Here is a 194,525-nt window from a genome sequence, read left to right on the forward strand (position 1 = left end):
ACCACGTTGTCTACTCCACATTGCCTGCAACAAATAAATGCTTACAGATCAATGTGTTAAACACATGATATGGACATGGATGGCGCACCCGAGAGGATTCGAACCTCTGGCCTCTGCCTTCGGAGGGCAGCGCTCTATCCAGCTGAGCTACGGGTGCCTGAGCCCGCTTTTAGCGGCGCGGGCGCGGTTTCGCAATGATCAATCCATGCGAGCTTAGGCGAAAAGATCGTGGCACAGCTCCAAGGCTTCGACCAAGGCATCTACTTCGGCACGGGTGTTATACATTGCAAAGGACGCGCGGCAGGTGGCCGTCACCCCCATATGGTCCATCAAAGGCTGGGCACAATGATGGCCTGCGCGCACGGCCACACCTTTTTTATCAAGCACAGTGGAAATATCGTGGGCATGCGCAGCCCCATCTATGGTGAAGGAAAAGATCGCGCCTTTATGCGCAGAATTCCCCTGAACATTCAGCCAATTCAGCCCCGCAAGGCGGGCGCGCGCATATTGGGTCAGATCGGCCTCATGGGCGGCAATCGCCTCCATACCCACGGCGCTCATGTAATCAAGGGCAACGCCAAGACCGATTTGCTGCACGATGCCCGGTGTCCCCGCCTCGAATTTCATTGGGGGGTCATTCCATGTGATCTCATCACGATGCACTTCACGGATCATGTCCCCCCCGCCCAAGAAGGGCTGCATCTCAGCCATGCGCGCCGATTTGATATAGATCGCACCTGATCCTGACGGGCCATAGAGTTTGTGCCCTGTGATTGCATAAAAATCCGCGCCAAGCGCATCAAGGTTCAGTGGCATATGCACAGCCGCCTGCGACCCATCCACCAACACGGGGATATCGCGGGCATGGGCGGCATCAATCACAGTTTTGACGTCAAATACTGTGCCAAGCACATTTGACATATGCGACATCGCAATCAGCCGCGTGCGCGGGGTGATCGCATCAATCATCGCTTGCGGATCCAAATCCCCGCTCACATCTGTCTCGACCCAGACCAATTTCACGCCAAGACGTTCCCGCAGAAAATGCCAAGGCACGATATTGGCGTGATGTTCGGCAATGGTCAGGATGATCTCATCCCTCGCTTGCAGGCGCGGCGCGGCCCAACCATAGGAAACAAGATTGATCCCTTCGGTGGCCCCTGAGGTAAAGACAATCTCGCGCTCGTCCGCCACGCCTAGGAAGCGCGCAATCTTGCCGCGCACCCCCTCATAGGCCTCGGTCGCGACCATAGAGAGATGATGCAGCCCACGATGCACATTGGCATATTCCGCCTCATAGGCATGGGTCATCGCATCAATCACCGCGCGCGGCTTTTGCGCACTCGCCCCATTGTCGAGATAGACCAATGGCTTTCCGTTCACCTCACGGGATAGAATCGGGAAATCAGCGCGGATTTTATCAACATCAAACATGGAAACCCTTTACGGCATCATTGGGACAAAGCCAAAACTTGTCACGACTAGCGAAAGAAGAAAGGCAAAGGCGATGAGAAACATGATAATCGCCCAAAAGGTTTTCCAAACGGACGAAAACCCATGCAAAACAGTGACAAACTGCGCCATTAGCCAAAAGAATAGTGGGATAGAGGCAAGACTGACAATATCGGCAAGAACCGACAAACCGATGGCAATGGCCGCGATTTGAAAGGCCTGCACGACCAGAAACACGGCCTGCAACCAGACCATCAATGCAAGCGTGCCGTCAAAATCGCCCTTGCCCCCAAAGCGCGCGCCAATCACCGCAATGCCAAGGGACACCAAAACAAGGAAAACCGCCTGAACAATGCCCATCACGACAGGCATCGGCACGCCTGCGCCCGCCTCTGGCATCGGTACCATCAACAACACCGCACTTGCCAACAGGGTTGATAGGGTAATGACCAAGGCCAAGCCCAACCACAAAACATTGCGCGGCAGATTAAGGGCCAGAACCGCCTGCGCCGCCTCTTGCGGGGCACGGATCGTGTCGCGCGTGTGACGCCACAGACCCGATAGGGTGAGAATCTCTGACAGGTTCACGCGCCTAAACCCCTTCTGTTACGGCCTCTGGTGCGCGTTCTGCCTCAATTAGGCACGCCAGCCAAATCACCAAAAAGCCAAGCAATGTCACCAAACCCGTGGTATCGGATGCAGGCCCCTGTCCAATGAACCCTGCCACAAGCCCGTTCAACAAAAATAGCGGCGCCGTCACCAAAAGCGACCAAAACAGCGCCAGCCGCGCAGAATAAAACGTGCCGCGCCCGCGAAACAATTTCGCCACCAGATGCGAAATCCCTGCAAAGACATAGAGCATCAAAGGCATCACCATCATCATTGCGAAAAATGTAATGGCAAGGCGCGCCTGCAGTGGCACCGATGGATCCAAAAACGCCTCACGGCTGAGTTTGGGCCATTGCCCCACAAACATCAGGAAACACGCGATCATGACAAAGGCAATCGCCCGATCCTCGCGGCGGCCATGGTTCAGCATAGACCGCAGCACCTGTCGCGGGCGACGCCAAGAGGCGACAATATCGCGGCTGACTGACATTGCAGACCCTACCCTTTAGCCGCGCCGCCGTGCCAACCACAGCTCCAGTTGGGCCAGTATATCTGCGCGCAGCGTCTCATCTTCGATCTCATCAATCGCCTCGGCCAAAAAGGCCAGAACCAAAAGATCGGTGGCTGTTGAGTGATCCACCCCGCGAGAGCGCAGATAGAACAACGCCTCTTCATCAATCGCGCCAGTGGTCGAGCCGTGGCTGCATTTCACATCATCGGCGTAAATCTCAAGCTCGGGCTTGGCCAAGAACGTGCTGTCATCATCCAAAAGCAGGGCTTGGCTGATTTGATAGCCATCGGTCTTTTGCGCACCGGGCGTTACAAGGATTTTCCCCTGAAACACGCCAGAGGCCCCGTTGCGCAACACCTTTTTGAACACCTGACGGCTTTCGCAATCCTCACCCCGATGGGTCACAAAGACCGTGTCGTCATGATGGAACTCGGCCCTCTTGCCATCGCCAAGTGCCGCACCCGCCACATGGGCAACTGCATTATCCCCAACGATATCAATCACATGCTCGTTGCGGGTGAGAACGCCGTTGCAGGTGAGGGTAAAGCTTTTGTAATGCGCCGCCTCGGCCACGCGCACAAAGCTATGGGTCACGGCGCGGCGGGCGTGATCGCGCCCCTGTGCGCGGATGTGATGAAAGCGTGCGGTCGGGGCCAGATCAACCTCAGTACATTTATTGAACCGCGCCGCCGCAGGGCCCTGTTCAAGCAAGGTCATCTCTGCGCCTTCCTCAACGCGGATCACATGGTGCAGCACGGCATCGGAAGTTTCAGACTGATGCAGATAGATGAGGCTGACGGGCTTGGACACCCGCCCCGTGGCACGGATCACAATGCCATCCGTGGCAAAGGCCGTGTTCAGTGCGGCCAAGGGGCGTGCAACGGGGTCTTGGCCATGGGTTTCGAGATGACCATAAAGCTCCATCGCCCAGTGGATGTCGGTTTTCAAAACATCCGTCAGGCGCAAGATTTCCAGCCCCTCTAGGCTGAGATCATCTGATTGAGCCGCATCAAAAACACCATCCACAAAGACAATCTTGAGGCGGTCAATGTCTTCAAAGACGCGGCGATCTTGGCCCGGATCAAACAGCGCCGCTGCCGGCGCATCGGCCACGGTCAACTCGGCGGGGTTTGTGTATTTCCAATATTCATCCCGCGCGGTCGGCAAACCCATGGCGCGCAGCCGTGTGAGGGCTGTGTGGCGCGCCTCATTGGCCCAATTGGCCCCGTGCGGCAACTCAAGCGCCACAATCCGCGCCTCGGTCAAGTCAATGCGTGCCTGCGCCAAAGCCATCACGCAACCTCCGCCAACAGATCCGCGTAGCCGTTTTTCTCAACTTCCAAGGCCAATTCTGGCCCGCCCGTTTTGATGATACGGCCATCCGACATGATATGCACAACGTCAGGTTTGATATGGTCAAGCAGGCGCTGATAATGGGTGATCACAAGGAATCCACGCCCCGCATCCCGCAACGCGTTTACACCATCGGAGACCAGTTTCATTGCATCCACATCAAGGCCACTATCGGTTTCGTCCAAGATGCACATCTTCGGCTCTAGCATCGCCATTTGCAGGATTTCATTGCGCTTCTTCTCACCGCCCGAGAAGCCCACATTGACGGGACGCTTGAGCATTTCTGCGTCAATCTTGAGGGTCTTGGCCTTTTCGCGCACCAGTTTCAGAAACTCTGCCGCGCTCACCTCATCCTCGCCGCGCAGTTTACGCTGCGCATTCAGTGCTGTGCGCAGGAAGGTCATATTGCCAACACCGGGGATCTCAACGGGATATTGGAATGCCAAGAACAGGCCTGCGGCGGCGCGCTCTTCGGGTTCCATCTCAAGGATGTCTTCGCCCAGCAAAGTGGCAGAACCATCCGTGACGCTATACCCATCGCGCCCCGACAGCACATAGGACAAGGTCGATTTGCCCGAGCCATTTGGCCCCATGATCGCATGAACCTTGCCCGCCTCTACGGTCAGATCGACACCTTTGAGGATTTGCTTTCCTTCTTCCTCAAGTTCGACATGTAAGTTCTTGATCTCAAGCATTATCTTCTCCTTCAAGGGCGCAGGCCCTTTCCCTTATTCCACCGTGACAGCCGTGCCTGAGGCACTGACCATCAGCATATTGTTGATAACTTCGTAATCCAGATCGACACCGACCACCGCATTTGCGCCCTGCTCGCGCGCGCGATCTTGCATTTCGGCCAGCGCGGTTTCGCGCGCACGGGCCAATTCGCCCTCATAGGCCCCTGAGCGCCCGCCGATAATATCGGTGATGCTTGCGAAAATATCGCGAAACACATTTGCGCCCAAAATCGCCTCACCCACCACGATACTGCGATAGTCCGTGATTTTTCGACCTTCGATAGATTGTGTTGTTGTAACGATCATCCGACTCACCCCATAACGCCGCGCAGCACGGCCATTGCAACCCAAGCCGCCATGCCCACCAGAACCGAGGTCAAAAAGACTGATCCGCGCACCAATCCACCGCGCTTGCCTTGGCGCGCCCGCACGGGCAGGCCGATCAGCGCCCCAAGAAAGGTGCCAACACCGATCCCCGCGGTTTGATGCAACAGCTCTGGCAACATGGGCTTATTTCCGCATGATCATTTTTGCCGACACATGGCTGATAATGGTGGCCGCCACGGCGGCGAAGGCCGCCAGACCTGGCCCACCTGGATGCCAGATGGAATAGGTCAAGGCCATCATCACAACCACACCAATGGCAACCAACAGCGCATAACGCGGGCGTGGTTCCCCTGCTGAGAGCCAGTATTTCCAGTTCATCAGCCGACACTCCCCTCAAGACTGATTGCAACCAATTGCTGCGCTTCCATGGCAAATTCCATCGGCAGCGCCTGTAACACCTCGCGGCAGAAGCCGTTGACCACCAAGGCCACCGCTTCTTCCTCATCCATCCCGCGGGAGCGGCAATAGAACAGCTGATCATCATCCACTTTCGAAGTGGTGGCCTCATGCTCAACCCGCGAGGAGTTATTCTTGACCTCAATATAAGGCACAGTATGCGCACCGCATTTATCGCCAATCAGCAAACTGTCGCATTGGGTGTAATTGCGGCTGTTTTTCGCCTTTGGATGCATCGAGACCTGACCGCGATAGGTATTTTGCGCGCGCCCTGCGCTGATGCCTTTGGAGACAATCCGCGATTTGGTGTTCTTGCCCAAATGGATCATCTTGGTGCCTGTATCGGCCTGCTGCGCATTATTGGCGATGGCGATGGAGTAGAATTCCCCCTGACTGTCATCACCGCGCAGGATGCAGGACGGGTATTTCCATGTAATGGCCGACCCAGTTTCCACTTGGGTCCACATCACCTTAGAGCGATCCCCACGACAATCGGCGCGTTTGGTCACGAAATTGTAGATCCCACCCTTGCCGTTTTCATCGCCCGGATACCAGTTTTGCACTGTGGAATATTTGATCTCAGCATCATCATGGGCGACCAATTCCACAACTGCGGCGTGCAATTGGTGGGTGTCGCGCATTGGCGCGGTGCAGCCCTCAAGGTAGGACACATAGGCGTCTTTATCCGCAATGATCAACGTGCGCTCAAATTGGCCCGTATTTTCCGCATTAATGCGGAAATAGGTGGACAATTCCATAGGGCAGCGCACGCCTGGCGGCACATAAACGAAGGAGCCATCCGAAAACACAGCAGAGTTCAAAGTGGCAAAGAAATTATCCGAAATAGGCACGACCGAGCCGAGATATTTCTTCACCAGATCTGGGTGCTTTTGAATCGCCTCGGAGATGGAGCAGAAGATGACCCCTGCCTTTTCCAATTCATCCTTGAATGTCGTACCGACCGAGACACTGTCAAACACCGCATCAACCGCCACTTTGCGCGGTGCGGCCTCGGCATCTGCGCCCTCAACCCCTGCGAGCAACATCTGCTCCTTCAGGGGGATACCCAGTTTCTCATAAGTCGCCAAAAGCTTTGGGTCGACCTCGTCCAAACTTTTGGGCTTTTCGGTCATGCTTTTGGGTTTGGCGTAGTAATATTGGTCTTGGTAATCAATCGCCGTGTAATTCAGCATCGCCCAATCAGGTTCAGCCATCTGCTTCCAGCGCTTGAACGCCTGCAGACGCCAATCAAGCATCCATTTGGGCTCGTTATTTTTCTCCGAGATGAGGCGCACAATGTCCTCGTTCAGGCCCTTTGGGGCGAACTCCATCTCAATATCGGTTTCCCAACCGTATTTATACGCGCCACCCATTGCCTTGACGGTTTCAACGGTTTCGCGATCGACACCTTCGCGGATATCGCTGTCGAGTGCGGTCATGGGATCAACTCCTGTTTCTTCCTGATGGGTGCGTATAGACCACCCACCCCCTCGTGCATCTATTCGATCGCAAGGGGTGCGGCGCGGTGGCCCTGCCGCATCTTATAATGATGCGGCCCCCTAGCGGTTTAACCCTGCCCGCGCCTTGCGCCTGTCATAGGCATCGGCCCAAGCCTCCGCGAAGGCCATTACATCGGCCTTCTGCGTTTGTGGCCCAAGAGAGACACGGATCGCGCATCCTGCCATCTCTGGCGTCAGCCCCATCGCCTGCAAAACGGCGCTGGATTTGACCTTGCCACTGGAACACGCAGAGCCTGCGGAAATCGCGAATCCTGCCAGATCCATTGCCATCACTTGGCTTTCCCCTTTCCAACCCTCCGTGACCATCAGGCTGGTATTGGGAAGCCGCGCGACATCTTTCCCGACAAAAATAGTATCTTTGGCGCGATGTTCCAGTGTCTTTTCTAGAATATTTCTAAGTTTTTCCAGCTTTTTCGACAGGCCATTTTCAATATCTTGTATGGCGGCCTGCGCAGCACCACCAAATCCTGCAATGCCAATTAAATTCTCGGTTCCAGATCGGCGCCCCATTTCTTGACCTCCGCCACGAATTTGCGCCGCCACATCAAGGCCACGCCGCAAGATCAGCGCGCCGATTCCCTTTGGCCCACCAATTTTATGCGCTGAGATAAACGCCATATCGACCCCCGACCAATCAAAGGCAAGCGGCAGCTTGCCAAAGCCTTGCGTCCAATCAGATACGGCCAAACCTTCGGGCAGGGATTGGATGATCCCCGTTTCGGAATTCGCAAGTTGCAGGGTCGCGTCTGCGGGATCTGTTACATGTACCTGACCTTGCGCATCGACCTCTAACTCCTCACGGATCCACGCGCGCACAGCGTCATGTTCAATCGCGGCTCCTTTAAGATTGCGCCCAGATAGGGCCAATGAGGCGCCCTCGGTCGCGCCAGACACGAACACGATATCGGCGGCCTCTGCGCCGATGGCACTGGCAATTTGACTGCGCGCACGTTCCATCACAGCCTTGGCCGCACGCCCCTCTTGATGAACGGAGGACGGGTTACCTACCACATCCATTGCAGCGATCATCGCCGCGCGCGCCTCGGGCCGAAGCGGCATTGTGGCGTTGTGATCCAGATAGACGCGCGCCATCAGGCCCCATCCACCACTGTAAAGAGGGTCGGAACCGCAGGGCATGGCGTCAGATCATTGCGGATCACATCCGAAAGCCGTGTTTGATGCAGATAGACATAGACATGGGCGCTGAGGCTTTCCCACAGACGATTGGTCATGCTTTGCGCGCGACTGCCCGACATGCCGCCAGAGGCGCCCGCCCCTTTATGCAGCGCTGACACCGTTTCCTCGACCGCCGAGAAAATATCGACCACGCGAATTTCTGCGGGCGCTTTGGCCAGTTTATACCCCCCGCCGGGCCCGCGCACAGACACCACCAAACCCTCGCGGCGCAATTTTACAAACAGCTGCTCAAGATAGGGCAAAGAAATATCCTGCCGCTTGGCAATATCCGCAAGAGAGGTCAACGCGCCCTCCTCTTGCAAGGCAAGATCGGCCATAGCCACCATCGCGTATCGGCCTTTTGTACTGAGCTTCATCTTGCCCCCCGAATTGTGCCATTTTGGCGGCCCTGTTTCACAGAAACTTTGCCGCGCGCCCTTATTCAGACCAAGCCCGTGATTGACCTTTTGATCCGTCACGCTTAACTGCAATACGTGGTGCAAACCGCAGGCACACACGCGCGCCCCGCGTTTAGGGGCAAAACCGCAGCATCGCGGTGATACAGGTTCTAGGTAGGGCGATTGCGTAGGTCAAGCACGACGCGCATGCGCCAGAAAGCGACAAGGGGAACGACATGCCCGAGGTGATATTCCAAGGCCCAGAAGGGCGGCTTGAAGGCCGTTATCATCCACAAAAGGCAAAGGATGCCCCGATTGCCATCGTCCTGCATCCGCATCCGCAATTTGGCGGCACGATGAACAACCGTGTGGTCTATAATCTGCATTACGCCTTCTACAACATGGGCTTCACCGTTCTGCGCTTTAACTTCCGCGGTGTCGGGCGCAGTCAGGGCGAATATGACCAAGGTCAGGGCGAATTGTCTGATGCGGCATCGGCCTTGGACTATCTGCAAACGATGAACCCCAACTCGAAACATTGTTGGGTTGCGGGGTTTTCTTTTGGTGCATGGATCGGGATGCAACTTCTGATGCGGCGCCCTGAGATCACGGGCTTTATCTCGGTCGCACCGCCCGCGAATATGTATGATTTCAGCTTCCTTGCGCCCTGCCCCGCGTCAGGTTTGATCGTGAACGGCACCGCCGACCGCGTGGCCAAACCCCAAGACACCCGTATTTTGGTCGATAAGCTGCACGAGCAAAAAGGCATCACCATCACCCATGAGGAGATGGAGGGGGCGGGTCACTTCTTTGAAGATGAAGAGGCACAGATGAACCCCATGATCGACATGGTTAAGGCCTATGTGAAGCGGCGCCTGACGGAAAACACGCGGTAATCCACGATGAGCACCCGTCTTGCCGAAGAAATCGCAGATGCCTTGGCCCAAGACGCCCTGCGTGTCGCTCAGCGATAAGGTCACAGGCGCTGATTACAGCTGTAATTGCATCTTGAACTATCTTTACGGCGAGATGGAGGGCAAATCAGTGTCAGGGTTCACAGGCCCAATGACCTTTGGGTAAATCGCCTATATGCTGCTGAACCAAACCCTTGTTCGGCTTGAACTGCAAAAGGCCGCGTAACGGCCATTTTCAAGACGGGCGGTTGTTACAGCAGCCCGTCTTCCATCACCCCATCGCGGCACATCTGCGCATAGAGCAAGCCCTCGCGCAGACCACGATCTGCCACAGATAACCGATCCGTTGGCCATGCGCGCAACAACGCCTGCAAAATCGCAGAGCCCGACATAATCAGACTGTGCCGATCCCGCCCGATCCGCGGGTCATTGCGCCGCCCCTCTGGCCCCAAGACAAGATAGGTTTGGATCACAATGTCAATCTGATCCGATGTCATCCGCAGACCATCGACCTTGTTGCGGTCATAGCGCTTGAGGCCCAAATGACTGGCCGCAACGGTTGTGACAGTGCCAGAAGTGCCGATGATCTGGAACCCTTCGCGCGCTTGATCTGCCGCATCGACATAGGGTGAGAATTTGGCAAGCTGTTCTTCGAAATACCATGACATCAGCGCGAACCGCGCCCCGTCATCTTCGACATCGTGATAAAGGTCTTTCAGCGTTGCCACGCCCAAAGGCACAGAAATCCAATCCACGACTTTCGCGCGGGGAAAAATGGTTTCCTGATGCCCAAACCCTTGATGCAGGCGCATGATCGCGCGGGCGCGTTCCGAGGGCGCAACCCGAGACAGGTCGATCCAAACCAATTCGGTTGATCCCCCCCCGATATCGACCACCAAAAGCTGTTCGGTTTTCGCTGACACCAATGGCGCGCAGGAGATCACCGCCAGTTGCGCCTCTTCTTCGGGCGTGATGATTTCCATCTGCAAGCCCGTTTCGCGCTTCACAAGGTTGCGGAACTCGCCCCCGTTGGTGGCACGGCGGCAGGCCTCGGTGGCTACGATACGCATATGGCGCACTTGGTGTTGGGCCAGTTTGCGCTGACAGATTTTCAACGCCCCAACCGCCCGCGCCATCGAGGCGCGCGACAAGCGCCCCGAGGCCTCTAGCCCCTGCCCCAGTTGCACCGATTTCGAGAAACTATCAACGATATGCAGATGCGTGCCTTTCGGCTGTGCAATCAACATTCGGCAGGAATTCGTGCCCAAATCAAGGGCGGCGTAAAGATCGGCCGGGTCTGCTTTTTCGATCTGTGCGGGGGCGGCAGGTTTGGGTTTGCTATAGAATCTGCGATGCCCCTGCCCCATATTCGGATCAAGGCCGCTTGGATCAGAAATGTGCGCCACAGGCGCAGGGTTCACCCCGCCCTCTTTTGCGTCTTTCGGTCGGTTTGGGTTGCGCCGTTTGCGGGCCATTTCTGCCCCTCCTTCGTGAGCATGGTAGCGCCCCCATGAAAAAGCGACAACTGCTTTCGCGTGGCATTCGGGGGCAGTTGGGCGCTTTGGCACATGATCATCATGAAAATTTTGGGATGTTCGGCCACTCGCAATGTGCGTATGCGCGGGCTATGTGCCTCATACAAAGTCGGTTGCGCCGATTTTAGTGTCGAAATTAGTCCCATTGCGCGGGGGTTGCGCCCATATGGTGCGCCTTACGAGAAAGGAATCGCATCCAATGCCATCTGTGACCATCGTTTACTGGCGCGACATCCCTGCCCAAGTGATTGTGGGCAAAGGCCGCGCTGCAGCCAAATTGCCCCTGCCCGAACGGTTCGAGCAGGCAATCGACCGCTGCGCGATGAAGGTTGGGGCAAAAGATGACGAAGCCTATCTCGCCGAGTGGCGCCGCGTGGTAGAGGCCGAGGTCGAAGGTGACCCATCCGACATCGCGCGCGTCTATGCAGATCGTTTGGATGCCGACTATGACACCGACCGCCTCAAGCGTTTGATCGCGGGCGATGGGGTTGAGGCAGCCTGATGAGCCTTGAGCGCGTGAGGGATCAGATTATGGCCTTGTTAAACTTTAAAAAACCAAGCGCGCCAGTCGCGCCCCATTCCCCTCAGGTTGAGGCCTTTCTTCAAGGCTATTCGATAGAGGTGATGCCGCGCACCGCCGAAAAGGTGGAAGATTTCCGCGCCCTTTTGCCCGAGGGCACCCGCGTCTATATCGCCCATATTGACGGCACCGAGATTGATGACATGGTCGCGACCGCAGCGCGCCTTGCCCGTGACGGGTTCGAGGTGATGCCGCATTTCCCCGCCCGCTCGATCAAAGACAAGGCCACGCTTGGCGATTGGATCGCGCGCTATCAGGGCGAGGCGGGTGTCACCTCTGGCCTCATCTTGGCGGGCGGCATCCCACAGGCCCATGGTGAATTTAAAAGCTCGATGCAGCTGTTGGAAACAGGACTGTTTGATCAGGCAGGGTTCAAACGCTTGCATGTGGCAGGCCACCCCGAAGGCAACCGCGACATCGACCCAGATGGCAGCGATGCCAATGTGATGGAGGCTTTGCGTTGGAAACAGGCCTTTAGCGCGCGCACAGATGCAAAAATGGCCCTTGCCACGCAGTTCTGCTTTGAAGCCAAGCCCGTGATTGCATGGGTGAACGCCTTGCAGGCCGCGGGGATTGATCTGCCCGTCCATATCGGTATCGCAGGCCCCGCCAAGCTGCAAACCTTGATCAAATTCGCCATTGCCTGCGGCGTTGGCCCATCTCTGTCGGTTTTGCAAAAACGCGCCAAGGATGTCTCGAAACTTCTTTTGCCTTTTGAGCCTGACGAGATCATTGCAGAACTCGCCGCGCATAAGGCCGCAAATCCTGATTTCGGAATTGAATCCGTCCATTTCTTCCCGCTTGGCGGGATCAAAACAAATGCCCAATGGGCCATCGACCATGGCGGCGCATCCACGCGTCCGGCCGTTGAAGGAGTATAAGCTAGCATGACCCGCACCATCATTGAATCCCAAACCAAAACCACCGTGATCGGTTTTGACGAACCGTTTTGCGTGATTGGCGAACGGATCAACCCCACGGGGCGCAAAATCTTGAACGAGGAGCTAGAACGCGGTGACTTCTCACGCGTGCAAGCGGATGCCATTGCACAGGTGGCGGCGGGTGCGACCGTGTTGGACATCAACTCTGGCGCGGTGTTCTCGAACAAAATGGCCGAAGACCCCCGCTATGCCGACAATAACTTTGTTGAGCCTGCCTTGATGAAGGCCTTGGTCGAATGCGTGCAGGAAGTGACCGATTGCCCCTTGTGCATCGACAGCTCAGTTCCGGGTGCGTTGGAAAATGGTCTGGCTGCTGCCAAGGGTCGTCCGCTTTTGAACTCTGTCACAGGCGAAGAAGAACGCCTTGAGATGGTTTTGCCCTTGGTCAAGAAATACAATGTGCCCGTTGTTGCGATTTCTAACGATGACACAGGCATTTCCGAAGACCCCGAAGTGCGCTTTGCCGTTGCCAAGAAGATTGTAGAACGCGCGGCTGATTATGGCATTCCCGCCCATGATATCGTGGTTGACCCATTGGTCATGCCCATTGGCGCAATGGCCACAGCGGGCCATCAGGTCTTTACCCTTGTGCGCCGCTTGCGCGAGGAATTGGGCGTGAACACCACCTGCGGCGCATCCAATATCAGCTTTGGCTTGCCCAACCGCCACGGCGTGAATAACGCGTTTTTGCCCATGGCCTATGCAGCGGGCATGACCAGTGCGATCATGAACCCAGTCGCCCTGCCCGTTGGCCCCAAGGCGATTGCCGAAAAGAAAGCCGCGATTGAAGCCGCAGGAATTATCCTGCCCGCAGATCTGGACGATGAAACCTTCGTCAAATTGTTCGGCATGGGCTCGACCAAGCCGCGCGCGGGCAAGGAGATGGAGGCGATCCGCGCCGCCAACCTGCTGCTTAACCAAGATGACGGCGGGGCTGCTTGGATCAATTTCAACAAAGATCCAGATGCCGCCGTGCAAGGGGGCCGCGCCAACCGCCGCGCAGGGGGTCGCCGCCGCGGCTAAGGCACCATTTTTTGAAAATCGCGGGCCAGAGCATATTTAACCTTATGCTCTGGCTTTTACGCCAATAAAAGCAACGAAAGACCAAAACAGGATCCTTCCCGATGGGCAGCGCAAGCACAGATGACAAAGACCCTTTGGTGATTTTTACCCCTTCTGGCAAACGCGGTCGCTTTGCCAAAGGCACGCCCGTGCTGCAGGCGGCGCGCGCGCTTGGGGTGGATTTGGATAGTGTCTGTGGCGGGCGCGGCATTTGTTCAAAATGCCAGATCAACCCCAGTTTTGGTGAATTTGCCAAACATGGCGTCACAGTGCGCGAAGATGCCCTTTCCGAATGGAACGAGGTTGAAGCCCGCTATGACCGCGTGAAAGGTCTGATTTCAGGCCGCCGTTTGGGCTGTCAGGCCAAGGTAATGGGCGATGTCGTGATTGATGTGCCTGAAACCAGTCAGGTGCATCGTCAGGTCGTGCGAAAAGAGGCCTCAACCAAGCCTATTACCATGGACCCTGCCACGCGGATTGTCATGGTCGAGGTGGCCGAGCCTGATATGCATGAACCCTCGGGCGATTTTGAACGCTTGAAAGATGCCCTCGCACAACAATGGGATGTGCATCAGGTCAGCGCCGCCCTGCCCGTTTTGGCCAAGTTGCAAACCGTTTTGCGCAAGGGCAAATGGCAAATTTCAGTTGCCCTCTTTCAACCCGATGAGGGCGGCGTGGTGCAAATTCTTGAGATTTGGCCAAATCTTCATGAGGGCGGAATTTACGGCCTTGCGGTTGATCTTGGCTCGACCACAATCGCGGCGCATCTGTGCGATTTGACCACGGGTGCGGTGATGGGCTCTGCGGGGATCATGAACCCACAAATCCGTTTTGGTGAGGATCTGATGAGCCGCGTCTCCTATGCCATGATGCAAGAAGGCGGTGCCACTGAGATGACCCGCGCGGTGCGCGAGGCCATTAACACATTAGGGGGGCAAATTGCCGAGGATGCGGGCATTGACCCCAAGCTGATCTTGGAAACCGTATTCGTCTGCAACCCTGTGATGCACCATTTGCTCTTGGGGATTGATCCTGTGGAATTGGGCCAAGCGCCCTTTGCGCTGGCAACCTCGGATGCCTTGCGTCTCAGTGCGCCTGACTTGGGGCTGTCTACATTGAACCCACAAGCGCAGATTTACCTGCTGCCCTGTATCGCGGGCCATGTAGGGGCCGATGCTGCCGCCGTGGCCCTATCTGAGGCACCAGAACAATCTGAGGATTTGGTGCTGATCGTGGATGTCGGAACCAATGCTGAAATCCTGCTTGGGAATAAGACCAAGGTTCTCGCCTGCTCCTCGCCCACGGGGCCTGCCTTTGAGGGAGCGCAAATCTCGTCAGGGCAACGGGCCGCGCCTGGTGCGATTGAGCATATCGAAATCGACCCCGCCACCAAAGAACCGCGGTTTCGCGTCATTGGCTGCGATCTGTGGTCTGACGAGGCAGGGTTTGCCGAGGCCACCGCGCAGACAGGCATCACGGGCATTTGCGGCTCTGGCATCATCGAGGCTGTGGCGGAAATGCGCGCCGCGGGCCTATTGGACGGGTCAGGTCTGATTGGCAGTGCCGAGCAGACAGGAACCCCGCGATCTATCCCCACAGGGCGCACCCATGAATATCTGATCTTTGACGGCACCGCCACGGGCGGGCCGCGCATCACGGTCACGCAAGGCGATATTCGCGCCATTCAATTGGCGAAATCCGCGCTTTATGCAGGCGCGCGTTTGTTGATGGATCAGATGGATGTAGACGCGGTCGACCGCGTGGTTTTGGCGGGGGCCTTCGGCGCACATATCAGCCCAAAACACGCTATGATTTTGGGAATGATCCCCGATGCCCCGCTTGAGAAAGTCACAAGCGCAGGCAATGCCGCAGGCCATGGCGCGCGCATTGCGCTGTGCAACCGTGCAGCGCGCAAGCGCATTGAGGGGGGCGTGCGCGCCATCCAAAAGGTTGAAACCGCGATTGAGCCAAGGTTTCAGGAACATTTCGTGGCCGCAAACGCGATCCCGCATAAAACCGCCTCCATGCCCAATCTGGCCACTGTGGTCAGCCTGCCCGATGTGAATTTCGGCGCCTCGGGCGGTGGGGGCAATGATGACGGGCGGCGGCGCAGACGGCGGGGCTGACGGAGCGAAAGGCAGAGGTTGACGAAACCCCTGCCTTATCGTATCGACTGGCGCATCAAGGCCATGCGCGGGTATGGTGAAATGGTATCACACGAGCTTCCCAAGCTCTTGGCGCGGGTTCGATTCCCGCTACCCGCTCCAGCCTTATGTCTTTCCCTAAAACACGACCTCTGCCCCAAGACCCTGCGCGCGGGCACGGCTGAGGGCGGTTTGGGCTACGGCCAAATCCTGAAGCCCGACACCCGTGCCATCGAAAATTGTGATCTGATCGGGCGAGACACGGCCCTTGGCCGCCCCTGTGACCACCGCCCCCAAGGGGGTGATATCCTCGCGCCCAATCAAGCCTTGCGCCACGGCGTGTTGCGCCTCGCCGATGGTGACAGATTGTGCCACCTCATCGGTAAAGACCGCAGCGCGCGCAAAGAGTGCAGGATCAATCTCCTGCTTGCCGATTGTATCGGTTCCCATCGCAGAGATATGGCAGCCCGCACTAACATGATCCGCAAGCAGGCTTGCGGCATTGGATGAGGTGATGGTGATGATCACATCGGCCTCCTGCATCGCGGCCAGATCAACGGGGGTGAACTCAACCCCCGCTTCGGCACAGACCTCCGCCAAGCGGGACAGGCGGTCAGGATTGCGGTTCCATCCCAAAACGCGGGTGAATTTGCGCACCCGCAAGGCCGCGCGCAATTGAAACGCCGACTGATGCCCCGCGCCCACCATGCCCAAGACTTGGGCATCGGGACGCGCCAACTGATCAATCGACAGGGCCGATGCGGCGGCGGTGCGCAGGGCCGTCAACAGGTTCCCCCCCACCATCGCGGTGGGGCGGCCTGTTTCAGGATCAAATAGTAGCACACAGGATTGATGATTGATCAAACCGCGCGCGGCATTTCCGGGGAAATACCCGCCCGATTTCACCCCCATCACGGCGCCTGCGCGATCAAAGCCCGACTTGAACCCGTATTGACGCCCCTCGCCCAAGGCCTCGCGGATCACGGGGAAATTATAGGCATCCCCATCGGCCATCGCGGCGAAACACCCGCGCATCGCATCAAACGCATCTTCGGCACTGACAAGATCGGCAATCAAACGTTCTGGAATGATATACATCGTCCCGCCGCCTCAATAGGCCTTGCCACGGGCGGAGATGGGCCAAACCACCTCAACCTTGCCGCCCCGCACGCCGACATACCAATCATGGACATTGCAGGTCGGGTCACAGTGACCTGGCACAAGGCGCAGCTTTTCATTGATGGCCAAAACACTTTTAGGGTCGGCCACCACGCCATGCTCATCGCTGCATTTGACATATTCGACATCATCGCGCCCATAAATCACGGGCAGGCCACTATCGACTGATTGCGCCTTGAGCCCCGCATCGACAATCGCCTTATCGGCCTTGGCATGGCTCATCACCGAGGTCAGGATGAACAGGGCATTTTCCCATTCGCCGCGGTCAATGCGGTTGCCGCTTTCATCCAGAATGCGGCCATAATCCGCATCCATAAAGGCGTAAGAGCCACATTGAAGCTCGTTATAAACGCCTGACGTGCTTTCGAAATAATAGCTGCCTGTGCCGCCACCGCCCACGATATCGCAGGTGATCCCTTCTGCGGCCAATGTATCGACCGCGTCCTTGACCATGGCCACGGCAACCGCAATTTTCGCTTTACGGTCTTCATAGTGATCAAGATGCTGCATTGCGCCCTGATAGGCCTGAATGCCCGCAAATTTCAGCCCCTCGGCCGCATCAATGGCGCGGGCTAAGGCCACAACCTCGGGGGTGGTGGTGACACCACAGCGCCCTGCCCCGCAGTCAATCTCAACCAGACATTCGATGACCGTGCCATGACGGGTGGCAGCCGCAGAAAGATCGGCGATGTTGCTCAGATCATCGACACAGCAAATCGCGCGCGCGCCCAAAAGCGGGATACGGGCCAAGCGATCAATTTTCTGCGGGTCGCGCACCTGATTGCTGACCAAGACATCCCGAATACCGCCGCGGGCAAAGACCTCGGCCTCGCTCACCTTTTGGCAACAGACACCACAGGCCCCGCCCAGGCTTTCTTGCAATTTGGCCACATCGACCGATTTATGCATCTTGCCATGCACACGGTGGCGCATCCCATGGGCGGCGGCATAATCGCCCATTTTCTTGATGTTGCGCTCAAGCGCATCGAGATCAAGGATCAAGCACGGGGTCTGGATATCCGCCTCCGCCATGCCAGGCAGCGCGGGAATGTCATAGCCAACTTCCAGATTTTCAAAACTTGTATGGGTGTTCATGCTCTTAGCCTTTCATCCATGGCAAACGGTCTAAATCGACATTGCCGCCTGTAATAATCACCCCAGTGCGCTTGCCCGCAAAAAGATGTTTGTGCTTCAAAATCACCGCCAAGGGCACTGCACAGCTTGGCTCGATCACAATTTTCATGCGCGCCCAAGTCAGTTTCATCGCATCCACGATTTCATCTTCGCTTGCGGTCAGAATATCGGTGACATGGGATTTCACAAAATGCCAAGTCAGGTCTTTCAGCGGCACTTTCAATCCATCCGCGATGGTCTGGGGCGCGTCATCCGCGATGATATGGCCTGCCCGAAAACTGCGCGCGGCATCATCCGCTTGGTCTGGTTCGGCGGCATATATTTTGATTTCAGGGGCGATATTTGACAGCGTCAAACAGGTGCCAGAGATCATACCACCCCCGCCAATTGGGGCCACCACAGCGTCAAGATTGGGCACATCTTCGATCAATTCGCGCGAACAGGTGGCTTGGCCTGCAATCACGCGCGGATCATTATAGGGATGCACAAAATTGCCGCCTGTTTTGGCCTGCACCTCGGCAAAGACCGCCTCGCGCGAGGTTGTCGAAGGTTCGCATTCCGTGATGATCCCACCATAGCCCCGCACTGCATCTTTTTTGGCCTGCGGCGCGCTATGCGGCATCACCACATGGCACGGGATGCCCCGCCGCCCTGCAGCGTAGGACAAAGACAAGGCGTGATTGCCGCTCGAATGGGTGCAAACGCCGCGCGCGGCCTCTGCATCGGACAGGCCAAACACCGCATTACACGCACCGCGCACCTTGAAAGCGCCTGCCTTCTGAAAGTTCTCACATTTAAAGAACATCTCACCCCCGACCAACTCGTTCAAGAAGCGCGAGGTCAGAATGGGCGTGCGGTGGATATAGGGCGTGATCCGTGCGTAGGCATCAAGGCTGTCTTGATAACTTGGCACGGAAATTGGGCTAAGGTCGTTCATATTTTTACCCTTTCATTCAGCGGCTTGGCGAAGGGCGGTCTGATCCGCGCGGAAATAATCCTGCGCAGCGGCAACCCCCGACCCAAGCGGAATGTCCCATCCCAGATCGGCCATGCACATTTCGGCAGTGGCCAGACCAGAAAGAACCATAACATCGGTCAGCATCCCCAAATGGCCGATGCGAAACACCTTGCCTGCGACCTCGCCCAGACCCACACCAAAGGCCACGCCGTATTTGGTGGCGGCAAGCTGCGCGAGTTCGGTGCCGCATTTCCCCGCAGGCACCATCACCGCCGTCACTGTGTCAGAGGCCGAGGCAGGATCGGTTGCACAAATCTGCAACCCCCATGCCGCAACAGCGCGGCGCACCCCTTCGGCCAGTCGATGATGGCGCGCAAAAACAGCCTCTAACCCCTCGCCCTCAAGAAGTGCGATAGAGTGAGACAGGCCCGCGATCAGACCAACAGAAGGGGTATAGGGGTATCCCCCCGCCGCGTAGGATTTCAGCATATCGCGGAAATCAAAGAAGCAACGCGGCAAGGTGGCACTGTCCATTGCAGCTAAGGCCTTGGGGCTGACGCCCAAAATCGCAAGACCTGCAGGCAGCATGAAGCCTTTCTGGCTACCTGCCACCGCTATATCGACCCCCCATGCGTCAAACTCAAACGGCATAGACGCAATGGACGACACGCCATCGACAAACAGCATCGCATCATGACCTGCGGCATCAAGGGCCGCGCGTATCCCCGCAATATCGGAGCGCACCCCTGTCGCGGTTTCGTTATGGGTGGCAAGAACGACTTTGATCTTACCCTGAACATCCGCACGCAATGCCGCCTCAATCTGCGCAATCGGGGCCGCCTGCCCCCACGGCACATCAATGATCTGGACGTTCAAACCGTGGCGTTGGCACATATCAATCCAGCGGTGGCTGAACATGCCAAACCGCGCCGCAAGGACAGTGTCACCCGCACTCAATGTATTGGTGATGGCCGCCTCCCACCCGCCTGTGCCTGTCGAGGGCAGCAAGATCACTTCGCCCTCGGTCATCTTCAACACGCGGCGCACCCCCGCCACGGCAGGCTTGAACATCGCGCCAAAGGCGGGACTACGGTGGTCAAGCGTGGGCATATCACAGGCTTTGCGAACGCTCTCTGGGATATTGGTTGGCCCAGGAATGAAAACTGGATTTTGAAACGACATTTAGTGCGGCCCTCCCTTCAAAGGTTGAATGCAGATTAGCAGGGGGGCTTTACAGCTCGCAATTTTTTCGAAATAATTTTTTAATAGGTGAAAAAATACTTTTTCATCATAAAATTCAGAGTGTTGCAGTTTTTCAATTCTCTCTTTGCAGATGAAAGGGCCGCAAATATGACACCAACCACGCGTCAAAGGGGCCGTCCGAAGGCCTTTCATGATAAGACCGAACAAAACACGGTGCAGGCCCTAGATCGCGCGCTGGCGGTGATGGAGGTGGTGGCACAAAAACCTGGTTTGCGGCTTTCTGAACTGGCCGAGGAAACAGGTCAGGCCACCGCAACGCTCTATCGTGCGCTGACCACATTGCAGACGCGCGGGATGGTCGAATGCGATGAGATGCAGCAGGTCTGGCATATCGGCGCAGGCGCCTTTCAAATCGGGTCTGCCTTTTTGCGCCGCACCAATGTTGTGGAACGATCCCGCGCAGGCATGACGCGGCTGATGCGCGAAACGGGCGAAACTGCAAATTTGGGTGTCGAAATGCAGGATGAGGTTTTATTCCTGACCCAAGTCGAAACCCACGAGGCGATCCGCGCCTTTTTTCCACCTGGAACCCGCGCGCCGATGCATGTCTCTGGAATTGGCAAGGCGCTATTGGCATGGCTTCCGCCCGCCCATGTGCAGTCAATCATCCTCAAACGGGGCTTGTCGGCCTTTACCCCGCATAGCCTAACAGATGAGGCAGCCTTGCGTGCCGATCTTGATCAGGCCCGCGCGCGCGGATTTGCCATTGATGACCAAGAGCGCGCCGAGGGAATGCGCTGCATTGCAGCCCCGATCTTCAATGTGCATGGCGAACCTGTGGCGGGCATCTCAATCTCTGGCCCCGCATTTCGACTGTCCCTGACCCGTTCAATGGATTTTGGCAGCATGGTGCGCGAAGCCGCCGATCAGGTCACCGTCGCCATTGGGGGGCGCTGCCCCTAAAGCGCCCTAGCGCGCGGCTTGCACCCATGCCACGATGGCGCGGCGCGCCTCCTCATCCATGGCAAAGGCATTTGGGGGCGGCATCGCATGGGAAACGCCCGCCTGTGTATAAATCTGGCTGGCATGACGGGCCACATCCGCCTCGGTTTCGAGATAGACATTTTTTGGTGCCCAACGGATACCATCCCATGCGGGTTGGCGGGCATGGCACATCGAGCAATTGCCGATCACGGCATAATAGGCCTCTTCAAACCCGTCTGCCGCAACCATCTCGGCCTCATAGGGCGTTAAGGCGCGGCTTGCGGCGGCCTCGTAGGTTTCCGCCATGCGCGGGATTGATAGCCAAGCTATGATAATCATCAGCAAGACCGTAACCGCCCATGTCCAATGCGGCCCCTTGCCCGTGGCGTGCATCGTGTTGAAATAATGGCGAATGGTCACACCCGTCAGGAAGATCAAGCTTGCAATGATCCACGAATATTCGATCGCAAAGGCGAGCGGATAATGATTGGACAGCATCAGAAAAATAACGGGCAGCGTGAGGTAATTGTTATGGGTCGAGCGCAGCTTGGCGATCTTGCCATATTTCGCATCAGGCGTGCGCCCCGCCTTGAGATCTGCCACCACAATGCGTTGGTTTGGCATGATCTGGAAAAACACGTTCCCCGTCATAATGGTCGCGGTAAAGGCCCCCAAATGCAGCAGCGCCGCCCGCCCCGTAAAGACCTGATGATACCCCCAAGACATCACCACAAGTATTACAAACAGGATCAACATCAAGGTCGTGGGGTTCTCACCCAAAGGCGATTTGCACAATTGGTCATATAGAACCCACCCCAAGGCCAGCGAGCCGCCCGAGATCAAAATCCCCTGCCACAGCGCCAGATTGGCCTTTGTCGGGTCAAGCAAGAACAACTCGCCCCCGACCCAATAGACAATCATCAACAAAGCTGCACCTGAGACCCAAGTCATATAGCTTTGCCATTTGTGCCAGATCAGATGCTCGGGCATGTTTTCAGGGGCGACCAGATATTTCTGAATATGGTAAAAGCCGCCGCCATGCACCTGCCATTCTTCGCCATAGGCCCCTTTGGGCATATTCGGCACAGGCCGCAGCCCCAAATCCAAGGCAATGAAAAACAAGGATGCGCCAATCCACGCCATTGCCGTGATGACATGCAGCCACCTGACGGAAAACGCGATCCAATCCCAAATGATGGCCAGATCATACATACCGGCATCTCCCTGTTGTTACTTGTATTTCCTGCATACTAGGCGGCTGAGGTTTATTCTGCTATTACGAGCAAACGCCAAGCAGTATCAAAAAAAGCAAAACAATGTCCTATATTGATAATATCCGAACCTTTGTCCGTGTCTACGAGCTTGGGTCGATGTCGGCGGCAGGGCGCGATTTGCGCATCTCACCTGCCGTGACATCTTCGCGGATTTCACAACTTGAGGAACATTTGGGCGTGCGTCTGTTTCAGCGCACAACCCGCAACCTCACCCCCACCGAGCAGGGCCAAGCCTTTTATCGCGGGGCAACGCGGATTTTGGAGTCGGTCGAGGACGCCGAAGCGCAGATCGTCAACATCACAGAGAACCTCAAAGGCAGTCTCTATGTGGCCGCACCTTTGGGGGTGGGTCGGCGTTTGATCGCGCCCCATGTGCCAGATTTCATTGCGCAATACCCTGAAATTCACGTGCGTCTGCGCCTGTCAGATCGCAAGATTGATCTGACCACCGAAGGGCTTGATCTGGCGTTTTTCCTTGGCGAACCTGAGGATAGCAATCTGCGCATCCGCAAGATTGCGGATGTCGCGCGGGTGCTGTGTGCAGCGCCTGCCTATATCGCCGCGCGGGGCATGCCCAAATCAGGGGCTGATCTCGTGACCGAGCGGCATGAATGCCTCAACCTGCGCTTTCCAGGGGCCAAGGAATTTCAATGGCGGTTGCAAACCAAAGCAGGGTTTGAGCGGTTCCGCGTGGCAGGGCGTTACGAATCCGATGATGGCGATGTCTTGACAGACTGGGCTTTGGCGGGGCATGGGGTTGTGATGAAACCCATCTTTGAGGTGGCCGAGCATCTCAGCTCAGGCGCGCTTGTGCCTGTGGCCAGCGAAACCCCGCCCGCCCCTATTCAAATGGCCTGTCTGTTCACCCATCGGCGCAGACAAGACCCCAAAACGCGGCTTTTCATGGAATTCATGATTGACCGCGTGGGGGATGTGATCCGCAGCAGCGCGCGCGATCAACTGCCGCGATAGGTGGAATAGCCAAAAGGCGACAGCAAAAGCGGCACGTGGTAATGGGTGTCTTCTGACATGCCAAAGCGGATCGGGATCATATCCAAGAAACGGGGGCTTTCTTTTGGCACGCCTTGCGCGTCAAGATAGGCGCCTGCGTGAAACCAGAGCTCATAAACCCCGCGCGCAAATTCCGCGCTTGGCAAAATCTGCGCATCGGTGCGCCCGTCTGCGTTGGTTTCAACAGTTTTGATCAACTCCGCCCCTGCATTGCTGATGCGATAAAGATCAATTGTCATGCCTGCCGCAGGGCGGCCTGTTGCCGTATCCAAAACATGGGTGGTCAAATATCCCGCCATAGCGCGCGTCCTTTTGCCTGTAAATGAACCCTAGAAAATCTCAAAACTTGCGCCCATGATAGGCGAGATTATGCGCCTGATACAGTGCAGAGCGATCAAAAGAGTGCTTATAGATTTTTTTTAAAATCATCTGTGATTATCTGCATTATGCCATAGAAAAACAAACGAGGCTGATATGACACGCTACCCCCGAGATTTACGCGGCCACGGGCCATACGCGCCCCATGCCGCTTGGCCAAATGGCGCGAAAATCGCTGTGCAGATTGTGCTGAATTACGAGGAAGGTGGCGAGAACAATATCCTGCACGGCGATGCCGCATCCGAGGCCTTTTTATCCGAGATCACAGGCGCGCAACCATGGGTTGGGATGCGTCATTGGAATATGGAGTCGATCTACGAATATGGCGCGCGTGCAGGGTTTTGGCGGCTTTATTCCATGATGTCCGACCTGCCCGTGACAGTTTATGGTGTGGCCACAGCCCTTGCCCGCAGCCCCGAACAGGTGGCGGCAATGAAACAGGCGGGTTGGGAAATTGCCAGCCATGGCCTGAAATGGGTGGAACACAAAGATATGCCCCCCGAAGAGGAGCGCGCGCAAATCCGCGAGGCCATCCGCCTGCATACCGAGGTGACCGGAACCCCGCCACGCGGGTGGTATACGGGGCGCTGTTCCATGAACACTGTGGATCTTGCCGCGCAAGAGGGGGATCTGGCCTATATCGCAGACAGCTATGCCGATGACCTGCCCTATTGGGTCAAGGCGGGCGGCAAGGATCAGTTGATCGTGCCCTATACGATGGATTGCAACGATATGCGCTTTGCAATCCAAGCAGGTTTCACCGAAGGCGCGCAATTCGAGCGCAGCTTGATCGACACCTTTGATCAGCTTTACGCCGAAGGGGCGGCAGGCGCGCCCAAGATGATGTCGATCGGTCTGCATTGCCGCCTTGCAGGGCGCCCTGCCCGTGCGCTGGCGCTGAAACGCGCGCTTGCGCATTTCCAAGCACATGAGGGCGTTTGGTTCGCCACCCGAGCGGAGATTGCCGATCATTGGGCCGCGACCCACCCCGTGACCGCGCGCATGACCCCCTCGCAAATGACACGAGAGGAATTTGTCGCCGAATTTGGCGGGATGTTTGAGCATAGCCCGTGGATTGCTGAACGTGCCTTTGAGATGGAACTTGGTGCCGCACATGATTGCGCGGCGGGGGTTCATTCGGTTCTCGCCCGCGCCTTTCGCAGCGCCAGCGCGGCGGAACGGCTTGGGGTATTGCAAGCCCACCCTGATCTGGCAGGGAAACTGGCCGCGGCAAAGCGTCTGACGGCAGACTCCACCGCCGAGCAAGCCTCAGTCGGGCTTGATAGCCTGACAGATGCAGAACGCGCGGAGTTCACCGCCTTGAATGACCGCTATACCGAAGCCTTCGGATTTCCCTTTATTATCGCCGTGCGCGACAACACCAAGGCCAGTATCTTGGAGGCCTTCAAGCGCCGTGTGACGCAATCGCGCGATGTGGAATTCACCGAAGCCTGCCGTCAGGTCGAGCGTATCGCAGAATTGCGTCTGATAGATCGGTTCGCACAATGAAAATCATCATCGAACCCATGACCGCCGATGCCTTCGCCCCATTTGGCGATCTGCTTGAGGCGAAGGGCACGCCAGATAAGATCATAAATCAAGGCCTATGTGGCCGTTTCCACGACCGCGCGCGGATGGATTTTTCGGATGGGCGTGCAGGGATCAGTATCTTTCACGCAGAAAAGCGCGATTTGCCCTTAAAGCTTGATCTGGTCGAGCGGCACCCTGACGGATCTCAGGCCTTTGTTCCGATGAGCCACCAGCCGTTTTTGGTGGTCGTGGCAGAAGATCAAAACGGCACACCGCAGAACATCCGCGCCTTCCTGACCGAGGCAGGGCAAGCGATCAATATTCATCGCGGCGTCTGGCACGGGGTGCTGACGCCGCTTCATGACCCGGGTCTTTTCGCGGTCATCGACCGCATCGGCGAAGGCCCCAATTTAGAAGAATATTGGCTGCCTGATGAAGTGATTATCGCCCCTTCATAGGGGCATATGGCGGTTCACATCTTTGTAAAGCAGATAGCGGAACTTGCCCGGCCCCCCTGCATAGCAGGCTTGCGGGCAAAAAGCGCGCAGCCACATATAATCTCCCGCCTCAACCTCGACCCAATCCGTGTTGAGGCGATAGACGGCCTTGCCCTCTAGCACATAAAGACCATGCTCCATCACATGGGTTTCCAGAAACGGGATCACCGCGCCCGGTTCAAATGTCACGATGGTCACATGCATATCATGGCGCAGGTCAGCAGGGTCAACAAAGCGCGTGGTGGCCCATTTCCCTTCTGTGCCCGCCATTGGCGTGGGCGCGATATCGCGCTCGTTCAAGATTAGAACATCAGGGTGATCAAGACCTTCAACCTCTTGATAGGCCTTTCTGATCCAATGAAACCGCAAAGGCGACTGCCCAGGGTTATATAATTCCCATGCATGGGCAGGCGGCAGATAGGCGTAACCGCCCTCCTCCAACAGATGGGTTTGACCATCCACTGTCAGGCTTGCTTGGCCCTCCACCACAAAAAGAACCGCCTCGGCCTCCTCATCGGTTTCAGGGCGCGCGCTGCCACCTTCGGGCGCGACTTCCATGATGTAATGCGAAAAGGTTTCAGCAAAGCCCGACAGGGGCCGCGCAATCACCCAAAGGCGGGTTTTCTCCCAAAAGGGCAGGAAACTGGTGGTAATATCGCGCATCGTGCCGCGTGGGATCACGGCATAGGCCTCGGTAAAGACCGCGCGATCTGTCAAAAGCTGTTCCTGCGGGGGATGGCCGCCGGTGGGGGCGAAATATTTGGGGCTCATAAAGGGCAACTCACATTGAAAACTGAGGCTATGATAGGCGCTTGTTGCGCCGCTGTCGCACCCAAAAAGCACGAAGGCAGTTTTCGGGTTTCTTTGATAATCACAGCACTCTATTAGGCAATTTTTGCAGACTGCACCTTAGGCAAGCCGCCCATCTCAAGGATCAGATCAACGATCTTCTCCACGCCCTGCTCATTGCGCAATTGCGCCATCACGAAAGGCCGCCCTGCGCGTGCGCGGCTGGCATCAGCCTCCATCACCTCAAGCCGCGCCCCGACATAAGGCGCGAGATCAGTTTTGTTGATCACCAAGATATCCGAGCGTGTCAGTGCAGGCCCGCCTTTGCGCGGAATATCCTCGCCTGATGCCGTATCAATCACATAAATCGTCAAATCCGCCAATTCAGGGCTGAAGGTCGCCGATAGGTTATCGCCGCCGCTTTCGATCAACACGATCTCAAGGTCAGGGTGGCGCGCCTGCATTTGCGCAATTGCGGCCAAATTGATGCTGGCATCCTCGCGGATGGCCGTATGGGGGCACCCCCCCGTCTCAACCCCAATGATCCGATCAAGGGGCAGGATCTGCATCCGCATCAGCGCCTCTGCATCTTCTTGGGTGTAAATGTCATTGGTGATGACACCGATGGAAAACTGGGTTTTCAGACGCGCTGCGAGCCTTGCGGTCAGCGTGGTTTTACCCGCGCCAACAGGGCCACCGATCCCAATTCGAAGCGGGCCATTTGGGGAAAGATTAGTCATGATTGAAACATCCTCGCAGGGGCCAACCCGTGGTGTGCGGCGGCAATGTCAGAAAGAAAGGCGGTGCTGTGCAAATCATCCAAACTTGCGGTTTCAGCAATCGGGGCAAGGGCGGCAATCTGGGGCGAAAGTCGCGCCAATATCCCTTGTGCCTCCACCTGCCCCAAGGGCATCAAGCGTTGCGCCGCAGCGACAAGATTTGCGAAGAACCCCTGAAGATAGAGGGCCGCCGCATCGGCGGGCGCAATCCCGCGCTGTGCGGCCACAAAGCCTAGCGCGATTGGCACAAACAGATCAGGCAGGCCCTCCTGCCCCCAAACATCGCGCATCAAGGCGCTGAAACTGGCCCCCATATTTTGCGCCTCGCGCAGACGGGGGGCCGCGAACTGCCATGCGCGGGCCTCATCTTGGAGTGCGATCAAGGTGTCATGCCCCTCGGCCTTAGCGCCAAGCCCGATCCAAATCGTATCATTGCGCCCCGTTCCATGATGCAGCAGGTCACATAACCAATCCTCAAGATCAGCGGCAGATGTGATCAGCCCGTCTTGAATGGCGGCCTCAATCCCATGACTAAAGGCAAAGCCCCCCACAGGGAACGCAGGCGAAACCCACTGCGCCAGTGTGATATAATCGGCATCAATGCGCATGGGGCATATGCGCGCTTGCGCCATGTTCATGGGCATGGGTGCGCCCATGACCATAGGCCCCACCCTCGGGGGTGAAGGGGCGGGTTTCTTCCACCAAATCCGCCCCAAGTTGCCCCAACATGTGTGCGATCACGGGGTCGCGGCGGATGATCAGACAGCCCTGCCCAATCTCGCAAGGGGTGTGGCGATTGCCAATGTGCCACGCGAGCCGCGCTAAGTTTTCACCACGGATGACCAACACCGCCTCAGGGGCGGCGCGCACCGCAATGCGGCGGCCATCGGTCAGCACCAAAACATCCCCCGCGTCCAGCGATGTGGTCTGCGCCAAATCCAATAAAAACGCCCGTCCACCATCGCTGATGAGGCGCTTGCGGCGTAGAAACCGCGCCTCGTAGTCCAGCGTGATCGTGTCAAAGGAAAGGGCCACGCCCGTGACGGGCCCACGCATCACCTCATGGCACAAGGGTAGATCAGTCATCCTTCCCCCCCTTTTTTCAGAATAGGAAATAGCGCTGTGCCATTGGCAGCAACTCCGCAGGTTCGCAGATCAACAATTCGCCATCTGCGCGCACCTCATAGGTTTCAGGGTCCACCTCGACCTTTGGGGTGGCGGTGTTCAGCTTCATATCTGCCTTGCCGATGGCGCGGGTGTTGCGCACAGCAAGGGTCGCTTTGGCAAGACCAAGCGCGGATTTGATGTCGCGCGATTGCGCGGCCTCGGATACGAAACTGACCGACCCCCGTTCAACCGAACGCCCATAAGCCCCCCACATGGGCCGCGAATAGACGGGCTGCGGGGTCGGGATTGAGGCATTGGGATCGCCCATTTGCGCCATGGCAATCGTGCCGCCGATTAAGACCATCTCAGGCTTGACCCCAAAAAAGGCAGGTGACCACAGCACCAGATCGGCGCGCTTGTCGACTTCAATCGAGCCAATCTCATGCGAAATTCCATGCGCAATGGCGGGGTTGATCGTGTATTTCGCGACATAGCGGCGGACGCGGAAATTGTCATTTTCGCCCGTCTCCTCGGTCAGGCGGCCGCGTTGTTTGCGCATCTTATCGGCGGTCTGCCATGTGCGGATGATCACTTCGCCCACCCGCCCCATTGCCTGACTGTCAGACGCAATGATCGAAAACGCGCCCATATCGTGCAGGATGTCTTCGGCGGCGATGGTTTCGCGGCGGATGCGGCTTTCGGCGAAGGCGATATCTTCGGGGATGGATTTGTCCAGATGGTGGCAGACCATCAACATATCTAGATGTTCCTCGACCGTATTCACTGTGAAGGGCCGTGTGGGGTTGGTCGAGGACGGGATCACATGGGCCTCGCCGCAGATTTTGATGATGTCAGGCGCATGACCGCCCCCCGCCCCTTCGGTATGAAAGGCATGGATCGTGCGGCCCTTCAGCGCCTTGATCGTATGTTCGACAAAGCCCGACTCGTTGAGCGTGTCGGTATGGATCATCACCTGCACATCCATCGCATCGGCCACGCTGAGGCAGCAATCAATCGCCGCGGGCGTGGTGCCCCAATCTTCGTGCAGTTTCAGCGCGCAAGCCCCGCCCAAAATCTGTTCCTCAAGGGCGGCGGGCAGGCTGGCATTGCCCTTGCCCGCGAAAGCAAGGTTCATGGGAAAGGCATCCGCCGCCTGCAACATCCGCCCCAAATGCCAAGGCCCAGGCGTGCAGGTGGTGGCAAGCGTCCCATGCGCTGGCCCCGTGCCCCCGCCCAGCATCGTGGTCAGGCCCGAATGCAGCGCATCTTCGATTTGCTGCGGGCAGATGTAATGGATATGGCTGTCAAACCCGCCTGCGGTCAGGATGCGCCCCTCGCCCGCGATGATCTCGGTGCCTGCGCCGATGGGGATGGTGATATTGGGTTGCGTATCGGGATTGCCCGCCTTGCCGATGGCGGCGATGCGCCCGTCCTTCAGCCCAATATCCGCTTTATAAATCCCTGTGTAATCCACCACCAAGGCGTTGGTGATGACTGTGTCCATCACCCCTTCAGCGCGGGTCAGTTGCGATTGGCCCATGCCATCACGGATCACCTTACCGCCGCCGAATTTGACTTCCTCCCCATGGGGGCCTGTGAGATCACGCTCGACCTCGATGATCAAATCTGTATCGGCAAGGCGCAGTCGGTCGCCTGTGGTCGGCCCAAACATCCCTGCATGATCGCGGCGCGAAATTGAGGCAGGCATCACAAATCCCCCATGATTGCGGCGTTAAAGCCAAAGACCCTCCGCGCCCCAGAAATCGGGATCAGAGTGACCTCGCGGCGCTGACCGGGCTCGAACCGCACCGATGTGCCTGAGGCAATATCAAGGCGCATTCCGTGGGCGGCCACACGGTCAAACTCTAGCGCGGGGTTGGTTTCAGCGAAATGATAATGACTGCCCACTTGCACAGGCCTGTCGCCCGTATTGGCAACCATGACCGACACCGCCGCGGCACCCGCGTTCAGGGTCAAATCCCCTTCTGCAACAAACACCTCGCCCGGGATCATTTCCGCTGCTCCGCAATGATCAAAGCGGCCAATCCAATTGCGCCAAGCGCGCCAAGCGCCACCGCCCAAGGTTCGACCCCATGCGGGTGAAGATGCTGACCGTCATGCGCAATTGCGGGGCCAGCAAGCATGAGGGACAGGGCGGAAAGGATCATATTTTTCATAAATTTATTCCTTTATCTTCAACGAATAGGGTTATGGACAGTGACCAGCTTTGTGCCATCGGGAAATGTGGCCTCGACCTGCACCTCGTGGATCATCTCAGCCAAGCCTTCCATACATTGATCGCGCGTGATGACATGGCCGCCTGCCTGCATCAAATCCGCCACGCTGCGGCCATCACGGGCCCCTTCGACCACCGCATCGGTGATCAGCGCGATCGCCTCGGGATGGTTCAGCTTCACCCCCCGCGCAAGGCGGCGGCGGGCCACCTCAGCGGCCATCGAGATTAGCAGTTTATCTTTTTCACGGGGGGTGAGGTTCATCTCTTACAGGCTCCAAGAACGGGGAAGATCATGGGGGGACAAGGCGCGCAAAACGGGCACCAAGGCGCAGCGCAGACCAAACCCATCTTCGGCCAGAATGCGCACGAGCAATAAATCCGCTTGCGGGGCTGAGACGGCAGCGGTTTGGGGCAACAGGGTGCGGATCATCTCAAGCTTGGCGCAGGCGTCAGGCGCAGCACATATCACTGTGGAAAATCCCGCAGCCCCCTGCCCGATGGCCGCACGCGCAAGATGGGCGTGAAGATCACCCTCCATCCGCAGCGCATCGCGATAGAGGGGGCGCCCTGCGCGGGTGATGCTGATGTGATCCTGCAGATAGCCCTCTCGCACCACCTCGCCCATCGCGGCGCGACCAAGGATAACGCTTTCGGCGGCCAATAGATACGCGTCTTCGGCCATCTCTACGCAGAGGCGCCGCCGCAGCGCGCCGCCATCAAACAAGATCACCTCTTGCGGCAGCCATGACAGCGCAGCCCCCGCTGCAATGGTTAACTGCGTGCTGACCTGACCACGGTCCGTTGCAGCGCGATAGATGCGTTCGGCCGATTGCGTGGTCAGGGTCAGATGCCCGCCCGCCACATCGCCCATAATAGCGAAGCGATCTCCGCCTGTGATGCCGCCTGCGGTGTTGATCATCACCGCCTCAACGGTGCCTTCGCGGCGCGGAAACAGCGCGCGCAATGATCCTTCGGCCCGAAAATTCTGTAATCGCCCCGAGGGCCCCAAGGCCACATGCAAAGCCCCCTTTGCACGCGGGGGAGCGCATGGTGGCGATATGGGCAAAGTTTCAGTCACGCGGAGGCGGCCTTGATGGTGGATTGCACGTCACGCCCACGATTTCCCTCTGGGGCAGCAAGGAAAAGAGGCGCGCTTGGCCCCAACTGGCCCCTGCGGATGATTGATTAAATTTTAATCGAAATTTTTATCCGCGCTCAAAAATAGCGCGAAATGAAAACCCCCACGGCGCGTGTCTGCGGGGGCCAAATCCCTCGGATCAGTTTGGCGCGCGCTCTGCCCATCCTGCAAAGATACGCTCAAGCGCCACAACCACATAGAACAGCAAGATACCAAGGGCGGCCAACATGAACAGCACCGCAAACATCAATGGATAATCTGCGCTAATCCGCCCTGAATCGAACAATGCCCCAAGGCCGCGACCATGCGGGCTGACGATTTCCATCAAATTTGTGCCAATAAAGGCCAAGGTGACGGCAACCTTCAACGCCCCAAAAAATTCGGGCAGGGTTTTTGGCAATGCGATTTTCCAGAAAATCGTGAATTTCGAGGCACCAAGCGCGCGCAAAATATCGCGATATTCAGGTTCTAGTGTGGACAATCCGATTGAGACAGAGACCGCAATCGGGAAAAACGAGATCATAAAGGCAATGAGCACGGTGTTGAAATCATGCTGACCCACGAAGATCAGCGCCACAATCGGCACCACTGTCGCCTTGGGGATTGCGTTGAAGCCAACCAAGAGCGGGTATAACCCCTCGCGCGCGATGCGCGAAAAGCCCATGATCATCCCCAACCCTGTGCCAAACACCACAGCCAAGGCCAAACCCACCACTGTGCGCCAAAGCGTTTCCCACGAGGCCACAACGAATAACTCGCGGAATTGCCAAAATTTTGGGATCAAATCCGAAGGTGAAGCCATGCGATAATTGGGCAGTTGATAGAACCAGACCAACCATTCCCAGATGGCAATCACAGCCGCAATGAACAGGATCGGCACGCCGATTTTAAGAAACTTATCATTCATGCTGCGCCCTCCTGAGGAACGCGACCTTGCGCTAGTTGAATTTGGTGGCGCAGCACGGCCAGCATATCGACCGCTTTTTTGCTGTAGAGGTCTTCGAGACTGCGCTTGCCCTGCAAATCAACCTGCAAAATGTGCTGGGCATGGGCGGGACGACCCGAGAGAACCACCACTTGATCTGCCAAAAACACGCTTTCGCGCAGATCATGGGTGATCAACAGGCAGGTAAAGGGCTCTTCCGCGCGCAGATCATGCATGGTGCACCACAGGTCTTCGCGAGTGAAGGCATCAAGCGCACCAAAGGGTTCATCCAAGATCAGCACATCGGGCTTATGGATGATAGAGCGACACAAGGAGGCCCGTTGGCGCATTCCCCCTGAAAGCTCGGAGGGTTTCTTGCCCTCAAACCCTTTGAGCCCCACCAATTCCAACAAATGGCGCGCGCGGGCCTCGCCCTCGGCACGGCTCATTGGGGTTTTGACAATCTCCAAGGGCAGAAGCACGTTTTCCAAAATCGTGCGCCATTCCAACAGAACGGGGTTTTGAAACGCCATCCCCACTGTGGGGCGTGGCCCTGTTACCTTTTGACCTGACAACCAGACCTCGCCTTGGTCAGGGCGCATCAGCCCCGACACCAATCGCGTCAGCGTGGATTTCCCACAGCCCGAAGGCCCAACCACCGCGCAAAATGAATGTACTTCGATCTGCAAGGACAGATCATCAAGAACAGGCAAAGGCCCCGATGCCGTGCGATAGGCATGGGTGACCCCTTTTAATTCTATTTGAAACGCCATCTGTGCCTCTATCCTCGAAAAATTGGGCCAGCGAGATCAGGTCGCGCTGGCCCTTATTGTCTTATCGTTTGGCTTTATTGGGCCAAGCTGCGCTCCTCAGCGGGGGGCAAATAGGCATCGGTGAAATAAAGCGATGCGTCAGGCGCGTTTTGGAAATCGTAAACGATGGTCATCTGCTCAAGCGCCTCAGCCATGCGGGCAGGGTCAATATCGCCCATGCCGTTTTCAAGCGCATAAGCGGTTGCGATATTTGCATCGAGTGCCATTTGCAGACGCCGCGTTTCCAAATCAACATCGCCTGCGGGGTTGCGCGCAATTACGGCAGCCGCCCCTGCGTCAGGGTCAGCCAGAGCATCGCGCACACCATCAACAACCGCACCCAAGAACGCGGTCACAACCTCGGGGTTCGCGGCAGCGTAATCCGTGTTCACGATGATTGCGTTGCCATAAAGCTTTACGTCGTGATCCGCAAAAAGGATCGTGGTCAGATCATCCTCAGGCACGCCCAAACGTGCGGCGCTGAGATAGGAGCTAAAGTTGAAGCCCGTCACACTGTCCACTGTGCCTTCGGCCAAAGACGGCTCGCGCGTGGGGAAGCCAACAGGCTCGACCGTAATTGTGCTGACATCGATACCATTTACGGCTGCCAAAATCGGGAATTGCGCCCATGCCCCGTCAGGGGGCGGTGCACCAAGGGTAGAGCCTTCGAGATCTTCAATCCCGTTAATCCCAAGGCTTTTACGACCCACAATCGAGAAAGGTGGGCTGTCATAGATCATCATAACGGCAGTCACAGGGGCGCCAGGGTTTTGATCTAGGAAGCGGATCAATGAGTTGATATCAGCAAACCCAATGGGAAATGCACCCGTGGCAACCTTAGGGATCGCATCGAGCGACCCTTCACCTGCAGAAATCTCAACATCAAGGCCTGCATCTGCGAAATGGCCATTATCAATCGCCAAGAAGTAAGGTGCAGATGGCCCCTCAAACCGCCAATCGAGCGTAAAGGGGATGTCGGTTTGGGCGAAGGCAGGGGTGGTTGCAATCATCCCTGCGGCGATCAGTGGTAGTGTTTTATGAAGCACGGCTTATTCTCCAATCCAATGCGGCACTGTGAGGCCACCTCATGATCCTACCCGCCTGCGGTCAATCCGCGGCATGGGCAAGAAGGCGCGCCATGACGAAGGCCTGTTAAAGATTAGGCAGATCCAGAAATTTTGCCTAGAAAAAAAGCAAACCGCGAAGCTGATAGATGAAGAATTTGTAAAATCTCCTTAAATTTTTCTCCAATTGCCAAGCGAACCCCAAGCCCCTAGCGTGGCAGTCGCGTGAGAGCCGAAAAAGAAAACAACCCAAATGAACCAAGATAATTTTGTGATCTCTGCCCCCCCGCACCCCATGATTCCCGTGGAGGGAGGGGGCGTATTTCCAGTCCGCCGTGTGTATTGCATCGGGCGCAATTATGCCGCCCATGCGATTGAAATGGGTCATGATCCCGACCGCGAGCCGCCGTTCTTCTTTCAGAAAAATCCAGATAGCTTGGATGCGTCCGGCGAGATGCCCTACCCTGTTGGCACATCTGACTTGCATCATGAGATCGAAATGATGGTGGCGCTGAAATCAGGCGGGCGCGATATCGCACTTGAAGATGCGCTGTCCCATGTATGGGGCTATGGCGTGGCGCTTGATATGACACGGCGCGATTTGCAGGGCGATGCCAAGAAATTAGGCCGCCCTTGGGAGATCGGTAAATCCTTTGAGCACTCCGCCCCCATAAGCCCACTTTTGCCCGTATCCCAAGTGGGCCATCCCAGCACAGGAGAGATCACGCTGCATGTGAATGGGGCGCTGCGCCAAGAGGGGGATTTGGCGCAAATGATTTGGAAAACGCCTGAAATCATCCGCTATCTGTCGCAATATTTTGAATTGGCGGCAGGGGATGTGATCCTGACGGGCACGCCCGCGGGGGTTGGCCCCGTGGCGCGCGGCGATGTGATGGAAGGAAAGGTTGCAGGTCTGGGCACATTGAGCGTCCGCGTGACCTGAACCTGCAAGCAGGGGAGAAGATAAAATGAGCGTCATCACACTGGGACTCATCATGGGCATCTGTGGCACTGTTGCGATGGATATCTGGGCGGTGATCCTGACACGGATTGCGGGCATCCCTACGCCCAATTGGGGCAATGTGGGCCGTTGGGTTGCCCATTTGGGGCGCGGGACAGTGTTTCACGCTGATATCAATACCAGCGCCCCTGTGGCCCGCGAACGAATTATTGGTTGGGTTTTCCACTATGCGGTCGGTGCGGTCTATGGCGCTCTGTTTTTGGGGATCATGGGCCAAGCGTGGTTAAGCGCGCCCAATTTCCTGCCGCTTTGGATTTTCGCGATCCTGACCATCGGGGCGGGATGGTTTTTGTTGCATCCTGGCCTCGGGCTTGGATGGGCGCTTGCGAAAACCGCCGCCCCATGGAAGGGGCGGGTTTTGGGCCTTATGGCCCACACGGTCTTTGGCCTTGGAATGTGGGTGGGCGCGGTGGCGCTTGGTTAACGATGCGCGTGGATATAGCGCAACAGGCTTGCGGTAGAGGGGTCTAACCCCTCTGCCCCCGCCGCGCCCTCAACGGCAGGTTGCAGGGCCAAAGCCAGTTCTTTGCCCAATTCCACACCCCATTGGTCATAGGAATTGATCCCCAAGATCACCCCTTCCACAAAAACCCGATGCTCATAAAGGGCGATGATCTGCCCCAAGGTGAACGGGGTCAGGCGCGGATAGATCAGCGTGGTTGACGGACGATCGCCCGTGAAAACGCGATGCCGCGCTTGGCGTTCCAATTCCGCAACAGACAGGCCTTTTGCAGCCATCATGCCGCGCGCCACCTCAAGGCTACGGCCCTGCATCAAGGCCTGAGATTGCGCCAAGCAATTCGACAAGAGCAAGGTATGGTGATGCGCCAATTCAGGCTCATGCCCTGCGGCGGCCACCATAAATTCGCACGGAACAACACGCGTGCCCTGATGGATCAGCTGATAAAACGCGTGTTGCCCATTCGTGCCCGGCTCCCCCCAAACAATCGGGCCTGAATGATAGGGCAAATCCTGCCCATCCATAGACACGCCCTTGCCGTTCGATTCCATTTCCAATTGCTGCAAATAGGCGGGCAGACGCGACAGGCGTTGGTCATAGGGCAACACCGCGCGGGTCGCATGACCGCAAACCTGATTGTGCCACAGCCCGATCAAGGCCATTAACACCGGCATATTCTCGGGAAGATCAGCCTCGCGGAAATGGGCATCCATGGCCGCCGCACCCGCGAGGAATGCCTCAAACTGTTTTGGCCCAATGGCCAGCATCACCCCAAGGCCAATTGGCCCCCAGAGGGAATAGCGCCCGCCGACCCAATCCTCGAACCCAAACACGCGGGACGGATCAATACCATAGGCCGTTGTCTTATCCGTGGCAGAGGACAAGGCGACAAATTGCGCGGCAGGCTCGCTGACCGCCTGCGCCATCCAATCACGCGCCGTTTGCGCATTGGTCATGGTTTCAATCGTGGTAAAGGTTTTCGAGGCAACAATGACCAAAGTTGTTTTTGGATCAAGCCCTTGTAGCGTGTCGTTGATATGTGCCCCATCCACGTTTGACACATAATGCACCCGCGGCCCATCGTGATAAGGTGCCAGCGCAAGCGTGGCCATCGCAGGGCCCAGATCAGACCCGCCAATCCCGATATTGATCACATCCGTGATCTTGCCGCCCTGCCCCTGATAGCGGCCTGCGCGCAGATCATCGGCGAACAGTGCCATACGGGCGCGGGTTTCTTGAACGGCAGGCAGAACATCCACCCCATCCACCATGATCGGGCCAGAGGGCGCACGCAAGGCGGTATGCAGCACCGCGCGACCTTCGGTTTCATTGATCTTTTCGCCCGCGAACATCGCCGTGCGTTTTTCTTCGACATTCGCCTTGCGGGCCAATTCCACCAAGAGTGACAGCACCTCATCGGTGATATGTGTCTTAGAAAAATCGAACATCATATCGCCCGTCTTGGCCGAAAACCGCGTAGCGCGGGCAGGATCATTATCAAAAAGCTGCGACATAGGGGTGCTGCGCAGGTGATCCCACGCGGTGGAAAGCTCTGTCCAGATGGTCATGATTTACTCAGCCCAATGAATGGTGGCGGTCTTTAAAACAGTGGCAATTGGTGCTTGATCTTCAGGCAAGTCTGCGGCCCGCTCAAGTGCCGCGCGCTTTTCACGCCCTGTGATCAAGATATGGCAATGCAGCGCGGCTTTCAGCACAGGGGCGGTCAAGGTGATCCGCGGCTCGCCCGCGTTTGCGGCCCGCATCGCCATCAGGGGCGGCGCATCTGCGCTGAGGGCTGCGTTGAGATTATCCCCATCGGGAAAAAGGCTTGCGGTATGCATATCTGCGCCCATCCCCAACAGCAAAACCGTGATCGGCAAATGCGGCAACAGCCCGTCTGTCAGATCGGGGATACCCTCCTCTGGCGTGTTGGCGCCGTTAAATAGGGGTATTAACTTTGCCTCCGATGCTTTTGATTGTAAAAGTTTTTCTTTCAAAATCCTTGTGTTAGAGCGCGGGCTATCCTCGCCAAGCCAGCGTTCATCATTGAGAAAGACTGCAATATCACACCACGCCAAATCCACTTCGGCCAAGGTTTTGAACACAGGGCCCGGTGTCGTGCCGCCCGGAACGCAGAGCGAGGCGCGCCCCGCCACGCGCAAGGCCTGCCCTAATTCCGAGGCGGTACGATCCGCCAAGGACATCATCAATAAATCGCGGTCGGGATAGGTGATCAATTCCATGGGATCAGCCCACCTCACGCCAACGGCGCCCATCGCGATGCAACAACATCAGCGCATCTTCTGGCCCTGTGCTAAAGGCCTGATAGGGCACGGGGCGTTCATTGCGCGATTGCCACCCTTGGATGATTGGATCCGTCCAACGCCAAGCTGCCTCAACCTCATCGCCGCGCATGAACAGCGTTTGATTGCCACGGATCACATCCATGATCAGCCGCTCATAGGCATCGGGTGCATCGGCCGCATCCGCCCCAAGCGCCTCGGCAAAGGTCATATCAAGCGGCACATCGACCAAACGCATCCCCCCTGGGCCTGGCTCTTTGATCGTGACGCTGAGATCAATGCCCTCATCAGGTTGCAGGCGAATAGACAAAACATTGGGCTTCGTCCCTGCATCCTCATCAAAAATGGAATGGGGCGGCTCTTTGAAATGGATCACAATCTCGGACATCCGCGCGCGCATCCGTTTGCCTGTGCGCACATAGAATGGCGTGCCATTCCAACGCCAATTGGCGATATGCACCTTCATGGCCACAAAACTTTCTGTGCGGCTTTTGGGGTCTTCGACATCGTCCAAATAAGACGCGGTCTTATCGCCTGCTTTATACTGGCCGCGCACAATATCCTCGGGACGCACAGGATCAAGCGCGCGGATCACCTTAAGCTTTTCATCGCGCACCGCATCAGGATCAAAATGATTGGGCGGCTCCATCGCGGTCAAACACAGAAGCTGCATCAAATGGTTTTGCACCATATCGCGCATCGCGCCTGATTTATCGTAATAGGCCCCCCGCCCGCCAACACCGACCTCTTCGGCCACAGTGATTTGCACATGGTCGACATATTGGGCGTTCCATAGCGGTTCGAACAGGATATTCGCAAAGCGGATCGCCATCAGATTTTGCACCGTTTCTTTACCCAAATAATGGTCGATGCGGTAAATCTGGCTTTCGTCAAAATGCTCGGCCAGTGTTGCGTTCAAGGCTTTGGCGGTGGCCAGATCATGACCAAAGGGCTTTTCCACCACAATCCGCGCATCAGAGCGCGCAACTTTATGGGTGTGCAGACGTTCGGCCAGATCGCCAAACAAGGCGGGCGCGACCGAGAAATAAAAGGCCTGCACGACACCATTACGCATTGTGCCCGCGAGATCGGCCCATCCATCCGTGCCGCGCGCATCAATGGCAACATAGCTCAAACGCTGTAAAAACGCGGCAAGGCTGGTTTCATCGCGTCTAGCTTCGGGGGTAAATTCGGCAATAGCCGCGCGGACAAAATCACGAAAGGCAGCATCATCTTGGGATGTGCGCGCCGCGCCGATGATCCGCGCCTCAGGCGGCATTTGCCCGTCATGAAAGCGCCGATAAAGTCCAGGCAGGATTTTGCGCCGCGCCAGATCCCCTGTCGCCCCCAAAATTACTAGATCAAAATCTTCAACTGGAATGACGCGCGAAACCATTTTCTCTCCTTTGCCCTGCATCTGACCCAGATTCTTTGGGAAATTCACAGGTTATTGCCGCCTTTGGCCGCGATTTACGTTAGCGCTAACGAAAGCTGAGGCGGGCTTAGCCAATCTCGAACCCAAAGTCTAGCAGAGCCTGACGATTTGGCAAATCGGCGGGGCAGATTTTCGCGCGCTGTGGCGCGGCGTAAAATGAAAAAGGCTCAAGCGGCCTCCCCTCCGCTTGAGCCTCAACGCGACGTGAAACTCCCTTTCGGAGCTCGCGCGTATTCAATGTGCGTGCGACATTTTATCATTTGCAACGATCCGTCAAGAGTTTTGTCACAATCATGTCATCTGGCTTTGGCTTGACCTTTTCCGCCCTGTCGGGCATCGCCTCTGGCATTGGGGCGATATTAGGATAGTTGCGATGCTGCGCGGGCTCTATAATTGGACAATGGGTTTGGCGGGTCATCGCCACGCCCTCTGGGCCTTGGCGCTTGTGTCCTTTGCGGAAAGTTCAATCTTTCCCATTCCCCCTGATATTTTGATGATCCCAATGATCCTTGCGCGGCCCAATCGGGCTTTTTTAATTGCCTCTGTCTGCTTAATCGCCTCGGTTCTGGGCGGTATCGCAGGCTATGCGATTGGGGCGCTGTTCTATGACCAAATTGGCGCGCCGATTTTGGCAGCCCTTGGCAAGGCCGATGCAATGGCCGAGTTTAACACGCGCTTCAATGATCTTGGCTTTTGGCCAGTGTTGATCGCAGGGCTAACCCCCTTCCCCTATAAGGTCATCACCATCATGTCAGGGTGGACAGGCCTGCCATTGGGGACATTCATTGTCACCTCGATCATCGCGCGGGGGATTCGATTCTTTGTCATCGCGGCATTGCTGCGCCAATTCGGTGCCCCTTTACGCGACTTTATTGAGCGCCGCCTGGGGCTGATGTTTACAGTGTTCATCATCATCTTGCTTGGCGGGTTTTATGCTGTGAGGTTCATGGGATGATGCGGGATCTGAATTTGCCAAAATTATCGGCCCTAGCGGGTCTGGGGTCTGCCGCGACATTGGCGGGCGCTTTTGGGTTTCAGTATCTTGGCGGGCTTGCGCCCTGCGCCATGTGCCTGTGGCAACGCTGGCCCCATGCAGGCGCTGCACTGGTTGCGCTGTTCATCGTAATCATTGCCGCCATTGCCCCCAAATTGGCGCGCGGTTTGACCCTGATCGGGGCGGGCGCGATGCTGGTGAATGCAGGGATAGCGTTGTATCACACAGGGGTTGAGCGCGGGTGGTGGCAAGGCCCCACCTCCTGCACGGGGGGCGCAGAAGATATTCTGTCGCTTTCGGCGAATGAGCTGCTGTCAACAGACACCGCGCCTGCGATTGTTATGTGTGACGAGGTGGCATGGGCCTTTGCGGGCCTGTCGATGGCCTCATGGAATAGCCTGATTTGCTTGGCTCTATTCCTGATCTGGGCCAAGGCCGCAGCGGCCAAACTGTAGCCCCACGCCTGTCCCGTGGGCTAGTGATAGGAAATCTCCTCAACGACATTGCGCCATGACCCGTCAGAAATCAGCCGCCGATGTGCAAAACGCACAGAATGCAACGGCGCCTCAATCTCGCGCTTCCAGAAATCAATAAAGCCGAAAATGCGCGGATAATCTGGCGCGAGATCGTAATCCTGCCAGATGAACACGTTGATAACATTACGAAAATCAGGCATCCGATAGTAAAATTCCGCCGTGGTCAGCCCATACCCCTCAAGCATCAGCCCCGTTGCGGTTTCATCACTGTTGCGAGACCCCCAAGTCATCTGCACCTTCCCTTGCTTGGTTCATGGTGCCTGATGATTGCAAATTCAAATTAAAAGTCAACAAAAACAATGTATTAGAAGCATCTTCCTGCGGCTGATAACAGGCGGCAGGCGTTAAGCGCCCAATTCACCTGACAGGAGCATTGCGCCCTATATCGCGGGGGTCTATAGTGTTGAATAACAAAATATAGCTGTGCCAAGAGGTGCAGCATGTCATCGCAGAACAAGATCGAAAAGACAGCAGGCCCGCACAGTGACAGATACGCCCGAAACCCCCGAGAATGACCCCGCCACGCCCCCCGCGCGGCACCCGCATTCTGGCCCTTCGATTGATATCGCCGATGAGATGAAAACATCCTTCATCGATTATGCGATGTCGGTGATCATCAGCCGCGCGATCCCCGATTTGCGCGATGGCCTCAAACCCGTGCATCGCCGCATTTTGTTTGCGATGCATGAAACGGGCAATACGCATGAAAAGGCCTATCGGAAATCTGCGCGCCCCGTGGGCGATGTGATGGGCCAATATCACCCGCATGGCGACAGCGCGATCTATGACGCGCTTGTGCGGATGGCGCAGCCCTTTTCGATGTCGCTGCCCCTGCTCGATGGTCAGGGGAATTTCGGCTCTATGGATGGCGATAACCCCGCCGCCATGCGCTATACCGAAGTGCGCATGGACAAACCCGCCGCCTATCTTTTGGCCGATATCGACAAGGATACGGTCAATTTCCAAGACAATTATGATGGCAAGCAAAAAGAACCCACCGTTCTGCCTGCGCGCTTTCCCAATATGTTGGTCAATGGTGCGGGCGGCATTGCGGTTGGCATGGCCACCAACATACCACCCCATAATTTGGGCGAGGTGATTGATGCTTGTCAGGCCTTGATCCAAGATCCCGACCTCAGTTCGGAACAGTTAATCGAGTTTATCCCTGCCCCCGATTTCCCCACAGGCGGGATCATCTTGGGCCGCTCTGGCGCAAGGCGGGCCTATACCGAGGGGCGCGGCAGCGTGGTCATTCGCGCGCGCACCCATGTTGAGGAAATTCGCAAAGACCGCTTTGCCATCATTATTGATGAGATCCCCTATCAGGTGAACAAGGCCTCGATGATCGAACGCATTGCTGAATTGGTGCGCGAGAAAAAGGTCGAAGGCATCTCAGGCGTGGCAGATGAATCTGATCGCAACGGCGTGCGCGTTGTCATCGAGTTGAAACGCGATGCCACCCCTGATGTGGTGCTGAACCAATTGTTCCGCTTTAGCCAGATGCAGACCTCCTTTGGCTGCAATATGTTGGCGCTGAATGGCGGGAGGCCCGAGCAGTTGGATTTGCGGGGCTTTCTGACCGCCTTTATCGCCTTCCGTGAGGAGGTCGTGGCGCGCCGCACTGCGTTTGAGTTGAACAAAGCGCGCGAACGCAGTCACATTCTATGTGGTTTGGCGGTTGCCGTCTCCAATGTCGATGAGGTTGTGGCCACGATCCGCGCCTCCGCAGATGCGGCCGCGGCGCGCGAAGCCTTGATGACACGGCGCTGGCCTGCGGCGGATATTGCCGCCTATATCCGTCTGATTGACGACCCGACCCATACGATGAACGATGACGGCACCTATAACCTCTCCGAGGCGCAGGCGCGCGCGATTTTGGAACTGCGCCTGCAACGCCTGACCCAAATTGGCGTCAAGGAAGTGACGGATGAGTTGGAGGAACTCGCAGGTAAGATCAAAGAATATCTTGCCATCCTCGCCAGCCGTGATCGGATCATGGCGATCATCTCAGAAGAATTGGCCGAGGTGAAAACGGCCTTTGCCGTGCCGCGCCGCACCGAGATTGTCGATTGGTCTGGCGACATGGATGACGAAGACCTGATCGAACGCGAAGACATGGTCGTGACCGTCACCGCAGGTGGCTATATCAAACGCACGGCCTTGGCTGAATTCCGCGCACAAAAACGCGGCGGCAAAGGGCTGTCGGGCGGCAGCCTCAAGGAAGATGATGTTGTGACATCGCTTTTTGTGGCCAATACCCACACCCAGCTTTTGTTCTTCACCACCGATGGGATGGTCTACAAGCTGAAAACATGGCGCTTGCCGCTTGGCAGCCGCACATCAAAAGGCAAGGCCATTGTGAATATCCTGCCCATTCCTGTTGGGGTTACGATTGCCGCGATCATGCCCGTTGACCGCCCCGAGGAGGATTGGGGCGATCTGCAAATCATCTTTGCCACATCCGCAGGCGATGTGCGCCGCAACCAATTGTCGGATTTCACCAATGTGAAATCAAACGGCAAGATTGCCATGAAATTGCCCGAAGATGGGTCAGTCAGCCTTGTGAATGCGCGCATCTGCACTGAGGAAGACGATGTGATGTTGGTCACCGAAGGGGGGCGCGCGATCCGCTTCTCTTGCACCGATGTCCGCGTCTTTAAGGGCCGCGACAGCACAGGCGTGCGCGGTATCCGTTTGGGTGATGGGGAATCTGTGGTTTCCATGGCCGTGATCCGCCATTTCACCGCTGACCCTGCTGAGCGCGCCGCCTATCTCAAACAGCGCCGCGCCTTGGCGGGTGCGCCCGAGGATGAGGGCGAAACGGACGAGGATGAGGGCGTGGTGGCCGAAGGCACCCTTAGCCCTGAACGCTTTGCCGAAATGCGCGCCTCAGAGGATTTGATCCTGACCATCACAGAAAGCGGGTCCGGAAAATTATCTTCAAGCCATGATTACCCTGTAAGGGGCCGTGGCGGCATGGGGGTTATGGCCATCGACAAGGCCATGCGCGGCGGGCCATTGGTTGCGGCCTTCCCGGTTGAGATGACCGACCAGATCATGCTCGCCTCATCAACGGGCCAATCTATTCGCGTGCCTGTTGAGGGCATCTCATTCCGCTCACGCTCGGCAGGTGGGGTGAAGGTGTTTAACACCAAGGCAGGCGAAACCGTTGTGTCAGTCGCGCGCATCGTTGAAGGTGATGACGAGGACACCGCCACGGCGGATGCGGATGCGGCCGAGGCGAGCGCAGACACCTAAATCTCAGGCCCGCTCAAACCCAAGGGTTACGACCCATATCAAGGGCCGCACCGCCAAGGCGCGTGCGGCCCTTAAGATTTTAGATAAATTGCGGCCATTAACCATATGATATAATTAATATATATTTCTTCTTCACCATGCGCCATTTGCAAAAGAACTTTTGTTGAAAGCGCGTTCTGATGGCTGCACCAATCTCGCAATTTTGCCTTTGCCTCGGCCTGGCCTCTTTGGCTGCGGATATGGCGCACGCCGATAATTTGGGCCTGCGTGCCGCAACGCTTGGCCTTAACAGCACGGGTGCTGACCAAAATGGGGCGCATCTCAATCTTGATTACACGATTACCGCGCATCACGGGTTTGAGCTGAATTTTGATCTGGCCGATACCGAAATCGGCACCATTGGCGGCGTTCGGGCAGGCCTATACCTCATCCCTGCCGATGATCGGCGCTATGGTCTTTTTGCCTATTTGGCCGACCTCAACAATGAAAGCAGCCGCTGGGGTGGGCTTGGCATTCAAGGGCGCCGTCAAATTGCAGGGCTTGGATTGGGGGCTTATGGCGGGTTTGGCGTGCGCGACAGCGCCATGGCAACACGCCCCCTTGGGGATGCCGATGTGCTTTTTGCAGGTGGTGAGATCCGTCTTGATCTAGGCCCCTCATGGCAGGGCTTTGCGCAAATCGGATTTCCCGAATTTGACGAATTGCGCCTGTCCACAACGCAGATCACTGGCGAAATTGGTGTGCAATGGCTGGATCACAGCGGTGCAGTTGCGGTGACGGCAAGCTATGGTTTTGAAGACTTCTCCAACCCCGCCTTGCGCGACAGAGGCCAGTTCCGTCTTGGGGTCGAGATCGCCTTGGGAAAACGCCCTGTTTACACGCCCTGCCCTTTGCAGACCCATTCCTGCCTGTGGTGGCTCGTGGGCTATAACGCCCCCCCAAAAAACCCGTTTCACCCTGCCCCGCTTTTGATCTAAGAAGCGCTCATGTCAGATAACGCGCTTCATATCATTGGCGGCGGCATGGCGGGCTCTGAGGCCGCTTGGCAGGCCGCAGAGCTTGGTCAACAGGTCGTCATCCATGAGATGCGCCCAAAGATTGGCACATTTGCCCATCAAACTGGGCATTTGGCGGAAATGGTATGTTCCAATTCCTTCCGCTCGGATGATCACGAACAAAACGCGGTCGGCCTTTTGCATTGGGAAATGCGCGCGGCGGGTGGCCTCATTATGGAAATGGCCTATCACCACCGCCTCCCCGCAGGGGGCGCATTGGCGGTGGATCGCGATGCTTTCGCCGAGGCGGTCACAGCGCGTCTGCGCGCGCATCCCAATATTACGATTGAGGACGGGGAAATCAGCGCCCTGCCCGAAACAGGCCATTGGATCATCGCGACAGGCCCGTTGACATCAGGCGCGCTGGCACAGGCCATTGCACAAGAGGCAGGTCAACACAGCCTTGCCTTTTTCGATGCCATTGCCCCCATCGTTTATGCCGAAAGTATCGACATGTCGCGGGCGTGGATGCAGTCGCGCTACGACAAGGGCGAAACCGAAGAAGAGCAGCGCGCTTATCTCAACTGCCCCATGACGCGCGAGCAGTATGAGGCCTTTATCGATGCCCTGCTGGCTGCCGAAAAAACCGAATTTCACGAAGGCGAAACGGCGGGCTATTTCGATGGATGCCTGCCGATTGAGGTTATGGCAGAACGGGGCCGCGAAACCCTGCGCCACGGGCCGATGAAACCTGTGGGCTTAACCAATCCGCATCAGCCCGATGTGAAACCTTGGGCCGTAGTGCAGCTGCGCCGCGACAATAAACTGGGCACGCTTTACAATATCGTGGGCTTTCAAACCAAAACGAAATACGGCGCACAGACCGAAGTGTTGCGTATGATCCCCGGTTTGGAGGAGGCACGATTTGCACGTCTTGGCGGCATTCATCGCAACACCTTCATCAATTCCCCCACGCTTCTCGATGCGCAAATGCGGTTGAAATCTATGCCGCATATCCGCTTTGCGGGCCAAATCACGGGGGTTGAGGGCTATGTTGAATCGGCTGCAATGGGGCTGCTTGCGGGGCGCTACGCGGTGGCAGAATTGCGCGGCCTCACCCCGCCCGATTTGCCCAATACCACCGCGATGGGGGCCTTGATCCATCACATCACAGGCGGGGCGGAGGCGAAAACCTTTCAGCCGATGAACGTGAATTTCGGTCTTTTTCCCCCAGTCGAAGGCTTAAAATCGGGGCGGCGCGGACGCAAAGACCGCTATAAGGCCTATACGGATCGCGCCAAGACCGATTGGCGCGCATGGCTTGATGCCTTCCCTGCCTAAGGGCTGTGTCACCCGATTTGCCCCGTCCCCCACGGGGCCATTGCATTTGGGCCATGCCTATAGTGCATGTCTGGCCCATGACATGGCTCGAAAGGCGCAGGGGCAATTTCTGCTCAGGATTGAGGATATCGACCAATCCCGCGCCCGCCCGCAATGGGAGGCGCAAATTTATGATGATCTGACATGGTTGGGGCTGTCTTGGCCCCTGCCCGTGATGCGGCAATCCGAGCAGATGGCCCGATATCGCGCCGCTTTGGATCAATTGGCGCAACAGGGCCTGATTTATCGCTGCACCTGCCGCAGGCGGGATATAGAGGCGGCCAGTGCCGCCCCGCAGGAAGGGGCCCCCACATTCGGGCCAGATGGGCGCATCTATCCTGGCACCTGTCGCGGCCAGACTGTGACCAGTGCCGCCGAGGCCAAAGGGGCCGCCTTACGCCTTGATCTGGCGCGCGCGTTTGAGCGCCTTGCGCAAATGCGTTTCACAGAAACAGGGCCACGCCATCAGGGGCCTCATGAGATCACGCGCGATAGCGCGCTGGCCCATATTGGCGACCCTGTATTGGCGCGGCCAGACATGGGCAGCTCTTACCATCTCAGCGTGGTGGTTGATGACGCGGCACAAAGCGTAACCCATGTCATTCGCGGCGAAGATTTATTTGAGGCAACCGCAATCCATGTGATTTTGCAAAATCTGTTGGCCTACCCTGTGCCGCAATATCATCATCACGCTTTGATCCGTGATGAGCAGGGCAAACGTCTGGCCAAGCGCGATGATGCGCGCGCCATTGCCCTTTATCGGGATGCAGGAAAAACCCCTGCTGATATTCGTAGAATGGTCGGGCTTTAGCCCTCGGGTTGCATCAATTCGACCTCGCCCCCCTCGCGGATCGCGGTGTAAAAGCAGCTGCGGCGATTGGTGTGGCAGGCAGGCCCCGTTTGCCGAACCACGAGCAAAAGACAATCGCGGTCACAATCCACACGCAGATCAACCAAATCCTGCACATGGCCCGAGCTTTCACCCTTGACCCAAAAGGCCGCGCGCGAGCGGCTCCAATAGGTGACTTTGCCTGTTTCTAGGGTTTTTTCGAGGGAGGCGCGGTTCAGCCATGCCATCATCAGCACATCGCCCGTCTCGGCGCATTGCGCAATCGCAGGGATCAGACCCGCCTCATTATAGCGTAGGCTATCTGGGTCAAATTTCACAGCACCCGTCATTTCCACATCTCGCCCTTTCCAAATGGTCATATTCACACTAGCTCTTGGGGGGAGATCATGGAAGGGGCCGAAACGCGCATGGCTGAGATGAGCGTCACAAAATCCGATTTGGTGCAGCTATATTCGCAGCGAATTCTGGCATTGGCGGCGGATATTCCGCATCACGGGCGGCTTGAGGCGCCTCAGGCCAGTGTAAAGCGGCGCGCCCCGCTCTGCGGGTCAACCGTTACAGTGGATTTGGATGTCGCCGAGGGGCGGATCAGCCGCTTTGCCCAAGATGTAAAGGCCTGCGCGCTCGGTCAGGCCTCCGCGGCATTGATGGGTGCCCATATTCTGGGCCGCAGCCGTGCCGAAATTGCCGCCGCCCGAGACGCGCTTGCCGCCATGCTCAAAGGTGAGGGGAACGGGCCAGAGGCCCCATTTGAGGGTTATGAGGTGCTGACCCCCGCCCGCGATTATCGCAATCGTCACGCCTCTATCATGCTGTCACTCGAAGCGACCCTTGAGGCGATAGAGCGCGCCGAAGAGCCCTAAAAAAACCGCCCCTGCAGGGCAATGCAAAGGGGCGGTCATAGTGATGCGGTGTATCGTTTCAACCGTGCGATTGGGGGATCGCGCGGCCTATCGGCATTGGGGACAGATCCGAGGCAAGGATCATGATGCCAAGGGGGCGCATACCCCCGAAACCTGAACCGCAGGCAGAAAACTTAGAAAAATTGCGGCAGATGCAGCAGCCCCATCGCCAAAACAACAAGGGACAGCGCCCCGCACAGATCGGCCAAAAGCGTGGTGGATGAACGCATGATAATCGTTTTTACATCTGACAACATGGGTCATCTCCCGTTAATGTTGCCTGATTGTTCTCATACCCTGACGCGAGTCGTCAAGAACTTTTTAAGAACATTTGTGAACAAAGCGGGTCAGCCCGCCGAAATCAGGCGAATAGCCTTATCTTGCTCGAGCAACCATAAGAGGGTGCGTGCGGCCTGACCGCGCGGCCCCTCTAGCGATGGATCAAGCGCCAAAAGCGCGCGCGCATCGCTTTGCGCCATCGCCATCAAGCCGCCATGTTGTTCCAGATCGGCCACGCGAAACCGCGGCAGACCAGATTGCGCCGTGCCAATCACATCGCCTGCGCCGCGAATGGCCAAATCTTCTTCTGCGATGACAAAGCCATCATCCGTATCGCGCAGGACATGCAAACGGCGCTTGGCCGTTTCTGTCAGGCCATTGCGATAAAGCAGCACACAAGTCGATGCACGGCTGCCGCGCCCCACCCGCCCCCGCAATTGATGGAGCTGCGCCATGCCAAAAAGATCAGCCTGTTCAATCACCATAATGCTGGCATTTGGCACATCCACCCCCACCTCAACCACCGTGGTGGCCACCAGAACCTTGGTGCGGTTTTCATTGAATTCGGTCATGGTCGCATCTTTTTCAGGGCTGCTCATTTGCCCATGGACAAGGCCCACCACCCCCTCGCCCAGTCGTGCGCGCAAGGATTTAAAGCGTTCTTCAGCGGCGGTGGCCTCGTAAACTTCGGATTCCTCAACCAATGGGCAAATCCAATAGGCTTGCTGGCCCTCTGCCACCGCCTTTTGCAGATGTGCCACCACCTCATCCATCCGCGCCTCGGACACCAAGGCCGTGGTGATCTTTTGACGATTGGCGGGTTTTTCATCCAAGATCGACAGATCCATATCGCCATATTGCGCAAGGCTCAGCGTGCGGGGAATGGGCGTGGCCGTCATCACCAACATATCCGCCAAAGCGCCCTTTTCCCCCAATCGCAGGCGTTCGCGCACGCCAAAGCGGTGCTGCTCGTCCACAATCGCCAAACGCAGATCGGCAAATTCAACATCCTCTTGAAACACGGCATGAGTGCCGACCAAGATCGCGATATTGCCGCGCGCAAGGGCGGCCAGTTTTGCGGCCCGCTCGCGCCCCTTATCCGCTCCGGTGAGAACCTCAAGCACGACACCTGCCGCTTCGGCCAAGGGGCGCAGATTGGCGGCGTGCTGTTGCGCAAGGATCGAGGTGGGTGCCATCATCACCCCCTGCCCACCCGCCTCGACCGCAGCCAAAAGCGCCATCAAGGCAACAAGGGTTTTGCCCGCCCCAACATCGCCCTGCAACAGGCGGCTCATCCGTTCAGGCGCGGCCATATCGGCCACGATTTCCGCAATCGCGCGGGTCTGTGCGCCCGTGGGGCTGTAGGGCAAGCTTTGCAGAACCTTGGCCCGCAGCGCACCATCACCATGGCTGATCCGCCCTTTGCGCCGCTTGGCCCGCGCCCGCGCAAGGGCAAGGGTCAATTGATGAGCAAACAATTCGTCATAGGCCAGACGCAGCCGCGGCTTGGCATTGGGGGCGGCCTCACTGGGCGATTGCACATGGTGCTGTGCCCGCATCGCAGTGGCCCAATCGGGCCACCCCTCGCGCGCCTTGAGGGCGGGATCAATCCATTCGGGCAGGTCAGGCACGGCTTGCAAGGCATCGGCAATCGCGCGCGCCATGATCTTTTGCGTCAACCCTTGCCCAAGCGGATAAATCGCCTCGAATTTAGGGAGGGTTTCCGCCTCTTCAACAGGCAGGATGTGATCAGGATGCACGATTTGCGCAATCCCATCGAAAAGCTCTACCTTGCCCGAGATCAGACGCCGCGCGCCTATGGGCAAGAGCTTTTCCAGATAGGGCGCGCGCGCGTGAAAAAATACCAGATCAAAGGCGGTTTGACTGTCGGTGACCGTGACCCGATAGGGCCCACGCCCGCGGGACGGGGGCGGGCGGTGACGGATCACCTCAACCTCTAACGTGGCAATGCGCGGCGGGGTGATTTCGGCAAGGCGCGTTAAGGGGCGGCGATCCACCACCCCCACGGGCAAGGTATAAATCAGATCTTTCGGGGTTTCGATATGAAGATGCCCTAAGGCCTGCTCAGCTTTGGGGCCGATACCAGATAGGCCCTCAAGGCGCGAAAAGAGCCCGAACAAAACCTCTGGTCGGCCCTGCGCGGCCATGGGTTAAAGATCCCCAATGAGGGCCAACCACGCATCTTCGTCAATGGTTTCAATGCCCAATTCTGCGGCCTTTTTGGCCTTTGATCCTGCCCCAGGCCCTGCAACCAAAAGGTCGGTTTTGGCAGAAACCGAACCTGCGACCTTGGCCCCCAAACTTTCAGCACGCGATTTGGCCTCTGCGCGGGTCATCTTTTCGAGACTGCCCGTGAATACCACTGTCTTGCCCATCACGGGGCTGCCCGACACATCACGAATAGCGGGCGATTGGATCTCAAGATGGGCCACAAGCCGTTCGATTGACGCATATTCACGCGGCTGCGCCCATGCCTCGCAGAGCGCTGTGGCGACCGTATCCCCGATGCCATCAATCCCCGTGATTTCGGCCCATGCGGGACTGTTCTCAAGCAATTTTTTGCACGATTTGGCGTCAGGCGCCGTTGCGGCAGGCTCAAGGCGGGCGGCATGAATGGCCGCATCCAAGGCGGCCCAACTGCGGAAATGTTCGGCCAAATCCTTGGCCGCCACTTCGCCCACATGGCGGATGCCCAAGGCAAAGATCAGACGGCCAAGGGGGATTTGACGTTTCTCTGCAATCGCCGCGAAAAGATTTTGCGCAGATTTATCCCCCCACCCCTCGCGGTTTTTCAGCTGCTGGATACCGCTGCCATAGCGTGCCTCAAGCGTAAAAATATCGGCAGGCTCGGTGATCCATCCGTCTTTGTTGAATTGTTCGACTTGCTTTGCCCCTAAACCCTCGATGTCAAAGGCCGCGCGCGAGACGAAATGCTTGAGGCGCTCGACCGCTTGGGCAGGGCAGATCAGCCCGCCCGTGCAGCGGCGCACGGAATCGCCCTCCTCACGATGCGCCTCTGATCCGCATTCGGGGCATGTGGTGGGAAAGATATAGGGCTGCGCATCCGCGGGGCGTTGCGTGACATCCACATCTGCGATTTTGGGGATCACATCACCCGCGCGATAGACCTGAACCAAATCACCCACGCGAATATCGCGCCCAGCGCGGATCGCCTCGCCTGCGTTGTTGCGGCCTGCGATGTAGTCCTCATTATGCAGCGTTGCATTCGAGACAACCACACCGCCCACTGTCACGGGGGCAAGCCGCGCTACGGGCGACAACGCGCCTGTGCGCCCCACTTGGATGTCAATCGCCTCGATCCGCGTCCATGCCAGTTCAGCGGGGAATTTATGCGCAATGGCCCAACGCGGGGTGGTGGCACGCAACCCCAAGCGGCGTTGCAAGGCCAGATCATCGAGTTTGTAGACCACCCCATCAATATCATAGCCCATACCCGCGCGATCATGGGCAATTGCCTGATAATGGGCGATAATCGCCTCAAGGCTCTCGCAGCGAATGGTCAAGGGATTGGTCTGAAATCCAAAATCACGCAATTTCGCAATCAGTCCAGATTGCGTTTCTGCAAGCGTAGCGGAGACAACCCCAAGCGCATAGGCAAAAAACCGCAGCGGGCGGGCGCGGGTGATCTCAGCATCCAATTGGCGCAGCGATCCTGCGGCCGCATTGCGTGGATTGGCAAAGGTTTTGCCCCCTGCCTGCTCGGCGCGCGCGTTGAGCGCGGCGAAATCTGCGTGGCTCATGTAAACTTCACCGCGCACTTCGAGAATATCGGGACAATCGCGGTGGTGGATGGCCTGCGGAATATCGGCAATCGTGCGGGCGTTGGCGGTGACGTTTTCGCCCGTCTCCCCATCGCCGCGCGTGGCGGCATGCACCAAAACGCCGTTTTCATAGCGCAAAGACAGGGACAGCCCATCGATTTTTGGCTCGGCGGTAAAGACCAAGGGCGTGGTATCAGACAGGCCCAAATAGCGCTGAATGCCCGCGATAAATTCCGCGACATCGGTCTCGTCAAAGGCATTGGCCAAGGACATCATACGTTCGGCATGGGTGATTTTGCCAAAGCCCTCGGCAGGGCTGGCGCCGATTTGCGCGCTTGGACTATCGCCGCGGATCAGATCGGGAAACCGCGCCTCAAGATCCGCGTTTTCGCGTTTCAGGCGGTCATATTCCGCATCGCTGAGGGTGGGCGCGTCTTCTTGGAAATAATCCTTATTGGCGCGCGCCAAAATATCGGCCAATTCGGCCAAACGCTGTGCCGCCTGATCGCGCCCTAAGAGGGATACCCCTGCGCCCGTGTTTTGATCTTCTTCTGACATAGACCGCCTCGCCTGACTGCTGCCCTATAGATATGGGCAGCAGCGGCAGAGGTCTAGCGCAGATCAAGCCGTAGCAGCCAAAGCGGCCTTTGGATGCGGGTCACGCAGCACGTAACCACGCCCCCAAGCCTTAAGGCAAGGTAAGCGTCCAAGCCTTCAGCCCCTTGTGAATAGATAAGATTTTCCTATATTCCGCCCTATCATCTGGAGATCGATATGCCCCTTGACCGCCCCAATGCGCCGCTCAACTCGCTTGGCTTTGCCAAACCCCCGCAGGAGACGCGGGTTGTTGTGGCTATGTCTGGGGGGGTGGATAGCTCGGTTGTGGCGGCCCAATTAGCCGAAGAAGGCTATGATGTGGTGGGCGTCACCCTGCAACTTTATGATCACGGTGCGGCTTTGGCAAAAAAAGGGGCCTGCTGTGCAGGGCGCGATATTCACGATGCGCGCCGTGTGGCCGAAAATATGGGCTTTCCTCATTATGTCCTTGATTACGAGAATATCTTTAAGGATGCGGTGATTGACGAATTCGCCGATGCCTATCTCGCAGGGGCCACGCCTGTGCCCTGCATCCGCTGCAACGAGCGCGTGAAATTCAAAGATCTGCTTGCCACCGCCCAAGAACTCGAGGCCGATTGCATGGCCACGGGGCATTATATTCAGCGCAAAATGGGGGCTGAGAAAGCAGAGCTTCATTGCGCCGCGGATGCAACGCGCGATCAGTCCTATTTCTTGTTTTCGACCACGCAAGCGCAATTGGATTTCCTGCGCTTTCCGCTTGGTCATCTGTCGTCTAAGGAAGAAACCCGCAAACTGGCCCATAAATACGGGCTGCCCGTGGCTGATAAGCCAGACAGCCAAGATATCTGCTTTGTGCCAAATGGCGACTATGCCAGTGTGATTGAAAAATTGCGCCCCGGCGCAGCGGATCCAGGCGATATCGTGGATATGGAAGGCCGTGTTTTGGGCCAACATAATGGCGTGATCCATTACACAATCGGCCAACGCCGCGGCCTTGGTATTGGGGGGCTGGCTGACCCGTTATATGTGGTCAAACTTGATCCAGAGGCGCGTCATGTCGTGGTCGGCCCCAAGGAGGCCTTGGCGATCCGCCATATCCCCGTGCGCGAAATCAACTGGTTGGGTGATACGCCCTTTGACAGCGAAAAAACCCGCGAGGTTGCGGTCAAAATCCGCTCAACCCGCCCGCCACGCGCGGCCCTGATCCATCCGACATCCCCGACAACCGCGTTGGTGGAATTGCTGACCGCCGAGGAAGGTGTCAGCCCTGGTCAAGCCTGTGTCTTTTATGATGAGAACAGCAGCCGAATCTTTGGCGGTGGATGGATCCACAAAGGGTAAACAGCCCGCGCATTTTTCGTGGATCTGGGGAAGAAGTGGCGCGGTTGACGGGGCTCGAACCCGCGACCCCCGGCGTGACAGGCCGGTACTCTAACCAACTGAGCTACAACCGCGCAGACGAACAGGAGCTTTGGGGCGCGATGGTGGTGGCGCGGTTGACGGGGCTCGAACCCGCGACCCCCGGCGTGACAGGCCGGTACTCTAACCAACTGAGCTACAACCGCTCACCATCGGCCACAGGCAAGCCTGTAGCGTGCAGGGTGTCTATGCTGCGCGCCCTGCCCCGTCAAGGCCTCCTTTGGCGCGATTGACGCAAAAAATGCGCAAAAGCAAATTTGCGTTTGACCGCATATGCGCAGGGAAAGTTCAGACCTTACCTTGGCTCCGCTTTTGCCTCGCTCAATAACGCGTAGGCCAGCAGTAAAATCCAGCCCAATCCCGTCCATCCCACCACGATGTTCAGAATGAAGACACCAATGGTGCGCTTATGGCCACGGAGGATCGCAACGAGGGTTGGAAAGAAGAACGCTGCGATAATCACAATCGCATAGGTCGCCAGAAACCCGTCCAAACTTGGATCACCTGTCATTCATCTGCCTCTCGCTCATCCCAGATTATCCTGCACCCGTTCCACTGCAATGTCGATATTCACTTTATCCGCAAAACATTAGACAAATTGATATTTTGAGCTAGGTTAATTCCAAAAAATAAAAGAAATAAGGGACAAACAGATGCGAAAAATCTTGCTTTCAGCGGCGCTTGTCGCGGGGTCATTCTTCACTACATCAGCGGACGCGTGTCCAAATTGGAACTTTCAAGCAGCAGAGCAATATAGCGGCAGCGGAAGCTATTTTTACACGCCTCGCTATTATAATATTGTCGCTGGGGGTGATTATTCGCTCTCGAAATGCAGCCATATCCGACCGGCCACAGATGTCGGCCCGGGATTTTTTCCAGATCGACCAGATTTCCGGTTCAACGTCTCGGGCATGGCGGCTTACGAGTTGCATATTCGCGTGGTCAGCGAATGTGACGCGGCCCTTTTGATCAATACCGCATCGGCAACTTGGTATTATGATGATGACGATAACGGAAATCTTGACCCCCGTATCATCCTAACCAACCCGCAAGACGGGCCGATTGATCTTTGGGTTGGCACCTATGATGGGGCCTATTGCAACGCCCGTTTGGAAATCGAAACTTTCTAATTAAACTTGGCCGCACAGTGATGATTGTGCGGCCAATTCATATGACCGATGAATATGATGAGTGCCCAATGACCCGTAAATCAATTCTTGCCGCTCTTGCCCTATGCAGCCTTGCCACTATTGCCCGCGCCGATGAGGTGGCTTTTGCCGTGGATGAACGCAGCTTTAGCAGCAATTATGCCTGCGTCACCGCCTCTGAGCGCGCCGTGAACCAAGTCGCCTCTTGGGTCGATTTTTCGGGCGGCGATGGCGCGGAATATTTGTGGTATCAAATCAACGGCAATATTTTTGTGACCATGAAATGTTACAACAATCAGCTGTATTTCATCCATGTGCATCGGATTGGGGATACTGGTGACGCGGGCAATATCCGCGACCGCATTACGGCCCTGCTTTACACGGCGAAATGATCGCGCGCGCCCTTTGCATCAATCAGACTGATGATTGGGGAGGGAAGCGCGTGGTGGGTGATGAGAGACTCGAACTCCCGACATCTTCGGTGTAAACGAAGCGCTCTACCAACTGAGCTAATCACCCTCGCCAACGCGTGAAGGCGTATTAGCCGCATGATGCAGGGATATGCAAGCCCGATCTGCAAAGAATTTTGCCCCAAAGGCGCAAAGTTTTTTCAAAACCCAATCTTCACCTCACCCCCATTGGCGGTAATCACATAAACCCCGCCCTGCGCATGGCCCAAACGTGCCGTTTGGTCAGGGTCTAGCCCGCGCAAAAGGCCGCGCAAGGTTTGGATCACAACGCCGTGGCTAACCAATAGGCTCGGCCCCTTCAAATCAGCTACAAGATCCTGCAAACGCGCCTCGAGGGCCGCGCGCGTTTCGCCCCCTTGGGTCAAGAGAGAATGACGATAGACCTGCGCCTCGGTGTCAAAGCGCACAGACCAATTCGCCTGCACCTCGGCCCGCGTAAGTCCCTGCCATTGCCCCATATTCACCTCACGCAGACGCGTGTCTTGCACTAGGGTCGGCAAATCGGGATAGGCCCGCGCGATCAACCGCGCGCTGCGTGCCGCGCGCCCAAGCGGGCTGGTTCGGAAATCGGTCACCGCGTCATAGCCTTGGCGGGTGATCATTTCCTGCAACAAACGACCTTGCGCCTGCGCCTGCGCAACCCCATTGGGGGTAAGCGCGGAGTCGAGCCAACCTTGAAACCGATGCGCGTTGTTCCATTCGGTTTCCCCATGGCGCAGCAAATATATCGGAAAATTTCGCCGCATCACAAAGATCACCTCGCCCGTGGGTCACAGACCTGCCCCGCCTCAACAATAGGCCAGATGGTGGGTGATGAGGGATTTGAACCCCCGACATCTTCGATGTGAACGAAGCGCTCTACCACTGAGCTAATCACCCGTTCTGCGCGGGGTTCTTCTATTCAGCCGCGCCCCACTGCGCAAGGGTTTAGTCTTGGTCGGTTTCCTCGGCGCTTGCACCGCGTTTATCAGCCTCGATCAGCTTTATCCGCGCCACCATCGGGCGCCCATCCTGACCATCCTTATCTTTGCGCAACATGACCTTGCCAAATGGCGGCAGGATCAGGTCGCGCCCTTGATCTAGGGCTTCGGCCATCTCGACCAGAACCGCATCCATGACTTCGCGCGCATCTGTGCGTTTGACACCCACGCGCATCGCAACCGCCTCAAGCAGGGTGCGGCGCTTCAGCGCCTCAATCTTCGCCTTGGGTTTGCTCTCAAATTTGGGGGCGGTCACGGCCTTGAGCGCGGGCTTGTCAGACGGTTTTGCTGTTGCTTTTACGGCCGCCTTTGATTTGGGTGCGATCACCGCCGCGACCGAGGCCACCGCCGGTTTTGGTTTAGATGCCGCCTTATCCGTAGTGGATTTTGGTGATTTTGTTGCCACATGTGCCCCCATTTGGCCAATCCTATCAAAGCCACATGGCATCAGGACATATTATACATGAAAAATATATGTTTTTATTTTGCAGCACCCGAAAAAGAAAACCCCCGCCACGAATATGACGGGGGCGTTTCGCGGAATGTGCCACATTAATGGGTTGTGGCACTGCTGTCTTTTGCGGCCTCAAGCGCACGCTGTGCGGCGGCGGCCTCTGCCTCCTCATCCCAATCAATCGGTTCGGGCTGACGGGTCAAGGCCTTTGCGAGAACCTCGCTGACGTGGGATACGGGGATAATTTCCAATCCCTCTTTCACATTGTCAGGGATTTCGGGCAGGTCTTTTTCATTTTCCTGCGGGATCAGCACTGTTTTGATCCCACCCCGCAACGCGGCCAACAACTTCTCCTTAAGGCCACCGATGGCCAAGACATTGCCGCGCAGCGTCACCTCGCCCGTCATAGCAATATCACGGCGCACGGGCGTTTGGGTCAGAACCGAAACGATAGACGTCACCATCGCAATCCCTGCACTGGGGCCATCTTTCGGGGTCGCCCCTTCTGGAACGTGGACATGTATATCCCACCCGTCCAGTTTCGGGGGCTGCACGCCAATTTTGGGCGCGATAGAACGCACATAGGAACTGGCCGCATCGATGGATTCCTTCATCACATCGCCAAGCTTACCCGTGGTTTTCATGCGCCCCTTGCCCGGCAGGCGCAGCGCCTCAATCGACAGCAGATCACCGCCCACACTTGTCCAAGCCAGCCCTGTGACAACGCCAATTTGATCATCCGATTCCGCCAGACCAAAGCGGTAGCGGCGCACGCCAAGCATCTCTTCAAGGCGCTCACGGGTGACTGTGACAGATTTCTCGCCGCCCTTGAGGATTGCGGTCAGGACCTTGCGGGCCAGTTTCGCGACCTCGCGCTCTAGGTTCCGCACACCCGCCTCACGGGTGTAATAGCGGATCACATCGGTCAGCGCCTCGGGCTCGACCGCGAATTCCCGCGCCTTGAGATTGTGGTTTTTCACTTGCTTAGGAAGCAGATGCCGTGTCGCAATTTCTAACTTTTCATCTTCGGTGTAGCCCGAAAGCGAAATGATCTCCATGCGATCCAACAGCGGCGCAGGCATATTATAGCTGTTCGCCGTGGTCAGGAACATCACGTTCGAGAGATCATATTCAACTTCCAAATAGTGATCCACAAATGTGGCGTTCTGTTCGGGGTCGAGAACCTCCAACATCGCACTGGCAGGATCCCCACGGAAATCTTGACCCATCTTGTCGATCTCATCGAGCAAGATCAGCGGATTGGTGGTTTTCGCCTTTTTCATCGCCTGAATGATCTTGCCAGGCATCGACCCGATATAGGTGCGGCGATGGCCCCGAATTTCAGACTCGTCCCGCACACCGCCCAGACTGATGCGAATAAACTCGCGCCCCGTGGCCTTCGCCACCGATTTCCCAAGCGAGGTCTTCCCAACACCCGGAGGGCCCACAAGACAAAGGATAGGCCCCTTCACCTTGGCCGAACGCGCCTGCACCGCAAGATATTCGACAATGCGCTCTTTGACCTTTTCAAGCCCGTAATGATCCGCATCCAAAACCTCTTCGGCGCGGGTGAGGTTCTTTTTCACACGGCTTTTCACGCCCCAAGGCAGTGAGACGATCCAATCAAGATAATTGCGCACCACAGTCGCCTCGGCAGACATGGGCGACATATTTTTCAGCTTCTTCAGCTCTGCATCGGCCTTGTCGCGCGCCTCTTTTGACAGTTTGGTTGCGGCGATTTTTTCTTCTAGCTCGGCCACCTCATTGGCGCCGTCTTCGCCATCCCCCAACTCGCGCTGAATGGCCTTCATCTGTTCGTTCAGATAATATTCGCGCTGCGTGCGCTCCATCTGCGACTTCACGCGGGTTTTAATCTTTTTCTCAACCTGCAGCACGGACATTTCACCCTGCATCAGACCATAGACCTTTTCAAGGCGCTCAGAGACGTCAATCGTTTCAAGCAAATCTTGCTTTTGCGCGACATCAACGCCGAGATGCCCTGCGACCAGATCGGCCAATTTTTGCGGCGCTTGGGTTTCGGAAACCGAGGTCAGCGCATCTTCGGGGATGTTTTTCTTGATCTTCGCATAGCGCTCGAACTCGTCTGCGACCGACCGCAACAAGGCCGTTGTTGCCGCCTCATCGCCCAATTTTTCTTCAAGCGGCGCGGCCTCTGCCTCGAAAAACTCGTCCGTTTTGGTGAATTTCTTAATTTTGACGCGGGATTTTCCTTCGACCAATACTTTGACTGTGCCATCGGGCAATTTCAGCAATTGCAGAACCGAGGCCAAGACACCCACCGAATAAATTCCTTCTGGTTCAGGGTCATCAATGGCCGGATCAATTTGACTGGACAGCAGGATCTGGCGATCATCCTGCATCACCTCTTCCAGCGCGCGCACCGATTTTTCGCGCCCCACAAAGAGCGGCACAATCATATGGGGAAACACGACAATGTCGCGCAGCGGCAGAACTGGATAGGTTTCGTGAATTTCTGGCATTATGCCTTCCTTTTCTTCGTGGCAAGAGAGCGCGCGATCCCATCTTTGGCAATCATTTGGCTCTCTCCTCATGGAGCAGCTACATTTGGGCAGCCTTGAGACGCATTTCAAGCGGGGAAGTTAATCTATGGTTCACGCATCAGGGCCGCGCCTTCAATCTGCGTGCCATATTGCGCCCCTGCCAATCTTGACGCGTCTTGCGGCTGCATTTCATGCAATGCTGCACTAGGGCGCGGGCAGTGACAAGCCGAAAATCAGGGTTAGATCGGCTCGATATCGCCCTCAGCACGGGCGGCGTGGAAGCCCGCCTCAAACTGGGCGAATTGCCCCGCCTCGATGGCCCCGCGCATCCCTTCCATAAGTTCTTGGTAGTAATGCAAATTATGCCATGTCAGCAGCATCGAAGAAATAATCTCGCCCGCGCGGAACACATGATGCAGATAGCCGCGCGAATAATTGCGACAGGCGGGACAGGTGCAATTTTCATCCAAGGGGCGCGGATCATCTTGGTGGCGGGCATTTTTGATATTCACCTGCCCCCGCCGCGTCCATGCTTGCCCCGTGCGCCCCGAGCGCGAAGGCAGCACGCAATCCATCATATCAATCCCACGCGCCACAGCCCCTACAATATCATCGGGCTTGCCCACCCCCATCAGATAACGGGGACGATCTTGGGGCAAGAAATCAGGGGCGTAATCGAGGCAATCAAACATGGCCGCCTGCCCCTCGCCAACGGCGAGACCACCGACCGCATAACCGTCAAAGCCAATATCACGAAGCGCCTCAGCGCTTGCCTGTCGCAAATCGCGCTCTAGCCCGCCCTGCATGATCCCGAAAAGCGCATGGCCCGGCCTCTCGCCAAACGCCGCTTTCGAGCGCGCAGCCCATCGCATGGACAACTCCATCGAGGCTGCAATGCGATCTCGATCCGCAGGCAAAGCGGGGCATTCATCGAAACACATGACAATATCCGACCCCAGCAGCGCCTGAATTTCCATACTGCGCTCGGGCGTCAGCATATGTTTTGACCCATCCACATGCGAGCGGAACGCAACCCCTTCCTCCGTCAGCTTGCGCAGATCTGACAGGCTCATCACTTGAAACCCGCCGCTATCGGTCAGGATTGGCTTCTGCCAATTCATGAATTTGTGCAGACCCCCGAAACGCGCAACCCGTTCAGCGGTCGGGCGCAGCATAAGGTGATAGGTGTTGCCCAAAAGAATATCCGCACCTGTGGCCGCAACACTTTCGGGCATCATTGCCTTGACCGTTGCAGCCGTGCCTACAGGCATGAAGGCGGGCGTTCGAATTTGCCCCCGTGGGGTAGAAATCACGCCACGGCGCGCCTTGCCATCTTGGTGTAATAATTCAAATGCAAACTCTTTGGGCACAGGATAAAGCCTCGCTCAGATTGGGCCTCTGTTCATAGGCGATTCTGCGCCAATGCCAAGGCCCGAGAATGATTTCACCAGATGGGGTATCGCATGGATCAAGTCTTGAAACTTGGTTGGGAAGAATGGGTTGGCTTGCCGCAATTGGGGCTGCCTGCACTGAAGGCTAAGGTGGATACAGGCGCGCGCACCTCGGCGCTGCACGCCTTTGATATCGAACTCTTTGGCCCTGCCACTAAGCCGAAAGTGCGGTTTTTGATCAATCCAATTCCTGCCCGCCCCGATTTGGCGATTGCCTGTTCTGCAACCATCCATGACCGCCGCGAAGTGACCAGTTCCAATGGTGATACAGAGGCACGCTATGTGATCCTCAGCCCGCTCGAAATCGGCCCGTTGCGGCAAGAAATTGAAATCACGCTGACGGATCGCGCCAATATGAGCTATCGGATGCTTCTGGGGCGGCAGGCAATTGGGACAGATTGGATCATCACCCCCTCAGAAAGTTTCTGTCAACCGCATCGCAGTTACGAGGTTTATCACACCGCTGCGGTCAAAGAGACCGCGCCCAAACGCGCGCTGCGCATTGCCGTTCTGAGCCGCGAACAAAACTATACTACACAAAAATTGCAGGCCGAGGGCGAGGCGCGCGGCCATGTCGTTGAAGTGATCAACACAACCCGTTGTTACATGGCGCTCAATGCCATGACGCCTGCGGTTTATTGTGACGGGCAAGAATTGCCAAAATATGATGCCGTTATCCCCCGCATCGGCCCCTCAATTACAGCCTATGGTGCGGCGATTTTGCGGCAATTTGAAACGCTTGGCGTCTATTGCCTGAATGGCAGCGCCGCCATCACCGCAAGCCGCGACAAGCTGCACGCCGCGGTGATGAGCGTGACTTACCCTTGCCCTTGGCCCACCCTTTCCTTATATGTTTAGTCAGGAATTCGTCCCGCAAAGGATATGGCCCAAGATGACCAGCACTCCCGATCCGATGCCGCAAGAAACGCTTGAAGGGGCGCCTTTGATTGCGCCCTCTAGCACGGACCACCCGCTTTACGACACGGTGGTCGAAGCCTGCCGCACTGTTTATGACCCTGAAATTCCAGTGAATATTTATGATCTGGGCTTGGTTTACACGATCAATATCGATGCTGAGAATGCAGTCGAGGTGATCATGACCCTAACCGCACCGGGCTGTCCGGTTGCGGGCGAGATGCCTGGATGGGTGGCAGATGCAATCGAGCCGCTCGAAGGGATCAAGCAGGTCGATGTCAAGCTGACATGGGACCCCCCATGGGGCATGGATATGATGAGCGATGAAGCCCGTCTTGAGCTAGGGTTCATGTAAGATGTTCGGCATTCCAGGAAAAGCGGCCGTAACCCTTACCCCCGCTGCGATTGGGCAGATCAAGAAACTGATGACGCGTGACGGGCATCAGGGGCTGCGCATCGGGGTGAAAAAGGGCGGCTGCGCGGGCATGGAATATACGATGGATTACGCCGCGGAGATTGACCCCCATGACGAGGTAGTCGAGGTCGAAGGCGCGCGCGTGATGATTGCGCCCATGGCGCAAATGTTCCTCTTTGGCACAGAGATCGATTATCAAACCTCGCTTCTTGAGGCAGGGTTCAAATTCAACAACCCCAATGTGGCCGATGCCTGTGGTTGTGGTGAATCGATCAAGTTCAAGGATGTCTCAGAACTCAACGCAGAACGCGAGGGCTGACGCACCGCATCGCTTGCCAAGCGCAATTTCTGCCCCCTATAGTGAACCCGCTAAACTTGGGACGGGCACAAGGGGTTGATCCGTGCAATCAGAAGAATTTGAGGCGCTGTCGAAAAAATCGACGGCTTGATTTCGCTCAATGCGCAAATTGCGGCGCAGGGGCGCAAGGCGCTGTTGGATGCAGAGGGCATTTTCACATTCAACGCCTTTGGCGAGACGATCCGAATGTATTTGCCTGATGTGGCCCAAGATGTGATCCAAGGCCTGATCGCCACCACAGGCAGCTTTTTCGAAATGAACCATCTGACGGGTGTGTATCATGACAAACTGATCCCCGCGGGCGGCACGGTTCTGGATATTGGCTGCAATATCGGAAATCACAGCCTATTTTTTGCAAAAGTGATGAAGGCCACAAAGGTCATCGCCTTTAATCCTCAACCCCATTGCCAGCGTATTTTCGAACGCAATGTTCAAGAAAACAATCTCAGCGGTATGCGCTTTGAGTTAATGGGCCTTGGACGCGCGGCCGCGAAAATGCAAATCACGCGGTTTGATCCCAATAATTACGGTGCAACCCGATTTGAACTGTCTGACGGCGGAACATTTGAGGTGCAGTCACTGGATTTCTATTGCGCCAAAGCCAAACTCAAGACGATTGATTTCATCAAAATTGATGTCGAAGGCATGGCCCTTGAGGTGATTGCGGGGGCGCATAAAACCTTGGACAGGTTCAAACCTCCGATGTGGATCGAATTGATCCCCCGCTTTGGCGAAGTGGCCCCTGCGACCGAGGCTTTGAAGGAAATCGGATATGAACTGGCGTGTCGGTTTGGCCGCACTGATTATCTGTTTCACCACAAGGATAATAAAATCACAGCCGCGCCCGAATAATCCATGACGCGATAAAATGGGTCACTGAGAGATGAAAGGCCTCTGATGTCTGCTTCGCAAACGGTCGACAAACGGCTTGGGCAAATCTGGATTGGCCCGCTTGATCCACCGCTTCAGTGGATGAAAACTTGGCGCGATATGCACCCTGACTGGGACTATACCCTATATGACAATCAGTTTTTGACGGGACGCAAATTCAAATGCCATGCGCAGATCACTGAATATTTTCGGCAAGGAGAATATGCGGGCGTATCAGATTTGATGCGCTATGAAATTCTCTATGAATTTGGCGGGATCATTCCTGAAACGGATTCCATCCGCCTGCGCCCCGTCCATGACCTTCTTCACCATCAAGGCCCGTTCACCTTCCGTGAGGTGGAAAATGAAGTATGCGATACCCACGGAATGCCGCGCAAAAAGGGCCTGCTTTGCCCCATTCTGGGCAGCCCCAAGGGCCATCCAATTCTCGCCGCTTTGATCGAAGAACTGTCACAATCAGATCCAGCCACTTTGCCAAAGCCATGGAAAGGATCAGGAAATTTTAGGTTGCGGCAGTTTTTCAAGCGGCATCGGGATTTGGCGCGGGGCCTTTATGTGTATCCCGCCTATATGTTCGTGCCGGAACATTTCCGCGGATGGCGCTATGAGGGCCCCGAGCACCCGTTTTGCAGACAGTTATGGGGCACGACAACAAGCGGCTACTCAACCACCAAAACCCCGCAAGAGATTGAGGAAAGCCGCGCAGAAATCCTTGCCGCGCTGATGGCCGCTTAGGCGGTTTTCATATGCAGATAGGTTTCTGCGTAGCGGCGGCTGAGGTGATCGCCTGCACGGATCACCTGATCTGATCCTGCGGGTGCGACATTGGCATCATAATTAGGGTTGAAAAACAGCGGGATGGAAATGCGCTCCTCTGCACCGCCTGTGACGCGGTGCAATGTGGCCTTCACCCCGCCCTCGCTCCACATCTCGAGCATTTCGCCAAAATTGATGACAAAGACACCCGGCTCAACCGCGACAGGCAGCCATGAACCATCCAGCATCTCCACCTCAAGGCCCGCCTGCCCATCCGTGGCCAAAAGGGTGAGGCAGCCATAATCGGTATGGGCCGCGATGCCGAAATCCTTTTCACCCGCCCAATCTGGACGGGGTGGATAGAAATTTGCCCGCAACAGCGCCATGGGGCGGTCGAATTTATCGGCAAAATAATCCCCGTCCTTGCCAATTGCCCGTGCAATCGCCGCAAGCAGGGCCAAGGACACAGCACGCGCTTGCGCAAAATACTGCTCGACTGTTTCTTGAAAACCTTCAGGGGCTTCGGGCCAAAGATTTGGCGCATAAACAGGCAAATGCGCCATTGGATCGCCATCGGGCACCGGCAAGCCACAGTCGAACACTTGTTTGTAATCAGGGTTTGCCTTGGGATCGACCTGTTCGGATTTGGAGGCACCCCACCCGCGATTGGCCCCTGTGCGCGCCATATCCACGGCCGCTTTGGCCGCATCATCCATTTTGAAAAAACGGCGATAGAGCGCGATTAACTCTTGAACCGCCTCGCCCGAAATCGGCGTATTCTGAAGCGTCAAAAACCCAACGTCACGAGCGCCATAAGCGATAGTCTCGAGGGTCTCGGCATCACCTGCGATCATTTTCTGAAAATCAATTCGCGGTATCATCACGATTCTTACCCCATATTGGCTTGACCCTTGGCTGCATCCTTGCCACCCATAAAACCAAAGATAAAGAGGAGAGCGCGATGCGCAGAAAACTTGCCGCAGGAAATTGGAAGATGAACGGGCTTTTGGCGAATATGGCCGAAGTGCAAAGCCTGATTGCGGCATTCCCTGCACCGCAGCCAGTCGATATTTTGATCTGTCCGCCCGCGACCTTGCTGGGTGCCCTTGCCGCACAGTGCCGCGACAGCGCCATCGCGCTCGGGGGGCAATATTGCCATACCGCAACGGCAGGGGCGCATACGGGCGATATTTCCGCACCCATGCTGAAGGACGCAGGGGCGGATTATGTGATTGTGGGCCATTCCGAGCGGCGCGCTGATCACGGCGAAACCAACGCCCAAGTGCGCGCGCAGGCAGAAGCGGCATTGGCGGCGGGGCTGACCCCCATTATCTGCTTTGGTGAAAGCGAGGCAGAACGGCGCGCGGGCCATGCCCGCGCGGTTGTTGAAGCACAACTTGACGCCTCACTCCCCGATGGAGGCGCGTTTGTAATAGCCTATGAACCGATTTGGGCGATTGGCACAGGGCTTGTTCCTGAACTGGGTGATATTGCCGAAATCCATGATGCCATGCGCGCTAATCTGGCTGCCCGCTACGGCGCGGATGCCGCAAAAAGCGTGCCGCTGCTCTATGGCGGGTCAGTCAAGCCAACCAATGCCGCCGAGATTTTCGCATTGGAAAATGTCGATGGCGCTTTGGTGGGGGGGGCCTCTCTGAAGGCGCAGGATTTTGGCCCCATCATCACGGCCTTGGCCGCATCAGACGGGGCCTGAAGGCGTTTAATTGGCCGCCACAAAGCGCTGGATCACCAGACGCACCATGCCTGCGCTGTTATCATATTGCCGCAAGCCCACCAAATAGCTGCCCCCGCCAAGAGGCTGCGCGATTTGGCTGTCATATCCAGACCCGCTATCGTCATTATAAGCAAGCTCACGGCCCACTGGATCGTAAAGGGCCAGAATTGGGTCAGAATTGCCCATGCCAACCGCATCAATCAGCAAAAGCCCATCCTCTGGCATAGACACGAGGAACCATTGCGCCATGCCTGATACGCTGACATCGCGCACGAACTGCCCTGAAATTGCGCCCAAATCCGTGATAGGATAGCTGCCACCGATAGGGGGGCTGGCCTCTAGCGCCTCATACATCTGCTGCATGGCACGCATTGGGTCGTAATCGCGCAAGGTCACTGTCACTGGCGTGTTTTGATCTGACAAGGCGCGCATCGCGATACAATAGCTGCCTGCAGGCAGCGGGTCAGCCATGTCAATCTGGCTATCAAGACCCATATGGTCGTCATTTTCCGCCAAGAGCCGCCCATCTGGCCCATAGAGATAGATATAGGGATCAGCCGCACTGTTTTCGGCTTGAATGGTCACCGCCGTTGGGGCCGAAAGGCCAAAGCGATAATAGGGCGTGCTTGCCACGCTGCCTGTTTGGCTGATACCTGCGCTCAGCTCAGCTTGGCTCAAGGCCCCCGCCCCCAAAACCGTGGCGGGCGTATCCGCCGTGCAGGGCGTAACCCCTGCAAAGCTGCCTGTTCCTGCATCCAAACCCATCGTCAGCGCAAGATCGCGATCACTGAGGCCAATACGCAGGTCAACCGCGCCAGCGGTTCCACTAAAATCGCGCACCGCAACGCAATAGCGCCCCGTCGCCAAGTTGATCTCACCGCGCGCAGCAAGGTTTCCGCCGCTATCGTCATCATTCAAGATCAAACGGCCCGTTTCGTCATAGAGGTCTAAAACGGGATCAACCCCACCCTGCCCCACCGCCTCAACGCGCAGATTTGCAGATTGCGATAATGTGAACAGCCCGACCGCCTGATTGCCCGCAGACAGGCCAAGACCCGTCAGATCAAAGGCCGTGCTTGATTGGCTGAGGTCAGAGGCGGCCTCGGTGCCATTGGCCCAAAGACCCATGGCCCCCATTCCCCCACAAAAATCCTGCGCAAAGGCAGGGCTGCTTGCCGCAAACAGCCCCAGTGACAAGGCAAAGGACATACGTGCCAACATTGGTCAACCCCTATTTATGCTTCATCCGTCACGCCAAGCTTAGACGCAATCAGCGCCGAACGGGAAAAAATTTGCGTGAGGGGGCAAATCTATTGCGCAGCCGTAACGCGGGCCGCGGGCAGCATCGGGGCCAAATAACGTCCCGTATGCGATGCGGCAACGCCCGCGACATCCTCGGGCGTGCCTGTCGCCACGACCTGCCCCCCGCCATCACCGCCTTCGGGGCCAATGTCGATCAGCCAATCGGCTGTTTTGATCACATCAAGATTATGCTCAATCACTACAACTGAGTTGCCCTGATCAACCAATTCATGCAGCACTTCCAACAATTTGCGCACATCTTCGAAATGCAGGCCCGTGGTGGGTTCATCCAGAATATAGAGGGTTCGGCCCGTGGCGCGTTTGCTCAATTCCTTGGACAGTTTCACACGCTGCGCCTCGCCACCCGACAAGGTGGTCGCTTGCTGGCCCACCTTGATATAGCCGAGCCCCACGCGCATCAGCGCGTCCATCTTCTCGCGAATGGATGGCACCGCTTTGAAAAACTCCTGCGCGTCTTCGACAGTCATGTCCAATACATCGGCAATGCTTTTACCTTTGAACGTCACCTCAAGGGTTTCGCGGTTATAGCGCTTTCCTTTGCAGGTTTCACATTCCACATAAACATCGGGCAAGAAATGCATCTCGATCTTGATGACCCCATCGCCTTGGCAGGCCTCGCAGCGACCGCCTTTGACGTTAAAGCTGAACCTCCCAGGCTTGTAGCCGCGCGCCTTGGCCTCGGGCAGGCCTGCAAACCAATCACGGATTGGGGTAAAGGCGCCTGTATAGGTCGCAGGGTTCGAGCGGGGCGTGCGCCCAATTGGGCGTTGGTCAATATCGATCACCTTATCAAGATGCTCTAGCCCTTTGATCGTCTCGCAAGGCGCAGGTGTCTGGCGCGCCCCATTCAGCCGCGCTGAGGATGTTTTGAACAGGGTTTCAATCGTCAGGGTGGATTTGCCCCCCCCCGAAACACCCGTGACGCAGACAAATTTCCCGAGCGGGAAATCCACTGTCACCCCCTGCAGGTTGTTGCCTGTCGCATTGACCACGGTAACGGACTTGCCGCCCTTTTTGCCCTTGCGCCGCTCTTGGGGCACAGCAATCTCGCGGCTGCCCGACAGATATTGCCCCGTGATTGAGGCGGGGTTTTCCATAATCTCACGCGGCGTGCCAGAGGCCACAACTTGGCCGCCATGCACCCCTGCACCTGGGCCAATATCCAGAACGTAATCCGCCTCGCGAATGGCTTCCTCGTCATGCTCAACAACGATGACGGTATTGCCCTGATCGCGCAGGTTTTTTAGCGTATCCAGAAGGCGGGAATTGTCGCGCTGATGCAAACCAATTGAAGGTTCATCAAGAACATAAAGCACCCCCGTGAGGCCCGAGCCGATCTGGCTGGCCAAACGGATGCGTTGGCTTTCACCACCTGACAAGGTGCCTGCATTGCGTGACAGCGTCAGGTAATCCAACCCCACATTGTTCAAAAACCCGAGGCGTTCGCGGATCTCTTTCAGGATCGCGCGGGCGATTTCATTTTTTTGCGCACTCAAGGCCGCTGGCACAGTGTCGATCCAATCATAGGCCTGACGGATGGACATTTGCACCACCTCGCCCACATGAAGGCCGCCGATTTTCACCGCTAATGCCTCAGCCCGCAGGCGGTGCCCCCCACAAGCACCACAGGGGCGATTGTTCTGATAGCGTTCAAATTCTTCGCGGATCCACGCGCTATCGGTTTCGCGATAGCGGCGTTCCATATTGGGGATCACCCCCTCAAACACGCGGGAAACCTGATAAACCCGCCCGCCCTCGTCATACCTAAAGGCGATTTCTTCCTCGCCAGAGCCACGCAAGACCACATCTTGCACCGCCTGAGGCAGGTCTTTCCATTGCGCCTTAGGATCAAAGCCGTAGTGGCGGGCGATCGCTTCGATGGTTTGCAGGAAATAGGGTGATTTCCCCTTGCGCCATGGCGCAATGGCCCCATCGGCAAGGCTAAGCGTGACATCAGGCACCATCAGCCGTTCATCAAAAAACAGCTCATGCCCCAACCCATCACAAGACGGGCACGCCCCAAAGGGCGCGTTGAAAGAGAACAAGCGCGGCTCAATTTCGGGAATGGTAAAGCCCGAAACAGGACAGGCGAAATTCTCAGAAAACGTAATCCGCTCGGGATCGCCGTCCTGTGGTGCAGTCTCCAGAATGGCAATCCCATCGGCCAGATCAAGCGCCGTGCGCAAACTATCGGCCAGACGCGTTTCACTGCCCGCACGCACCACAATGCGATCCACCACAACGTCAATATCGTGGCGAAATTTCTTGTCCAAGCTTGGCGGGGTTTCTAATTCGTAAAACGCCCCATCTACCTTGACCCTTTGAAACCCCTGCTTGCGCAGCTCCAGCATTTCTTTGCGATATTCGCCTTTGCGGTCGCGCACAATCGGGGCCAAGAGATAGGCGCGGGTTCCCTCCTCCATGCCCATAATGCGGTCGACCATGTCCTGAACCTGCTGCGCCTCAATGGGCAGACCTGTTGCGGGGCTATAAGGCGTGCCCACGCGCGCAAACAACAAGCGCATATAATCGTAAATTTCGGTCACGGTTCCCACGGTCGAGCGCGGGTTTTTCGAAGTGGTTTTCTGCTCAATGGAAATCGCGGGCGACAGCCCCGAGATGTGATCCATGTCGGGCTTTTGCATCATGTCAAGGAATTGCCGCGCATAGGCGCTGAGGCTTTCGACATAGCGGCGCTGCCCTTCGGCATAGATCGTGTCAAAGGCCAGTGACGATTTTCCTGATCCCGATAGGCCCGTGATCACGGTCAGTTGGTCGCGGGGAATATCGACATCGATATTCTTCAAATTATGCTCGCGTGCGCCGCGCACTTCGATTTTCTTTAATTCCGCCATCTGACCGCCCGATCCTATATTGATGTGCCACAAGCTAGGGCGATCCTGTGCCTGCGCCAGTGCCACAAAGCAAGGGGCAGGATGGCGAGAACAAAACCGAAACGCGCAAACCTGTCAAGCATGGCGCTAGAACAGCAAAAGGGGCAAGGTTGCCCCTGCCCCAATAACCCAGACACCTGAGACGCCGGCCCTCTAGATATGGATCGCCCGCCCATAGGCATCAAGAACCGCCTCATGCATCATCTCTGACAAGGTTGGATGCGGAAAAACGGTCTCCATCAGGTCTTCTTCAGTGGTTTCCAGCTTGCGCCCCACCACATAGCCTTGGATCAGTTCGGTCACTTCCGCGCCCACCATATGCGCGCCCAAAAGCTCGCCCGTTTTGGCATCAAACACGGTTTTGATCAGCCCTTCAGGCTCGCCCAAGGCGATGGCCTTGCCATTGCCAATAAAGGGGAAGCGGCCCACTTTTACGGCATAGCCTGCGGCTTTTGCCTTTTCTTCGGTCAAACCGACCGAGGCGATTTGCGGGTGGCAATAGGTGCAGCCTGCAATGCTTTCAGGTATCACCGCGTGAACCTTGCGCCCTGCAATCATCTCGGCGACCATCACGCCTTCATGGCTAGCCTTATGCGCAAGCCACGGCGCGCCTGCAACATCGCCAATCGCGTAAAGCCCGTCCACGCCCGTGCGGCAATATTCATCCGTCACAACATGGGTGCGGTCTATTTTGACCCCAAGCCCCTCTAGGCCCAAGCCCTCAACATTGCCGACAATACCAACGGCAGAAATGACTGTGTCGAATTCTTGCGTCTCAACCTTGCCGCCCATTTCGATATGCGCTGTGACCTTATCAGCCGCGCGATCCAGTTTCTTGACCACGGCCTTTTGCAGAATTTTCATCCCCTGCTTTTCAAAGGCCTTTTTGGCAAAGGCGGAAATCTCGGCATCTTCCACGGGCAGGATGCGATCCATCACCTCAACAACTGTCGTCTCAGCGCCTAGCGTGTTGTAGAAACTTGCAAATTCAATCCCAATCGCGCCAGACCCAATGACAAGCAATTTCTTAGGCATATGCGGCGGGGTCAGTGCCGATTTATAGGCCCATACGCGCTTGCCATCCGCCTCTAGGCCCGGCAGTTCGCGGGCACGGGCGCCTGTGGCCAGAATGATATGTTTGGCGGTCAGGGTTTTCACGCCATCCTCCGCCTTCACCTCGACCTTGCCTTTCGCGGGAATTGTGGCCGCGCCCATCACGACTGTGACCTTGTTCTTCTTCATCAAATGGCCCACGCCCGAATTCAGCTGTTTGGCCACATTGCGCGAGCGTTTCACGACCGCATCCAAATCATAGGAAATCCCATCCGCAGACAGACCGAATTCCTTAGCGCGGTGCATCAAGTGGAAAACTTCGGACGAGCGCAGCATGGCCTTGGTTGGGATACAGCCCCAATTGAGACAAATCCCGCCCATATGTTCCCGCTCGACAATCGCAACTTTCAGCCCCAATTGGCTGGCGCGGATCGCGGCCACATAGCCCCCGGGGCCTGCACCGATGACGATTACATCGAAATCTTGGTTGGACATGGCAGTTCTCCTGCAATTCGGGCCACGCAGGGGCGGCGGGATTCGGAATTGTTCAACGTTAAACTATCTCTAAACCATCTCTGATCGCGCTGCAATCTATCTAAGATTCCTGCAGACTGCGCAGCACAGAACCATAACCGCCAGCGCCTAGAAACGCCTGTTCTTCTGCGGTCATATCCCGCCCCAAATCCGCGTTTCGATAGGGAAAACGGCCAAATCGGCGGATAATTTCAGCATGGGCGCGGGCATGGATCACATTGCCCTGCCCCGTCTGCGGCATCCGCGTTTCGATCAACTCAATCGCGCGGGTTTGATCTGCCAAATCCTCGGAATGCATGAAGGGCAGGTAGAAAAACTGACGTTCAGGCTCTGGGATGCTCAGATCATGGCCCATTTCTAGCGCGTCCTTGGCCAATCCCAAAACCTTTGCATCAGTGGCAAAAGCCCGCGGGTCGGCGCGAAACATATTGCGCGGGAATTGATCCAGCAGGATCATCAGCGCCAAGGCAGTCAGCGCGGCATTGATCCAATGATCCATCGCGCCTGCTGCCGCCCCCTGCCATGCCGTGCCAAAACGGGCGCGAATTTCAGAGTCAAAATCATCATCGCGGCGATACCACGCCTCGGGCCCTGCCCCGATCCAGAACTCTGTGATCTCTTGCGCCAGTGGTTCTGCCATCCGATCTTCCCCCTTTAGACCATTGTCAAAGAGAGACTGCCACGATCACGCAGCAGGAGGAAGCGTTCCTTGCGCGTCATCGCCATCATCGGAGACCGCATCTGCGAAAACCTCTTGCGCCAAGCCCACCACAACGGGCGAAGCTGAGGGCAAAACAGGCGCATAGCTGCCCGTATCTTCCACTGTGGGTGCAGGGCGCACCGTCATACGATAGGCCGCATAAAGCGCCAAAACCGTAACCAAGCCGCCGATGAAATAGAAATACCCCAAGGGGCCAATGGCCTGCATCATGCCGCCCACGACAATCGGGCCGAAAATCGCCCCGACCCCGTTCACAAACAACAGACGCCCCCCTGCTGCGGGCATTTGTTCAACCTCAAGAAAGTCGTTCACATAGGCAATCAACAACGCATAAAGCGGGTTGGCCATGCCGCCTATGAAGAAGGCCGAAATCACCAAGATCGAAAAGATGCCAGAACTGAGCGCACCCAACAGGCCCGCTGCGCCACAAATGGCCGCCAAGATCATGATCAACAGACGGCGATCCATCCGATCAGAAATCCATCCAATGGGGAATTGCAAAACCAAACCGCCCACATAAAAGGCCGATACAAAAATGGACAATTGCGCAATTGGCAGCCCTGCCTGCGTGGCGAAAACGGCCGCCATGCCGAACATGGCCGAATAGACACCGCCCATAAGGAATGTGCCAATCACACCCAGTGGCGAGATTTTCAAGACCTCCATCAGGCTCATCGGCTTGGCGGTTTCAAATGCCGGCGTTGGGGTGACCGACAGCAAAATCGGCGCGAAACTTAGCGAAACCAGAACCGACAGCACCACAAAGAGGAAATAGTCGGACGGATCCCCAAGGTTCAGCAGCATTTGCGCGGCAACAATGCCGACCATCTGCACCACCAAATAGACTGATAGCGTTTGACCACGGGTTTCATTGGTTGCGGCATTGTTCAACCAAGATTCCGCCGTGACATAGACGGCTGCAAAACAGGCCCCAATAATCAGGCGCAATACTGTCCATGCAATGGGATCCGTAAGCACAGGATAAAGGATCAGCACCGCCGATATGACCGAGCCCAGCGCAGCAAAGGTGCGGATATGGCCCACGCGGCGGATCATTTCTGACCCCATACGCGAACCGATCAGAAACCCCGCAAAATAGGCAGACATCACCACGGACATCTCAAAGGTTGAAAAACCCTCAATTTCGCCGCGCACACCCAAAAGCGTGCCCTGAAGGCCATTCCCGACCATCAGAAGCATGATACCCAAAAGCAAGGCCCATGAATTCCGCAACACCAATAACATGCGCGATCCTTACGCTGCACGGCACCAAAGTAATGCCGCGTTCACGCCTTATCCTGTCACGTCTGCGACCCGATTAATAGCGAAGCATCCCCATAGGAGAAAAAACGATAGTTCTGCGTGATTGCATGGTCATAGATCGTCCGAATTTGATCTGCCCCCATCAGGGCCGACACCAACATCATCAGGGTCGATTTGGGCAAGTGGAAATTGGTTATCAACCCATCGGTGATTTTAAAGCGATACCCGGGGTAGATGAAAATATCGGTATCCCCCTCAAAGGGGCGCATCTCGCCAGTTTCGCTTGCCGCAGTTTCAATCAAACGCAATGCTGTTGTGCCCACGGGGATAATCCGCCCGCCTGCGGCGCGGGTGGCGTTGATTTCATCCGCCGCGCTTTGCGAAACCTCGCCCCATTCGGCATGCATTTTATGGGTGGTGACATCTTCCACCGTCACGGGCAGAAACGTGCCTGCGCCAACGTGCAAGGTGACAAAGCTGAACCTCACCCCATGGGCGCGTAAATCTGCCATCAGCCCCTCGTCAAAATGCAGGCTTGCGGTTGGGGCGGCCACCGCCCCTTGGCGCTTGGCCCAAATGGTTTGGTAATCTTCCCGATCTTGGGCATCGGAGGGGCGCTTGGCTTCAATATAGGGCGGCAGGGGCATCGCGCCTGCGGCGTTCAACGCCGCATCAAAATCATCCCCCCCAAGGTTGAAGCGCAGACGCAGCCCCCCTTCAAGGCTTGCCACCTCGGCGTGAAAATCGGGGGTGAACTCCACCACCTCGCCCAAGGCCAGTTTCCGCATCGGCTTGGCAAGGGCCGACCATGTGCCATCGGCCTGTGGCTCGAGAAGGGTCACCTCAATCTTTGCGCTCACGCGGCCTTGCGCGCTGTCGCGCCACCTTTGGCCACGCAGACGGGCGGGAATGACGCGGGTGTCGTTCAGGATCAACCGATCCCCCTTGCGCAAGAATTGCGGCAGATCGCGCACAATCGCATCGGTGATCTGCCGGCCTTTCGCATGTAGCAGCCGCGCCGAAGAGCGCGGCTTTGCCGGACGGGTCGCAATAAGGGTTTCGGGAAGGTGAAAATCGAAATCATCAAGACGCATCGTAAACCTGACAGAAACGGGCCATCGCAAAGAAACGGGCGGATTATTGGGAATTTGTGTCAAGCTGCGGGCGCATCAAGTCGCGCAGAATGCCTGGCACAAGTATGGAGAGCGGATTGACCCGCACCTGCGGCGTATCGGGCGGGCCGTTCAGAGTAAAATTAAATCCAAACAATCCCTCATCACGCCTTGCAAACAGCCGCCCGACAACGCCGTTGAGCGCATAAATCGGCGTAAGCACACCGCGAAAGTCCAAATTCCGCGCAGATGTATTATAGACCCCATCCATGCTGATCCCCAAAGACGGGCCAATGGCGGTGCCTTGATGCACAGTGATCTTTGACGGATCGAGCGTGAAGCGCGCATTTACCTCGCCCATATTAATCCCGTCCCCCGACAGTTGTTCAATCAATCCAATCACGGAGACGGCGTTGAGCAATTCGGCCATAACGGGCGCATCGCGCAGTCTGGGGTTGGTGATTTGCAACTGGCCCTCATAGCTGCGCGCGCCAGTCGCGCCCTGCAATTGCAGAGCCAGCGTGCCACCATAGAGGTTGCGCATGATGCCCGCGCTGCGCATGGCGGCCCCGCCATCATCAGCCTGAAGGCGAATATCAATGCCCCCGCCCTCAAGCGGGGCAATCGCGCCCTCTAGCGGAACGGCGCCGTTAAGATTGCCGCGAAACGCCCCTGCCAACCCGCCACCGCCAGAACTGAGATCCGCGCGCAAATCGCTGAGGGCAATCGTGGCGCCAATGCGCAGCTCGTCCAAATTGACCGACAGGGGGGCGCGTGCCGTTTGCGCTTGTGCGCCGCCCTGCGGCAGGCCCCGCAAATCCAACCGCCCCGAAGCAATCCCAAGTTCAGGTGCCAGCCCCTCGCCACGCGGCGTCAGCGTGCCTGTCACATCTAGCCAGTCATCAATGGTAAACCCTTCTATGCGCAACAGCTCAAGACGGCCTTCGGGGCTGAGATCCCCCGAACCCTGTGCAGATAGGCCCGCCCCTGATAGGCGGAATGCGCGCAGGCTTGGGTCAGGCCCAAGGATCAGGGTGACGTCTAAATCCCCTGCTGCCTCTGCGGGTTTCGTCCACCCCAACGCTGTAAGGGACAGAGCAACGCCCTCAAGTGGTGATGTGAGACGCAACTCTGGGGCTGCACCGCGCCCTGCAAGATCAAGCCGCAAATCCAGTGCTGCATCGCCCTGCACCATGCCATCAGGCAAAATGACACCAAAGGTCGCAAAGGTTTCAGGGCTCAAACGCGCCTGCCCTTCGACATAAGATTGCGGGGCATCACGGTTAAGATCAGGCCGAACCCAACGGCCCGTGAGAGGCTGACCTGACATTGTGGCAGCGCCAGAAATCATCACACCTGCCTCGGAGGTAATCGCAAAATCAAGCGCCTCTGCACGCAGATCGCGATTGGGAACCAGTGTGTCTGAGCGCACATCTATCAGACGGCCCGTGATATCGAGGCTCATCTCACCAATGGGTTGGCGTTGCACCAAATTCAGACCGATCTGACCCGACAACTCTGCCTGACCTGTGGCCAATGTGGCAGGGTCAAGACTCCCGTCTTCGGGAAATAGGTTCAGGGGCGGCCCTGCGAATAGGGTCAAAAGATCAGGGATTTCTCCAGACACATCCAAATCAAGGGTGGCAGCAGGGCCGCGCATTGCCACATTGGGCACAGTGAACCTGCCTTGGCGCATCACGATATCTTGGCCCGTTGGCGCGCGCATCAGACCATCTTGCGCCACAATGGTCAGGCGCGCGCCCTCTAGACGCAGTTGGCCCTGCAGATCCCGCAAAGGTAGTATATCGCGAATGGGGCTAAGCGCGAGCGCGCTAAAATCAAACCCCAAGGCCGCCTGCGCACGGGCATCTTGCGGCGCCTTACGCAGGCTCAGAACGAGGTTTTGCGCCTGCCCTTCGTGCAGATTGCGATCAATCCAGTCACGCGTTTTAGAGACAAACTCATTTGGCCAATAAATCAGGGCATCGCGCAGCACCATTTGCGCAATACTCACATCAATCGCCAGTTCCGTGCCATCAGAGCGCGCCACCCCATAGCCTGAAAGGGTCAGCTCATACGCATCTGTGCGGATCAAAACACGATCAAGATCGAGGCGCGGCTCCTCCCCCAAACTGATCCGAAACTCAGACCGCCCCTGCGAGAACAGCAAGGGCGCCTCGAACATCGCATTGGGGTTCACCAATAGATCATTAAGATCAAGCGTGGCGTCAATTTGCGTGCCATCGGGCGAAATCAGCGCATCACCCGTTGCGGTAAAATCTAGGTCGCGCGCATCAACCAAAAGCTCATCCAGCGCCGCGCGCCCTGTGGCGGCCTCATACCAAAATCGCGCTGAGATCTCGCTAAAGCTTAGGGGGCGCTCTGCGCCCTCAAGGGCCAATTCCCCTGGCCCCAAATCAAGGCGGGCTTCAAGATCACCAAAGCCTTCGGCATCGCGCAATTTCGTGCTGAGACTGCCCGACAATGGCGCAGAGATCAGATCAAGCCACCGGAAGGCAGGCGATGCAACAGAAAGGTTATTTGCAGGTATCCCTTGAAATTGGATGCGTAATTCGGTCTCACGCGCGGCATCGGTGCGGGTCGCCACAAAGGAAAGACGCCCCGCCTGATCTGCCGCCCCCTCCGCGTGGGCCTCTAGACCTGCGGTAACCGCCAAAACCAAATCTTGGCCCTGACGGGCCAGACGCATTTGCCCGTTTTCAATAGATAAGGCCCGTCCTGTGCTGGCATCGCGCAGAGAAATCGTAATCTCGCGGCCAATGGCCTCTTGAAAATTGGCAAAACGCGGATCGGCAAACATTCTGTCAAAGGCGGCCATGGTTTGGGCCAAATCAACGCGTGCGGCGTCTTGATTGGTTGTGAAAGCCAAATCGATACCACCAGTTGCGTCCCGTTCAAGCAAGAGACTGGCACCGCGCATTTCGGCGCGGATGGGGGATATTTGCCCCATCAGCAAGGCGCCTGCATCGAAGGCAAAGCCAAGCTGCGGAAACGCCGCACGCAGGCCAGTTTCATCGCGCACCGTGACATCGGTGATGACCAAAAGGGCTTGGCGCCCCGTCTCATTAAGGGCAATGGACATATCTGCAATGCTTAACTCATCGCGCACCATACCCGCCTGCATTTGCGCAATAATACGCGCCTGCCATGCGGTAGGCAGCGAAACGGGCCCCTGAGACAGTCGCAGGTAAAACCCACCAAGCACCGCTGAAATGGTCACGAACAGGCCCAAAACCACAGCCAAGACCCACCGCCCTCTGCGCGATTTGGCAGGCTGTGGTTTAGGTTTGGACTCGGCGTTTTCTTTGGAGGTCACGGGAAGCGGTCAATCTATAATCTGTCTGGTCACGAGGTTGGTCACGGGGCTGTTTACGGGTCGGGCGCGGAACAAAGAGAGGGGCGATTTCGGATGCCGCTCTTTATCTTTGCTGTAAATCCCCTAGCTTGCAATCACACATAACAAAACCCTGCAACTGGCCCCGCGCAAATATTCGCCGCACTGGATCACGATGTGGCGAGTTTCCGCGCAAAAGAATGAATAAAGGATGAAGCCCATGCTTGAGATCGGCAGCCCCGCCCCAGATTTCACCCTTCCCCGCGATGGCGGTGGCGAAGTGACACTATCTGCTCAAAAGCCCAAGAAAGTGGTTCTCTATTTCTATCCCAAAGATGACACATCAGGCTGCACCAAAGAGGCGCAGGGCTTCACCGAAGCGGCAGACGCCTTTGCTGCGGCAGGCACCGTGGTGATTGGTGTCTCCAAAGATAGCGTGGCCAAACACGATAAATTCATCGCCAAATATGATCTTGGGGTGGTCCTTGCCTCGGATGAAACCAGCGATGTCTGCGAACGCTATGGCGCATGGGTGGAGAAATCCATGTATGGCAAGAAGTACATGGGCATCGAACGCTGCACCTATCTTATTGATGGCGATGGGAAAATTTCCCAGATTTGGCGCAAGGTAAAGGTGCCAGGCCATGTTGATGCGGTGCTGGACGCGGTGAAATCCTTGGGCTAATTCACCGCCCCATGAGTGATTTACAAATACCCGAGACATTGGCCGAAATGGCGGTGGCGGTTTTGACCACCGCCAATGCAAAGGAGAAATGCGCACTTTCGCGCGCTTGTGCCAAGAAATGGTTTGCGGCGCAGGCAGCAGGCACGCCCTTGCCCCTTGGCCGCGCCACACCGCCCGATCAACCCGCGCGCCCTGCACAACCCGCATTGCTTGATCCGCGCGAGGTTCCAAAGCGTAAACCTGGCACAGCCGAGGGTCGGATCGCTATTTTGCACGCGGTGGCGCATATCGAACTTAATGCGGTGGATTTACATTGGGACATTATCCCCCGCTTTGCCGAGACGCCCATGCCCATCGGGTTCTACGATGATTGGGTCAAATCGGCCGATGAAGAATCCAAGCATTTCAACCTATTGTCAGATTGCCTTGAACAAATGGGCAGTCATTATGGCGCGCTTGCCGCACATGCGGGGATGTGGCGCGCCGCCGAAGATACGGCCACTGATTTCATGGGCCGCTTGGCGGTGGTGCCGATGGTTCTCGAGGCACGCGGCCTTGATGTCACGCCCTCCATGATCGAGATTTTCAAACGCCCGCAAAATGACCCTGCGGCCAGTGCAGCGGTCGATGCGCTAAACGTGATCTATGCCGAAGAGGTGCATCACGTGGCCTATGGTAGCAAATGGTTTCATTTCCTCTGTGGCCGCGAAAACCTTGATCCAAAGGATGCGTTTCACGAACTGGTGCAACGCTATTTCCACGGCGCATTGAAGCCACCCTTTAACGAAGAAAAGCGCGCCGAAGCGGGCCTTCCACCCGATTTTTACTGGCCTCTCTCTGAACGCTAGGCCATCTATCGGCGAAATCTCGCCCAAATTGCGGGGATGACCTCAATTTCCCGTCTAAATGGCGCAAAAAATATTGAGCCGCCCCGCTCAATGTCCTATCCAATCCTCGCGCCCCCCAATTGGTCTGGAGACGCTGTGATGGGGTGGTGACGAGAGGCGCAGAGCAAAGCGCCCGAACGACAAAACAGGGGACTTGGCATTGAAAACGCGATTGATTGAGCGCGCAAACCACGCATTGGATCGACATTTGCCTGAAAAACGGCTGTTTCTGAAATCCGATACAAGCACGCGCTTTGTGCGCCTGAGGCCCCTGACGCAGGCCGCAATCATTGCCACGACAGGGCTTCTGGTCACATGGACGGCGATTGTTTCAGCGGTGTTTTTCATCGATGCCATCAATGCAGGCTCTAATCGCGATCAGGTCGCGCGCGCCTCGCAGGCCTATCAAGACCGCCTCAATGCAATGTCCAGCGAACGCGACAGCCGCGCCCTTGAGGCACAAGCCGCCCATGAAAGATTTGGCGTTGCGATGACCCAAGTCTCTGCCATGCAATCGCAGCTTCTGGCATCAGAAGAACGCCGCCGCGAATTGGAAACCGCGGTCAACGTGATCCAAAGCACCTTGCGCCGCACCATCAGTGAACGCGATGACGCGCTTGAAGAGGTGGCACAATTGACCGCCGAGATGACCGATGAGAATGGCAGCCTGCAATCCGCCGCAAGCCGTCAACGAGATCTAGAGCAGGTTTTGGCGCTATTGACCGAGGCGCTGCATGAAACAGCCGAAGGGCGCGATACAACCCATGATTTGATCGCCGAGGCGCGCGCGCAGATTCAAGACTTGGAATTCCAAGCTGCCCTTTCCGCCGAGCGCAATGAACGCATCTTTACTCAAATCGAAGACGCGGTCGCGATGTCGCTTGAGCCACTTGATGCGATGTTCCGTGCGGCAGGCCTGCCCACCGACAGCATTCTTGAGACGGTGCGCCGTGGCTATTCAGGACAAGGTGGGCCTTTGACGCCAATTACCTTTTCCACCTCCAACGGCCAACCCGACCCTGTTTCGCTGCGCGCCAATGAGGTGTTGGAAGATCTCGATGCGGTGAACCTCTATCGTATTGCCGCAGAGAGCCTGCCCTTCAGCTATCCTGTGCAGGGCGCTGCGCGGCGCACCTCGGGCTATGGCTATCGCAATGATCCGATCCAAGGGGGGCGGCGGATGCATGAGGGCCAAGATTTTGCGGGCCCCGTTGGAACCCCGATTGTTGCTGCCGCAGATGGCACTGTGGTTTTCGCGGGCCGCCGCGGCGCCTATGGCAATATGATAGAAATTCGCCACGCTATGGGATATACAACACGCTACGCACATTTATCGCGTATTCGCGTGACACGGGGCGAAAGAGTGTCGCGCGGCGACAGAATTGGTGATATGGGAAATACTGGACGCTCGACCGGGTCCCATTTGCATTACGAAGTGCGCCAGAATGGCAACCCAACCAACCCGATGACCTTTATCACGGCAGGACGAAATGTTTTCTAAATCAAAAATCAACGAACCTGGACCAAAAGAAACAACAACGCCAAGCGCGGCCCCTGCCGCGACAGCGCCAAGCGCGCCTTCGGCACCGGTGGCCCCCAGCACATCTGCTGCCCCCACCAAGCCAAAGCCGCCTGCGTCTTTGCTGAGCTCGGATTTGGTGATTACGGGCAATCTGAAAACCTCGGGTGACATTCAAATCGAAGGCACCGTCAAGGGTGACATCCGCGCACATTCAATGACTGTTGGTGAAAGCGCACGCATTGATGGCGAGGTTCTTGCCGATGATGTGGTCGTGAACGGCTATGTCAAAGGCCGCGTTCGTGGCTTGAAAGTGCGCCTCACCTCAAGCGCGCGAGTTGAGGGCGACATCATTCATAAGACCATCGCGATTGAATCAGGTGCGCATTTTGAAGGCACGGTTCAGCGTCAAGAAGACCCGCTGTCTAGCGGTGCGAAATCGGCCCCTGCCCCAGCCGCAAAACCTGTCGCAGCCGCCGCAGAGCCAGAAAAGAAATAAGCGCAGGCGCGATTTATTTACAATGCACCCCCGCCCGCATCCGCGCGCGGGGGTTTTTCTTTGTCATCATATCGCCTCATGCACAAAGGCGCGGCGATAAATATGCCATGAGGCATGAACCAAAACGGGCAAGACCAAAAACAACCCCAACAGTGCAGGCAGCATCGCCAAAAAGGTCAGGCTTGCGATCAGCGCTCCCCAGATCAGCATCACCTTCGGGTTGGCTTTGACCACCGCAATGCTTTTGAGCATGGCAGTGACAAAATCCACTTCCTTATCCAACAAAAGGGGCAGCGAAATCACCGTGAGGCAAAATAACACCAACGCAAAAACTGCACCAAAGCCTGAGCCCACCAACAGCATAATCAATCCTTCGGGCTGAAGCAGATAGGCATAGCTTGAGGTGACATTCATCAGCGCAGATGGCCCCATAAACAGGGCGAACAACATATGCGCAAAGAAAGACCAAAATAGAAAATAAACGATGATCACCCATGCCATAGACGGCAATTGGCACAATCTTTGCCGCCAGATCACGCTGAAGATATCATTGCGGCGAAAGTCCCGATCCCCCGCTTCAAGACGGCGGGAAACCTCATAAAGGCCAACCGCCAAGAAAGGCCCTATGAGGGGAAAGCCAACCGTAATCGGAATAGCCAACCACCCCATATCCAGGATCGAAAGGCTGCCATAGATCAACCAGCCCCCCACCACATAGATATGGGCAAAGAACAGGCCCATCATCGGCTTTTGGCAAAAATCTCGCCACCCTGCGCCCAATGCCGCCCAAATATCGCCCAATCCCATCTTGGCCAATGGCGGCAGGGGCGATGGCCCCTCGAGCTGCACGCGGTCGTTCATATTGCGCCCTCCCTTCTTCCGTCAGGAATAGGTTAAGCCCCCGATCCACGCGCCGCCAAGGGAAATTTGGCAGACCGCGCTATCCGTCTAGCGCATCAATCGCTGCAACATTGCTGACGCTGCGGCCATTGGGGTCAAAACTTTGCGCCAAATAGGCCTCGGCAATGGATTTCGCCAATTCTGCCCCAATCACCCGCGCGCCCATCGTGATGATCTGCGCATTATTCGACAGCGCGGCACGCTCGGCTGAATAGGTGTCATGGGTCTGTGCGGCGCGAATGCCGCGCACCTTGTTCGCGGACATCGCCACGCCAATCCCTGTGCCGCAGACTATTTTCAAGCGGTCATAAGAAAATTGCAATTTGCAGAATTCGTCTCACAAGGTTATCGAAGCGCCAAACAACCCATTCGTATCAGGCCTCGCCTGCCCCGCGCGAATAAGCATCAAGGAGAGCTATCTATGAAATTCTTTGTCGATACTGCCGTGGTCGATGAAATCCGTGAATTGCACGATTATGGTCTGTTGGACGGGGTCACCACGAACCCCTCGCTGATCGCAAAATCAGGCCGCGATTTCAAAGAGGTCATCGCTGAAATTTGCGCGTTGGTCGATGGGCCCGTATCCGCCGAAGTCGCCGCAACCGATTTTGCGGGCATGGTGGCCGAGGGCGAGCATTTGGCAAAAATCGCCGATAATGTCGTGATCAAGCTGCCCTTGACCTTGGATGGCCTAAAGGCCTGCCGCCATTTCACCAATAAAGGCATAAAGACCAATGTGACCTTGTGCTTCTCGGCCAATCAGGCGCTTTTGGCGGCCAAGGCGGGTGCAACCTATATCAGCCCCTTCATCGGGCGCTTGGATGACCTCAACCTCGATGGCATGGAATTGATCGCAGAAATCCGCGAGATTTACGACAATTATGGATTTGAGACTGAAATTCTGGCGGCGTCCATTCGGACGGCAAACCATGTGAAAGATGCCGCGATGGTTGGTGCAGATGTGGCGACCATTCCACCCGCAGTGATCAAGGGTCTTGCCAAGCACGTCTTGACGGATAAGGGCCTTGAGCAATTCACCAAAGATTGGGCCGCAACGGGCCAAACCATTCTTTAAGGCAAGTTCATACCGATTTTGAAAAGCGGCGGGACCATAGGCCCGCCGCTTTTTTCATACCCGCAGATCAGCTGCGCCTGTGTCGATATGGGGTGCCCAGAAAGCAACGCTATCGGCAATATCGGCGACCACGGCCCGATCATCTGGTTCACGCTCTATAAAGCTCAGCTCAAGGTATCAAAGAAATCTTAAGAACTTTGGCGGAAACCGAGGCCATTGTTGCAATTGCAACGGGTATATTGTGGCGTGGGTTATAACGCTTCGCGCAGAATTTCGGTCAAATCAGACGCGGTCAAATCGACTGGATTCGCCTTTATCGAAGACGCGCTTGCCGCCGCTTGTGCAATCTGGTCGATCTTGTCGGCAGGCAGACCCGCTTGCCCCAATCGCGGCAGGTTTTGCCCCTCGATAAATCGCGCCAAGGCCTCAAAGGCCATCTCGGCGCTGACGCCAAAGGCATCGCCCATCCAAGCGCGCAGATCAGAAAAGCGTCCACGCAATGCAGGGCTTTCGGCGCGGGCCTCATTGGCCAAAAGAACAGGCACCAATAAAAGGGCGCAAATCAGGCCATGTTGCGCCAGATAGCCGCCTGCAGGCCCCGCCAAGCCATGCACCGCCCCCAAACCCGCATTGGCCAAGGCAAGACCGCCAATCACCGATGCCAAGGCCATATCATCGCGCGCCATCGGATCATCGCCGCCCCGATCAAAGGCATCAGATAGGCGGCGCAGCCCTGACACGGCCCGCGGAATGGCATCCCTGCACAGCGCATCGGTGAACGGGTTGGCGCGGGTGCACAGATAAGGCTCGATCACTTGGGTCAGGGCATCAAGCCCGCTCATCATGGTTTGCGCGCGCCCCATCCCGTCACATAAACTTGGGTCAATAATGGCCAAATCTGGCAGCATCCGCGCATCACGCAAAGATACTTTGCGCTGGTGTTTGGGCACAGAAATCACCGCGTTTTTGGTGACCTCGGCCCCTGTGCCCGCTGTGGTGGGAATGGCCGCAAAAGGCAAAGGCGCGGCATCAAGCGCGCGCCCCTCACCGACAACCTCAAGATAACGAAGGGCGGGATGCGGTGCAGGGATCAAGGCGGCGATGGCCTTGCCTGCATCAATGACAGCCCCCCCGCCAATCGCCACAACGCAGGCAACCCCTGCCCCGCGCGCGCGCATCACCGCGCCCTCGATGGTTTTCAAATCGGGTTCAGCCGCAATCGCGATCTGCAGCACGGGCGCAAGAGCATCAACCAAAGCACGCGTTTCTGTGTGACGCAGACCAGAGCCGCCCGTGATCACCATCACGGGCACCCCCAAAGTCATAATCTGCGGCGCAAGCCCCGCCCCGACCTTTCCGCGACCAAATTGAATTTGACCTGCGGTGAGAAACTCAAAGCTCAGGGCCTGCGCCATCAGGATCAAACCTCGATACTTGCGACCATGCGCAAGGCTTGCGCTGCTTCTGCGCCTTTCTTGACGAAATGATCATGATAGAAATCGTGATGCACCGCATGCTCGTGGAAATGATGCGGGGTCAGCGATACGGAATAGGTGGGAATGCCTGTGTCCAACTGTGCTTGCATCAGACCATCAACCACAGCAGCAGCCACAAAATCATGGCGGTAAATGCCCCCATCCACCACCAATGCGGCGCAGACAATCGCATCAACCTTACCAGACGCGCCCAGTTTCTTTGCCAAGAGCGGCATTTCAAACGCGCCGGGCACATCATAGGTCATCAGGTTATACGCCTGACCTGATGCTTTCATATCCGCTTCAAAGCCAACCAAGGCTTGGTTGACAATGTCGCTGTGCCAATTTGCTTTGATAAAAGCGATATTCAGTGTTTTCGTCATTTGGGTCATCCTTTCTAAAGACCAAGGTGCCCAAGGCGATCGTGAACACGCGCCCGCGCCTGCCCAAGGGACACGCCCCCGCGCAACCGCGAAACACGGCTCATTCTCTTTCATCCGGACTATAACCGTCGGCTTTGGAATTTCACCAAATCTGCTGACCCTTGGTCGTGAAACCAAGGCGCTCGCGGGCTGTCACCGCCGGTGGGGAATTTCACCCCGCCCCGAGAATGTCAGTAGAAGTAATCAACCAAAGGCTGCAGTGCAAGACGCGAATGCGCCGCATCGCTGCGTGCTTGCGTCTCAGGTGTCAATCTTCGGCCTGTGCATCGGCACGGCTTTTGCCAGAGACATCCAGCGCCAAAACCGAGGCCATCAACCCATCAATTTCACCATCCAAAACACCTTGGGTGTCAGAGGTCTCAAACCCTGTGCGCAGGTCTTTAACCATTTGATAGGGCTGCAAAACATAAGAGCGAATTTGATTACCCCAACCCGCCTCACCTTTGGCCTCATGGGCTGCGTTGATCTCGGCATTGCGGCGGTCAAGCTCCATCTGATAGAGGCGCGATTTCAGCGCCTTCATCGCGATATCGCGGTTTTGGTGCTGCGATTTTTCCGAACTCGTGACCACGATCCCCGTGGGAATATGGGTGATACGCACGGCCGAGTCGGTGGTGTTGACGTGCTGCCCCCCCGCCCCTGACGAGCGATAGGTGTCGATGCGGATCTCATTTGGGGCCACTTCGATTTCGATATTGTCATCAACCACAGGATAGACCCAAACCGAAGAAAAGGACGTATGCCGCCGCGCGGAACTGTCATAAGGCGAGATGCGCACCAAACGATGCACGCCCGATTCCGATTTCAACCAGCCATAGGCATTATGGCCAGAGATTTTGTAAACGGCGGATTTGATCCCCGCTTCTTCCCCGTAAGAGACGGATTGAAGATCAACCTCATATCCCTGTTTTTCGGCCCAACGCACATACATGCGTGCCAACATGGAGGCCCAATCACAGCTTTCCGTGCCGCCTGCGCCCGCATTGATCTCAAGGAAGCTGTCATTGGCGTCCGCCTCGCCGTTCAATAGGGCTTCAAGCTCTTTTGCGGCGGCGGTCTCGACCAAGGCAGACAGGACGGCTTCCGCCTCTGTCACGATGGCGCTGTCACCTTCTTCCTCGCCCAATTCGATGAGGCCAATATTATCGTCCAGTCCCGATTTGATCGCATCATAGGTGCCGATTTTATCAAGCAACACCTGACGATCGCGCATCAGCTTTTGCGCTTTTTCGGGATCGTTCCACAGGTCTGGATCCTCGACACGGGCGTTGAACTCCTCCAAGCGGTGCTTGGCGGTGGTCAAATCCATTCTCTGCCCGAGCAAATCAAGCGAACGGCGAATTTTGTCGATATTGGATTGGGTTTCGGCCCGCATCGGATACCTGCTCCAATTGCATCAAGAAATCATCTGGTCGCGGTGATCTAGACCAGCGGCGGCGTGGCTGCAATCCCCGATGGGGTTTAATAGAGCCCGCCTGAGCTGATCGTGCCAAAGCCCGTATCGGTGGGAACCCGCACTGTTTCGCCAGACGAGGTGCGCACATCTGCGGCCTCTTCCTGCAATGCGCCATCAACCTCACCCGGCCCAAAGACGGGCAAATCCGAGGCCACAGCAAACCCACCATCCACAATGGCCGAACGCGCACCAACAGGGGGCACTTCTGCGGCGCGGAAATATTCATAAACCACGTTTTCGCCGCTTTCCCCATCGGCCAGACGTTCGCCAGAGAAGCGATCAATTAGCACGAACACACCGCCCTCGGGCACGCGGAACGGGCCGCCGCCATATTCGGCCACAGCCTCTTGCATAAATTCTTGGAACACGGGCGCACAAGTCCCACCGCCCGAGGCGCGGCCAAGCGACCGCGGTTGGTCATAGCCGATATAGCACCCCGCTACGATATTGGAGGTAAAGCCAACAAACCAAACATCGCGGGCGTCATTGGTTGTGCCCGTTTTCCCAGCAGCAGGCACGGGCAGGTTCACCGCACGCGCGGCTGTTCCGCGCTCGACAACCCCCTCAAGCATCGAGGTGAGTTGAAAGGCGGTAATTGGATCCATAACACGGGCGCGGTTGGATACGATCCGCGGCCCCAAGCCTGCGGGCAATGTGTCGCTCAAACAATCTTCGCAAATACGCTGATCATGGCGATACACAGTTTGTCCAAACCGATCTTGGACACGGTCAACAAGGGTAGGCTCCACCCGCTCACCGCCATTGGCAAACATCGCATAGGCCGCGACCATTTTGTAAAGCGTGCTTTCTTGCGCCCCCAAGGAATTGGCCAAAAATGGCTGCATCTCATCATAAACGCCAAAGCGTTCGGCATAGCGCGCAACGGTTTCCATCCCCACATCTTGGGCCAAGCGGATGGTCATCAAGTTGCGCGATTGTTCAATGCCTGTGCGAATGGGCGCAGGGCCATAAAACCGATCCGAAGCATTGGTTGGTCGCCAAAGACCCTCGGGCGTTTCCACCTGAATGGGCGCATCGATCACAATGGTGTTGGGGCTATAGCCGCTGTCCAACGCCGCCGCATACACAAATGGCTTAAAGCTTGAGCCAGGCTGCCGCGTGGCTTGGGTGGCGCGGTTAAACACCGAATATTGATAAGAAAAGCCGCCTTGCATCGCCAAAACGCGGCCCGTGTTCACATCCATCGCCATAAAGGCCCCTTGCACCTCGGGGATTTGGCGCAAGGAATAATGCCCTGCCCCTGTGTCATCCTCCAAAGGCAGAACATGGATCACATCCCCGCGCGCAAGCAGGTCATCGGCAGAATTGGCCGCGCTGCCTGTTGTGCCATCTTCGCGCAAAGGGCGCGCCCAAGTGACATCATCGGCAAAGATGCGACCCGTTTCGCCATCCTCAAAGGCAATCAGCGCATCACCGCCCTCGAACCCCGTCACAGCAGCCACACGCCACTGATCCACATCGCGCGGGATTTCCGCAACCGAAAGCGCCTCGGCCAAACTGGCCGCATCCTCAAGGGCCGCCACATCAAGTTGCGCCAAGGCCCCCCGCCAAACTCCGCGCCCGCGATCATAGGTTTCAAGCGCGCTGCGCAACGCGCGCTGTGCCACGATTTGAAGATTTTCATCCATCGTTGCGCGCACGGCATACCCGCCTGTGAAGAATTCTTCTTCACCGAACTGGGTCGACAATTGGCGGCGAATTTCATCCGTAAAATAGCCCCGTGGCGGCAGGTTAGAGCGGAAAGGCGCGATATCCCCACGCTGCACGGTCTCAAGTTCAGAGGCTTGGCTATCTTCCATCACCTCGCGGGTTATATAGCCATTCTCGAACATCTCGCGCAGCACATAATTGCGCCGCTCAACCGCATCATCGTAATCACGCACAGGATGCAGACGCGCAGGCCGTTGCGGAAGCGCAGCCAAATAGGAAGCTTGCGCAGGGGTCAAATCGGACAGCGCCGTGTTGAAATAGGTCTGCGCAGCGGCGGCAACACCATAGGAATTTTGACCAAGGAAAATCTCGTTCAGATACAGCTCAAGGATACGTTCCTTGCTCATGGATCGCTCAATGCGTGCGGCCAAAATGATTTCCTGCACCTTGCGCTCAATCGTGCGGCTGCCATCGAGAAGGAAATTCTTCATCACCTGCTGCGTAATGGTGGAGGCGCCACGCACATCCTGCCCGCGCGAACGCACCGCATCCACAAGGGCCGATGCAATCGCGCGCGGATCATAGCCCGCATGCTGATAGAAATTGCGATCTTCGGCGCTGATAAAGGCATGAGCCACCAGATCAGGGATTTCTTCGGCTGGCACGAAAACACGGCGCTCTTGCGCGAATTCGTCAATGATACGGCCTTCGCGCGAATAGATACGGCTGATTGTGGCAGGGGTATATTGCGACAGCGTTTCGTAATTGGGCAAATCGCGCGCAAAAACCCAAATCACGCCGCCAACAATAATGGCACCAAACACAACCGCCATGATCGCCGAGGCAAAGAGCCCGCCGAAAATACCCATCACAAAACGGATGATCTGGCCCATGCGTGTCACTTCCCCAAAAAGCCTTACCCCAAGCGCGTGTCCGCTTATAGGGCGCAGCCGCGCGCGCGTCAAAAGCTTAAACCTTCACTTCATGGTGAGATCACAAAAGATTATCGCCGCATCAGGCTGCGACGCAGATTGTCTTCGGCCAACCATGCCTCGATGGCCCGCGCAATCCCGCCTTGCGCCCGCGACCGCCAAACAGGGTCAAGGATATTTTCCAAATCTCCACCTTCGGACATAAAACCTATTTCCAAGAGGACAGAGGGGTAATCAGGCGCGCGCAGCACTGTAAAATTTGCCTCAAGACGCGGGCGTCTGTGCAATTCAACCCCTGCCCCCTCAAGGCCCGTCACCAAGGCATCGGCCAAGGCATCACTGCGCGGATCGGTTTCAAGGCGCGCCAAATCCATGAGCAAATCTGCGACAACATCATCGGATTGGCCCAAATCCACGCCCGCCAATAGATCGGCGCGGTCATGCTGCGCGGCAAGCGCCGCTGAGGCCGCATCAGAGCCTGTCTCGGACAAGGTATAAACAGTCGCCCCAGACGCCATGCCATCGCCTGCGGCCAAGGCATCGGCATGAATTGAAATGAAAAGATCAGCCCCCTCCATGCGCGCGCGCGACATCCGATAAGGCAGGGGGATAAATTCATCCCGCTCGCGCGTCATGAACACATCCACCAGTCCATCACGCAACAGCATCTCGCGCAACTCTAACGCGAAGAGCAAAACCAAATCCGCTTCGCTATAGCCATCGCGCTCTGCGCCCGGATCAATCCCGCCATGGCCCGGATCAAGGGCAATCAAGGCCCGTGTGCGCAGTGGCGGCGCAGGTTCAGCAATCACCGCTTCAGGTGGCTCATCTGCGCTTGCTGGGGTGAGATGGGTTGCAAATTCTTGCGCCGTTGCGGGGCGCAGCCGCAAGGTGAGACGCACCGCGTCAGGATGCCCTGTATCCATCACCGCGCGCTCAATCACCATGGGCGCGGTCAAATTCAGGCTCAACCGCCCCCAACCTGCACGCGGTGCGGGGCCAAGCGTGACCGCCTGTGCGCGATCCGCTCGATCAAACCCATTGGGCAGATTTTGCGCCTCTACCCCCGCCAAATCAACAATCAACCGCATCGGATTGTCGCGCACACGCAGCCCATAGGCGGTGGCACGATTAAGGCGAAGCTGCACCTCAATCCCTTGGCCTCGATCCGTGACATAGCTTTCGCCTAGATCAAGGCGCACAGATGTTTCGGCCCAAACCATGGGGCCAATCCACAAAAACAGCATCGCAAAAATACTGCGAAACACGACCTGCAGCATGGGGTTGTCTTTCTGCTCTTATCCGCGCCAGAAATATACAAAATTTAGATTTAGATTTACAATCTATTTTGCATGCGCAGCCATAAAGGCCGTGATACGTGCAACCCCTTCTTCGATATCGGCCGTGCTGCGGGCATAGGAGAACCGCAAGGCGCGCCTGCCTTCTTCGGGATCAAAATCAAGGCCTGGGGTGACAGCAACCCCTGCCTCCTCCAACATTGCGCGCGCCATATCTTGCGCGGGCCAATCAAAGGCGCTGATATCGGCATAGACATAGAACGCACCATCTGCGGGCGCGAGGTGCTCAAATCCCGCCGCGCGCAGCCCATGCAACAAGATCATGCGGTTTTTGGCATAGATCGCGCGGTTCTCATCCAGTTCCGCACGCCCTTCAGGCGACAAGGCCCCTAGGGCTGCGATTTGTGCCGCATGTGGCGCGCAAATAAACATATTTTGAGCCAAACGCTCGACCACGCGCAGGTGATCTTCGGGCACGACCATCCACCCCAATCGCCATCCTGTCATCGAGAAATATTTGGAAAAGGAGTTGATAATATAGGCCTGATCGGTCACCTCAAGCGCGCTGACGGCGCGCGCCTCGTAATGCAGCCCGTGATAGATTTCGTCACTGATCAATGCCACATCCCGCGCGGCGCAGGCAGCCGCCAGTTCCGCAAGTGCGGGCTTTTGGATCATCGTGCCTGTCGGGTTTGCAGGGCTTGCCAAGATCAGACCTGCAAGATCTTCGGTGATCTGGTCGGGGCGCGGCTGAAACCCACTGCTGGCATCGGTGCGCAATCCCGCAACGTCCAAACTCATTGCCTTAAGGATTTGCCGATAAGACGGGTAACAGGGAAGCCCCATACCAACCTTTTGGCCCGCATCAAAAAGCGCGGAAAATGTCAATAAAAACCCGCCCGATGCCCCCGCGGTGATCACCACGCGCGCAGGATCAAGGTCGATATCATACCACTCGCCATAAAGGGCTGCGATTCCCGCGCGCAGATCAGGACGCCCGAGCGCCACAGTATAGCCTAGCGTGTCTTCTTCCATTGCGCGCGCGAGCCTCTCGCGCGCGGCGCGTGGCGCGCCTGTTCCGGGTTGGCCGACCTCCATATGGATGATGTGGCGCCCCTCCTCCTCAAGACGGCGGGCGGCCTCCATGACGTCCATCACAATAAAGGGATCAACCTGACCACGGCTTGAATAACGCATTGCTTCCTCACTAGACTGGATGCATCGGTTTGAAACAGCCCTGCCCGAAAAGGTCAATCACAGATGCGATCCTTTCTTTTTGCCGTGATCTTGGGCCTGTGCCTTGGCCTTGCGCCCAAAGGGGCCTTGGCGCAATCCATGATCCGCGATGCCGAGATTGAGGCAGGTTTACGCAACTTGCTGATGCCCATTCTCGAGGCGGCAGGATTGGGGCAATCTATCCGCGTGATTTTGCTCAATGATCCGCAGATGAACGCCTTTGTTCGCGATGCACGCACGATTTTCATCACTTCGGGGCTGATGATGGCCTTTGACGAGCCTGCCGAATTGCAGGCCGTTTTGGCCCATGAGGCCGCGCATATTGCCAATGGGCATTTGGCCCGCCGCCCCGAGAATGCCGACACGATGAGCGGTGCATCGCGGCTGGGTTTGGTGGCAGGTCTGCTGGCCGCAGGCGTCACGGGGGATGCGGGTGCAGGCGCGGGCGTTGCGGCAGGTATGGCCTCAAGCGCGCAGCGCGTCTTTTTCTCACATACCCGCGCCGAAGAGGCGAGCGCGGATGCCGCCGCCCTTAGATATCTTGAGCGCGCAGGCGTTGACCCCACCGCAATGGCGCGCGTCCTAGATCGCTTTGCAGGGCAAGAGTTACTCTCAACTGACCGCCAAGACCCCTATGTGCGCACCCACCCGCTGACCCGTGATCGTCTGCGATTGGTCGCAAATTTTGACGGCGGCACGGCCCCACCCCCTGACAGCGAAGCGCAATATTGGTTTGATCGTAGCAAGGGGAAATTAGCAGCCTTTCTGAACCCACCCTCTTGGACATTTGCGCAGGTGGGAAATGACCCCTCAGAGATCGCAACAATGCGCCGCGCTGTGGCCTATCACCGCAATTCCGAAGGCGATGCCGCCTTGCGTGAGTTAGAGCGGTTGCTCCTAAACCACCCCGCAGACCCCTATTACCAAGAGCTATATGCACAGGTTCTATTTGAAAACCGCCGGTATGACGCGGCGATTGTGGCCTATGAACGGGCCATCCAGATGTCCCCTGATGCAGGTCTGATTTTAGCGGGATATGGTCGTGCCCTTCTTGCGCCCGACAGCCCCGCACGCAATGCCGAGGCCTTAGCGGTGCTAGAGGCCGCCTTTGCCCGCGAACGGCGCAACGCGCGGCTTATGCGAGATTTGGCTATGGCCTATGCGCGCGATGGCCAAGATGGTATGGCCGCATGGGCCACCGCAGAACGCGCGGCCTTGGAGGGAGACTTTGAAACCGCCGCCCTTCATGCCCGCCGTGCCACGGGTCTCTTGCCCCAAGGATCAAGCGGGTGGCTTCGGGCGCAAGATGTGTTACGTGTGGCTGAAACGAAAAAAAACGACTGACAGGATGCGCGATGACCCCTTCCCCGAAAAGCCTGATCTTGGCGCTTAGCCTAACACTTGTCGCCCTCAATCCCGCTGCAGCATTTGACATCGATGCCATGAGCGAGACAGAACGCGCAGCATTTCGCGCGGAAATCCGCGCCTATCTGCTGGATAATCCCGAAGTGCTGATGGAGGCCTTCGACATTCTAGACGAGCGTCAAGCGGCCGCAGAGGCACAGGCTGAATCCCAGATTATCGCGGCCAATTCTGACGCGATTTTCGCCTCACCCTATGATTATGTTGGCGGCAACCCCGAGGGTGATGTGACCCTAGTCGAGTTTCTTGATTATCGCTGCGGCTATTGTAAACGTGCCTTTCCCGATATCGAAGCCATGCTTGAGGCAGATGGGAACATCCGCTTTATCGTCAAAGAGTTTCCGATTTTGGGCGATGCCTCGCTCTTGGCCTCACGCTATGCGATTGCGGCCAAAATCGCATTGGGGGATGAAGCCTATCGCGCGCTTCATGATGCGATGATGGTGATGCGGGCTGAGGTCAGCGAAGGGTCATTGCAGGCCACCGCCGAAGGGCTGGGTCTTGATCACGCGGCCATCGTGGCCGAAATCAACAACCCGCAAATCGATGCAACAATCAGCCTCAATTACGAATTGGCCCGTGCGCTGAATATTTCAGGCACGCCAACCTTTGTGCTAGAAAAAGGGCTCTTGCGCGGGGCCTTGCCGCGCGACCAGATTGAGGCGGCTATTGCAACTGAGCGCAACGCAAACTGAACAAACGATTAGCATGAAAATGAAAAACGGGCAGGGTTTCCCCTGCCCGTTTTTTATCTTGATCGGGTCGTTTAGCCGCGTGACCACCACCCGCGCTTCTTTGGCCCCTCAGGCACAGCTTCTGCGGCCTGTGACGCAGACACCGCCTCGACATTCGCGTCTGGCGCAGATGGCTCCTCGGCCACAGGTTCGGCCTTTTTCGCAGGGGTTTTACGGCTGCGCGTGGCCCGCTTGGGCTTTGGCGCCTCTTCAGCAGGCTCTGGGGCCTGTTCGGCCTCAGCCACCGATTCCGTTACCGCAGCGGCCTCTTCAGCGGCTTTTTCGGCCTTGGTTTTGCGACCACGGCGCTTTGGTTTTGGGGCCTCTTCCACCGCTGCATCTGCCGCTGTCTCTGCAGGTGCTTCTGTGGCGGGATCAGATGGTTCTGGCGCGGTTACCGTCTCCGCCGATGCGTCAGATTTGGTCGACTTGCGACTGCGGCGGCGCTTTGGCTTTTCCTCAACCTCGGGGGTGGCGTCTGCCTCCGCTGCGGGCGAGGCATCAGCCTCAGACGCGCCTGCACTCTGTTCTGCAACCTCTGGGGCCTCAGGGCCCTCCTCGGTTGTGCGGGCCTCGTCCCCCTCGCCCCGATTGCGGCGGCGACCACGGCCACCACGGCGGCGGCGGCGGCGTTTCTTGCCCTCGCCCTCTTCGCCTTGTGCCTCGGGGCGGTCTGCCTCAGGTGCCTCGGTGACATCAATCTCATCCACAGCCTCAGCTTCGGCGGCTTCGATTTCCTCCATCAGCCCTGCATCCATCGAAACAACAGGGCTTGCAGGGGCGATGCGGCGGGTGGCTGTTTTGAATTTTTCAATCCGATAATCGGGCGTGATCATCGCAGGATCGGCCTCGACACGGATCGAAACCCCATAGCGCGCCTCAAGATCAGCGAGATATTCGCGCTTTTGGTTCATGATGAAATTCACAATGCCCACAGGCGCAGTCAACAACAACTCGCGCGAGCGGCGGCGGGTGCTTTCCTCTTCCAACTGGCGCAGGATCGATAGGCCCTGACTGTCATCAGAACGCACAAGTCCCGTGCCGTGGCATTGATGGCAGGGCTGTGTCGTGGCCTCCAACATCCCAGGGCGCAGACGTTGGCGCGACATTTCCAACAGGCCAAAGCCTGAGATACGCCCAACCTGAATGCGCGCGCGGTCGGTTTTGAGGCGATCTTTCAGCCGCTTTTCCACAGCCAGATTGTTGCGCCGATCTTCCATATCGATGAAGTCGATCACAATCAGACCCGCCAAATCGCGCAGGCGCACTTGGCGCGCCACCTCTTCGGCAGCCTCAAGATTGGTCTTAAGCGCGGTTTCCTCAATCGAGCCTTCCTTGGTCGCGCGCCCCGAGTTCACATCAACCGCAACCAAGGCCTCGGTGATGCCGATGACGATATAGCCGCCCGATTTGAGTTGCACGACAGGGTTGAACATATCGGCCAAGTAACCCTCGACCTGATAGCGCGCGAAAAGCGGCAGACTGTCCGCGTAATGTTTCACGTTTTTGGCATGGGACGGCATGATCATTTTCATGAAGTCCTTGGCTTGGCGATAGCCCGCCTCGCCTTCAACCAGCACCTCGTCAATATCGCGATTATAGAGATCGCGGATCGAGCGGTGGATCAGATTACCTTCCTCATAAATTGGCGCAGGCGCAATCGAGCGCAGGGTCAATTCGCGCACCTGTTCCCATTGGCGCTGCAAATATTCGTAATCGCGCTTGATCTCGGCCTTGGTGCGTTGGCTGCCCGCGGTGCGGATGATCAGGCCCGCGCCCTGCGGCACCTCAATCGATTGCGCGATTTCCTTTAGCTTTTTGCGATCCGAAATATTGGTAATCTTGCGGCTGATCCCGCCACCGCGCGCGGTATTGGGCATCAAAACACAATAGCGCCCTGCAAGGCTGAGATAGGTGGTCAGGGCAGCACCTTTATTGCCGCGTTCCTCTTTGACGACCTGCACCAGAATAATCTGGCGCACTTTGATCACTTCTTGGATTTTATATTTTCGCGCGCGCGGTTTGCGGGCAGGACGAATATCTTCGTGATCATCATCATCGGCGATGGTTTCGGCCTCGGCGGGGGCGGTGGCGTCCTCGTCAGATGCGCCATCTTCGATATCGGCCTCAACCTCAGGATCGGCATCGCTCTCAGGGGCGGCCGTGTCAGTCAGGGCCGCATCAAGCGCCTCATCTGCCTCCGCCTCAGATTCAGCCTCAGCGTCTAGATCAATCACATCCATGCCCGAGGGCGTGCTGACCTCGCCTGTGGCAATCGCATCACCTGCGGTGGCCTCTGCACGGGTGTCCGAGGATTTGCGGCGGCGCGAGCGGCGGCGTTTGGGGGCGGATTTCTCCTCCTCATCGGCTTCGGCCTCGGCGGCCAACTCCCGCTCCTCGGCCAAAAGCGCCTCACGATCCGCTTTGGGGATTTGGTAATAATCGGGATGAATTTCCGAGAAGGCCAAGAAACCATGACGATTGCCACCATAATCAACAAAGGCCGCCTGTAACGAGGGTTCGACCCGCGTTACCTTTGCCAAATAGATATTTCCTGCCAGTTGTCGCTTATTCAGCGACTCGAAATCGAATTCCTCGACCTTGTTTCCATCTGCCACAACAACGCGTGTTTCCTCCGCGTGGGTGGCATCGATAAGCATTTTCTTTGCCATGGGTTCCTTGCACATCCCCGCGCTGCGCGCACCCCAAAGGGTCGCGTGAGAGGGGGATATTGTCCTGAAAGGGCGATGACGCAGACAGCAGAATGGGCGGGCGCGGCATGGGCCGCCCCGTCACTCACTTGGCTGATCTGCACGCGTTTCATCGCGATTTATCTCCGAAGCTGCGCGTGCACTCGCCCGCGCCTCTCCCATTATGTCCCGCTTGCGCGGGGGTTAGATGGGCCTGAGGGCAGCACAAGGGCGGCGGTCAGGCTTTGGCATCCTGCCCTCTCTCCCGCGCGGGTTTTCGGACGCGCTTCAAGAAGGGGGCAGATAAACTTTGCAGATGTCCAGCTGGCTCAAACCTCCAGATCATCCCAATCACCATAGAGGCAGAGCGGGGAAGAGGGCAATGGGTTTTTTTTTGGGGGGGGGGGAGTGGTGGAAGGGCAAACCCCAATCGGTGTTTATTCATGGAGATGCAATCTTTTTACCCACGATCGAGAAATAGCCGCTGCTAGTGAGTGACTTCATATGCTGCAGTATGGCCCGTTAAAGCAGGTATCTGGATTCGGGTTGCCAGTGATTACGATTTCATGCTCAGATCCCCAATGCTGATAGTTTAGTAATTACACGATTAAGGCTCACACTATTCTCCGCTGCGTTACGGGGGCTCCGTCCATCGTTGTTTGTTTCAACTTTAGGACGCGCACCCGCAGCAAACGACCCAGTCCCGCACACGTGTCAACACACCCCCTCACAAATAATCCGACCTACTCAACCCATACTTCGCCATTTTCTCGTTCAAGGTGCGTCTTGGTAGGCTGAGTTCTTCCATCACGGCGGCGATGGAGCCGCGGTGGCGGCGCATGGTGTTGTCGATCAGCATCCGCTCAAACGCCTCGACATATTCTTTGAGGGGTTTGCCCTCGCCCATATCCTGCGGCACCACCTCGGTTGTGTCGTTCATCAACAGCGCCGTGATCGAGGCCGCGCCACGGCGGGCTTGCAGCGTGGAGCGTTCAGCCAAGTTCAGCAATTGACGCAGGTTTCCAGGCCATGGGGCCTGCAACATTTGCGCGGCCTCTTGGGCATTGGGGTGGATTGGCTCGGTGCCGTATTCTTCGGCGTAATTTTCAGCGAATTGTGCGAACAGTGTCAGCACATCCTCGCCCCGCTGCCGCAAGGGGGGCAGCGCGATGCGCATCGCGGCCAAGCGGAAAAACAGATCGGGCCTGAGCGCCGCCTCACACCCCGCGGCCCCTTCGGCCCCGTTACAAATGGCAATGATGCGCAGATCGCGGCCCGCGCTTTGCGCCTCGTCCAAAGCCGACAGCAGCCGCGCCTGCAGCGCATCGCTGAGGGTTTCGACATCCTCAAGCACCAATGTGCCGCCGCGTGCGGCCTCTAGGGCGGGGCGGGCCAGATCGTTTTCTTCTGCGCCAAAGATTAGGCTGCGCAACTGCGCCTCGTCCTGCGCGCCACAGGTGACGGTGACAAAGGGTTTGCCCGCACGGGGGCCGACCGCGTGCAGGGCATGGGCGACAAGGGTTTTGCCCGTGCCCGTCTCGCCCGTGATCAGGACATGACCATCGGCTTGGCCAAGGTCGAGAATATCCTCGCGCAGCCGTTCCATCGCGGGGCTTGTGCCCACCAAGCGGCGCATGATCCCTGTGCCATCGCTAAGTTCTCGCCTGAGCGAGCGATTATCAAGGGTCAAACGCCGCGCTTGGATCGCGCGTTTGGCAAGGCTGCTCATCTTTTCGGGATCGAAGGGTTTTTCGAGAAAATCAAAAGCGCCGATGCGCATCGCCTCGACCGCCATTGGCACATCGCCATGGCCCGTGATCATGATCACAGGCAGGCTGTTATCGATAGAATTCAGCCGTTTAAGAAACGCCATCCCATCCATGCCCGGCATACGAATGTCACTGATAACAATACCCGCAAAATCGGATGTGATCTCTTTGAGCGCCTCTTCCGCGCTGCCATAGGTTTCGGTTTCAAACCCAGAAAGGGCCAACCATTGGCTGATCGATTGGCGCATATCCTGCTCGTCATCGACAATCACAACTTTCATTCCAACCCGATCCTTTCACCGCCTATTCTGCGGCACCCTTTATCTGATGACGCGGCAGCCTGATTTCAAATACCGCGCCGCCTGTGTCGCTGTTGCGTGCGCGCAAGCGGCCCCCAAAATCAGTGACAATGCCCGAAGAAATCGCAAGGCCAAGCCCCACCCCTTCACCGGGCTTCTTGGTGGTGTAAAACGGCTCGAAGAGTTGATCTAAATCTTCGATCCCTGCCCCGTTGTCACGCACCGAGAGAACCGCCTCATCCCCTTCGGCCAAAAGGATTTCAATGCGCCGCGTCTCTTGGCCTTTCATCGCATCAAGGGCGTTGCGCAACAGATTGATGATCACCTGTTCCAGCCGCACGATATCGCCCAAGATCATCACAGGCTGGTTGGGGATGATTTGTGCAATTTCCACCTTCATCTGCCGCATTTGCGGCTCTATCATGGTCATCGCGCCTGTGATCGCATCGCGCAGATCAACGGGGGCAAAACTGTCGCCGCCTTTGCGGGCATAGGATTTGAGCTGCCGCGTGATCGCCCCCATACGTTCAATCAGATCGTCAATGCGCTGAAAGGAGGACATCGCCTCATCAGGGCGGCGGCGCTGCAACAGCAATTTCGCCCCTGCCAGATAGGTTTTCATGGCCGCAAGCGGTTGGTTCAACTCATGGCTGACTGCAGCGGACATTTCCCCCAAAGCGGCCAATTTCTGGCTCTGCGCTAGCGACAATTCGGCCTGCTCCAAATCGCGCTGCGCTTTTTCGCGCTCGGCAATCTCGCGGCTGAGGCGATCATTCAAGCGGCGCAATTCCGCACTTTCGCGCTGAAACACGGCCGTTTGCAACCGCGCGCGGCGCGACAACAGGTAAAACGCGCCCGCAAGCACAAGGGCAAAGCCCATTGTCAAAAGGGCCAATACCCCGTTCACCCGCTCACGCACCGAGGCATAGGCAGTGTAGGACACGATTTCCCACCCGCGAAAGGGCATATCTTGGGCAAGGCGCAGCGTGTCATCACCAAACACATAACCCTCCTCGCCAAAGGCCCAATCGCCCGCATTCTCAATGGCGCGGCGAATGGCCGATGGGGCATCTTGGCGGGCCAAGGCATCCGCCTCAATCAAGCCACGCCAACGGGGTTCGGTTGCCAAAATGATCTCGCCTGACCCTTGGGTGATGAACACAGCCTCGGATGCCCCGCGCCATTGTTCGACCACACGGGCCAAGTTCACCTCGACCATGATCACGCCTAAAAGCTTATTGTTATCAGTGATATGGCGCGAAAAGGTAAAGTCATACCGCCCAGTGGCAGGTTCGTTTGAGGTAAAGACCGTATCTGCGCTGCGCACCGCTTGCACAAAAAAGGGCTCGCTTGCGCGCAATTCCCCAAGCCGCGCGCGGTCGGTCGCAGCAACAACACGGCCCGAGCGGTTCAGCAGCACAAAAGAGGCCGCCCCGATTTCATCCAAATAAGAAATCAGGCGTTGTGAGGTGGCAGTAAATTCCCCCTCGCGCAACGCGGTGATGAGGACAGGGTCGCGCGATAACAACAGCGGCACGACAGAGCTGCGCTGTAACTCTGACATGATCGTGCCAGAATAGAGCGCCAATCGAATTTCTGCGCGGTTGCGGGTGCTTTCGGTCAGGCGCTCGGTCAAAAACAGGTTTGTCGCCCAGATCGTGACGATAAAGCCCACCAAGAACAGCGCCAAGAACAGGCGTAAAACCCAAACGCCACTCAGGCGTGGTAAGGCACGCAAGCGGCGGGGTTCGAGAGTGGGGCGTGTGTTTAGGCTCATGGCGCAAACCTACGCGCGCCCTGCAGGCCAGACAAGAAGATTAGATCACGCTTGCGCGATGTCTTGCCGATGGCAGAGCCGCGCTAGGCCGCAACCAAGGCCTGTGCCAAACCAGCAAAAACGCCCGCACCATCCGTGCCGCCATGCAATGGCTCGCAGGCGCGCTCGGGATGCGGCATCATCCCCAAAACGCGGCGGTTTTCTGATAGGATGCCGGCAATATCCTCGACCGCGCCATTGGGGTTTTCGACATAGCGAAATGCCACCCGCCCCTCGCCGTTCAAGCGCGCAAGCGTCTCTGAATCGGCTTGATAATTTCCCTCATGATGCGCGATTGGCACCTCGATCACAGCGCCCTGTTCATAGGCGGTGGTGAAGGCGCTTTGCGTGTTTTCCACGCGCAACCCAACCGTTTTGCAAATATAGCGGGTCGACATATTTTGCAGCAGCGCACCGGGCAGCAATTTGGTTTCCGTCAAAATTTGGAACCCGTTGCAAACCCCAAACACATACCCGCCCCGATCCGCATGGGATTTTAACGCGCCTGAAATGGGCGATTGCGCGGCAATCGCGCCGCAACGCAAATAATCGCCATAAGAAAACCCACCCGGAACACCGACCAAATCCACCCCTTCAGGCAGTTTGGTGTCCTTGTGCCAAACCATACCCACGGAAAAGCCCGCCTGTTCAAAGGCGCGCTTCAGATCGCGGTCACAATTCGATCCGGGAAACACAAGAACGGCGGCTTTCATCTTTGGGGGGTTCCTTTCGTCAGGACGTAAAATCAGTGATGACCGCCACACCGGGCGGTGTTGGGCCATTGAATGCGGCAAGCTCGGCCCCTGTTTGCAAAAGCGGGATTTCACGCGCAATCAGGGGGGACATATCCACCCGCCCCGCCTCGATCAGACCCAACAGGCTTGGATACCGCCAAGAGGGCATGCCGCGCGTTCCGTAAAGGGCCAGATTGCGCATATAGACCGTGTTCATATCAATCTGCATCTGGGCCGTATGCCCAACGGGCATGCCCACCTGCACATGACGCCCCAAGGGGCGCAAACATCCAATAGAGCCTGCAACCGTGGCCTCGATCCCGAGGGCCTCGATGCTGACATGCGCGCCGCCCTTGGTGATTTCGATGATCTTGGCTGCGACATCGCCATCACGGGCGTTCACCCCTGCATCAATGCCCAAAGACAGGGCATGGTCGATCTTTTCCTGCACGACATCTACGACAACCACAAAAGCCCCAAGCGCCTTGGCCAAAATCGCGGCGGAAAGGCCAATGCCGCCCGTACCATGCACCGCGACCCATTCCCCCGCCTGCACGGCCGCGCGCCCCGTTAGCGCGTGCCATGATGTGGTCACACGACACCCTAGCCCCGCCGCAACAGTCGGTGACAGAGTTTCGGGCAAGCGCGCAAGATTATGATCAAAGGGAACGGCGACATATTCGGCAAAGGCGCCCGGCTCAGTAAAGCCCGGCAAGCGTTGATTAGGGCAGGTATGACCCGCGCCAGATTGACAGGTCGGGCAAGAGCCGCAGGAGAGAATAAAGGGGGCAACCAAACGATCCCCCTTTTTATAGGTGGCGCGCGGTCCTGCTTCGATCACTTCGCCACAATATTCATGCCCGCCGATTTGACCGGGTTTGATGCGTGGGTGTTCCCCCACCCAACCATGCCAGTCAGAGCGACAAACGCCACAAGCCAGAACTTTGAGGATCACCCCGTCTTTGGGGCATTCAGGGTCTGACACAGTCTCAATCGACAGGTCTTTGTTATATTCACGCAGGATGGCAGCACGCATCGACAAACCCCTTTAGCTGATCGCGATTTGATAGCTTTCGATCACAGTATTGGCCAAAAGCTTTTCGCACATCTCGCGGATTTGGTCTTCGGTTGTGCCATCGGCCAGATCAAGTTCGATCACTTTACCCTGACGCACACCCGAAACACCCTCAAAGCCCAAAGCGCCCAGCGCATGGCGCACCGCCTCGCCTTGTGGATCAAGAACCCCCTGCTTCAACATCACGGTCACGGTTGCGCGCATTACTTTTGCCTTTCTGTCTACGTTCTATCTGCGAAGCGGGGCTTCGCTTAATTCACCAATGTCGGGCCTGACACCGTGCCCTGATCAGGCAAAACGCCAAGGCGCTTGGCCACCTCGGTATAGGCATCTGCCAAATCGCCCAAATCACGGCGGAAGACGTCTTTGTCCAACTTCTGACCCGTTTTCATATCCCACAGGCGGCAGCTATCGGGGCTGATTTCATCGGCCACGATCAGGCGCATATAATCGCCCTCCCAAATGCGGCCAATTTCGATTTTGAAATCCACCAATTTTATGCCGACACCCATCATCAGGCCAGACAGGAAATCATTCACCCTCAAGCCCAAGGCGACCATATCGTCCAAATCTTGCTGACTGGCCCAGCCAAAGGCAATGACATGTTCTTCAGCCACCAAAGGATCACCCAGCGCGTCATCCTTGTAGTAAAATTCAACAATCGGGCGCGGCAGGGCTGTGCCCTCCTCAATCCCCAATCGCTTGGAAATCGAACCCGCGGCGACATTGCGGATCACCACCTCAAGCGGGATGATCTCAACGCTGCGGATCAGCTGTTCGCGCATATTCAGGCGGCGAATGAAATGGGTTGGAACGCCAATTGCATTCAGACCCGACATGAAAAATTCGGACAGACGATTGTTCAACACGCCTTTGCCGTCAATCGTGGCGCGCTTTTCCGCATTAAAGGCGGTCGCGTCATCCTTGAAATATTGCACCAATGTGCCTGGCTCGGGGCCTTCATATAGGATTTTCGCCTTGCCTTCGTAGATTTTTTTGCGCCGTGCCATGATGTCTCCAATCCCTGATCTGCGGGAGGCAGGTGGTGGTCTGATATCGGGGGCGTGCTGCAACGCCGCATCTGGCCCAAACCAATTCTGCGCCCCGCTCTCTTTTGTCCGCGCAATAGACCAAAGCGCGCTGTGTCGCAAGTTGGATTGCCAATCACCGCTTGCGGCCAAAACCCTGCTAAGGCTATCACAGGGATAAACCGCAAGCTCACCGCCCAAGGAGACAGATTAATGAGCACATTCGACGACCGTGAACACGCGTTCGAAGCAAAATTCGCGCATGATGAAGAAATGAAGTTCAAGCTTGAAGCGCGCCGTAATAAACTGGTGGGCCTATGGGCCGCCGAAATCTTGGGCAAAACGGGCGATGAGGCCGAGGCCTATGCAAAAGAGGTGATCCGCGCTGATTTCGAAGAAGCAGGCCACGAGGATGTCATCGGCAAGCTGAAGGCGGATTTGGGCGATAAAGTTTCGGAAGATGAGCTGCGCGCAAAATTTGACGCGCTCTTGATCGAGGCCAAGAGCCAATTGGTAAACGAGAATTAATCACCACCCCTGCCCCAATTCTGCGCACCCCGTGCATCTGTTGCGCGGGGTGTTTCTTTTTTGACCTCGCAGATTTTTCATAAAGATCATGTGGATTTTCGGGCTTGCATCATTGCCCCAGAGGGGCCATGTCGCAGCTGATGTGACACAAGGAATTTTATTATGTCGAACCGTTTGCAGACCCTTTTGGAAACCCGCGATTGGCTGATGGCCGATGGCGCAACGGGCACGACCCTCTTTAACATGGGGCTGCAATCGGGCGATGCGCCAGAATTGTGGAACGAAGATCACCCTGACCGCATTGCCGAACTCTATCGCGGGGCCGTCAATGCGGGTTCCGATATCTTCTTGACCAATTCCTTTGGTGGCACGCGCGCACGGCTGAAATTGCATGATGCCCAAGATCGTGCCTTTGACCTAAATCGAATTGCCGCAGAGATTGGCCGCGAAGTCGCTGATGCCTCTGGCCGCGAGGTGGTCGTTGCAGGGTCCATGGGGCCAACGGGTGAGATCATGGTGCCAATGGGGCCTTTGACCCACGAGGCCGCCGTGGAGATGTTCCATGAACAGGCCGAAGGGCTTAAGGCAGGCGGTGCGGATGTATGTTGGGTTGAGACGATCTCAGCCCCCGAAGAATACGCCGCCGCAGCCGAAGCTTGCAAACTAGCAGGTATGCCATGGTGCGGCACCATGAGCTTTGACACGGCAGGGCGCACGATGATGGGTGTCACCTCCGCCGCGATGTCGGATTTGGTTGAGAAACTGGATCACAAACCTTTGGCCTATGGTGCAAATTGCGGTGTTGGGGCCTCGGATTTGATGCGCACGGTTCTGGGCTTTCGTGCCTCGGGCAACGAGCGCCCCGTGATTGCCAAGGGCAATGCAGGCATCCCCAAATACGTTGATGGCCATATCCGTTACGATGGCACCCCCGAGTTGATGGCCCGTTACGCGGTTCTGGCCCGCGATGCAGGGGCCAAGATCATCGGGGGCTGTTGCGGCACCCAAACTGTCCATCTTGCGGCAATGCGCAAGGCGCTGGAAGAGACCCCGCGCGGCGCGGTTCCAAGCCTTGAACAGATCGCCGAAGCATTGGGCGGCTTTTCCTCAGGATCGGATGGCACGGATGGCAATGGCCCGCAGCGCCGCGAGCGCACAGGCCGCCGCCGCAGCTAATTTGGTATGCAATCGCATGAGCAAAGGTCGCCTGCGGCGGTCGTGATGTCGTAAATTTGCGCGTCTGGTGGCGCGAAGAGCTTAGGTAATCGTTCGAACGCTATCGGCTGAGTGCCGCTTCAGGAGACGCTTGAGATGTCTGACGAAAATGATGAAATCATCCTTTCAGAACTGGACGATGACGAACTTGTCCAACAAATGTTCGATGACCTCTACGATGGTCTAAAAGAAGAAATCGAAGAGGCGGTTAACATTCTGCTTGAGCGCGGATGGGCTCCCTACGACATCCTGACCAAGGCCTTGGTGGGTGGTATGACCATTGTGGGTCACGATTTCCGTGACGGCATTTTGTTTGTGCCCGAGGTTCTGATGGCCGCAAACGCGATGAAAGGTGGCATGGCCATCCTTAAGCCGCTTTTGGCGGAAACAGGCGCCCCCCGTATCGGCAAAATGGTGATTGGCACGGTAAAGGGCGATATCCATGATATCGGCAAGAACCTCGTCACCATGATGATGGAAGGCGCAGGTTTTGAAGTGGTTGACCTTGGCATCAACAACGCGGTCGAAGCCTATCTTGAAGCCTTGGAAAAAGAGACCCCCGACATTCTGGGGATGTCCGCACTTTTGACAACGACCATGCCCTATATGAAGGTCGTGATCGACACGATGAAAGAGCAAGGCATCCGCGATGATTACATCGTGTTGGTCGGTGGCGCACCTTTGAACGAAGAATTTGGCCGCGCGATTGGCGCAGACGCTTATTGCCGTGACGCGGCCGTGGCCGTGGAAACCGCCAAGGAGTTCGTTCTGCGCAAACACAACCAAATGGCCGCGCATTAAGCGATTATGACAAAGCCCGCCCTGCATCTGCCAGATGACGACACGTTACGCGATAGCGGCGTTTCAGCATCTGGCAGGGGGCGGGTTTTGCTTTTGGCCTGCGGGGCTTTGGCGCATGAGGTTTTGGCGATCAAGGCGGCCAATGGGTTTGACCATCTCGACCTGCAATGCCTGCCCGCCATTCTGCACAATCGCCCCGAATTGATCCCTGACGCGGTTGAAGCTGCGGTCACGCGGGTGCGTGGGGATTACGACAGTATCTATGTGCTTTATGCCGATTGCGGCACAGGCGGGGCTTTGGCCGCGCGCTGCGCCGCGCTTGGCGTTGAAATGCTCGAAGGCCCACATTGCTACAGCTTTTTCGAGGGCAATGCCCGCTTTGAAGACTTGGGCGAGGTCACTGCCTTTTACCTGACGGATTTCCTTACCCGTCAGTTTGACGCTTTTGTCACCCGCCCCCTTGGCCTCGATAAACACCCCGAATTGCGGGATATCTATTTTGGCAATTACGAAAAGCTGGTTTATCAGGCGCAGACAGATGACGCCGCCCTAACCGAAAAAGCCAAGGCCTGTGCCGATTTTCTCGGCCTTGCTTTTGAACGCCGCTTTACGGGCTATGGTGATCTTGAAACGGCCCTGAAAAAATGGAGGGATTAACCCCGCGCTTCTGCCGCCAATAGGTGGATGCGTTCGACCATGGCCCGCAACCCGTTTGAGCGCTGCGCGGAGAGGTGGTCATTCAACCCTAACCGCGCCAATTCTGCCCGTGGATCAACCGCAAGAACCTCGGCAATGCTCAGGCCCGCATAAAGCGCATGCAAAACCGCAATCAAACCGCGCACAATCATCGCGTCACTTTCACCTTGAAAGTCGAACCGCGCCTCTGGCCCCTGCCCTTCGATCCGCGGCATGATCCAGACCTGCGAGGCGCAACCATCCACCTTTGTGGCGGGAACGCGCATCGCTTCGGGCAAGGGCTCCATCGCTTTGCCCAATTCGATCACATGGCGATAGCGGTCTTCCCAATCGTCCAAAAATTCGAATGTGTCTGCGATTTCCTCAAAGCGTTCGCTGGCCATTCTGCCCTCATCCTTTTGTCACATCCCCCTGACCTAAAGCGCAGCCCCCCATTCGTCCAGAGGCGCTTTTCAAAACCGCCCTGATAGGGTAGCACTCAAAGGGTGATGCTTTGCCAAGAGGGGCCAATATGCTGCGCACTGCCATTTTTGCTGCGATGATCTTGGGGCTTGCGGGCTGTTCCACGCGGCTGAACCCCTTCAACTGGTTCGGAAATGACCGCCAAGAGCAGCGGATCGAGGTTGTGCAGGTCGACGAATTTGTCGATCCACGCCCACTTGTCGCAGATGTCATCTCGCTTGAAGCGGATCAAGTTGACGGCGGCGCCATCATCCGCGCCGTAGGACGCGCAGAACGTCAAGGATATTGGGAGGCCGAACTGGTCGAGATTTCCAATGAGGACGGGCTCATGCTGTTCGAATTCCGCGTGGTTCCCCCGCGGGATGACACGGCAGAAGGTGCGCCGCGCACTCGCGAAATTCTGGTCGGCACGTTCCGCAGCGCGAATGAACTGCGCGGTGTCACACGGATCAGCGTGCAAGGGGCCAATAACCGCCGCACGGTATCGCGTTAAAGTTCGAACAAAACCACTTTACTGCCTTTGACCCCAAGGCCCACATCGCCTTGAACAAGGCGCAATGCATCCTCGCCAAAGACCTTACCGCGCCAACCTTTGCGCCACAGGCCATCCAAATGGCCAGAAGCGATATTGTCCAAATCCGCGCTGGACGCGATCAGCTTTTGTGCAACGCCCGCCTCATCGGCCTTGGCCTTGAGCAAGACACGCAGCAAATCCGCCAAGGCAGGGTTGAGGTCACTGCGATCTGGCCCATTTGGCAATTTGGGGAATTTTTCGGGCGGCGTCTCCATGCCGCGATTGACCGCCGCAATAATACCTTCCGCAATATCGCCCCGCCGCGCCTCGCGCAGCAATAGGCGCGATTTCGACAAATCCGCCAAAGAGCGCGGCTTGGTCGAGGCCAATTCCATCAAGGCATCATCCTTGAAGACGCGCGAGCGCGGGATGTTACGTTCCTGCGCATAGGCCTCGCGGAATGTGGCCAATTCGCGCACAACCGCCAAAAGCCTTCCCGAGCTTGAGCGCATTTTGATCCGCATCCACGCGTGATCTGGATTTACGATATAGCTGTCCGCATTGGTCAGCTGCGCCAATTCTTCCTCCATCCATGCACTGCGCCCAGATCGGGCCAGTTGCGCGGACAGATATTCATAAATCTGGCGCAGATGCGTGACATCGGCCAAGGCATAGGTTTTTTGCGCATCGGATAGAGGACGCCGCGACCAATCGGTAAAGCGTGAGGATTTATCAAGCGCGGCCTTGGCAATTTTGCGCACCAAAGTTTCATATCCCACTTGATCGCCAAATCCGCAGACCATTGCGGCCACTTGCGTATCAAAGAGTGGCGCAGGGACGAGCCCGCCCTCGACATGAAAGATCTCGAGATCCTGCCGCGCAGCATGGAACACCTTGACCACATCAGGATTGCGGAACAGCTCATAAAGCGGCTCAAGCGACATGCCTTCGGCCAGCGGGTCAACCAACACCGCGCCACTGTCATCCGTGCCCGGCATCGCCAATTGAACAAGACACAGCTGCGCGTAATAGGTGCGCTCGCGCAGGAATTCGGTGTCAACGGTCACATAAGGGTGCTGTGCGGCGGCCTCGCAAAATTCGGCCAATTCGGATGTGGTTGTCAGCGTCTTCGGCAAGGGCGTTACTTCTTCAATTTTCCGCGATACACGGGTTTACGAAAAGGCGCAGGAAAAGGAAAGCCCCCCTCTAGATCAGGGCTCAGCATCCTCAAAGATCAGCGGGCTGCGATCCCCCGCAGCAAAGCGGCGTAACACGGCAGGGTAAAGGCGATGCTCCTGCACCAAAACCCGCGCGGCCAAGGTTTCGGGCGTATCCCCTGCCACCACTGGGACGCGTGCCTGCCCCAAGATCGGGCCATCATCCAAATCCGCGGTCACCTCATGCACTGTGCAGCCCGCGATGTCATCCCCTGCCTCAATCGCGCGGGCATGGGTATGCAGGCCGCGATATTTGGGCAATAGCGAGGGATGAATATTCAGCATCCGCCCCTGATAGCGGGCCACAAATTCAGCGGTCAAAACCCGCATAAAACCCGCAAGCGCGATGATATCAGGCTGATATTGGCCAAGCGCCTTGGCCATTTCCGCCTCAAAGGCCGCGCGATCTGCGCCAAAGGGTTTGTGATCGACCACGGCCGTTGGCACGCCTGCGGCCTCTGCCTTAGCCAGACCGCCCGCATCAGGGATATTCGACAAAACCACACAGGCCCGCGCAGGGTGATCCCCCGTCATTGACTTGAGCAGTTCCAGCATATTGGAACCGCCCCCTGAAATCAGGATGGCGACCCGTTTCACGAAAGCGCGCCCTCATAGGTCACGCCCGCGCCTGCCTCAACCACGCCAAGCCGTGTCACGGTTTCACCCGCAGCCACCAAGAGCCGCGCAATCGTATCGGCCTCAGCCGCATCGACAACCACGCACATCCCAATCCCAGCGTTAAAGGTCTTGAGCATCTCACGCGTCTCAATCCCGCCTGTTTCGGCCAACCACTGGAACACGGGTGGCAGGCCCCAAGCGCCCAAATCAATCCGCGCGCCAAGCCCCTCTGGCAGGACACGAGGCAGGTTCTCGGTCAAACCACCGCCCGTGATATGGGCCAACCCACGCACCCCGCCTGCGCGGATCGCCTCAAGAATAGGTTTCACATAAAGCCGTGTTGGGGCCAAAAGCGCGGCGCCAAGGCTTGTCTCGGGGGCGAAGGGCGCGGGGTCTGACCATGCCAAACCCGACACATCAACAATGCGGCGCACCAAAGAATAGCCGTTTGAATGCACGCCATCGGAGGCCAAGCCAAGGATCATATCGCCCGCGGTGACATTGGCAGGCAGGCTTGCGCCACGCTCCATGGCGCCAACGGCAAAGCCCGCAAGGTCGAAATCGCCTGCGTCATACATACCAGGCATTTCGGCGGTTTCCCCCCCAACTAAAGCACAGCCCGATTGCGCACAGCCCTCGGCAATCCCTTCGATGATCCGCGCAGCCTGATCCACCGCCAATTTGCCCGTGGCAAAATAGTCAAGGAAGAACAAAGGCTCCGCCCCTTGGCAGACCAGATCATTCACGCACATCGCCACCAGATCAATGCCGATGGTGTCCACCGCGCCCGTATCAATCGCGATGCGCAGCTTGGTGCCAACCCCATCGGTGGCGGCGACCAAAATCGGGTCATGATATCCTGCTGCCTTGAGATCAAACAAAGCCCCAAAACCGCCCAGTCCCGACATCGTCCCCGCCCGCGCAGTTGCGGCAGCGGCAGGTTTGATCCGATCAACAAGCGCATTGCCCGCATCAATATCAACACCCGCTTGGGCATAGGTGAGACTGTTTTTGGGCGCTTGCGCATCTGCGGGCATCGGTCGGGCCTTTCATCAGGGGGCGTGAATTTCCGCCCTGATACCGATCTTCGCAGCCTTCGTCCATAAGCGAGTGATACAATACTTGACCCCCTCGCATTGGCGCAGTAACCCAAGCCCTACGGGGGCCTGTAGCTCAATTGGTTAGAGCAGAGCGCTCATAACGCTTTGGTTGCGGGTTCAAGTCCTGCCGGGCCTACCATTTCCCCCCAGCACGGCTATCGCGGCAGAATAATGTCTGCCTTTAATCCGCCCAGATCGGCGCTTTGCCCCAAAGTCAGCCGCCCGCCATGCCGCCGTGCGATATCTTGCGCAATTGCCAAACCCAATCCAACGCCCGAGCCGCGATTTTGGTTTCGCGCCACATCCAACCGCACGAAGGGGCGCATCGCCTCCTCGCGCTGATCTGCGGGGATGCCTGGCCCGTCATCTTCCACAGAAATGCGCCATTGACGCGGCGTAAGCGACAAGGTCACACGCGCCTCGCTGCCATATCGCTGCGCGTTTGAAATCAAATTGCCAAGCGCACGACGCAGCGCCGCAGGTCGGAATGTGGCCGTATAATCCTGAAGAATCCCACTGTTTGAAGAATGGGCAAAGCTGATCTGCGCCCCTAACCGCGTGGCATCCGAGACAATCTCGCGCAGGAATTTATCAATATCCAATTCCGCCAAATCATCCAATGCATCGCCCCGGGCGAAATCAAGAAACGCCTCGAGCAGGGCTTCCATCTCTTCGACATCACGGCGCAGGGCCGTCACATCTTCGCTTTCCTCCATGACACTGAGACCCAATTTCATCCGCGTCAGCGGGGTGCGCAAATCATGACTGACACCTGAGAGCATCATGGTGCGCTGCTCGATCTGGTTTTCAATACGATTGCGCATATCGAGGAAGGCGCGGCCCGCACTGCGCACCTCCAATGCCCCTGCGGGGCTGTAATCCACGATGCGGCCTTTGCCGAAATCCTCAGCCGCTCGCGCCAAGCGGCGAATGGGGCGCAGTTGGTTGCGCAGAAAGAGAAACGCCACAGTGGTCATCAAAATGCCCGTAAACACCATCAAGACCAACAATTGATGCGGGTTCGAGGCCGATACACGCCGCCGTGCAATCTCGGCATCCACGCGCGTGCCATCGGCAAGACGCAGCCCGATCATCACTTTGCTATCATCGGTGATCAAATCAATCCATGTCACCTCAGGCACCGCACGGCGCAAAACCTCAATCAAACTGCGCCCCGATAGGTCATAAAAGGCGCGCGCCTCCAGTCCGTCGCCCTCAAATGGCTTGTCCCCACCCTCAAAAAGGCTGATCTCAAGCGGGGCGGCCACACTGCGACCTGCCCAAATCCCACCGCGCTCAATCTCTTGGATGATAAAGCGCAGCTCAACCGCCAACCCCTCCATCATCTGACGCGTCACCCCGTCAAAATGGCGCTGCAAAAACGCCGCAGAAACCACAAGCTGGATCGTCAAAATCGGCACAAGCATGATCAGCGCAGCCCGCCCATAAAGGCCGCGTGGCAGCATTTTCTTGATCAATCGCGTAAACATAGGCCATCTATAGCCGCGGCCCGCGCAAAGCGCCAAAGGAAAAACACGCCCGATGATGACCGAGCATGGCTCACTTTTGCGCAGCATCTGCGCCCCAAACCCTTCGCCCATGACGGCAGAGGGCACATTGACCTATATGCTGGGGGCAACCTCTATCGCCGTGATTGACCCCGGGCCCGCATCAGATCAGCATCTGGCCGCGATCCTCGCAGCCGTGCCGCAGGGCGGGCGGATCACCCATATTTTTGTCACCCATGCGCATTTGGATCACAGCGCCCTCGCCCGCCCCTTGGCCGCGGCGACACAGGCGCCTATTCTGGCGGCAGGCCCATGGGATATGGGGCGCAGCACACTGCCTGATCTGGGCGGTGGCGAGGGGGTCGATCACGGCTTCATCCCCGACATTGCCCTGCCCGATGGGGCCGTGATCGAGACAGAAGACTGGCGCATCACTGCCCATCACAGCCCCGGCCATATGGGCAATCATATGAATGTCGCATGGCAAGATGTCGAATTTTGCGGCGATATCGTCATGGATTGGTCAAGCACCTTGATTTCCCCGCCTGATGGTCATTTGGGGGCCTATTTGACCTCGCTCGCCGCAATCGAGGCGCGCGGGCCAAAACGGCTTTTGCCCGCCCATGGGGCCGCGATTGCGACCCCCCGCGCGCGCTGTGCCGAGTTGCGCGCCCATCGCGCGATGCGACATGGCCAGATTCTTTCTGCCCTCACAGCAACCCCGCGCAGCCTCAGCAGCCTACGCACCGAAATCTACCCCGATCTTCAGCCCGTGCTGCACCCGATGGCTGAGCGCAATATTTTAGCGCATCTCATTGGATTGATTGAAGAAAACCAAGCAAAACCAGATAGCCCCCTCAGAGTCACAGCAGGTTTTTCGAGAATTTGATCCAAAGAACGATTTTTTCGCCCCAAAGCACTGGACGCGCAAAAATCGTCTTGCTATACGGCCCAACGTGTTCCGGCGTAGCTCAGCGGTAGAGCAGTTGACTGTTAATCAATTGGTCGTAGGTTCGATCCCTACCGCCGGAGCCAATTTTTCCTGAAATTCAAATTGGCCGACGCGTCGCAGGGCGTCGTTCTAAAGGCGTGGCCTAGGTTATGCGCGCATGACCAATTCTTTTTGATTGCGAATGTGGCGTTCGACCAAGCGGCGGCCGGCTGCGCCGCGCGGCACGAAACGAATAAGATAGACCACGCCACATGGCCGCCCCTGAGGATATTACAATGCCAAAACCCGATCCCGATGATCTGCAATCCTTGCGCAATATCGGCCCTGCCATGGCACAAAGCCTGCGCAAGGCTGGGATCAAAAGCGCCTCAGATTTGCGCGAACTGGGGGCAGATCAGGCCTATATCGCGCTGTTACGCTCAGGGGTATCGCCCCATTTCATCATGTATTACGTTCTGCATATGGCACTTCAAGGTCGCGCTTGGAACGATTGCAAAGGGGCTGAAAAAGTCAAACTGCGCGAAAGTTTTGATCAGATTTGCAATGACCACCACGATCCAGACCGCAGCGAATTTGAACGCCAAATGGATATTCTTGGCTTGCGCGCAAAATAAAAGCCGCACAGTTGATTAACTGTGCGGCCCTAATTCAAGGACTATGGTGATCGGCTTAGCCGACCAATTCTAGGCCTGCAAAGAAATAGGCGATCTCTTCCGCAGCGGTTTCAGGGGCGTCTGACCCGTGAACCGAGTTTTCACCTTTCGACAGCGCGAAATCTTTGCGGATTGTGCCCTCTGCCGCTTCGGCAGGATCGGTGGCGCCCATGACTTCGCGATATTTCGCAATCGCGTTTTCGCCTTCCAGAACCTGCACAACAACGGGCTCAGACGCCATGAATTCGCACAGCTCGCCGTAGAAAGGGCGCTCTTTATGCACGGCATAGAACACGCCTGCCTGCGCAGGGGTCAGGTGAATGCGCTTTTGCGCGATGATGCGCAGGCCCGCTGCTTCGATCTTTGCGTTGATTGCACCCGTCAAGTTACGCTTGGTTGCATCGGGTTTAATGATGGAAAATGTGCGTTGCACGGCCATTGGTCTCTCCATGGGAAGGTGAATTTGGCGCGGCCATAACATGAGGGATCAGAATAGGGAAGCCGCGATTGACAGCACGCGCCAAGCCGTGCATGAGCCGCGCATGTTGCGCATATCTGATCTCTCTTTTTCTATGGCGGGTCGTCCCCTGTTTGACGGGGCCAGCGCGACCATCCCCACGGGGCATAAGGTGGGCATTGTCGGGCGCAATGGCGCGGGCAAGACCACGCTGTTTCGCCTGATTAAGGGGGAATTATCGCTTGATGGTGGGGTGATTGAGATCCCCGCCCACGCGCGCATTGGGGGCGTCAGCCAAGAAGTGCCTGGCAGCGCGGTGTCGCTGCTCGACACTGTCTTGGCCGCCGATACAGAGCGCGCCGCGCTCATGGCTGAGGCGGAAACCGCTACGGGCGAACGCATGGCCGAGGTGCAAACAAGGCTTACCGATATTGATGCTTGGTCGGCCGAGGCGCGCGCCGCCACGATCCTGCGGGGTTTGGGCTTTACCGATGCGGAAACCGCCCGCCCCTGTTCCGATTTTTCGGGCGGATGGCGGATGCGCGTGGCCTTGGCAGCCGTTCTGTTCTCGCAACCTGATTTCCTACTCTTGGACGAACCCACCAACTATCTCGATCTTGAGGGGGCGCTCTGGCTTGAGGCCTATCTGGCCAAATATCCGCACACTGTCCTTGTCATCAGCCATGATCGCGGACTGCTCAATCGCGCGGTGGGGCATATCTTGCATTTAAGCGATCAAAAATTGACCCTTTATGCGGGCGGCTATGATGATTTCATCAAAACCCGCACGGCGCAGCGGGCGCTGCAATCTGCAGAAGCCAAAAAACAAGAGGCGCGGCGCGCGCATTTGCAAAGCTTCGTGGATCGCTTCCGCGCCAAAGCCTCGAAGGCAAAGCAAGCACAGGCGCGGCTTAAGATGCTCGAACGGATGGAACCCATCCGCGCGCCCGAAGACGCGGCCCGCACCGTCTTCACCTTCCCCGAACCTGAGACGCTCTCGCCGCCTATTTTACGACTGGACGGGGCAAGTGTTGGCTATGAGGGGCGCGCGGTGCTGTCAAAGCTGGATTTGCGCATTGACCAAGATGACCGCATCGCTCTGCTTGGCCGCAACGGCGAGGGCAAATCGACCCTGTCCAAATTGATTGCGGGCAAATTGGCGGCAATGGCAGGCAGTGTCACGGCCTCCTCCAAGTTACGGGTCGGGTATTTCGCGCAGCATCAGGTTGACGAATTGCATTTGGACGAAACCCCGCTTGATCACCTGCGCCGCGTGCGCCCCGAGGAGGCGCCGACACGCCACCGCGCACGACTTGCGGGGTTTGGTCTGGCGGCGGCGCAGGCCGAAACCAAAGTTGGCCAATTATCGGGCGGGCAAAAGGCGCGATTGTCCTTGTTGCTCGCGACTTTGGACGCGCCGCATATGCTGATCTTGGATGAGCCGACCAACCATCTGGATATCGAAAGCCGCGAGGCCTTGGTCGAGGCACTTTCGGCCTATTCGGGGGCGGTGATCTTGGTCAGCCATGATATGCACCTTTTGGGGCTAGTGGCCGATCGGTTGTGGCTGGTCGCAAATGGGCGGGTTGCCCCCTATGAGGGCGATTTGGACAGTTATCGCGCCACCCTCTTGGGCGCGCGGCCAGAAAAACCCAGCAAAGACAAGCCCGCCCCAACCGCGCCCCGCCCAAGCCATGACGAGATCAAAGAGATCCGCGCCGAATTGCGCCGTGCTGAAGCGCGGGTCGAAAAGATTATGGAGATGCATGAGAAACTCTCGGCCAAACTGGCCGACCCTGCGCTCTATGAGGCCGCCAAAGCATCTGAATTGGCGCAATGGCAGGCGAAGTTCACCGAAATCGAAGAGGGTTTGGCGCGCGCCGAGGCGCTTTGGGTCGCAGCACAGGCGCGGCTTGACGCAGCGTTGCAAGAATAGCCCCCTCCCCCCGATTTCATTTGACCTTTGCCCCCTCAAAGGTCAGGGATCACATGCCCCAGATTTCCTTCGGCCAGGGCGCCAACTGCGACCTCCATATGGTCAAAAAGGCGCTGCTGTTCGTCACGCCAGATGCCAATCGTCACCTCCACCACGCATTGCATATCAAAGGCAAAGGCGCGGCTGAGAACTGATAACATCGGCCCCAAGCGGTCATCCGCTTCACGCACCCCCCGAAACCGTTTTGGCGGCACTTGCGCCTTGCGCGTCAGCGCCTCAAGCAACGGTCCCGTTGCCTTGGAGTAGGCGGAAACATAGGCAAAAAGGGGCAGATCAATCTTGGCATGGATCGCCCCCACGCGCTGCACCGAGGCGAAATAATCCGCATCAAAACGCCCAGAAAACAGGTTGATCCAATGCGCCTTTTGCACCATGCGCGCATGATCAACCGAAGCCTCAGTTTTGAAATATGCGGCCAAATCAGCATCGTTCAGGGCATGGGCGTAAAATTCCGACAGAACGGCATCAATCTCGGGCACAATAAGTGTGCCCACATTGGCCAAAAGGTTTAGGTCGTCCCCGACCAAATTGAATTCGGACAGATGTTGATCAAATTCATAGGCAACCATAGGCCAGACCCTCTCCTCAACGACTGATGGGCGCACAATCATGGCCCAAGGTGACGAGGGTTCTAGAGGATGGAGTCCTAATAATTCGTCAAAGCAATTCGGTTTTTCATCAAAACATTAATCTTTTGTCGAAGGTTGTGGATGTTCGCGTTCCATTTTCCACGCACCTGAGGCCTGCGACCAATATTGAAGACGCAGGCCCGCCTCGGCAAAACTGCGCCAATGGTTGCGCGCATGGGTGAAGGCTGCCTCATCTTGGCCGTCAAAAACCAAAACAGCGCGGGTCAGGCCTGCGCAGTCCTCAGGTGTGATCGTGGCGCCGCCAATCGCCACCAGATAATCGGGGCGATTGGCGCGCAGATCGCCTGTGCCAATTAAAATGGGTTGAAGCTGGGCATCCGCCCCGCCCTCAACCCCGTGGGGCAGAAAGCGCTCGGGCGGATGCGCGGCCCATAAAAGGTCATCCATCCGCGCCACGCTTTGCGCATCGAGCGCGCGCAAGGCCACGCGCCACCCTTGCGCCAAAGCGCGCTCAATCAGCATGGGCAGAACCTGCTCAAGCCGCGAGCGGGTCAGATGGTAGAACCACAGTTCGGACATCAGCCTTCGTCAAACATATCTTGGATCAACCGATCCAGTGCCAAAACGCCCCAACCTGTTGCCCCCGCAGGGGCGTATTTGCTGTCTTTTGCAATCGAAGCAACGCCTGCAATATCAAGGTGAATCCAAGGCATGTCTTTCTTGACAAAACGCTGCAAGAATTTGGCCGCTGTGATCGAGCCCGCAGGCCGCCCGCCTGTGTTTTTAATATCGGCTATGCGGCTTTTGATCAGGTCATCATAGCTGTCATCCAATGGCATCGGCCATGCGCCTTCATCTTCGGCTTTCGCGGCCTTTAGGAAGGCTGCGCAAAGCGCATCATCATTTGCAAAAACGCCTGCATTGTCATGGCCCAGACCAATGATAATTGCGCCTGTCAGCGTGGCCAAATTTATCATCGCCCGAGGGGCAAAGCGTTCTTGGGCATACCACAGCACATCCGCAAGAACGAGGCGCCCTTCGGCATCGGTATTGATGACCTCGATTGTGTCCCCCTTCATTGAGACAACAACATCCCCAGGACGCTGCGCGCGACCATCGGGCATATTCTCAACCAAGCCGACCAGACCAACCACGTTGGCGCGCGCCTTGCGTAAGGCCAGACCTTTCATCACCCCCGCAACTACACCTGCGCCACCCATATCCATGGTCATATCTTCCATGCCTGCGGCGGGTTTTAGGCTGATGCCGCCTGTATCAAACACAACCCCCTTGCCCACGAGGGCAAAAGGCTGCGCATCACCTGCGCCCATCCATTCCATCACCACAACCTTGGACGGGCTTTCCGAGCCTTGCCCAACCCCCAAAAGGGCGCGCATTCCCAATTTTTCGAGCGCGGGTTCATCAAGAACCTCGACCTTAACGCCAAGCGCGGCCAAATCGCTGAGTTGTTCGGCAAAACTGGTGGTCGTCAGAACATTGGCAGGGGCGTTGACCAGATCACGGGTGAAAAACACCCCTTCCACCGCCGCCAAAAGCGGCGCGGCCTTTGTGGCAATCTCATCAGGTCTGCTGCAATAGAGCGTGACGCTGCCATAGCTTTCGGGGGTTTTGGATTTGTGATCGCCAAATTCATAGCCCCGCAAGACCACCCCAAGCGCCAAATCCGCGCTGCGTGCGAAATTGCCCGCACATACATGCAACTCTGATTTGCCGGCCGCGACCCGCAATTTAGCGCCCGCGCGGCGTGCCGCTTGCGCGGTGACGCGGCGCTCCGTTTTGAGGAGCAACACGGCCTCTGCCGACATGCCCGCAGGATAGGCCAAGACCATGACATCGCCCGGGCTTAATCCCTCCCATGCAGGGCTGCCAAGCGCCCGATCCACTGCGCCTTTGCTCAGGCGGTTCAAACGCCGCCCCGCTGCATCCAAACCACCCTCTGGCGTGGCCAAACAGGCAATCTTTCCCGAAAGCCCCTTAAGCGCATCAAGATCAATTTCGCAAAACTGTGTCGCGGATGGACGGGTCATGAAGATCCTCACATTGGTTGAAAGCGTCATTTAACGGCAACACTAGGGCGCAAACTGCGGCTTGACCAGATGGGCGATTGCATGAACCCGCGTCCTTCGCGCGCAAGCCTTGCATTAAGCCCCAAAAACCCCCAAAACCAAACGAACTTGTGGGCAATCAGGCCCGCTTGCGCCCCAAGGATATGGGCTCAATTTACAAAGGCTGCGAATTTGACACGATATGATCGTTATATCTTGCTCATGTGCCTCAGTTTCTTTGGCTTCTTCGCGCTTGTTTTGGTGTCCGTCTATTGGATCAACCAAGGGGTTGATTTGTTCGATCAATTGATCTCGGACGGCCAAACCATTTTGGCCTTCCTCGAACTGACCACATTGGCGCTGCCGCCGATTATCATGATGGTGCTGCCTGTGGCGGGGTTTGTGGCGACCCTTTATGTGTTCAACCGCCTGATCACCGATAGTGAATTGGTGATTTTGCAGACCGCCGGCATCTCGCCGCTGCGCCTGTTACGGCCCGTTTTCTATTTTGGGGCGATTATGGCGTTTTTGGTTGCGGGCCTCAGTAATGGTTTGGCCCCGCAGGCCGAAGCACAATTTCGCGAAAGATCAAACATTTTGGGCAATGATCTGGTCGCGCAGTTGCTGCGCGCGGGCGTGTTCCAATCCCCGATCTCGGGCATCACGATTTACATCAGCGATATTTCACCCGAAGGTGAGTTGCAGGGTCTGTTTATCCATGATCGGCGCAGCGAGACCCGCGAAGTGACCTATCGCGCGGATCGCGGGTATCTTTTGCGCGATGCGGAAAACGCGCGGATGATCTTGGTATCAGGGCGCAGTATCACCTTGGATCGGGTCACAAACCGCCTGAGCAATCTCAGCTTTGAGCGATTGAACTATGATATCACACAGACACTAAGCCCGACTGCATCAGGCAGTGACGAAGAGGGCGAAGTTCCGACCAAGAACGAGCGCGCGATGTCCACGCCTGCGCTGATTGCGGCGGATCAAGATCTTGCCAACCGCGCGGGCATTCCCCTTGATCGTATCAAATGGGAACTGCATTATCGTTTCGCGCAGGCGATGTTCGCGTTTTTTGTGCCTTTGATTGCGGCCAGTTGCCTGATGCTGCGCAATTTTTCGCGGCTTGGGTTATGGGCGCAGATCATGCTGGCCGTAGGGCTGGTGATCCCGTTGCAGATGAGCAAGAACCTTTTGAGCGCTCAGGTGATCAACGCGCCGCATTTGGCACCATTGGCCTATGTGCAGCCACTGCTCTGCGCCGTGGTGTTCGGGGCGGTGCTGTTGGCCGTATATAAAACCGCGCATTGGCGCCGGATGCGGCAGCCTGATCTGGTTGAGGGCGGCGCATGATCCTGCAACTTTACCTCTCGCAGCGTTATTTCAAAAACTTCCTCACCGTGTTGGCGATCTTTGCGGTGATCCACATGGTCGTGGATTTGACCGAACAGATGCGAAAAATCGCGCTCAACGGCGGGGATTTGGGCGATGCGCTCACGCTTGCGCTGCTCAATATGCCGTCAGCGCTTTATTCCCTCTTTCCGCTGGTTGTCATGCTGGCGACCTTGGTCTTTTTCCTGTCTCTGGCACGCAGTTCAGAATTGGTGGTGGTGCGGGCATCGGGGCGCTCGGCTTTGCGGGCCACGATGGCCCCAATTGGCGTGGCCGCCCTCATCGGGATCATAGGTCTTTTGGTGATCAACCCAATCGTGGCCGACACACAGATCGCGCATGAGCGTAAGTTGGCGCAGGTGCGTGGCGCACAGGAACGCACATTGGCCATCACGCAAGAAGGTCTTTGGCTACGCCAAGGCACGCGCGATCAGCAAACCGTCATCAACGCGCTGCGCGCCAATAGCGATGGCACGCAGTTATTTGACGTCACCTTTTATAATTTCGATACATTTGGCCGGATTGAACAGCGCATTGACGCCGATGAAGCGCGCCTTGGACTGCAATCATGGGATCTTACCCGCGCCAAGATCTGGGACTTAACCCAAACCAACCCCGAGGCCAGTGCAGAAAGTTTTGAAAGCTATGCCGTTCCTTCAACGCTGACGCGGGAACAAATTCTCGATTCCTTTGGGGATCCGAGCAATATCTCGATTTACGCCCTTCCCGATTTCATTACGCAGTTGCAGGAGGCGGGATTTGCGGGCCTGTCGCATCGGGTCTGGTTCCAGATGCAGTTGGCAAACCCCTTGATGCTGATGAGCATGGTCTTGATCGGTGCAAGCCTTACGATGCGTCACACCCGTTTTGGCCGCACGGGGCATTTGGTGCTCGCCGCGATTTTGTTGGGTTTTGGCCTCTATTTTCTGCGCAGCTTTGCCCAAGTTTTGGGTGAGAATGGTCAGCTTTCCGCCTTTATCGTTGCATGGACACCGCCCCTTGCGGGGTCGCTTTTGGCGCTTGGGGTGATTTTGCATATGGAAGATGGCTAAGACAGTAATGGATCGGCCCAATACATGCGGGGGGCATGAATTTCCCCTCGCTTCGCTTGCCCGCCTCTTGTAGGCTTGGCACAAATATAAAACGGGCGCTCTCACGCCGCCCCTCGCAAGAGTGACCGAAGAAGGACAAGATGAGTTCACATCACGTATCTTCCCCAATCTTGGGTAAATTCTTGGGCGCGCGCGCAGCGCGCAACCTGTGTTTTGGTGTGATCATGGGATGCGCCTGGGCGCTTGCCCCTGCACAAATGCGCGCGCAATCGCTCGATTTCACGCCCGTAATTGCGGTTAATGATAACGTGATCACCCAATATGAGGTGGATCAACGCGCCACATTTTTGGGCATCTTGAATGCACCAGGTGACCTACAGGCCCGCGCGCGCGATGTTTTGGTAGAGGAACGCCTGAAAATGGCCGCCGCCCAAGCAGCGGGGATCACAATCACCCAAGACCAGTTGATGATCGGAATTGACGAATTCGCCGCCCGCGCAAATTTGGACGGCCGAGGGTTGATTGATGCGCTTGAGAACGAGGGGGTCGCCTATGAGACCCTGCGCGATTTTATCAATGCAGGCCTTTTATGGCGCGAGATATTACGCAGTCGGTTTGGGGCACGCGCCCAAGTCTCTGAGGCCGAGATTGACCGCGCACTTGCGCTTGGCTCCAGCGGGGGCGGGGCGCAAATTCGTTTGGCGGAATTGATCCTGCCGATTGAAGGCAACGATATAGACACGCTGCGCGCTGAATTGCTGGCGATTGCCGAAGATGTGGACGGAAATCTGACGGCTTTTGCCGATGCCGCCCGCGCCCGTTCAGCCGCCCCTACCGCGGTGGATGGCGGTGCGTTGGATTGGCGTCCCCTGTCATCCCTGCCCCAAGGCCTGAGTGCCATGTTGATCACCTTGGATGTTGGTGACGTCACCGAACCCGTCCCTTTGGGGCCTGGGATTGGGATTTTTCAAATGCTGGGCTTTGAAGAGGCAGGATATCAATTCCCAACGCCGAGCAGTTATGATTACGCGACCATTCTGCTTTCAGGGCCAGATGCCGCCGCGCGCGCCGCTGAGATCGCCGCGCAAAATGACCGCTGCGATGATCTTTATGGCACCCTAGAAGGTCAGTTTGAACGGATCAGCGCCCCGCGCGCCGAAGTGCCCGCAGATATTGCGGCAGAGCTTGCTAAGCTTGACCCGAATGAAAGCTCGACCGCCCTGCGCCGCAACAATGGCGCCGACCTTCTGATGGTTTGGCTGTGCAATCGCACAGTCGAGCTTGAAGATGGCGCGCGCGAGGAAATTCGCCAAGCCTTGTTCTCGCAGCGCCTTGAGACTTATGCTTCTGGCTATCTTGAGGAATTGCGCGCGGACGCCATCATCCGTGATTTGGACTGATTCCATGGGTGCGGGCACGACCGGCCCCATTGCGCTCAGCTGTGGGGAGCCTGCGGGGATTGGCCCCGAGATTGCCTCAAAAGCGTGGCATGAATTGCGGGGGGAGGTTCCTTTTTTTGTCATTGGGGATGCGGATCATTTCAACGGGCATGGCGCACCTATTGTCAAAATATCTCAGGCAAGTGCCGCCTTTGCCGCCTTTGGCGATGGGTTGCCAGTTCTGCACCGCGACTTTGGCCCCGCCCGTGTGGCAGGCCACCCCCAAGCAGCCCATGCGCAAGCCGTCATTGACGCAATCGCGGAGGCTGTAGAGCTTGCCCAATCGGGTGCAGCGCGCGCAATTTGCACCCTGCCCATCCATAAACACGCCCTGCAACAAGGCGCGGGTTTCGCCTATCCAGGCCATACGGAATATCTCGCGGCCTTGGCGGGCGGGGTGAAGGTAGTGATGATGTTGGCCTGCGCAGAATTACGCGTTGTGCCTGCCACCATCCACATCCCCCTCAGCGCGGTTCCTGCGACTTTTACCGCCGATCTATTGCGCGATGTGATCCGCGTGACCTCGGACGCAATGCAGCGTGATTTCAATCTGCAGTCCCCACGTTTTGCCGTGGCGGGCCTCAACCCCCATGCGGGCGAAAATGGCGCCATGGGGCGCGAGGAAATCGCGTGGATGATCCCCTGTCTGGAGGGATTGCGCGGCGAAGGTTACCAGATCGCGGGGCCACTCTCCGCAGATACGATGTTCCACCCTGAGGCGCGCGCGCGGTATGATGTATCCATCTGCGCCTATCATGATCAGGCGCTGATCCCGATCAAGACGCTTGATTTCTCAGGGGGGGTGAATGTGACGCTTGGCCTTCCCTTTATCCGCACCTCGCCCGATCATGGCACGGCCTTTGATATCGCGGGCACGGGCCGCGCAGATGCCACAAGCTTGGTCGCCGCGTTGCGCATGGCGGATCAAATGGCACAGGCGCGCGCGGCATGATTGATACCCTCCCCCCCCTGCGCGAGGTGATCGCAACCCATGATCTGCGCGCCAAGAAATCCTTGGGGCAGAATTTCCTGCTTGATCTGAACCTGACCGCAAAAATCGCCCGCATCGCGGGGGATTTAAGCGAATGTGATGTTCTGGAAATCGGCCCTGGCCCTGGTGGTTTGACCCGTGGCCTTTTGGCCGAAGGGGCGCGGCGCGTTGTGGCGATTGAAAAAGACGCGCGTTGCCTTCCTGCGTTGGCAGAAATCGCCGCCGCCTATCCCGACCGTCTGAGCGTTCTCAATGACGATGCTTTGGCCGTGGATTGGGCGGCGCATCTGAAACCGCCGATCCGTATCATCGCCAATCTGCCCTATAATGTGGGCACCGAATTGCTCATCCGTTGGCTGATCCCGCCTGTCTGGCCACCACAATGGTCAAGCCTGACCTTGATGTTCCAACGCGAAGTGGCCGAACGTATTGTGGCGCGCGAGGGCAGCAAGGCCTATGGCCGCTTGGCCGTCTTGGCGCAATGGCGCTGTGAGGCGCGGATTGCGCTGAACCTGACACCCGAGGCCTTCACCCCACCCCCAAAGGTCAGCTCTGCGGTTGTGCATTTAACAGCACTTGAGGCACCGAAATTTCCCGCAGATCAAAAGGTGCTGGAGCGCGTGGTTGCCAAAGCCTTTAATCAACGCCGCAAGATGCTGCGCGCCGCGCTGAAGGGGCTTTGCCCAGATATTGAGGGTCGCATCTTGGCCGCAGGGCTGCGCCCGACTGACCGCGCAGAAACAGTCAGCCTTGAAGGGTTTTGCGCCCTCGCCCGCGCTGTCGCGGCCGATTAAGGCAAGAAAAACCCCCGCACCAAGGATGGCACGGGGGCAATGTCATGCAACAAGGTCACGCGCGATTATTCGCCTTGCGCCTCGCTTGGGGCTGCAACCATTGGGGCGGCATCGCTGCCTGCCTCGTCAGATTTGCGCGGGCGGCGGGGGCCACGCGGCGCGCGTTTCGCGCGAGGTTTGCTTTCGGGCGTGTCGACCAAGGTGCTGGCCTCTTCCCCATCACCATCGGCGGCAATCGCCAAACCATCCGTCTCACTGGGCATGAACTCTTGGCCTGCATCCTGCGAAGTCTCGGCCTCGTCCTCGTTCGAATACCCACGGCGATCATGGCCATTCTGGCCGCCATTATGGCTTTGCTGCTCTTCGCGGCGCGCGTCCATCTCGCGCTGCGCCTCGCTTAGGAGGCGGGAATAATGCTCGGAGTGCTGCAAGAAATTTTCAGCGGCCACACGGTCATTGCTCAACTGGGCATCACGGGCCAATTGCTGATATTTGTCGATGATCTGCTGCGGTGTGCCGCGCACCTTGCCCTCTGGGCCAGAGCTGTCAAACACCCGATTGATGATATTGCCAACAGAGCGGTTGCGATTGCCCTTTGACCGCGAGCGGTTCTTTGATGATCTCATTGTTCTTATATAGTCCAGTGTTGAATCCATCCACGGCAGGGTGTCAGGCGACCTAATGCCAAGTCCGTGCCAATATCCACGATCAGCCTGTGCAATCTGTGCCTTTGTCCAGAATATCGTGGCTGTTATTTCGGGGGAATGTCTTGCTAATTCCTCTCCCGCGTTCTCCGCTTGCCATGGCTGAGGGGCGCTTACAAGCGGAAAGTTGCAAAAACGGCGAAATTATCAGCTTTTTCGCCTAGGAAAGCATCGCTTGCGCCACCACAACACGCGGCTTGCCTGCCAAGTCATGGATGACGCGCACAGACCGAAACCCTGCTTGAGCAAAGATTTGCGGCACCGTTTCGCCTTGATCATAGCCGATTTCGACCATGACCCCCCCATCGCGCGCAAGATAGGCGCCTGCCTGCGCCGCGATCACGCGATATGCGCTCAGCCCATCATGACCATCGGTCAGCGCCGCAGCGCGCTCATGCAAGCGCAGCTCTTCGGGTAAACCTGCATAAGTTGCCTGATCAATATAGGGCGGATTGGATAGGATCAGATCAAACATCGCGGGCTCTGGCAGCGCCGCAAACCATGGGCCTGTGAAAAACTGCAACCGCCCCGCCACGCCATGGGTCTTTGCATTTTGTCGCGCGCGGGCCAAAGCCCCCTCGTCCAAATCGGTTGCAACCCCTTGCGCCTCTGGCCGCGCGGCAAGCAGGCTGATTGCAATCACCCCCGTGCCTGTGCCCAGATCAAGAAAGCGCGTAAAGCCATACGAGAGTGCGGCCTCTACCAAGGTTTCCGTATCAGGCCGCGGGGCCAAATCCCCCGCCCCAACCACGAAATCCAATCCCATGAATGCAGATTTCCCAATGATATGGGCCACAGATTGTCCAGCAAGGCGGGCCTCCACCACTGCCTCAAAATCAGTGATGTGATTTTGGGCGGCCAGATCGTTGAGACAGGCTGACAACCCCGCCCCTGACAGGCCTGCGGCATGCGCCAATAAAAGGCGTGCATCGCGCTCAGCCTCATCTTGGGGCAAGCGCTGAGACAAACGCGCGCGCGCGGCGGCGTAAAGATCCCGATAGCGCGCGCTCACCCGTCCATCTCAGCCAACAGGGCGGCTTGATCATGGGCGGTCAGCGCGTCAATGATCTCGTCCAAATCACCCGACAAGACCTGATCCAACTTATACAAGGTCAGATTGATCCGATGATCTGTCATGCGCCCTTGGGGGAAATTGTAGGTGCGGATACGCTCGGAACGATCGCCCGTTCCCACCTGACTTTTGCGCGAAGCGGCGCGGGCATCATCGGCCTTTTGCCGTTCCAGATCATAAAGCCGCGCGCGCAAGACCTGCATTGCGATCTCGCGGTTGCGGTGTTGTGACTTCTCCGACGAGGTGACGATGATCCCCGTGGGCAAATGGGTGATGCGCACGGCGCTGTCTGTGGTGTTCACATGCTGACCACCCGCGCCTGAGGCGCGCATTGTATCAATACGGATATCGGCGGCTGGGATATCGATATCAACATCTTCGGCTTCGGGCAGTACAGCCACAGTCGCGGCGGACGTATGGATACGCCCGCCTGATTCCGTTTCTGGCACCCGCTGCACGCGATGAACGCCAGACTCGTATTTCATTCGCGCAAAAACACCCTCGCCCACGATCCGTGCGGTCACTTCACGCACGCCGCCAAGCTCGGAGAGCTGCTGCTCGATCAATTCAAATTGCCAACCACGCGCCTCGGCGTAGCGTTGATACATCCGCAGCAAATCGCCCGCAAAAAGGGCCGCCTCATCGCCGCCCGTTCCAGGGCGAATTTCAAGAATGGCAGGGCGGGCATCGGCCGCATCTTTGGGCAAAAGCGCAATGCGCAATGAATATTCAACCTCAGGCAGCGCGATTTTCAGCCGTGCCAATTCGTCTTCAGCCAAGGCGCGCATCTCAGGATCGGCCAACATCGCCTCGGCCCCCTGAAGGTCAGATTTGATCTGCTGATATTCCTCAATCTGCGTGACCACAGGTTTCAGCTGCGCATATTCGCGACTGATTGCGGCAATCGCATCAGCGGCGGGGCCTGCGTTTAATTGCGCCTCGAGATACTCGAAGCGCTCGACAATTTGGCGAAGGGGTTCTGCTGGCAACATAGGCAGGGTTTGGCGAAGCGGCGCGGGCGCGTCAAGCCTGATTGATCAGCGCGCGTCCTGCAACGCAGCGAACCAATCGGCCACGCGTGCCGCATTCACCCCCAAATCGCTATAACCAAAGCGAGACCGCGAGAAGATCTGAACCCGCGTGCCCCCCTCATCGGTGGGATCAAGCGTTAGGCTGAGCGCGTCAGGAAAGCCCAACAAACGGCTGCGATAGACATAGGTGACAAAGCCCTGTGGTTGGCCTGCCAACAGAACGGCGCCATCGCTGGCGGCCTTCAGCGCGACATCTGCCGCCACATCCGCCAGATTGCGCGGCAACACCAAGGCCTCATCCCCCACCATTAGGGCGAAATTGGGGGTTGATGGCGGCACAGCCAAAGCGGGGCGAATATGATAGCGCGCGGCATCCATTGGCATCACGCGAAAGGCCACCGCCGCAAAAATTACGATGCCAAAAAGCGTTGCAACGGATATGAACAATTTGAACAGCATCTTTTACCCCCAACGATTTATCTTTACGCGAAGCCCATTTCATGCGACACGAGCGGCGCTAGTTATCTGATATCGCTCTTCTGTCCCTCTTTAAAGGCAACAGTGCAGCCTATCTCGCATGACGATTGCCAAGCTGCCACATGGTGTGGGCAGCATAATGACAGGAGACACGGAAATGGCCAATGGCACCGTGAAATGGTTCAATGCAACCAAAGGTTTCGGCTTCATCGCACCTGATGAAGGCGGCAAAGACGTATTCGTTCACATCTCTGGTGTTGAGCGTTCTGGCCTCAAAGGCCTCAACGACAACCAGAAAGTGACTTACGAGCTGGAAAAAGGCCGTGATGGCCGCGAAAGCGCCGTAAATATCACGCTGGTCTAAGGCATAAGCCTGATCCAGTTTGGATTGGAAAAGGTGGGCTTTGGCCCGCCTTTTTCTTTTTGGTTACGCGATTTTGGGCATAAGCCCGCCTGTCATGGCCTCGGACGCGCCCGTTTCTGCCGCCTCGCGCACCACATTGGCCAATTTGCGCAACTGATTGGAAAGCGGGCTTGTGCGCCGCCAAATAACCCCGATTTTGCGCGCAGGCGCAGGGGTGCGAAACCGCGCCAAGGCCACGCTCGCAGAGCGCGTCTCAACAGGCACAGCCATTTCAGGGATAAGCGTCACGCCAATCCCCGCCCCCACCATCTGCACAAGCGTTGACAGTGATGAGCCATCCATCACCTCGCGCGGGGTATTTGCGCCAAGCGTGCAAAAAGACAGGGCTTGGTCGCGGAAGCAATGCCCCTCCTCCAACAAAAGGAGTTTCATTTCGCGCAGGGAATTGGCATCGGGCACAGGCTTGCCCGCATCTTCGGGCGGGCGCACAAGAATGAAATCTTCTTGAAACACCTCCACCTCCTCAAAGCTGGGCTCAGATATGGGCAGGGCCACAATCGCCGCGTCCAACCGCCCTTCGGACAATTCCGAGATCAAGCGCGGGGTGATCGTTTCACGCAATGCCAAATTTGCCTGCGGGTAATACTGCCCCATCAAGCCCACCACACGGGGCAAAAGATATGGCGCAATGGTGGGGATCACACCAAGACGCAGGCGGCCCAAATCATCACCGCGCGCCGCACGCGCGCTATCGCCCAAATCGTCAACCTCGGCCAATATCCGCTGCGCGCGCGCCAAGAACCCAACCCCAAACGGGGTGGGTCGCACATGGCGGGCCGCGCGCTCGAACAGGGCCAGACCCAAACCATCCTCTAAGGCTTGAATTTGCATGGACAAAGCGGGCTGCGAGATCGCGGATGCGGCGGCCGCATTTCCAAAATGACCATGCTCGGCCACCGCGACCGCATATCGCAACTGTTTCAAGGTGATATTAGCCATAACAAAAACTGATTGCCTACATCAGAAAATCAAAATTAAACTAATCGCTCGATGATGCTAAAACAAGCCTAAGCGCCGTTTGCATGCGAATCCGTGCAACGGCCCTCTGATCACCGAGAACCGCACCCCGATGATGGGGCCTGCATGAGACAACCCAAAAGGAGACTGCCCTCATGGATGGAAATAACATTGGCAAATGCCCCGTGATGCATGGCGCGCAAACCGCGCTTGGCACAACTGTTACCGATTGGTGGCCAAATGCGTTGAACCTCGACATTTTGCACCAACATGATCGCAAGACCGATCCGATGGGCGAGGCTTTTGATTACCGCAAGCAATTGGAAAAGCTCGATATCGATGCGCTGAAGAAAGACATGCACGCGCTGATGACCGACAGCCAAGATTGGTGGCCTGCAGATTGGGGCCATTATGGTGGCTTGATGATCCGCATGGCCTGGCACGCGGCGGGCAGCTATCGCACCGCTGACGGTCGCGGCGGCGGCGGCACTGGCAACCAGCGTTTCGCGCCTTTGAACTCTTGGCCCGACAACACCAACCTGGACAAAGCCCGCCGCCTGCTGTGGCCAATCAAGAAAAAATACGGAAATTCAGTATCTTGGGCGGATTTATTTATCCTCGCAGGCAACATTGCTTATGAATCCATGGGCCTCAAAACCTTTGGCTATTCCTTTGGCCGCGCCGATATTTGGCATCCTGAAAAAGACATCTATTGGGGCGCAGAAAAAGATTGGCTGGGGTCTGAGCGTTATGCCGAAGATCGCGGGTCTGAGACATTGGAAAACCCGCTTGCGGCGGTTCAAATGGGCCTCATCTATGTGAACCCAGAAGGTGTGAATGGTCAGCCCGATCCGCTGCGCACCGCGCATGATGTGCGCGTGACCTTTGCCCGTATGGCGATGAATGACGAAGAAACCGTGGCCCTGACCGCAGGCGGTCACACAGTGGGCAAGGCGCATGGCAATGGTGATGCGGCCAATTTGGGTGCTGACCCTGAAGGTGCCGATGTGCATGAGCAGGGCCTCGGCTGGAACAACCACACCACCCGTGGCGTGGGCCGCGACACTGTCACCTCGGGCATCGAAGGTGCTTGGACAACTCACCCCACCAAATGGGATAACGGCTATTTCCATTTGCTGCTGAGCTATGACTGGGAATTAAAGAAATCCCCCGCAGGGGCATGGCAATGGGAACCTGTAAACATCAAGGAAGAAGACAAGCCCGTTGATGTCGAAGACCCATCTATCCGCTATAACCCGATCATGACGGATGCGGATATGGCAATGAAGATGGATCCCGAATATCGCAAGATTTCGGAAAAGTTCTATGCCGATCCTGAATATTTCTCGGAAACCTTCGCCCGCGCATGGTTCAAGCTGACCCACCGCGATATGGGGCCAAAGGCGCGTTATTTCGGGCCAGATGTGCCTTCCGAAGATCTGATCTGGCAAGACCCGATCCCTGCGGGCTCCACGACTTATGATGTGGATGCAGTCAAGGCGAAAATCGCGGCAACGGGCCTGTCCATCTCCGAGATGGTCGCGACCGCATGGGACAGCGCACGCACCTTCCGCGGGTCTGATATGCGCGGCGGCGCCAATGGCGCGCGCATTCGTCTGGCCCCACAAAAGGATTGGGAAGGCAACGAGCCGGCCCGCCTGCAAAAGGTGCTGGCCGCATTGGAACCCATCGCCGCGGAAATAGGCGCAAGCCTTGCGGATGTGATCGTTCTGGCGGGTAATGTCGGCGTCGAGCAGGCGGCCAAAGCCGCAGGTGTCGAGATCACCCTGCCCTTCACGCCAGGCCGTGGTGACGCCACCCAAGAGCAAACCGATATGGACAGCTTCGAAGTGCTAGAGCCCGTCCATGACGCGTTCCGCAACTGGTTGAAAGCGGATTACACCGTGCAACCAGAGGAGCTGATGTTGGATCGTGCGCAGCTTTTGGGCCTGACAGCGCCCCAAATGACCGCATTGATTGGCGGTATGCGTGTGCTTGGCACAAACCATGGCGGCAGCGCGCATGGGGTGTTTACGGATCGTGTTGGCACGCTGTCGACCGATTTCTTCGCGGCGCTGACCGACATGGCCTATAAGTGGGAACCTGCAGGGTCGAACCTCTACAACATAGTGTCTCGCAAAACAGGCGAAACAAAATGGACAGCCACCCGTGTGGATTTGGTTTTTGGCTCAAACTCAATCCTGCGCGCTTACGCCGAACTTTACGCACAAGACGATAATGCCGCGAAATTCGTGCATGATTTCGCCGCTGCGTGGACAAAGGTGATGAATGCAGACCGCTTTGACGCGGCCGCATAAAGCAGGCAGGTAAGAAAAGACAGGCGCGCGCCCCAAAAGGGCGCGCGTTTTTTATCTTTTACAGACCAGACCTGCCTGCTAGCCCTAGGCGCATGCAAACGGCACTTATATTGATCATTGCTTTGGCTGTTGCGGGTCTGTTGATCTGGCCACCCTTGGCAAAATCGACCCTCTGGCGCGCTATGGTTGGCGCTTGGCACAGATATGCTCGATGGGCAGGGTGTGATCCTATCCCCCGGGACAGAAACGGGCCCCGCAGCCCTGTTTTTGGTGTTTGGGCTGATTGTGACCGTGCAAGGTTTCGAAACGGTGCGGTATATGGGGGCAGAGTATGCCCCCGCGTTACGGATCCGCGCCATGCATATGGCGCTGCTTATCGCCACGCTGATCTATATGGCCTATCTTCTGCCCCTCAGCCTAATCTTTACGCCCGCCCCGCAAGCTGTCATTGAAACAGCCATTATCGACATGATGGGCCGTTTGGCCCCAATCCTTGCTCCGCTTTTGATGATTGCGGCGCTGAGTGCCCAGTTCAGCGCCGCCTTGGCCGATACGGGCGGATCAGGCGGGCTGCTGGCAGAATTGACCCGCGACCGCATCGGTGCGCGCCACGGCTATGTCATTTTGGGCGCAGTTGCGCTGATCCTTACATGGGTGGGCGATGTGTTTTCCATCATCGGCTATGCCTCCCGCGCCTTTGCCTTTTATTACGCGCTGCAAGCCGCGATTGCGGCGGCAGGCGCGGGCAATTGGCCAAAGCGCCTGTTCTTTTTTGCGATGGCCCTCCTGGGTGGGGCGATCACCCTATTCGGCACTTCGGGTGAATAGGGGCTCAGCCATTAAGCGCCCCACGCGCAAGGCGGGCCTAATCCCCGCCAATTGGCACATATGCCATGCCATCACTTGGTTGGACGACAGGGCAACGGCACCTGTCTCGGCCTCGATGGCATCAATGACATCTAAGGTGCGCAAATTCGTGCAGGATAAAAATACCGCTTCGGCCCCACCCCGTTGCAGCAGCGCCGTTGCCGCGCGGGTGACAGACGGGCCATCGATGAGCGCAACTGCATGTTCGCGCGCCTCGTTAAAGGTTCCGAACACGGGGCTTTTTACCCCTTGTGCCGCGACTACGGCGCGCAGGCGGCTTGAGACCTCGGGCACATAGGGCGACAAAAACGCCAAGCGCGTGATCCCCATATGACGGCAGGCCGCCACGAGCGCCGAAAGCGGGTCGGTCACATGGGTTGCGGGGCATCCTTTGCGCAGCAATTCAGCCACCCGCCCCGCCCCGATCACCGATGTCGCCGAGGTGCAACCATATCCCAATACATCAAAATCCAAAGCGGGCGGCATAAGGGCGGCGGCATCGCTTAGATGCCCCTCCATCGCAGCAAGACTGTCTGAACTGACGGTTTCAGCACTGGGGACACGGCTGATATACAGGGCCACTTCCTCTTGAGGCAAGATACGGCGCAGATCGTGTTCTAGCGTTTCATCGGATTGCAACACAACCATGCCCAACACGGCACGCCGCCCCAAAATAGGTGCAATAGTGTAGTCAAACACATCTTCCATGGCCAAGGGCCCCATGCGTGATCGCGATTACCATCTATGCTGCGGGGGTTTTGTGATAAATCATGCACGCCCTGCGACCTCTAATGGCCTATTTGCGCCGCTTTTGCCCCTTAGGCCAAGTCACCCATGCAATAAGAAAGACCAAGATAGAATTTTCTTATCAAGTGAAATCATCCATACGCAACTCTATGAATATGATAGCGTTTTCAACACTGCCAAGGGGCATGAGATCTGCAACCTATCTTATAGAAGCGTATTTATGCTGCATTGCTGCTACCCTTGGTGGTACCCGATTAGCCCGTTACAATCGCATAAACAAAGCGCAAACAGACCAACGCAAGGAAGAGGCCAAAGGCCAATTCCAAATGCCGCCGCGACAGGCTATGTGCCAATTTCACACCCAAATTAGCAGTCAGAAAGGTGGTTGGCACAAACAGGATCATCCCCAAGAAAGAGACATATCCGATGGCATCCATCGGTAAACCCTCTTGGCCGAGGCCCGCGATCATATAGCCAATCGCGCCGGGGACCGAGATCAAAACCCCAATCCCTGCCGATGTGGCCACCGCCTGATGAATGGGGCGGCCATGCAATGTCATGATCATATTCGAAATCTGACCCCCACCGATCCCCATCAGGGCCGACAAAAGGCCAATCAAACCACCATAGGAATAAAGCCCGGCCCCCGTGGGCAAATCAGCGCCCAAATCCCATTTCTTTGCACCAGAGATCATCTTGATCGCATTGGCCCCCGCCACCACGACAAAAACGATCTGAAAGATAAATGGCGGTGCAAAACGGGCCAAACCCGCGCCGATCAGCACACCTGCCAGAATGGGCAGCGCCCATGATTTCAACAGCGCCTCGTCTACCGCTCCGCGTGCCCGGTGGCCCATATAAGAGCGGATTGAGGTAGGAATGATAATGGCGAGTGAGGTGCCAACCGCCAACGGCATCCGTACCTCATCTGAGAGGCCCAAGAAGCCAAACACCTCATAAAGCACAGGCACAATCATCGCGCCCCCACCTACGCCGAATAGCCCCGCGAGCACGCCCGTCACTGCACCCGCTGCAAGCAGCATTACCGCCACGATGGCGAATTCCGCCGTCATGAAATCCATTTATTCACTCCAGAAAATGCGCAGCCCCCGTCACGGAATGTGCACGGCACGAGCGTCACTTTGGAGCCCATATACGAAAGCACCGTGGCGCTGCCAAGCGTAGAAAAGCATCTAAAGGGTGCCGTCAATCACGTAGGCCAGAATTTTCGCAACCTGTGCGGGCGTCTCAGTAACGGCAAAGGCCGCCGCATCAACCTCTTTTAGCGCGTGTTGATGATCTGCTCCATGCACCACAATCAGCGACTTGCCCAAGGCCGCAGCATATCCCGCGTCAAAGGCGGCGTTCCATTGTTTGTATTTCTCACCAAAGCGCACAACCACGATATCGGCATCTGCAATCGCCTTACGGGTGCGAATGGCGTTTATCTTTGCGCCTTTGTGATCGTGCCAGAATTTCTGATCCTCAGCTCCCAAAATGGCCACGCCGCAATCATCACTAGCGGCGTGATCGGTCACAGGCGCGGTAAAGCGAACAGACAGGCCCACTTCGGCACAGGCGGCGATGATCTCCTCGCGCCATGTCGTGTGAATCTCGCCCGAAAGGTAAACTGTTAAATCCATGGGTTCTCTTCCTGTCTCGTGGCGCGCCAGGCTGCCAATCCTGTGATCTTATCCCAAAGGGCCTGAGGCACATCCACCGATGTCTCCCGCACCCGCCCTTGGCCTGGAACACGCGCGCCCTCTTCTTCTGCCACAGCCTCCAACAGTCGCGTGATCCGCGCGCCAAACTGATCGCTAAATGTGCTCGCATCCATCGCAAAATAGAATTGCCCCAATCTATGCGGCGGCCCATCTGGCAATTTCAGCCCCCCGACATCCAACGAATTGACCGAGCCCGTCATCGCAGCGGCCAAGACCTCGGCCATAATGCCAAACCCCCACCCCTTATAGCCGCCCGCACTCAACAATGCGCCTTGCAAGGCCGCTTCGGGATCGGTTGTTGGGCGGCCTTCGGCATCTACGGCCCAACCCAATGGGATCTCCTCCCCTGCATATTTCGCCATGGTGATTTTCCCCAAAGCCACGGCCGAGGTTGAGAAATCAAAATGCACCGACAGCCCCCCTTGCCCATCAGGCACGGACATGGCGATGGGGTTGGTGCCGATGACGCGCCGCTTGCCATTTGGCGCCGCCACAACGGGCGAGGCGTTGGTAAAGCCGATGCACAGCTTGCCCGCTTGCGCGATTTGTTCGGTAAAATAACCAAGCGAGGTGCAGGTATGGCTTTGCGCCACGGCCAGCATGGCCACGCCTGTTTCATCCACCAGATCGCAGAATTGATCTTTGGCCGCGGCAAAGGCGGGTTGGGCAAAACCAAGCCGCGCATCCGACAAGATCGCAGCCGCCTTTGGACGGCTAACAACAGGCATGACCTGCCCATCAACACGCCCAGAGGACAATTGCACACAATAGCTTTCGACATATTGCAGGCCGCAAATCACATTGCCATGCGCCTCGGAATGGGCAGTAGCGCGGGCCACCTCCCCCGCCTGCCATGCGCCCGCCCCATGGGCCATGAGCGCGGCTTTGGTCACGGTTTCAATCTCGCTGATCGCCACTTGCGCCATGGCCGCCCTCCCTATGGTCGTTTTGTCAAAGGCTAAGGGCTTGGCGCAGGGGGTGCAAGCAAGTCCCAAAATGACTGCGCCACAGGGCTAAGATGGGCGGCGCAGTTCCTTATTTTACACAGCTCACGGCGGCTATGCGGATCATTAGGGGCAAAGAAGCGCAAGGCGGGGTCGGCTTCGGCCATCGCGGTTTGGGGCAAAATCGTGATCCCGATACCCGCCCGCACAAATGCCAAAAGTGCCGTGGTATTGCGCGCCTCAATGCGGCAATCTTGCAATCCTTCGGTCACGCTGGGGTGATCCACCAGATCGCAAAGCGGGTTGGCAATCAGCGGCTCGTGGATCAAATCTTGCCATTGCACGCCGCGCCCCTTGGTCTTCTGCGCAAATCGCCCGTCATGGCGCGCGACAATCCCCAAAGGGTCGCTCAAAAGGAGCTCCGCCTCAACGGATGGCGCGGCATTGGCACGCGGGGATTGCGAGATTATCCCAATATCCACCTCGCCCATTGCCACTTGTACAATCACACTGGCGGTGTCGCTGTCGCGAATATCAAGGCGCACATCAGGACGGGCCTGCGAAAAGGCCAAAACCGCGCGCGGCAAAAGCGTGATGGTCGCAGAAGGCACCGCCATGACCCGCACAGTTCCCGCCAAAGATCGCGCATGGCGCGCTATGGCATCGAGACTGCGGGTATAGGAATTGGCGGCGCGCCGCGCCTCCTCCAACACCAAACTTCCCAAAGGGGTGAGGCGATTTTTGCGATCCGTTTCAAAGAGGGGCGCGCCCACTTGGGCCTCAAGCTGTGACAGAGCCATCGACAGGGCCGATGGCGTGCGCCCCAATTTCTGGGCCGCAAGCGCCAAGGCCCCCTCTTCGGCCACGGCCAAAAACACGCGCAACATCTCTAACTTGATCATAGTTCAGAATTCTTGAAATTTATTTCAATAATTTGAGATTGCCTGAAGTATATCCCTCTGTCTAGGCTGAACGCGCGGTAACAAGGGACAGGTTTATGCAGGGTCAGAATTTCATCAATGGCATGTGGCGAGATGGCGTAGCGCAGATTGCGAATATCAACCCATCTGACACCAGCGATGTGATTGGCCATTTTGCCCAAGCCAGCCATGAAGATTTGACCGAAAGCTTGGCCGCGGCGCGGCGTGCACAGGCCGAATGGTGGGCCATGGGCATTGAGGCACGGCACAATGTGCTGATGGCCATTGGCACAGAGATGATGGCACGGGCCGATGAACTGGGCGAGATGATTTCCCGCGAGGAGGGAAAACCGCTCGCTGAAGGTCGCGGTGAGGCATATCGCGCGGGCCAATTCTTTACCTATTTCGCAGCAGAGGCGCTGCGCAATCAAGGCGACCATGCCGAAAGTGTGCGCGGCGGCATTGAGGTGGATGTGCGCCGCGAACCTGTAGGCGTTGTCGCGATCATCAGCCCCTGGAATTTTCCAATCGCAACGCCCGCGTGGAAAATCGCGCCTGCATTGGCCTTTGGCAATGCTGTGATCTGGAAGCCTGCCCACCTTACCCCTGCAAGCGCCGTTATGCTAACCGAGATTATCGCCCGCCAAAACATTCCCAACGGCCTGTTCAACTTGGTCATGGGCGCAGGGGGCACGATTGGGCAGGCTTTGGTGGAAAGTGCCGCGGTGGATGCCATCAGCTTTACAGGCTCGGTTCCCGTGGGCCGCGCCATTGCCGCATCAGCCATTCCCAATATGACCAAGCTGCAAATGGAAATGGGGTCAAAGAATCCAATACTCGTGATGGAGGATTGCGACCTTGATCTGGCTGTGGCCCATAGTGTGAATGCGGCTTTCGGGGGCACGGGTCAAAAATGCACCGCCGCCTCGCGTTTGATTGTGCATGAGAAAATCCATGATGCTTTTGTCGATAAATTAGTCGCGGCCACAAATAAGCTCGTGGTTGGCCCCGCCCTAGACAGCGCCACGCAAATCGGCCCTGTGGTGAGCGAAGCCCAGCTCAACAGCAATCTTGATTATATCGCCCTCGGTCAATCCGAAGGGGCCGAGCTTCTTTGTGGCGGAACCCGCGCTGAGGCGGAAACCACAGGCCATTTCATGCGCCCTGCGGTCTTTGCCAAGACCCGCAATGATATGCGGATCAACCGCGAAGAAATGTTTGCCCCCATCACATCGGCGATTAAGGTGGGCAGCTATGCCGAAGGGCTAGACGTTGCCAATGACAGCGAATTTGGTCTCACCGCAGGGATCATGACCAAAAGCCTTGCCCGCGCCGCCCATTTCCGCGCGCACATGCGGGCGGGCTGCGTGATGGTGAACCTTCCCACCGCAGGCACAGATTACCATGTGCCTTTCGGGGGACGGGGGGCATCCTCCTACGGGCCACGCGAACAAGGCCGCTATGCCGCAGAGTTTTACACGACAGTCAAAACCTCGTACCTTGGGGTCACGGGGGATTTGGAATGAGTGAAACAGGTGCGATGCATCCCGTGCAAAACCCGCTGATTGACGGGCTGCAATATGCCAATTGGTCGGAAAAAATCTTTCGCCAGATGCGCGAAGGCGGGGTGGATGCGGTGCATGTCACCATCACCTATCACGAGAATTTCCGTGAAACGGTTCTTAATATCGAAAAATGGAACCGCTGGTTCGAAACCTATCCAGACCTGATTTTTCAAGGCTTTGACGCAAGCGATATTGCCCGCGCGCGCGCCTCAGGGCGCACGGCAATTTTCTTTGGCTCGCAAAACCCCTCCTGCATCGAAGATGACATTGGGTTGGTCGAGGTTCTGCATCGCTTGGGTCTGCGGTTCATGCAATTGACCTATAATAACCAATCCCTGCTTGCCACGGGCTGCTATGAGGCCGAGGATACAGGCCTCACCCGCATGGGGCGCGAGGTGGTGGCCGAGATGAACCGCGTGGGTCTGGTCATCGACATGAGCCATTCGGGCGAACGCTCGACCTTCGAGGCGATGGAACACTCCACTCGCCCGATTGCAATCACCCATGCAAATCTGGCCAGTTGGCACCCTGCCTTGCGCAATAAATCCGATGATCTCTTACGCGCCCTTGGCCAATCGCGGGGGATGCTTGGCTTTTCGATCTATCCCCATCACCTGAAGGGCGGGTCTGCCTGCAGCTTGCAAAGTTTCTGCGACATGGTTGCGCGGGCCGCCGATTTGATGGGCGTCTCGCAGATCAGCATTGGAACGGATCTATGCCAAGATCAACCCGACAGCGTGGTCGAATGGATGCGGGTCGGGCGTTGGACGAAAAATATCGACTATGGCGAAGGCAGTGCCGCGCAGGCGGGGTTCCCGCCAATGCCTGATTTCTTTGCCGACAATCGCGATTTTGGCCGTTTGGCCGCAGGGCTGCGCGCAGCGGGGTTTGACGCGGGCAATGTCGCGGCAATCATGGGTGGAAATTGGCAGCGCTTTTTCAGCGAAAGTTTTGCCCCCGCTGTGCAGGCTGTCCCCAATACAAAGGCCGCGCAATGATGGATCGGGCGGCGCCCCATATCATGGGCCTTGCGCCGATTGCGCTGCGGGCGCCTGATACGGTCATGCGCCTCGCGCGGATGGGATCAGCCCACCCCACGCGGCTGTCATTTCTGCGCATCTTGCTGCGCCGCATTGAAACCGAAGGGTGGCGGTTTGAGCGGCGTATTTTTGATCTTGACGAAAATGGTGTTGGGTATGCCGTCTATTGCCTGCACGGGCCTAAGCGCAGTTATAGCCTTGTGGCCTTTGCCCATGATCTGCCTGCAGATCAACGTTCGGATCGGGTGATTGCGACTGCGTGGGATGCCACCTTTACCCTCTTTGATGGTATCCCCACCGCAGATGATATCACGCGGCTGAGCGCCAATGTGCCCCTGCAAGAGGCAGGGCGCATCAGCCCGCGGGAATTATCCCTCAGCCGCGCCAATCGGTCGGTCAGGTTGTTTGATCATGTTGTGGCCCGCTTGGCCACGGGCAAGCAGCCAGAACGCGATGCGCTTGATGAGGTGGGCTATTTAATGCGCACAACCGCCGTTTATGGCTCGTCCAAATTCGGGGCGGCGGAAAATGCCGATATTGCCACGCGGCCAGAATTATGCGCGCCGTTCCAAGCCGAGATGATGTCAGTTTGGCTGACCCGCAGCTTTACCATCGACCTTGTAAATCATCTGGCCCGCGCCAAAGGCGGGGCAGAGGCCACAACGCTTGCGCCCGCATTGGCCCGCAGTCTTGGGGTGGGAAATTCTACAGGTCTTGGCATGGCCCCGTTCTTGGTGCGTCACCCTGCCCTTTTGGACGCTTGGGTGCGGGTGCGCGAAAAGGCGCTTGCACGGGTGCGCGGCCAAAGACGGATGTCAGAGGCCGATTTGCGCGCGCTGATCGCGGGCTGCGAGGCCGCGCGCGACACGGGCGCGAAATGGCGCTCAAGTCACCCTGTGCAACTGGCCAAATTGGCAGATCTGCGAGGGGATTTAGAAAAGCTCCATCATCATCTCACCACAGGCCGCGAACATTGCGTGAAAGACCTGCCATGGAATGCGATATGGCATTGGGGGGAAGCGCATCTTAGCCTTGAGGGGCAAGAAATACTCTTGTCGATCCTGCTTGAACCCTGCGGCGCGCTGATTGACGATTTGGAAATGTCGCTGCGCGCAGACGAGCCACCCGCCCCCCCGATTGAGGGGCAAGCGCGGCTTGGCGATCTGCGCCGCGCGATTGAGGGCCGTTACGACTGGGCCTTGTCCTATGATTTCTCAACCCAAGAAGCACGAGCGCGGTTCTGGTATGTCTCGGAAGAAAAGCTTGAACCCCGCCTCGGTGCCCGCTTCGAGGAGGAGGGCGCAACCCGTGAAGCCCCCCTTGGCATCGCCTATTTGATCCGTCAGGCCTATGACGCGATGGCCGCCTACCCTGATGCCACGCCCGCCTATGCGTTTCTTTTGGCCCATCCCGAACACCGCCAAATTCTGCGCCGTCTACAATGGTTGGCGGGGCGCGATTATGGCGAGATTCGCGAAAACCTCATCGGCGCTGACATCCTGCCCATTGACATGATGCGCTATAAGCTGGCCTTTTTTGGGGCCAATCACTTTGATCCGCGCTCGGATAAGTGGCTGCGCATCAGCCTCTTTGCGGGGCAAGTTTTCCCTGAACATATCTGCGCACCCGCGCATGGGGGAGCAGATGCAGCTTAGCGCGGGGGAATGGGCCAGCTTGGGCATTAAGGCCGCGCGCGGCGCGGGCTATTCGTGGGGCTTGGCCGAGGAATTCGGCGCAAGTTTGGCGACTTTAGCGCAATGGGGCATCAACGGCGCAGGCCCTGCCCTTGCGTTATGTGCCGCGCAGGCGGTTTTGGGTCTGCCACAGATGACCGAGATTAACGGGGGCGTTTGGGGGCAAGCTGGCGCACCGATTTGCCCTGTCACAACGGGCGCGCTGATTTGTGATCTTGGGACGAGCCCGCAGGGTCTTTTTGGCTCAAGCCCCGTGACGCTTGCCGCTGTGGCCGAGCCGCTGATGCTGCTGCCGCTAGTGGATGGGCTGGCTGCGCGCGCGGGCCGCGCGGTGCAAATTACAACGCCCAAAGCCGCGCTTGTTTTTGGCGGGCTTGTCCCTTTGGCTGCGCGCGACATCACCGAATTTGTAGATAACGCGCGCGGTCACACCCTGACCCTCTGCGCCAAACCAAGCCCCTATGGCGCATCTGTGCTGCGCGCTCCCTATCCCCCGAAAATCACGCCACAGGCCTACGCAAGCCTTGATCGCTTTGCGCTTGCAACAACCGTGCCCGCCACGGCGCAATCGCGCGAGACGGGCGCAGGTGCGGGCTTGAGCGACAATGATTAATGAGAAGGATACCAAACAGCCCACCGCGGAGGTGGCAAAAAGACCAAGACGCTCTTGCTAAAAAATATTCAGTTTGCACGAAAATTTCAGCCTCACATGGTTGATCGTCGTGCCGAGACCGGCATGCTAACCCCATGCCAAAAATTGGGTTCGGCGCTGATCTTGCGCCGAGGTCGGACACTAAAACCGAGAATGTCGCAATTGCGTGCAAAATGTCGGTTGAAGAACCTGAAAACCTACAAGTTCGTTGTGAACTTGAAACACCATCTGGGAGGTAATTAAAGATGAAGAAGTTTGCTTATACATCCGTGGCGGCCCTCATGCTGTCCACAAGCGGCGCATTTGCCTGTGGTCAGGTCAGCGTTGGCGCAATGGGTTGGGCCTCGGGCGAGGCCTTGGCGGCGCTGACGGGCTTTGTCCTCGAGCAAGGCTATGGCTGCGAAGTAACCATCGTGCCAACAGACACCGTGCCTGCGGTGACATCTTTGGCCGAAAATGGTCAGCCGGACATTGTTCCCGAGGTTTGGGTAAACTCAGCCACTGTGTATGCTGGTCTTGAAGCTGAGGGTAAAGTCATCACAGCCTCGAACACATTCTCAAACGGTGGAGAAGAAGGTTGGTGGATTTCCACCGCTGCTGTCGAAGCTAATCCTGAACTTGCCACAATCGAAGGTGTCTTGGCCAATGCCGAATTGGTTGGTGGGCGCTTTAACAATTGCCCCGTTGGTTGGGGCTGCCGCATTGTAAACGATGCGTTAAAAGTTGTATTTGATCTTGAAGGAAACGGGATCGAAGTGTTTGATCACGGCTCTGGCGCAAACCTTGCTGCATCAATCGCAGCAGCAGACGAAGCCGGCGAACCGTGGTTCGGCTATTACTGGGGTCCAACTGCGATCTTGGGGAAATATGATCTGACCAAGGTTGACCTTGGCCCAATTGACGGCCCACAGCATGCGATTAATCAAAACGCAGATGCAGACCCTGCAACTTGGGGGCCGTCAGATTTCCCTGCGGCTACTGTTGTTAACGCTGTCACTGCAGATTTGGCCGAACGCGAGCCAGACGTTGCTGATTTTATGCGCAATATGGAAATGCCCAATAATATTGTTAGTTCGATGCTAGCATGGGCTGAAGAAAACGGCGCATCTGCTGATGAAGCTGCGGCCTGGGTTTTGACCAACCACAGCGACATGATCCTTGGCTGGATGTCAGAGGATGCAGCTACGCGCGTTTCAGCGCTTCTGCAATAATCCAAAACCAATGACAAAGGTCAGCGCCGCAGGGCGCTGACCTCTCTCATTTTTGCAAGGAGGGTAACTTATGGCGTATGATTGGATATTCAGCGCGCTTGGCATGACAGACGCCTGCAAAACCGATAGCGGGCCACTTTTGTCATTGTCATCTTTGCGCAACGAAGCGCCAAACCCATGGGATTTACCCTTTCCTTCGCTTGATACACTTAACGAGGCCTGTGCCGCCTTTCCAAAAACACGGGACTTCACCGCCGCATTAGAAGATGGTTTCCTCTACATACGCCCCGCCCTGCGCACTATTCTTGATCCGCTGACCCAGCCCCTGTCATGGGCGCTAGATGGCGCTTTAACGCTGTTTGTGGAAATGCCGTGGTGGATTTTGGTGCCGCTTTTAATCTTGGTGGCCAAGCTTTTGTCGAATTCCTACAAGGTCGCGGGCATCGTGGCGACGTCTTTCTTGTTTTTACTCTTCGTCGATTACTATGAATTCGCCATCCAAACCCTGTCGATCATATTTGTTTGTACGTTGTTGTGCGTGGCCTTCGGGGTGCCGCTTGGAATTGCCATGTCGCGCTCAGACAGGTTCCAAAACGCAATAATCCCGATTTTGGATATGCTGCAAACCTTGCCGACCTTTGTATATCTGATCCCCCTCATTTTCTTGTTCAATATCACCGAACCCAAGCTCTATGGTCTTGCGATTATCCTCTATGCGATTGTGCCTGTGGTTCGCCTAACCAATTTGGGCATTCGCCTTGTGGATCGCGATGTAATGGAGGCGGTCACAGCCTTTGGTTTAACGGATCGCCAGAAACTCTATCGCGTGCAAATCCCGCTTGCCCTGCCCAATATCATGGCGGGTGTGAACCAAACGATCATGATGAGCCTTGCGATGGTGGTGATTGCCTCGCTCGTGTCAGCCCCGGGTCTGGGAACATTGGTTCTCGATGGCATCAACAACCTACGCCTTGGTGTTGGATTTTTGGCGGGTTTTGGCATCGTGTTGATCGCGATTATGCTTGATCGCGTCTCCAAGGCCGCCTTGGCACGTATCGACAAGTCGAACAAATCATAAGCACCGCAGAAGGGACTAAGAAACCATGGCTTTGGGTGACGTGAAAATCTCGGTGCAAAACCTATTCAAAATCTACGGCCACAATCCGCGCGCCGTGCAGGACAAGGTGTATGATGGCATCGACAAATCCGCCTTCATGCAGGAAACGGGGCATGTTCTGGCGTTGAATAATATCAACGTGGACATGCGCGAGGGGAAAATTACCGTGGTGATGGGCCTGTCTGGCTCTGGCAAATCCACGCTGATCCGCCATCTCAACCGATTGATCGAACCGACCTCAGGGCAGATCTTTCTCGATGGCACAGATGTTTTGGCCATGGATGAGGAGGCGCTGCGCAATTTGCGGCGGCGGTCTATGTCGATGGTGTTCCAGAAATTCGCGCTTTTGCCCCACCGCACCGTATTGGCCAATACAATCCTTGCGCCCGAGGCGCGCGGCGAGAATATCAAACAAGCCGAGGATGAGGCGCGCAAATGGTTGGCCCGTGTGGGTCTTGAAGAGATGGAAGACAGCTATCCAAGCCAGCTTTCAGGCGGGATGCAGCAGCGCGTCGGTCTGGCCCGCGCTTTAACCTCAAACGCCGATGTGATGCTGATGGACGAGGCATTTTCCGCGCTTGACCCGCTGATCCGCACCTCGATGCAAGATTTGCTGTTGGAATTGCAACGTGACCTGCACAAGACCATCATCTTCATCACCCATGATTTGGACGAGGCGTTGAAACTGGCCGATCACTTGGTAGTTTTGAAAGACGGCTATATCGTACAGCAGGGCGACCCGCAGGAGATATTGCTGCGCCCCGCTGCACGCTACATTGAGGAATTCATCCAAGACATCAACCGCGCCCGCGTTTTGAAGGTGAAATCCATCATGAGCCCCGCCAAGACAAAGCGCGGCTGCGGTGATGTCGTGCAGGGTGATGATACGCTAGAGGCGGTCATCAACGCCCATAAGGGCCGCATTGATGGCACCTTTGCCGTCTCTGACCCAAACGATTCCACCAAGATCATCGGCAAGGTGAAGATGGAAGATATCTATCGGGCTTTGGTGCGCCCACAGATGCAACATGATTAAGTAAATTAATTCATAGCGGGGCAGTTTTGCCCTGCCTCGATGATCTATGTCAATCTATTGCGCGGCGCGCGCGGTTTGCGCTAATTTACACTCCGCCCAAAGATCAGACAGGGCCTTGACCAAATGATTCATCGCATCTGCGTCGTGAACAGGGCTTGGGGTGATGCGCAGGCGCTCTGTGCCTTTGGGGACTGTAGGATAGTTGATCGGCTGGATATAGATGCCATGCTCATCCAAGAGCCTGTCTGAGATATAGCGGCATTTCACAGGATCACCAACCATGACGGGAATGATATGACTGTCATTGGCAAGATGGGGAATGCCCGCTGCATCCAGGCGCACGCGCAAGTCTGATACCCGCTCCTGATGAGCCGCGCGTTCCGTCTGGCTTGTTTTAAGGTGGCGTACAGCGGCGCAGGCCCCAGCCGCAACCGCGGGCGGCAAAGCGGTGGTAAAGATAAAGCCACTGGCAAAACTGCGTATAAAATCGACTAGTGCGGCGCTGGCGGCAATATAGCCCCCCATCACGCCATAGGCCTTGCCAAGCGTGCCCTCAATCACGGTCAGACGATCCATCAACCCCAGCGCTTCAGCAATCCCGCCGCCTCTTGGCCCGTAAAGACCCACGGCATGCACCTCGTCGAGATAGGTCATCGCGCCATAGCGATCTGCCAAATCACAAATCGCGGCAATGGGGGCAACATCACCATCCATCGAATAAACTGATTCAAAGGCGATTAATTTGGGCTGCTCCAACGGCAGGGCCGCCAATTTCGCCTCAAGATCTGCCAAATCATTATGCGCCCATATGATCTTTTGCGCGCGCGAATGACGGATGCCTTCAATCATTGAGGCATGATTGCCTGCATCTGACAGAACAACACAATCAGGTATCTGCGCTGCCAATGTCCCAAGGGCCGCCCAATTTGACACATAGCCTGAGGTGAACAACAGCGCGGCCTGTTTGCCGTGCAGATCGGCTAATTCCGCCTCAAGCGCGACATGGGCGTGGGTTGTGCCCGAGATATTGCGCGTGCCGCCCGCACCCGCGCCCGTACGCTCAAGCGCGTCTTGCATCGCGGCAATCACATCGGGGTGTTGACCCATACCTAAGTAATCATTTGAACACCACACCGTGATGTCTCGCGTGCCGCCCTTGTGGTGGTTTTGGGCATGGGGAAAAGCGCCCCGCTTGCGTTCAATATCCGCGAAATAGCGGTAATTGCCTTCGCTGCGCAGCCTGTCGATTTTGGTCGCAAAAAATTTATCGTAATCATAGGCGCTCATTGGTCGCGCGCCTCTAGGATGATCGCGTCCAACAATGCCTCGACCTCTTGCATTGGCCCATCGGGATAGGTGCGGTGACCAATTTGCACGACACCATCCTTTGAAGTGACAAAGATATTATAGGGGCAATGCGCGATATTCGTGGGATCCGCCTCCATCACGCGGCGCGACACAGCGGCGGAGCAAAATAAGAAAATATCTGCCTGATCAAAAATCACCACATCGCTGCCGATATCAGCGGCGGTGCGGTTCAGCATATCGCCCGTATATGAGCGATAATCAATGACCAAGCCTCGCCCGATAATGGTGTTCTCCACCGCAAAGGTAGCATCTTCGAAACTGCCGTCATACTCGAAAAACACCGCTTCTTGCGCGCAGGCCTGTTGTGCAGCCAGAGCTGCGACAAGGCCAGTCATAAGACCAACAAAGAGACGGGGGGCGGTGCAGCACGACATAGGCCGTAGTCCTTTAACAAATTGCAGGCAGGGGCGCTCTACGCCCCTGCCCTTCTGGTGGTGTTATGTCAGGCAGTGCCAAACATATCTTCAGTAATCGCGTCATACCAACCAAGGCTTTCCCGATAGGTAGCCTCGCGGGTTGCAGCGTCCTCATCCACTTGGCTAACGAACCCGTCAATTTTTGCGATTTTTTCATCGGTCGCTTCGTAGGTTGCACCAACTTTGATACCATCATTTGTATCAATCAGAGACCAGCAGGTATTCGCAAAACGTGCGGGGAACGCTCGGCCGCCTGCAAGATCAGCGACAATAGAATTGGCACAAACTTTAGCCTGGCTGTTGGCAGAAAAACCTGACTTCGGCATATCACCCTGTGCAGCAGCATCTCCCAGAACATGAACATTTTCATCAATTCTAGATGCTAAATTATATGCTGAGACAGGCGCCCAGTTACCATCAGTAACACCCGCTATTTCCGCGATCCGGCCCGCACGCATCGCAGGTATCACGTTGCAAACGTCAACTTGTTGCACTTGGCCATCAATTGAAACAGTCATCGCGCTTGGATCGACGGCTACATTTGCCCCCCCAAAATCTGGGCCAATGCGTTCGATCATGCCATTGTAGTGGCGTTGCCAACCGTCTTCGAACAAACCCTGTTTTGAAAACGTTTCTTTTGGGTCGACGATCAAGATCTTAGCTGTTGGATTTGTTTCCTTGAGCATATGAGCGACCATTGAAACACGCTCGTATGGCCCTGGAGGGCAGCGGTATGGGTTGGGTGGCGCTACCATTGCAAATACGCCGCCTTCGCGCATGTTGGCCAGTTGAGCCTTCAATAGCTCGGTTTGGCTGCCCGCTTTGTAGGCATGAGGCATAGCGTTTTGAGACGCTAAGGACCAACCTGGGACACTGTCTTCAATGAAATCGATGCCAGGGCTCAATACCAAACGGTCGTAACTAAGCGATGCACCACCGGCAAGTGTTACCGTTTTCGCCTGTCGATCTACATCTACTGCCCAATCATGTACGACATTGATTCCATAATCGGCAGCCAAAGTGCCGTAACTGTGGCCTAGGCTATCAATTTCTCTGAACCCACCTAAGTACAAATTCGAGAAAAAGCAGGTGTAGTAACTGCGAGTTGGCTCAACCAATGTCACGTTAATAGCGCCCTGGCTGCCATTCGCAATGTAGCGAGCAGCTGTGGCACCACCTGCACCACCACCAATCACAACAACGTTGGGTGCAGCTTGCGCTCGAGCGAGCATCGGCGTAGCCAAAGTAGCAGAAACCGCAGCTGCGCTACCTAGAAACTGTCTTCTATCAAGTGGCATTCCAAATTCCTCCCTTTTGGTCACCGGTTTAGTTGAACATTACTATTCAATGGTCGTAAAGTATGCTGCCAGAGCAGCGATCTCTTCATCTCCCAACCTATTGGCAATCATGGCCATTACTTGATGCTCACGCTGACCAATTTTGTAGCTCATTAGCGAATGTACGAATGTTGAGGGCGCAAGGCCAACAATTGACGGAATATCGCCGCCCGATTGCGCCGCATGACAGGCGGTGCATTCTGATGACAGATACTCACCATAGGCATAATCGCCCTCAATCGCCAAAATCGCTGCGATTTCTGGGGGCACATCCTCTGTGCTTGTTGGAGTGGCCGTACTGTCATAATTACCCGCCTCCGCTACGATATAGGCTACCAAATCTGCACGGCTGTCGGGGTCGCTGATCCCGCGAAACACCATACGAGTGCCACGATAGTACCCTTGAGGATCTTCAAGAAAGCGGTTGAGGCGGTCTTCTGTCCAAAGCTCGCCCTCATTGCCCGCCTCGGTCAGCGTATCAGAATAGCGGTAATCCGAAAGCCCCCCAACGGGGCGACCCATCAAACCATCCAGATGCGGGCCCACGCGATTGATTGCACCATCCCCAATCATGTGACATGCGGCGCAGGGGCGAAACGCCGCCTGCCCCGCAGCCGGGTCACCCTCGGGCATTGCGGGGGAGGATTGCATTGCCCAAGACATCAAAGCAAAGGCAAAGAGCCCTTGTTTCCCCATCGCCTACTCCCCACCTTCGGTGCGCAGATAGGCGATAATGGCCTCGGCATCTGCCGCATCCCGCAATCCACGGAAGGCCATGCGGTTATTTGGAAGATATCCGCGCGGATCCATCAGATAGGCAGTCAGTGCCTCATCATCCCACACCAGACCATCGGCGCGGGCCTGTTCAAAGGCAGGGGAATAGCGGAACCCTTCGGCATGGGCCGCGGTCGCCATATAGATGCCGTTAAGCTGCGGCCCCGCACCATTGCGCGCGCCCTCGCCCACTTGGTGGCAAGAGCGACAGGCGCGGAAGGCTTCCTCACCTGCGGCAATCAATTCTGGGCTTGGGCCTGTATCTGCGGGCGCGGCCTCTTCGGCGGCGGCGGCAACCTCAACCACCTCAGCGGCGGCGGCATCGCCCTCGGTTTCTGGGGTTACATCCAAAACCGCCGCGCGTGCCGTGATCTCGACACTCTCTGCGCAGTTTTCCATACAGACCGCTTCGCTGAACATGGGCAATTCCACCTCGGCGCGGTCATCCATGAAGAAATTCTCTTCATTGGGCAAACGCACCTCGAGGAAATTGTCATTCGACAATTCGAAATCGTCATCCACGAGATCGTTGGAATACATGATATAGGCCACAATCGCGTAGACCTCATCATTGCTGAGGCTCTGAGCATTACCATAGGGCATCGCGCGGTGGACATAATCCCACACAGTCGACAGATAAGGCCAATATGACCCGACTGTCTTGTTGGGGTCTTCGCCTTGCAAAGTGCCAAAACCACCTGCAATCACGGGCCAACGGCCACGGGCCTCGCCAAAGTCACCATGGCAAGCCGAGCAATTATCAATCCATAATTCTTCGCCCGTGAACACATCACCCGACCCAACGGGCAGGCCCAGACCATCGGGGCGCACATCAATATCCCATGCCGCGATTTCTTCGGGCAAAGCGGTGCGACCCAAACCATAGCCGCCATCCCGAGAGGGGGCCGCATTCTCAGCAAGCGCAAAGGTTGCGCCCCCCATCAACAGGGCTGCGGAAAGACTGATTACCTTATTCATCTTATCCAACCTCCACATTTTCCGCATTGCCGTTTTCATCCACCGCCCAAGTCTGGATCCCGTTATTGTGGTAGATGGAGTTCTCGCCGCGCACATGGCGCAGCATTTCCTTGGTGGGCTGCACATAGCCCGTGCTGTCATGGGCCCGGCTTTGCAACAGCAAGGGCCGCCCATCCCAATCAAATTCGAAATAGAAGCGATGCATGGACTTGTCTAAGGATGGCCCTGACATGCGCGCTTGGTGCCAATTAATGCCACCATCCAGCGTCACATCAACACGCGGAATTGTGCCGCGACCCGACCAAGCTACCCCCGTCAAAACAGTTGGGCCAGTCCCATGGGTGATGGGGGCCTGGGGGCTTGGGTTGGTGATGACAGATTTTGCATCCATCTCCCATGTAAAGCGCCGCGCCTGACCATTTTCGAGAAGGTCAGTATATTTCGAGGTTTCCTCGCGGTGATGCCATGGTTGATCGCCCACTTCGATGCGGCGCAACCATTTCACCCACATATTCCCTTCCCAACCCGGCACGACAAGACGCAGCGGATAGCCCTGTTCAGGGCGCAGTGCCTCGCCGTTCATCTTGAAGGCGACAAGACAATCATCAAGCGCCTTTTCCATAGGGATGGAACGGGTCATGCCCGAGGCATCCGCCCCTTCTGGCAGGATCCATGTGCCATTTGTTTTCACCCCTGCCTCTTCAAGCAGCAGGCGCAAGGGCACGCCTGTATAGACCACGTTATGGATCATCCCATGGGTGAATTGGCACCCGTTCAACTGCGCGCCACGCCATTCCATCCCTGAATTGGCCGCGCATTCGAGGAAATAAACGCGGTTCTCACGCGGGAAGCGCATGATGTCCTGCATGGTAAAGACAAGCGGATTATCGACCAAACCGTTGATCATCAGGCGATGATCTTCGGGGGCGATTTCGGCCACCCCGCCGTGATGGCGCTCAAAGCACAGGCCATTGGGGGTGATGATCCCATCAAGCTCATGCAGCGGCGTGAAATTGACCGATGACACGCTATCGGCGGTCAGCCATGGCACATTGCGGCGCACCACATGGGCCTCATGCGGGGATGGCATACCATAGGGCGCGGCATCCACGCCGGGCCCGAGATACTGTGTCCAAGGCTGCATTTCCGTGATCAATGGATCGGGGGCCGCCTGCGCGTAAACCTTGCCTGCAGCAAGAGCGCCACCTGTAACTGCGGCCCCTTTCAGGAATTGCCGCCGCGAAGGGGTGAAACCATCGTCTTTAGCCATGTCAGCTCCTTCAATAATCAAAGCGGGCGAGGCTTAGCCCGCAACAACATCCACGCTGGTGTTGGGGTTAACTGTGACGGTGCCTTGCGCACGGATATGGTCTTCGACCACATCCCAAATCGCAGGCCCTTCGGTTCCTTCATTCACGCTGGCCCAACCCGCCACGACATAGGAGGCAGCAGGGTCGATGCGTTCGCCTGTTTCGAGCAGGGTCATCTCGGAAATACGGCTGCCCGCTGGCGCGTTGACATCAATCCGATATCCCATACCGCCCACGCGAACCATATCGCCGCCCTGTTGGTAATAGGGGTCTGGGTTAAAAATGTTATCGGCCACATCTTCCATCACAACTTTTAGGAATTCGCCGGTCATCTCAGTGCGATAGGCCTGCGGATAGCTCATGGCGGTCGCGTTATAGATATCTTCGCGCTTGATCTCTTGACCCGGCAGCACGCTTGGCCCCCAACGGAAACCGGGGGATAGGGCGATCTGTGCGTCCCGTTGACTGATCAGGGCGTTACAGATCACATCATCCCATGTGCCGTTAAAGTTACCGCGGCGATACAATAGCGACCCCGCGGTGCCGATCACCTCGCCCATCTCGGCCTCAAAGGGCGCGCGGGTCTGCGCAATCAAGGCCGCCATGTCAGGATCAGGCGCAATCACATCTGAGAAAATCGGGATCAACCGATGTGTCAGGCCTTGCAGCGCGCCATCGCGCACGTCCAAATCAACGCGGCTGACGAATTTGCCATGACTGCCCGAGGCGATGAGGAATGTATTGCCCACCTGAACGGCGTCAGGCAGCGCATCATGGGTGTGACCTGTCAGGATCACATCAATTCCAGGTATATCGCGGGCGAATTGGCGGTCTGTGTCAAAGCCATTGTGAGACAGTAGAACGACCACCTCAGCACCAAGGCCGCGCACCTCCTCGACCACTTCGGCGATGCGTTCACGGCGCAGCCCGAAACTATATTCAGGGAACATCCAACCTGGATTGGCGATTGGCATATAAGGGAAGGCTTGCCCAATCACCGCAACCATGGTGCCGCCGCGCTCGAACAATTTGTAATCGTCAAAAACGGGTTCATCCCATTCAGCGTCAAAAATATTCGCGCCCAAGAAGGCAGGTTGCAGCGAATTTTCGACAATCTCATGCACGCGGTCAGAGCCCAGCGTGAATTCCCAATGCGAGGTCATGGCATCCACGCCAAGCGCGTTGAAAAGATCCACCATATCTTGGCCATTGGTGCGCAAAGCGGGCAAAGACCCCTGCCATGTATCGCCCCCGTCCAAGACAATCGCATCAGGCCGTTCGGCGCGAATGGCGTTGACCACAGTCGCGATGCGGTCAAGCCCGCCCATGCGGCCATAACCTTGGGCAAGGGCCGCGAAGTCACTATAGGTCAGCGCATAATCCAGATGACTGCCCTGAGAGATGCCATAGGCCGCGCGAAAATCCGCGCCCGTCAAATGCGGAACCTGCCCCAAGGCAGAGCCTACGCCCAAGTTGAACTCGGGCTCGCGGAAATAAATCGGTTGGGTTTGCGCATGAATGTCAGTGATATGCACCAAGGTGACATTCCCTGCCCCGCCTGTGCCAATCAGATCTTCCTGTGTCAGAGCTTGTTGCGCGGCAAGTTTGGCCCAATTGCCAAAGCCCGATGCGCCATAAAGCGCAGTCGTGGCCAAAGCAGCTTGAAGGAAATGACGGCGTGCGATCATGTTCTGTCACTCACATTCTAAAAATTGCATATATTTAGATACAAAATGCCCGCCTCAGGATGCCTGAGGCGGGCAAACAGTAAATCAGTTTCGAACCGACGGCCCCTCGACTGTCAGACCATTGCCACGCGATGCAACGTAAAGTTCCAGCGCAACAAATTCATCACTGCCGATCGCATAGGTTTCTGCGCGTGTATCACGTACACACCCACGGAAACGGTTTTGGACACCATTAAGTCTCGCATTCTTCAAACGATACGTCGGAAAACCATTAATCTGGCCCTGACTTAGGTGATCGGCACGAATACGATTTCCATAATTTTCTTCATGGCAATTAGCACAACTTAATTCCAGCTGCCCAAACCGTGTATAGTATATTTCACGTCCTAACTCCCAAGTTTCATGGGCAGGGCCGTCGATTGCCACGTCGACTATTTGACCGCGTCCAACGGATGCAATGAACGCAGTGATATCAAGCATATCACCAGAATTAATACCCCAAGGCTCTTCCATACCCATTTGTTCAGTTTGGCATTCCCGGACTTGCATTTCCACTGTTTGGACTGCACCGTGCTCTGCATCCCATTTAGGATATGTGGCACGAACATTCGTCAAATCGGAAGATTGATGACATGAAGCGCAGCTCTGCCCATCAGCACCCATAGCCGTGTTGAAAAGCTGTTCGCCGTTTTCAACAAACAACATCCCAGGGTTGTCAAAATCATCCGCTTGCATAGCTTGGGTTTCATCAGCACGGAATACCCAGCCGGAGTAAATGGTGGAAACTGCTCCCTCCAAATGAGCAGGCGCTGCGGTTCGCACCACCATTTCGATTTCACCATTCACCACGAGATCTGCATCTTCGTCAGCATGCAAAATGCTCGATGATGCTGCCATCCCTAATGCAACGGCGATAGTCGCGATTTTGGACTTAGTGTTCATTCGTTGCTTCCTCCCTCGTGCTGACAATAATCAGCTTACTGAAATCTCAGAACTCTCTTCATAAACCGATCCATCGTCGTCATACCAAGTGAAGTTAAAGGTTCCAGACTCAGTAACCTTTGCTTCGAATTGGAGGTAAGGATTTGTAGATATCGATGGTTCCAAAGTAATATCGACAACCACTTCATTGTTTAGGGTGCATACAAATCGGTTGATAATTGAGCGTGGTATTACTTCACCATCTCCATTTCGACGCATACCGCTTTCCATCGGATGGCTAATAAGCGTGCGTACGGATACAACCTCGCCTACCGAGGCCTCACGAGGCGCACGAACACGTGCTGTTACATTCTCTGCCATTTTAATCTCCGTTTCTCAGCCGCCGCAGCCACCGATTGTAACCTTTACATTAGAAACAGCCTTCGCGAAGGTCCCATCAGACATCTTAGCGATGGCTATGACGTCTTGCTCACCCGCAAGACGAATACGGGTTGTGGCAGCTTGCGAGCCTGCGGCCGGGCCAAACTTAAAAGTCGCTACGTTCGGGTTTGGATTTCCATCGGCAAATATTACGATCTCCTCAGCGCCAGGTGCGCTCACTTCGATTTGAACCGTATTACCGTTCTCTGCGATCTCAGGCGCTATAAGCGTGAGGCCAGTATCTGATGTAGCTGCACCGCCAGTGTAAGCGGAAATAGCTTCACCAGCTCCTTCTGCTAATGACAAATTAGGCAACACTGTCAAAGCGGCAGCGGAGGTAACAGTTGTACCAACAAACTTTCTGCGCGTAAGTGACATGAATTTATCTCCCATAAACGCTCAATTTAGTATTCAGTGAGGGTCAAAAGATAGGCCACCACATCTTCGATATCTTGCGCTGCCAATAGAGGATCAAGAGCCCCTTCCGCAGCCTTTCCTGTGTAAGCATCTCCTGGCCGTATATAGCCATCAATTTTATAGAAGCTTGGCATCACTGACTCAGGAAACATTGCCTTGGCGTTGGCTACGATCCCTCGCAACCCGGCCTCATCCCAGCGTGCGCCAACACCATCCAGAGATGGGCCAACTTCACCGTGGAATGGATATTCTTGCAACGCAGTTACCTGATGGCATGCAATACAGTTCCCAAGCCCACGAGTGGTCATAACCTCTTGGCCGCGAGCAGGGTCCCCCGCAATTCCGGTCAATGACTGGGCAATTTCTCCGTATTCATTGGCCACAACGGCCGAGGGTGACACAACCTCAGCGTGTGTTGCACCTGCGGACACTCCTAAGAGAGCCGCCAAAATTATATGGCGTGTAAACATTTTTCCTCCCTAGGGCGATTCATGCGCCTCTGTATACAACGGTAACCAAGTGCACCCTTAGATTGCAACAACATATTTAGTTTTTTGAATTAGTTGCCAAGCAAGCCATTGAAATTGCTTGTACTTAATACTGTTGCGAAACCAAAGATTTCCTATTGCGGCAGCTGATCACGCAGCATGCGGGCATGATAAGCCTGAAAGCCCTCCTCGCTCTCATAGCCCTTTTCCAATACCCAATTGAGCATATTGAAAGTCGTCCACCGGCCAAAAGCGCCCGGGATCATCGCAACCGCGGCATCAGGCGCAGTGGCACCTTCTGGCACATCCTCGGGGAAAAACAAGATTGTGGGCGTAAACATCACCCGCCACCGCCGCACCATATCGCCCTCCCACAACGTGGTGCCGTCAAAATCAACCATCTCGGTGCTGCCATACATATTGACACGCACCACAAAGAAATCATCGGTGAGCATCTGTTCAATTTCGGGGATCACATAGACCTCTTCGTGCATCTGCGTGCAGTAGATGCAGCCGCGCTGTTCGATCATCACGACCAGACGCTTGCCCATCGCATTGGCCTCGTCCAAATCCTCGCGCAGATCACGGAACGTATCCATAATCCAATCGGCGCGGTGCAGCCCATCGCCATCCAATTCCACCGCCACAACCGACAGTGGTAGCAGCGCAAGACCTGCGGCAACGATCATGGTTCTTAGGTTCATATCGCATCCTCCCCTTTTGCCGCCTTAACCCAATTGGCGGAAAATCTCGAAATTCTCGATCAGCCATTGGCCAATGTAATTGAGGGCATTGGTCGCAATCAGCACACCAAAGATGATCAAAAGCGCGCCCATGATTTTTTCGACCAGCCCCAAATGACGGCGGAACCGCCCCATCATGCGCATAAATGGCCCCACAAATCCTGCCGCCAAAACAAAGGGCAAGGTCATGCCTAGACCATAGGCCAACAGCAATGTGGCCCCTTGACTGGCCGTGTCAGTGCCAGCAGCGGTGAACAAAATCGCAGCCAAAACAGGGCCCACACAAGGCGTCCACCCAAAGGCAAAGGCAAGACCGATCACATAAGCCCCGCCATATGACATATTGCTGACCGATCCCGCCTCTGCACGAAACTGGCGATACAAGATGCCAATTCGGATCACGCCGAGGAAATGTAGACCCATTGCAATAATCAGCGCGGCTGCAATCCAACGCAGAATATCAAACCAATCGCGCAGCAATTGTCCAAACACCGAGGCCGAAGCCCCCAGCCCAACAAAGACCGTCACGATGCCCGCGGCAAAGAACATCGCCGCAAGAACCGCACGCAGACGGATTTCACGCGTGATGCCACCGCCCTCGGCAACCTGATTTAGGCTTACACCAGCAAGGTAACTAAGGTAGAATGGCACCATCGGCAAAATGCATGGCGATAGAAACGACAACAGTCCCGCAACAAAGGCACCGCCCAGAGTTACATCGAACATGACGCCTCCTATCGTTTCATATTCAAATATTCATATTGCGTTTACAAATTTGGGCAAGTCAATCTTTGCACGTACAACAATGCTGTTTTTTGCGCTTGGGTTGTGCGCAACCACAGTGGCCTCGGCACAAAATTTGGAATTGCTGATGATTGAAGATGAGGGATGTGTGTATTGCGCGCTCTGGCATGCCGAGATCGGCCCGGAATTTCCGATTACCCCAGAGGGGCAAACAGCCCCTTTGCGTCAAGCGGATATTGATGATGCCCTGCCAGATAGCGTAACACTTGCGCAGCGAGCGGTTTACACACCCACGTTTGTTCTGCTCAAAGATGGTGCGGAAACAGGTCGCATAGAAGGCTATCCAGGCGAAGAATTCTTTTGGTTTTTGCTCGGCCAGTTGATTGATGCTGCAGGTTAAGCTAAACCCTGGCTCAAATTGAGATGCCCCACCCGATCTCGGCAGGATGGACCATGCTTAACGAAGACAGGCCAACAATATTGCCTGACATCACTGTCCCGATGGACAAAGTTCATTGGGAAAAACTGCGCTGCGAGGCACAGGCTGCAAGCGATTTCCTCAAGGCAATCAGTCATGAGGGCCGCTTGATGATCTTGTGCGCATTAACGCGCGGTGAAAAATCTGTGACCGAGATTGAAACGCTCTTATCGCAACGTCAGGCGGCTGTGTCTCAACAGCTTGCGCGCCTGCGTCTTGAGGGGTTGGTGACCGCACGGCGCGATGGAAAGCAAATATATTATCGTTTGACAGATGACCGCGCAGCGCGGATCATCGAACTGGTTTACGAGTTGTTCTGCGCCAAAGGGTAAGATCGGGCAAATCGGTCACCCCTGTTCCGGCGGAAGGGAGGGGACGTGCTCGAAGTATTGGGTGAGCCATTGGCCATTGTGCTGATCGGCCTTACAGGTGGTTTGATCTTGGGCCTTGCCGCGCGTTTGGCGGGATTTTGCACCTTAGGCATGATCGAAGATGTCCATTATGGTGAGAACACAGGCCGCGTTTACCTGTGGCTTGCGGCACTTGGCATCGCCATTTTCCTCAACCACGCGTTGCATCATTTGGGCTATCTTGATTTGGGCCGCGTGGTTTACCTGCAAAACAGCTATACAATAGCGGGCGCCATTATCGGCGGACTGATTTTTGGCTATGGCATGGCGCAGGCGGGCAATTGCGGCTTTACGGCCTTGGCCCGCTTTGGTGGTGGCGATTTGCGCGCGATGGTCATTGCTTTGGTCATGGGCGTTGCAGCCCTGATCGCCCTATCGGGCATTCTGGCCCCGCTGCGGATCTTGTTCTTTGACGCTACCCCTGCGCATGGCACCCCAACAAGCCTTGCCTTTCTTGCAGGCGATTTGGTGGCCCCTTCGGTTTTAGGAATGGCCTTTGGATTAACTGTGTTTTTAATCGCTATTGTCAAAACCCCAAAGGCGCGGCTCTTGCGCAACACATTCTGGGGCATGGCGGTTGGGGTCGCGGTGACATGGGGCTTTTTCGGCACCTATTGGGTGGGGCAAAACGGCTGGCAGGCTTGGCCTGTTGTCTCACAAACCTTCGCTGCATCTATCGGTGAGACCATCCATTACGCGATGTTCTCCTCAGGGATCGCCGCGAAATTTGGAATTGGCTCCGTCATCGGCGTGATCTCGGGCGGTTTTTTAGGCAGCTTGATCAAAGGGGGCTTTCGGTGGGAGGCCTGCGAAGACCCGCGTGAATTGAAGCGCCAATTGTTTGGGGCAGTTTTAATGGGCTTTGGCGCCGTATTGGCCGCGGGATGCAGCATCGGTCAGGGGCTATCAGCCATGTCCAGCCTCTCTATCACCGCCCCCCTTGTCGCGGCAGCAATCTGGCTTGGGGCATGGGTCGGCCTGCGCCAATTGATCCTTGGCTTCGAGGCCGAGTCGTAAATATTAGACTTTTCGAATATGTTTTGCTTGGCTATCCTTCTCCCGAAATTTGGGAGGAATGACCATGCAAATCACCAGACGCAATTTGATCTTATCAAGTGCTGCAGCCACCCTGTCAGGCCTTGCCCTGCCGCGCAAACTATGGGCGCAGACCACGCTAAATATGGGTGATTTTGAGGTGATGACCCTCTCAGATGGCAGCCTCACCTTGCCCGCAGATTTCATCTTTGGCCCGATGGATGACGCGGCCCTTGCCCCCATTTTGGCCGAGGCGGGCGTAGATCGAAACACGCCGCTGACGCCACCTTGTAATGTCACGCTTTTGCGCAAAGGCGATGCAACAATCCTGATCGACACAGGCGCAGGCTTTGCTTTTCAAGACACTGCGGGGCAGTTACTTGATGCGCTGAATGCGGCAGACATTGCAGCAGATGACATCACCCATGTCCTTTTTAGCCATGGCCATCCCGACCATCTTTGGGGCGTGCTCGATGATTTTGACGAGGCAACATTCTTCAATGCCGAGCATATGATGGGCGAAATCGAATATGACTATTGGATGGATCCCAGCACCGTTAATTCTATTGGCGAAGCCCGTGCTACCTTTGCCGCAGGGGCTTCGCGCCGTCTCGGCATGTTAGGCGACCAGATCACGCGGATCAGTGATGGGGTCGAAATTGTTTCTGGCCTTCGCGCCAAACTAACGCCAGGCCATAGCCCTGGTCACATGGCCTTTGAAATTGCCTCAGGATCGCAACAGCTCATGATCATTGGCGATGTTGTTACCAATGATCATGTCGGCTTCGTGAAGCCTGGGTGGGCTTCGGGATCAGATCAAGATGAGGTAGTCGGGGCTGTGACCCGCGCCAGTCTCATGGATCAATGCGCTACTGACGACATAACGATAGTCGGCTATCACTTGCCCAATGGGGGGATTGGCCGCATCACCCGCGCAAATGAAGGGTATAGGTTTGAAGGGATTTAGATCATCACAGCCTTCATAACTGGATTTTTTACAAGCCTTTCGCTGATTTTGGCCATTGGTGCACAAAATGCTTTTGTACTGCGCACGGGGCTATTGGCGCGACATGTGTTTTGGGTCTGCCTGAGCTGTGCGCTGTCCGACGCGATTTTGATAAGTCTTGGGGTGGCCGGGTTTGAGCGGGCGACCGCAGCGCTGCCTTGGATTGCGCCTGCGCTAACCTATGGCGGCGCGCTCTTTCTCTTCAGCTATGGCGCGCTGCGATTTCGAGCCGCATTTGCAGGCGCGGATGCAATCAACCTCAGCGACGTAACCCCGCCGACACGTCTTTGGGCAAGTCTGACCGCCTGTTTAGCCATCACATGGCTCAACCCGCATGTTTATCTCGACACAATGGTTCTTTTGGGTGCTGTTTCCGCCCAATTCACTGAGCAGAAACCCATTTTTGCAGCAGGAGCCATTCTGGCCTCTTTTTGCTTTTTCTTCAGTCTTGGCTACGGCGCACGGCTAGCGCGGCCCATTTTTCAGTCAGCCAAAGCTTGGCGTATCCTGGAGGCAGTCATTGGCGGCATCATGTGGGCCATAGCGACAGGGCTACTTATTTCAGCATAGTCGACCAAACTGACGTAGAAGCAGGAATAAGCTTTCTTGAGTTGCAAATCCTATGCTATCGCAGACACTATGAAAAATGTCCCTGGTGCGAATGTTCTGGCCATTGATGGTGGCGGCACGCATTGCCGCATCGCCTATGGCAGCTGTGAAAATCACAGCTTGGTAGATATGGGCGCGGCCAATGTGTCGAGTGATTTTGAGGGCGCATTGAACACGATCCTTGGCGGGGTTGAGACGCTTTGTGCCAAATTGCAAATGCCCGTTGCGGATCTTATCGCCTGCCCCTGTTATATCGGGGTTGCAGGGGTGAGTGGGCCAGAGATGGCCGCGCGCCTGCGCAAGGCGCTGCCCTTTTCTCATGTCCAAGTGACCGATGACCGCCCCCCTGCCCTGCGCGGCGCTCTTGGGGCAAAAGATGGCGCGATTGCCCATTGTGGCACAGGATCATTTTGGGGGGTTCAACTGGGCGGCACGCAAAAATTCGCAGGCGGTTGGGGCTATGTTTTGGGGGATGAGGCCTCGGGCCATTGGTTGGGGCGCGCGGCCCTCAGCGCCACACTAGAAACCGTGGACGGGCGGCGGCGCACCACTGATTTTTCGCAATCCCTGCTCGCCCAATATGATGGAGCGGCAGGGATTGTGCGCTTTGCCACCCATGCCCGCCCTGATGAGATCGCGGCACTTGCGCCCTTGGTGTGCAGCGCCGCCGCCCAAGATGACCCTCTCGCCCTCGCCCTGATGCAGGCAGGGGCGCAAGAAATCACGCAAAGCCTAACGGACTTGGGATGGCATGAGGGGCTAGATCTTTGCCTCACAGGGGGGCTTGGGGGCCAGTATCGCCCCTATTTGCCACCTGCCTTACAGGCCCGCATCACCGCGCCTGCGGCCGCACCCATTATAGGTGCCCTCGCCCTTGCCTCGGATTTTGCGCGCGAGGGGGTTGCATGAGCGCGCGACACCACCTGATCCGCAACGCCCGCTATTTTGATGGCGCCACCCTGACGAGCCCCGCCACAGCGCAGTTTGACGGCGATGATTTTGCAGGGGCGTTTGGCACGGATTACCACCTGCAAGGGGCCGCAGAGATTGATCTGGGCGGCGATATTTTATTTGCGGGCTATGTCGATTTGCAGGTCAATGGCGGGGATGGGATCTTGTTTAATTCTGCCCCTCACTGTGACGGCTTGCGGCGCATGGCCAAGACGCATCGCCGCTTGGGCACCACTGCCTTCTTGCCGACCCTCATCACCGATACCCCCGAAGTCACCCGTGCGGCCATCGCCGCCACCCAAGATGCGGTCGCGGCACAGGTCGATGGGATTGCGGGCTTGCACCTTGAGGGGCCGCATCTGTCACTGGCGCGCAAAGGGGCGCATCCGGGCGGCCTGATACGCCCGATGACGGAGCAGGATCTGGCAGTCTATCTTGCCGCGGCGGCATCCCTGCCCTGTTTGAAACTGACGATAGCCCCTGAAAACGTCACAGAAGACCAAGTGGCCCGATTGGCGCGCGCAGGCGTCATTTTATCCTTGGGCCACACGGATGCAGATTACGATACCTGCCTGCGCTATTTTAAGGCGGGGGTGCGGGCCACAACGCATTTGTTCAATGCCATGAGCCAGCTCAACAGCCGTGCGCCTGGCTTGGTCGGGGCGACCTTGGGCACGGGCAGCGTCAGCGCAGGCGTGATCGCGGATGGGTTGCATGTGCATCCACAATCCTTACGCGCGGCATGGGACGCAAAAAAGGGGCCATGTGGGCTATTCCTTGTCACCGATGCAATGGCGGTGGCAGGCAGCGACATTACTGAATTTGACTTATGCGGGCGGCAAATCACCCGAAAAGACGGGATTTTGACCTTGGCCGATGGCACGCTTGCAGGCGCGGATTTAGACTTAACCCGAGCGGTGAAGGTGATGGTTGAAGATGTCGGCATCTCCCTTGTCGATGCCTTGTGCGCCGCAACGTCGACACCTGCCGCGCTGATCGGCCTCAGCTATAGACAGGTGCCCTTGCAACGTATGATGCGCCTCTCGACTGACACGTGGACGCTCACCCCTTTGGAAAATGACCTGACATGAAACGCTTCTCCATCAATTCCATCATTGCAGACACCGATGAGATGACCCGTCACTTCGGCGCTTGACGCGGGCGCAAGCATTCTCACATTTGGCGCTAACAGTTGAGAGACACATCACCACGGGTTTTGGCCCGAAGAAAAGGTATAGAGCATGTTGAAAGTTGGACTTCTCGGCGCAGGCCGCATCGCGGGCGTTCATGCCACGGCCATCACCTCACACCCCCAAAGCGAATTGACCGCTGTATCGGATTTCTATCCTGAGGCAGCTGAAAAATTGGCGGCGCAATATGGCGCCGTGGCGCGCAGCACGGATGAGATCATCGCAGATCCCGAGATTGAAGCGGTACTGATTGCAACCTCGACCGATACCCATTCCGATTTGATGGAGGCCGCCACCCGCGCCGGCAAGGCCGTACTGTGCGAAAAGCCCGTTGACCTGAGCCTTGAGCGCGCGCGCGCCTGCCAAAATGTCGTCGATGCCACGGGCCGCCCTGTGATGATCGGGTTCAACCGCCGCTTTGACACCAATTTTGGCGCGCTCAAACAAGCGCTCACGGCAGGCGAGATTGGCAAGGCGGAATTGCTGTCGATCACCTCTTTTGACCCCGCTCCACCGCCTGTCGCATATATCAAAGTTTCTGGCGGGATTTTCCGCGATATGATGATCCATGATTTTGACATGGCGAATTTCATCATGGGCTCTGCCCCTGTTTCGATCAGTGCCACGGCCTCCTCAATCGTGGATTCGGACATCGGCGCGGCAGGTGATTTTGACACAGCGATTGTGACCTTGCGCTATGCAGGTGGCGAATTGGCCGTCATCAAAAACTCGCGCCGCGCGGTTTATGGCTATGATCAGCGTGTGGAACTCCTTGGATCAAAAGGCCTTTTGCAAGCGCAAAATATGCTCGAAAATACCGTTGTTAAATCGGGAATACATGGCGTAACGGGGGCTAAGCCCACCTATTTCTTCCTTGAACGCTATATGCAGGCCTATAAGGCTGAATGGTCGGCCTTTGTTGCGGCGATCACCGAAGGAGCCGCCCTGCCCGTCACCTTGGCCGATGGGGTTTTGGCCCTTGCAATGGCCGAGGCGGCAACAAAGTCCGCGAAAACGGGTCAACCCGTTCTCCTTGCCGATATCTAAGCAAGGGAAACGCATATGAGCAGTTACGGTCTTCGTGAGCAATGCAACATTCAGGGTCGTAGTATGATATCCATTTCTCCCCCCTTGCCGATCAAAGCTGCAACATAACGTACATCGCCCAATCTAGGGGCGCCAAACCGCGCAATCTCTTTTACCCTGTTAGCTGTATTGACATGATTGAGGTTTATCGCGTGTGTTGGGAACGGAATATCGTGATAAAGGAAACGACGCATGCATGACTTAACAACACGTTTGGAGCGACTGTACTCAAGCGCAGTTTACGATGCTTTGCGTGCGCTAGGGCACGACAATTGTGTTTTGCCCCATGGTATCAGCGCCCTGATACCTGGGCAGAAACTAGCCGGCGAAATTTTCACAATCGATGGGCATTATGAAGTAGGTCAGGATCCTCATTCAACACTGCTGAGTTGGTCGACTGTTCTATCAAAAGCACCGTCTGGGAAGGTCCTAATCTGCCAACCTAACACTTACGAAGTTGCATTAATGGGAGAGCTGTCTTCTGAGGTGCTTAAGAACAAAGGTGTTAAGGGATACATCGTAGATGGGGCCACAAGAGACGTGTCATTTATACTCGAAAATAAGTTTCCGACTTTTTGTCGCTTCAACACGCCAAAGGACATCGTCGGAAGGTGGGTGGCAAAAACTATGGGCGAACCCATTGAGATCGGTGGTGTCTCAATAAATTCGGGAGATTACGTAATCGCTGATCTTGACGGAGTAGTTATTATCCCCCGCATGATTGCTGAAGATGTCGTCAAAGCAACAGAAGAGAAAGCAAGTACAGAAACAGAAATGCGGGCCGCTCTAATGAGCGGGATGGACCCTGTCGACGCTTATAAAAAATACGGCGTTTTTTAGGTCACCCACTGACGGTAATGCCGATCTCTATTTTTAATAGCATAAAGCCTTCGCAGCTGGGCAAACCACTTGGATATATTCAACGTCCCCATCGCAATACTACTGGATCTAACGGCTTTAATAAATCTATCAATCGAGATTTAATCTTTGGGTGAAGTTGAGGGATTGGATGACGACAAAAATCCGATTTGATGACACCACCTTCTACCATCGCAACTTTACATGCTTGCCAGCCACATTGGCGATTTTCATGATTTATTGCCATTGCAATGCGTTCATAACAGTCTGTAGCTGATTTAATTTCTCCGGCTAGATGCTTAACAATTACGGGCTTGATTTGGTCCACGATCATACCACTCGTCATAGAACCAGTCGCACCAGCATCAAGGTCCGCTAACAACGTAATACCCTCTTCTCCGTCGAAGGGGGCCTCTATTGCGTCGCCACCATGCTCAATCAAACTTCGAATTTTGTTTGCTGCTCTTGGGCATTCAATTTTGAAAAGCTTAACTGCCTCTATTTCTTTTGCCATTTTAACCAAGAGCGGGACAGAGAGTTCAACGCCAGACAAAGGCGCATCTTGCACCATAATATCGATACCCACTTTGCCCACAGCCGCAAATTGCTCAAAGCTTTGCTCAGGAGTGCCTTTTAACAGTGCCCCGTGATATGGCGGCATCATCATGACCACATCTGCTCCCAGGTCCTTCGCAAACTGAGCTCTCTGGACAGCTATCTGAGTTGCATAATGACTAATCGTCACTATCACGGGCACACGTCCAGCGACGTGCTCGACACTAAGTCGAGCTAACTCCTCGCGCTCTGCGTCAGAGATCAGAAATTGCTCTGAAAAATTGGCAAGAATACAAATGCCATCGGCGCCTTGATCAATCAAACAGTCTAAAACACGCTTCATACCATGAAGATCTAAGCTCCCATCTTCGTTGAAAGGTGTGGGAGCAACGGGCCAAATGCCGGAGTAAATACTCAATTTTTTACCTCAAAAAAAATCCATGCAAAACGTCATTGATACAACGACAATCAGCGCACTGGGTCAGGTTCACGTCAAGCCAAAATAACGATTTTCCACCTACCAGTGGCAACGCAACCAGTTGAATATATCAAGGCATTAAAGTCAAAAACCATGATTGTCGGGAAAATTTCTAGTTTCAGACCCAAACAATACTTCAATTAGTGAGTACAAGCCGACCTGGTGTAAGCCAAGGACAACATCCTCGTCTTACTTATTTTTTGTTATTTTGAAATTTTTATGCAATTCTGAAATTGCAACGTAGGAGATAGGAAAATGAGAGTTTTGTATATTGGAATGTACAGCGAAGAGGGGCTCGAAGGTTTAGAGAAAAGCAACTTCGCAAACCGCAAAGACGCCGCAGCATCAATCGCAAAAGCAGCGGGAGGAGAGCTCCTTGATTTGATGTATCTGCAAGGCGATTACGATATGGCAGCTCTTATGGAATTACCAAGCCTTGAAGCTGCAAGTGGATTATTAAAAGCAGTGACCGACTCCGGGGCTTGGGAAGATATGGTAATGTTGCCTGAATTTGACCTAGATAAAGGTCTGGCCGCAATTAAAGCAGTAAAATCAAGTTATAAAACTCCAGGAAAGGAGTAGCCTACGCAAACACTGTGTGCTCGCTAGAAAATTCTAGTTTTAGGTACTAGCTATTTTTTTGCACTGTAAAAAAACCAGCTAAACAAGCAGGCTGCTGTCGGCAAAATGATTAACGCTGCCACTTGCCATGCGTTTGCATCAGATATTTTCACATCGTCCAGAACAAAAGCGGTCGAAAATACAAACGTTAAGAGCCAAATGATGACGTAGCGCACGCTTGTTAACAGGATTTTGATGGTGGGTTCATAGCGGTTCAATACACGGCCACTCCTCAGCAAGCGACGCGGCTAGCATGCCGACGGGAAAGCTACGAAGACTTGGATTGTCGTTAGCGTAATTCCACATTGTTTGTCTGTAGGCGGTAAGTGAAGTGTTTCCGCCTGATAGGTTTGCCTTTAAATGATTGGGAGTATCGTTGCGATCCAGCTGACAGTTTAAATCCATCAAACTGGACAAACCTACAATCACACCCATGCAAAGACCAAACTGTATATAATCATTGTCATCAACAAAGTCCGTTACTCGAGTGGGCTGACAGACTTCAAAAAACTGCTGTACAGTTAACGGTACAACCGCTTCCGCCCTCACCGGTGAAGTCAGTGCGGTGGCTGCTAACACGCCTATTACACTGTATTTTATTATGACCTTATGCATTGAAGCGTTGTATCAAGCGACGAAAGGTCACGAAAGCCAGTGCTCATGACCCTTGTTTGCAAAGACAAAAACTGACGGTCTAAAAGAAAACTTTTAATGGTATTGCTCCCATACCTTGGGCCTTGAACATCAGCCCATCCGATGAACCGATTATTCCAAATTAAAATAGTTGTGCTCCAATCACCTTCAGAGCTGGTGTCAGAGACTATTTGATTCTCCAAATCCAACTGAAACGTGGCCAGTTCCCCATCAGGCCATTTACATTCTATTGAGGCGACCTCTGCCCCTAAAGGGGAAGCGAGCGCTGCGGCGATCAGTACGGCTGCCAAGAAGTGTTGCATTCGAGAAAAGCAATCATCCTAACTAAAATGTGTCAAGGCATAGAAGCACTCGACCCCAATAATCAGGAGATATGCACGGCAACTAATATGAAGTCGTGCGCGCCTGGGGCGCTAGGTGCTCTTATGCGTCCCGATCCATGATCCACTCGACCTCTGGTGCGGGAACAAAGCGCCATTTCCGCAATGGTCCAGCCATAACATTGAGGTAGTACAACTCGAAGCCATAGGGCGCGCCGCAGGGGTGGTGCCCGCGCGGGACAAGGACAACATCGCCATCGTTTACCGCCATCGTTTCATCCAGGCATCCGTCATCTGTGTAAACGCGTTGGATCCCAAAACCTGAGGCCGGGTTAAGCCGGTGATAGTACGTCTCTTCTAGATACGTGATGCGCGGAAAATCATCTTCATCGTGGCGGTGGCTGGGATAGGATGACCAATGCCCTGCAGGCGTAAACACCTCCGTCACCAACAAGCTATCACAGAAGTCTTCGTTCTCCATTGCGATATTGTTAATATAGCGAGTGTTGGTGCCCTTGCCGCGTTCAGTCAAAGTTATGCCGTCCGGGCCAATGCGGCGCGCCTTATGACCACCATGCCCAGGCGCGGTACAGACCGCGATTACACAGTCAGTCTCGGCTTTGGCCTCCCAATCAGTGCCATTCGGTAAATAGAGACAATGCGGCGGGGTTTTCTCAAAAACGTTCATCCGCTCCCCCAGTACACCCCAATCCTGTCCCATACCATGGATCCTGGCTTTACCTTCAACCATTACAAGAATTACCTCTCGATCATCGGTTGCCTCGGCAGCAGTATCTCCTGCGTTGAGCCGGTAAAGTGAGAAGCCAACGTAACGCCAACCCGCACTTTCCGGCGTAATCTGGTGAACTTTTCCACGGTTGCCGAAGGGTTTTTTCAAAAGGTTAGTCATGGTGTTGTTCCTTTTCGACCTAGTCCATTCGTTGAGACTTCTTGTTCTCAACATAACTCGCGTAGGCGGCATTCTTCTTGGCAATTTCCGCTACCGAAACCAGGAAATGAATGAGAGTGGGTTTCGTTCCTATTTTCGCGAACATAATTCGGAATTCACACTTTTGGAACCACTTGCTACCTACGAGTCCGCGGCCGCCGCTCGCGAACTCACTGAAAATCTTCTCAAAGAACACCCCGACTTGTGTGGGCTATTCGTATCGGGCGGTGGCATCACAGGTGCCTTGTCGGCCCTTCGCAGCTCGCAAAAGCGGGATGACTTCGTCGCGGTCGGCTATGAGCTTTTTGACGAAACCCGATCTGCACTCATCGATGGCACATTGACTATGGTTATTTCGCACCCGATGGAAACATTTGCACGCGAGACCATCACGACACTGATCAAGGCCAAGAAAGCCGGAGCAGACGCTGGTGCTCAGCGCGTCGCGCTTGGCTTTGAAATCCATACCTCTGAGAACGTGTAAGGTCAGGATTTATGGATGATTTGAAGTACGGAACCCGGGACAAGCGCGGAAGCTGGAGACCAAATGCGCCACTAATTGTAGGGCCGCTGCTCGATAAGCCGTGGAGCCTTGTGCGCGTCCTGAAGTGGATACCTAGCTACCTCCTGCCCTGGAATTCCCTCTTTTTTGCGTTGGCTACTATTTTATGGGTCTGGCTCACACCGAGCCGCGAAACTCTGCAATCCTTCGAAGTGGGTTGGATTAGTTTTCTCTTGCTTCGGAACGCAGCGATGATCCTAGTACTTTTTGGTATTCTCGAGCTCCGTCTCTACGTCAAACGTAGACAGGGCAATCACTACAAATACAACGCGAGATTCCCAGCGGACCACCCATCTGATGTTTTCTGGTTTCGCAGCCAAAGCATCGATAATGCGCTCCGAACGTTCCTGAGTGGCGTTCCTATTTGGACGGCCTATGAAGTAATTCTGCTCTGGAGCTGGGCCAATAACATCGGGCTTTGGTCGGCATGGAGCAGTAATCCGATCTGGCTTGCCGCCTTCGCACTCCTCCTGCCGCTTCTACATGAGGCGCATTTCTACTGCGTCCATCGGCTGATCCACCTGCCATTTTTATACAAATCAGTGCACTCGGTCCATCACAACTCGATCAACCCATCGCCTTGGTCTTCACTGTCAATGCACCCAGTTGAGCATCTTCTGTATTGGTCTGGAACGCTCATCCATTTGATAGCGCCATCTCACCCCCTGTTAGTTCTATATCACCTCCAAATCAGTGGAACGGGGGCGGTGATAGGTCATATAGGGTTCGACAAGATCCAGATTGGCGACAACTCGGCAGTGGATACGCATGCTTATGCGCATTATCTGCACCACAAATATTTCGAGGTGAACTACGCCGACGGCGCCTTGCCATTGGACAAGTGGATGGGTACCTGGCACGATGGTTCGCCAGATGCAGATAGGCTTATGAAAGAGCGGTTAAGAAAGAGAAATTCTACAAGAAATGGCGTGTCCCCGTGAGGTGGCGGTGTAAATAAAAATGCTGTTTGAGAGTCAGTAAATGACCGCTCTAAAAAAGCTAGAACTCTCATCAATGATCGTGCAAGCCATAGACGATAGCGCCACACCATGAAGCACATTACCCTGGCCACAACTATCGTAGTAACTACTTTTGTAGGGCATGTTGTGGCGAGACTAAGGATCAGGGTCTCTGTAAAATGCATTAGATGTAGTTAATTCTTATAATGCTAGTAGAGTGACGAGTATGATAAATTCGAAGCTTAAATCTGTCATCAACGAACTCTCTGAACTTTTTGAAAAATTTGACCCTTCGGAAGTTGAGAAAATTTCTAACAGAATTATCGACGCAAACCATATCAGCGTCTATGGAGCTGGGCGGGAAAGACTGCAGATCATGGGATTTGCTATGAGACTGCACCACCTAGGTTTAAGCGTTTCAGTGGTAGGAGACATGACTACGCCACCGCTGGGTAGAGGCGACTTATTATTGATGAGTTGTGGCCCAGGACAACTGTCAACGGTGACTGCTTTAGCCCGTAGAGCAAAAAAATCAGGGGCAAAAGTAATTATGATTACTGCACAACCAACCGGAGAAAGCATTGAACTGGCAGACAATACGATCCTGTTGCCAGCGCAAACGATGGCGGATGACAGAGGTAACAAGAAGCAATCTTTATTGCCTATGGGTTCAATTTTTGAAGGGGGGCTTTTTATATTTTTCGAGGTAGTAATTCTGCATCTAAAGGGTGCACTTCAAATTTCAGATGAACAAATGAGATTAAACCACACTAATCTGGAATAGAGTTTAACGTTAAGAATAATTCATGTTTATTCGCCCTGCGTTACGCCACGAAATTTGAACTAATGGAGTTTTGTTTTTCGCTGGTAGCTCACTCTTACGCTGACAAAACGGGAGCGACGCGCACGCGGGCGGGAGCAAACACGCAGCCACACGCGCGTGTGGGGCGCACGGTCCGATATAGGGTGTCCCAACAATTACTAGCGAACTAATAAACCCTCTTTAAAAATCATTAGATCTTTTTCTGCTGCCGTCACTTCAACAGAGTCCCCGCACAATAGGTCTCGGTTTAACCGCGACTTAACTTTGAAAAGTTCTCCATTTCTCCCGCGCATTGAAAACACTTGCTCAATACCCAGATCGTCAATCCCAGTGACCTGGGCTTGGGGATCCTCTTCCGAAGACTTTTGGACTTTCAAATGCTCGGGCCGCACGCCGACTTTTATCGTTTCTAGGGATCCACCTGCGTCAGCAGGCAGCAATTGGTCAAGGACGGGTACATATAAGCATTCATTTCTAAATTGTACGGAGAAAAGATTGAGGGGTGGCGAGCCAATAAAATAACCCACAAACTCATTATTTGGCCGTGCAAATAGTTGCTCTGGGGAGCCACTTTGTTGAACGCAGCCATCTTTCATTACCACCACTTCGTCCGCGAAAGACATTGCCTCGCTTTGGTCGTGGGTAACCAAAATCATAGTGATGCCGGTGGCGCGATTTATTTCTCGCAATTTGCGGCGAAGCGTGAACTTCATCTGTGGATCAATAACAGTTAGTGGCTCATCGAGTAAAACAGCACTAACGTCATCACGAACCAAACCGCGCCCCAGCGAAATGAGTTGTTTTTGGTCTGCGCTGAGCTTCCGTGCAGGATAGTCAAGGATCTCCGTTAAATCCAAAAGTGCAGCAATGTATTCTACTCTATCTTTGATTTGTTCTTTCGGCCAATTTCGACATTCTAATGGAAAGGCTAAGTTGCCTCCTACAGACTTTGTCGTGTAAATTACTGGGAATTGAAAAACCTGTGCGATGTTACGCTCAGAAGTTGTGGCATCAGTAACATCTTTGCCATCAAACAAAAGTTGACCATCAGATGGCTTCAATAGCCCTGAAATGATGTTGAGCATTGTTGTTTTACCGCAGCCAGATGGCCCCAATAGCGCATAAGTCTTGCCCTGTTCCCAAACCAAATCAACAGGCTTGAGAGCGTAATCCGCCTCGGATTTGGGATTTGCTTTGTAGGAATGGCCTAGGCCCTTTAAAGTGATCTCAGCCATCATGACCTCCGAACGGTTATGTTTTGGCCCTGTTGCGAGAAAACCAACAGCGATTTTGTGTCAAGTGAAACACCGAAACAGTCGTCTGGCTCATAGTTTTGGATGCCTTCAACCAGCATCACGGCTTCACCAAAAGGTAGAGCCAAGTGGACAATCGTATCCGATCCGGAAAACTCGGCGAGTGTGACGCGCGCGCGAATAGTTCCCCCAGGTGCGAGAGAAACAGGCCTTATACCAACAAAAACTTTCCCATCACTGGGCAGCTCAAGTGAACTATCAACAACTTCAAATCCCCCTGACATGAACAGACGCCCTCCTTCCACGCGTGCATCGCAGATGGAAATTGGTGGCTCGCTTATTACGCGAGCTGCATCTATGTTCGGCGGGTTTTGGAAAAGATCGGCCGGATCTCCTTGCGCAATAATCCTTCCCTCGTGCATGATAACGAGCTGATCGCCCAATTGCATCGCTTCACCAGGTTCAGTCGTGGCGTAAATGATGATGCCATCAGCATTATTTTCCAAAAGACGCGGAAATTCTTCTCGCAGCTGTTCGCGCAATTTATAATCAAGGTTTGCCAGAGGTTCGTCCATCAACAGTATACGCGACTGTTTGACAATGGCGCGCGCGAGAGCAACGCGTTGCTGCTGCCCACCTGACAATTCAGATGGCATCCTCTCCTCAAAGTCCGAAAGGCCAACTAGGCGCAAAGCAGTCCGCGCTCGGGTTTCTGCCTCAGCCGTTTCAAGCTTCATACGAAGCAACGGAAACGTAACATTTTTAAGAACGTTAAGATGCGGATAATTAATGAACTGTTGATAGACCATCGCCATTTGGCGAGATCTTATGGGCGTACGAGCCAAATCAGCTCCGTCCAGCTCAATGTGCCCTCCAGAGATGGCATCCAGGCCAATAAGCGAGCGCAACAATTCAGTCTTTCCTGCGCCTGTACGACCCAAGACAGTATAAATTCTTCCAGCTTCAAATGAGGCGTTTAAAGCCTTTAATGGGAGCTTATGGTGATGAGTGGATAGGTTATTTACTTTCAGCATGATCTTACCTGAATGCTCCGGCTAGTGATCCGCGCGACATAAAGCGTTCAACGGCTACCGCTATGAGTGCCAGAGGTGTCACTGAGATTAACGCAAAAGCTGATAGCGACCACCACGGCGTCACTGACGAATTGAGCGAAACGATTGCCACTGGCAGAAGCTGCGTTTCCGTGAAGGTCAGCGTGAAGGCAAAGAAAAAGTCATTCCAACCGAAAATCAGGCAAAACATTCCCGCCACTACCAAGCCCGCAATTGAATTTGGTAGCACTACCCGGAAAAAAGCGCCTACTGGTGTACAGCCATCAATCATTGCCATCTCATCCAGTTCACGAGGGATTGACCCAAAAAAGTCAATCATTACCCATACGGCTATCGGGAGTAGTAAAGCTACGTAGACTATGACCAAACCAGCCACGGTATCGAGTGCATTGATTTCTCGCAGCATCAAAAAAAACGGGATCGCCAAGACGATGGGCGGCATAATTCTCTGCGAAATGAAGAAAAACGTGATGTCACTATTCTTTACGAAACCCGCACGAAATTGATAACGGCTAAGTCCGTAGGCGGCCAAAGTCCCTAGTGATAGGCTTATGATGCTGGCTATTAAAGTTACCGTAGCAGAGTTGATAAACGGCCCCACGATATTGATGCCTTGGCTTCCGGTTGCGAAGAGTGTCCGCCAACCAATGGTAGAGGGCTCAAATTCGAGCCACGGAATATAACGTGCTCCGCTGGTCACAGCGTTAGCATCCTTAAAGGAAGTTGAGAGTGCCCAAAGAAAAGGGAATACAACGAAGGCGGACCATGCGAGCAGGCAGAGATATTTGATTAACTGATAGCTACGGCTCATCTCATGCATCCTTTCCGACAAGAAAGCGCATCAAAAGCTTGGCGATGATCGTGAGTGTAATGATCATCAAAACAAGGTAGGTCAGAGACAAAGCGGCTGAATACCCAACCTGAAAATCTCTCAGCCCTCTGATGTAGATATAATAGGAAGGGGTCTCAGTGGCGGTGCCGGGCCCACCGGAAGTCAGCACGTAGACCGTGTCCATAATCTTTGAGGCCTCAATAAGTCGAATAATTACCGCGCCAATAGAAATTGGTGCCATTAGGGGGAAGGTCACTTGCCAAAATGTCCGGATCGGCCCAGCCCCATCAATCGACGCTGCGAGATACGGTTCTCGGGGTAGAGAGACGAGCCCAGCGAACAGCAACAAGAACATAAATGGCGTCCACTGCCAGATTTCCACAACCATCACGCTCACAAACGCACCCGCTGCGCTAGATAGCCATGGAACAGGCCCCATCCCTAAAGATACAAGTATGTCATTTATTGGGCCGAGGCTTTCATGAAACATTGTCCGCCAAATTACGGACATAACGACCGGCGTGGTCATCATTGGAACGAGAAATAAAACTCGAAATATTCGGCCACCAGCCATTTGTTTCCAGACGGCTAGCGCCAGAGCAAACCCTATCACGTATTGCAACGTTACAGTGACAGCACTCATGGTACAAAGTCGCACTAAACTTTCCCAAAATCGTGCGTCCGCAAACACACGCAAGTAATTTCGTCCGCCAATATAGTCGAGGCCTGCCTGGTAGACGTCCCAACTTGAAAAGCTGACACGCACGGTGAAAATCAGTGGAAAAATAATAATTGCGACAAGCGTTAATAACGCAGGTAGGAGAAAAAAATGTTTGGGCTTAAGCATGTAGATTACCTTAGGTAAATGGGAGGTCAGACCGCTGACCTCCCACCAAATTTCAATTTACCTCAACCTTCATTGTCTTCGAGACGCACGACGTTCGCATATGCTTCACGCAGTCTGTCGACACCGATACGCTCTACGATCTCCGACCATTCAACAGCAACTTCGTCGAGAGCTTCCTGTGGCGTCTTCTGACCTGCTAGCGCGGCGGCCACCCCGTTAGCCATTGAAGACATAAACTGCCCAACGCCAGGAACCCTTAGGTCATACACTCGGTTTTGGCTTTCTTCCATTTCAGACAGAGTGGTTACGTAGCTATCTGCCACAGAAGCATCCCAGCCAAGTCCCTGCCAGAAGCCGCTGTCAAAATGACTGCTGCGGTAGGGGTTGACTCCGAAACGGCCAATTTGAAGATCATGGAATGTATTGGACTCGTTGGCAAAGAAGCAGAGGTAATCGAACGCCATCTCTTGCTCATCGGAGAGTGCCGATACCGCGGAGGACCAACCCCACGTCATATACGGTGCGCGACTTGGCTCTTCAAAAGTATCCCACTGACCAGAGATACGATTCCAGACTTCAGTCGCGCCAGGAAGCGGGGCCGCGCCGACCATGTTTCTTATACGGCTGTCTTCCTGTTGGGCTTGAATAAACGCGTCATCCCACGAATAGCTCATCAAAGTCTGGCCACCACCAAACGAGAAGATCTCATCCCCGAGCCCAAAATTTGTTCCTCCTGGAGGGAACGCTTGCTGGGCCTCAACGAATAGCTCCAGACCTCGCACAAAACCAGGAGTGTTGATCAACGGCTCCATAGTCTCGAGATCGAAGAAAAAACCACCAGTAACTTCTGGATGCTTCGCATATGGAGCTGCTCGGCTAATAAAAGCAGAGAACATCAAGTCATCACGTTTGGCTACTTCAGCTGAGCCATAATTGATCTCACCATCGCCATCCCAATCAAAGCCGGAGAAGAAGGAAGCAACTTGATTGTACTCCTCCCAAGTCGCTGGAATGGTCAGTTCGCGGCCAGTTTCTGCAAGGAAACGCGCACGAAGCTCGTCATTTTCAAACACATCGGTACGATACTTCAGGTAGTGACGGTCTCCGTCCATCGGGTATTGGATCATCTGACCATTCCAAGTAGCCACACCGAGGAAGCTATCTGTTACGTCTGACATGCCTGTTGAGTTCAGATAAGTGTCTGGAACCGGCTCAAGAAATTGATTGAAGTCGCCGATCCAAAGAGACCCATAAAAAAGGACGTCATAGGCATTCTGACCGCTTTGGAACGGGATCATGATCCTCTGAAACAGATCGCCGAATGGTACGTGGACCACATTGACTTCAGCACCGGTCAATTCGGCAAATTGTTCCGCGTGCAGTGCGGTCGGCTCTCCAATAACGGGGATCGCATGCGTAATAATATTTAAAGTGCGGCCCGAATAGTCTTTGGCATCGATCGCGGCATAATTACAAGTGCCTGGCAAATCGGCATCGATGCCAAAAGATGTGTAATCTTGTGCCATTGCCTGAGGGGCAGCCACGAAGCTTGCCATTCCCAGTGCTAGAGCAGAAAAAGAACAACTCAGCTGTCTTTTCATTGGTATTCCTCCCTATGTATTGGTTTGTTCACGGAACTAGGACTGCCCGTCCGCTAATTTTCCCGTGATGCAGATCCTGCAGCGCAAGATTGGCGTCAGAAAGTTTGTACTCACGGGTTTCGAGATTGACCAAACCACGGTTGGCAAGTTCCATAAGTTCAGTCAGTTCGGCCCAAGTGCCGACCAAATTACCGATGATATTCTTTTCAGTAATCACTAGGTCGACGGTCGGAACTTGTACGTCTTCTCCATAGCCGATGACGTAGTAGCTGCCCGCATTACGGGTCATTTGGATACCTTTTGCGGTGGTTCCTTTTTCGCCTACAAAGTCCAAGACTGCCTCGGCACCCCGGCCCTTCGTGAGGGATAAAACGGCTTCCACTTCGCCACCATCCGCGCGGACTAGGTGATCGGCCCCACACTCCTCAGCGAGCTGCAAAGACGCACTGGATGTATCGACTACAATTATTTCTGCCGCACACATTGCACGTAGGACCTGGATCGCTATGTGCCCGAGACCACCTGCACCGATAATCACACAATACTCGCCCGGCAAAAGGTGCCGCGTCGCTTTCTTGGCCGCTCGATATGCCGTTAAGCCCGCGTCGGAATAGGGCGCCACATCCTTAGGCGCTAAAGACTTTGGCAGTGTCACAACGTTACGAGCTGATGTGACTAGCGCCTCCGCATAACCGCCATGACTATCCAAACCGGGAAATGTGCCATCCCCATGCATATCCTGACCACGGCGACATGCTAAACAGGTTCCATTAGATATCTTGGGATGAACAATGACAGGGTCACCCTTCTTTAGACCCTCCACCTCGGGCCCAATATCTTCAATCCATCCGGCATTTTCATGACCCAAAATGAGGGGCAACAAGCCATTGCCTGTCGGGTCCATGTGGGGCCTCCAGACCCCCTCAATGACATGCAAATCAGTTCGGCAGACGCCCGCACCACCAATACGCACGATGACATCTGAGCCCTTGGCTATTACCGGGTCATCCACATTGTCATAGCTCAACCATGATGACGCCGTCAGATCGTCGTCATATTTGTGTAGCACCTGCGCCTTCATGTCTGTCCTCCCAAACGCATATCGATTTAGCTGTCACTAGGATGGCGCACTTGGAGCGATTTATGTGTCTGCTTCGTGTTCAGAAATTGTTTCCCAACTCGTGTTAGGTGTTCAAAAAATGCGCAATACAGTTGAAATTTAAGTAAACAAAGTTCTTACTGCTTTGGACCGGACCGCCGTCATTGGGAGGTGAGGGCCTTGCAGTCATTATTCATGAGAGCGCGTGCGTCTTTAGAAAATAAAGGCGCTTTTGCTGCTGGTGCAGTTCCAGAAATGATTGCCGACAGCTGGCATCGATGTTTGAGACATGGACTGGACCCGTTAGGCGAACCGACTGACGCAGTACTCTCCTACGGTAAGTTGAGAGAGCGTCTCGAAAAACATGAGCGGCTACTATCGATTGTACGGCCAGAATTAGAGCTCCTTAGCAAACAAATTGCAGGCACTAATTATCTTACTGCCTTCGCTGATCGCGAGGGCATTGTTCTCGACGTTATAATGGACAATGAATTTAAGGAGAGTGACTGCTCTCGCAGTATCAACTTGGGATCAATTTGGAGCGAAGAAATGCGCGGTACGAACGCGCTCGGCCTAGCTCTTCATGCGGGCAAAACAGCGATGGTCACTGGGGGAGAACACTTTTTTTCGAAACACGGTGGAGTTTCTTGTGTCTCAACTCCGATCTTCGACAGCAAAGGTGAGATCGTTGGCCTTCTAGATGCTTCTTCAGAAGTGGCAGCACGCCAGTTCCATACCCAAGCACTTGTTAGCCTCGCCGCCCTCAATATTGAAAATCGTTTATTTGTTGATGAGCATCGAAAAGATATAATCTTACAGTTCCATCCACGCGAAGAGTATCTCAGCACTCAGAGCGTGGGTATGATTAGTATCGATCAACATGGCAACTTGACTGGGATAAATCGTCGAGCAGCCGACATTTTGAATGGCATTGAGACGCATGGCAAAAAATCGTTTGAACAAGTTTTCCAAAATAGGTTCAGCACAGCTCTAAAGCCTTTAATGCAGGGAGATGTCATTCGCCTCGTTGACTGGTTGAACTCTTCCTATTTTGCCCGCCTACGCATCACACGCCCTCATCCGCGCGGGACTATTTCAAGACAGTCCGTGTCCTTAAGCGTACCCGCAGTTTTTAGCCTAAAAGCTTCGACGGGGCGTCTAGTAGTCAGAGATGAGCAAGTTGCAGATTGCTTCAGGCTTGCGTTACGCTCGGCCAAAGTCGGCGCACCATTGGCTGTTATTGGGGATGCTGGAACTGGCAAAACAACTTTTGCTCAAACTGTTCACACCGAGATCAACCCAGCAAAACCACTAATAGTTTTGGACTGCTCAATGATAAAGTTTGAGTCAGACGGTGAGGGCTTAATAGCAGAAGTATTAGGCGCGACTGAAAAAACTAATTTCAATATTAATTCAGGCGGTACTCTAGTCCTTGAGAATTTAGCTAAAATTGATACGGCCGCAGCAGAAAAACTTGCCCATGTCGTCAATCGCTTGCTCCAATCCAAAACTAAATCCAACTGGCTGATAATCTCGACTGGTACAGCGAAGTTTGTCTGCGATAAGGATTGGTTACCTACCGTTAAGATGTCACTTTCAGGCCTCTCACAGGTAAGTCTACAATTACCAAATCTTTTGGAACGGACTGACTTTAGTCAGATAGCACAAGCTATGTTGGACAAAATGTCTGAAGATTATCGATTGTCTACTGGAGCGATCGAGGCGTTGAAAAGAATGCCCTATGACCAAAATTTGAACGATCTCGATAACCGCCTAAAAATATTAATGGTACAGTGCCCAGGCGGCATCATCCGCGAGGAGCAAGTACTCCGCCACTTGGTTCAGTCGCAAAATAAAGAAACAGCATGCCCAAAATGCATTGGCAACACTGCACGCGAGGCCAAGTGCAATGAAATCAACCGGGTTTTTCGCCAATGCAACTCTAACGTCGCCTTGGCATCACGAAAGTTAGGTGTGTCCAGAAATACGGTCTATTCTCACGTGACTACCTAATGCGTTTAGAAACACATTTTTCACCATTAGTAATTTCTTTGTCACTAAGATCGCGATGATACAGAGGCCATAGCAATCAGAAATGGTTTTGTGCTTGATTTGCAGGTTATATTCAGGCGGCCGATATGCAAGGCTCGAGGCAGGCTCAGCCATCGCGTCTATTGAACGTGCATCCTACTGCTGACCAACAGGATTGGATGCCAAGTGCTATCTAACGAAAAAGCCATTCAATGAATCTACCAACCTATGACCGAGGCCCGCGGTCCGAGGCGCACGGTCTGATATCAGGGGGTCTCCGCCCCCTGCCCTAGCTTATCAATGCCCCGAATTGAGCCAAGTAACCCCTAAGCTTTTGGCACCCATATGGCACCCCAATAAGAGGGATTTTCTAAGTAAATCATGTAAGTGATTGATTTAATGGTGCCCCCACACGGACTCGAACCGCGGACCCTCTGATTACAAATCAGATGCTCTACCAGCTGAGCTATAGGGGCACTGCGTGGCCAGATAGGACTTTACGGCGGCAGACGCAAGAGGCTGGATTGAAAAATTTTCGATGAAACGCGCGCATTCTCTAGCGACTTTAGGATGCTTGAATTACGCAAATCAGCGGGACACGTATCATTGCGCTTCAACGCATACCCAGCGCCTCTTTATACATTTCAAGCACGGCTTCTTCCTCGGCGATGTCGTCAGGTTCGCGCTTGCGCAATGTGATCAGCTTACGGATGACTTTGGTGTCATAACCGCGTCCTTTGGCCTCGGCCATTACCTCTTTTTGTTGATCGGCAATGTCCTTTTTCTCAGCCTCGAGACGCTCAAACCGCTCGATAAAGGCACGCAGCTCATCTGCGGTGACCCGATAAGTCGCATCCGAGGAAGAGGGGCCAGCGGGGCTTTGGGCAATTTGGTCATCCATGCAACATGTCTCCTTCGGGCGGATCAGCAAAATTCTACGGCCCATGACCTAGCGCCCGTCATTGGCTTTCGCAAGCGCGTTTGGCGCAAAAGGATTGCGCGAAGGCCGCAATCGCGTTAGCCCGCAGGCGGTGAATTCTAAGCCCAAGGGAATATGCGCGATGGAATGGCTTGTTTGGATCGGGACGGGGCTGACACTGATCGGTCTTGGCTTTTTGGCCTATTGCATTTTCGCGGCCATGGCCGCCAAACGCGCGGGCCTGCCCGAGGCTGAGTTGCGCGCAAAATTGCAACGGATCGTGGTGATCAATATGGGCGCGCTTTTGCTCTCAGCGCTCGGGCTGATGTCCGTGGTGGTTGGAATTTTCCTCGCGTGAAACGCGCGGCTCAGTGGGCTGCCTGTGCGGCACAATCACGGCAAAACGGCGTAAAGGGCAGAACCTCTAGCCTGTCTTCGGCTATTGGTAAATCGCAAGAGGTGCATATCCCATATTGCCCCGCATCTATGCGCGCGATTGCCGCGTTTATCATCGCAATCTCATGCTGTGCTTCAAGGCCAAGCGCCTCCAGGGCCTCGTCATCTTCGCGCTCTTTGGCGGCTTCGGGCCAATCGCGCGAATGGGGGGCGTCAAGCGCATCCTCCACAGTGTGGATGCGCTGATCCAATTGCGCCAAACGTGTCTGTAATTGATCACGCTTTGCGGCAATCGCAGTTTTACTCAGATGGCCACGCATAACCCTATCCTTTCCTAAATCTTGACTGTTCACCCCCGAACAGTGCCGCGAGGCAGGCAGCCCCGCTTTGATTTGTGTCAACTTCTGCAATTGCCCTTGGCCCCAACCCTGCCTAGATTGGGCGAGACAGCCGCCCAACCAAAGGATGCCCCGAAATGGAACTGCGCCAAATCACCGATAAAATCTTTGTCTCGCCGCAAGTCACGCCCAAGGATTTGGCCGCCCTCAAAGCAGAAGGGTTTACAGCCTTGATCTGCAACCGCCCCGATGCCGAGAACCCCGAACCCCTCCAAGCAGCGGCATTTGAGACCGCAGCCGAAGCGGCGGGCTTGGAATTTGTATATAACCCAATGGGGTCTGCGGGGTTAAGCATGGACATGATTGACGAACAGGCAGATGCGATTGAGGGCAGCAGCGGCAAGATTTTGGCCTATTGTGCCTCTGGCACGCGTTCGGCGGTTTTGTCGGCCTTTGCCCTTGCAGGCACCATGGCGCGGGATGAAATTTTGGACGCGATTGCCACTGCGGGCTATCCGATGCCACATCTTGCCCCGCAGATTGACCATGTAGCATCCGCCCGCGCAGATGGCTGAGGGAAAGATACAGCCGCCATGGCCGCCTATGACCTAGATCGCCGCACCCCTGTTGATTGGGTCGTAAACGCCCTGTTCCAAGCGGTTCTGGCGGCGGCACGCGCCCTGCCCTATGCGCAGCGTGTGGCCTTGATCGGATGGCTGACGCGGCGCGTGTTGGGGCCGCTTGCGGGGTTTCGCCGCCGCGCGATGGGGCATCTGGCCTATATCTGGCCTGATCTGCCCGAGAAACGGCGCGCGGATATTGCCAATGCCAGTTTAGATAATCTGGGCCGTTCGGTAATCGAGCAATATTCCGCACCCGAACTGATTGCTCGCGCAAGGCACTGGCAGCCTCATGGCACGGGATGGCAGGCGGCCGAGGCCGCGCGACAGGCGGGGCGCCCGATCCTGTTTGTCTCAGGCCATTTCGGCAATTACCAAGCCTTTCGCAGCGCCATGAACCAACGCGGCTATCACATGGGCGGGCTCTATCGCCCAATGAACAATGGCTATGTGAATGCCCATTACGAAGATACGATGCGCGCATTCGGCGGCCCCGCCTTTCCCCGCGGGCGGCGGGGCGTGGCGCAATTCCTGCGCCATATCAAGGGGGGTGGGCAATGCGCCATCTTGTTGGATCAATATTTTGCAGACGGGGTGCGCATTGATTTCTTAGGCAAACCTGCACCAACGGCCCTGACGGGGGCGGAAATGGCGTTGCGCCATAACGCGCTGGTTGTGCCAATTTTTGCACGCCGCTGTGAAAATGGCTTGGATTTCGACATTCTGGTCGATGCGCCCATCCCGCATGGCACAGCCGAGGCCATGACGCAGGCCATTTCAGATGCAATATCGCGGCGCATCCGCGAAACACCCGAACAATGGCTGTGGGTGCATCGCCGCTGGAAGCCGGAACGCCAATTGCGTTATTTTGATCTAGATGCCGAAGAGGAAGAAGCGCTGCGCCGCGATTTATAGCGCCCCGTTTATTGAGGCGCCCGTGCAGCCCCCATCACAGGGCCAAGCGCACCAGCGCCAAGGCGGGCCTGCACCACCACGGCCAAATCCATCTCTGCCTCTGCCGTGATCGTGCGCACAAACGGGGCGCGGCCATCCCAATCGCCCAAGATTTCCAAACCCCGCACCACATTGCTGTAATGAGCATCACGCCCCGCATTCTCGCCACGGGTGATATCCACCTCAGCACGCGGGGTATAGCGGATCACCTGCACCACCATTGGCGCAGTCTGCGTGGTTTGCGCCATCAGGCGATAGCCGTCTGCACTGCGAATAAGCTCGACCGCAACAGGATATCCCTGCGCAGCATGGGCGCGGATCAAATCGGCCAATTCCATCGGCTGGGCCCCCACCAGATGATCATGCCCCCCCACGACCATATGCGGCGTATAAACCCGCCGTCCCCCTGCGGCGCGCACATAGGCCTCTTGGCGGCGCGAGAATTGAGGTTGGGCGAATGTGTCGGGCCAACCTATATAATCCCAATAATCCACATGCAGACCCAAGGGCAAAACATAGCCCCGCGTGGCCAATTCATTGAGCAACGCATCCGCAGGCGGGCAAGAGGAACAGCCTTGCGAGGTAAACAACTCCACAACAACAGGGCCTGTTGCGGATAATTGCGCCTCGGCCATTTTGGGGGAAAGCGCCATGATGGCTAAAACCGCAAAACAGAGCGCCTGCACCATGGGGCGCAGGCCAATGACCATCCGACCTAGAACCATTTGCAGCAGCGAGCCTGTCATCATCATCCCTCTTGCACTGTCCCCTTTCACATAGGCCGCTTTTCGCGACTGCGCCAATCAAGCCTTTGCGAGCCACGGTAATATTCCACCCATGCCACAACTATGGCCGCGATTGTTATCGAAGGAAACCAAAGAAGCGTTAAATCCAACGCGGCGTGGTTTGAATATAGCGCAGGCCCTCAACGCCGAACGCGTGGCGTAGCCCCTCCTCCTCAGGGGCAGCAAATCGTTGATCCACCATCCAAAAATAGAGATAGGGGATTAAGACAGGCGATAGCGCACCCAAAACCAATACCCACCCGATTAAAATCAACACCATGCCTAAATAGATCGGGTTGCGGCTATATTTGAACGGGCCAGATGTGATCAAAGCCTTTGGGGTATGGCGCGGTTCAATCGGTGTTTTGGCCCGATAGAAAAACCAAGCCGCCCATAAGATCACGGCGACCCCCACAGCGGTGGTCAGACACCTGCCCACACGAAACACGGGGCTAAAGGCCATGATCAGGGGCAATTCTCGCGCCAAGATCCACGCCACCGCTGCGGCAAGGAACAGCCATATCGGTGGAATATCAATATAGGCCCGTAACGCCCTCATAGCGTGATCTTTGGCCAATCGCGCGCAGGCGCAACATGCAGCCTTGTGCCCGGGTGCCGCAACTGACGCCACCCCATGACGATCTGCCCCCAAATCCGCCGCGCCCGAAACCCAAGCGCCGCCATGCCCGACACCGGCAAGCGCGGCTTTTCAACGGCATCAATCAAAGATCGGGTTTCAAGCGCCTGCGGCACCCCATATTGCGCGCAAATATCCAATTGCACCGCCAAAGCAGGCACAGCCTGATAGCTGCGCATCCCATATGTGGAGGAGATAATTGCATCCGATGGCCCACCCACACGCAGCGCGTGATCAAGCATCAGCTTTGCCCCCTTAGGATAGGCGATATAAGCCGCAGAACCCGTTCGATCCTGCCACAGGCGCAGCATCGGGGCCGCTGGATGCAAGACACGGCCCAAAACCTTTTTGCGACCGCGCGTCTCAAGCGAGATGTGATCGACATCGGTCAGCCCAGCAACATCCGCGAGAAAGGCGGGCAAATCCGCGGCCAAGGTCGCGTCATCCTCTAAAATCAAATGCGCGACATCCGCCGCAATCACAGCGCGCCACGCGGCCATATGCGAAGCGCAAAGCGCCATTTCTGTCACCCGCAAGGGGCGCTGCCACCGATGCCATACAGGATCATCGGCAGGCGGGGTTAACGTGTCGGGGGTGATCGCCTCAATCCGCGCCCAGTCCAGACCGAAATGATCCATCTGCGCGGCCATAAAGGCCATACGATCCGTGGCCGTTGACATATTGATAATCAAAACCTTCATCGGCCAAAATCCATTGCAGACAAATCCCCGTCAATCAGCGCCAAATATTGCGCCACAACTCGGGATTTGGTGAATTTCTCGGATAATTGCGCTTGGCCCGCTGTCACCAATTGCGCGGCCAAGTCTGGCTTGGCCCGCAATCGCAAGAGCGCCTGTGCCATTGCATCAACATCGTCAATATCAACAAGCAGCGCATCCTTGCCATCCTCACAAAACCATGACGGCCCCTCGCTGCGCGTGGCGACAACAGGGGTGGCACTGCGCCATGCCTCGAGAATGACATTCCCAAGCGGTTCATGGCGCGAAGGCATGACATAGGCATCTGCGCTGGCCACAAGATGCATCGGCTCCTCGACCCAACCCAAAAAGCGAACGCGATCTATCACCCCAAGATCACGGGCAAGCGCCTCAAGCGCGGGGCGTTTTTCGCCCTCACCCGCGAGCCATAAATACGCGCCCTCCACCTGTGCGAAGGCACGGATCAGCGTGTCAAACCCCTTGCGGTGGATAAACCGCCCCGACCCGACAATCAAAAAGGCACCGTCAGGCGTGTCATAGGTGGTGCGCGCAATAGCACGCGGTGTCACCTCGCGCACGAAATTGGAAATCACCCCAAGGGGACGCTGCCAGCCCAAATTGCGGCAAGCCTGCGCAATACCGGGCGTATTGGCAACGATCACATCATTGCGTGCGAAGTTTTTCAAATGGCGCGGATAATCCCCCAAGCGCGTGATCCGCACGCCCCCACCCGATTGGGGCAAGAGTTTCGAGGCGCGCGACATCCATGCAAATGTCGCATCTGGCCGCCACGCCGCGCGCATCTGGCGCAAGCGCCACCGCAGCCCAAGGGATTGTGGGCTGAGAAGCCGAAAATTGGTTTCATAAATCGCGCCAAGCGGGCGAAGATCCTCGGCCCAAGCCCGATTGGGGCGGATCACAAAACGCTGCTCAACCCCCGCTTCTGCCAAAGCCTGACACAGATTGACAAAGAACCGCTCCGCCCCGCCATCGGTACCAAAATGCATATGGATCACGCGGCGTCCGGTCATCGCTGCGCCTTTTCTTCGGCCAGATTTTGAAAAAGGATTACATATTGCCCGATCACTGCCTCATGAAACCCTTGGGTCAGGCGAAGGAAGAACCGCTCTGTGCCACCATCGCGCCCCATCATGATATGGAAGATCCATTTGACCACGCGCCTATAATCCCTTGGCCCGTGCGCGCGCCAAGTGCAGGCGGTAATTCACGCGATACCGCCCAAAGCGCCACAGCCTGACCCAAATCGGGTCCTTCTGCGCCATTTTTTTGCGGCTATCGCCGACTGTGCCATCGCTCGTCTCTTGCGCGCCGATGGCAATCGTTTGCGGCGCAATCATCGCCACGCGCAAATCAAACTCCCAAAAATGCTTATGATCTTCATCGACAGGGCGGAAAATCGGCGGCACTTTGGCCAATATTTTTTCGGCCCCCACCCGCGTCAGAACATAGCCCAAAGTGGTAGAGGGAACGCGATCAGGGCGACCCAGCGTAAAGCCCTGCCCAATCGTCTGCGCCTGATCAAGGCGCACAGGCTTGAACGAAAAGAGCTTTACCATATCCCATGCCGCGGGGCGCTTTTGCAAATCATCCTGCAAGGCGGATAGGGTCGCGGCAAAGTCACCCGTGATGCGCAGGTCATCCTCTAGAACCACCGCGGCCTCAGCCCCGCTTTCCAACAGCCATTCAGCGGCCTTGATGTGGCTGAGGTAACAGCCAATTTCAGGCGGCACCAAATCATGCCGCGCGTAGCGGCGATTGGCGCGCACATCATAGACGCGGGCCAAGTCGCCTTCGGACAGCGCCCGACCATTCACCGCAGGCAGGCGCGTCCATGCGACACCCGCGCCGTTCAACTCTGCGCCAACACGGGCGAGCCGCGTTTCATTACTGTACATATTGATGACGTAAACAGGCCAGTCTTGCACGCGCGCCGCTCCTTTATCCTTGAGAATGGCATAGCCCAGCCACGGGTTTGAACACAAGCGCCGCGCATCATTGCTTGCCCCAAGAGCCGCTTTCATGACAAATGCGCCGCAAGCAGAAATCACCCCAGAGGCGCGCATGGCGCAAAATATCCCAATCTATGTCATTAATCTCGACCGCCGCCCCGATCGGCTCGAGCGGATCGGGGATCACCTGCGCGAGCGCGGCGTGACCTTCATTCGTCATTCCGCCTGTGATGCACAAAGCGCGGATGCCGCCCGCATAGATGCTGTGATTGCGGAATATGGCCCCTTGGGGCGGCTTGGTTTGGGTGACCGCGCCTGCACAGTCAGCCATACCGAGGCTTGGGCCGCCTTTCTGCAAACAGACGCGCAGTTCGCCCTCTTTTTAGAGGATGACATCTATCTCGCAGCTGATCTGGCCTCTGCGGTGATGACCTCTGATTGGATCCCGCGCGGCACCGAGGCGATCAAACTTGAGAAATTCAACGAAGGCATATCCAAACTTTTACTTGGCGCGCAAATTGGTCAAACTCCCTCAGGCCGCGCGATCCACCCGATGCGTTCGCGTCATGTCGGGGGTGGGGCCTATATCCTGTCGCGGCGGGGGGCGGAATTGGCCCTGTCTTGGCGCGGCAAGATGCGGGTGCCGATTGACCATTTACTGTTCAATGACACGGTCAGCCCCATTCGCCGCGCTTTGGCCGCTAGCATCATTGTGCCCGCGATGGCGACACAGCGCGCCTATGCCTATAATTCTGATATCTCAGGCCTTGGCAAAGCAGTGCGCCCCAAAGGATGGGCCAAAACATGGCGCAAACTCAAACGCGGCAGCGCCGAAATAAACCAAGCCCCCCGCCAAATCTGGCAATGGGCCACGGGGCAAGCGCGGATTGTCGAGGTAGAATTCGCCGAAAACCCACCCAAATAAAAAGCCCCGCGCGATGCGCGGGGCTTTTGGTTTCACTGTGGCGAGGCCTACGCTGCGCGGGCGAGGTTGCGCAGAACGTAATGCAAGACGCCGCCATTCTCGATATATTCGATCTCAACCGCCGTATCGATCCGACATTTCAGCGTGATCGTTTTCACGCTGCCATCGGCATAGGTGATATCACAGGGCACTTCGGCCAAGGCTGTGATTGTATCCAGGCCCTTGATTGCCACGGTTTCATCGCCCGTCAGACCCAAGGTCTTGCGGGTGTCGCCGCCTGTGAATTCGAACGGGATCACCCCCATACCAACGAGGTTGGAGCGGTGGATGCGCTCAAAGCTTTCCGCGATCACGGCCTTGACACCCAAAAGGGCGGTGCCTTTTGCAGCCCAATCACGGCTTGAGCCCGCGCCATATTGCTCGCCCCCAAAGATCACCAAGGGCGTGCCTTGCTCTTGATAGGCCATTGCCGCGTCAAAGATCGAGGTCTGCGCGCCATCTTGGCCTTTGGTATAGCCGCCTTCAACTCCATCCAACATCTCATTCTTGATGCGGATATTGGCGAATGTGCCGCGCATCATGATCTCGTGGTTGCCACGGCGCGCGCCATAAGAGTTGAACTCGCGCACAGGCACCTGACGCTCGATCAGATATTGACCCGCAGGGGTGGTGTCCTTGAACGACCCTGCAGGGCTGATGTGGTCTGTGGTGATCATATCGCCCAAAAGCGCCAGAACCTTGGCCCCTTCGATATTCTCGATCTTATTGGTGTCCATCGTGATGCCTTGGAAATAAGGCGGGTTCTGAACATAGGTCGAGGTCGCAGGCCAATCATAGGTCTGCTGATCAGTGGTTTTGACCCCCTGCCATTTCTCATCGCCTTTGAACACATCGGCGTATTTGGCTTGGAACGCTTCGCGCGTCACAGTGCGCTCAACTGTTTCTGCCACTTCTTGCGTGGTTGGCCAAATATCCTTGAGATAAACATCACGACCATCTGGGGTCTGGGCAATCGGGTCATTGGCCAGATCAATATCCATCGTGCCCGCAATCGCATAAGCCACGACCAGCGGAGGCGAGGCGAGATAGTTTGCGCGCACATCGGGGCTGATACGACCCTCGAAATTACGGTTCCCTGACAGCACCGCGGTGGCGACCAAATCGCCCTCGGCAATTGCCTCAGAAATCTCTTTCTGCAGCGGGCCAGAGTTACCGATACAGGTGGTGCAGCCATACCCCACAAGGTTAAAGCCGACCTTATCAAGATCTTCTTGCAGGCCTGCGGCCTCAAGATAGGCAGATACAACCTGGCTGCCTGGCGCAAGCGATGTCTTGACCCATGGTTTACGGGTCAGGCCCAATTCAGCGGCTTTGCGCGCCACAAGACCTGCGCCAATCATCACATAAGGGTTCGATGTGTTGGTGCAGGAGGTGATCGACGCAATTACAACCTTGCCTGATTCCATGCTGTAATCTTCGCCTTTGACGGCGACCTGCTTGCCCAAAGGACGCTTGAACGTCTCTTCCATTTCCTTGCGGAAGGCGGATTTTGCGCTCGACAGCGCCACATAATCTTGTGGGCGTTTTGGGCCAGAAATGGCAGGCACGATCGTGCCCATATCCAATTCCAACGTGTCGGTATAAACGGGCGCGTAATTCGCATCGCGCCAGAACCCGTTTTCCTTGGCATAGGTTTCGACCAAGGCGATAACCTCTTCCTCGCGGCCCGTGTTGCGCAGATAACGCAGGGTTTCATCATCAATTGGGAAGAAGCCACACGTCGCGCCATATTCAGGCGCCATGTTGGCGATGGTCGCGCGATCCGCCAAAGGCAGGCGATCCAAACCTTCGCCGTAGAATTCAACGAATTTGCCAACCACGCCTTTCTTGCGCAGCATTTCTACAACTTTCAGCACAAGGTCAGTGCCTGTCGTGCCTTCCACCATTGCGCCCGTCAATTTAAAGCCAATCACTTCGGGGATCAGCATCGAGATCGGTTGACCAAGCATTGCGGCCTCTGCCTCGATACCGCCAACGCCCCATCCCAATACAGCCGCGCCATTGACCATGGTGGTGTGGCTGTCTGTGCCAACAAGCGTATCAGGATAGGCGACCAAATCGCCGTTCTGATCCACATCCGACCAAACCGTTTTGGCCAGATATTCAAGGTTCACTTGGTGACAAATCCCCGTGCCAGGAGGCACAACGCGGAAATTGTTGAATGCGTTCTGGCCCCATTTGAGGAAGGTGTAACGCTCCATGTTGCGCTCATATTCGCGATCCACATTCATCTGGAAGGCGCGCGGATTGCCAAATTCGTCAATCATCACGGAGTGGTCAATGACCAAATCCACGGGGTTCAGCGGGTTGATCTTGTCAGGGTTGCCGCCAAGCGCCTTGATCCCGTCCCGCATCGCGGCCAGATCCACCACCGCAGGCACGCCTGTGAAATCCTGCATCAAAACGCGGGCGGGGCGATAGGCGATCTCGCGCGGGTTTTGACCACCCAACTTGGCCCATTCAGCAAAGGCCTTGATGTCATCGACACTGACCGTCTTACCATCTTCGAATCGCAGCATATTCTCCAGCACCACTTTCAACGCGGCAGGCAATTTTGAGAAATCGCCAAGCCCCGCGGCCTCAGCGGCGGCGATGGAATAATAGGCATAGGTTTTCCCCCCTGCCGTCAGGGTCTTGCGGGTCGCGGCGCTATCGTGGCCTACGGTGATGGGCATATTTGCCTCCCTCATCGAAAAAACGGGTTGAACGGTCACGGCCTTAGCCCTTGCTTTTTGAAGTGGCAATGGGGGTTGGCCGCGTTTGTATGCCGTTGCATACATTTTTTAACAGGCAGGCGCAAGCATTCCTGTTTGCACGCTTTCCAAATTCTTAAATTCCGTTTAGCTGTGAAGCTATGATGTTGGAAATCACCTCTCTGGCCTGCGCGCGCGGCGCTATGCAAGTGTTGCAAAATGTTGACCTCACCCTCTCTGCGGGCGAAGCCGTGGTGTTGCGCGGGCCGAATGGGGCAGGTAAAACCACGCTGTTGCGGATCATCGCGGGGCTGGCCCCCGCCCTGTCGGGGCAGATCAGTTGCGCCAGCGATAGCATCGCCTATAGCGGTCACGCAGACGGGATCAAAACCAGTCTAACCGTGGCGCAAAACCTGAATTTTTGGGCAGGTGTTTTTGGACAACGTGATATCACGCCTGCGCTTGATGCGTTTGATCTGCATGATCTGCGTAACCGCCCTGCAGGCGAAATGAGTGCGGGTCAAAAACGCCGCCTCAGCCTTGCGCGGCTCTTGGTGACGGGGCGCCCCATTTGGTGCCTTGATGAGCCGACAGTGTCGCTTGACCAAGAAAATGTCGCGCGCTTTGCTGCCGCCGTGCAGGCGCATTTGGCCCGTGGCGGGGCCGCATTGATTGCCACTCATATTGATCTCGGGCTGGCCGAGGCGCGAATTTTCGACATCAAACCGTTCATGTGCAAAAAGCTAGCCGAGACTGACCCGTTTTCGGATTGGGGGGCGGCATGATCGGTCTTTTGATACGCGACTTGCGGTTGGCCGTGAAAGCGGGGGGCGGCTTTGGCCTTGCGCTTGCTTTTTTCTTGATCGTTTCCGTTCTGGTGCCGTTCGGGATCGGGCCAGAAACGGGCTTGCTGCGCGAGGTGTCGGGGGGCGTTTTGTGGCTTGGCGCGCTTTTGGCCTGCCTCTTATCACTGGATCGGATCTTTGCCCTTGATTGGGAAGATGGCAGTCTTGAACTTCTGGCAACCTCCCCCCTGCCCCTTGAGATGGTCGCAATCACCAAATCTGCGGCGCATTGGATCACCACGGGGCTGCCCTTGGCCTTGGTGGCGCCGCTTTTGGGTCTGTTGTTGAATTTGCCCGAAGACGGGTTTCTGTGGCTTATCATCTCGCTTTTGGTGGGAACGCCCGCCCTTTCGGCCATTGGCACATTTGGCGCGGCTTTGACGGTGGGGATGCGGCGGGGCGGATTGTTGCTGTCGCTATTGGTTCTGCCGCTCTATGTGCCCAGTTTGCTCTTTGGGTCGATGGTCGTCTCAAATGGGGCCTCTGGCGAGGCGGTTGGCACCCCTTTGGCCCTATTGGCGGCCATCAGTCTGGGCAGTTTGGCGATTTTGCCCTTTGCTTCGGCCTCTGTCCTCCGCGTCAATCTGCGCTAGGCTGCCGCTATTTCAGCCCCTTGTGGCCTTGCGGCGCTGCGACTAATCTCTGCGCTTATGAGCATCTGGGAATACGCAAATCCGCGAAAATTTATGTCGCTGTCGGGCGCGGTTCTGCCATGGGTGACGGCCCTTGCCGTTGCGATGGTGGTGGGTGGGCTGATCTGGGGGTTTTTCTTCACCCCGAATGATTTTCGCCAAGGCGCGACTGTCAAAATCATCTATATCCATGTGCCTGCCGCGATTATGGGTTCGGGCACATGGTTTATGATGTTGGCCGCCTCGTTGGTTTGGGTCATTCGCCGCCACCATGTCAGCGCCCTCGCGGCCAAGGCCGCAGCCCCCGTTGGGATGGTGTTTACGCTGATCGGCCTGTTCACAGGCGCGGTCTGGGGGCAACCAATGTGGGGCACATGGTGGGAATGGGACCCAAGATTGACCGCATTTTTGATCCTGTTTCTGTTCTATCTGGGCTATATGGCGCTGTGGGCGGCGGTCGAAAACCCCGATACGGCCGCAGACCTGACCGCCGTTCTGTGCCTTGTTGGCACGGTCTTTGCGGTGATTTCGCGCTATGCGATTTTGTTCTGGAACCAAGGCCTGCATCAAGGCGCATCGCTGTCGATGGATGCCGAGGAAAATGTCGCCGATGTCTTTGCCTATCCGCTTTGGATTTGCATTATCGGCTTTGGCCTTTTGTTTATCTGCCTTGTGCTGTTGCGCACGCGCACTGAAATTCGCGCCCGCCGCCTCAGCGCCCTGATCGCGCAGGAGCGAATGGCATGACACCTTTCATCTTTCCCGATCTGGGATCATACGCGGTTGAGGTCCTATCTGCCTATGCAGGGACATTGGCGCTTTTGCTGATCTTGGTGGCAGGCTCTGTTTGGCAGGGGCGCAAAACGCGGATCAGGCTTGAGGAATTCGAAGCGCGCCGCACGGCCAAGCGTCAAAAATCTACGGAAAACCTGTGATGAAATTTCGTCCGATGATGATTGTGCCTTTGGCCGTAACGCTTGGGTTTTTCGGGCTTGCGGCGGTGCAACTGAGCCGCACGGAGGACGCGCGCAGCATCGGCGTTGACACGGCCGCCCTCCCCTCCACGCGTGAAGGCCGCGTGGCCCCGCATCTTGATCTGACGGCGCTTGACGACACGCCGCTTCTGACCCGTGCCGATCTTGAGGGCAACGGGCTTATCATTCTGAATTTCTTTGCCAGTTGGTGCCCACCCTGCCGCGCCGAGCATCCGACCCTTACCGCATTGGCCGAAGCAGGAAACCCGCTATTTGGCGTGAACTATCGCGATCAATTGGGCCAAGCGCGTGCTTTTTTATCTGAATTGGGCAATCCCTATGACCGCATCGGTCGCGATGAAGAAGCGCGAAATGGGCGCGATTGGGGCGTGGTTGCGATGCCCGAAACCTTCTTTATCAATTCCGAAGGTGTAGTGGTTCTGCATTTCCGTGGACCGATCACTGATCGCGTACTGAGAAACCAAATCCTTCCAGCTCTTGATGACGCAGGTCACACGTTAATGTTGTCTCAATAGGCAATCTTGCCAACATACTGTGCGTGTAAATTGGTATTCTTCTATGTATGATTGGACTCCTACACACACATTCCGTCAGGATTTTTATTTTTTAAATGACTAAACTTCAACGCATTGCATCTATATCTGACCTGAGGGAGCGAGCACGTAAACGCC

Annotated in this window: 196 protein-coding genes, 9 tRNA genes, 1 pseudogene and 1 riboswitch; of the genes and pseudogenes, 84 read left to right on the top strand and 122 right to left on the bottom strand. The window is 56.1% G+C overall.

Annotated elements, in window-relative coordinates:
• Positions 1 to 80: 80 nt before the first annotated feature.
• The 12 genes from AAC636_RS11355 to AAC636_RS11410 all read right to left on the bottom strand — a co-directional run bounded on the left by AAC636_RS11355 (position 81) and on the right by AAC636_RS11410 (position 8,515).
• Positions 81 to 157: transfer RNA gene (locus AAC636_RS11355), tRNA-Arg, on the bottom strand.
• Between the two features lie 56 nt (positions 158 to 213).
• The gene (locus AAC636_RS11360) at positions 214 to 1,434 is read right to left on the bottom strand and encodes a cysteine desulfurase (RefSeq protein WP_340301585.1); all 1,221 of its coding nucleotides are present in this window, start codon (positions 1,432 to 1,434) and stop codon (positions 214 to 216) included.
• A 9-nt stretch (positions 1,435 to 1,443) separates the two neighbouring features.
• Positions 1,444 to 2,040, bottom strand: coding sequence for a Yip1 family protein (locus AAC636_RS11365; protein ID WP_340301586.1), 597 nt, complete (start codon positions 2,038 to 2,040; stop codon positions 1,444 to 1,446).
• A 4-nt stretch (positions 2,041 to 2,044) separates the two neighbouring features.
• The gene (locus AAC636_RS11370) at positions 2,045 to 2,551 is read right to left on the bottom strand and encodes a YIP1 family protein (RefSeq protein ID WP_340260476.1); all 507 of its coding nucleotides are present in this window, start codon (positions 2,549 to 2,551) and stop codon (positions 2,045 to 2,047) included.
• A gap of 15 nt (positions 2,552 to 2,566) precedes the next feature.
• Complete coding sequence (sufD, locus tag AAC636_RS11375; RefSeq protein ID WP_340301587.1) at positions 2,567 to 3,865, bottom strand: Fe-S cluster assembly protein SufD; 1,299 nt, start codon at positions 3,863 to 3,865, stop codon at positions 2,567 to 2,569.
• Entirely contained in the window at positions 3,865 to 4,620 is a 756-nt protein-coding gene (gene sufC, locus AAC636_RS11380; RefSeq protein WP_317654920.1) for a Fe-S cluster assembly ATPase SufC, read from the bottom strand. The genes sufD and sufC overlap by 1 nt, the downstream gene beginning before the upstream one ends.
• A gap of 33 nt (positions 4,621 to 4,653) precedes the next feature.
• Positions 4,654 to 4,965, bottom strand: a complete 312-nt coding sequence (locus tag AAC636_RS11385) for a heavy metal-binding domain-containing protein (RefSeq protein ID WP_340301588.1) — start codon at positions 4,963 to 4,965, stop codon at positions 4,654 to 4,656.
• A gap of 5 nt (positions 4,966 to 4,970) precedes the next feature.
• Entirely contained in the window at positions 4,971 to 5,165 is a 195-nt protein-coding gene (locus AAC636_RS11390; protein WP_340301589.1) for a hypothetical protein, read from the bottom strand.
• Between the two features lie 4 nt (positions 5,166 to 5,169).
• Positions 5,170 to 5,364 (bottom strand): hypothetical protein, encoded by a 195-nt coding sequence (locus AAC636_RS11395; protein ID WP_340256135.1) that lies wholly within the window; start codon positions 5,362 to 5,364, stop codon positions 5,170 to 5,172.
• Entirely contained in the window at positions 5,364 to 6,881 is a 1,518-nt protein-coding gene (sufB, locus tag AAC636_RS11400) for a Fe-S cluster assembly protein SufB (protein ID WP_317654924.1), read from the bottom strand. Before sufB ends, AAC636_RS11395 begins: the two co-directional genes overlap by 1 nt.
• A gap of 120 nt (positions 6,882 to 7,001) precedes the next feature.
• On the bottom strand, positions 7,002 to 8,054 hold the full coding sequence (locus AAC636_RS11405; protein ID WP_340301590.1) for a cysteine desulfurase family protein: 1,053 nt from the start codon (positions 8,052 to 8,054) through the stop codon (positions 7,002 to 7,004).
• Complete coding sequence (locus AAC636_RS11410) at positions 8,054 to 8,515, bottom strand: Rrf2 family transcriptional regulator (RefSeq protein WP_340256538.1); 462 nt, start codon at positions 8,513 to 8,515, stop codon at positions 8,054 to 8,056. Before AAC636_RS11410 ends, AAC636_RS11405 begins: the two co-directional genes overlap by 1 nt.
• A gap of 257 nt (positions 8,516 to 8,772) precedes the next feature.
• Between AAC636_RS11410 and AAC636_RS11415 the strand changes: the two genes are divergently transcribed.
• Positions 8,773 to 9,432, top strand: coding sequence for an alpha/beta hydrolase (locus AAC636_RS11415; protein ID WP_340301591.1), 660 nt, complete (start codon positions 8,773 to 8,775; stop codon positions 9,430 to 9,432).
• 37 nt (positions 9,433 to 9,469) lie between these two features.
• Positions 9,470 to 9,616 carry a DUF6976 family protein gene (locus AAC636_RS11420; RefSeq protein WP_340301592.1) on the top strand — a complete coding sequence of 49 codons (147 nt, stop codon included), beginning with the start codon at positions 9,470 to 9,472 and terminating at the stop codon, positions 9,614 to 9,616.
• Between the two features lie 85 nt (positions 9,617 to 9,701).
• Here the strand turns inward: AAC636_RS11420 and AAC636_RS11425 are convergent, their stop codons facing one another.
• A complete protein-coding gene (locus AAC636_RS11425) occupies positions 9,702 to 10,817 on the bottom strand; it encodes a Ppx/GppA phosphatase family protein (RefSeq protein WP_340301727.1) in 1,116 nt (371 codons plus the stop codon).
• 367 nt (positions 10,818 to 11,184) lie between these two features.
• Here AAC636_RS11425 and AAC636_RS11430 point away from each other — a divergent pair, with 367 nt between their 5' ends.
• The 5 genes from AAC636_RS11430 (at position 11,185) to AAC636_RS11450 (ending at position 15,835) form a co-directional block, all read left to right on the top strand.
• On the top strand, positions 11,185 to 11,487 hold the full coding sequence (locus AAC636_RS11430) for a virulence factor (RefSeq protein ID WP_317654931.1): 303 nt from the start codon (positions 11,185 to 11,187) through the stop codon (positions 11,485 to 11,487).
• Positions 11,488 to 11,516: 29 nt separating this feature from the next.
• Positions 11,517 to 12,446, top strand: coding sequence for a methylenetetrahydrofolate reductase (locus AAC636_RS11435; RefSeq protein ID WP_340301728.1), 930 nt, complete (start codon positions 11,517 to 11,519; stop codon positions 12,444 to 12,446).
• 6 nt (positions 12,447 to 12,452) lie between these two features.
• A complete protein-coding gene (locus tag AAC636_RS11440; protein ID WP_340242560.1) occupies positions 12,453 to 13,529 on the top strand; it encodes a methyltetrahydrofolate cobalamin methyltransferase in 1,077 nt (358 codons plus the stop codon).
• 101 nt (positions 13,530 to 13,630) lie between these two features.
• On the top strand, positions 13,631 to 15,694 hold the full coding sequence (locus AAC636_RS11445; RefSeq protein ID WP_340301593.1) for an ASKHA domain-containing protein: 2,064 nt from the start codon (positions 13,631 to 13,633) through the stop codon (positions 15,692 to 15,694).
• 67 nt (positions 15,695 to 15,761) lie between these two features.
• Positions 15,762 to 15,835, top strand: a tRNA-Gly gene (locus AAC636_RS11450).
• 15 nt (positions 15,836 to 15,850) lie between these two features.
• On the opposite strand, the gene bhcD is transcribed toward AAC636_RS11450, so the two are convergent.
• The 4 genes from bhcD to bhcA are packed head-to-tail and all read right to left on the bottom strand — an operon-like array spanning position 15,851 to position 20,165.
• Positions 15,851 to 16,810 carry an iminosuccinate reductase BhcD gene (gene bhcD, locus AAC636_RS11455; protein ID WP_340301594.1) on the bottom strand — a complete coding sequence of 320 codons (960 nt, stop codon included), beginning with the start codon at positions 16,808 to 16,810 and terminating at the stop codon, positions 15,851 to 15,853.
• Between the two features lie 12 nt (positions 16,811 to 16,822).
• Positions 16,823 to 17,986, bottom strand: a complete 1,164-nt coding sequence (gene bhcC / locus AAC636_RS11460) for a 3-hydroxy-D-aspartate aldolase BhcC (protein WP_340301595.1) — start codon at positions 17,984 to 17,986, stop codon at positions 16,823 to 16,825.
• Positions 17,987 to 17,990: 4 nt separating this feature from the next.
• Positions 17,991 to 18,962 carry a beta-hydroxyaspartate dehydratase BhcB gene (gene bhcB / locus AAC636_RS11465; RefSeq protein WP_340301596.1) on the bottom strand — a complete coding sequence of 324 codons (972 nt, stop codon included), beginning with the start codon at positions 18,960 to 18,962 and terminating at the stop codon, positions 17,991 to 17,993.
• Positions 18,963 to 18,974: 12 nt separating this feature from the next.
• Positions 18,975 to 20,165 (bottom strand): L-aspartate--glyoxylate aminotransferase BhcA, encoded by a 1,191-nt coding sequence (bhcA, locus tag AAC636_RS11470; protein WP_340301597.1) that lies wholly within the window; start codon positions 20,163 to 20,165, stop codon positions 18,975 to 18,977.
• A gap of 168 nt (positions 20,166 to 20,333) precedes the next feature.
• Here bhcA and bhcR point away from each other — a divergent pair, with 168 nt between their 5' ends.
• On the top strand, positions 20,334 to 21,149 hold the full coding sequence (bhcR, locus tag AAC636_RS11475) for an HTH-type transcriptional regulator BhcR (RefSeq protein WP_340301598.1): 816 nt from the start codon (positions 20,334 to 20,336) through the stop codon (positions 21,147 to 21,149).
• 6 nt (positions 21,150 to 21,155) lie between these two features.
• On the opposite strand, the gene AAC636_RS11480 is transcribed toward bhcR, so the two are convergent.
• On the bottom strand, positions 21,156 to 22,382 hold the full coding sequence (locus AAC636_RS11480; RefSeq protein ID WP_340301599.1) for a urate hydroxylase PuuD: 1,227 nt from the start codon (positions 22,380 to 22,382) through the stop codon (positions 21,156 to 21,158).
• A 104-nt stretch (positions 22,383 to 22,486) separates the two neighbouring features.
• Between AAC636_RS11480 and AAC636_RS11485 the strand changes: the two genes are divergently transcribed.
• Complete coding sequence (locus AAC636_RS11485; protein WP_340301600.1) at positions 22,487 to 23,416, top strand: LysR family transcriptional regulator; 930 nt, start codon at positions 22,487 to 22,489, stop codon at positions 23,414 to 23,416.
• Here the strand turns inward: AAC636_RS11485 and uraH are convergent.
• Positions 23,401 to 23,754: a hydroxyisourate hydrolase gene (uraH, locus tag AAC636_RS11490; protein WP_340301601.1), complete on the bottom strand. Its 354-nt coding sequence runs from the start codon at positions 23,752 to 23,754 to the stop codon at positions 23,401 to 23,403. The genes AAC636_RS11485 and uraH overlap by 16 nt on opposite strands.
• A 175-nt stretch (positions 23,755 to 23,929) precedes the next feature.
• On the opposite strand from uraH, the gene puuE reads away from it, so the two are divergent.
• Positions 23,930 to 25,342, top strand: coding sequence for an allantoinase PuuE (puuE, locus tag AAC636_RS11495; protein ID WP_340301602.1), 1,413 nt, complete (start codon positions 23,930 to 23,932; stop codon positions 25,340 to 25,342).
• Positions 25,339 to 25,821: an ureidoglycolate lyase gene (locus tag AAC636_RS11500; RefSeq protein ID WP_340260455.1), complete on the top strand. Its 483-nt coding sequence runs from the start codon at positions 25,339 to 25,341 to the stop codon at positions 25,819 to 25,821. Before puuE ends, AAC636_RS11500 begins: the two co-directional genes overlap by 4 nt.
• Here AAC636_RS11500 and AAC636_RS11505 read toward each other — a convergent pair.
• The 12 genes from AAC636_RS11505 to AAC636_RS11560 all read right to left on the bottom strand — a co-directional run bounded on the left by AAC636_RS11505 (position 25,816) and on the right by AAC636_RS11560 (position 34,692).
• Positions 25,816 to 26,631: a bifunctional allantoicase/(S)-ureidoglycine aminohydrolase gene (locus AAC636_RS11505; RefSeq protein WP_340260453.1), complete on the bottom strand. Its 816-nt coding sequence runs from the start codon at positions 26,629 to 26,631 to the stop codon at positions 25,816 to 25,818. The two genes, AAC636_RS11500 and AAC636_RS11505, sit on opposite strands and share 6 nt — an antisense overlap.
• Positions 26,632 to 26,744: 113 nt before the next feature.
• A complete protein-coding gene (gene ureG, locus AAC636_RS11510; RefSeq protein ID WP_340260452.1) occupies positions 26,745 to 27,389 on the bottom strand; it encodes an urease accessory protein UreG in 645 nt (214 codons plus the stop codon).
• Positions 27,386 to 28,072 (bottom strand): urease accessory protein UreF, encoded by a 687-nt coding sequence (locus AAC636_RS11515; protein WP_340301603.1) that lies wholly within the window; start codon positions 28,070 to 28,072, stop codon positions 27,386 to 27,388. Before AAC636_RS11515 ends, ureG begins: the two co-directional genes overlap by 4 nt.
• The gene (locus tag AAC636_RS11520) at positions 28,026 to 28,514 is read right to left on the bottom strand and encodes an urease accessory protein UreE (RefSeq protein WP_317654949.1); all 489 of its coding nucleotides are present in this window, start codon (positions 28,512 to 28,514) and stop codon (positions 28,026 to 28,028) included. The genes AAC636_RS11515 and AAC636_RS11520 overlap by 47 nt, the downstream gene beginning before the upstream one ends.
• A gap of 16 nt (positions 28,515 to 28,530) precedes the next feature.
• The gene (gene ureC, locus AAC636_RS11525) at positions 28,531 to 30,243 is read right to left on the bottom strand and encodes an urease subunit alpha (RefSeq protein WP_340301604.1); all 1,713 of its coding nucleotides are present in this window, start codon (positions 30,241 to 30,243) and stop codon (positions 28,531 to 28,533) included.
• A complete protein-coding gene (locus tag AAC636_RS11530; RefSeq protein ID WP_340260446.1) occupies positions 30,243 to 30,548 on the bottom strand; it encodes an urease subunit beta in 306 nt (101 codons plus the stop codon). Before AAC636_RS11530 ends, ureC begins: the two co-directional genes overlap by 1 nt.
• The gene (locus AAC636_RS11535) at positions 30,545 to 30,712 is read right to left on the bottom strand and encodes a peptidase M23 (protein WP_340301605.1); all 168 of its coding nucleotides are present in this window, start codon (positions 30,710 to 30,712) and stop codon (positions 30,545 to 30,547) included. The genes AAC636_RS11530 and AAC636_RS11535 overlap by 4 nt, the downstream gene beginning before the upstream one ends.
• An 18-nt stretch (positions 30,713 to 30,730) precedes the next feature.
• Positions 30,731 to 31,033 (bottom strand): urease subunit gamma, encoded by a 303-nt coding sequence (locus AAC636_RS11540; RefSeq protein ID WP_340301606.1) that lies wholly within the window; start codon positions 31,031 to 31,033, stop codon positions 30,731 to 30,733.
• A gap of 3 nt (positions 31,034 to 31,036) precedes the next feature.
• Complete coding sequence (locus AAC636_RS11545) at positions 31,037 to 31,786, bottom strand: urease accessory protein UreD (RefSeq protein ID WP_340301607.1); 750 nt, start codon at positions 31,784 to 31,786, stop codon at positions 31,037 to 31,039.
• Positions 31,787 to 32,048: 262 nt separating this feature from the next.
• On the bottom strand, positions 32,049 to 32,816 hold the full coding sequence (locus AAC636_RS11550) for an ABC transporter permease (RefSeq protein ID WP_317654955.1): 768 nt from the start codon (positions 32,814 to 32,816) through the stop codon (positions 32,049 to 32,051).
• Positions 32,813 to 33,607 carry an ABC transporter ATP-binding protein gene (locus AAC636_RS11555; protein ID WP_340301608.1) on the bottom strand — a complete coding sequence of 265 codons (795 nt, stop codon included), beginning with the start codon at positions 33,605 to 33,607 and terminating at the stop codon, positions 32,813 to 32,815. The genes AAC636_RS11550 and AAC636_RS11555 overlap by 4 nt, the downstream gene beginning before the upstream one ends.
• A gap of 74 nt (positions 33,608 to 33,681) precedes the next feature.
• Positions 33,682 to 34,692 (bottom strand): ABC transporter substrate-binding protein, encoded by a 1,011-nt coding sequence (locus tag AAC636_RS11560; protein ID WP_445322575.1) that lies wholly within the window; start codon positions 34,690 to 34,692, stop codon positions 33,682 to 33,684.
• A gap of 271 nt (positions 34,693 to 34,963) precedes the next feature.
• Between AAC636_RS11560 and AAC636_RS11565 the strand changes: the two genes are divergently transcribed.
• Both AAC636_RS11565 and AAC636_RS11570 read left to right on the top strand, forming a co-directional pair.
• Positions 34,964 to 35,653, top strand: a complete 690-nt coding sequence (locus AAC636_RS11565) for a fumarylacetoacetate hydrolase family protein (protein WP_445322576.1) — start codon at positions 34,964 to 34,966, stop codon at positions 35,651 to 35,653.
• A gap of 25 nt (positions 35,654 to 35,678) precedes the next feature.
• Positions 35,679 to 36,155 (top strand): DUF2938 domain-containing protein, encoded by a 477-nt coding sequence (locus AAC636_RS11570; RefSeq protein ID WP_340301609.1) that lies wholly within the window; start codon positions 35,679 to 35,681, stop codon positions 36,153 to 36,155.
• Here the strand turns inward: AAC636_RS11570 and pgi are convergent.
• From pgi to zwf, 3 genes are read right to left on the bottom strand one after another with little or no spacing between them, the layout of a single operon-like run.
• On the bottom strand, positions 36,152 to 37,759 hold the full coding sequence (gene pgi / locus AAC636_RS11575) for a glucose-6-phosphate isomerase (protein WP_340301610.1): 1,608 nt from the start codon (positions 37,757 to 37,759) through the stop codon (positions 36,152 to 36,154). The genes AAC636_RS11570 and pgi overlap by 4 nt on opposite strands.
• A gap of 3 nt (positions 37,760 to 37,762) precedes the next feature.
• Positions 37,763 to 38,434, bottom strand: a complete 672-nt coding sequence (pgl, locus tag AAC636_RS11580; protein ID WP_340301611.1) for a 6-phosphogluconolactonase — start codon at positions 38,432 to 38,434, stop codon at positions 37,763 to 37,765.
• 4 nt (positions 38,435 to 38,438) lie between these two features.
• Positions 38,439 to 39,890: a glucose-6-phosphate dehydrogenase gene (gene zwf, locus AAC636_RS11585; RefSeq protein ID WP_340301612.1), complete on the bottom strand. Its 1,452-nt coding sequence runs from the start codon at positions 39,888 to 39,890 to the stop codon at positions 38,439 to 38,441.
• A gap of 412 nt (positions 39,891 to 40,302) precedes the next feature.
• On the opposite strand from zwf, the gene AAC636_RS11590 reads away from it, so the two are divergent.
• Positions 40,303 to 40,884: a YqaA family protein gene (locus AAC636_RS11590; RefSeq protein WP_340301613.1), complete on the top strand. Its 582-nt coding sequence runs from the start codon at positions 40,303 to 40,305 to the stop codon at positions 40,882 to 40,884.
• The gene (locus AAC636_RS11595) at positions 40,881 to 41,378 is read left to right on the top strand and encodes a disulfide bond formation protein B (RefSeq protein ID WP_340301614.1); all 498 of its coding nucleotides are present in this window, start codon (positions 40,881 to 40,883) and stop codon (positions 41,376 to 41,378) included. The genes AAC636_RS11590 and AAC636_RS11595 overlap by 4 nt, the downstream gene beginning before the upstream one ends.
• Before the next feature lie 20 nt (positions 41,379 to 41,398).
• Here the strand turns inward: AAC636_RS11595 and AAC636_RS11600 are convergent, their stop codons facing one another.
• Positions 41,399 to 41,689, bottom strand: coding sequence for an usg protein (locus AAC636_RS11600; protein WP_340301615.1), 291 nt, complete (start codon positions 41,687 to 41,689; stop codon positions 41,399 to 41,401).
• 253 nt (positions 41,690 to 41,942) lie between these two features.
• Here AAC636_RS11600 and gyrA point away from each other — a divergent pair, with 253 nt between their 5' ends.
• The 4 genes from gyrA to gluQRS all read left to right on the top strand — a co-directional run bounded on the left by gyrA (position 41,943) and on the right by gluQRS (position 47,903).
• Positions 41,943 to 44,717, top strand: a complete 2,775-nt coding sequence (gene gyrA, locus AAC636_RS11605; RefSeq protein ID WP_340301616.1) for a DNA gyrase subunit A — start codon at positions 41,943 to 41,945, stop codon at positions 44,715 to 44,717.
• 179 nt (positions 44,718 to 44,896) lie between these two features.
• Positions 44,897 to 45,694 carry a hypothetical protein gene (locus AAC636_RS11610; RefSeq protein ID WP_340301617.1) on the top strand — a complete coding sequence of 266 codons (798 nt, stop codon included), beginning with the start codon at positions 44,897 to 44,899 and terminating at the stop codon, positions 45,692 to 45,694.
• Between the two features lie 9 nt (positions 45,695 to 45,703).
• Positions 45,704 to 47,053 carry a methylenetetrahydrofolate--tRNA-(uracil(54)-C(5))-methyltransferase (FADH(2)-oxidizing) TrmFO gene (gene trmFO, locus AAC636_RS11615; RefSeq protein ID WP_340301618.1) on the top strand — a complete coding sequence of 450 codons (1,350 nt, stop codon included), beginning with the start codon at positions 45,704 to 45,706 and terminating at the stop codon, positions 47,051 to 47,053.
• Entirely contained in the window at positions 47,037 to 47,903 is an 867-nt protein-coding gene (gene gluQRS, locus AAC636_RS11620) for a tRNA glutamyl-Q(34) synthetase GluQRS (RefSeq protein ID WP_340301731.1), read from the top strand. The genes trmFO and gluQRS overlap by 17 nt, the downstream gene beginning before the upstream one ends.
• On the opposite strand, the gene hisI is transcribed toward gluQRS, so the two are convergent.
• Positions 47,900 to 48,301 (bottom strand): phosphoribosyl-AMP cyclohydrolase, encoded by a 402-nt coding sequence (gene hisI, locus AAC636_RS11625; protein ID WP_340301619.1) that lies wholly within the window; start codon positions 48,299 to 48,301, stop codon positions 47,900 to 47,902. The genes gluQRS and hisI overlap by 4 nt on opposite strands.
• Positions 48,302 to 48,328: 27 nt before the next feature.
• Between hisI and AAC636_RS11630 the strand changes: the two genes are divergently transcribed.
• Positions 48,329 to 48,805, top strand: coding sequence for an iron-sulfur cluster assembly scaffold protein (locus tag AAC636_RS11630; RefSeq protein ID WP_445322577.1), 477 nt, complete (start codon positions 48,329 to 48,331; stop codon positions 48,803 to 48,805).
• Positions 48,806 to 48,978: 173 nt separating this feature from the next.
• On the opposite strand, the gene AAC636_RS11635 is transcribed toward AAC636_RS11630, so the two are convergent.
• From AAC636_RS11635 to ligA, 3 genes are all read right to left on the bottom strand, one after another.
• Complete coding sequence (locus tag AAC636_RS11635) at positions 48,979 to 49,101, bottom strand: hypothetical protein (protein ID WP_340301620.1); 123 nt, start codon at positions 49,099 to 49,101, stop codon at positions 48,979 to 48,981.
• Between the two features lie 90 nt (positions 49,102 to 49,191).
• Complete coding sequence (recG, locus tag AAC636_RS11640; protein ID WP_340301621.1) at positions 49,192 to 51,291, bottom strand: ATP-dependent DNA helicase RecG; 2,100 nt, start codon at positions 51,289 to 51,291, stop codon at positions 49,192 to 49,194.
• Positions 51,292 to 51,294: 3 nt separating this feature from the next.
• The gene (gene ligA / locus AAC636_RS11645; RefSeq protein WP_340301622.1) at positions 51,295 to 53,484 is read right to left on the bottom strand and encodes an NAD-dependent DNA ligase LigA; all 2,190 of its coding nucleotides are present in this window, start codon (positions 53,482 to 53,484) and stop codon (positions 51,295 to 51,297) included.
• A gap of 216 nt (positions 53,485 to 53,700) precedes the next feature.
• Here ligA and mnmA point away from each other — a divergent pair, with 216 nt between their 5' ends.
• Complete coding sequence (mnmA, locus tag AAC636_RS11650; protein ID WP_340301623.1) at positions 53,701 to 54,846, top strand: tRNA 2-thiouridine(34) synthase MnmA; 1,146 nt, start codon at positions 53,701 to 53,703, stop codon at positions 54,844 to 54,846.
• 36 nt (positions 54,847 to 54,882) lie between these two features.
• On the opposite strand, the gene AAC636_RS11655 is transcribed toward mnmA, so the two are convergent.
• From AAC636_RS11655 to AAC636_RS11665, 3 genes are all read right to left on the bottom strand, one after another.
• Positions 54,883 to 54,959, bottom strand: a tRNA-Asp gene (locus AAC636_RS11655).
• A 34-nt stretch (positions 54,960 to 54,993) separates the two neighbouring features.
• Positions 54,994 to 55,070: transfer RNA gene (locus AAC636_RS11660), tRNA-Asp, on the bottom strand.
• Positions 55,071 to 55,219: 149 nt separating this feature from the next.
• On the bottom strand, positions 55,220 to 55,435 hold the full coding sequence (locus tag AAC636_RS11665; protein ID WP_340301624.1) for a superinfection immunity protein: 216 nt from the start codon (positions 55,433 to 55,435) through the stop codon (positions 55,220 to 55,222).
• A 142-nt stretch (positions 55,436 to 55,577) separates the two neighbouring features.
• Here AAC636_RS11665 and AAC636_RS11670 point away from each other — a divergent pair, with 142 nt between their 5' ends.
• On the top strand, positions 55,578 to 56,054 hold the full coding sequence (locus tag AAC636_RS11670; protein ID WP_340301625.1) for a hypothetical protein: 477 nt from the start codon (positions 55,578 to 55,580) through the stop codon (positions 56,052 to 56,054).
• Positions 56,055 to 56,122: 68 nt separating this feature from the next.
• Positions 56,123 to 56,464, top strand: a complete 342-nt coding sequence (locus AAC636_RS11675) for a hypothetical protein (protein ID WP_340301626.1) — start codon at positions 56,123 to 56,125, stop codon at positions 56,462 to 56,464.
• A 51-nt stretch (positions 56,465 to 56,515) separates the two neighbouring features.
• Here the strand turns inward: AAC636_RS11675 and AAC636_RS11680 are convergent.
• From AAC636_RS11680 to tgt, 6 genes are all read right to left on the bottom strand, one after another.
• Positions 56,516 to 56,591 (bottom strand) — tRNA-Val (locus AAC636_RS11680).
• 91 nt (positions 56,592 to 56,682) lie between these two features.
• Entirely contained in the window at positions 56,683 to 57,288 is a 606-nt protein-coding gene (locus AAC636_RS11685) for a histidine phosphatase family protein (RefSeq protein ID WP_340301627.1), read from the bottom strand.
• A gap of 58 nt (positions 57,289 to 57,346) precedes the next feature.
• Positions 57,347 to 57,421 (bottom strand) — tRNA-Val (locus AAC636_RS11690).
• A 48-nt stretch (positions 57,422 to 57,469) separates the two neighbouring features.
• Complete coding sequence (locus tag AAC636_RS11695; protein ID WP_340301628.1) at positions 57,470 to 57,928, bottom strand: HU family DNA-binding protein; 459 nt, start codon at positions 57,926 to 57,928, stop codon at positions 57,470 to 57,472.
• Between the two features lie 146 nt (positions 57,929 to 58,074).
• Positions 58,075 to 60,480 (bottom strand): endopeptidase La, encoded by a 2,406-nt coding sequence (gene lon, locus AAC636_RS11700; RefSeq protein WP_340301733.1) that lies wholly within the window; start codon positions 60,478 to 60,480, stop codon positions 58,075 to 58,077.
• A 257-nt stretch (positions 60,481 to 60,737) separates the two neighbouring features.
• The gene (gene tgt, locus AAC636_RS11705) at positions 60,738 to 61,868 is read right to left on the bottom strand and encodes a tRNA guanosine(34) transglycosylase Tgt (protein ID WP_340301629.1); all 1,131 of its coding nucleotides are present in this window, start codon (positions 61,866 to 61,868) and stop codon (positions 60,738 to 60,740) included.
• A 93-nt stretch (positions 61,869 to 61,961) separates the two neighbouring features.
• Here tgt and AAC636_RS11710 point away from each other — a divergent pair.
• The 5 genes and pseudogenes from AAC636_RS11710 to AAC636_RS11730 all read left to right on the top strand — a co-directional run.
• Positions 61,962 to 62,786 (top strand): annotated as a pseudogene (locus AAC636_RS11710) (putative ATP-dependent zinc protease); the annotation flags it as partial.
• 55 nt (positions 62,787 to 62,841) lie between these two features.
• Positions 62,842 to 63,219, top strand: a complete 378-nt coding sequence (locus AAC636_RS11715; protein WP_340301630.1) for an SUF system Fe-S cluster assembly protein — start codon at positions 62,842 to 62,844, stop codon at positions 63,217 to 63,219.
• 1 nt (position 63,220) lies between these two features.
• Positions 63,221 to 63,598, top strand: coding sequence for a HesB/IscA family protein (locus AAC636_RS11720; protein WP_317654984.1), 378 nt, complete (start codon positions 63,221 to 63,223; stop codon positions 63,596 to 63,598).
• A gap of 126 nt (positions 63,599 to 63,724) precedes the next feature.
• Positions 63,725 to 64,489: an FkbM family methyltransferase gene (locus AAC636_RS11725; protein WP_340301631.1), complete on the top strand. Its 765-nt coding sequence runs from the start codon at positions 63,725 to 63,727 to the stop codon at positions 64,487 to 64,489.
• 45 nt (positions 64,490 to 64,534) lie between these two features.
• On the top strand, positions 64,535 to 65,263 hold the full coding sequence (locus AAC636_RS11730; RefSeq protein ID WP_340301632.1) for a glycosyltransferase family 32 protein: 729 nt from the start codon (positions 64,535 to 64,537) through the stop codon (positions 65,261 to 65,263).
• On the opposite strand, the gene AAC636_RS11735 is transcribed toward AAC636_RS11730, so the two are convergent.
• On the bottom strand, positions 65,260 to 66,165 hold the full coding sequence (locus tag AAC636_RS11735) for an isopenicillin N synthase family dioxygenase (protein WP_340301734.1): 906 nt from the start codon (positions 66,163 to 66,165) through the stop codon (positions 65,260 to 65,262). The genes AAC636_RS11730 and AAC636_RS11735 overlap by 4 nt on opposite strands.
• A gap of 80 nt (positions 66,166 to 66,245) precedes the next feature.
• Between AAC636_RS11735 and tpiA the strand changes: the two genes are divergently transcribed.
• Positions 66,246 to 66,998: a triose-phosphate isomerase gene (gene tpiA / locus AAC636_RS11740; protein ID WP_340301633.1), complete on the top strand. Its 753-nt coding sequence runs from the start codon at positions 66,246 to 66,248 to the stop codon at positions 66,996 to 66,998.
• 6 nt (positions 66,999 to 67,004) lie between these two features.
• Here tpiA and AAC636_RS11745 read toward each other — a convergent pair whose 3' ends face one another.
• From AAC636_RS11745 to AAC636_RS11775, 7 genes are all read right to left on the bottom strand, one after another.
• Positions 67,005 to 68,240 (bottom strand): DVUA0089 family protein, encoded by a 1,236-nt coding sequence (locus AAC636_RS11745; protein WP_340301634.1) that lies wholly within the window; start codon positions 68,238 to 68,240, stop codon positions 67,005 to 67,007.
• Positions 68,241 to 68,329: 89 nt separating this feature from the next.
• Positions 68,330 to 71,197, bottom strand: a complete 2,868-nt coding sequence (uvrA, locus tag AAC636_RS11750; protein WP_340301635.1) for an excinuclease ABC subunit UvrA — start codon at positions 71,195 to 71,197, stop codon at positions 68,330 to 68,332.
• Between the two features lie 192 nt (positions 71,198 to 71,389).
• Positions 71,390 to 72,784 carry a dihydrolipoyl dehydrogenase gene (gene lpdA / locus AAC636_RS11755; protein WP_340301636.1) on the bottom strand — a complete coding sequence of 465 codons (1,395 nt, stop codon included), beginning with the start codon at positions 72,782 to 72,784 and terminating at the stop codon, positions 71,390 to 71,392.
• 100 nt (positions 72,785 to 72,884) lie between these two features.
• The gene (locus tag AAC636_RS11760) at positions 72,885 to 73,463 is read right to left on the bottom strand and encodes a DUF924 family protein (protein WP_340301637.1); all 579 of its coding nucleotides are present in this window, start codon (positions 73,461 to 73,463) and stop codon (positions 72,885 to 72,887) included.
• Between the two features lie 45 nt (positions 73,464 to 73,508).
• Positions 73,509 to 74,789 (bottom strand): MFS transporter, encoded by a 1,281-nt coding sequence (locus AAC636_RS11765; protein ID WP_340301638.1) that lies wholly within the window; start codon positions 74,787 to 74,789, stop codon positions 73,509 to 73,511.
• A 56-nt stretch (positions 74,790 to 74,845) separates the two neighbouring features.
• On the bottom strand, positions 74,846 to 75,901 hold the full coding sequence (gene queA, locus AAC636_RS11770; protein WP_340301639.1) for a tRNA preQ1(34) S-adenosylmethionine ribosyltransferase-isomerase QueA: 1,056 nt from the start codon (positions 75,899 to 75,901) through the stop codon (positions 74,846 to 74,848).
• A gap of 43 nt (positions 75,902 to 75,944) precedes the next feature.
• On the bottom strand, positions 75,945 to 79,178 hold the full coding sequence (locus AAC636_RS11775) for a YhdP family protein (RefSeq protein ID WP_445322580.1): 3,234 nt from the start codon (positions 79,176 to 79,178) through the stop codon (positions 75,945 to 75,947).
• Positions 79,179 to 79,494: 316 nt separating this feature from the next.
• Here AAC636_RS11775 and AAC636_RS11780 point away from each other — a divergent pair, with 316 nt between their 5' ends.
• The 4 genes from AAC636_RS11780 (at position 79,495) to AAC636_RS11795 (ending at position 82,864) form a co-directional block, all read left to right on the top strand.
• Complete coding sequence (locus AAC636_RS11780) at positions 79,495 to 79,959, top strand: peroxiredoxin (RefSeq protein WP_340301641.1); 465 nt, start codon at positions 79,495 to 79,497, stop codon at positions 79,957 to 79,959.
• Between the two features lie 47 nt (positions 79,960 to 80,006).
• Positions 80,007 to 80,807 (top strand): ferritin-like domain-containing protein, encoded by an 801-nt coding sequence (locus tag AAC636_RS11785; RefSeq protein WP_445322581.1) that lies wholly within the window; start codon positions 80,007 to 80,009, stop codon positions 80,805 to 80,807.
• Between the two features lie 199 nt (positions 80,808 to 81,006).
• Positions 81,007 to 82,347: a M23 family metallopeptidase gene (locus AAC636_RS11790; RefSeq protein ID WP_340301643.1), complete on the top strand. Its 1,341-nt coding sequence runs from the start codon at positions 81,007 to 81,009 to the stop codon at positions 82,345 to 82,347.
• Positions 82,337 to 82,864, top strand: coding sequence for a bactofilin family protein (locus AAC636_RS11795; protein WP_340301644.1), 528 nt, complete (start codon positions 82,337 to 82,339; stop codon positions 82,862 to 82,864). Before AAC636_RS11790 ends, AAC636_RS11795 begins: the two co-directional genes overlap by 11 nt.
• 66 nt (positions 82,865 to 82,930) lie before the next feature.
• On the opposite strand, the gene AAC636_RS11800 is transcribed toward AAC636_RS11795, so the two are convergent.
• Positions 82,931 to 83,725 (bottom strand): DUF2189 domain-containing protein, encoded by a 795-nt coding sequence (locus tag AAC636_RS11800; protein ID WP_340301645.1) that lies wholly within the window; start codon positions 83,723 to 83,725, stop codon positions 82,931 to 82,933.
• Between the two features lie 79 nt (positions 83,726 to 83,804).
• Complete coding sequence (locus AAC636_RS11805) at positions 83,805 to 84,086, bottom strand: RpiB/LacA/LacB family sugar-phosphate isomerase (RefSeq protein WP_340301646.1); 282 nt, start codon at positions 84,084 to 84,086, stop codon at positions 83,805 to 83,807.
• A 99-nt stretch (positions 84,087 to 84,185) separates the two neighbouring features.
• Between AAC636_RS11805 and fsa the strand changes: the two genes are divergently transcribed.
• A complete protein-coding gene (gene fsa, locus AAC636_RS11810; protein WP_340242504.1) occupies positions 84,186 to 84,839 on the top strand; it encodes a fructose-6-phosphate aldolase in 654 nt (217 codons plus the stop codon).
• Positions 84,840 to 85,090: 251 nt separating this feature from the next.
• On the opposite strand, the gene AAC636_RS11815 is transcribed toward fsa, so the two are convergent.
• The 6 genes from AAC636_RS11815 to AAC636_RS11840 form a co-directional block, all read right to left on the bottom strand.
• On the bottom strand, positions 85,091 to 86,254 hold the full coding sequence (locus tag AAC636_RS11815; protein ID WP_340301647.1) for an iron-containing alcohol dehydrogenase: 1,164 nt from the start codon (positions 86,252 to 86,254) through the stop codon (positions 85,091 to 85,093).
• 5 nt (positions 86,255 to 86,259) lie between these two features.
• Entirely contained in the window at positions 86,260 to 86,697 is a 438-nt protein-coding gene (locus tag AAC636_RS11820; RefSeq protein WP_317655021.1) for a 6,7-dimethyl-8-ribityllumazine synthase, read from the bottom strand.
• A 98-nt stretch (positions 86,698 to 86,795) separates the two neighbouring features.
• A riboswitch (FMN riboswitch) is annotated at positions 86,796 to 86,930 on the bottom strand.
• A gap of 74 nt (positions 86,931 to 87,004) precedes the next feature.
• Positions 87,005 to 88,132 (bottom strand): peptide chain release factor 2, encoded by a 1,128-nt coding sequence (prfB, locus tag AAC636_RS11825; protein ID WP_340301648.1) that lies wholly within the window; start codon positions 88,130 to 88,132, stop codon positions 87,005 to 87,007.
• A gap of 86 nt (positions 88,133 to 88,218) precedes the next feature.
• Positions 88,219 to 90,768 carry a penicillin-binding protein 1A gene (locus AAC636_RS11830; protein ID WP_340301735.1) on the bottom strand — a complete coding sequence of 850 codons (2,550 nt, stop codon included), beginning with the start codon at positions 90,766 to 90,768 and terminating at the stop codon, positions 88,219 to 88,221.
• Between the two features lie 119 nt (positions 90,769 to 90,887).
• Positions 90,888 to 92,096 (bottom strand): N-acetylmuramoyl-L-alanine amidase, encoded by a 1,209-nt coding sequence (locus AAC636_RS11835; RefSeq protein WP_340301649.1) that lies wholly within the window; start codon positions 92,094 to 92,096, stop codon positions 90,888 to 90,890.
• Positions 92,097 to 92,159: 63 nt separating this feature from the next.
• Entirely contained in the window at positions 92,160 to 93,311 is a 1,152-nt protein-coding gene (locus AAC636_RS11840; protein WP_340301650.1) for an aminotransferase class I/II-fold pyridoxal phosphate-dependent enzyme, read from the bottom strand.
• A gap of 63 nt (positions 93,312 to 93,374) precedes the next feature.
• Between AAC636_RS11840 and AAC636_RS11845 the strand changes: the two genes are divergently transcribed.
• Both AAC636_RS11845 and AAC636_RS11850 read left to right on the top strand, forming a co-directional pair.
• Positions 93,375 to 94,694 carry a M48 family metalloprotease gene (locus tag AAC636_RS11845; protein WP_340301651.1) on the top strand — a complete coding sequence of 440 codons (1,320 nt, stop codon included), beginning with the start codon at positions 93,375 to 93,377 and terminating at the stop codon, positions 94,692 to 94,694.
• Between the two features lie 11 nt (positions 94,695 to 94,705).
• Entirely contained in the window at positions 94,706 to 95,467 is a 762-nt protein-coding gene (locus AAC636_RS11850) for a DsbA family protein (RefSeq protein WP_340301652.1), read from the top strand.
• Between the two features lie 71 nt (positions 95,468 to 95,538).
• Here the strand turns inward: AAC636_RS11850 and AAC636_RS11855 are convergent, their stop codons facing one another.
• The 7 genes from AAC636_RS11855 to purC all read right to left on the bottom strand — a co-directional run bounded on the left by AAC636_RS11855 (position 95,539) and on the right by purC (position 104,899).
• Entirely contained in the window at positions 95,539 to 98,178 is a 2,640-nt protein-coding gene (locus AAC636_RS11855; protein ID WP_445322578.1) for an Rne/Rng family ribonuclease, read from the bottom strand.
• A 745-nt stretch (positions 98,179 to 98,923) separates the two neighbouring features.
• Positions 98,924 to 100,246, bottom strand: coding sequence for a sigma-54-dependent transcriptional regulator (locus AAC636_RS11860; RefSeq protein WP_340301654.1), 1,323 nt, complete (start codon positions 100,244 to 100,246; stop codon positions 98,924 to 98,926).
• A gap of 22 nt (positions 100,247 to 100,268) precedes the next feature.
• On the bottom strand, positions 100,269 to 102,041 hold the full coding sequence (locus AAC636_RS11865; RefSeq protein WP_340301655.1) for an ATP-binding protein: 1,773 nt from the start codon (positions 102,039 to 102,041) through the stop codon (positions 100,269 to 100,271).
• An 83-nt stretch (positions 102,042 to 102,124) separates the two neighbouring features.
• Positions 102,125 to 102,793 carry a phosphoribosylformylglycinamidine synthase subunit PurQ gene (gene purQ, locus AAC636_RS11870; RefSeq protein ID WP_340301656.1) on the bottom strand — a complete coding sequence of 223 codons (669 nt, stop codon included), beginning with the start codon at positions 102,791 to 102,793 and terminating at the stop codon, positions 102,125 to 102,127.
• Between the two features lie 19 nt (positions 102,794 to 102,812).
• Complete coding sequence (locus AAC636_RS11875) at positions 102,813 to 103,850, bottom strand: zinc-binding dehydrogenase (protein WP_340301657.1); 1,038 nt, start codon at positions 103,848 to 103,850, stop codon at positions 102,813 to 102,815.
• A gap of 12 nt (positions 103,851 to 103,862) precedes the next feature.
• Entirely contained in the window at positions 103,863 to 104,093 is a 231-nt protein-coding gene (purS, locus tag AAC636_RS11880; RefSeq protein ID WP_317655037.1) for a phosphoribosylformylglycinamidine synthase subunit PurS, read from the bottom strand.
• Positions 104,094 to 104,140: 47 nt separating this feature from the next.
• On the bottom strand, positions 104,141 to 104,899 hold the full coding sequence (purC, locus tag AAC636_RS11885; RefSeq protein WP_317655038.1) for a phosphoribosylaminoimidazolesuccinocarboxamide synthase: 759 nt from the start codon (positions 104,897 to 104,899) through the stop codon (positions 104,141 to 104,143).
• Between the two features lie 231 nt (positions 104,900 to 105,130).
• Here purC and AAC636_RS11890 point away from each other — a divergent pair, with 231 nt between their 5' ends.
• From AAC636_RS11890 to AAC636_RS11905, 4 genes are all read left to right on the top strand, one after another.
• On the top strand, positions 105,131 to 105,445 hold the full coding sequence (locus AAC636_RS11890; protein WP_340301658.1) for a DUF1476 domain-containing protein: 315 nt from the start codon (positions 105,131 to 105,133) through the stop codon (positions 105,443 to 105,445).
• 162 nt (positions 105,446 to 105,607) lie between these two features.
• Complete coding sequence (gene bmt / locus AAC636_RS11895) at positions 105,608 to 106,621, top strand: betaine--homocysteine S-methyltransferase (protein WP_340301659.1); 1,014 nt, start codon at positions 105,608 to 105,610, stop codon at positions 106,619 to 106,621.
• Between the two features lie 135 nt (positions 106,622 to 106,756).
• Positions 106,757 to 107,461, top strand: coding sequence for a corrinoid protein (locus AAC636_RS11900; RefSeq protein WP_317655041.1), 705 nt, complete (start codon positions 106,757 to 106,759; stop codon positions 107,459 to 107,461).
• A gap of 6 nt (positions 107,462 to 107,467) precedes the next feature.
• Positions 107,468 to 108,118, top strand: coding sequence for a DUF1638 domain-containing protein (locus AAC636_RS11905; RefSeq protein ID WP_340301660.1), 651 nt, complete (start codon positions 107,468 to 107,470; stop codon positions 108,116 to 108,118).
• Here AAC636_RS11905 and AAC636_RS11910 read toward each other — a convergent pair.
• A complete protein-coding gene (locus AAC636_RS11910) occupies positions 108,115 to 108,540 on the bottom strand; it encodes a SufE family protein (RefSeq protein ID WP_340242476.1) in 426 nt (141 codons plus the stop codon). The genes AAC636_RS11905 and AAC636_RS11910 overlap by 4 nt on opposite strands.
• A gap of 128 nt (positions 108,541 to 108,668) precedes the next feature.
• Here AAC636_RS11910 and AAC636_RS11915 point away from each other — a divergent pair, with 128 nt between their 5' ends.
• The gene (locus tag AAC636_RS11915; protein ID WP_340301661.1) at positions 108,669 to 109,112 is read left to right on the top strand and encodes a hypothetical protein; all 444 of its coding nucleotides are present in this window, start codon (positions 108,669 to 108,671) and stop codon (positions 109,110 to 109,112) included.
• Here AAC636_RS11915 and rnd read toward each other — a convergent pair.
• The 3 genes from rnd to purM all read right to left on the bottom strand — a co-directional run bounded on the left by rnd (position 109,109) and on the right by purM (position 112,005).
• On the bottom strand, positions 109,109 to 110,269 hold the full coding sequence (rnd, locus tag AAC636_RS11920) for a ribonuclease D (RefSeq protein WP_340301662.1): 1,161 nt from the start codon (positions 110,267 to 110,269) through the stop codon (positions 109,109 to 109,111). The genes AAC636_RS11915 and rnd overlap by 4 nt on opposite strands.
• Positions 110,270 to 110,344: 75 nt before the next feature.
• Positions 110,345 to 110,947, bottom strand: coding sequence for a phosphoribosylglycinamide formyltransferase (gene purN / locus AAC636_RS11925; protein ID WP_340301663.1), 603 nt, complete (start codon positions 110,945 to 110,947; stop codon positions 110,345 to 110,347).
• Complete coding sequence (gene purM, locus AAC636_RS11930) at positions 110,944 to 112,005, bottom strand: phosphoribosylformylglycinamidine cyclo-ligase (protein WP_340301664.1); 1,062 nt, start codon at positions 112,003 to 112,005, stop codon at positions 110,944 to 110,946. Before purM ends, purN begins: the two co-directional genes overlap by 4 nt.
• 125 nt (positions 112,006 to 112,130) lie before the next feature.
• Here purM and AAC636_RS11935 point away from each other — a divergent pair.
• Positions 112,131 to 112,207 (top strand) — tRNA-Ile (locus AAC636_RS11935).
• A 16-nt stretch (positions 112,208 to 112,223) separates the two neighbouring features.
• Here AAC636_RS11935 and AAC636_RS11940 read toward each other — a convergent pair.
• On the bottom strand, positions 112,224 to 113,558 hold the full coding sequence (locus AAC636_RS11940) for an ATP-binding protein (RefSeq protein ID WP_340301665.1): 1,335 nt from the start codon (positions 113,556 to 113,558) through the stop codon (positions 112,224 to 112,226).
• A 52-nt stretch (positions 113,559 to 113,610) separates the two neighbouring features.
• On the opposite strand from AAC636_RS11940, the gene AAC636_RS11945 reads away from it, so the two are divergent.
• The 3 genes from AAC636_RS11945 (at position 113,611) to AAC636_RS11955 (ending at position 115,142) form a co-directional block, all read left to right on the top strand.
• Positions 113,611 to 114,465, top strand: a complete 855-nt coding sequence (locus tag AAC636_RS11945) for an MBL fold metallo-hydrolase (RefSeq protein ID WP_340301666.1) — start codon at positions 113,611 to 113,613, stop codon at positions 114,463 to 114,465.
• Between the two features lie 71 nt (positions 114,466 to 114,536).
• Positions 114,537 to 114,611: transfer RNA gene (locus tag AAC636_RS11950), tRNA-Asn, on the top strand.
• Positions 114,612 to 114,803: 192 nt separating this feature from the next.
• Complete coding sequence (locus AAC636_RS11955) at positions 114,804 to 115,142, top strand: TfoX/Sxy family protein (protein ID WP_340301667.1); 339 nt, start codon at positions 114,804 to 114,806, stop codon at positions 115,140 to 115,142.
• 55 nt (positions 115,143 to 115,197) lie between these two features.
• Here AAC636_RS11955 and ndk read toward each other — a convergent pair whose 3' ends face one another.
• Positions 115,198 to 115,620, bottom strand: coding sequence for a nucleoside-diphosphate kinase (gene ndk / locus AAC636_RS11960; protein ID WP_317655052.1), 423 nt, complete (start codon positions 115,618 to 115,620; stop codon positions 115,198 to 115,200).
• A 103-nt stretch (positions 115,621 to 115,723) separates the two neighbouring features.
• Here ndk and abc-f point away from each other — a divergent pair, with 103 nt between their 5' ends.
• Positions 115,724 to 117,574 carry a ribosomal protection-like ABC-F family protein gene (gene abc-f, locus AAC636_RS11965; protein WP_340301736.1) on the top strand — a complete coding sequence of 617 codons (1,851 nt, stop codon included), beginning with the start codon at positions 115,724 to 115,726 and terminating at the stop codon, positions 117,572 to 117,574.
• A gap of 35 nt (positions 117,575 to 117,609) precedes the next feature.
• Here the strand turns inward: abc-f and AAC636_RS11970 are convergent, their stop codons facing one another.
• From AAC636_RS11970 to AAC636_RS11980, 3 genes are all read right to left on the bottom strand, one after another.
• On the bottom strand, positions 117,610 to 118,203 hold the full coding sequence (locus AAC636_RS11970) for a protoglobin domain-containing protein (protein ID WP_340301668.1): 594 nt from the start codon (positions 118,201 to 118,203) through the stop codon (positions 117,610 to 117,612).
• A gap of 117 nt (positions 118,204 to 118,320) precedes the next feature.
• A complete protein-coding gene (locus AAC636_RS11975; RefSeq protein ID WP_340301669.1) occupies positions 118,321 to 118,803 on the bottom strand; it encodes a DNA polymerase III subunit chi in 483 nt (160 codons plus the stop codon).
• Positions 118,803 to 120,272, bottom strand: a complete 1,470-nt coding sequence (locus AAC636_RS11980; protein WP_340301670.1) for a leucyl aminopeptidase — start codon at positions 120,270 to 120,272, stop codon at positions 118,803 to 118,805. The genes AAC636_RS11975 and AAC636_RS11980 overlap by 1 nt, the downstream gene beginning before the upstream one ends.
• A gap of 210 nt (positions 120,273 to 120,482) precedes the next feature.
• Between AAC636_RS11980 and lptF the strand changes: the two genes are divergently transcribed.
• The 5 genes from lptF to rsmA all read left to right on the top strand — a co-directional run bounded on the left by lptF (position 120,483) and on the right by rsmA (position 125,961).
• Positions 120,483 to 121,646 carry an LPS export ABC transporter permease LptF gene (gene lptF, locus AAC636_RS11985; protein ID WP_340301671.1) on the top strand — a complete coding sequence of 388 codons (1,164 nt, stop codon included), beginning with the start codon at positions 120,483 to 120,485 and terminating at the stop codon, positions 121,644 to 121,646.
• Entirely contained in the window at positions 121,643 to 122,737 is a 1,095-nt protein-coding gene (gene lptG / locus AAC636_RS11990) for an LPS export ABC transporter permease LptG (RefSeq protein ID WP_340301672.1), read from the top strand. The genes lptF and lptG overlap by 4 nt, the downstream gene beginning before the upstream one ends.
• Before the next feature lie 140 nt (positions 122,738 to 122,877).
• The gene (locus AAC636_RS11995) at positions 122,878 to 124,137 is read left to right on the top strand and encodes a peptidylprolyl isomerase (protein ID WP_340301673.1); all 1,260 of its coding nucleotides are present in this window, start codon (positions 122,878 to 122,880) and stop codon (positions 124,135 to 124,137) included.
• Positions 124,138 to 124,141: 4 nt separating this feature from the next.
• Positions 124,142 to 125,128, top strand: coding sequence for a 4-hydroxythreonine-4-phosphate dehydrogenase PdxA (gene pdxA, locus AAC636_RS12000; RefSeq protein WP_340301674.1), 987 nt, complete (start codon positions 124,142 to 124,144; stop codon positions 125,126 to 125,128).
• Positions 125,125 to 125,961, top strand: a complete 837-nt coding sequence (gene rsmA / locus AAC636_RS12005; RefSeq protein ID WP_340301675.1) for a 16S rRNA (adenine(1518)-N(6)/adenine(1519)-N(6))-dimethyltransferase RsmA — start codon at positions 125,125 to 125,127, stop codon at positions 125,959 to 125,961. Before pdxA ends, rsmA begins: the two co-directional genes overlap by 4 nt.
• 65 nt (positions 125,962 to 126,026) lie before the next feature.
• Here rsmA and AAC636_RS12010 read toward each other — a convergent pair whose 3' ends face one another.
• The 4 genes from AAC636_RS12010 to AAC636_RS12025 all read right to left on the bottom strand — a co-directional run bounded on the left by AAC636_RS12010 (position 126,027) and on the right by AAC636_RS12025 (position 129,227).
• Positions 126,027 to 126,587: a DUF4167 domain-containing protein gene (locus AAC636_RS12010; protein WP_340301676.1), complete on the bottom strand. Its 561-nt coding sequence runs from the start codon at positions 126,585 to 126,587 to the stop codon at positions 126,027 to 126,029.
• A 238-nt stretch (positions 126,588 to 126,825) separates the two neighbouring features.
• Positions 126,826 to 127,677, bottom strand: a complete 852-nt coding sequence (prmC, locus tag AAC636_RS12015; protein WP_340301677.1) for a peptide chain release factor N(5)-glutamine methyltransferase — start codon at positions 127,675 to 127,677, stop codon at positions 126,826 to 126,828.
• Positions 127,674 to 128,729 carry a peptide chain release factor 1 gene (prfA, locus tag AAC636_RS12020; RefSeq protein ID WP_340301678.1) on the bottom strand — a complete coding sequence of 352 codons (1,056 nt, stop codon included), beginning with the start codon at positions 128,727 to 128,729 and terminating at the stop codon, positions 127,674 to 127,676. The genes prmC and prfA overlap by 4 nt, the downstream gene beginning before the upstream one ends.
• Before the next feature lie 45 nt (positions 128,730 to 128,774).
• Positions 128,775 to 129,227 carry a DUF1499 domain-containing protein gene (locus tag AAC636_RS12025; RefSeq protein ID WP_340301679.1) on the bottom strand — a complete coding sequence of 151 codons (453 nt, stop codon included), beginning with the start codon at positions 129,225 to 129,227 and terminating at the stop codon, positions 128,775 to 128,777.
• Positions 129,228 to 129,402: 175 nt separating this feature from the next.
• On the opposite strand from AAC636_RS12025, the gene AAC636_RS12030 reads away from it, so the two are divergent.
• A complete protein-coding gene (locus tag AAC636_RS12030) occupies positions 129,403 to 129,609 on the top strand; it encodes a cold-shock protein (RefSeq protein ID WP_317655813.1) in 207 nt (68 codons plus the stop codon).
• 63 nt (positions 129,610 to 129,672) lie between these two features.
• Here AAC636_RS12030 and AAC636_RS12035 read toward each other — a convergent pair whose 3' ends face one another.
• The gene (locus AAC636_RS12035; RefSeq protein WP_340301680.1) at positions 129,673 to 130,608 is read right to left on the bottom strand and encodes a hydrogen peroxide-inducible genes activator; all 936 of its coding nucleotides are present in this window, start codon (positions 130,606 to 130,608) and stop codon (positions 129,673 to 129,675) included.
• A gap of 173 nt (positions 130,609 to 130,781) precedes the next feature.
• Between AAC636_RS12035 and katG the strand changes: the two genes are divergently transcribed.
• Together katG and AAC636_RS12045 are read left to right on the top strand one after the other, a co-directional pair.
• On the top strand, positions 130,782 to 132,944 hold the full coding sequence (gene katG / locus AAC636_RS12040; protein WP_340301681.1) for a catalase/peroxidase HPI: 2,163 nt from the start codon (positions 130,782 to 130,784) through the stop codon (positions 132,942 to 132,944).
• Between the two features lie 186 nt (positions 132,945 to 133,130).
• Positions 133,131 to 133,772 carry a hypothetical protein gene (locus AAC636_RS12045; protein ID WP_340301682.1) on the top strand — a complete coding sequence of 214 codons (642 nt, stop codon included), beginning with the start codon at positions 133,131 to 133,133 and terminating at the stop codon, positions 133,770 to 133,772.
• On the opposite strand, the gene AAC636_RS12050 is transcribed toward AAC636_RS12045, so the two are convergent.
• The 5 genes from AAC636_RS12050 to AAC636_RS12070 form a co-directional block, all read right to left on the bottom strand.
• Complete coding sequence (locus AAC636_RS12050; RefSeq protein WP_340301683.1) at positions 133,749 to 134,519, bottom strand: maleate cis-trans isomerase family protein; 771 nt, start codon at positions 134,517 to 134,519, stop codon at positions 133,749 to 133,751. The genes AAC636_RS12045 and AAC636_RS12050 overlap by 24 nt on opposite strands.
• A gap of 293 nt (positions 134,520 to 134,812) precedes the next feature.
• Positions 134,813 to 135,640, bottom strand: a complete 828-nt coding sequence (locus AAC636_RS12055; RefSeq protein WP_340260343.1) for a sulfite exporter TauE/SafE family protein — start codon at positions 135,638 to 135,640, stop codon at positions 134,813 to 134,815.
• 111 nt (positions 135,641 to 135,751) lie between these two features.
• Positions 135,752 to 136,201, bottom strand: a complete 450-nt coding sequence (locus AAC636_RS12060) for a YtoQ family protein (RefSeq protein ID WP_340301684.1) — start codon at positions 136,199 to 136,201, stop codon at positions 135,752 to 135,754.
• Entirely contained in the window at positions 136,192 to 137,208 is a 1,017-nt protein-coding gene (locus tag AAC636_RS12065; RefSeq protein WP_340301685.1) for an Ldh family oxidoreductase, read from the bottom strand. The genes AAC636_RS12060 and AAC636_RS12065 overlap by 10 nt, the downstream gene beginning before the upstream one ends.
• Positions 137,209 to 137,240: 32 nt before the next feature.
• A complete protein-coding gene (locus tag AAC636_RS12070; RefSeq protein ID WP_340301686.1) occupies positions 137,241 to 138,128 on the bottom strand; it encodes a LysR family transcriptional regulator in 888 nt (295 codons plus the stop codon).
• A gap of 95 nt (positions 138,129 to 138,223) precedes the next feature.
• Between AAC636_RS12070 and AAC636_RS12075 the strand changes: the two genes are divergently transcribed.
• From AAC636_RS12075 to AAC636_RS12105, 7 genes are all read left to right on the top strand, one after another.
• Entirely contained in the window at positions 138,224 to 139,672 is a 1,449-nt protein-coding gene (locus tag AAC636_RS12075) for an aldehyde dehydrogenase family protein (protein WP_340301687.1), read from the top strand.
• Positions 139,669 to 140,709 carry a membrane dipeptidase gene (locus AAC636_RS12080; RefSeq protein WP_340301688.1) on the top strand — a complete coding sequence of 347 codons (1,041 nt, stop codon included), beginning with the start codon at positions 139,669 to 139,671 and terminating at the stop codon, positions 140,707 to 140,709. The genes AAC636_RS12075 and AAC636_RS12080 overlap by 4 nt, the downstream gene beginning before the upstream one ends.
• Positions 140,706 to 142,406: a hypothetical protein gene (locus AAC636_RS12085; RefSeq protein ID WP_340301689.1), complete on the top strand. Its 1,701-nt coding sequence runs from the start codon at positions 140,706 to 140,708 to the stop codon at positions 142,404 to 142,406. Before AAC636_RS12080 ends, AAC636_RS12085 begins: the two co-directional genes overlap by 4 nt.
• Positions 142,396 to 143,058: a DUF3726 domain-containing protein gene (locus tag AAC636_RS12090; protein ID WP_340301690.1), complete on the top strand. Its 663-nt coding sequence runs from the start codon at positions 142,396 to 142,398 to the stop codon at positions 143,056 to 143,058. The genes AAC636_RS12085 and AAC636_RS12090 overlap by 11 nt, the downstream gene beginning before the upstream one ends.
• A 284-nt stretch (positions 143,059 to 143,342) precedes the next feature.
• On the top strand, positions 143,343 to 144,308 hold the full coding sequence (locus tag AAC636_RS12095) for a glycine betaine ABC transporter substrate-binding protein (protein ID WP_340301691.1): 966 nt from the start codon (positions 143,343 to 143,345) through the stop codon (positions 144,306 to 144,308).
• A 70-nt stretch (positions 144,309 to 144,378) separates the two neighbouring features.
• Positions 144,379 to 145,386: an ABC transporter permease gene (locus AAC636_RS12100; RefSeq protein ID WP_340301692.1), complete on the top strand. Its 1,008-nt coding sequence runs from the start codon at positions 144,379 to 144,381 to the stop codon at positions 145,384 to 145,386.
• A 25-nt stretch (positions 145,387 to 145,411) separates the two neighbouring features.
• On the top strand, positions 145,412 to 146,461 hold the full coding sequence (locus AAC636_RS12105; protein WP_340301693.1) for a quaternary amine ABC transporter ATP-binding protein: 1,050 nt from the start codon (positions 145,412 to 145,414) through the stop codon (positions 146,459 to 146,461).
• A gap of 54 nt (positions 146,462 to 146,515) precedes the next feature.
• Here AAC636_RS12105 and hemA read toward each other — a convergent pair whose 3' ends face one another.
• The 13 genes from hemA to AAC636_RS12170 all read right to left on the bottom strand — a co-directional run bounded on the left by hemA (position 146,516) and on the right by AAC636_RS12170 (position 158,068).
• Positions 146,516 to 147,748, bottom strand: a complete 1,233-nt coding sequence (hemA, locus tag AAC636_RS12110; RefSeq protein WP_340260330.1) for a 5-aminolevulinate synthase — start codon at positions 147,746 to 147,748, stop codon at positions 146,516 to 146,518.
• Positions 147,745 to 148,164: a DUF302 domain-containing protein gene (locus AAC636_RS12115; RefSeq protein ID WP_340301737.1), complete on the bottom strand. Its 420-nt coding sequence runs from the start codon at positions 148,162 to 148,164 to the stop codon at positions 147,745 to 147,747. The genes hemA and AAC636_RS12115 overlap by 4 nt, the downstream gene beginning before the upstream one ends.
• A gap of 107 nt (positions 148,165 to 148,271) precedes the next feature.
• Positions 148,272 to 149,543 carry an NAD(P)/FAD-dependent oxidoreductase gene (locus AAC636_RS12120; RefSeq protein WP_340301694.1) on the bottom strand — a complete coding sequence of 424 codons (1,272 nt, stop codon included), beginning with the start codon at positions 149,541 to 149,543 and terminating at the stop codon, positions 148,272 to 148,274.
• 42 nt (positions 149,544 to 149,585) lie between these two features.
• Positions 149,586 to 150,278: a c-type cytochrome gene (locus tag AAC636_RS12125; RefSeq protein WP_340301695.1), complete on the bottom strand. Its 693-nt coding sequence runs from the start codon at positions 150,276 to 150,278 to the stop codon at positions 149,586 to 149,588.
• 3 nt (positions 150,279 to 150,281) lie between these two features.
• Positions 150,282 to 151,334, bottom strand: coding sequence for a c-type cytochrome (locus tag AAC636_RS12130; RefSeq protein WP_340301696.1), 1,053 nt, complete (start codon positions 151,332 to 151,334; stop codon positions 150,282 to 150,284).
• Between the two features lies 1 nt (position 151,335).
• Positions 151,336 to 152,604 (bottom strand): sulfite dehydrogenase, encoded by a 1,269-nt coding sequence (soxC, locus tag AAC636_RS12135; RefSeq protein ID WP_340255816.1) that lies wholly within the window; start codon positions 152,602 to 152,604, stop codon positions 151,336 to 151,338.
• Between the two features lie 33 nt (positions 152,605 to 152,637).
• Positions 152,638 to 154,332, bottom strand: a complete 1,695-nt coding sequence (soxB, locus tag AAC636_RS12140; protein ID WP_340299113.1) for a thiosulfohydrolase SoxB — start codon at positions 154,330 to 154,332, stop codon at positions 152,638 to 152,640.
• An 84-nt stretch (positions 154,333 to 154,416) separates the two neighbouring features.
• Entirely contained in the window at positions 154,417 to 155,274 is an 858-nt protein-coding gene (gene soxA, locus AAC636_RS12145; protein ID WP_445322579.1) for a sulfur oxidation c-type cytochrome SoxA, read from the bottom strand.
• Between the two features lie 30 nt (positions 155,275 to 155,304).
• Positions 155,305 to 155,634: a thiosulfate oxidation carrier complex protein SoxZ gene (gene soxZ, locus AAC636_RS12150; protein ID WP_340260324.1), complete on the bottom strand. Its 330-nt coding sequence runs from the start codon at positions 155,632 to 155,634 to the stop codon at positions 155,305 to 155,307.
• A gap of 15 nt (positions 155,635 to 155,649) precedes the next feature.
• The gene (gene soxY, locus AAC636_RS12155; protein ID WP_340256502.1) at positions 155,650 to 156,072 is read right to left on the bottom strand and encodes a thiosulfate oxidation carrier protein SoxY; all 423 of its coding nucleotides are present in this window, start codon (positions 156,070 to 156,072) and stop codon (positions 155,650 to 155,652) included.
• A 26-nt stretch (positions 156,073 to 156,098) separates the two neighbouring features.
• Entirely contained in the window at positions 156,099 to 156,581 is a 483-nt protein-coding gene (soxX, locus tag AAC636_RS12160) for a sulfur oxidation c-type cytochrome SoxX (protein ID WP_340301697.1), read from the bottom strand.
• Between the two features lie 152 nt (positions 156,582 to 156,733).
• On the bottom strand, positions 156,734 to 157,303 hold the full coding sequence (locus tag AAC636_RS12165) for a SoxW family protein (protein ID WP_340301698.1): 570 nt from the start codon (positions 157,301 to 157,303) through the stop codon (positions 156,734 to 156,736).
• A gap of 24 nt (positions 157,304 to 157,327) precedes the next feature.
• A complete protein-coding gene (locus AAC636_RS12170) occupies positions 157,328 to 158,068 on the bottom strand; it encodes a cytochrome c biogenesis CcdA family protein (RefSeq protein WP_340260322.1) in 741 nt (246 codons plus the stop codon).
• Positions 158,069 to 158,147: 79 nt separating this feature from the next.
• On the opposite strand from AAC636_RS12170, the gene AAC636_RS12175 reads away from it, so the two are divergent.
• From AAC636_RS12175 to AAC636_RS12215, 9 genes are all read left to right on the top strand, one after another.
• Complete coding sequence (locus AAC636_RS12175; RefSeq protein ID WP_340299117.1) at positions 158,148 to 158,486, top strand: hypothetical protein; 339 nt, start codon at positions 158,148 to 158,150, stop codon at positions 158,484 to 158,486.
• 101 nt (positions 158,487 to 158,587) lie between these two features.
• Positions 158,588 to 158,896, top strand: coding sequence for an ArsR/SmtB family transcription factor (locus AAC636_RS12180; protein ID WP_340256499.1), 309 nt, complete (start codon positions 158,588 to 158,590; stop codon positions 158,894 to 158,896).
• Between the two features lie 45 nt (positions 158,897 to 158,941).
• Entirely contained in the window at positions 158,942 to 159,991 is a 1,050-nt protein-coding gene (locus tag AAC636_RS12185) for a YeeE/YedE family protein (RefSeq protein WP_340301699.1), read from the top strand.
• A 64-nt stretch (positions 159,992 to 160,055) separates the two neighbouring features.
• A complete protein-coding gene (locus AAC636_RS12190; protein WP_340301700.1) occupies positions 160,056 to 160,976 on the top strand; it encodes an MBL fold metallo-hydrolase in 921 nt (306 codons plus the stop codon).
• 48 nt (positions 160,977 to 161,024) lie between these two features.
• Positions 161,025 to 161,585 (top strand): LysE/ArgO family amino acid transporter, encoded by a 561-nt coding sequence (locus AAC636_RS12195; protein ID WP_340301701.1) that lies wholly within the window; start codon positions 161,025 to 161,027, stop codon positions 161,583 to 161,585.
• Positions 161,586 to 161,654: 69 nt separating this feature from the next.
• Complete coding sequence (locus tag AAC636_RS12200; protein WP_340301702.1) at positions 161,655 to 162,533, top strand: BadF/BadG/BcrA/BcrD ATPase family protein; 879 nt, start codon at positions 161,655 to 161,657, stop codon at positions 162,531 to 162,533.
• Complete coding sequence (gene nagA / locus AAC636_RS12205) at positions 162,530 to 163,666, top strand: N-acetylglucosamine-6-phosphate deacetylase (RefSeq protein WP_340301703.1); 1,137 nt, start codon at positions 162,530 to 162,532, stop codon at positions 163,664 to 163,666. The genes AAC636_RS12200 and nagA overlap by 4 nt, the downstream gene beginning before the upstream one ends.
• A 150-nt stretch (positions 163,667 to 163,816) precedes the next feature.
• Positions 163,817 to 164,812 (top strand): inositol 2-dehydrogenase, encoded by a 996-nt coding sequence (iolG, locus tag AAC636_RS12210; protein WP_340301704.1) that lies wholly within the window; start codon positions 163,817 to 163,819, stop codon positions 164,810 to 164,812.
• 231 nt (positions 164,813 to 165,043) lie between these two features.
• Positions 165,044 to 165,691 (top strand): RraA family protein, encoded by a 648-nt coding sequence (locus tag AAC636_RS12215; RefSeq protein ID WP_340260314.1) that lies wholly within the window; start codon positions 165,044 to 165,046, stop codon positions 165,689 to 165,691.
• A 79-nt stretch (positions 165,692 to 165,770) separates the two neighbouring features.
• Here AAC636_RS12215 and AAC636_RS12220 read toward each other — a convergent pair whose 3' ends face one another.
• On the bottom strand, positions 165,771 to 166,682 hold the full coding sequence (locus AAC636_RS12220) for a dihydrodipicolinate synthase family protein (protein WP_340299124.1): 912 nt from the start codon (positions 166,680 to 166,682) through the stop codon (positions 165,771 to 165,773).
• A gap of 315 nt (positions 166,683 to 166,997) precedes the next feature.
• Between AAC636_RS12220 and AAC636_RS12225 the strand changes: the two genes are divergently transcribed.
• Positions 166,998 to 167,324 (top strand): GYD domain-containing protein, encoded by a 327-nt coding sequence (locus AAC636_RS12225; protein WP_340301705.1) that lies wholly within the window; start codon positions 166,998 to 167,000, stop codon positions 167,322 to 167,324.
• Between the two features lie 50 nt (positions 167,325 to 167,374).
• On the opposite strand, the gene AAC636_RS12230 is transcribed toward AAC636_RS12225, so the two are convergent.
• The gene (locus AAC636_RS12230; protein ID WP_340260312.1) at positions 167,375 to 167,581 is read right to left on the bottom strand and encodes a hypothetical protein; all 207 of its coding nucleotides are present in this window, start codon (positions 167,579 to 167,581) and stop codon (positions 167,375 to 167,377) included.
• Positions 167,582 to 168,440: 859 nt separating this feature from the next.
• Complete coding sequence (gene iolB, locus AAC636_RS12235) at positions 168,441 to 169,247, bottom strand: 5-deoxy-glucuronate isomerase (RefSeq protein WP_340260309.1); 807 nt, start codon at positions 169,245 to 169,247, stop codon at positions 168,441 to 168,443.
• On the opposite strand from iolB, the gene AAC636_RS12240 reads away from it, so the two are divergent.
• The 3 genes from AAC636_RS12240 (at position 169,246) to hxlB (ending at position 171,591) form a co-directional block, all read left to right on the top strand.
• Complete coding sequence (locus AAC636_RS12240) at positions 169,246 to 169,770, top strand: substrate-binding domain-containing protein (protein ID WP_340301706.1); 525 nt, start codon at positions 169,246 to 169,248, stop codon at positions 169,768 to 169,770. The genes iolB and AAC636_RS12240 overlap by 2 nt on opposite strands.
• 11 nt (positions 169,771 to 169,781) lie before the next feature.
• Positions 169,782 to 170,789 (top strand): sterol desaturase family protein, encoded by a 1,008-nt coding sequence (locus tag AAC636_RS12245; protein ID WP_340301707.1) that lies wholly within the window; start codon positions 169,782 to 169,784, stop codon positions 170,787 to 170,789.
• A 244-nt stretch (positions 170,790 to 171,033) separates the two neighbouring features.
• A complete protein-coding gene (gene hxlB, locus AAC636_RS12250; RefSeq protein WP_340301708.1) occupies positions 171,034 to 171,591 on the top strand; it encodes a 6-phospho-3-hexuloisomerase in 558 nt (185 codons plus the stop codon).
• A gap of 197 nt (positions 171,592 to 171,788) precedes the next feature.
• Here the strand turns inward: hxlB and AAC636_RS12255 are convergent, their stop codons facing one another.
• The 6 genes from AAC636_RS12255 to AAC636_RS12280 all read right to left on the bottom strand — a co-directional run bounded on the left by AAC636_RS12255 (position 171,789) and on the right by AAC636_RS12280 (position 178,317).
• Positions 171,789 to 172,865 (bottom strand): ABC transporter ATP-binding protein, encoded by a 1,077-nt coding sequence (locus AAC636_RS12255; protein ID WP_340301709.1) that lies wholly within the window; start codon positions 172,863 to 172,865, stop codon positions 171,789 to 171,791.
• A complete protein-coding gene (locus AAC636_RS12260; RefSeq protein WP_340301710.1) occupies positions 172,865 to 173,917 on the bottom strand; it encodes an ABC transporter ATP-binding protein in 1,053 nt (350 codons plus the stop codon). The genes AAC636_RS12255 and AAC636_RS12260 overlap by 1 nt, the downstream gene beginning before the upstream one ends.
• A gap of 4 nt (positions 173,918 to 173,921) precedes the next feature.
• Positions 173,922 to 174,767 (bottom strand): carbohydrate ABC transporter permease, encoded by an 846-nt coding sequence (locus AAC636_RS12265; RefSeq protein WP_340301711.1) that lies wholly within the window; start codon positions 174,765 to 174,767, stop codon positions 173,922 to 173,924.
• A 1-nt stretch (position 174,768) separates the two neighbouring features.
• Complete coding sequence (locus AAC636_RS12270; RefSeq protein ID WP_340301712.1) at positions 174,769 to 175,635, bottom strand: carbohydrate ABC transporter permease; 867 nt, start codon at positions 175,633 to 175,635, stop codon at positions 174,769 to 174,771.
• A gap of 62 nt (positions 175,636 to 175,697) precedes the next feature.
• Positions 175,698 to 177,236, bottom strand: a complete 1,539-nt coding sequence (locus tag AAC636_RS12275) for an ABC transporter substrate-binding protein (protein WP_340261703.1) — start codon at positions 177,234 to 177,236, stop codon at positions 175,698 to 175,700.
• 28 nt (positions 177,237 to 177,264) lie between these two features.
• The gene (locus tag AAC636_RS12280) at positions 177,265 to 178,317 is read right to left on the bottom strand and encodes an NAD(P)-dependent alcohol dehydrogenase (protein ID WP_340261705.1); all 1,053 of its coding nucleotides are present in this window, start codon (positions 178,315 to 178,317) and stop codon (positions 177,265 to 177,267) included.
• A gap of 198 nt (positions 178,318 to 178,515) precedes the next feature.
• On the opposite strand from AAC636_RS12280, the gene AAC636_RS12285 reads away from it, so the two are divergent.
• Positions 178,516 to 180,348, top strand: coding sequence for a sigma-54-dependent Fis family transcriptional regulator (locus AAC636_RS12285; protein ID WP_340301713.1), 1,833 nt, complete (start codon positions 178,516 to 178,518; stop codon positions 180,346 to 180,348).
• A gap of 418 nt (positions 180,349 to 180,766) precedes the next feature.
• Here AAC636_RS12285 and AAC636_RS12290 read toward each other — a convergent pair.
• A tRNA-Thr gene (locus tag AAC636_RS12290) sits at positions 180,767 to 180,842 on the bottom strand.
• Between the two features lie 137 nt (positions 180,843 to 180,979).
• Positions 180,980 to 181,267, bottom strand: a complete 288-nt coding sequence (locus AAC636_RS12295; RefSeq protein ID WP_340260305.1) for a DUF2312 domain-containing protein — start codon at positions 181,265 to 181,267, stop codon at positions 180,980 to 180,982.
• Between the two features lie 160 nt (positions 181,268 to 181,427).
• Between AAC636_RS12295 and AAC636_RS12300 the strand changes: the two genes are divergently transcribed.
• Complete coding sequence (locus AAC636_RS12300; protein WP_317655122.1) at positions 181,428 to 181,643, top strand: hypothetical protein; 216 nt, start codon at positions 181,428 to 181,430, stop codon at positions 181,641 to 181,643.
• 10 nt (positions 181,644 to 181,653) lie between these two features.
• Here AAC636_RS12300 and AAC636_RS12305 read toward each other — a convergent pair whose 3' ends face one another.
• Positions 181,654 to 182,001: a TraR/DksA family transcriptional regulator gene (locus AAC636_RS12305; protein ID WP_340301714.1), complete on the bottom strand. Its 348-nt coding sequence runs from the start codon at positions 181,999 to 182,001 to the stop codon at positions 181,654 to 181,656.
• A 155-nt stretch (positions 182,002 to 182,156) separates the two neighbouring features.
• Between AAC636_RS12305 and AAC636_RS12310 the strand changes: the two genes are divergently transcribed.
• The gene (locus tag AAC636_RS12310; RefSeq protein WP_340301715.1) at positions 182,157 to 182,594 is read left to right on the top strand and encodes a TIGR01244 family sulfur transferase; all 438 of its coding nucleotides are present in this window, start codon (positions 182,157 to 182,159) and stop codon (positions 182,592 to 182,594) included.
• A gap of 18 nt (positions 182,595 to 182,612) precedes the next feature.
• Positions 182,613 to 183,554: a lysophospholipid acyltransferase family protein gene (locus AAC636_RS12315; protein ID WP_340301716.1), complete on the top strand. Its 942-nt coding sequence runs from the start codon at positions 182,613 to 182,615 to the stop codon at positions 183,552 to 183,554.
• A gap of 8 nt (positions 183,555 to 183,562) precedes the next feature.
• Here the strand turns inward: AAC636_RS12315 and AAC636_RS12320 are convergent, their stop codons facing one another.
• From AAC636_RS12320 to AAC636_RS12345, 6 genes are all read right to left on the bottom strand, one after another.
• Complete coding sequence (locus tag AAC636_RS12320) at positions 183,563 to 184,339, bottom strand: DUF1223 domain-containing protein (RefSeq protein WP_340301717.1); 777 nt, start codon at positions 184,337 to 184,339, stop codon at positions 183,563 to 183,565.
• 139 nt (positions 184,340 to 184,478) lie between these two features.
• Positions 184,479 to 184,937, bottom strand: a complete 459-nt coding sequence (locus tag AAC636_RS12325; protein ID WP_340301718.1) for a methyltransferase family protein — start codon at positions 184,935 to 184,937, stop codon at positions 184,479 to 184,481.
• A complete protein-coding gene (locus AAC636_RS12330; protein WP_340301719.1) occupies positions 184,934 to 185,716 on the bottom strand; it encodes a glycosyltransferase family 25 protein in 783 nt (260 codons plus the stop codon). The genes AAC636_RS12325 and AAC636_RS12330 overlap by 4 nt, the downstream gene beginning before the upstream one ends.
• Positions 185,713 to 186,765 carry a glycosyltransferase gene (locus AAC636_RS12335; protein ID WP_340301720.1) on the bottom strand — a complete coding sequence of 351 codons (1,053 nt, stop codon included), beginning with the start codon at positions 186,763 to 186,765 and terminating at the stop codon, positions 185,713 to 185,715. Before AAC636_RS12335 ends, AAC636_RS12330 begins: the two co-directional genes overlap by 4 nt.
• On the bottom strand, positions 186,762 to 186,911 hold the full coding sequence (locus AAC636_RS12340) for a hypothetical protein (RefSeq protein ID WP_340299139.1): 150 nt from the start codon (positions 186,909 to 186,911) through the stop codon (positions 186,762 to 186,764). Before AAC636_RS12340 ends, AAC636_RS12335 begins: the two co-directional genes overlap by 4 nt.
• Positions 186,912 to 186,915: 4 nt before the next feature.
• The gene (locus AAC636_RS12345; protein ID WP_340301721.1) at positions 186,916 to 187,776 is read right to left on the bottom strand and encodes a glycosyltransferase family 25 protein; all 861 of its coding nucleotides are present in this window, start codon (positions 187,774 to 187,776) and stop codon (positions 186,916 to 186,918) included.
• On the opposite strand from AAC636_RS12345, the gene AAC636_RS12350 reads away from it, so the two are divergent.
• Positions 187,775 to 188,629, top strand: a complete 855-nt coding sequence (locus AAC636_RS12350) for a glycosyltransferase family 25 protein (RefSeq protein WP_340301722.1) — start codon at positions 187,775 to 187,777, stop codon at positions 188,627 to 188,629. The genes AAC636_RS12345 and AAC636_RS12350 overlap by 2 nt on opposite strands.
• Positions 188,630 to 188,676: 47 nt before the next feature.
• Here AAC636_RS12350 and acnA read toward each other — a convergent pair whose 3' ends face one another.
• Complete coding sequence (gene acnA / locus AAC636_RS12355; protein ID WP_340301723.1) at positions 188,677 to 191,364, bottom strand: aconitate hydratase AcnA; 2,688 nt, start codon at positions 191,362 to 191,364, stop codon at positions 188,677 to 188,679.
• A gap of 179 nt (positions 191,365 to 191,543) precedes the next feature.
• On the opposite strand from acnA, the gene ccmA reads away from it, so the two are divergent.
• Genes ccmA through AAC636_RS12380 form a run of 5 tightly spaced genes read left to right on the top strand, consistent with a single transcriptional unit; the run spans position 191,544 to position 194,369 of the window.
• A complete protein-coding gene (ccmA, locus tag AAC636_RS12360; RefSeq protein WP_340301724.1) occupies positions 191,544 to 192,167 on the top strand; it encodes a heme ABC exporter ATP-binding protein CcmA in 624 nt (207 codons plus the stop codon).
• Entirely contained in the window at positions 192,164 to 192,820 is a 657-nt protein-coding gene (gene ccmB / locus AAC636_RS12365) for a heme exporter protein CcmB (protein ID WP_340301725.1), read from the top strand. The genes ccmA and ccmB overlap by 4 nt, the downstream gene beginning before the upstream one ends.
• A gap of 57 nt (positions 192,821 to 192,877) precedes the next feature.
• Positions 192,878 to 193,606, top strand: a complete 729-nt coding sequence (locus tag AAC636_RS12370; protein WP_317655136.1) for a heme ABC transporter permease — start codon at positions 192,878 to 192,880, stop codon at positions 193,604 to 193,606.
• Entirely contained in the window at positions 193,603 to 193,794 is a 192-nt protein-coding gene (gene ccmD / locus AAC636_RS12375) for a heme exporter protein CcmD (RefSeq protein ID WP_340255649.1), read from the top strand. Before AAC636_RS12370 ends, ccmD begins: the two co-directional genes overlap by 4 nt.
• Positions 193,794 to 194,369, top strand: a complete 576-nt coding sequence (locus AAC636_RS12380) for a DsbE family thiol:disulfide interchange protein (protein WP_340301726.1) — start codon at positions 193,794 to 193,796, stop codon at positions 194,367 to 194,369. The genes ccmD and AAC636_RS12380 overlap by 1 nt, the downstream gene beginning before the upstream one ends.
• Positions 194,370 to 194,525: the final 156 nt, after the last annotated feature.

This window comes from Roseobacter sp. HKCCD5988 (genome assembly GCF_037830355.1).
Classification (GTDB): Bacteria; Pseudomonadota; Alphaproteobacteria; order Rhodobacterales; family Rhodobacteraceae; genus M30B80.

Excerpts from the sequence above, each read along its gene's own strand:
- AAC636_RS12010 (WP_340301676.1), bottom strand. The coding sequence starts at position 126,587 with ATGAGATCATCAAAGAACCGCTCGCGGTCAAAGGGCAATCGCAACCGC.
- bhcB (WP_340301596.1), bottom strand. The coding sequence starts at position 18,962 with ATGAACGACCTTAGCCCAATTTCCGTGCCAAGTTATCAAGACAGCCTT.
- AAC636_RS11395 (WP_340256135.1), bottom strand. The coding sequence starts at position 5,364 with ATGAACTGGAAATACTGGCTCTCAGCAGGGGAACCACGCCCGCGTTAT.
- AAC636_RS11505 (WP_340260453.1), bottom strand. The coding sequence starts at position 26,631 with ATGAGCCCCAAATATTTCGCCCCCACCGGCGGCCATCCCCCGCAGGAA.
- AAC636_RS12255 (WP_340301709.1), bottom strand. The coding sequence starts at position 172,865 with ATGGCTGAGATCACTTTAAAGGGCCTAGGCCATTCCTACAAAGCAAAT.
- soxZ (WP_340260324.1), bottom strand. The coding sequence starts at position 155,634 with ATGGCAGAGAATGTAACAGCACGTGTTCGTGCGCCTCGTGAGGCCTCG.
- pgi (WP_340301610.1), bottom strand. The coding sequence starts at position 37,759 with ATGACCATCTGGACAGAGCTTTCCACCGCGTGGGATCACCTGCGCAGC.
- AAC636_RS11800 (WP_340301645.1), bottom strand. The coding sequence starts at position 83,725 with ATGAACGACCGCGTGCAGCTCGAGGGGCCATCGCCCCTGCCGCCATTG.
- AAC636_RS11445 (WP_340301593.1), top strand. The coding sequence starts at position 13,631 with ATGGGCAGCGCAAGCACAGATGACAAAGACCCTTTGGTGATTTTTACC.
- AAC636_RS11675 (WP_340301626.1), top strand. The coding sequence starts at position 56,123 with ATGACCCGTAAATCAATTCTTGCCGCTCTTGCCCTATGCAGCCTTGCC.
- ccmD (WP_340255649.1), top strand. The coding sequence starts at position 193,603 with ATGACACCTTTCATCTTTCCCGATCTGGGATCATACGCGGTTGAGGTC.
- abc-f (WP_340301736.1), top strand. The coding sequence starts at position 115,724 with ATGTTGCGCATATCTGATCTCTCTTTTTCTATGGCGGGTCGTCCCCTG.
- AAC636_RS12115 (WP_340301737.1), bottom strand. The coding sequence starts at position 148,164 with ATGACTGGCCTTGTCGCAGCTCTGGCTGCACAACAGGCCTGCGCGCAA.
- hxlB (WP_340301708.1), top strand. The coding sequence starts at position 171,034 with ATGATAAATTCGAAGCTTAAATCTGTCATCAACGAACTCTCTGAACTT.
- AAC636_RS11730 (WP_340301632.1), top strand. The coding sequence starts at position 64,535 with ATGTCTGCTTCGCAAACGGTCGACAAACGGCTTGGGCAAATCTGGATT.
- AAC636_RS12265 (WP_340301711.1), bottom strand. The coding sequence starts at position 174,767 with ATGAGCCGTAGCTATCAGTTAATCAAATATCTCTGCCTGCTCGCATGG.
- AAC636_RS11595 (WP_340301614.1), top strand. The coding sequence starts at position 40,881 with ATGATGCGGGATCTGAATTTGCCAAAATTATCGGCCCTAGCGGGTCTG.
- AAC636_RS12215 (WP_340260314.1), top strand. The coding sequence starts at position 165,044 with ATGCATGACTTAACAACACGTTTGGAGCGACTGTACTCAAGCGCAGTT.
- AAC636_RS12305 (WP_340301714.1), bottom strand. The coding sequence starts at position 182,001 with ATGCGTGGCCATCTGAGTAAAACTGCGATTGCCGCAAAGCGTGATCAA.
- AAC636_RS11370 (WP_340260476.1), bottom strand. The coding sequence starts at position 2,551 with ATGTCAGTCAGCCGCGATATTGTCGCCTCTTGGCGTCGCCCGCGACAG.
- AAC636_RS12300 (WP_317655122.1), top strand. The coding sequence starts at position 181,428 with ATGGAATGGCTTGTTTGGATCGGGACGGGGCTGACACTGATCGGTCTT.
- AAC636_RS12070 (WP_340301686.1), bottom strand. The coding sequence starts at position 138,128 with ATGATCAAGTTAGAGATGTTGCGCGTGTTTTTGGCCGTGGCCGAAGAG.
- AAC636_RS11860 (WP_340301654.1), bottom strand. The coding sequence starts at position 100,246 with ATGAAAGTTGTGATTGTCGATGACGAGCAGGATATGCGCCAATCGATC.
- AAC636_RS11430 (WP_317654931.1), top strand. The coding sequence starts at position 11,185 with ATGCCATCTGTGACCATCGTTTACTGGCGCGACATCCCTGCCCAAGTG.
- bmt (WP_340301659.1), top strand. The coding sequence starts at position 105,608 with ATGTCGAACCGTTTGCAGACCCTTTTGGAAACCCGCGATTGGCTGATG.
- pgl (WP_340301611.1), bottom strand. The coding sequence starts at position 38,434 with ATGGAATTGATCACCTATCCCGACCGCGATTTATTGATGATGTCCTTG.
- AAC636_RS11840 (WP_340301650.1), bottom strand. The coding sequence starts at position 93,311 with ATGCGTTATTCAAGCCGTGGTCAGGTTGATCCCTTTATTGTGATGGAC.
- AAC636_RS11795 (WP_340301644.1), top strand. The coding sequence starts at position 82,337 with ATGTTTTCTAAATCAAAAATCAACGAACCTGGACCAAAAGAAACAACA.
- lpdA (WP_340301636.1), bottom strand. The coding sequence starts at position 72,784 with ATGTCCAACCAAGATTTCGATGTAATCGTCATCGGTGCAGGCCCCGGG.
- bhcA (WP_340301597.1), bottom strand. The coding sequence starts at position 20,165 with ATGTCGTTTCAAAATCCAGTTTTCATTCCTGGGCCAACCAATATCCCA.
- AAC636_RS11635 (WP_340301620.1), bottom strand. The coding sequence starts at position 49,101 with ATGTTGTCAGATGTAAAAACGATTATCATGCGTTCATCCACCACGCTT.
- AAC636_RS12100 (WP_340301692.1), top strand. The coding sequence starts at position 144,379 with ATGGCGTATGATTGGATATTCAGCGCGCTTGGCATGACAGACGCCTGC.
- AAC636_RS12125 (WP_340301695.1), bottom strand. The coding sequence starts at position 150,278 with ATGGGGAAACAAGGGCTCTTTGCCTTTGCTTTGATGTCTTGGGCAATG.
- AAC636_RS11670 (WP_340301625.1), top strand. The coding sequence starts at position 55,578 with ATGCGAAAAATCTTGCTTTCAGCGGCGCTTGTCGCGGGGTCATTCTTC.
- prfA (WP_340301678.1), bottom strand. The coding sequence starts at position 128,729 with ATGTTGCCAGCAGAACCCCTTCGCCAAATTGTCGAGCGCTTCGAGTAT.
- purM (WP_340301664.1), bottom strand. The coding sequence starts at position 112,005 with ATGCCCGCAGATGCGCAAGCGCCCAAAAACAGTCTCACCTATGCCCAA.
- AAC636_RS11600 (WP_340301615.1), bottom strand. The coding sequence starts at position 41,689 with ATGACTTGGGGGTCTCGCAACAGTGATGAAACCGCAACGGGGCTGATG.
- AAC636_RS12060 (WP_340301684.1), bottom strand. The coding sequence starts at position 136,201 with ATGGATTTAACAGTTTACCTTTCGGGCGAGATTCACACGACATGGCGC.
- acnA (WP_340301723.1), bottom strand. The coding sequence starts at position 191,364 with ATGCCCATCACCGTAGGCCACGATAGCGCCGCGACCCGCAAGACCCTG.
- AAC636_RS12055 (WP_340260343.1), bottom strand. The coding sequence starts at position 135,640 with ATGGATTTCATGACGGCGGAATTCGCCATCGTGGCGGTAATGCTGCTT.
- AAC636_RS12325 (WP_340301718.1), bottom strand. The coding sequence starts at position 184,937 with ATGAGGGCGTTACGGGCCTATATTGATATTCCACCGATATGGCTGTTC.
- recG (WP_340301621.1), bottom strand. The coding sequence starts at position 51,291 with ATGGCCGCGCAGGGCCGACCAGAGGTTTTGTTCGGGCTCTTTTCGCGC.
- fsa (WP_340242504.1), top strand. The coding sequence starts at position 84,186 with ATGAAATTCTTTGTCGATACTGCCGTGGTCGATGAAATCCGTGAATTG.
- AAC636_RS11765 (WP_340301638.1), bottom strand. The coding sequence starts at position 74,789 with ATGTTATTGGTGTTGCGGAATTCATGGGCCTTGCTTTTGGGTATCATG.
- bhcD (WP_340301594.1), bottom strand. The coding sequence starts at position 16,810 with ATGTATATCATTCCAGAACGTTTGATTGCCGATCTTGTCAGTGCCGAA.
- AAC636_RS11785 (WP_445322581.1), top strand. The coding sequence starts at position 80,007 with ATGGCGGTGGCGGTTTTGACCACCGCCAATGCAAAGGAGAAATGCGCA.
- AAC636_RS12320 (WP_340301717.1), bottom strand. The coding sequence starts at position 184,339 with ATGACAGGCTCGCTGCTGCAAATGGTTCTAGGTCGGATGGTCATTGGC.
- AAC636_RS11720 (WP_317654984.1), top strand. The coding sequence starts at position 63,221 with ATGTTCGGCATTCCAGGAAAAGCGGCCGTAACCCTTACCCCCGCTGCG.
- AAC636_RS11590 (WP_340301613.1), top strand. The coding sequence starts at position 40,303 with ATGCTGCGCGGGCTCTATAATTGGACAATGGGTTTGGCGGGTCATCGC.
- ligA (WP_340301622.1), bottom strand. The coding sequence starts at position 53,484 with ATGTCAGAAGAAGATCAAAACACGGGCGCAGGGGTATCCCTCTTAGGG.
- AAC636_RS12260 (WP_340301710.1), bottom strand. The coding sequence starts at position 173,917 with ATGCTGAAAGTAAATAACCTATCCACTCATCACCATAAGCTCCCATTA.
- AAC636_RS11570 (WP_340301609.1), top strand. The coding sequence starts at position 35,679 with ATGAGCGTCATCACACTGGGACTCATCATGGGCATCTGTGGCACTGTT.
- AAC636_RS11665 (WP_340301624.1), bottom strand. The coding sequence starts at position 55,435 with ATGACAGGTGATCCAAGTTTGGACGGGTTTCTGGCGACCTATGCGATT.
- AAC636_RS11535 (WP_340301605.1), bottom strand. The coding sequence starts at position 30,712 with ATGAAAAATATGATCCTTTCCGCCCTGTCCCTCATGCTTGCTGGCCCC.
- AAC636_RS11955 (WP_340301667.1), top strand. The coding sequence starts at position 114,804 with ATGCCAAAACCCGATCCCGATGATCTGCAATCCTTGCGCAATATCGGC.
- sufB (WP_317654924.1), bottom strand. The coding sequence starts at position 6,881 with ATGACCGCACTCGACAGCGATATCCGCGAAGGTGTCGATCGCGAAACC.
- AAC636_RS11745 (WP_340301634.1), bottom strand. The coding sequence starts at position 68,240 with ATGTTGGCACGTATGTCCTTTGCCTTGTCACTGGGGCTGTTTGCGGCA.
- ccmB (WP_340301725.1), top strand. The coding sequence starts at position 192,164 with ATGATCGGTCTTTTGATACGCGACTTGCGGTTGGCCGTGAAAGCGGGG.
- AAC636_RS12095 (WP_340301691.1), top strand. The coding sequence starts at position 143,343 with ATGAAGAAGTTTGCTTATACATCCGTGGCGGCCCTCATGCTGTCCACA.
- katG (WP_340301681.1), top strand. The coding sequence starts at position 130,782 with ATGGATGGAAATAACATTGGCAAATGCCCCGTGATGCATGGCGCGCAA.
- AAC636_RS11360 (WP_340301585.1), bottom strand. The coding sequence starts at position 1,434 with ATGTTTGATGTTGATAAAATCCGCGCTGATTTCCCGATTCTATCCCGT.
- AAC636_RS11940 (WP_340301665.1), bottom strand. The coding sequence starts at position 113,558 with ATGTTTACGCGATTGATCAAGAAAATGCTGCCACGCGGCCTTTATGGG.
- AAC636_RS11685 (WP_340301627.1), bottom strand. The coding sequence starts at position 57,288 with ATGCGGCGAAATTTTCCGATATATTTGCTGCGCCATGGGGAAACCGAA.
- AAC636_RS12370 (WP_317655136.1), top strand. The coding sequence starts at position 192,878 with ATGAGCATCTGGGAATACGCAAATCCGCGAAAATTTATGTCGCTGTCG.
- AAC636_RS11515 (WP_340301603.1), bottom strand. The coding sequence starts at position 28,072 with ATGCCCATGAACATGGCGCAAGCGCGCATATGCCCCATGCGCATTGAT.
- bhcC (WP_340301595.1), bottom strand. The coding sequence starts at position 17,986 with ATGAACACCCATACAAGTTTTGAAAATCTGGAAGTTGGCTATGACATT.
- AAC636_RS11905 (WP_340301660.1), top strand. The coding sequence starts at position 107,468 with ATGACAAAGCCCGCCCTGCATCTGCCAGATGACGACACGTTACGCGAT.
- AAC636_RS11415 (WP_340301591.1), top strand. The coding sequence starts at position 8,773 with ATGCCCGAGGTGATATTCCAAGGCCCAGAAGGGCGGCTTGAAGGCCGT.
- AAC636_RS12225 (WP_340301705.1), top strand. The coding sequence starts at position 166,998 with ATGAGAGTTTTGTATATTGGAATGTACAGCGAAGAGGGGCTCGAAGGT.
- AAC636_RS12245 (WP_340301707.1), top strand. The coding sequence starts at position 169,782 with ATGGATGATTTGAAGTACGGAACCCGGGACAAGCGCGGAAGCTGGAGA.
- AAC636_RS12165 (WP_340301698.1), bottom strand. The coding sequence starts at position 157,303 with ATGAACCTAAGAACCATGATCGTTGCCGCAGGTCTTGCGCTGCTACCA.
- AAC636_RS12350 (WP_340301722.1), top strand. The coding sequence starts at position 187,775 with ATGACAAATGCGCCGCAAGCAGAAATCACCCCAGAGGCGCGCATGGCG.
- AAC636_RS12170 (WP_340260322.1), bottom strand. The coding sequence starts at position 158,068 with ATGTTCGATGTAACTCTGGGCGGTGCCTTTGTTGCGGGACTGTTGTCG.
- AAC636_RS12035 (WP_340301680.1), bottom strand. The coding sequence starts at position 130,608 with ATGGCTAATATCACCTTGAAACAGTTGCGATATGCGGTCGCGGTGGCC.
- iolG (WP_340301704.1), top strand. The coding sequence starts at position 163,817 with ATGTTGAAAGTTGGACTTCTCGGCGCAGGCCGCATCGCGGGCGTTCAT.
- AAC636_RS12175 (WP_340299117.1), top strand. The coding sequence starts at position 158,148 with ATGCTGTTTTTTGCGCTTGGGTTGTGCGCAACCACAGTGGCCTCGGCA.
- AAC636_RS11980 (WP_340301670.1), bottom strand. The coding sequence starts at position 120,272 with ATGACCCGTCCATCCGCGACACAGTTTTGCGAAATTGATCTTGATGCG.
- AAC636_RS11875 (WP_340301657.1), bottom strand. The coding sequence starts at position 103,850 with ATGCGTGCTGCCATCCTGCGTGAATATAACAAAGACCTGTCGATTGAG.
- AAC636_RS11530 (WP_340260446.1), bottom strand. The coding sequence starts at position 30,548 with ATGATCCCGGGCGAGGTGTTTGTTGCAGAAGGGGATTTGACCCTGAAC.
- AAC636_RS11970 (WP_340301668.1), bottom strand. The coding sequence starts at position 118,203 with ATGGTTGCCTATGAATTTGATCAACATCTGTCCGAATTCAATTTGGTC.
- AAC636_RS11480 (WP_340301599.1), bottom strand. The coding sequence starts at position 22,382 with ATGTATGATCTGGCCATCATTTGGGATTGGATCGCGTTTTCCGTCAGG.
- queA (WP_340301639.1), bottom strand. The coding sequence starts at position 75,901 with ATGCGTCTTGATGATTTCGATTTTCACCTTCCCGAAACCCTTATTGCG.
- uraH (WP_340301601.1), bottom strand. The coding sequence starts at position 23,754 with ATGGCGGGATATTTGACCACCCATGTTTTGGATACGGCAACAGGCCGC.
- AAC636_RS11550 (WP_317654955.1), bottom strand. The coding sequence starts at position 32,816 with ATGAATGATAAGTTTCTTAAAATCGGCGTGCCGATCCTGTTCATTGCG.
- AAC636_RS12075 (WP_340301687.1), top strand. The coding sequence starts at position 138,224 with ATGCAGGGTCAGAATTTCATCAATGGCATGTGGCGAGATGGCGTAGCG.
- AAC636_RS12295 (WP_340260305.1), bottom strand. The coding sequence starts at position 181,267 with ATGGATGACCAAATTGCCCAAAGCCCCGCTGGCCCCTCTTCCTCGGAT.
- AAC636_RS11555 (WP_340301608.1), bottom strand. The coding sequence starts at position 33,607 with ATGGCGTTTCAAATAGAATTAAAAGGGGTCACCCATGCCTATCGCACG.
- AAC636_RS11850 (WP_340301652.1), top strand. The coding sequence starts at position 94,706 with ATGACCCCTTCCCCGAAAAGCCTGATCTTGGCGCTTAGCCTAACACTT.
- AAC636_RS12240 (WP_340301706.1), top strand. The coding sequence starts at position 169,246 with ATGGTGTTGTTCCTTTTCGACCTAGTCCATTCGTTGAGACTTCTTGTT.
- AAC636_RS12315 (WP_340301716.1), top strand. The coding sequence starts at position 182,613 with ATGGCCGCCTATGACCTAGATCGCCGCACCCCTGTTGATTGGGTCGTA.
- zwf (WP_340301612.1), bottom strand. The coding sequence starts at position 39,890 with ATGGTTTCGCGCGTCATTCCAGTTGAAGATTTTGATCTAGTAATTTTG.
- AAC636_RS12275 (WP_340261703.1), bottom strand. The coding sequence starts at position 177,236 with ATGAAAAGACAGCTGAGTTGTTCTTTTTCTGCTCTAGCACTGGGAATG.
- AAC636_RS11995 (WP_340301673.1), top strand. The coding sequence starts at position 122,878 with ATGAGTTCACATCACGTATCTTCCCCAATCTTGGGTAAATTCTTGGGC.
- AAC636_RS12335 (WP_340301720.1), bottom strand. The coding sequence starts at position 186,765 with ATGACCGGACGCCGCGTGATCCATATGCATTTTGGTACCGATGGCGGG.
- AAC636_RS12200 (WP_340301702.1), top strand. The coding sequence starts at position 161,655 with ATGAAAAATGTCCCTGGTGCGAATGTTCTGGCCATTGATGGTGGCGGC.
- purS (WP_317655037.1), bottom strand. The coding sequence starts at position 104,093 with ATGCGCGCAACCGTGACCGTGATGTTGAAGCAGGGGGTTCTTGATCCA.
- AAC636_RS12120 (WP_340301694.1), bottom strand. The coding sequence starts at position 149,543 with ATGCCACTTGATAGAAGACAGTTTCTAGGTAGCGCAGCTGCGGTTTCT.
- lptG (WP_340301672.1), top strand. The coding sequence starts at position 121,643 with ATGATCCTGCAACTTTACCTCTCGCAGCGTTATTTCAAAAACTTCCTC.
- bhcR (WP_340301598.1), top strand. The coding sequence starts at position 20,334 with ATGACACCAACCACGCGTCAAAGGGGCCGTCCGAAGGCCTTTCATGAT.
- hisI (WP_340301619.1), bottom strand. The coding sequence starts at position 48,301 with ATGACCATTTGGAAAGGGCGAGATGTGGAAATGACGGGTGCTGTGAAA.
- AAC636_RS11500 (WP_340260455.1), top strand. The coding sequence starts at position 25,339 with ATGAAAATCATCATCGAACCCATGACCGCCGATGCCTTCGCCCCATTT.
- AAC636_RS11420 (WP_340301592.1), top strand. The coding sequence starts at position 9,470 with ATGCCTTGGCCCAAGACGCCCTGCGTGTCGCTCAGCGATAAGGTCACA.
- AAC636_RS12050 (WP_340301683.1), bottom strand. The coding sequence starts at position 134,519 with ATGGAAGATGTGTTTGACTACACTATTGCACCTATTTTGGGGCGGCGT.
- purC (WP_317655038.1), bottom strand. The coding sequence starts at position 104,899 with ATGGCACGGCGCAAAAAAATCTACGAAGGCAAGGCGAAAATCCTATAT.
- AAC636_RS11390 (WP_340301589.1), bottom strand. The coding sequence starts at position 5,165 with ATGTTGCCAGAGCTGTTGCATCAAACCGCGGGGATCGGTGTTGGCACC.
- AAC636_RS12030 (WP_317655813.1), top strand. The coding sequence starts at position 129,403 with ATGGCCAATGGCACCGTGAAATGGTTCAATGCAACCAAAGGTTTCGGC.
- AAC636_RS11915 (WP_340301661.1), top strand. The coding sequence starts at position 108,669 with ATGCTGCGCACTGCCATTTTTGCTGCGATGATCTTGGGGCTTGCGGGC.
- AAC636_RS11630 (WP_445322577.1), top strand. The coding sequence starts at position 48,329 with ATGGAAGGGGCCGAAACGCGCATGGCTGAGATGAGCGTCACAAAATCC.
- AAC636_RS12270 (WP_340301712.1), bottom strand. The coding sequence starts at position 175,635 with ATGCTTAAGCCCAAACATTTTTTTCTCCTACCTGCGTTATTAACGCTT.
- AAC636_RS11405 (WP_340301590.1), bottom strand. The coding sequence starts at position 8,054 with ATGGCGCGCGTCTATCTGGATCACAACGCCACAATGCCGCTTCGGCCC.
- AAC636_RS11890 (WP_340301658.1), top strand. The coding sequence starts at position 105,131 with ATGAGCACATTCGACGACCGTGAACACGCGTTCGAAGCAAAATTCGCG.
- AAC636_RS12190 (WP_340301700.1), top strand. The coding sequence starts at position 160,056 with ATGCAAATCACCAGACGCAATTTGATCTTATCAAGTGCTGCAGCCACC.
- tpiA (WP_340301633.1), top strand. The coding sequence starts at position 66,246 with ATGCGCAGAAAACTTGCCGCAGGAAATTGGAAGATGAACGGGCTTTTG.
- hemA (WP_340260330.1), bottom strand. The coding sequence starts at position 147,748 with ATGAGCGCCTATGATTACGATAAATTTTTTGCGACCAAAATCGACAGG.
- AAC636_RS11485 (WP_340301600.1), top strand. The coding sequence starts at position 22,487 with ATGTCCTATATTGATAATATCCGAACCTTTGTCCGTGTCTACGAGCTT.
- AAC636_RS11435 (WP_340301728.1), top strand. The coding sequence starts at position 11,517 with ATGGCCTTGTTAAACTTTAAAAAACCAAGCGCGCCAGTCGCGCCCCAT.
- purQ (WP_340301656.1), bottom strand. The coding sequence starts at position 102,793 with ATGAAAGCCGCCGTTCTTGTGTTTCCCGGATCGAATTGTGACCGCGAT.
- ureG (WP_340260452.1), bottom strand. The coding sequence starts at position 27,389 with ATGACTAATCTTTCCCCAAATGGCCCGCTTCGAATTGGGATCGGTGGC.
- ureC (WP_340301604.1), bottom strand. The coding sequence starts at position 30,243 with ATGCCTGCCTCAATTTCGCGCCGCGATCATGCAGGGATGTTTGGGCCG.
- AAC636_RS11760 (WP_340301637.1), bottom strand. The coding sequence starts at position 73,463 with ATGGCAGAACCACTGGCGCAAGAGATCACAGAGTTCTGGATCGGGGCA.
- soxY (WP_340256502.1), bottom strand. The coding sequence starts at position 156,072 with ATGTCACTTACGCGCAGAAAGTTTGTTGGTACAACTGTTACCTCCGCT.
- AAC636_RS11835 (WP_340301649.1), bottom strand. The coding sequence starts at position 92,096 with ATGCTGCAGGTCGTGTTTCGCAGTATTTTTGCGATGCTGTTTTTGTGG.
- AAC636_RS11520 (WP_317654949.1), bottom strand. The coding sequence starts at position 28,514 with ATGACTGATCTACCCTTGTGCCATGAGGTGATGCGTGGGCCCGTCACG.
- AAC636_RS11425 (WP_340301727.1), bottom strand. The coding sequence starts at position 10,817 with ATGGGGCAGGGGCATCGCAGATTCTATAGCAAACCCAAACCTGCCGCC.
- AAC636_RS12330 (WP_340301719.1), bottom strand. The coding sequence starts at position 185,716 with ATGAAGGTTTTGATTATCAATATGTCAACGGCCACGGATCGTATGGCC.
- AAC636_RS11910 (WP_340242476.1), bottom strand. The coding sequence starts at position 108,540 with ATGGCCAGCGAACGCTTTGAGGAAATCGCAGACACATTCGAATTTTTG.
- iolB (WP_340260309.1), bottom strand. The coding sequence starts at position 169,247 with ATGACTAACCTTTTGAAAAAACCCTTCGGCAACCGTGGAAAAGTTCAC.
- AAC636_RS11440 (WP_340242560.1), top strand. The coding sequence starts at position 12,453 with ATGACCCGCACCATCATTGAATCCCAAACCAAAACCACCGTGATCGGT.
- prfB (WP_340301648.1), bottom strand. The coding sequence starts at position 88,132 with ATGCGGGCCGAAACCCAATCCAATATCGACAAAATTCGCCGTTCGCTT.
- AAC636_RS11975 (WP_340301669.1), bottom strand. The coding sequence starts at position 118,803 with ATGTCCGAACTGTGGTTCTACCATCTGACCCGCTCGCGGCTTGAGCAG.
- AAC636_RS12090 (WP_340301690.1), top strand. The coding sequence starts at position 142,396 with ATGCAGCTTAGCGCGGGGGAATGGGCCAGCTTGGGCATTAAGGCCGCG.
- AAC636_RS12380 (WP_340301726.1), top strand. The coding sequence starts at position 193,794 with ATGAAATTTCGTCCGATGATGATTGTGCCTTTGGCCGTAACGCTTGGG.
- AAC636_RS11715 (WP_340301630.1), top strand. The coding sequence starts at position 62,842 with ATGACCAGCACTCCCGATCCGATGCCGCAAGAAACGCTTGAAGGGGCG.
- nagA (WP_340301703.1), top strand. The coding sequence starts at position 162,530 with ATGAGCGCGCGACACCACCTGATCCGCAACGCCCGCTATTTTGATGGC.
- AAC636_RS11410 (WP_340256538.1), bottom strand. The coding sequence starts at position 8,515 with ATGAAGCTCAGTACAAAAGGCCGATACGCGATGGTGGCTATGGCCGAT.
- uvrA (WP_340301635.1), bottom strand. The coding sequence starts at position 71,197 with ATGGCGGAATTAAAGAAAATCGAAGTGCGCGGCGCACGCGAGCATAAT.
- AAC636_RS11540 (WP_340301606.1), bottom strand. The coding sequence starts at position 31,033 with ATGAACCTCACCCCCCGTGAAAAAGATAAACTGCTAATCTCGATGGCC.
- AAC636_RS11845 (WP_340301651.1), top strand. The coding sequence starts at position 93,375 with ATGCGATCCTTTCTTTTTGCCGTGATCTTGGGCCTGTGCCTTGGCCTT.
- AAC636_RS11820 (WP_317655021.1), bottom strand. The coding sequence starts at position 86,697 with ATGACGAAAACACTGAATATCGCTTTTATCAAAGCAAATTGGCACAGC.
- AAC636_RS12085 (WP_340301689.1), top strand. The coding sequence starts at position 140,706 with ATGATGGATCGGGCGGCGCCCCATATCATGGGCCTTGCGCCGATTGCG.
- ccmA (WP_340301724.1), top strand. The coding sequence starts at position 191,544 with ATGATGTTGGAAATCACCTCTCTGGCCTGCGCGCGCGGCGCTATGCAA.
- pdxA (WP_340301674.1), top strand. The coding sequence starts at position 124,142 with ATGGGTGCGGGCACGACCGGCCCCATTGCGCTCAGCTGTGGGGAGCCT.
- soxB (WP_340299113.1), bottom strand. The coding sequence starts at position 154,332 with ATGATCGCACGCCGTCATTTCCTTCAAGCTGCTTTGGCCACGACTGCG.
- soxX (WP_340301697.1), bottom strand. The coding sequence starts at position 156,581 with ATGTTTACACGCCATATAATTTTGGCGGCTCTCTTAGGAGTGTCCGCA.
- AAC636_RS11385 (WP_340301588.1), bottom strand. The coding sequence starts at position 4,965 with ATGATCGTTACAACAACACAATCTATCGAAGGTCGAAAAATCACGGAC.
- AAC636_RS11855 (WP_445322578.1), bottom strand. The coding sequence starts at position 98,178 with ATGGCAAAGAAAATGCTTATCGATGCCACCCACGCGGAGGAAACACGC.
- AAC636_RS12180 (WP_340256499.1), top strand. The coding sequence starts at position 158,588 with ATGGACAAAGTTCATTGGGAAAAACTGCGCTGCGAGGCACAGGCTGCA.
- AAC636_RS11735 (WP_340301734.1), bottom strand. The coding sequence starts at position 66,165 with ATGATACCGCGAATTGATTTTCAGAAAATGATCGCAGGTGATGCCGAG.
- soxC (WP_340255816.1), bottom strand. The coding sequence starts at position 152,604 with ATGGCTAAAGACGATGGTTTCACCCCTTCGCGGCGGCAATTCCTGAAA.
- AAC636_RS11815 (WP_340301647.1), bottom strand. The coding sequence starts at position 86,254 with ATGGCGCAGGCCCTGAGCTTTGAGTTTCTCACCGCAGGTCAAATTCAA.
- soxA (WP_445322579.1), bottom strand. The coding sequence starts at position 155,274 with ATGAACACTAAGTCCAAAATCGCGACTATCGCCGTTGCATTAGGGATG.
- trmFO (WP_340301618.1), top strand. The coding sequence starts at position 45,704 with ATGTCAGATAACGCGCTTCATATCATTGGCGGCGGCATGGCGGGCTCT.
- sufD (WP_340301587.1), bottom strand. The coding sequence starts at position 3,865 with ATGGCTTTGGCGCAGGCACGCATTGACTTGACCGAGGCGCGGATTGTG.
- AAC636_RS12130 (WP_340301696.1), bottom strand. The coding sequence starts at position 151,334 with ATGAATAAGGTAATCAGTCTTTCCGCAGCCCTGTTGATGGGGGGCGCA.
- AAC636_RS12105 (WP_340301693.1), top strand. The coding sequence starts at position 145,412 with ATGGCTTTGGGTGACGTGAAAATCTCGGTGCAAAACCTATTCAAAATC.
- AAC636_RS12310 (WP_340301715.1), top strand. The coding sequence starts at position 182,157 with ATGGAACTGCGCCAAATCACCGATAAAATCTTTGTCTCGCCGCAAGTC.
- AAC636_RS12065 (WP_340301685.1), bottom strand. The coding sequence starts at position 137,208 with ATGGCGCAAGTGGCGATCAGCGAGATTGAAACCGTGACCAAAGCCGCG.
- AAC636_RS12025 (WP_340301679.1), bottom strand. The coding sequence starts at position 129,227 with ATGCTGTTCAAATTGTTCATATCCGTTGCAACGCTTTTTGGCATCGTA.
- AAC636_RS12080 (WP_340301688.1), top strand. The coding sequence starts at position 139,669 with ATGAGTGAAACAGGTGCGATGCATCCCGTGCAAAACCCGCTGATTGAC.
- sufC (WP_317654920.1), bottom strand. The coding sequence starts at position 4,620 with ATGCTTGAGATCAAGAACTTACATGTCGAACTTGAGGAAGAAGGAAAG.
- AAC636_RS11945 (WP_340301666.1), top strand. The coding sequence starts at position 113,611 with ATGATGACCGAGCATGGCTCACTTTTGCGCAGCATCTGCGCCCCAAAC.
- AAC636_RS11865 (WP_340301655.1), bottom strand. The coding sequence starts at position 102,041 with ATGAGCCTAAACACACGCCCCACTCTCGAACCCCGCCGCTTGCGTGCC.
- AAC636_RS11565 (WP_445322576.1), top strand. The coding sequence starts at position 34,964 with ATGAACCAAGATAATTTTGTGATCTCTGCCCCCCCGCACCCCATGATT.
- AAC636_RS12345 (WP_340301721.1), bottom strand. The coding sequence starts at position 187,776 with ATGAAAGCGGCTCTTGGGGCAAGCAATGATGCGCGGCGCTTGTGTTCA.
- AAC636_RS11900 (WP_317655041.1), top strand. The coding sequence starts at position 106,757 with ATGTCTGACGAAAATGATGAAATCATCCTTTCAGAACTGGACGATGAC.
- mnmA (WP_340301623.1), top strand. The coding sequence starts at position 53,701 with ATGCCCCTTGACCGCCCCAATGCGCCGCTCAACTCGCTTGGCTTTGCC.
- rsmA (WP_340301675.1), top strand. The coding sequence starts at position 125,125 with ATGATTGATACCCTCCCCCCCCTGCGCGAGGTGATCGCAACCCATGAT.
- ndk (WP_317655052.1), bottom strand. The coding sequence starts at position 115,620 with ATGGCCGTGCAACGCACATTTTCCATCATTAAACCCGATGCAACCAAG.
- gluQRS (WP_340301731.1), top strand. The coding sequence starts at position 47,037 with ATGCCTTCCCTGCCTAAGGGCTGTGTCACCCGATTTGCCCCGTCCCCC.
- puuE (WP_340301602.1), top strand. The coding sequence starts at position 23,930 with ATGACACGCTACCCCCGAGATTTACGCGGCCACGGGCCATACGCGCCC.
- AAC636_RS11780 (WP_340301641.1), top strand. The coding sequence starts at position 79,495 with ATGCTTGAGATCGGCAGCCCCGCCCCAGATTTCACCCTTCCCCGCGAT.
- AAC636_RS11610 (WP_340301617.1), top strand. The coding sequence starts at position 44,897 with ATGGCTGCACCAATCTCGCAATTTTGCCTTTGCCTCGGCCTGGCCTCT.
- AAC636_RS12280 (WP_340261705.1), bottom strand. The coding sequence starts at position 178,317 with ATGAAGGCGCAGGTGCTACACAAATATGACGACGATCTGACGGCGTCA.